The organism is Rhodococcus sp. BP-241 (assembly GCF_019836145.1).
GTDB lineage: Bacteria > Actinomycetota > Actinomycetes > Mycobacteriales > Mycobacteriaceae > Rhodococcoides.
This window is the reverse complement of record NZ_JABUEI010000008.1, coordinates 1-227,253: the sequence shown is the minus strand read 5'-3', so window position 1 is coordinate 227,253 and position 227,253 is coordinate 1. Positions and strand designations below refer to the sequence as shown.

General features: G+C 68.3%; 211 protein-coding genes, 6 tRNA genes and 3 pseudogenes. 93 read left to right on the top strand and 127 right to left on the bottom strand.

The features are described 5' to 3' along the window. Positions 1-143 precede the first annotated feature (143 nt). Both HQ308_RS17100 and HQ308_RS17095 read left to right on the top strand, forming a co-directional pair. Positions 144-671, top strand: a complete 528-nt coding sequence (locus HQ308_RS17100; RefSeq protein WP_222638389.1) for a DUF1697 domain-containing protein — start codon at positions 144-146, stop codon at positions 669-671. After that, positions 671-1,936, top strand: coding sequence for an SLC13 family permease (locus HQ308_RS17095; RefSeq protein ID WP_373425278.1), 1,266 nt, complete (start codon positions 671-673; stop codon positions 1,934-1,936). The genes HQ308_RS17100 and HQ308_RS17095 overlap by 1 nt, the downstream gene beginning before the upstream one ends. Before the next feature lie 37 nt (positions 1,937-1,973). Here HQ308_RS17095 and HQ308_RS17090 read toward each other — a convergent pair whose 3' ends face one another. Genes HQ308_RS17090 through cobC form a run of 4 tightly spaced genes read right to left on the bottom strand, consistent with a single transcriptional unit; the run spans position 1,974 to position 6,055 of the window. After that, positions 1,974-3,086 (bottom strand): bifunctional RNase H/acid phosphatase, encoded by a 1,113-nt coding sequence (locus tag HQ308_RS17090; RefSeq protein WP_056445698.1) that lies wholly within the window; start codon positions 3,084-3,086, stop codon positions 1,974-1,976. Next, the gene (locus HQ308_RS17085; protein ID WP_027505779.1) at positions 3,083-3,820 is read right to left on the bottom strand and encodes a zinc ribbon domain-containing protein; all 738 of its coding nucleotides are present in this window, start codon (positions 3,818-3,820) and stop codon (positions 3,083-3,085) included. Before HQ308_RS17085 ends, HQ308_RS17090 begins: the two co-directional genes overlap by 4 nt. A gap of 13 nt (positions 3,821-3,833) precedes the next feature. After that, positions 3,834-4,994, bottom strand: a complete 1,161-nt coding sequence (locus tag HQ308_RS17080; RefSeq protein WP_222647305.1) for a Nif3-like dinuclear metal center hexameric protein — start codon at positions 4,992-4,994, stop codon at positions 3,834-3,836. Then, positions 4,994-6,055 (bottom strand): Rv2231c family pyridoxal phosphate-dependent protein CobC, encoded by a 1,062-nt coding sequence (gene cobC / locus HQ308_RS17075; protein ID WP_222647304.1) that lies wholly within the window; start codon positions 6,053-6,055, stop codon positions 4,994-4,996. The genes HQ308_RS17080 and cobC overlap by 1 nt, the downstream gene beginning before the upstream one ends. 35 nt (positions 6,056-6,090) lie before the next feature. On the opposite strand from cobC, the gene HQ308_RS17070 reads away from it, so the two are divergent. The 3 genes from HQ308_RS17070 to HQ308_RS17060 are packed head-to-tail and all read left to right on the top strand — an operon-like array spanning position 6,091 to position 8,187. Next, entirely contained in the window at positions 6,091-6,780 is a 690-nt protein-coding gene (locus tag HQ308_RS17070; RefSeq protein ID WP_222647303.1) for an HAD hydrolase-like protein, read from the top strand. Then, on the top strand, positions 6,777-7,235 hold the full coding sequence (locus HQ308_RS17065; protein ID WP_027505775.1) for a low molecular weight protein-tyrosine-phosphatase: 459 nt from the start codon (positions 6,777-6,779) through the stop codon (positions 7,233-7,235). Before HQ308_RS17070 ends, HQ308_RS17065 begins: the two co-directional genes overlap by 4 nt. 37 nt (positions 7,236-7,272) lie before the next feature. Then, complete coding sequence (locus HQ308_RS17060; RefSeq protein WP_027505774.1) at positions 7,273-8,187, top strand: SURF1 family protein; 915 nt, start codon at positions 7,273-7,275, stop codon at positions 8,185-8,187. Here the strand turns inward: HQ308_RS17060 and HQ308_RS17055 are convergent. Beyond that, a complete protein-coding gene (locus HQ308_RS17055) occupies positions 8,116-9,090 on the bottom strand; it encodes a cobalamin biosynthesis protein (protein WP_222647302.1) in 975 nt (324 codons plus the stop codon). The genes HQ308_RS17060 and HQ308_RS17055 overlap by 72 nt on opposite strands. A gap of 70 nt (positions 9,091-9,160) precedes the next feature. On the opposite strand from HQ308_RS17055, the gene HQ308_RS17050 reads away from it, so the two are divergent. After that, positions 9,161-9,856, top strand: a complete 696-nt coding sequence (locus HQ308_RS17050) for an acetoacetate decarboxylase family protein (RefSeq protein WP_222647301.1) — start codon at positions 9,161-9,163, stop codon at positions 9,854-9,856. Between the two features lie 43 nt (positions 9,857-9,899). After that, entirely contained in the window at positions 9,900-10,307 is a 408-nt protein-coding gene (locus HQ308_RS17045; protein WP_056445720.1) for a PaaI family thioesterase, read from the top strand. A gap of 183 nt (positions 10,308-10,490) precedes the next feature. Here the strand turns inward: HQ308_RS17045 and HQ308_RS17040 are convergent, their stop codons facing one another. Beyond that, positions 10,491-11,870 (bottom strand): amidase, encoded by a 1,380-nt coding sequence (locus HQ308_RS17040; protein WP_222647300.1) that lies wholly within the window; start codon positions 11,868-11,870, stop codon positions 10,491-10,493. Positions 11,871-12,059: 189 nt separating this feature from the next. On the opposite strand from HQ308_RS17040, the gene HQ308_RS17035 reads away from it, so the two are divergent. Beyond that, entirely contained in the window at positions 12,060-13,529 is a 1,470-nt protein-coding gene (locus HQ308_RS17035; RefSeq protein WP_308115800.1) for an MFS transporter, read from the top strand. On the opposite strand, the gene HQ308_RS17030 is transcribed toward HQ308_RS17035, so the two are convergent. After that, on the bottom strand, positions 13,523-14,428 hold the full coding sequence (locus tag HQ308_RS17030; RefSeq protein ID WP_222630477.1) for a LysR family transcriptional regulator: 906 nt from the start codon (positions 14,426-14,428) through the stop codon (positions 13,523-13,525). The two genes, HQ308_RS17035 and HQ308_RS17030, sit on opposite strands and share 7 nt — an antisense overlap. 120 nt (positions 14,429-14,548) lie before the next feature. Between HQ308_RS17030 and HQ308_RS17025 the strand changes: the two genes are divergently transcribed. Beyond that, a complete protein-coding gene (locus HQ308_RS17025) occupies positions 14,549-16,039 on the top strand; it encodes a CoA-acylating methylmalonate-semialdehyde dehydrogenase (RefSeq protein WP_042575241.1) in 1,491 nt (496 codons plus the stop codon). A 105-nt stretch (positions 16,040-16,144) separates the two neighbouring features. Then, on the top strand, positions 16,145-17,302 hold the full coding sequence (locus HQ308_RS17020) for an iron-containing alcohol dehydrogenase (protein ID WP_222647298.1): 1,158 nt from the start codon (positions 16,145-16,147) through the stop codon (positions 17,300-17,302). A 117-nt stretch (positions 17,303-17,419) separates the two neighbouring features. On the opposite strand, the gene HQ308_RS17015 is transcribed toward HQ308_RS17020, so the two are convergent. From HQ308_RS17015 to HQ308_RS17000, 4 genes are all read right to left on the bottom strand, one after another. Next, the gene (locus HQ308_RS17015; protein ID WP_261776246.1) at positions 17,420-17,716 is read right to left on the bottom strand and encodes a DUF1272 domain-containing protein; all 297 of its coding nucleotides are present in this window, start codon (positions 17,714-17,716) and stop codon (positions 17,420-17,422) included. A 10-nt stretch (positions 17,717-17,726) separates the two neighbouring features. Then, positions 17,727-17,798: transfer RNA gene (locus HQ308_RS17010), tRNA-Val, on the bottom strand. A gap of 31 nt (positions 17,799-17,829) precedes the next feature. After that, positions 17,830-18,294, bottom strand: coding sequence for a peroxiredoxin (locus tag HQ308_RS17005; protein ID WP_204868236.1), 465 nt, complete (start codon positions 18,292-18,294; stop codon positions 17,830-17,832). Continuing rightward, the gene (locus HQ308_RS17000) at positions 18,294-18,716 is read right to left on the bottom strand and encodes a DUF3052 domain-containing protein (RefSeq protein ID WP_027505760.1); all 423 of its coding nucleotides are present in this window, start codon (positions 18,714-18,716) and stop codon (positions 18,294-18,296) included. Before HQ308_RS17000 ends, HQ308_RS17005 begins: the two co-directional genes overlap by 1 nt. Before the next feature lie 370 nt (positions 18,717-19,086). On the opposite strand from HQ308_RS17000, the gene aceE reads away from it, so the two are divergent. The 6 genes from aceE (at position 19,087) to HQ308_RS16970 (ending at position 27,645) form a co-directional block, all read left to right on the top strand. Further along, positions 19,087-21,873 carry a pyruvate dehydrogenase (acetyl-transferring), homodimeric type gene (gene aceE / locus HQ308_RS16995; RefSeq protein WP_239533026.1) on the top strand — a complete coding sequence of 929 codons (2,787 nt, stop codon included), beginning with the start codon at positions 19,087-19,089 and terminating at the stop codon, positions 21,871-21,873. Between the two features lie 35 nt (positions 21,874-21,908). Further along, positions 21,909-23,273 (top strand): CdaR family transcriptional regulator, encoded by a 1,365-nt coding sequence (locus HQ308_RS16990; RefSeq protein ID WP_081821256.1) that lies wholly within the window; start codon positions 21,909-21,911, stop codon positions 23,271-23,273. Positions 23,274-23,401: 128 nt separating this feature from the next. Next, positions 23,402-24,319, top strand: a complete 918-nt coding sequence (locus HQ308_RS16985) for an ACP S-malonyltransferase (protein ID WP_222647294.1) — start codon at positions 23,402-23,404, stop codon at positions 24,317-24,319. Positions 24,320-24,510: 191 nt separating this feature from the next. Next, positions 24,511-24,822, top strand: a complete 312-nt coding sequence (gene acpM / locus HQ308_RS16980; RefSeq protein ID WP_027505756.1) for a meromycolate extension acyl carrier protein AcpM — start codon at positions 24,511-24,513, stop codon at positions 24,820-24,822. An 8-nt stretch (positions 24,823-24,830) separates the two neighbouring features. After that, positions 24,831-26,081, top strand: coding sequence for a KasA/KasB family beta-ketoacyl-ACP synthase (locus tag HQ308_RS16975; protein ID WP_027505755.1), 1,251 nt, complete (start codon positions 24,831-24,833; stop codon positions 26,079-26,081). 130 nt (positions 26,082-26,211) lie between these two features. Next, positions 26,212-27,645 (top strand): acyl-CoA carboxylase subunit beta, encoded by a 1,434-nt coding sequence (locus HQ308_RS16970; protein WP_222630462.1) that lies wholly within the window; start codon positions 26,212-26,214, stop codon positions 27,643-27,645. Between the two features lie 69 nt (positions 27,646-27,714). On the opposite strand, the gene HQ308_RS16965 is transcribed toward HQ308_RS16970, so the two are convergent. Both HQ308_RS16965 and HQ308_RS16960 read right to left on the bottom strand, forming a co-directional pair. Continuing rightward, on the bottom strand, positions 27,715-28,218 hold the full coding sequence (locus tag HQ308_RS16965) for a DUF3145 domain-containing protein (RefSeq protein ID WP_027505753.1): 504 nt from the start codon (positions 28,216-28,218) through the stop codon (positions 27,715-27,717). Between the two features lie 147 nt (positions 28,219-28,365). Next, the gene (locus HQ308_RS16960; protein WP_231476315.1) at positions 28,366-29,193 is read right to left on the bottom strand and encodes a serine hydrolase; all 828 of its coding nucleotides are present in this window, start codon (positions 29,191-29,193) and stop codon (positions 28,366-28,368) included. A 71-nt stretch (positions 29,194-29,264) separates the two neighbouring features. Between HQ308_RS16960 and HQ308_RS16955 the strand changes: the two genes are divergently transcribed. Both HQ308_RS16955 and HQ308_RS22715 read left to right on the top strand, forming a co-directional pair. Beyond that, entirely contained in the window at positions 29,265-31,079 is a 1,815-nt protein-coding gene (locus HQ308_RS16955) for a molybdopterin-dependent oxidoreductase (RefSeq protein WP_261776213.1), read from the top strand. Positions 31,080-31,094: 15 nt separating this feature from the next. Next, a pseudogene (locus tag HQ308_RS22715) lies at positions 31,095-31,505 on the top strand (molybdopterin dinucleotide binding domain-containing protein); the annotation flags it as partial. Here HQ308_RS22715 and HQ308_RS16950 read toward each other — a convergent pair. Beyond that, positions 31,424-33,268, bottom strand: coding sequence for a bifunctional diguanylate cyclase/phosphodiesterase (locus HQ308_RS16950; protein ID WP_222647292.1), 1,845 nt, complete (start codon positions 33,266-33,268; stop codon positions 31,424-31,426). The pseudogene HQ308_RS22715 and the gene HQ308_RS16950 overlap by 82 nt on opposite strands. Positions 33,269-33,509: 241 nt before the next feature. Between HQ308_RS16950 and HQ308_RS16945 the strand changes: the two genes are divergently transcribed. From HQ308_RS16945 to HQ308_RS16930, 4 genes are all read left to right on the top strand, one after another. Further along, entirely contained in the window at positions 33,510-33,917 is a 408-nt protein-coding gene (locus HQ308_RS16945) for a PAS domain-containing protein (protein ID WP_222630450.1), read from the top strand. A 69-nt stretch (positions 33,918-33,986) separates the two neighbouring features. Next, the gene (locus tag HQ308_RS16940) at positions 33,987-34,709 is read left to right on the top strand and encodes a hypothetical protein (protein WP_051613357.1); all 723 of its coding nucleotides are present in this window, start codon (positions 33,987-33,989) and stop codon (positions 34,707-34,709) included. 22 nt (positions 34,710-34,731) lie between these two features. Beyond that, the gene (locus tag HQ308_RS16935; protein ID WP_222647290.1) at positions 34,732-36,837 is read left to right on the top strand and encodes an Rv1355c family protein; all 2,106 of its coding nucleotides are present in this window, start codon (positions 34,732-34,734) and stop codon (positions 36,835-36,837) included. 73 nt (positions 36,838-36,910) lie between these two features. Beyond that, complete coding sequence (locus HQ308_RS16930; RefSeq protein ID WP_261776212.1) at positions 36,911-38,740, top strand: bifunctional diguanylate cyclase/phosphodiesterase; 1,830 nt, start codon at positions 36,911-36,913, stop codon at positions 38,738-38,740. 3 nt (positions 38,741-38,743) lie between these two features. Here the strand turns inward: HQ308_RS16930 and HQ308_RS16925 are convergent, their stop codons facing one another. Further along, positions 38,744-38,890, bottom strand: a complete 147-nt coding sequence (locus tag HQ308_RS16925) for a hypothetical protein (RefSeq protein ID WP_197027787.1) — start codon at positions 38,888-38,890, stop codon at positions 38,744-38,746. 67 nt (positions 38,891-38,957) lie between these two features. Here HQ308_RS16925 and HQ308_RS16920 point away from each other — a divergent pair. Beyond that, a tRNA-Ile gene (locus tag HQ308_RS16920) sits at positions 38,958-39,031 on the top strand. A 34-nt stretch (positions 39,032-39,065) separates the two neighbouring features. Here HQ308_RS16920 and HQ308_RS16915 read toward each other — a convergent pair. Further along, positions 39,066-39,962: a site-specific integrase gene (locus HQ308_RS16915; RefSeq protein ID WP_261776211.1), complete on the bottom strand. Its 897-nt coding sequence runs from the start codon at positions 39,960-39,962 to the stop codon at positions 39,066-39,068. Between the two features lie 268 nt (positions 39,963-40,230). After that, positions 40,231-40,983, bottom strand: coding sequence for a helix-turn-helix domain-containing protein (locus HQ308_RS16910; RefSeq protein ID WP_222647280.1), 753 nt, complete (start codon positions 40,981-40,983; stop codon positions 40,231-40,233). A 117-nt stretch (positions 40,984-41,100) separates the two neighbouring features. Here HQ308_RS16910 and HQ308_RS16905 point away from each other — a divergent pair, with 117 nt between their 5' ends. The 15 genes from HQ308_RS16905 (at position 41,101) to HQ308_RS16835 (ending at position 53,663) form a co-directional block, all read left to right on the top strand. Continuing rightward, on the top strand, positions 41,101-41,301 hold the full coding sequence (locus tag HQ308_RS16905) for an AlpA family transcriptional regulator (protein WP_261776210.1): 201 nt from the start codon (positions 41,101-41,103) through the stop codon (positions 41,299-41,301). Between the two features lie 91 nt (positions 41,302-41,392). After that, positions 41,393-41,956 (top strand): hypothetical protein, encoded by a 564-nt coding sequence (locus tag HQ308_RS16900; RefSeq protein ID WP_222647276.1) that lies wholly within the window; start codon positions 41,393-41,395, stop codon positions 41,954-41,956. Between the two features lie 11 nt (positions 41,957-41,967). Further along, entirely contained in the window at positions 41,968-42,219 is a 252-nt protein-coding gene (locus tag HQ308_RS16895; protein ID WP_222647274.1) for a hypothetical protein, read from the top strand. Then, positions 42,216-42,548: a hypothetical protein gene (locus HQ308_RS16890; RefSeq protein ID WP_222647272.1), complete on the top strand. Its 333-nt coding sequence runs from the start codon at positions 42,216-42,218 to the stop codon at positions 42,546-42,548. The genes HQ308_RS16895 and HQ308_RS16890 overlap by 4 nt, the downstream gene beginning before the upstream one ends. A gap of 161 nt (positions 42,549-42,709) precedes the next feature. Continuing rightward, positions 42,710-42,916 carry a DUF6011 domain-containing protein gene (locus HQ308_RS23090; protein WP_222647271.1) on the top strand — a complete coding sequence of 69 codons (207 nt, stop codon included), beginning with the start codon at positions 42,710-42,712 and terminating at the stop codon, positions 42,914-42,916. A gap of 11 nt (positions 42,917-42,927) precedes the next feature. Then, positions 42,928-43,629 carry a bifunctional DNA primase/polymerase gene (locus HQ308_RS16880; RefSeq protein WP_222647270.1) on the top strand — a complete coding sequence of 234 codons (702 nt, stop codon included), beginning with the start codon at positions 42,928-42,930 and terminating at the stop codon, positions 43,627-43,629. 245 nt (positions 43,630-43,874) lie between these two features. After that, positions 43,875-44,837 (top strand): AAA family ATPase, encoded by a 963-nt coding sequence (locus HQ308_RS16875; RefSeq protein WP_222647269.1) that lies wholly within the window; start codon positions 43,875-43,877, stop codon positions 44,835-44,837. After that, positions 44,834-45,133 carry a hypothetical protein gene (locus HQ308_RS16870; protein ID WP_222647268.1) on the top strand — a complete coding sequence of 100 codons (300 nt, stop codon included), beginning with the start codon at positions 44,834-44,836 and terminating at the stop codon, positions 45,131-45,133. Before HQ308_RS16875 ends, HQ308_RS16870 begins: the two co-directional genes overlap by 4 nt. Further along, complete coding sequence (locus HQ308_RS16865) at positions 45,130-45,390, top strand: hypothetical protein (protein ID WP_222647267.1); 261 nt, start codon at positions 45,130-45,132, stop codon at positions 45,388-45,390. Before HQ308_RS16870 ends, HQ308_RS16865 begins: the two co-directional genes overlap by 4 nt. A 418-nt stretch (positions 45,391-45,808) precedes the next feature. After that, positions 45,809-50,152, top strand: coding sequence for a transglycosylase SLT domain-containing protein (locus tag HQ308_RS23000; protein ID WP_308115799.1), 4,344 nt, complete (start codon positions 45,809-45,811; stop codon positions 50,150-50,152). A gap of 23 nt (positions 50,153-50,175) precedes the next feature. Further along, entirely contained in the window at positions 50,176-50,328 is a 153-nt protein-coding gene (locus HQ308_RS16855) for a hypothetical protein (RefSeq protein WP_222647265.1), read from the top strand. Between the two features lie 12 nt (positions 50,329-50,340). Then, on the top strand, positions 50,341-50,961 hold the full coding sequence (locus HQ308_RS16850) for a hypothetical protein (protein ID WP_222647263.1): 621 nt from the start codon (positions 50,341-50,343) through the stop codon (positions 50,959-50,961). A gap of 259 nt (positions 50,962-51,220) precedes the next feature. Continuing rightward, a complete protein-coding gene (locus tag HQ308_RS16845; protein WP_222647261.1) occupies positions 51,221-51,583 on the top strand; it encodes a hypothetical protein in 363 nt (120 codons plus the stop codon). Positions 51,584-51,621: 38 nt separating this feature from the next. Beyond that, positions 51,622-53,499, top strand: coding sequence for a hypothetical protein (locus tag HQ308_RS16840; protein WP_222647259.1), 1,878 nt, complete (start codon positions 51,622-51,624; stop codon positions 53,497-53,499). Further along, positions 53,496-53,663 carry a hypothetical protein gene (locus tag HQ308_RS16835; RefSeq protein WP_222647257.1) on the top strand — a complete coding sequence of 56 codons (168 nt, stop codon included), beginning with the start codon at positions 53,496-53,498 and terminating at the stop codon, positions 53,661-53,663. Before HQ308_RS16840 ends, HQ308_RS16835 begins: the two co-directional genes overlap by 4 nt. 35 nt (positions 53,664-53,698) lie before the next feature. Here HQ308_RS16835 and HQ308_RS16830 read toward each other — a convergent pair whose 3' ends face one another. After that, positions 53,699-53,950 carry a hypothetical protein gene (locus tag HQ308_RS16830; protein WP_222647255.1) on the bottom strand — a complete coding sequence of 84 codons (252 nt, stop codon included), beginning with the start codon at positions 53,948-53,950 and terminating at the stop codon, positions 53,699-53,701. Between the two features lie 259 nt (positions 53,951-54,209). Then, positions 54,210-54,413: an excisionase family DNA-binding protein gene (locus HQ308_RS16825; protein WP_261776240.1), complete on the bottom strand. Its 204-nt coding sequence runs from the start codon at positions 54,411-54,413 to the stop codon at positions 54,210-54,212. Positions 54,414-55,214: 801 nt separating this feature from the next. Between HQ308_RS16825 and HQ308_RS16820 the strand changes: the two genes are divergently transcribed. After that, the gene (locus HQ308_RS16820) at positions 55,215-57,533 is read left to right on the top strand and encodes an EAL domain-containing protein (RefSeq protein ID WP_222647253.1); all 2,319 of its coding nucleotides are present in this window, start codon (positions 55,215-55,217) and stop codon (positions 57,531-57,533) included. A 3-nt stretch (positions 57,534-57,536) separates the two neighbouring features. Here the strand turns inward: HQ308_RS16820 and HQ308_RS16815 are convergent, their stop codons facing one another. After that, entirely contained in the window at positions 57,537-58,277 is a 741-nt protein-coding gene (locus HQ308_RS16815; RefSeq protein ID WP_056445747.1) for a GAF and ANTAR domain-containing protein, read from the bottom strand. A 197-nt stretch (positions 58,278-58,474) separates the two neighbouring features. Between HQ308_RS16815 and treS the strand changes: the two genes are divergently transcribed. The 8 genes from treS (at position 58,475) to HQ308_RS16775 (ending at position 67,872) form a co-directional block, all read left to right on the top strand. Further along, positions 58,475-60,658 carry a maltose alpha-D-glucosyltransferase gene (treS, locus tag HQ308_RS16810; protein ID WP_027505747.1) on the top strand — a complete coding sequence of 728 codons (2,184 nt, stop codon included), beginning with the start codon at positions 58,475-58,477 and terminating at the stop codon, positions 60,656-60,658. Between the two features lie 37 nt (positions 60,659-60,695). Next, entirely contained in the window at positions 60,696-61,643 is a 948-nt protein-coding gene (locus HQ308_RS16805; protein WP_056445750.1) for a methionyl-tRNA formyltransferase, read from the top strand. A gap of 103 nt (positions 61,644-61,746) precedes the next feature. Then, complete coding sequence (locus tag HQ308_RS16800; RefSeq protein ID WP_222647251.1) at positions 61,747-62,847, top strand: diguanylate cyclase; 1,101 nt, start codon at positions 61,747-61,749, stop codon at positions 62,845-62,847. 60 nt (positions 62,848-62,907) lie between these two features. Next, positions 62,908-63,942: an NAD-dependent epimerase/dehydratase family protein gene (locus HQ308_RS16795; RefSeq protein ID WP_222647249.1), complete on the top strand. Its 1,035-nt coding sequence runs from the start codon at positions 62,908-62,910 to the stop codon at positions 63,940-63,942. A gap of 45 nt (positions 63,943-63,987) precedes the next feature. Beyond that, entirely contained in the window at positions 63,988-65,052 is a 1,065-nt protein-coding gene (locus tag HQ308_RS16790; RefSeq protein ID WP_056445758.1) for a YihY/virulence factor BrkB family protein, read from the top strand. Positions 65,053-65,103: 51 nt separating this feature from the next. Next, positions 65,104-66,210 carry a diguanylate cyclase gene (locus tag HQ308_RS22995; protein ID WP_056445761.1) on the top strand — a complete coding sequence of 369 codons (1,107 nt, stop codon included), beginning with the start codon at positions 65,104-65,106 and terminating at the stop codon, positions 66,208-66,210. 170 nt (positions 66,211-66,380) lie between these two features. Beyond that, positions 66,381-67,313: an SDR family oxidoreductase gene (locus HQ308_RS16780; protein WP_222647247.1), complete on the top strand. Its 933-nt coding sequence runs from the start codon at positions 66,381-66,383 to the stop codon at positions 67,311-67,313. Between the two features lie 4 nt (positions 67,314-67,317). Further along, positions 67,318-67,872, top strand: a complete 555-nt coding sequence (locus HQ308_RS16775) for a hypothetical protein (protein WP_222647245.1) — start codon at positions 67,318-67,320, stop codon at positions 67,870-67,872. On the opposite strand, the gene HQ308_RS16770 is transcribed toward HQ308_RS16775, so the two are convergent. Beyond that, positions 67,839-68,732 carry a siderophore-interacting protein gene (locus HQ308_RS16770; protein WP_222647243.1) on the bottom strand — a complete coding sequence of 298 codons (894 nt, stop codon included), beginning with the start codon at positions 68,730-68,732 and terminating at the stop codon, positions 67,839-67,841. The two genes, HQ308_RS16775 and HQ308_RS16770, sit on opposite strands and share 34 nt — an antisense overlap. Before the next feature lie 167 nt (positions 68,733-68,899). Here HQ308_RS16770 and HQ308_RS16765 point away from each other — a divergent pair. Both HQ308_RS16765 and HQ308_RS16760 read left to right on the top strand, forming a co-directional pair. Next, positions 68,900-68,972, top strand: a tRNA-Asn gene (locus HQ308_RS16765). Positions 68,973-69,101: 129 nt separating this feature from the next. Continuing rightward, on the top strand, positions 69,102-69,338 hold the full coding sequence (locus HQ308_RS16760; RefSeq protein WP_027505741.1) for a hypothetical protein: 237 nt from the start codon (positions 69,102-69,104) through the stop codon (positions 69,336-69,338). Here the strand turns inward: HQ308_RS16760 and dnaG are convergent. From dnaG to HQ308_RS16725, 7 genes are read right to left on the bottom strand one after another with little or no spacing between them, the layout of a single operon-like run. Continuing rightward, positions 69,335-71,260: a DNA primase gene (gene dnaG, locus HQ308_RS16755; RefSeq protein WP_056445766.1), complete on the bottom strand. Its 1,926-nt coding sequence runs from the start codon at positions 71,258-71,260 to the stop codon at positions 69,335-69,337. The two genes, HQ308_RS16760 and dnaG, sit on opposite strands and share 4 nt — an antisense overlap. A gap of 57 nt (positions 71,261-71,317) precedes the next feature. Next, positions 71,318-72,589: a deoxyguanosinetriphosphate triphosphohydrolase gene (locus tag HQ308_RS16750; RefSeq protein WP_027505739.1), complete on the bottom strand. Its 1,272-nt coding sequence runs from the start codon at positions 72,587-72,589 to the stop codon at positions 71,318-71,320. Then, the gene (locus HQ308_RS16745) at positions 72,586-73,275 is read right to left on the bottom strand and encodes a YdcF family protein (protein WP_222647241.1); all 690 of its coding nucleotides are present in this window, start codon (positions 73,273-73,275) and stop codon (positions 72,586-72,588) included. The genes HQ308_RS16750 and HQ308_RS16745 overlap by 4 nt, the downstream gene beginning before the upstream one ends. A 46-nt stretch (positions 73,276-73,321) precedes the next feature. After that, on the bottom strand, positions 73,322-73,930 hold the full coding sequence (locus HQ308_RS16740; protein WP_027505737.1) for a response regulator transcription factor: 609 nt from the start codon (positions 73,928-73,930) through the stop codon (positions 73,322-73,324). Further along, on the bottom strand, positions 73,927-75,126 hold the full coding sequence (locus tag HQ308_RS22990) for a histidine kinase (RefSeq protein WP_222647239.1): 1,200 nt from the start codon (positions 75,124-75,126) through the stop codon (positions 73,927-73,929). The genes HQ308_RS16740 and HQ308_RS22990 overlap by 4 nt, the downstream gene beginning before the upstream one ends. A gap of 35 nt (positions 75,127-75,161) precedes the next feature. Beyond that, positions 75,162-75,953, bottom strand: coding sequence for an ABC transporter permease (locus HQ308_RS16730; RefSeq protein WP_222647238.1), 792 nt, complete (start codon positions 75,951-75,953; stop codon positions 75,162-75,164). Further along, positions 75,950-76,864: an ABC transporter ATP-binding protein gene (locus HQ308_RS16725; RefSeq protein WP_222647236.1), complete on the bottom strand. Its 915-nt coding sequence runs from the start codon at positions 76,862-76,864 to the stop codon at positions 75,950-75,952. The genes HQ308_RS16730 and HQ308_RS16725 overlap by 4 nt, the downstream gene beginning before the upstream one ends. A 127-nt stretch (positions 76,865-76,991) precedes the next feature. Here HQ308_RS16725 and HQ308_RS16720 point away from each other — a divergent pair, with 127 nt between their 5' ends. The 3 genes from HQ308_RS16720 to HQ308_RS16710 all read left to right on the top strand — a co-directional run bounded on the left by HQ308_RS16720 (position 76,992) and on the right by HQ308_RS16710 (position 80,325). Next, a complete protein-coding gene (locus tag HQ308_RS16720; RefSeq protein WP_222630414.1) occupies positions 76,992-79,013 on the top strand; it encodes a TPM domain-containing protein in 2,022 nt (673 codons plus the stop codon). Between the two features lie 88 nt (positions 79,014-79,101). Then, positions 79,102-79,824 (top strand): hypothetical protein, encoded by a 723-nt coding sequence (locus tag HQ308_RS16715; protein ID WP_222638414.1) that lies wholly within the window; start codon positions 79,102-79,104, stop codon positions 79,822-79,824. A gap of 69 nt (positions 79,825-79,893) precedes the next feature. After that, the gene (locus HQ308_RS16710; protein ID WP_222647234.1) at positions 79,894-80,325 is read left to right on the top strand and encodes an SRPBCC family protein; all 432 of its coding nucleotides are present in this window, start codon (positions 79,894-79,896) and stop codon (positions 80,323-80,325) included. A 3-nt stretch (positions 80,326-80,328) separates the two neighbouring features. Here the strand turns inward: HQ308_RS16710 and HQ308_RS16705 are convergent, their stop codons facing one another. Beyond that, complete coding sequence (locus HQ308_RS16705) at positions 80,329-81,714, bottom strand: glycine--tRNA ligase (RefSeq protein WP_027505730.1); 1,386 nt, start codon at positions 81,712-81,714, stop codon at positions 80,329-80,331. A 202-nt stretch (positions 81,715-81,916) separates the two neighbouring features. Here HQ308_RS16705 and HQ308_RS16700 point away from each other — a divergent pair, with 202 nt between their 5' ends. After that, positions 81,917-82,264 (top strand): metalloregulator ArsR/SmtB family transcription factor, encoded by a 348-nt coding sequence (locus HQ308_RS16700; RefSeq protein ID WP_027505729.1) that lies wholly within the window; start codon positions 81,917-81,919, stop codon positions 82,262-82,264. Then, positions 82,261-82,665, top strand: coding sequence for a Fur family transcriptional regulator (locus HQ308_RS16695; RefSeq protein ID WP_027505728.1), 405 nt, complete (start codon positions 82,261-82,263; stop codon positions 82,663-82,665). The genes HQ308_RS16700 and HQ308_RS16695 overlap by 4 nt, the downstream gene beginning before the upstream one ends. Position 82,666: 1 nt before the next feature. Here the strand turns inward: HQ308_RS16695 and HQ308_RS16690 are convergent, their stop codons facing one another. Genes HQ308_RS16690 through HQ308_RS16675 form a run of 4 tightly spaced genes read right to left on the bottom strand, consistent with a single transcriptional unit; the run spans position 82,667 to position 85,217 of the window. After that, complete coding sequence (locus HQ308_RS16690) at positions 82,667-83,071, bottom strand: hypothetical protein (protein WP_027505727.1); 405 nt, start codon at positions 83,069-83,071, stop codon at positions 82,667-82,669. Beyond that, positions 83,068-83,874: an isoprenyl transferase gene (locus HQ308_RS16685; protein WP_027505726.1), complete on the bottom strand. Its 807-nt coding sequence runs from the start codon at positions 83,872-83,874 to the stop codon at positions 83,068-83,070. Before HQ308_RS16685 ends, HQ308_RS16690 begins: the two co-directional genes overlap by 4 nt. Continuing rightward, positions 83,825-84,658, bottom strand: a complete 834-nt coding sequence (gene recO, locus HQ308_RS16680; protein WP_027505725.1) for a DNA repair protein RecO — start codon at positions 84,656-84,658, stop codon at positions 83,825-83,827. The genes HQ308_RS16685 and recO overlap by 50 nt, the downstream gene beginning before the upstream one ends. Before the next feature lie 58 nt (positions 84,659-84,716). Beyond that, on the bottom strand, positions 84,717-85,217 hold the full coding sequence (locus tag HQ308_RS16675) for an SRPBCC family protein (protein ID WP_222630408.1): 501 nt from the start codon (positions 85,215-85,217) through the stop codon (positions 84,717-84,719). 139 nt (positions 85,218-85,356) lie between these two features. On the opposite strand from HQ308_RS16675, the gene HQ308_RS16670 reads away from it, so the two are divergent. Then, a complete protein-coding gene (locus HQ308_RS16670) occupies positions 85,357-87,726 on the top strand; it encodes an FdhF/YdeP family oxidoreductase (protein ID WP_222647232.1) in 2,370 nt (789 codons plus the stop codon). Between the two features lie 54 nt (positions 87,727-87,780). Here the strand turns inward: HQ308_RS16670 and era are convergent, their stop codons facing one another. The 7 genes from era to hrcA all read right to left on the bottom strand — a co-directional run bounded on the left by era (position 87,781) and on the right by hrcA (position 95,034). Next, positions 87,781-88,689: a GTPase Era gene (gene era / locus HQ308_RS16665; protein WP_027505722.1), complete on the bottom strand. Its 909-nt coding sequence runs from the start codon at positions 88,687-88,689 to the stop codon at positions 87,781-87,783. After that, on the bottom strand, positions 88,676-90,013 hold the full coding sequence (locus HQ308_RS16660) for a hemolysin family protein (RefSeq protein WP_222638418.1): 1,338 nt from the start codon (positions 90,011-90,013) through the stop codon (positions 88,676-88,678). The genes era and HQ308_RS16660 overlap by 14 nt, the downstream gene beginning before the upstream one ends. Beyond that, positions 90,010-90,573: an rRNA maturation RNase YbeY gene (gene ybeY, locus HQ308_RS16655; protein ID WP_027505720.1), complete on the bottom strand. Its 564-nt coding sequence runs from the start codon at positions 90,571-90,573 to the stop codon at positions 90,010-90,012. The genes HQ308_RS16660 and ybeY overlap by 4 nt, the downstream gene beginning before the upstream one ends. A gap of 52 nt (positions 90,574-90,625) precedes the next feature. Further along, positions 90,626-91,645 (bottom strand): PhoH family protein, encoded by a 1,020-nt coding sequence (locus HQ308_RS16650; RefSeq protein WP_056446329.1) that lies wholly within the window; start codon positions 91,643-91,645, stop codon positions 90,626-90,628. Positions 91,646-91,985: 340 nt separating this feature from the next. Further along, the gene (locus tag HQ308_RS16645; protein WP_027505718.1) at positions 91,986-92,747 is read right to left on the bottom strand and encodes a 16S rRNA (uracil(1498)-N(3))-methyltransferase; all 762 of its coding nucleotides are present in this window, start codon (positions 92,745-92,747) and stop codon (positions 91,986-91,988) included. An 18-nt stretch (positions 92,748-92,765) separates the two neighbouring features. Next, positions 92,766-93,917 carry a molecular chaperone DnaJ gene (gene dnaJ / locus HQ308_RS16640; RefSeq protein WP_222647230.1) on the bottom strand — a complete coding sequence of 384 codons (1,152 nt, stop codon included), beginning with the start codon at positions 93,915-93,917 and terminating at the stop codon, positions 92,766-92,768. Between the two features lie 73 nt (positions 93,918-93,990). Beyond that, the gene (gene hrcA, locus HQ308_RS16635) at positions 93,991-95,034 is read right to left on the bottom strand and encodes a heat-inducible transcriptional repressor HrcA (protein ID WP_027505716.1); all 1,044 of its coding nucleotides are present in this window, start codon (positions 95,032-95,034) and stop codon (positions 93,991-93,993) included. A 107-nt stretch (positions 95,035-95,141) separates the two neighbouring features. Here hrcA and HQ308_RS16630 point away from each other — a divergent pair, with 107 nt between their 5' ends. Then, the gene (locus HQ308_RS16630) at positions 95,142-95,447 is read left to right on the top strand and encodes a type II toxin-antitoxin system VapB family antitoxin (protein ID WP_027505715.1); all 306 of its coding nucleotides are present in this window, start codon (positions 95,142-95,144) and stop codon (positions 95,445-95,447) included. A 7-nt stretch (positions 95,448-95,454) separates the two neighbouring features. On the opposite strand, the gene hemW is transcribed toward HQ308_RS16630, so the two are convergent. Beyond that, the gene (gene hemW / locus HQ308_RS16625) at positions 95,455-96,726 is read right to left on the bottom strand and encodes a radical SAM family heme chaperone HemW (RefSeq protein ID WP_222647228.1); all 1,272 of its coding nucleotides are present in this window, start codon (positions 96,724-96,726) and stop codon (positions 95,455-95,457) included. A gap of 202 nt (positions 96,727-96,928) precedes the next feature. On the opposite strand from hemW, the gene HQ308_RS16620 reads away from it, so the two are divergent. From HQ308_RS16620 to HQ308_RS16600, 5 genes are all read left to right on the top strand, one after another. Continuing rightward, positions 96,929-98,629 (top strand): nitrite/sulfite reductase, encoded by a 1,701-nt coding sequence (locus HQ308_RS16620; RefSeq protein ID WP_056445789.1) that lies wholly within the window; start codon positions 96,929-96,931, stop codon positions 98,627-98,629. A gap of 70 nt (positions 98,630-98,699) precedes the next feature. Next, positions 98,700-99,431 carry a phosphoadenylyl-sulfate reductase gene (locus HQ308_RS16615; RefSeq protein ID WP_027505713.1) on the top strand — a complete coding sequence of 244 codons (732 nt, stop codon included), beginning with the start codon at positions 98,700-98,702 and terminating at the stop codon, positions 99,429-99,431. Beyond that, positions 99,428-100,354, top strand: a complete 927-nt coding sequence (gene cysD, locus HQ308_RS16610) for a sulfate adenylyltransferase subunit CysD (RefSeq protein ID WP_222647227.1) — start codon at positions 99,428-99,430, stop codon at positions 100,352-100,354. The genes HQ308_RS16615 and cysD overlap by 4 nt, the downstream gene beginning before the upstream one ends. Beyond that, on the top strand, positions 100,354-102,111 hold the full coding sequence (locus tag HQ308_RS16605) for a GTP-binding protein (protein ID WP_222647225.1): 1,758 nt from the start codon (positions 100,354-100,356) through the stop codon (positions 102,109-102,111). The genes cysD and HQ308_RS16605 overlap by 1 nt, the downstream gene beginning before the upstream one ends. 73 nt (positions 102,112-102,184) lie before the next feature. Continuing rightward, entirely contained in the window at positions 102,185-102,667 is a 483-nt protein-coding gene (locus HQ308_RS16600; protein WP_222647223.1) for a hypothetical protein, read from the top strand. 1 nt (position 102,668) lies between these two features. Here the strand turns inward: HQ308_RS16600 and HQ308_RS16595 are convergent, their stop codons facing one another. The 6 genes from HQ308_RS16595 to HQ308_RS16575 form a co-directional block, all read right to left on the bottom strand. After that, on the bottom strand, positions 102,669-103,715 hold the full coding sequence (locus tag HQ308_RS16595) for a sulfate/molybdate ABC transporter ATP-binding protein (RefSeq protein WP_051613350.1): 1,047 nt from the start codon (positions 103,713-103,715) through the stop codon (positions 102,669-102,671). Beyond that, positions 103,712-104,515 carry a sulfate ABC transporter permease subunit CysW gene (cysW, locus tag HQ308_RS16590; RefSeq protein WP_027505710.1) on the bottom strand — a complete coding sequence of 268 codons (804 nt, stop codon included), beginning with the start codon at positions 104,513-104,515 and terminating at the stop codon, positions 103,712-103,714. The genes HQ308_RS16595 and cysW overlap by 4 nt, the downstream gene beginning before the upstream one ends. Beyond that, positions 104,512-105,384, bottom strand: coding sequence for a sulfate ABC transporter permease subunit CysT (cysT, locus tag HQ308_RS16585; protein WP_222647221.1), 873 nt, complete (start codon positions 105,382-105,384; stop codon positions 104,512-104,514). The genes cysW and cysT overlap by 4 nt, the downstream gene beginning before the upstream one ends. Positions 105,385-105,386: 2 nt before the next feature. After that, positions 105,387-106,406: a sulfate ABC transporter substrate-binding protein gene (locus tag HQ308_RS16580; protein WP_222647219.1), complete on the bottom strand. Its 1,020-nt coding sequence runs from the start codon at positions 106,404-106,406 to the stop codon at positions 105,387-105,389. 120 nt (positions 106,407-106,526) lie between these two features. Continuing rightward, positions 106,527-106,616, bottom strand: a complete 90-nt coding sequence (locus HQ308_RS23085; RefSeq protein WP_321163718.1) for an Ms4533A family Cys-rich leader peptide — start codon at positions 106,614-106,616, stop codon at positions 106,527-106,529. A 117-nt stretch (positions 106,617-106,733) separates the two neighbouring features. After that, entirely contained in the window at positions 106,734-106,973 is a 240-nt protein-coding gene (locus HQ308_RS16575) for a hypothetical protein (RefSeq protein ID WP_037185709.1), read from the bottom strand. Between the two features lie 67 nt (positions 106,974-107,040). Between HQ308_RS16575 and HQ308_RS16570 the strand changes: the two genes are divergently transcribed. Next, a complete protein-coding gene (locus tag HQ308_RS16570) occupies positions 107,041-109,089 on the top strand; it encodes a glycoside hydrolase family 15 protein (RefSeq protein ID WP_222630386.1) in 2,049 nt (682 codons plus the stop codon). Positions 109,090-109,092: 3 nt separating this feature from the next. Here HQ308_RS16570 and HQ308_RS16565 read toward each other — a convergent pair whose 3' ends face one another. The 3 genes from HQ308_RS16565 to HQ308_RS16555 all read right to left on the bottom strand — a co-directional run bounded on the left by HQ308_RS16565 (position 109,093) and on the right by HQ308_RS16555 (position 112,807). Beyond that, on the bottom strand, positions 109,093-109,785 hold the full coding sequence (locus HQ308_RS16565) for a TetR/AcrR family transcriptional regulator (RefSeq protein ID WP_051613349.1): 693 nt from the start codon (positions 109,783-109,785) through the stop codon (positions 109,093-109,095). A gap of 28 nt (positions 109,786-109,813) precedes the next feature. Beyond that, positions 109,814-111,700, bottom strand: coding sequence for a translation elongation factor 4 (lepA, locus tag HQ308_RS16560; protein ID WP_308115798.1), 1,887 nt, complete (start codon positions 111,698-111,700; stop codon positions 109,814-109,816). A 102-nt stretch (positions 111,701-111,802) separates the two neighbouring features. Beyond that, entirely contained in the window at positions 111,803-112,807 is a 1,005-nt protein-coding gene (locus tag HQ308_RS16555) for an iron-siderophore ABC transporter substrate-binding protein (RefSeq protein WP_051613348.1), read from the bottom strand. Positions 112,808-112,936: 129 nt separating this feature from the next. Between HQ308_RS16555 and HQ308_RS16550 the strand changes: the two genes are divergently transcribed. Continuing rightward, entirely contained in the window at positions 112,937-113,518 is a 582-nt protein-coding gene (locus HQ308_RS16550) for a type II toxin-antitoxin system PemK/MazF family toxin (protein ID WP_222647217.1), read from the top strand. Between the two features lie 7 nt (positions 113,519-113,525). Here the strand turns inward: HQ308_RS16550 and HQ308_RS22985 are convergent, their stop codons facing one another. Next, positions 113,526-113,945, bottom strand: a complete 420-nt coding sequence (locus tag HQ308_RS22985) for a hypothetical protein (protein WP_222647215.1) — start codon at positions 113,943-113,945, stop codon at positions 113,526-113,528. 191 nt (positions 113,946-114,136) lie between these two features. On the opposite strand from HQ308_RS22985, the gene HQ308_RS22980 reads away from it, so the two are divergent. Continuing rightward, positions 114,137-115,570 carry an ATP-binding protein gene (locus HQ308_RS22980; RefSeq protein WP_222647214.1) on the top strand — a complete coding sequence of 478 codons (1,434 nt, stop codon included), beginning with the start codon at positions 114,137-114,139 and terminating at the stop codon, positions 115,568-115,570. Here the strand turns inward: HQ308_RS22980 and HQ308_RS16535 are convergent. From HQ308_RS16535 to HQ308_RS16525, 3 genes are read right to left on the bottom strand one after another with little or no spacing between them, the layout of a single operon-like run. Next, positions 115,554-116,384, bottom strand: a complete 831-nt coding sequence (locus HQ308_RS16535) for a transglutaminase family protein (RefSeq protein ID WP_081821251.1) — start codon at positions 116,382-116,384, stop codon at positions 115,554-115,556. The two genes, HQ308_RS22980 and HQ308_RS16535, sit on opposite strands and share 17 nt — an antisense overlap. Before the next feature lie 8 nt (positions 116,385-116,392). Beyond that, positions 116,393-117,364: an alpha-E domain-containing protein gene (locus HQ308_RS16530; RefSeq protein ID WP_027505702.1), complete on the bottom strand. Its 972-nt coding sequence runs from the start codon at positions 117,362-117,364 to the stop codon at positions 116,393-116,395. Continuing rightward, on the bottom strand, positions 117,364-119,028 hold the full coding sequence (locus tag HQ308_RS16525; RefSeq protein WP_197027785.1) for a circularly permuted type 2 ATP-grasp protein: 1,665 nt from the start codon (positions 119,026-119,028) through the stop codon (positions 117,364-117,366). Before HQ308_RS16525 ends, HQ308_RS16530 begins: the two co-directional genes overlap by 1 nt. 266 nt (positions 119,029-119,294) lie before the next feature. Between HQ308_RS16525 and rpsT the strand changes: the two genes are divergently transcribed. Beyond that, positions 119,295-119,555 (top strand): 30S ribosomal protein S20, encoded by a 261-nt coding sequence (rpsT, locus tag HQ308_RS16520; protein ID WP_027505700.1) that lies wholly within the window; start codon positions 119,295-119,297, stop codon positions 119,553-119,555. A 137-nt stretch (positions 119,556-119,692) separates the two neighbouring features. Here rpsT and holA read toward each other — a convergent pair whose 3' ends face one another. The 10 genes from holA to HQ308_RS16470 form a co-directional block, all read right to left on the bottom strand. Further along, positions 119,693-120,682, bottom strand: coding sequence for a DNA polymerase III subunit delta (gene holA / locus HQ308_RS16515; RefSeq protein ID WP_308115797.1), 990 nt, complete (start codon positions 120,680-120,682; stop codon positions 119,693-119,695). Continuing rightward, positions 120,679-122,205, bottom strand: a complete 1,527-nt coding sequence (locus tag HQ308_RS22975) for a ComEC/Rec2 family competence protein (protein ID WP_222647210.1) — start codon at positions 122,203-122,205, stop codon at positions 120,679-120,681. Before HQ308_RS22975 ends, holA begins: the two co-directional genes overlap by 4 nt. Continuing rightward, on the bottom strand, positions 122,202-122,921 hold the full coding sequence (locus tag HQ308_RS16505) for a ComEA family DNA-binding protein (protein ID WP_222647208.1): 720 nt from the start codon (positions 122,919-122,921) through the stop codon (positions 122,202-122,204). Before HQ308_RS16505 ends, HQ308_RS22975 begins: the two co-directional genes overlap by 4 nt. Positions 122,922-122,998: 77 nt before the next feature. Further along, entirely contained in the window at positions 122,999-123,721 is a 723-nt protein-coding gene (gene octT / locus HQ308_RS16500; protein ID WP_222630366.1) for a diglucosylglycerate octanoyltransferase, read from the bottom strand. After that, complete coding sequence (locus tag HQ308_RS16495) at positions 123,721-124,362, bottom strand: histidine phosphatase family protein (protein WP_222630364.1); 642 nt, start codon at positions 124,360-124,362, stop codon at positions 123,721-123,723. Before HQ308_RS16495 ends, octT begins: the two co-directional genes overlap by 1 nt. Continuing rightward, a complete protein-coding gene (gene rsfS / locus HQ308_RS16490; protein ID WP_051613344.1) occupies positions 124,359-124,814 on the bottom strand; it encodes a ribosome silencing factor in 456 nt (151 codons plus the stop codon). Before rsfS ends, HQ308_RS16495 begins: the two co-directional genes overlap by 4 nt. Continuing rightward, a complete protein-coding gene (nadD, locus tag HQ308_RS16485; RefSeq protein ID WP_268788579.1) occupies positions 124,811-125,557 on the bottom strand; it encodes a nicotinate-nucleotide adenylyltransferase in 747 nt (248 codons plus the stop codon). The genes rsfS and nadD overlap by 4 nt, the downstream gene beginning before the upstream one ends. 58 nt (positions 125,558-125,615) lie before the next feature. After that, positions 125,616-127,058: a VWA domain-containing protein gene (locus HQ308_RS16480; protein ID WP_222647206.1), complete on the bottom strand. Its 1,443-nt coding sequence runs from the start codon at positions 127,056-127,058 to the stop codon at positions 125,616-125,618. Positions 127,059-127,061: 3 nt separating this feature from the next. Continuing rightward, complete coding sequence (locus tag HQ308_RS16475; protein WP_222638596.1) at positions 127,062-127,979, bottom strand: MoxR family ATPase; 918 nt, start codon at positions 127,977-127,979, stop codon at positions 127,062-127,064. Positions 127,980-127,998: 19 nt separating this feature from the next. Next, positions 127,999-129,276: a glutamate-5-semialdehyde dehydrogenase gene (locus HQ308_RS16470; protein WP_222638430.1), complete on the bottom strand. Its 1,278-nt coding sequence runs from the start codon at positions 129,274-129,276 to the stop codon at positions 127,999-128,001. A gap of 156 nt (positions 129,277-129,432) precedes the next feature. Between HQ308_RS16470 and HQ308_RS16465 the strand changes: the two genes are divergently transcribed. Then, complete coding sequence (locus tag HQ308_RS16465) at positions 129,433-130,536, top strand: NADH:flavin oxidoreductase/NADH oxidase (RefSeq protein ID WP_222647308.1); 1,104 nt, start codon at positions 129,433-129,435, stop codon at positions 130,534-130,536. A gap of 34 nt (positions 130,537-130,570) precedes the next feature. Here the strand turns inward: HQ308_RS16465 and HQ308_RS16460 are convergent, their stop codons facing one another. After that, complete coding sequence (locus HQ308_RS16460; protein ID WP_222647204.1) at positions 130,571-131,221, bottom strand: TetR/AcrR family transcriptional regulator; 651 nt, start codon at positions 131,219-131,221, stop codon at positions 130,571-130,573. A gap of 71 nt (positions 131,222-131,292) precedes the next feature. Here HQ308_RS16460 and HQ308_RS16455 point away from each other — a divergent pair, with 71 nt between their 5' ends. Further along, positions 131,293-132,639, top strand: coding sequence for a DUF3533 domain-containing protein (locus HQ308_RS16455; RefSeq protein ID WP_222647202.1), 1,347 nt, complete (start codon positions 131,293-131,295; stop codon positions 132,637-132,639). Here HQ308_RS16455 and HQ308_RS16450 read toward each other — a convergent pair. The 10 genes from HQ308_RS16450 to HQ308_RS16405 form a co-directional block, all read right to left on the bottom strand. Continuing rightward, a complete protein-coding gene (locus HQ308_RS16450) occupies positions 132,574-133,560 on the bottom strand; it encodes a D-2-hydroxyacid dehydrogenase (RefSeq protein WP_222647200.1) in 987 nt (328 codons plus the stop codon). The two genes, HQ308_RS16455 and HQ308_RS16450, sit on opposite strands and share 66 nt — an antisense overlap. Continuing rightward, positions 133,557-134,759, bottom strand: coding sequence for a M20 family metallopeptidase (locus HQ308_RS16445; protein ID WP_222647199.1), 1,203 nt, complete (start codon positions 134,757-134,759; stop codon positions 133,557-133,559). The genes HQ308_RS16450 and HQ308_RS16445 overlap by 4 nt, the downstream gene beginning before the upstream one ends. Further along, positions 134,756-135,982 (bottom strand): PLP-dependent aminotransferase family protein, encoded by a 1,227-nt coding sequence (locus HQ308_RS16440; RefSeq protein ID WP_261776225.1) that lies wholly within the window; start codon positions 135,980-135,982, stop codon positions 134,756-134,758. Before HQ308_RS16440 ends, HQ308_RS16445 begins: the two co-directional genes overlap by 4 nt. Positions 135,983-135,987: 5 nt before the next feature. Continuing rightward, positions 135,988-137,172, bottom strand: coding sequence for a Xaa-Pro peptidase family protein (locus HQ308_RS16435; RefSeq protein ID WP_222647195.1), 1,185 nt, complete (start codon positions 137,170-137,172; stop codon positions 135,988-135,990). Between the two features lie 82 nt (positions 137,173-137,254). Continuing rightward, complete coding sequence (locus HQ308_RS16430) at positions 137,255-137,941, bottom strand: GntR family transcriptional regulator (protein WP_308115796.1); 687 nt, start codon at positions 137,939-137,941, stop codon at positions 137,255-137,257. After that, positions 137,938-139,416 carry an NAD-dependent succinate-semialdehyde dehydrogenase gene (locus tag HQ308_RS16425; protein ID WP_222647193.1) on the bottom strand — a complete coding sequence of 493 codons (1,479 nt, stop codon included), beginning with the start codon at positions 139,414-139,416 and terminating at the stop codon, positions 137,938-137,940. The genes HQ308_RS16430 and HQ308_RS16425 overlap by 4 nt, the downstream gene beginning before the upstream one ends. Next, a complete protein-coding gene (locus HQ308_RS16420; protein WP_222647191.1) occupies positions 139,413-140,729 on the bottom strand; it encodes an aspartate aminotransferase family protein in 1,317 nt (438 codons plus the stop codon). The genes HQ308_RS16425 and HQ308_RS16420 overlap by 4 nt, the downstream gene beginning before the upstream one ends. A gap of 45 nt (positions 140,730-140,774) precedes the next feature. Continuing rightward, entirely contained in the window at positions 140,775-142,124 is a 1,350-nt protein-coding gene (allB, locus tag HQ308_RS16415) for an allantoinase AllB (protein ID WP_222647190.1), read from the bottom strand. Further along, positions 142,121-143,182: an allantoicase gene (alc, locus tag HQ308_RS16410; protein WP_222647189.1), complete on the bottom strand. Its 1,062-nt coding sequence runs from the start codon at positions 143,180-143,182 to the stop codon at positions 142,121-142,123. Before alc ends, allB begins: the two co-directional genes overlap by 4 nt. Before the next feature lie 3 nt (positions 143,183-143,185). After that, entirely contained in the window at positions 143,186-143,599 is a 414-nt protein-coding gene (locus HQ308_RS16405; protein ID WP_222647188.1) for a gamma-glutamylcyclotransferase, read from the bottom strand. A 139-nt stretch (positions 143,600-143,738) separates the two neighbouring features. Here HQ308_RS16405 and HQ308_RS16400 point away from each other — a divergent pair, with 139 nt between their 5' ends. From HQ308_RS16400 to HQ308_RS16385, 4 genes are all read left to right on the top strand, one after another. Further along, complete coding sequence (locus HQ308_RS16400; protein WP_222647187.1) at positions 143,739-144,491, top strand: aspartate/glutamate racemase family protein; 753 nt, start codon at positions 143,739-143,741, stop codon at positions 144,489-144,491. 11 nt (positions 144,492-144,502) lie between these two features. Then, complete coding sequence (locus tag HQ308_RS16395) at positions 144,503-145,396, top strand: PfkB family carbohydrate kinase (RefSeq protein ID WP_222647186.1); 894 nt, start codon at positions 144,503-144,505, stop codon at positions 145,394-145,396. Then, positions 145,393-147,480, top strand: coding sequence for a RecQ family ATP-dependent DNA helicase (locus HQ308_RS16390; protein WP_056445861.1), 2,088 nt, complete (start codon positions 145,393-145,395; stop codon positions 147,478-147,480). Before HQ308_RS16395 ends, HQ308_RS16390 begins: the two co-directional genes overlap by 4 nt. A 71-nt stretch (positions 147,481-147,551) precedes the next feature. Next, complete coding sequence (locus HQ308_RS16385) at positions 147,552-149,300, top strand: ABC transporter ATP-binding protein (protein ID WP_222647185.1); 1,749 nt, start codon at positions 147,552-147,554, stop codon at positions 149,298-149,300. On the opposite strand, the gene HQ308_RS16380 is transcribed toward HQ308_RS16385, so the two are convergent. Then, the gene (locus HQ308_RS16380) at positions 149,283-149,927 is read right to left on the bottom strand and encodes an SDR family oxidoreductase (protein ID WP_222647184.1); all 645 of its coding nucleotides are present in this window, start codon (positions 149,925-149,927) and stop codon (positions 149,283-149,285) included. The genes HQ308_RS16385 and HQ308_RS16380 overlap by 18 nt on opposite strands. Positions 149,928-149,993: 66 nt before the next feature. After that, positions 149,994-151,535 carry a hypothetical protein gene (locus HQ308_RS16375; protein WP_222647183.1) on the bottom strand — a complete coding sequence of 514 codons (1,542 nt, stop codon included), beginning with the start codon at positions 151,533-151,535 and terminating at the stop codon, positions 149,994-149,996. A gap of 319 nt (positions 151,536-151,854) precedes the next feature. Here HQ308_RS16375 and ectA point away from each other — a divergent pair. The 5 genes and pseudogenes from ectA to HQ308_RS16355 all read left to right on the top strand — a co-directional run. Continuing rightward, positions 151,855-152,358 (top strand): annotated as a pseudogene (gene ectA, locus HQ308_RS22685) (diaminobutyrate acetyltransferase); the annotation flags it as partial. 60 nt (positions 152,359-152,418) lie between these two features. Beyond that, the gene (ectB, locus tag HQ308_RS16370) at positions 152,419-153,696 is read left to right on the top strand and encodes a diaminobutyrate--2-oxoglutarate transaminase (RefSeq protein WP_027505675.1); all 1,278 of its coding nucleotides are present in this window, start codon (positions 152,419-152,421) and stop codon (positions 153,694-153,696) included. A gap of 43 nt (positions 153,697-153,739) precedes the next feature. Then, positions 153,740-154,138: an ectoine synthase gene (locus HQ308_RS16365; RefSeq protein ID WP_027505674.1), complete on the top strand. Its 399-nt coding sequence runs from the start codon at positions 153,740-153,742 to the stop codon at positions 154,136-154,138. A gap of 136 nt (positions 154,139-154,274) precedes the next feature. Beyond that, complete coding sequence (locus HQ308_RS16360) at positions 154,275-155,054, top strand: Sir2 family NAD-dependent protein deacetylase (protein WP_027505673.1); 780 nt, start codon at positions 154,275-154,277, stop codon at positions 155,052-155,054. Continuing rightward, positions 155,051-156,229 carry an MFS transporter gene (locus HQ308_RS16355; RefSeq protein ID WP_222647179.1) on the top strand — a complete coding sequence of 393 codons (1,179 nt, stop codon included), beginning with the start codon at positions 155,051-155,053 and terminating at the stop codon, positions 156,227-156,229. The genes HQ308_RS16360 and HQ308_RS16355 overlap by 4 nt, the downstream gene beginning before the upstream one ends. Before the next feature lie 8 nt (positions 156,230-156,237). Here HQ308_RS16355 and proB read toward each other — a convergent pair whose 3' ends face one another. From proB to HQ308_RS16285, 14 genes are all read right to left on the bottom strand, one after another. Next, complete coding sequence (proB, locus tag HQ308_RS16350; protein ID WP_222647177.1) at positions 156,238-157,359, bottom strand: glutamate 5-kinase; 1,122 nt, start codon at positions 157,357-157,359, stop codon at positions 156,238-156,240. Beyond that, the gene (obgE, locus tag HQ308_RS16345) at positions 157,356-158,807 is read right to left on the bottom strand and encodes a GTPase ObgE (protein ID WP_027505671.1); all 1,452 of its coding nucleotides are present in this window, start codon (positions 158,805-158,807) and stop codon (positions 157,356-157,358) included. Before obgE ends, proB begins: the two co-directional genes overlap by 4 nt. Before the next feature lie 188 nt (positions 158,808-158,995). Next, positions 158,996-159,259 (bottom strand): 50S ribosomal protein L27, encoded by a 264-nt coding sequence (rpmA, locus tag HQ308_RS16340; RefSeq protein ID WP_027505670.1) that lies wholly within the window; start codon positions 159,257-159,259, stop codon positions 158,996-158,998. A 104-nt stretch (positions 159,260-159,363) separates the two neighbouring features. Beyond that, a complete protein-coding gene (rplU, locus tag HQ308_RS16335) occupies positions 159,364-159,675 on the bottom strand; it encodes a 50S ribosomal protein L21 (RefSeq protein ID WP_027505669.1) in 312 nt (103 codons plus the stop codon). A gap of 247 nt (positions 159,676-159,922) precedes the next feature. Further along, positions 159,923-163,324, bottom strand: a complete 3,402-nt coding sequence (locus HQ308_RS16330) for a translation initiation factor IF-2 N-terminal domain-containing protein (RefSeq protein WP_222647175.1) — start codon at positions 163,322-163,324, stop codon at positions 159,923-159,925. 433 nt (positions 163,325-163,757) lie between these two features. Further along, a complete protein-coding gene (gene ndk / locus HQ308_RS16325) occupies positions 163,758-164,171 on the bottom strand; it encodes a nucleoside-diphosphate kinase (RefSeq protein WP_056445877.1) in 414 nt (137 codons plus the stop codon). Positions 164,172-164,217: 46 nt separating this feature from the next. Beyond that, complete coding sequence (locus HQ308_RS16320) at positions 164,218-164,616, bottom strand: DUF4233 domain-containing protein (protein ID WP_027505665.1); 399 nt, start codon at positions 164,614-164,616, stop codon at positions 164,218-164,220. Next, positions 164,613-166,016: a folylpolyglutamate synthase/dihydrofolate synthase family protein gene (locus tag HQ308_RS16315; RefSeq protein ID WP_374198539.1), complete on the bottom strand. Its 1,404-nt coding sequence runs from the start codon at positions 166,014-166,016 to the stop codon at positions 164,613-164,615. Before HQ308_RS16315 ends, HQ308_RS16320 begins: the two co-directional genes overlap by 4 nt. Positions 166,017-166,045: 29 nt before the next feature. Further along, positions 166,046-168,697, bottom strand: coding sequence for a valine--tRNA ligase (locus HQ308_RS16310; RefSeq protein WP_222647171.1), 2,652 nt, complete (start codon positions 168,695-168,697; stop codon positions 166,046-166,048). Positions 168,698-168,706: 9 nt separating this feature from the next. Then, entirely contained in the window at positions 168,707-170,761 is a 2,055-nt protein-coding gene (locus HQ308_RS16305) for an alpha/beta fold hydrolase (protein ID WP_222647169.1), read from the bottom strand. Positions 170,762-170,779: 18 nt separating this feature from the next. Next, positions 170,780-171,751, bottom strand: coding sequence for a DUF3445 domain-containing protein (locus HQ308_RS16300; protein ID WP_222647167.1), 972 nt, complete (start codon positions 171,749-171,751; stop codon positions 170,780-170,782). Then, positions 171,748-172,668, bottom strand: coding sequence for a PDR/VanB family oxidoreductase (locus tag HQ308_RS16295; protein ID WP_222647165.1), 921 nt, complete (start codon positions 172,666-172,668; stop codon positions 171,748-171,750). The genes HQ308_RS16300 and HQ308_RS16295 overlap by 4 nt, the downstream gene beginning before the upstream one ends. Beyond that, on the bottom strand, positions 172,665-173,045 hold the full coding sequence (locus tag HQ308_RS16290) for a hypothetical protein (RefSeq protein WP_222647164.1): 381 nt from the start codon (positions 173,043-173,045) through the stop codon (positions 172,665-172,667). The genes HQ308_RS16295 and HQ308_RS16290 overlap by 4 nt, the downstream gene beginning before the upstream one ends. 40 nt (positions 173,046-173,085) lie before the next feature. Continuing rightward, positions 173,086-174,075: an iron-siderophore ABC transporter substrate-binding protein gene (locus HQ308_RS16285; RefSeq protein WP_222631375.1), complete on the bottom strand. Its 990-nt coding sequence runs from the start codon at positions 174,073-174,075 to the stop codon at positions 173,086-173,088. Positions 174,076-174,239: 164 nt separating this feature from the next. On the opposite strand from HQ308_RS16285, the gene fdhD reads away from it, so the two are divergent. Continuing rightward, entirely contained in the window at positions 174,240-175,088 is an 849-nt protein-coding gene (fdhD, locus tag HQ308_RS16280) for a formate dehydrogenase accessory sulfurtransferase FdhD (protein WP_222630308.1), read from the top strand. On the opposite strand, the gene HQ308_RS16275 is transcribed toward fdhD, so the two are convergent. Genes HQ308_RS16275 through HQ308_RS16265 form a run of 3 tightly spaced genes read right to left on the bottom strand, consistent with a single transcriptional unit; the run spans position 175,057 to position 177,851 of the window. After that, entirely contained in the window at positions 175,057-176,445 is a 1,389-nt protein-coding gene (locus HQ308_RS16275; protein WP_222647163.1) for an amino acid permease, read from the bottom strand. The two genes, fdhD and HQ308_RS16275, sit on opposite strands and share 32 nt — an antisense overlap. Before the next feature lie 18 nt (positions 176,446-176,463). Further along, positions 176,464-177,108, bottom strand: coding sequence for a CoA transferase subunit B (locus tag HQ308_RS16270; RefSeq protein WP_056445900.1), 645 nt, complete (start codon positions 177,106-177,108; stop codon positions 176,464-176,466). Further along, positions 177,105-177,851: a CoA transferase subunit A gene (locus tag HQ308_RS16265; protein WP_037185784.1), complete on the bottom strand. Its 747-nt coding sequence runs from the start codon at positions 177,849-177,851 to the stop codon at positions 177,105-177,107. The genes HQ308_RS16270 and HQ308_RS16265 overlap by 4 nt, the downstream gene beginning before the upstream one ends. Positions 177,852-177,958: 107 nt before the next feature. On the opposite strand from HQ308_RS16265, the gene HQ308_RS16260 reads away from it, so the two are divergent. Together HQ308_RS16260 and HQ308_RS16255 are read left to right on the top strand one after the other, a co-directional pair. Continuing rightward, positions 177,959-178,780, top strand: coding sequence for an IclR family transcriptional regulator C-terminal domain-containing protein (locus HQ308_RS16260; RefSeq protein ID WP_222638453.1), 822 nt, complete (start codon positions 177,959-177,961; stop codon positions 178,778-178,780). Positions 178,781-178,825: 45 nt separating this feature from the next. Continuing rightward, positions 178,826-180,034: an acetyl-CoA C-acetyltransferase gene (locus HQ308_RS16255; protein WP_056445905.1), complete on the top strand. Its 1,209-nt coding sequence runs from the start codon at positions 178,826-178,828 to the stop codon at positions 180,032-180,034. Here the strand turns inward: HQ308_RS16255 and HQ308_RS16250 are convergent. The 6 genes from HQ308_RS16250 to HQ308_RS16225 form a co-directional block, all read right to left on the bottom strand. Beyond that, entirely contained in the window at positions 180,031-180,300 is a 270-nt protein-coding gene (locus HQ308_RS16250) for a SelT/SelW/SelH family protein (RefSeq protein ID WP_027505655.1), read from the bottom strand. The two genes, HQ308_RS16255 and HQ308_RS16250, sit on opposite strands and share 4 nt — an antisense overlap. A gap of 92 nt (positions 180,301-180,392) precedes the next feature. Beyond that, the gene (gene clpX / locus HQ308_RS16245) at positions 180,393-181,673 is read right to left on the bottom strand and encodes an ATP-dependent Clp protease ATP-binding subunit ClpX (RefSeq protein WP_027505654.1); all 1,281 of its coding nucleotides are present in this window, start codon (positions 181,671-181,673) and stop codon (positions 180,393-180,395) included. Positions 181,674-181,898: 225 nt separating this feature from the next. Then, complete coding sequence (locus HQ308_RS16240; protein WP_027505653.1) at positions 181,899-182,564, bottom strand: ATP-dependent Clp protease proteolytic subunit; 666 nt, start codon at positions 182,562-182,564, stop codon at positions 181,899-181,901. Between the two features lie 79 nt (positions 182,565-182,643). Continuing rightward, entirely contained in the window at positions 182,644-183,240 is a 597-nt protein-coding gene (locus HQ308_RS16235) for an ATP-dependent Clp protease proteolytic subunit (protein WP_051613384.1), read from the bottom strand. Positions 183,241-183,481: 241 nt separating this feature from the next. After that, the gene (gene tig / locus HQ308_RS16230; RefSeq protein WP_056445908.1) at positions 183,482-184,900 is read right to left on the bottom strand and encodes a trigger factor; all 1,419 of its coding nucleotides are present in this window, start codon (positions 184,898-184,900) and stop codon (positions 183,482-183,484) included. Between the two features lie 115 nt (positions 184,901-185,015). Then, positions 185,016-185,089, bottom strand: a tRNA-Pro gene (locus HQ308_RS16225). 192 nt (positions 185,090-185,281) lie between these two features. On the opposite strand from HQ308_RS16225, the gene HQ308_RS16220 reads away from it, so the two are divergent. After that, positions 185,282-185,352 (top strand) — tRNA-Gly (locus tag HQ308_RS16220). A gap of 60 nt (positions 185,353-185,412) precedes the next feature. Here HQ308_RS16220 and HQ308_RS16215 read toward each other — a convergent pair. Further along, complete coding sequence (locus tag HQ308_RS16215; RefSeq protein ID WP_222647162.1) at positions 185,413-185,829, bottom strand: STAS domain-containing protein; 417 nt, start codon at positions 185,827-185,829, stop codon at positions 185,413-185,415. 229 nt (positions 185,830-186,058) lie between these two features. Here HQ308_RS16215 and HQ308_RS16210 point away from each other — a divergent pair, with 229 nt between their 5' ends. From HQ308_RS16210 to HQ308_RS16195, 4 genes are all read left to right on the top strand, one after another. Next, on the top strand, positions 186,059-186,892 hold the full coding sequence (locus HQ308_RS16210) for a universal stress protein (RefSeq protein WP_222647161.1): 834 nt from the start codon (positions 186,059-186,061) through the stop codon (positions 186,890-186,892). 88 nt (positions 186,893-186,980) lie between these two features. Beyond that, positions 186,981-188,315: an EAL domain-containing protein gene (locus HQ308_RS16205; protein ID WP_222647159.1), complete on the top strand. Its 1,335-nt coding sequence runs from the start codon at positions 186,981-186,983 to the stop codon at positions 188,313-188,315. A gap of 18 nt (positions 188,316-188,333) precedes the next feature. Next, complete coding sequence (locus HQ308_RS16200) at positions 188,334-189,350, top strand: iron-containing redox enzyme family protein (protein WP_222647157.1); 1,017 nt, start codon at positions 188,334-188,336, stop codon at positions 189,348-189,350. Between the two features lie 37 nt (positions 189,351-189,387). Next, positions 189,388-190,188, top strand: a complete 801-nt coding sequence (locus HQ308_RS16195) for a DUF1542 domain-containing protein (RefSeq protein WP_222647155.1) — start codon at positions 189,388-189,390, stop codon at positions 190,186-190,188. Between the two features lie 112 nt (positions 190,189-190,300). Here HQ308_RS16195 and HQ308_RS16190 read toward each other — a convergent pair whose 3' ends face one another. Both HQ308_RS16190 and HQ308_RS16185 read right to left on the bottom strand, forming a co-directional pair. After that, positions 190,301-191,098 (bottom strand): Fpg/Nei family DNA glycosylase, encoded by a 798-nt coding sequence (locus HQ308_RS16190; protein WP_027505647.1) that lies wholly within the window; start codon positions 191,096-191,098, stop codon positions 190,301-190,303. Between the two features lie 39 nt (positions 191,099-191,137). Beyond that, on the bottom strand, positions 191,138-191,635 hold the full coding sequence (locus HQ308_RS16185) for a ribose-5-phosphate isomerase (RefSeq protein WP_027505646.1): 498 nt from the start codon (positions 191,633-191,635) through the stop codon (positions 191,138-191,140). 16 nt (positions 191,636-191,651) lie between these two features. On the opposite strand from HQ308_RS16185, the gene HQ308_RS16180 reads away from it, so the two are divergent. After that, on the top strand, positions 191,652-192,362 hold the full coding sequence (locus HQ308_RS16180) for a DUF429 domain-containing protein (protein WP_231476312.1): 711 nt from the start codon (positions 191,652-191,654) through the stop codon (positions 192,360-192,362). Positions 192,363-192,401: 39 nt separating this feature from the next. Here the strand turns inward: HQ308_RS16180 and HQ308_RS16175 are convergent, their stop codons facing one another. Next, entirely contained in the window at positions 192,402-193,013 is a 612-nt protein-coding gene (locus HQ308_RS16175) for a DsbA family protein (protein WP_222638458.1), read from the bottom strand. A 188-nt stretch (positions 193,014-193,201) separates the two neighbouring features. Here HQ308_RS16175 and pepN point away from each other — a divergent pair, with 188 nt between their 5' ends. After that, positions 193,202-195,784, top strand: a complete 2,583-nt coding sequence (gene pepN, locus HQ308_RS16170; RefSeq protein ID WP_222647153.1) for an aminopeptidase N — start codon at positions 193,202-193,204, stop codon at positions 195,782-195,784. An 82-nt stretch (positions 195,785-195,866) separates the two neighbouring features. Here pepN and HQ308_RS16165 read toward each other — a convergent pair whose 3' ends face one another. Genes HQ308_RS16165 through HQ308_RS16155 form a run of 3 tightly spaced genes read right to left on the bottom strand, consistent with a single transcriptional unit; the run spans position 195,867 to position 197,352 of the window. Continuing rightward, a complete protein-coding gene (locus HQ308_RS16165; RefSeq protein ID WP_222630258.1) occupies positions 195,867-196,349 on the bottom strand; it encodes a DUF5130 family protein in 483 nt (160 codons plus the stop codon). Then, entirely contained in the window at positions 196,336-196,611 is a 276-nt protein-coding gene (locus HQ308_RS16160) for a hypothetical protein (protein ID WP_261769336.1), read from the bottom strand. The genes HQ308_RS16165 and HQ308_RS16160 overlap by 14 nt, the downstream gene beginning before the upstream one ends. An 18-nt stretch (positions 196,612-196,629) precedes the next feature. Beyond that, positions 196,630-197,352 carry an HNH endonuclease gene (locus HQ308_RS16155; RefSeq protein WP_231476311.1) on the bottom strand — a complete coding sequence of 241 codons (723 nt, stop codon included), beginning with the start codon at positions 197,350-197,352 and terminating at the stop codon, positions 196,630-196,632. 236 nt (positions 197,353-197,588) lie between these two features. Between HQ308_RS16155 and HQ308_RS16150 the strand changes: the two genes are divergently transcribed. Beyond that, entirely contained in the window at positions 197,589-198,542 is a 954-nt protein-coding gene (locus HQ308_RS16150) for a mechanosensitive ion channel family protein (RefSeq protein WP_222630254.1), read from the top strand. A 20-nt stretch (positions 198,543-198,562) separates the two neighbouring features. After that, entirely contained in the window at positions 198,563-198,958 is a 396-nt protein-coding gene (locus HQ308_RS16145) for a globin (RefSeq protein ID WP_222630239.1), read from the top strand. A gap of 10 nt (positions 198,959-198,968) precedes the next feature. On the opposite strand, the gene HQ308_RS16140 is transcribed toward HQ308_RS16145, so the two are convergent. Continuing rightward, positions 198,969-199,400, bottom strand: coding sequence for a cupin domain-containing protein (locus HQ308_RS16140; RefSeq protein ID WP_222630235.1), 432 nt, complete (start codon positions 199,398-199,400; stop codon positions 198,969-198,971). 247 nt (positions 199,401-199,647) lie between these two features. On the opposite strand from HQ308_RS16140, the gene HQ308_RS16135 reads away from it, so the two are divergent. Further along, the gene (locus HQ308_RS16135) at positions 199,648-201,261 is read left to right on the top strand and encodes a glycoside hydrolase family 13 protein (protein WP_374198538.1); all 1,614 of its coding nucleotides are present in this window, start codon (positions 199,648-199,650) and stop codon (positions 201,259-201,261) included. Positions 201,262-201,282: 21 nt separating this feature from the next. Here the strand turns inward: HQ308_RS16135 and HQ308_RS16130 are convergent, their stop codons facing one another. From HQ308_RS16130 to HQ308_RS16105, 6 genes are all read right to left on the bottom strand, one after another. Further along, positions 201,283-201,954, bottom strand: coding sequence for a hypothetical protein (locus HQ308_RS16130; protein WP_374198289.1), 672 nt, complete (start codon positions 201,952-201,954; stop codon positions 201,283-201,285). Next, positions 201,951-202,382, bottom strand: a complete 432-nt coding sequence (locus HQ308_RS16125) for a thioesterase family protein (protein WP_027505634.1) — start codon at positions 202,380-202,382, stop codon at positions 201,951-201,953. Before HQ308_RS16125 ends, HQ308_RS16130 begins: the two co-directional genes overlap by 4 nt. 62 nt (positions 202,383-202,444) lie before the next feature. Further along, the gene (locus HQ308_RS16120) at positions 202,445-207,310 is read right to left on the bottom strand and encodes an NAD-glutamate dehydrogenase (RefSeq protein ID WP_222647151.1); all 4,866 of its coding nucleotides are present in this window, start codon (positions 207,308-207,310) and stop codon (positions 202,445-202,447) included. A gap of 154 nt (positions 207,311-207,464) precedes the next feature. Further along, positions 207,465-209,144, bottom strand: a complete 1,680-nt coding sequence (ettA, locus tag HQ308_RS16115; RefSeq protein ID WP_027505632.1) for an energy-dependent translational throttle protein EttA — start codon at positions 209,142-209,144, stop codon at positions 207,465-207,467. Between the two features lie 142 nt (positions 209,145-209,286). Continuing rightward, positions 209,287-209,733: a single-stranded DNA-binding protein gene (ssb, locus tag HQ308_RS16110; protein ID WP_051613327.1), complete on the bottom strand. Its 447-nt coding sequence runs from the start codon at positions 209,731-209,733 to the stop codon at positions 209,287-209,289. Positions 209,734-209,871: 138 nt separating this feature from the next. Continuing rightward, positions 209,872-211,686, bottom strand: a complete 1,815-nt coding sequence (locus HQ308_RS16105; RefSeq protein ID WP_222631472.1) for an ABC transporter ATP-binding protein — start codon at positions 211,684-211,686, stop codon at positions 209,872-209,874. A 73-nt stretch (positions 211,687-211,759) separates the two neighbouring features. On the opposite strand from HQ308_RS16105, the gene HQ308_RS16100 reads away from it, so the two are divergent. Further along, positions 211,760-212,200 (top strand): MarR family winged helix-turn-helix transcriptional regulator, encoded by a 441-nt coding sequence (locus tag HQ308_RS16100; RefSeq protein WP_027505630.1) that lies wholly within the window; start codon positions 211,760-211,762, stop codon positions 212,198-212,200. 36 nt (positions 212,201-212,236) lie between these two features. Here the strand turns inward: HQ308_RS16100 and HQ308_RS16095 are convergent, their stop codons facing one another. Continuing rightward, positions 212,237-213,775 (bottom strand): MFS transporter, encoded by a 1,539-nt coding sequence (locus tag HQ308_RS16095; RefSeq protein ID WP_222647150.1) that lies wholly within the window; start codon positions 213,773-213,775, stop codon positions 212,237-212,239. Between the two features lie 125 nt (positions 213,776-213,900). On the opposite strand from HQ308_RS16095, the gene HQ308_RS16090 reads away from it, so the two are divergent. Both HQ308_RS16090 and HQ308_RS16085 read left to right on the top strand, forming a co-directional pair. Then, positions 213,901-214,563: a TetR/AcrR family transcriptional regulator gene (locus HQ308_RS16090; RefSeq protein ID WP_222630196.1), complete on the top strand. Its 663-nt coding sequence runs from the start codon at positions 213,901-213,903 to the stop codon at positions 214,561-214,563. A 47-nt stretch (positions 214,564-214,610) separates the two neighbouring features. Then, complete coding sequence (locus HQ308_RS16085) at positions 214,611-215,012, top strand: GtrA family protein (RefSeq protein ID WP_222647306.1); 402 nt, start codon at positions 214,611-214,613, stop codon at positions 215,010-215,012. On the opposite strand, the gene HQ308_RS16080 is transcribed toward HQ308_RS16085, so the two are convergent. After that, positions 215,009-217,045 (bottom strand): cytochrome c oxidase assembly protein, encoded by a 2,037-nt coding sequence (locus tag HQ308_RS16080; RefSeq protein ID WP_056445944.1) that lies wholly within the window; start codon positions 217,043-217,045, stop codon positions 215,009-215,011. The two genes, HQ308_RS16085 and HQ308_RS16080, sit on opposite strands and share 4 nt — an antisense overlap. 147 nt (positions 217,046-217,192) lie before the next feature. Continuing rightward, positions 217,193-218,284: an XdhC/CoxI family protein gene (locus HQ308_RS16075; RefSeq protein ID WP_261776215.1), complete on the bottom strand. Its 1,092-nt coding sequence runs from the start codon at positions 218,282-218,284 to the stop codon at positions 217,193-217,195. Positions 218,285-218,398: 114 nt separating this feature from the next. On the opposite strand from HQ308_RS16075, the gene HQ308_RS16070 reads away from it, so the two are divergent. Next, positions 218,399-218,474: transfer RNA gene (locus HQ308_RS16070), tRNA-Arg, on the top strand. 613 nt (positions 218,475-219,087) lie between these two features. On the opposite strand, the pseudogene HQ308_RS23080 reads toward HQ308_RS16070, so the two are convergent. The 10 genes and pseudogenes from HQ308_RS23080 to HQ308_RS16015 all read right to left on the bottom strand — a co-directional run. After that, a pseudogene (locus tag HQ308_RS23080) lies at positions 219,088-220,173 on the bottom strand (recombinase family protein); the annotation flags it as partial. Continuing rightward, positions 220,170-220,823 carry an ImmA/IrrE family metallo-endopeptidase gene (locus HQ308_RS16055; protein ID WP_222647148.1) on the bottom strand — a complete coding sequence of 218 codons (654 nt, stop codon included), beginning with the start codon at positions 220,821-220,823 and terminating at the stop codon, positions 220,170-220,172. The gene HQ308_RS16055 and the pseudogene HQ308_RS23080, both read right to left, overlap by 4 nt. Before the next feature lie 43 nt (positions 220,824-220,866). Continuing rightward, positions 220,867-221,253 (bottom strand): helix-turn-helix domain-containing protein, encoded by a 387-nt coding sequence (locus tag HQ308_RS16050; protein ID WP_222647146.1) that lies wholly within the window; start codon positions 221,251-221,253, stop codon positions 220,867-220,869. Positions 221,254-221,500: 247 nt separating this feature from the next. Continuing rightward, positions 221,501-221,833 (bottom strand): hypothetical protein, encoded by a 333-nt coding sequence (locus HQ308_RS16045; protein ID WP_222647144.1) that lies wholly within the window; start codon positions 221,831-221,833, stop codon positions 221,501-221,503. Between the two features lie 84 nt (positions 221,834-221,917). After that, positions 221,918-222,523 (bottom strand): MT-A70 family methyltransferase, encoded by a 606-nt coding sequence (locus tag HQ308_RS16040; protein ID WP_222647142.1) that lies wholly within the window; start codon positions 222,521-222,523, stop codon positions 221,918-221,920. Further along, positions 222,520-223,557 (bottom strand): replication-relaxation family protein, encoded by a 1,038-nt coding sequence (locus tag HQ308_RS16035; protein WP_222647140.1) that lies wholly within the window; start codon positions 223,555-223,557, stop codon positions 222,520-222,522. The genes HQ308_RS16040 and HQ308_RS16035 overlap by 4 nt, the downstream gene beginning before the upstream one ends. Further along, positions 223,554-224,276 carry a hypothetical protein gene (locus HQ308_RS16030; protein WP_374197813.1) on the bottom strand — a complete coding sequence of 241 codons (723 nt, stop codon included), beginning with the start codon at positions 224,274-224,276 and terminating at the stop codon, positions 223,554-223,556. Before HQ308_RS16030 ends, HQ308_RS16035 begins: the two co-directional genes overlap by 4 nt. Positions 224,277-224,659: 383 nt before the next feature. Next, positions 224,660-225,067 carry a DUF5956 family protein gene (locus tag HQ308_RS16025; protein ID WP_308115801.1) on the bottom strand — a complete coding sequence of 136 codons (408 nt, stop codon included), beginning with the start codon at positions 225,065-225,067 and terminating at the stop codon, positions 224,660-224,662. A 141-nt stretch (positions 225,068-225,208) separates the two neighbouring features. Beyond that, positions 225,209-225,898 (bottom strand): hypothetical protein, encoded by a 690-nt coding sequence (locus tag HQ308_RS16020; RefSeq protein WP_222647137.1) that lies wholly within the window; start codon positions 225,896-225,898, stop codon positions 225,209-225,211. A gap of 74 nt (positions 225,899-225,972) precedes the next feature. Next, on the bottom strand, positions 225,973-226,680 hold the full coding sequence (locus HQ308_RS16015) for a hypothetical protein (protein WP_222647135.1): 708 nt from the start codon (positions 226,678-226,680) through the stop codon (positions 225,973-225,975). Positions 226,681-227,253 lie beyond the last annotated feature (573 nt).

Sequence of the window (227,253 nt, the reverse complement as noted above, 5' to 3'; positions counted from 1 at the left end):
CCCGTCCCACCCCCGCTCCGACCCCCGCGAGTACGTCCGAACCGTCGCTGGGCGAGCCCCGATCACGACAGTTCGGACGTACTCGCGGGGGGTGGGTGTGCCGAGCGGACGGATGGTCGGACCGGGGATCTAGAGTCACGCGCATGACCTTCGTCGTCCTCCTGCGCGGCATCAACGTCGGCGGCATCCGCATCTCCATGGCGGCCCTGCGGTCGTCGCTGGAGGACGCCGGATACACCGCGGTGCGCACCGTTCTCGCGTCGGGCAACGTGGTGCTCACCGCGACGACGCAGGACCCGGCCGTGGTGCGCTCCGACGTGGAGGGCGTCCTGCGGCAGGCCTTCGGCTACGAGGCGTGGGTGGTGGTCGTGACCGTGGAGCAGCTCGCCGAGATCGTCGCCGCCTTCCCGTGGGAGACCGACGAGGCGGTACGCCACCCGTACGTGATCTTCTCGACGGACGGTGTGTCCACCACCGATCTCGCGGCGATCGGCGAGACGGCCGACCCCGTCGTCGAGAGGTCGACACTCGGGCCGCATCACGTCCTGTTCTGGGAGGTCGTGCGCGGTGACACCCTGTCCAGTGTCGTCGGCAAGGCCAGTGCGCGCGCGTCCTACAAGTCGACGACGACCACGCGAAACCTCCGCACGCTGCGCAAGATCCTCGCGTGATCACCGATTCCACCGCGCGGACCGTCGTGGCCGCGCTGCTGGTGGCTGCCGTCCTGGTCTTCGCCATCGCTCGCCCTCGCGGACTCCCCGAGGCCACCATCGCCGTTCCGGCCGCGGCACTGGCGATCCTGCTCGGAGTCGTGTCGACGAGCGACGCACTCGAGGAGACGGCGGAGCTCGCCCCCACGGTGGCGTTCCTCGCGGCGATCCTGGCTCTCGCTCACCTCGCCGACGCGCACGGTGTGTTCACGTGGATCGCGTCCGTCCTGCACGCCCGGTCGCGATCCTCCCCCACGCGGCTCCTGATGCTCGTGTTCGTCACCGCGTCCCTCACCACGGCAGTGCTCAGTCTCGACGCGACGGTCGTCCTGCTCACCCCGGTCGTCATCGCCGCCGCCCGCCGCGCCGGGATGTCGCCACGGCCGGCGTCGTATGCGGTGGCACACCTGTCGAACTCGGCCTCCACGCTGCTGCCGGTCTCGAATCTGACCAACCTGCTGGTGTTCTCGGCCACCGGTCTGTCGTTCCTGCACTTCACCGCGCTGATGGCAGCGCCGTGGGTCGTCGCGATCGCGCTCGAGTACGCGGCGTTCCGTTGGTTGTTCCGCGGCGACCTGCGCGAGGTGGAGAACCCGCCGGACGACGACGGTCCGTCCGTGGCGGCGCCGACGCTCGCCCTCGTCGTGATCGGCTGCGCTCTGGTGGGTTTCGCGATCAGTGGGTCGCTCGGCCTCGAACCGGTGTGGGTGGCCGCGGCGGCCGCGATCGTGCTCGCCGTTCCTGCGCTGCGCCGGTCCGAGACGACTCCCGTCGCGATCGTGCGTGCACTCGATCTGTGGTTCTGCGTGTTCGTCTTCGCGCTCGGAGTGGTGGTCGCGGGGCTCGCCGGGGGTCCGGTGGGCGAGGCCGTCACCGAGATCCTGCCGACGTCGTCCACGCTGCTCGCGCTCCTGACCGTCGCCGCCGTGGCCGCGGTCGCCTCCAACGTGCTCAACAACCTGCCCGCGACGCTGCTGCTGCTCGCCGCGCTGACATCGACGACAGGCGCTGCACCGGTGGGCGCGCTGCTCGCCATGCTGATCGGCGTCAACCTCGGACCCAACCTCACCTACGTCGGGTCGCTCGCGATCATGTTGTGGCGCCGTGTGGCTCGCGCGGAGGGCGAGCCGCCGAGCCTGCGGACGTTCACCGTGGTGGGTCTGGTGACCACACCGATCACCGTGGTCGCGGCGACCGTCGCCCTGTGGCTCGCCCTGCAGGTGTAGTGGTCAGGTCCAGAGGAATGACGTGTCGGTTCCTCCATCAGGCCCAGAGGAACGACGTGTCGTTCACCAGGCGTACGGAGGCCGCGTCGTCGTCGAACCAGTCGACGATGCTGATGGACGCCAGGTCGAGGTGCATCCGGTAGAGGATCGACGGGCCGACGTCCAGGCCGAGCTGCAGGAGCGTCTTGATGGGCGTCACGTGCGAGACCACGACGACGGTCTTCCCCGCGTACTCGGTCGCGATGTGCTCGCGGACCCGGCGCACCCGTTCGAGAACGGCGTCGAAGCTCTCGCCGCCGGGCGGCGCGACGGACGTGTCGCCCATCCACCGCCGATGCAGCTCGGGATCGCGCTCGGTGGCCTCGAGGAAGGTGAGGCCCTCCCACTCGCCGAAGTCCGTCTCCGTCAGATCCTCGACGACGGTGACGGGGACGTCGATCGCGCGGGAGACGGCCGACGCGGTGTCGAACGCCCGGCCCAGCGGTGAGCTCAGGACGACGTCGACGCCGCCCAGCAGTGCGACACGCTGCGCCGCGGCCGCCGCCTGCGCTCGCCCGAGCTCGGTGAGCTCCGGGTTGCCTCGGCCGGAGTACCGACGATCCACCGACAGGGCGGTCTGGCCGTGCCGCAGCAGGATCGTGCGGGTCGCGGCACCCGAGACGGACTGCCAGGCAGGCCGTTCCGACACCGGCGTCGGCGCGCTCGCGACCTCGGCCGCACCGGTGAGCAGCGCGTCCTCACCGTCCATCGCCTGGTTGGCCAGCCGGTCGGCATGCGAGTTCTCGGCACGCGGAATCCACGCGTACTGCACGTCGTCGAACGTGTCCGCGACAGCGGCTGCTCGCGCGCGCAGCGGAATCATGTCCGGGTGCTTGACCTTCCAGCGGCCGGACATCTGCTCGACCACCAGCTTGGAGTCCATCCGCACCGAGACGCGCGAGGCCCCGAGTTCGCGGGCCGCCTCGAGACCGGCGATCAGTCCGCGGTACTCGGCGACGTTGTTCGTCACCACTCCCAGGTGTTCGCGGCGCTCGGCCAACACCGTGGCTCGCGCCGCGTCCCACACGACGGCGCCGTATCCGGCGGGTCCGGGGTTGCCTCGCGATCCCCCGTCGGCCTCCACCAGGACGGAGTCGGGATGGGGACTCACAGACCGGACTCGTTGGTGCGCACCAGGATCGCGTTGCACTCCGAGCACCGCACGACCACGTCGGGCGCGGTGCCGGCGATGCGCGCGATCTCGCCGCGATCCAGCTCGATCCGGCACGCACCGCAGCGCCGACCACGCAGCAGGGCGGCACCGATGCCCGACCTCTCACGCTGCTTCTCGTACATCGCGGACACCTCGGCGGGCAGCTGCGCGGCGAGCTCCTCGCGCTGCGCCGACCGAGTGCGCTCGGCGTTCTCGACGTCGGCGAGCGCGTCGTCGCGTCGACGGGTGGCGTCGACGATCGTGTCCTCGACCTGTGTCAGATTGGCACCGGCGTGCTCGTAGTCGCTCTGCGACGCCTCGCGCTGCTCCATGACCTCGAGCAACTCGTCCTCGAGGATGCCGCGGCGGCGCTCGAGGCTGCCCAGCTCGTGCTGGAGTTCGCTGAGCTGCTTCGCGGGAGCCGCGCCGGAGGCCAGCGCAGCGCGGTCCTTCTCCTCGCGGCGGCGCACGGCGTCGACCTCGCCCTCGAGCTTGCGAATGTCCCGGTCCAGATCGTCGAGCGAGATCTGCACGCCCACGGCTGCGTCCTTGCGGTCGATCCGCTCGCGTTCGAGTGCATCGAGCTCGACCTGCTCGGGAAGAGTGCGTCGACGGTGTGCGAGCTGGGCCAGTTCGGTGTCCATGGCGGCCAGGTCGAGGAGGGAGAGCTGGATCTTCGGGTCGACGTTCACGCGTGTCACGGTACTAGTCCTGCGGGGGACGGACGCCGATGCTCCACGGATCCGTTCTGATCGTCAGTGTCCGGGTGGTCCAGCCGTCGCGATCACCGAACGCGCTGTCCAGCAGGTCGCGCGCCTGGGCGCACCACGGGAACTCCCCCGCCCAGTGCGCGACGTCGATCAGCGCGGGTCCGCCGGCCCGCAGGTGTTCGTCCGCCACGTGGTGTCGCAGGTCGGAGGTCACGTAGGCGTCGACACCCGCTGCGGTGACGGCGCCGAGCATCGAGTCCCCGGATCCACCGCACACAGCCACCCGCCGGATCGTCGCGTCCGGATCGCCGGCGGCGCGCACTCCCCAGGCAGTGGACGGGAGCCGGCTGCCGACGCGGTCGGCGAAGGCGCGCAACGACATCGGCTCGGCCAGCGTCCCGATCCGGCCCAGCCCGCAGTCGGTCGGCAACCCGGCCGTCTCGACGACGTCGAACGCCACTTCCTCGTAGGGGTGCGCCGAGCGCAGCGCGGTGAGAACGGCCGGGCGTGCAGAGCGCGGAGCGACCATCTCGACACGCCGTTCCTCGACCGACTCGACGGTGCCGACGGTGCCGATCGCCGGCCGCGCGTCGTCGACGGGACGGAACTGGCCGTCGCCCACGACGCTCCAGCTGCACTCGCGGTAGTCGCCGATCGACCCGCCGCCCGCGTCGAACATGGCCTGCCGCACAGCGGGGGCGTCGGCCACCGGGACGTACACACCCCACTTGTCGAGGCCCCCGTCCGACTTCTCGTCGAGGGGGCGCAGATCGGTGAGGCCCAGCAGTGTCGCCAGCGCGTCTGACACCCCGGGCTGCGCCGAGTCCGCGTTGGTGTGGGCGGTGAACAGAGCGCACCCCGCCGTGATCAGGCGATGGACCAACGCGCCCTTGGGCGTGTGGGCACCGACCGTGTCCACACCGCGCAGCAGCAGTGGGTGGTGCACCACGAGCAGATCGGCACCGGCGGTGATCGCCTCGTCCACGACGGCGGCCGTGGCGTCGACGGCGAACATCACGGTGGTCACGGAGTTCGCGGGATCGCCGCACACCAGACCGACCGAGTCCCAGCTCTCGGCGAGCCGGGGCGGGTACGCCGCGTCGAGCACGTCGATGATCTCGGCCAGGGTGGGCGCTGCGGTTCCCGTCGATGCCATCACTCGACCCTAGGTGTGCCCATCTCGCGCACCACGTCACCCCACGCGTCGGCGAGTCGGTCGACGGAGTCCGCGCCCCGCACCGCGATCCGCAGGTGATCCGGGCCGAGGCCGGGAAAGGTGTCGCCTCGGCGGACCGCGACGCCGCGGTCCCGCAACGCGGCCCGGATCGCTGCGCCGTTCTCCGCGCGGACGAGCACGAACGACGCCGTCGCCGGTGCCGTCACCTCCACCCCGAGTACGCGGAGCCGTTCGACGAGGTACTGCCGCTCGCGGGCGAGCACGAGCGCGTCGGCGTCCACGGACGCGACGGCGTCGGGTTCGCAGCACGCCTCGATCGCGGCCAGCTGCAGGGTGCCCAGCGGCCAGTGGGGTCGGCCCCGGTTCAGTGTGGCGAGGACGTCCGGCGCTCCGAGCGCGTACCCGCACCGCAGCCCCGCGAGGGCGAACGACTTGGTGAGGCTGCGCAGCACCACCACGTCGGGACGAGACTGCGACGCCAGGGACTCGGGCTCGCCGGGCACGGTGTCGGCGAATGCCTCGTCCACGACGAGCACGCGTCCCTCCGCCCGGAGTGCGAGCACGTCCGCGCGGGGATGGCCGATGGACGTCGGGTTGGTGGGATTGCCCAGCACCACCATGTCGGCGTCGTGCGGAACGGCGGCGTCGACGAGCCGGTACGGCGCGGGCAGGACGACCCGATGCACCGGGACGTCGGCACTGCGCAGGGCGAACTCCGGCTCGGTGAAGGACGGGTGGACGACCGCGGCGAGGCGCGGGCGCAGCCGGGGCAGCATCGCGAATCCTTCGGCCGCTCCGGCGAGCAACAGCACCTCGTCCGGAGATCGACCGTGGCGCAACGCCACTCGGTCGCGAACCCGCCGGTCCTCGGCCTCGGACGGATACGCCGCGAGTCGGTCGACGGCCTCGATCAGTTTGCGCCGCAACCACTCGGGGGGCCGGGACCCACGAACGTTCACCGCGAAGTCGAGCATGCCCGCCTCGACCTCCACGTCGCCGTGGTGGCGAAGCAGCGGATCGATACGGGCGTCGCCTGTCACTCGGGTGACTGTAGGCGCTCCATATACTGACCCCCATGTCCACCACAGCCGTCGACCTCGTCCTCTTCGACCTCGACGGCACCCTCACCGATTCCGCACCCGGCATCCTCGCCGGTTTCGATCACGCGCTCGCGACGGTGGGGAGCCCGCCGCCCGGCGACGACGTCCGGGCGCACGTCATCGGTCCGCCGATGATCGACACGTTCCGGTCCCTCGGTCTCGACGAGGACAGGGTCGAGCGCGCCCGCACCGCCTACACGGAGTACTACGACAGCCGCGGCTGGTCCGAGAACCGCGTGTACGAGGGCATCGTCGACGTGCTGGACGCGCTCGTGGCCGCCGGTGTCCCGATGGCGGTCGCGACGTCGAAGAACGAACGATTCGCACGGCGCATTCTCGAACACTTCGGCCTGGCCGACTACTTCCTCTTCATCGCGGGCGCCAGCGACGACGGCAGCCGCCGGTCCAAGGCGGACGTCGTCGCGCGCGCACTCGAGCAGGTGGGGCGCCCGGCTCGGTCCACGGCCGAGGGCGGTACCGCGTCGGTGGTGATGGTCGGCGACCGCGACCACGACGTGTTCGGCGCCGGGCACTGGGGCATCCCCGTCGTCCTGGTCCGGTGGGGATACGGATTCGAGTCCGAGCACGACGCGGCCTCGTGGTCCGTCGGATCGGCGGCGGAACTCACCACGTTGCTCTCCTCGCTCACGACGGACGCGGCATGACGGTGCACGTGACCTTCGTCTGCACGGGCAACATCTGTCGGTCGCCGATGGCCGAGAAGATCGTGACGCAGGCCCTCGCGGATGCCGGGATGGACGACCGGGTGCGCGTCACCAGCGCCGGCACGGGCGACTGGCACGTCGGCGACGCCGCAGACCCGCGCGCCGCTGCCGAGCTGGAGTCGCACGGCTACCCGTCGGCCCATCGCGCCCGCACCGTCGATGCCGAGATCCTGGGTGCGGACCTCGTCGTCGCGCTGGATCGAACTCACGAGCGCGACCTCCGTCGCCTCGGCGTCCCCGCGGACCGGCTGGCACTGCTGCGCTCGTTCGACCCGGACGCCGATTCCGACTCGGTGGCCGATCCGTACTATGGCGACGACGGCGACTTCCGGACGGTGCGCGAGCAGATCGAGGCGGCCGTCCCCGGTCTACTCGAGGCCCTCACGCAGCACTGACACCCCCGTCCCGACGCGACGACTACGCTGTGTAGTCGTGCGCCGACTGTCGTTCCTTCTCCGTCCCGGGTGGTTGGCACTCGCGGCTGTCGTCATCCTCTTCGCGTACCTCTGCTTCTCCGTTCTCGCGCCCTGGCAACTGGGCAAGAACACCACCACGTCGGCGCGGAACGAGCAGATCAGCCGCTCCTTCGACGCGGAACCGGTCGATGCTGCCGACCTGTTGACCGAGCAGGTCGTCGCCCCCGAGGACGACTGGCGACGGGTCGTGGTCACCGGGACGTACGACGCCGACAGCGATGTGGTGGTCCGCCTGCGCAGCGTCGACGACACCCCGGCCTTCGAGGTCCTCACCCCGTTCGTCACCGACGCCGGGCCCACGATCCTGGTGAACCGCGGCTACGTGCTGCCCACCACGGGTATCGACGTCCCGACCTTCGATCCCCCGCCGGCCGGCACCGTCACGCTGGAGGGCCGCCTGCGCGTCTCGGAACCGTCGGTTCCGGACAAGCCCGCCGTCGCCGGTCCCGGGGTCCCGCAGGTCTACACGATCACGCCCGCCCAGGTCGGTGAGTTGACCGGCACCGATCCGGTCGACGGGTACGTGCAGCTCGCCGACGCGCAGCCCGGCGGTCTCGGTGTTCTCGCGCTGCCGCAGCTCGACGCCGGGCCTTACCTGTCCTACGGGTTGCAGTGGCTGGCGTTCGGCATCATGGCTCCGCTGGGTCTGGCGTACTTCGTGCGCGCCGAGATCAAGGAACGGCGGCGTGGCAACGCCGAGTCGAGTGACGATCTCGAACCGAGCGACGATCTCGAGCCCACCGCCGCTCCCGACGAGTACGACGACGGACTGGACGCGCTGCTGAAGCCGCGGCGAGGCCTACGAAGGAAGTCGGCGCCCGCGGCCGAGTCGACGACGCTGCTGACCGATCGCTACGGCAAGAAGCGCTGACACCGCCGCGGCGCTCGCCTGCACCGCGGCCGACAGGCGCACCGCACGCCGCAGATCGTTCGTCGTGGGGACGCTTCCCCGGCCCAGGACGGGCCGCTGTTCGACACCGTGCGCGTAGGCCGTCTCGCCGCCGAGCCGTACTCCGAGGGCGCCCGCGGCGGTCGACTCGGTCACTCCGGCATTCGGGCTCGGATGGTCGGACGCGCTCGCGCGCCACGCGGCCAGGGCGTCCCGCGGCGTCCCACCCACCGTCGGCGCCGATGCTGCCGTGAGGAGTCCGGTGAGTCGGGCGGGGATCAGGTTGACCACGTCGTCGAGCCGGGCGGCACACCATCCGAACCGTTCGTAGCGCGGCGAGTGGTAGCCGATCATCGCGTCGAGGGTGTTGACGGCGCGGTAGCCGACGGCGCCGGGAGCCCCTGCCACCGCGGCCCAGAAGAGCACGCCCGTCGTCGCGTCCGACGTGTTCTCGGCCACCGATTCGAGCGCCGCCCGCGCCGCGCCCGCGTCGTCCAGCAGAGCGGGATCACGCCCGCAGAGCGACGGCAGAATCGCCCGCGCGGCCGGAAGATCGTTGGCGTCCAGGGCGTCGGCCAGCGCGAGACCCGTGCGGGCCAGCGTCGTTCCGCCGAGACACGCCCAGACCGCGGCGGCCGTCAGCGCTGCACGCGGAACCGGGTGATCGCGCACGAGTCGATCCGCCGCGGCCGTCGCGCCGATGGCTCCACCGACGAGCAGTGCGGTGTGGACGGTTCCGGCGAGTCGGTCGTCCCGGTACGTCCGCGTCTCGAGGGCGGCGGCGAGAGATCCGAAGGCGGCCACGGGATGACGGCGTCGTGGATCCCCCAGCATCAGGTCGGCGAGGTATCCGGACACGATTCCGACGGCGGGTGCGGTGATCATCGTCTGCGATCCTATCCGCCGCGTCACGGTCAGATAGTCGGACGTCCACGTATTCGGCTACCCTGTGCGCATGACGGAGTCGACGAGGACGCAGGACTGGCACACCGGCGCGGACGGCGAGCTGTATCCGCCGGAGCCCTGGTACCTCGGCGGCACCCTGCTGGTGTCGGTCTACCGCGTTCCCGTCCACGAGCTCCCGAAGGACGTGGTGTCCGCCGTGTCCGACGCCGATGCCCGGCTGGTGACGGTCGGCGGGCACGCTGTCGTCTCCGCGGCCTTCGTGCGCTATACCTCGGGCGGCGTCCTGTCCTACGACGAGTTGATCGGCTCGGTACTCGTCCGGCGCGGCCTCACCGTCATGGCCACCATCCCGCACATCTGGGTCGACAGTCCGCAGTCCCGCACCGGTGGGCGCGAACTGTGGTCCATACCGAAGCATCTGGGCGAATTCCGCCGCGAGACGAGCGGGCCGCGTGTCACCGCGTCGATGACGTTCGACGGTGCCCCCGTCGCGGCGCTCGACGCGCGGGTCGGGCGCCGACTCACACCGGGCACGCCGCGCATTCCGCTCACCACCGCACAGCACCTCGGCGGTCGCACCGTCGTGTCCCGCAACACGATCTACGCGACCACCCGCGCGCTGTCGACGACGTGGACGTTCGCATCGGACGGTCCGTTGGGTCACCTGCACGGACGCACGCCGACCGTGAGCGTGGCACTCGCCGACGCCTCCATCGTGTTCGGTGGACACGTCGACCGACGCTGAGCTCGTTGGGGTTGACTGTGGGTCCGCCTACACAGGAGACCCCATGACCGACCTGCAGAACTTCGCCGACACCGTCTTCACCGCCGCAGCCGGGCTGCAGGTCACCACGGCCACCGGCACCGAGGTACGCGGACACATCGATCTGACGAGCGATCATCACACCCCGTGGGGCGTCGTGCACGGCGGCGTCTACGCCTCGGCCGTCGAATCGGCCGCGAGTATCGGTGCGAGCGTGGCGGTCTCGGACCGCGGACAGTTCGCCGTCGGCGTCCACAACGGAACGGACTTCCTCCGGTCGATGACCGAGGGGCGGGTCGACGTGGTCGCCACCCCGCTGCAACAGGGTCGGGTACAGCAGCTCTGGCAGGTGATCATCACCAGCGCCGACTCAGGTAAGGAGATCGCCCGCGGTCAGGTGCGACTGCAGAACGTGGCGAACCCGAACGCCTGACTAGAAGCTCCAGCCGCGGAACAGGTAGCTGATGCGGATCAGGATGTCGACGAGCCCTGCGGACATGTGTTCCTCCGACGTTCGTGCCTGTCAGCGGGCTCGGGTCGCCCCCCTGTCCCAGAACACTAGGCACCCGCCGGCCCGTCGGGGGTCGCAACACGGAGAACGGGCGACGTTCTCGTGTCAGTCGGCGAGGGAACGCCACGGTGCCGCGCCCTCGATCTCGAAGGCCACCTCGAGCAGCGTTCGCTCGTCGCCCTGCACACCGGAGAACATGACCCCCACCGGCAGTCCGGCGCTCGAGCGCCCCAGCGGCAGCGACATCGCCGGCGCTCCCGCCACGTTGTGCAGCGGAGTGAACGCGGCGTAGGACGTGAGCCTCTCGAGGTACTCGTCGAACGGCACGTGCGGCGACAGATGCCCCAGCCGCGGCGTGGTGTGCCCGAGCACCGGGGACAGCACCAGGTCGACGCTCGCGAACATCGAGGCGTAGTCGGCACCGGCCCTGCGCAGTCGACGCACCACCGACGGCAATCGGTACCGCGTACGACGGAAGCGGTCCGCGAGTCCCACGGTGAGCGTGTCGAAGTCGCGTTCCGTGCGGCCCTCGAGACGCGGCGTCGTCTTCTGCAGAACGTAGGCGAGGAACGACCAGTACTCGACGAAGTCCTCGGGAAAGCGTGGGTCGATCGGCACGGTGGTCATCTCGTCCACCGTGTGACCGAGGCGCTCGAGGAGCGCGGCGGCGTCGTCCAGCGCGGCGAGCGTCTCGACGTCGGTGGGGCCGCCCGCGGGCGACTGCCGGATCACACCGACCCGCAGTCGCCGCGCCGACGGGCCCGTCACGGTGCCGATCGGTCGCAGGCGTCGTGCACTCGCGTGATCGGCCGCTGCCCAGAACGCGGCGGTGTCACGGACACTGCGCGTCAGCACGCCCTCGGAGACGATCGCGACGGGCAGCAGCTTCTCCAGCGCCGGCAGCACGAACCTGCCGCGCGACGGCTTGAGGCCCACGAGCCCCGTGCAGGCCGCTGGGATCCGGATCGAGCCGCCGCCGTCGTTGCCGTGTGCGAGGGGAACCGCCCCCGCCGCCACCAGCGCCGCGGATCCGCCCGAGGACGCGCCCGTCGAGTACTCGGTGTTCCAGGGGTTCCGGGTGGGCGGCCGGGTCGGGAACTCGGTCGACGCGCTGAGTCCGAACTCCGGCAGCGTCGTCTTGGCCATGACACCGAACCCCAGCGAGAGCATCTCGCGGGCCACGGGACCGTGCCGGTCCGCGGGACGAGCACGGATGATCTCGGAGCCCTGGCCCGTCGGCAGCCCTCGGACGTCGCTGTTGTCCTTGATCAGCGTCGGCACACCCGCGAACGGCCCCGCCTGGTCGCCGACGACGGGAGTCGTCAGTGGTGGCCCCACCAGCGCGTCCAACTCGGCCATCTTCTCGATGCGCGACAGTGCCGCCGACGCCAGTTCCGCGGCGGAGACCTCGCGCCTGCGCACTCGCAGCGCGAGCCCCACCGCGTCGTCGCGCCCCAACGCATCGTCCGTGAACGCATGTGTCATCGAAGATCCCCCTCGCTTCCGTCACCGGCGAAGCGGTGATTGCGTGCGCGTCCCGCGGGGAACGCTGCACCCCGTGCGCCGCGCTCCGTGGTGCACGCAACTCTAGAGAATGCGGCCACGACCGGTCCGAGACTCACGTCTTCACCGAATACGGTCGTCAGTTCCTGTCCTGTGCGAAAGGTTTCTCGGGTGTCCACCACTTCCACCTCGGCCGACAACGCGGCCCCCGCGGTCTCCCGACGCGCCTGGCAGTCGTTGATCGTCCTGCTCACGGGCATGTTCATCGCCCTGCTCGACACGACCATCGTCAACGTCGCGCTCCCCACCATCCGCACCAGCCTCGATGCGTCCGAGGCCACCCTGTCCTGGATCATCTCCGGATACGCGCTCGCGTTCGGCCTGGCACTGATCCCGGCGGGTCGGGTGGGCGACCGCATCGGCCACAAGTGGGTGTTCTTCACCGGACTCGCCCTCTTCACGGTGGCCAGCCTCGCGTGTGGACTCGCGCAGAACGATTTGCAGCTCGTCGCGGCGCGCATCGTGCAGGGACTCGCGGGCGGCATCTTCGTCCCCGCCGTCACCGCCTACATCCAGTTGCTGTTCCCGCCGCAGATGCGGGGCAAGGCCTTCGCCATCATGGGCGCCGTCATCGGCGTCTCGTCCGCACTGGGCCCCATCATCGGCGGTCTGATCATCGAGGCCGCCGGCAGCGAGAGCGGATGGCGGTTGGTCTTCTGGGTCAACCTGCCGTTCGGACTCATCGGCTTGATCCTGGCCGCGACGATCTTGCCGACCCGCTCCGAGATCGACTCCCCCGACGCCCCCGCGCGCGGTATCGACTGGGTGGGTCTCGCACTCGTCACGGCAGGTCTCGTCGCCATCCTGGTCCCCCTCATCGAGGGCCAGGACACCGGATGGCCGACATGGACGTACGTGACACTCGGCGCCGGCATCGTGCTCATCGGGCTGTTCGGCGCGTGGGAGGTGCGCTACTCGCGTGCCGGCCGCACCCCCCTGGTCCCGCCGCGACTGTTCACCCGGCCCGCGTTCACCGGCGGGGTCATTCTCGCCCTCGTCTACTTCGCTGCCTTCACGTCGATCTTCTTCACCATCTCGATCCTGTGGCAGACCGGTCTCGGCAACTCGGCCCTCGCCTCGGGCGTGGTGTCGATCCCGTTCGCGATCGGCAGCATCATCTCGTCGTCGCAGTCCAACAGGCTGGCCGAACGTCTCGGCCGCAATGTCCTGGTGCTCGGCACGGCCCTCGTCACCCTGGGACTCGTGTGGGCCTGGTTGGTCCTGCTGTTCACCGATGCGTCGGCCCTGACCAACTGGAAGCTGCTGCTGCCCCTGTTCATCGCAGGCCTGGGCAACGGCGCCTTCATCGCTCCCAATGCGCAGTTCATCGTCGCGACGGTCGATCGGCCCGACGCGGGCGCCGCCAGCGGTGTCATCTCGACGATGCAGCGGGTCGGCAGCGCGATCGGCATCGCCATCATCGGCAGCGTCCTCTTCGGCTCGCTGAACGTCATGGGCCCCGGTGAGGACGCCGTCGCGACGGCGTTCACCGACAGCGCGGCGCACGCCATGGGAGTCAGCGCCGGGTTCGCCGTGCTCGCGTTCGTCCTGGTCTTCGCACTACCGCGACGGGCTCACTGATCGTCCGCATCCGGTGCCAGCAGGTGCACGTCGTCGGCGACGATCGATCGCAGTAGTTCGTCGACGGCCTTCACCCGCGCCAGTCGCGTGAGGTCGCGAGGCATCGCGGTCCAGTAGTCGCGGCGCACGGCGAACTCGTCGGGCAACACACAGACCAGCTGGTCGTCCGGTTCGCCGATGTAGTTGGGCAACGGTGCGATCCCGAGCCCGTGGCGGGCCGCGAGCCAGTGCCCGGTGATGTTGTTGGTCTGGAACTGCGGTCGACCGTCGAGGTGCATGGCGTCGAGGATGCGCAGCGGCACCACGTCCAACAGCGCGTCGACGTACCAGATCAGGACGTGCCGACGCAGGTCGTCGAGGCTCTCCAGTGCGGGCGCGGCGCGGAGGTAGGACGGCGACGCGTACAGCCTGAGCTCGTACGACGCCAGCTTCCGCGATGACATGAATCGCGGCGACGGCCGCTCCAGGCTCACGGCGACGTCGAAGCCGCGGGTGCTCAGCGCGTCGTGCTCCGTGGCGGTGACCAGCTCGACGTCGAGTCGGGGGTGGTCCCGGCGCAGCCGCGTCAGCTGCGGCGTGAGCACGAAGGCACCGAAACCGTCCGGGGCGGCGATCCGCACGGAGCCGGTCAGCGATCCCACGGACGTCGTCTGGTCCTCGAACGCCGCGATCAGCGTCGACTCCACCGTCTCCGCGTAGCCCACGAGGCGTCGCCCCGCCTCCGTCAGCCGCCAGCCCGACGGCGTGCGATCGAAGAGTCGATGGCCCGCCGCCTTCTCCAGACTGGTGATGCGGCGGCCCACCGTCGTGTGGTCGACACCCAGCACTCGCGAGGCGTCGTTGAGGCGCCCGTGGCGCGAGACCTCCAGGAAAAAGCGGAGGTGATCGGCGGAGAACATGCCGCGAGCGTACCCACCACGTGCAGATCTGCACGCGCGAGTGCGCCTTTGGCCTTTGACAGACGCAATTCTGCTAGGGAGACTCAGATCACAGGCCAGCACTCGACCGAAGGAATATCCGTGAACACGATCACGCACTGGGTGGACGGCAAGCCGTTCGCCGGCACCTCCGACAAGACCTCCCCCGTCACCAACCCGGCCACCGGTCAGGTCACCGGCGAGCTCGCTCTCGCCACCGTCGAGGATGCCCGCGTCGTCATCGACTCGGCCACCGCCGCCTTCCCCGCCTGGCGCGACACCTCGCTGTCCAAGCGCACCGCGATCCTCTTCAACTTCCGCGAGCTGCTCAACGCGAAGAAGGGCGAACTCGCCGAGATCATCACCGCCGAGCACGGCAAGGTCCTCTCCGACGCGCTCGGCGAGATCAGCCGCGGCCAGGAAGTCGTCGAATTCGCCTGCGGTATCCCGCATCTGCTCAAGGGCGGCTTCACCGAGAACGCCTCCACCGGAGTCGACGTCTTCTCCCTGCGCCAGCCGCTCGGACCCGTCGGCATCATCAGCCCGTTCAACTTCCCGGCCATGGTGCCGATGTGGTTCTTCCCCATCGCCATCGCCGCCGGCAACACCGTCGTGCTCAAGCCGTCCGAGAAAGACCCGACGGCGAGCATCTGGATCGCCGAGCTGTGGAAGGAAGCGGGCCTGCCCGACGGCGTGTTCAACGTTCTCCAGGGTGACAAGACGGCCGTCGACGAGCTGCTCGAGAACCGCAACATCAAGTCCATCAGCTTCGTCGGCTCCACCCCCATCGCGCAGTACGTCTACGCCACGGGCACCTCGCACGGCAAGCGCGTCCAGGCCCTCGGCGGCGCCAAGAACCACGCCATCGTGCTCCCCGATGCCGACCTCGACCTCGCCGCCGACGCCATGGTCAACGCCGGCTTCGGCTCCGCCGGTGAGCGCTGCATGGCCATCTCCGCCCTCGTCGCGGTCGGCGACATCGCAGACGAGCTGGTCGCCAAGATCGCCGAGCGCACCACCCCGCTCAAGACCGGCGACGGCACCCGCGGCGCAGACATGGGCCCGCTGGTGACCAAGGCGCACCGCGACAAGGTCGCCTCCTACGTCGACGCGGGCGAGGAGTCCGGCGCCACCATCGTCGTCGACGGCCGCACCGTGAAGGCCGACGGCGGAGACGAGGGCTTCTGGCTCGGACCCACCCTCATCGACCACGTCACCCCCGAGATGAGCATCTACACCGACGAGATCTTCGGACCCGTCCTCTCCGTGGTCCGCGTCGACACGTACGACGAGGCACTGCAGCTCATCAACGACAACCCCTACGGCAACGGCACCGCCATCTTCACCAACGACGGTGGCGCCGCTCGACGCTTCCAGAACGAGGTCGAGGTCGGCATGATCGGCATCAACGTGCCGATCCCGGTTCCCATGGCCTACTACAGCTTCGGTGGCTGGAAGAACAGCCTCTTCGGCGACACCCACGCCCACGGCACCGAGGGCGTGCACTTCTTCACCCGCGCCAAGGCCGTCACCTCCCGCTGGCTCGACCCGAGCCACGGCGGCATCAACCTCGGATTCCCCGAGAACGACTAGTCAGGTCCACGCCGCGCCGCATCGTCTCTCCGCAGTTCGGGAGGCGGTGCGGCATCGGCATTTCCGCTTCACGCACGCCCGACCACGAGAAGGAGCACGACGACGATGTCGACATCCATTTCCTTTCCCCGCTTCCTGCGTATGGGACCCGGCGCCGTCGAGGACCTCGGCCAGGTACTCGACGACCTCGGAGTCGAGCGCCCCCTCCTCGTGACCGACAAGTTCATGGTCAGCACGGGTGCAGCGGACCGCGTCATGGGCATCATCGCGGCCGCCGGCAAGACCGGCGCGCTGTTCGCCGAGACGGTTCCCGACCCCACCACCGACTCCCTCACCGCCGGGGTCGCCGCCGTCGCAGCGCACGACGCGGACGCCGTCATCGGCTTCGGCGGCGGGAGCCCCATGGACACCGCGAAGGCACTGTCGGTGCTGAGCAAGGGCGGCGGCGTCATGCGCGACTACAAGGCACCCGGCCCGTACACCGGACCGGCGCTGCCCATCATCGCCATCCCGACCACGGCCGGAAGCGGTTCGGAAGCAACGCAGTTCACCGTCATCACCGACAGCGAGTCGGACGAGAAGATGCTGTGCCCCGGCCTGTCCTTCCTCCCCATCGCCTCCGTCGTCGACCCCGAACTCACGATGTCCATGCCGCCACGCCTCACCGCGGACACCGGTGTCGACGCGTTGACCCACGCCATCGAGGCGTACGTCAGCAAGAAGGCGAACCCGATCTCCGATGCGTTGGCCCTCAACGCCATGCGCACCATCGGACGGTTCCTCGTACGCGCGTACACCGACGGGGACGATGCCGAAGCGCGCGCCGCGATGATGGCCGCGTCCACCCAGGCCGGGATGGCGTTCTCCAACGCCAGCGTGTGTCTGGTGCACGGCATGAGCCGACCCATCGGTGGCCACTTTCATGTCGCACACGGCTTGTCGAACGCGATGCTGCTGCCCGCCGTCACCGCGTTCTCCATCCCCGGCGCCCTGGAGCGGTATGCGGAGTGCGCGCGGCAACTCGGCGCCGCACATGAGGGTGACAGCGACGACGTGGCCTCGGCTGCACTGGTCACCTACATCGAGAACCTCTGCGCAACAGTCGAAGTGCCATCCCCGAGCGCGCACGGTCTCGATGCGGACAAGTGGGAGAAGCTCGTCCCGTTGATGGCGGAGCAGGCACTTGCCTCGGGCTCGCCGAACAACAACCCGGTGGTCCCCACCGCCCAGCAGATCGAGGAGCTGTACCGACAGGTGTTCTGACCGGTCGGCGCCGCCCCGTCGCGCTCCCCCGCGCGCACCGCCCGGTGGTGAGCGCACTCTGCAACCTGCGCAGACCGCCGCGCGCAGCGCCCGGCGCGACCGCGGCGCCGGCCCCGCTCAACGCTCAGCCGGCGGCACGTCCTTCACTCGCGACACGAACTCGTCCAACTCAGCCTCGCTGTACGGGGTGTGCACTCGCACCGTGGAACCGGGACGCAGGGCGACCGACAGGCCGGGCCGCCATTCGCGGGCCGGGCGTACGGGGCGAGGGGTGAAGCCGCCACCGCAGTTGGGGCACACGTTCGACAGTCGATCGACGCAGGCGGTACAGAAGGTGCAGTCGTACGTGCAGATCCACGCGTCGACGGACGACGGGGGCAGATCCACGTCGCACCGTTCGCAGTTGGGCCGCATGTCCATGATGTGGGCGCAGAGGGGTTCGAACCCCCGACCGCTGGTGTGTAAAACCAGAGCTCTACCGCTGAGCTATACGCCCCGTCGTTCCCCGACCGAGCCGGGGAACGCGCTCAAGAATCTAGCGTGGCGAGGGCCTTCTCCCAAGCCCCCTGGTCACGGGCCTCGCCCGGACCCATCATCTCGGCGAACCGCACCACTCCGGACGTGTCGATGAGGAAGGTTCCGCGGTTGGCGAACCCGAGGTCCTCGTTGAACACGCCGTACTGCTGCGCCACGGCGCCGTGCGGCCAGAAGTCCGACAGGAGCGGGAACGTGTATCCCTGCTCGGCGGACCAGATCTTGTGCGTGGGAGGCGGACCGACCGAGACGGCGAGCACCGCGGTGTCGTCGTTCTCGAACTTCGGCAGCTCGTCGCGCACCCGGCAGAGTTCACCCTGGCACGTGCCGGTGAACGCGAGCGGGAAGAAGATCAGCAGCACGTTCTTGGTGCCGCGATAGTCCGACAGCGTGACGGGCTGGTTGTTCTGGTCCTTCAACGTGAAGTCGGGAGCCTCGACTCCCACCTCGAGCGTCATCAGCGCTTCGTGGGCTGAGCCTTGGGCTGCACCAGCCGACTGCCTATCCACGCACCGAGGTTCGTGGTGGAGGTCTGGGTGAGGCCCGCGGTGGGTGCGGACTCGGCGATCTCGCTGGGCTCGACATGGCCGGACTGGCCTGTCTTGGGAGTGAGGACCCACACGAAACCGTCGTCGGAGAGGGGGGTGATGGCGTCCATGAGGGCGTCGACCAGGTCTCCGTCCCCGTCGCGCCACCACAGCAGCACGACGTCGACCACCTCGTCGGAATCCTCGTCGACGGTCTCGCCGCCGATCATCTCCTCGACGTCGGCCCGCAAGTCGTCGTCGGTGTCCTCGTCCCAACCCAACTCTTGCACGACCATGTCGCGGGTGACTCCGAGCTTCTGGGCATAGTTCTGGGCGTCCGCCGCGGCGACCACGGTCGTGTCCTCCTTCGAGTCGTGAACCCGATCGAGACCGACCGGGCGATACAGCAAAGTGTGCAGTAGTCAAAGCGAACAGGGTCGGGCGCCCCGGCGCAAGCCGACGCGGCGATCTGCGCGTTTTTCCGTTGCATTGATTTCACGCTTACCCAATCGGGAACCACCTGCACCAAGCGGGGTCCGATGGGGCAGGATTGACCTCGATCACCCGAGATTGACCCAGATCACCGTGAAGCTGCACAGCGGGCCGGCGTCACAGGACCGGCTCGCACTGGACCGGGAGCACACCATGCTCCCGCCACATCGAGGAGAACACACGTTGTCGGAATCGACGAAGGAAGAGCGCACCGACGCGGCAGACGCCGCGATGGGCGCTGTCGCCAGGAAGGCGAGCACGGACGGCCGTGTTCGCGTCATCCGAGAGGGGGTGGCGTCGTACCTTCCGGACATCGACAGTGACGAGACCGACGAGTGGATGGAATCCTTCGACCAGCTCCTCGAGCGCTCCGGGCCGCAGCGCGCCCGCTACCTGATGCTGCGCATGCTCGAGCGTGCCGGTGAGAAGCGTGTGTCCATTCCCGCGCTGACGTCGACCGACTACGTCAACACCATCCCTACCGAGAACGAGCCGTGGTTCCCCGGCGACGAGTCCATGGAACGCCGCTACCGCGCCTGGATCCGCTGGAACGCCGCCATCATGGTGCACCGCGCGCAGCGCCCCGGCGTCGGCGTCGGTGGCCACATCTCCACGTACGCCTCGTCCGCTGCTCTGTACGAGGTCGGCTTCAACCACTTCTTCCGCGGCAAGGACCACCCGGGCGGCGGTGACCACATCTTCATCCAGGGCCACGCCTCCCCCGGCATCTACGCCCGCGCGTTCCTCGAGGGTCGCATTCCGGCCGAACGCATGGACGGCTTCCGCCAGGAGTACAGCCACGCGGATCAGGGTGGCGGCCTGCCGTCGTACCCGCACCCGCGTCTGATGCAGGACTTCTGGGAGTTCCCGACGGTGTCGATGGGCCTCGGCCCGATGAACGCCATCTACCAGGCGCGCTTCAACCACTACCTCGCCGACCGCGGCATCAAGGACACCACCGATCAGCACGTGTGGGCGTTCCTCGGCGACGGCGAGATGGACGAGCCGGAGTCGCGAGGCCTCGCTCACGTGGCGGCCACCGAGGGTCTGGACAACCTGACCTTCGTCGTCAACTGCAACCTGCAGCGCCTCGACGGCCCGGTGCGCGGCAACGGCAAGATCATCCAGGAACTGGAGTCGTTCTTCCGCGGCGCCGGCTGGAACGTCATCAAGGTCGTGTGGGGCCGCGAGTGGGACACGCTCCTGCACAAGGACCGCGACGGCGCGCTGGTGAACCTGATGAACACCACTCCCGACGGTGACTTCCAGACGTACAAGGCCAACGACGGCAGTTACGTCCGCGACAACTTCTTCGGGCGCGATCCGCGGACCAAGGAACTGGTCAAGGATCTGAGCGACGCCGAGATCTGGAACCTCAAGCGCGGTGGCCACGACTACCGCAAGGTCCACGCCGCGTACGCCGCCGCGATGGAGCACAAGGGCCAGCCGACGGTGATCCTGGCGCACACCATCAAGGGCTACACGCTGGGCAAGCACTTCGAGGGCCGCAACGCGACCCACCAGATGAAGAAACTGACGCTGGACGACCTGAAGGCGTTCCGCGACATCCAGCACATCCCGATCTCCGACGAGGAGCTCGAGAAGGATCCGTACCTGCCCCCGTACTACCACCCGGGCGAGGACTCCCCCGAGATCCAGTACATGCTCGATCGCCGCAAGGCCCTGGGCGGATACGTCCCGGAGCGTCGCACGTCGGCGAAGCCGCTGCCCATGCCGCCCGACTCGACCTACAAGTCGATCATGAAGGGTTCCGGCAAGCAGGAGGTCGCGACGACCATGGCGCTCGTCCGCGTCATGAAGGAACTTCTTCGCGACAAGGAGATCGGCCATCGCGTCGTGCCGATCATCCCCGACGAGGCCCGCACCTTCGGTATGGACTCGTGGTTCCCGTCGCTCAAGATCTACAACCGCAACGGCCAGCTCTACACCTCGGTCGACTCGGAACTGATGCTCGCCTACAAGGAGAACGTCACCGGCCAGATCCTGCACGAGGGCATCAACGAGGCCGGCTCGACGTCGTCCTTCACGGCCGTCGGCACGTCGTACGCCACTCACGGCGAACCGATGATCCCGCTGTACATCTTCTACTCGATGTTCGGTTTCCAGCGGACCGGCGACGGCCTCTGGGCCGCTGCCGACCAGATGGCCCGCGGCTTCGTGCTCGGCGCCACCGCCGGCCGCACCACCCTCACCGGTGAGGGCCTGCAGCACGCCGACGGACACTCGCTGTTGCTCGCGGCGACCAACCCGGCGGCCGTCGCGTACGACCCGGCGTTCTCGTTCGAGATCGCGCACATCATCAAGGACGGTCTGCGCCGGATGTACGGCGGCACCGAGGGTGTGGAGGGATTCGGTGGAGAGAACATCTTCTACTACATCACTCTGTACAACGAGCCGTACCGCCAGCCGGCGGAGCCCGAGAACCTCGACGTCGAGGGTCTGCTGAAGGGCATCTATCTGTTCCAGAAGGGCAAGGCCGACGGCCCGAAGGCACAGATCCTGGTCTCCGGTGTGGGCATGCCGTCCGGGCTGCGTGCGCAGGAACTCCTCGCCGAGGACTACGGCGTGTCCGCGGACGTCTGGTCGGTGACCAGCTGGGGCGAACTCCGCCGCGACGGTGTCGACGCCGAGACCGAGGCCCTGCGCAACCCCGGCGACGAGCCGCGCGTCCCGTACGTCACCAGCAAGCTGCAGGAGGCGGAGGGACCCTTCGTCGCCGCGTCGGACTGGATGCGTGCTGTCCCGGATCAGATCCGTCAGTGGGTTCCCGGCCATTACACGACGCTGGGCACCGACGGGTTCGGCTTCTCCGACACCCGCACCGCGGCACGGCGGCACTTCAACGTCGACGCGGAGTCGATCGTCGTCGCCGTGCTGTCCGCGCTCGCCCGCTCGGGTGAGGTGGACAAGGACAAGGCCGTCGAGGCAGCCGAGCGCTACCAGATCGACGACGTCCTGGCCGCTCCGATCTCCACGGCCGATCCGGGCGTCGCCTGACAGTTGCACCAGGCACGCCGCGTAAGTTCGTGGCCATGGCCGACATCGCTCCCGATTCCCCCGACGGTTCGCCGGAGGGGGAATCGGAGCGTGTCCGGGAACGCCGCGAGCTCCGCCGCGCCGCCGCGGAGGCCCACCGACCCGGTGGCGCGATCCGCGCGAGACAACAACGAGTCCCGCTTCCCGATGCACTGCTGCGACGGGTGAAGCAGTTCTCCAGCAGGCTCTCCACCGAGGCGCTGACCCAGATGCAGGATCAGCTGCCGTTCGTGAGCGACCTCGATGCGTCGCAGCGCGCGAGTGTGCAGATGCTCGTGCAGACGGCCGTCGTCAACTTCCTCGAGTGGTTGCAGAACCCCGACAGCGACATTCGCTTCAGTCTCGACGCGTTCCAGGTCATCCCGCAGGATCTGGCGCGGCGCCTGACTCTGCGGCAGACCGTCGACATGGTCCGGGTCGCCATGGAGTTCTTCGAGCAGTGGCTCCCGGCCCTGGCGCGCAACGATCAGCAACTCGTCGCGCTCACGGAAGCAGTGCTGCGCTACGGGCGCGAGCTGGGATTCGCCGCCGCGTCGGTGTACGCGAGCGCGGCCGAGTCGCGTGGCGCGTGGGACACCCGGCTCGAGGCCCTCGTGGTGGACGCCGTCGTCCGCGGCGACACGGGCTCGGACATGCTCTCGCGCGCCGCGACCCTCAACTGGGACGCGACCGCGCCGGCCACCGTGCTCGTCGGATCGCCTCCACCGGATCAGGGCGTCTCCGTCGTCGGGACCGTGCACACGGTGGCGCAGCGCCACCATCGCGCCGCGCTCGCCGTGGTGCAGGGCACGCGTCTGGTCATGGTGGTCTCCGGTCATCTCTCCGGCGACCCGACCAGTGCCGCCTTCCTCGACGACCTCATGCGCAACTTCTCCGACACCCCGGTGGTCATCGGCCCGACGACCCGCACCCTCGGCGCCGCGCACTCGAGTGCCGTGGAGGCGTTCGCGGGGATGCAGGCGGTGGTCGGATGGCGGGGAGCACCGCGGCCGGTGCACGCGGGTGAACTACTGCCGGAACGAGCGTTGCTGGGCGATCAGGCGGCGGTCACGTCGCTCAACGAGCTCATCGTCCAGCCGCTCCAGGCTGCCGGATCGGCACTCTCGGACACGCTCGATGCGTATCTCGATTGCGGCGGAGCGGTCGAGACGTGTGCCAGGTCACTGTTTGTTCATCCAAATACTGTGCGATATCGGCTCAAGCGAATCGCGGAGGTGACTGGTCGGGATCCGACCAATGCCCGTGATGCGTACGTCCTGAGAATCGCGGCAACAGTGGGTCGCCTGTCGCAATCCCATAACGAAAGCCCATCACCGATAACAACAGTCACAGCCGGAACATTTGGGAATCTCATACAGTAACGGATCTTGCGCCAGGAACGATGCGACCCATCCTGCAGGGCGTTTGTAGGGTTCTGACAAATACGACCGACAAGGTTCATCGCGTAGAACATCTCCTGAAACGGCCTTCACAGTGTTTTCTTAGTTCCGTGATTGCAGTGCTTTCGCCCGGACAGGGCTCTCAGACACCCGGCATGCTCGTGCCGTGGCTCGGACTCCCCGGGGCCGCGGATCGTCTCGCCCTCTGGTCGCAGGCGTCGGGCCTCGACCTGACGCGGCTCGGAACCACCGCCACGGCGGAGGAGATCACCGACACCGCCGTGACCCAGCCGCTCGTCGTGGCCGCTGCGCTCCTCGCTTTCGAGGAGATCGAGCGGACGCACGGACTGCCGGAGAACATGGTCGTCGCCGGCCACTCCGTCGGTGAACTCGCCGCAGCCGCCGTCGCGGGCGTCATCTCCGCCGACGACGCCGTCGCTCTCGCCGCGATCCGCGGCGCCGAGATGGCCAAGGCCTGCGCACTGGCTCCGACCGGCATGTCCGCCGTACTCGGTGGCGACGAGGACGCGGTCCTCGAGCGTCTGACCGAGCTCGGCCTCGAGGCCGCCAACCGGAACGCCGCCGGCCAGATCGTGGCCGCCGGTCTCCTCACCGACCTCGCCGAGCTCGCCGCGAACCCGCCCGAGAAGGCACGCATTCGCCCGCTGCCCGTCGCCGGCGCGTTCCACACGCGCTTCATGGCACCCGCGCAGGACGCCGTGGTCGCCGCAGCTGCCTCCATCACGCCGTCCGATCCGACGCGTCGCCTGCTCTCCAACCTCGACGGCCGCGAGATCACCTCCGGCGCGGACGCACTGGCCAAGCTCGCCGGCCAGGTCACCCGGCCCGTCCGGTGGGATCTGTGCACAGCGACGCTGCGCGCGGCCGAGGTCGCCTCGATCGTCGAGCTCCCGCCGGCCGGCACCCTCGTCGGGATCGCCAAGCGCGAGATGCGCGGCACCCCGACGGTCGCCCTCAAGACTCCGGAGGACGTCTCCGGCCTCACCGCCCCGGTATCGGTCGGTTAGGTTACTGCGCGCAACCCCGCCGGTCCGTCACGGACCGGGCCGGGGATGCGCATCGCTCACCGCACGTCGTGAGGTGAGCGGGGCCGGTACGTAGCCGGCCCGACTCGAGAACGAGCGTTCGTCGAGACAGCATCCGCACCGGCGCACAGTCGCGCCGTGTGCACAGTTCCTTACACGAAGGGAGCCACTCCGTGGCCACGCAGGAAGAACTCATCGCCGGACTCGCCGAGATCATCGAAGAGGTCACCGGCATCGAGCCGTCCGAGGTGACCGTCGAGAAGTCGTTCGTCGACGACCTGGACATCGACTCCCTCTCCATGGTCGAGATCGCAGTGCAGACCGAGGACAAGTACGGCGTCAAGATCCCCGACGAGGATCTTGCCAGCCTCCGCACCGTCGGCGACGCCGTGAACTACATCCAGAAGCTCGAAGCCGAGAACCCCGAGGCCGCCGAGGCCATCAAGGCGAAGCTCGACAACCAGAGCGACTCCGCAGGCGAGTGAGCACGACCGTGACCACGCCCAGCACAGCCAACGGGGGCTTCCGCAACGTCGTCGTGACCAGCCTGGCGGTGACCACCTCCATCGCCGGTGACGTCGACGCGACGTGGAAGGGACTGCTGAACGGGGAGAGCGGCATCGACGTGCTCGAGGACGATTTCGTCACCGAGTTCGACCTTCCGGTTCGCATCGGCGGCCATCTGGCCGTCAATCCATCGACTCTTCTCTCTCGCGTCGAGCAACGACGCATGAGCTACGTCGAGCAGATGGCATACGTCCTGGGCAAGGAGGTGTGGAAGAACGCCGGCAGCCCCGAGGTCGACTCGGAGCGGTTCGGCGTCTCTATCGGCACCGGCCTGGGCGGCGGAGACGCACTGCTCGACGCCGACAAGAAGATGCGCGAGGGCGGGTACCGCAAGGTGTCCCCGCTCGCCGTGCAGATGATCATGCCGAACGGACCGTCGGCTGTCGTGGGGCTCGACCTGGGTGCACGCGCCGGTGTCATCACACCGGTGTCGGCATGCTCGTCGGGATCGGAAGCGATCGCTCACGCATGGCGGATGATCGTCATGGGCGACGCGGACATCATGGTCACGGGTGGGGTCGAGGGACACATCGACGCGGTACCGATCGCGGCCTTCTCGATGATGCGTGCCATGAGCACACGTAACGACGATCCGCAGGCGGCCTCGCGGCCGTTCGACAAGGATCGTGACGGCTTCGTCTTCGGCGAGTCCGGTGCGCTCATGGTGATCGAGAGCGAGGAGCACGCCAAGGCTCGCGGCGCGACGATCCATGCTCGCCTTCTCGGCGCCGGCATCACCTCGGACGGGTACCACCTGGTGGCTCCCGATCCGGCCGGAACCGGTGCGGCGCGTGCGATGCGCCGGGCCATCGAGACGGCGGGACTGACGGCGCAGGACATCTCGCACGTCAACGCCCACGCCACGGCCACTCCCATCGGGGACACGGCCGAGGCCACCGCGATCAACGCTGCGGTGGGCAACCACGCATCGGTGTACGCACCGAAGTCGGCCCTCGGGCACTCCATCGGCGCTGTCGGCGCCCTGGAGTCGATCCTGACAGTGCTCAGCATCCGGGACGGGATCGTTCCGCCCACGCTGAACCTGGACAACCAGGATCCGGAGATCGACCTCGACGTCGTGTCGGGCGAGGCCCGTCGCGGCGAGATCGAATACGCACTGAACAACTCGTTCGGATTCGGTGGGCACAATGTTGCGCTCGCCTTCGGACGCCACTGACGGCTCCGCAGCCGTCACGGCGTGACAGTCGTACGCGCACGAGGGCGGAGGTCCGGCGACCGCGGTCGCCGGATCTTCGCCCGCACCACCACTCCCCTGCCGGGAGCGGCAGTATGAAGGGGAGAACACGATGACCGTCCTCGCTCCGCACACCCGCCACTCCTCGTCGCGTGACCCGCGCGACCCCCTCGCTCGTCTCGAGAAGCTCTTCGACTCCGGTACGACCACCCCGCTGCACGACCGTGACAAGTCCGGTGTGCTGGCCGCCTCGGGTGAGATCGACGGAGTCCGCACCATCGCCTACTGCTCCGACGCCACCGTCATGGGCGGCGCCATGGGAGTCGACGGCTGCAAGCACATCGTCTCCGCCATCGACGAGGCCCTGGACTCCGGAGCGCCCATCGTCGGCATCTGGCACTCCGGTGGGGCCCGTCTCGCCGAGGGCGTCGAGGCTCTGCACGCCGTCGGGCTGGTCTTCGAGGCCATGGTGCGTGCGTCGGGCACCGTTCCGCAGATCTCGGTCGTGCTCGGATTCGCCGCCGGCGGCGCCGCGTACGGCCCCGCGCTCACCGACGTCGTGATCATGGCCCCCGAGGGCCGGGTCTTCGTGACCGGTCCCGACGTGGTGCGCAGCGTCACCGGCGAGCAGGTCGACATGGCCTCGCTCGGTGGGCCCGACACCCACTTCCGCAAGTCCGGCGTCTGCCACATCGTCGCCGACGACGAACTCGACGCCCTCGCACGGGGACGTCGGCTCGTGTCGATGTTCAGTGAGCAGGGCGAGTTCGACCTGGCCGCCGCCCAGCACGGCGACACCGATCTCAAGGCACTCCTGCCCGCGTCGAACCGCCGCGCGTACGACGTGCACCCGGTCGTCCACGAGCTGCTCGACAACGTCGAGGGCGAGTCGTCCTTCGAGGAGTTCCAGGGTGGTTGGGCGCGCAGCATCGTCACCGGGCTCGGCCGCCTCGGCGGTCGCTCGGTCGGTGTCATCGCCAACAACCCGATCCGCCTCGGTGGGTGCCTCAACTCCGAGTCCGCCGAGAAGGCCGCCCGCTTCGTCCGCCTGTGCGATGCCTTCGGCATCCCGCTCGTCGTCGTCGTGGACGTCCCCGGATACCTCCCGGGCGTCAGTATGGAGTGGGAGGGCGTGGTCCGCCGCGGCGCCAAACTGCTGCACGCGTTCGCCGAGGCCACCGTGCCCCGCGTGACACTGGTGACCCGCAAGATCTACGGCGGCGCGTACATCGCGATGAACTCACGGGCTCTCGGAGCAACGGCCGTCTACGCCTGGCCGGAGTCCGAGGTCGCGGTCATGGGCGCCAAGGCGGCCGTGGGCATCCTGCACAAGAAGGCACTGGCAGCGGCGCCCGATCACGAGCGCGAGGCGCTGCACGACCGTCTGACGGCCGAGCACGAGGCCATCGCCGGTGGTGTCGAGCGGGCCGTGGGCATCGGCGTCGTGGACGCGATCATCGATCCGGCCGCCACCCGCAGCACTCTCACCCGCGCACTGGCGGACGCCCCGGCGCGCCGTGGTCGCCACAAGAACATCCCGCTCTGAGGGGCGTCGCCCCGTGAGCCTTTTGCGCATCCCTGGATGCGCAAAAGGCTCACGGGGGCCGGAGGCCCACTAACTCGCGAGCCAGGTGACCTCTCCACCGACTCCACCGAGACGGAACTGCTCGAGCTCCGCGTCCCAGGCGGTACCGAGAACGTGATCCAGCTGCGCGTACACGTCGCCGCGTCCCTGTTCGAGGATCGACCGCAGCCGCTGCTCGCCCACCATGACGTCGCCGTTGGCACTGGTGGCGCCGTGCCACAGGCCGAGGCCGGGCACGTGCGCGAAGCGTTCACCGTCGACACCCTCACTGGGGTCCTCGGTGACCTCGAAACGCAGCATCTGCCATGAGCGCAGCACGCTGGCCAACCGGGCGCCGGTGCCCACGGGGCCGGTCCAGTTGGTGGTGGCCCGCAGTTGACCGTCGAATGCGGGCTGCGCGGTCCACTTGAGATTCGCTCGGCAGTCGAGCGCATCGGACAGCGCCCATTCGACATGCGGGCACAGCGCGGCCGGCGACGAGTGAATGTAGACGACACCCGTGGTCGAGTCCGCGAATTGGTTCAGTGCGTTCACCGTTGCCTCCAGCTTCGACGAGGGACGTCTTCCCCAACGGCCTGACGCGTCTGCTGATGTACGGCTTCTACCAGTGTGCCTCGAGTTACCCCTGTTACACCAGTCGTTCGGTGTGTCGGGTGGGTTCCGGCGGCGTGTCGCGGCGGGTCACACGCCCGCGAGCACCGTGTCACCCAACGCGGTCCACAACGGCTTGGCCCAGTCCCCGAAGGCGCGGTCGGCGAGCACGACGCACGAGACGCGGGCTTCGGGGTCCACCCAGAGGAACGTTCCCGACTGCCCGAAGTGCCCGAACGTGCGCGCCGAGTTCGTCTCCCCCGTCCAGTGCGGCGACTTGTGGTCACGGAGCTCGAAGCCCAGACCCCAGTCGTTGGGTCGCTGCGACCCGTACCCGGGGAGGATGCCTCCGAGTCCCTCGAACTGCACGCTCGTCGCCTCGTCGACGGTCTGGCCGGAGACGAGCGTCGGTGCGAGCAGTTCCGCCGCGAACGCCTCCATGTCGCGAAGATTGGACCGGGCTCCGTGGCCGGCCGACCCGTGCAGCTCGGTCGAGGTCATACCCAACGGTTCGAGCACGGCGGCGGACAGGTACTCCCCGAACTCGATGCCGGAACGCTCGGTCACGTGCTCCGCCAGGATCTCGAAGCCGGCGCTCGAGTAGATGCGTTTCGTCCCCGGCGCCGTGGTGGGCCGTCGGTCGTCGAACGCGACTCCCGAGGTGTGGGCGAGAAGGTGTCGGACGGTGGATCCTTCGGGTCCCGCCGCCTCGTCGAGCTCGACGGCTCCCTCCTCCACCGCGACGAGCGCCGCGTAGGCGACGAGGAGCTTGGTGACCGAGGCCAGTTCCTGCACGCGGTCCCGATCACCGTGCCGCGCGGCCACGTCGGGACCGTCGGTGATCACCGCGGCCGACACCGCCGGGACCGGCCAGTCGGTGAGTGAGGACAGAATCTCGGATGCGTTGCCGGTGACCACGAGCCCGACTGTAGTTCACACTCGTCACAGAATCTCGATGCGTCCGGGTACACGCGACTAGCGTGCGTGGAATGACCTCGGCTGGAACCACCCGCACCGCCCACGGCACCTGCACCCTCTGCGAGGCCATGTGCGGACTCGAGTACACGGTGACCGACGAGGGTGTGCAGTCCGTCCGCGGGGACAAGAAGGATCCGTTGTCCCGCGGACACATCTGCCCCAAGGCGACCGCGCTCGTCGACATCCTGAACGACCCCGACCGTGTCCGCCGACCGCTGCAGCGCACCGAGTCGGGGTGGCGCGAGATCGGGTGGGACGAAGCGGTGGACCTCGTGGCACGACGCCTGTCCGCCATCCGTGACGAGCACGGCGCCGACGCCGTGGGTGTCTACGCGGGCAACCCCAACGTGCACAGTCTCGGCGCCATGACCCACGGCATCCCGTTCCTGTCGATGCTGCGCACCCGCAACCGGTACTCCGCCACGTCGCTGGACCAGTTGCCGCACCAGCTGACCAACATGTTGTTCTACGGGCATCAGCTCCGTCAGCCGATCGCCGACATCGACAACACCGACTTCTTCCTCGTCCTGGGCGCCAACCCGATGGCGTCGAACGGATCCATGATGACGGTGCCCGATTTCGGGAAGCGGGTGAAGGAACTGCGCGCACGGGGCGGGCGCATGGTGGTGATCGACCCGAGGCGCACCGAGACGGCGGACGTCGCCGACACCCACCACTTCATCCGTCCCGGCACGGATGCTCATCTGCTGCTGGCGCTCGTTCACGTCGTCCTGGCCGACGGCGCCGCTACCCCCGCCCCGTACGTCGACGGCGTCGAGGGTGTGACCGAGGCGGTGGCGGCGTTCACGCCCGAGGCCGTGGCACCTCTCACCGGTATCGACGCCGACGTGATCCGCGCGCTGGCACGCGATCTCGCGAGTGCCGGATCGGCCGCGGTCTACGGCCGGATGGGTGTCTCCACCCAGGAATTCGGCACCGTGTGCCAGTGGGCGGTGCACGTCCTGAACATCCTGACCGGCAATCTCGACCGGGTCGGCGGCGTGCTGTTCACCGATCCGGCCGTCGACCTGATCGCGAACAAGATCACCGGCCGCGGTCATTTCGACAAGTGGCGCAGCCGGGTACGGGATCTGCCCGAGTTCAGTGGCGAGCTCCCGGCGTCGACCCTCGTGGACGAGATGACCACCGACGGGCCCGGGCGCGTCCGCGCCATGGTCGTGGCGTCGGGCAACCCGGTGCTGTCGATGCCGGGCGGCCCCCGACTCGACGACGCGTTCGCCGGGCTCGACTTCATGGTGTCCTTCGACATCTACGTCAACGAGACCTCACGCCACGCCGACATCATCCTGCCGTCCACGGTGGCCCTCGAGCGGGACCACTACGACCTGATCTTCTCGACGTTCGCGGTGCGGAACACCGCCAAGTTCAATCCGGCCGTCCTGCCGAAAGAGGCCGACGCGCGCCACGACTGGGAGATCTTCCGCGATCTGAGTCTGCGCTACGCCGCCGTCCGCCGCCGCGGAACGCGTGCGCGGACCCTGGGTCGGGTGAACGCCGCGGCCGTGGTCCGTGAGGTGCGCACTCGGCTGTCCCCCGCCCGAACGGTCGAACTCCTGCTGCTGCGCGCTCGCGGGGTCACTCTGCGGACACTTCGTAAGAACCCGCACGGCACCGACCTCGGTCCGCTGCGTCCCGGTCTACCGGGCAAGCTGCTCACCCGCGATCGGCGTATCGGTCTGATGCACGACGTGATCACCCCGGACATCGACAGACTGCGGAGCGCTCTACTCGCCGCGACGCCGTCCGCGGACGGCGAACTGCTCCTGATCGGGCGCCGCCACGTTCGCAGCAACAACTCGTGGTAGCACAACGCGCCGCGTCTCGTGAAGGGCAAGCCGCGCCACGGTCTGCTGGCACATCCCGCCGATCTCGACCGTCTCGGCATCGCCGACGGGGACACCGTCGAGGTCGTGTCCGCCGCCGGCTCCGTGCGCATCGAGGTGACGGCGAGCGACTCGGTGATGCCCGGCGTCGTGAGCATCCCGCACGGTTTCGGGCATGACCGCGACGGTGTGCGACTGACGGTGGCCCGCGACGTCCGCGGACCGAGCGTCAACGACCTCACCGATCCGGACCGCGTCGAGGGCGTCGCGGGAAATGCCGTCCTCAACGGTGTCCCGGTGACGCTCCGGCTCGTCGGGACCGACGATCAGGACACGTCGAGCAGCCGGGTCCCGTCGACGAGCAGCGAGCGGAGGGTGGGTTCGTCGACGGGCGGACAGATGGCGTGACCCTGCGCGCGGTGGCAGCCCAGCTCGACCAGAGTGCGCGCCGCCGTGGACGTCTCGACTCCGTTGGCGACGACGTCGAGCCGGAGTGACCGAGCAAGTCCGATCATGACCGAGACGAGCGCACGATCGTCGCCGTCCACGCCGAGCCCGTCGGTGAAGTGCCTGTCGATCTTGAGCACGTCGAGCGGCAACCTCTTGAGATGCAGCAGTGACGAGTAGCCGACACCGAAGTGGTCGATGGCCGTCCTGATTCCCTTGTCGCGCAGGGAGGTGAGGGCTGCGCCCGATCGCGCCACCGAATCCACCACCGCGACCTCGGACAGCTCCAGGCAGAAGCAGGCCGGGTCGATCCCGTGGGTCCGCAGGACGTCCGCCACCTCCTGCGCGAAGTCGCGCACGGCGAGGTGGACCGGTGAGATGTTCACGCGCAGAACCAGGTCGGTGCGACCCGTGGCGTCCCGCCAGCTCACATACGCCCGGCACGCCGCATCGATGACCCAGCGCCCGAGTTCCGGGGCGAGGTTCGCCGCGTCGGCGATGGGCACGAAGACGTCGGGCCCGAGCATGCCGCGGGTCGGATGCGGCCAGCGGACGAGAGCTTCCACTGCGGTGATCTCACCGGAACGCAGGTCCACCTCGGGTTGGAAGTGCAGCACCAACCGGTCGTGAGAGATGGCATGGCCCAGCGTCAGCTCGACGTCGGTCCGCAGGTCGTTGGTCGCCGCGATCTCGTCCGAGTAGAGGACGACGCCGTTGCCACCCGACGACTTCACGTGCAGCGCCGCCTGATCCGCCCGGCGCAGCATCTCCGACGGATCCGCGGTTCCCACGGCCACGCCGATACTCGCGGTGCGGGTCACCCTGTCGTCCCCCACCACCATCGGCTCGGCGACCACCGACCGGACCATCTCCGCACGCTCCGCACCGTCCTCGGCCGTGGGCGCACCACCGAGGACGACGACGAACTCGTCCCCGCCGAGCCTCGCCACCACGTCCCCGTCCGGCAGTCGGCGGCGGATGCGGTCCGCGACGGTGCGCAGGAACTCGTCACCCATGCGATGGCCGAGGAAGTCGTTGAGAGCGGCCAGCCGGTCGATGTCCACGAACAGCACGCCCACCGCGGTGCCGTCGGCGGCGCGCCCGTCGAGCAGCTCGGTCAGCCCGTGACGGTTCATCAGCCCGGTCAGTTCGTCGATCATCGCGGTATGACGCAGTTCGTTCTCCGCGGCCACGCGCCTCTGCACCTGGGCGAGCATCGCTCCGACCGCAGTGACGGCCTCGAGCTCCTCCGCGGTCCACTCGCGGTCGGCGAATCGAACGAAACCCAGGACGCCCAGGGTGCGGCCGTCGCCGACCAGGGGTACCGCGACCATCGTGGTCGCCGGAACCCCTGATGCGTCCTTCACCCGGTCGCGGTAGTTCTCGGGCTGATCGCTCGGCCTGTAGATCTCGACCTCGGTCTGGCTGCGCGACCGGGCGAACACGGGATCCGCTCTGTCGAAGTACACGACGCCCAACGGATCCGGGTCGGGAACGACGGGCCGCGGGGGCCACTCCGCGACGAGAATCGACGCGTCGATGCGCTCGTCGTTGTGCCGGAGAAAGCACGTGTCCATCCCGAAATCGGTGGACAGGTCTCGGAGCAGCGCCCGGTACGCCTCGACGACGTTCGCGGAGTCGGCACCGAGCAACCGCGTCGCCAACTCGGACACGAGCGTGTTGAGGGGCCGCCGGACACTCGTCCGACCTTCCATCCGATCCATGACTTCTCCTGAAATCCCCTGATCGGCCCGATGCCCCCGCACGGCCGTCACCACCCCACCCGGTCGATGCAGCGTGTCGTACTCGCAGCTCGAGGCATCTTCCGCGCATTCTGATCAACATCTGATCCGAAAATGCAGTGACCTGCAACTCATGACATCACACATAAAAACCGACTCTTTACCGGTTTTGCCTCAGTTGCACCGTGGCAGAACCGTAAGTCACTGTGCCACTATCGGTCCCATGTCGGACCTGGTATCGATGAATACGTCAGCGAGCCCGGTCACGGCTGCCCCTGACCTCTCGTCCCTGTACTACCGAGTCGTGCGGTCCGACCGGGCGACGACGCTGCACGACGGCTCCGGCGCTCTCGCGTTCTACAACTCCGCGTGCAGCAACCTGCTCGGCTACGACTCGGGCGAGCTCGCGCTGCTCGGATCGTCCGCAGTGCTCCATCCTGCCGACACCGAGGCCCTCGCCGATGCGACCGCGCGGGCGTATGCCGCCCTCGACGGCTCGGCCGACGCTCGGCTCCGGCTGGTCCACAAGGACGGTGGGGCCGTCGAGGTGGATCTCGAACTCTCCCGGGTACAGGTCGGGGACCGTCGATACCTGCTCGTCGAGTCGACACCGGTCGCCCCCGCGGCCTGACTCGTCGAGCCGGAGGCACGACCGCTGAACCCCGGTGGACGACCATCCCGAGTACAGGAGCGCCAGACCATGACGGCCCCGCCACTCTCGACCACGCACACACGCCCCACACACGCCTTCGGGTACTACGACGATCCGGTGTTCGAGTGCACCGTGGTCGCCACCTCCCCCACCTCCCGCCCGGATCTGTGGCGTCGCTACCTCGAAGGTGCACGCATCAGTTACGAGCGGCACGACGTGTCCGTCGCCCTCGAGTACGACACCATCCGCGACGGGCGGAACACGACCATCTTTCTGTGCGCCCTGGATGCGTCCGGGCGCATGCTCGCCGGCATCCGCGTCCAGGGTCCGTACGAGCACGCCCGTCAGACGCACGCCGACCTGGAGTGGCAACGGAACCCGTTGGCGCGGAACGTCTTGCGAGACGCTGTCAACGACCGTCTCCGCGAGGGAGTCATCGAGCTCAAATCGGGCTGGGTGGATCGTGCAGCGCCACGCGACAAACGTCTCGTCGACATGATCGCGCACGCAGGACCGCTGGCGTGCTCGTTGCTCGGGGTGCGTTTCGCACTCTCCACCGCTGCGGACCATGCCGTGTCCATGTGGCAGAAGTCGGGGGCCGTGGTGGCCGATACGATCGACCCCACGCCGTATCCGGACGACCGCTACAGCACGAGGGCCCTCTGGTGGGATCTGAACACGTTCCGAGAGACCGCTCACGCGCATCACGCTCGACGGATCGACGACGCGGCAGCGCAACTGGTCCACACCTGGTCCACGGGAACGACATAGGCCCGACACGAAGGAGCGACTCGTGACCGATGCGCTGACAGGCTCTGCTGCACTCGTTCTCGATCCACACTCGGAGAACGATCGAGCGGTCGTCGAGTCTCTGCTCGGCGACGGTGTGACCGTCGTTCTCGACACACTCGACGCCCAGGCACGGGGACTGTCCGCGCTGGTCCCCCGGCCCGATGACGACGTTCTGGACGAATCCCCTCGCTGGGTGCACTATCCGTGGCGCCGCACGCTCGTCCGCGTTCTCGGGCCTCGCGGGTTCCGGCGGCTCCGGCTCGACCGCAACCGCAACAAGATCACTGCCGAGGAGCAGGACCGGTTCGGCGCGGCGAAGATCGGCGTCGTGGGTCTCAGCGTGGGGCACGCGGTCGCGCACACCCTGGCCCTCGAGGGACTGTGCGGGGAATTGCGGGTCGCCGACTTCGACGAGTTGGAGCTCTCCAACCTCAACCGGATCCCGTCGACCGTTCTCGACCTGGGCGAGAGCAAGACCGACATCGTCTCCCGGCGCATCGCCGAGCTGGACCCTTACCTGTCCGTGCGCGTCGAAGCACGCGGCATCACCGCCGACACGGTCGACGACTTCCTGGACGGCCTCGACATCGTCGTCGAGGAATGCGATTCCCTCGACGTGAAGGTCCTGCTGCGTGAAGCCGCCAAGCGGCATCGCATCCCGGTGATCATGGAGACCAGCGACCGCGGACTTCTCGACGTGGAACGGTTCGATCTCGAGCCCGATCGTCCGATCTTCCACGGCGCCGTCGGCACTCTCTCGTCGGGCGCCCTCAGCGGTCTCAGCACGCGCGACAAGGCACCCCACGTCATGTCGATCCTCGGTGCATCCGACGTGTCCGCGCGGTTCGCCGCGTCCATGGTCGAAGTCGACCGCACGATCTCGACGTGGCCGCAGCTAGGGAGCGACGTCGCTCTGGGAGGGGCGACGGTCGCAGCGGTGGTGCGGCGCATCGTGTTGGGCCTTTCCATACCGTCCGGTCGCACCCGTGTCGACGTCGACGGCGCTCTCGACACCCTCGGAACGACCGAGAGCGCCCGGGACCCCATCGACGAGCCGGCACCGACGACGGCGCCCACGACACCGACCTCGGTCGTGGACTCGATGGTGGAGGCCGCTCGGCGCGCACCGTCCGGCGGCAACGTTCAGCCGTGGATCGTGACCACGTCCGACGACGTCGTCACGATCACGCTCGATCCTCTGCGCACCACCGGTCTCGATGTCGCGCACCGCGGGAGCCGAATCGCCCTGGGCGCCGCGGTGTTCAACACTCGGGTCGCCGCGGCCCGAGCCGGACTCACGGCGGTGCCGACCGTCGTCGACGAGGGGGACGGTCGCGTACGCGTCGACCTGACACTGGCGCGAAGGCCGGACACTGCCCTCGCTCCCCTCCACGAGGCCATGATGCGGCGTTCGACGAACCGTCATCCGGGCACACCGACCGCACTGGCCGACGAGGTCGTGCGCGACCTGCGCGCGGCGGCTGCAGCGGAGGACGGCTCAGCGATCGTGATCACGGATCGGGCGGCGCTGTCCGAGATCGGCGAGATCCTGGCGGAATCGGACCGACTCCGCTACCTCACCACCACGCTGCACGCCGAGATGATGTCCGAACTGCGGTGGCCCGGAGACGACGACCCGGACACCGGTATCGATGTCGCCACTCTGGCCCTCGACGCCACCGACCTGGTCAAGCTCGACGTCGCCCGACGACCCGACGTGATGCGTCTTCTCGCGGACTGGGACACCGGCACGGCGTTGGGCGACGACACGCGCGATCGGATGGCGACCACGTCCGCGGTACTCGTCGTGTTCGCGCCGGGAACCACCGGCCGCGATCACGTCGTCGCCGGCGGTGCAGTGGAGCGTGCGTGGATCACGGCCGAGTTGCACGGTCTGGCAGTACATCCCGTGTCTCCCGTGTTCCTCTACGCCTCGGAGGAGCACGAATTCGACGCTCTGTCCCCGCGTTACGCCGAGCGACTACGCGCACTGCGTCACCGCTTCCTCGATACCGCTGGTCAGCCGCCAGACAAACCGGTCGGCCTCGTATTGCGACTGTCTCACTGCGCAATTCCCGCCGTTCGGAGTCGGCGTCGACCTCGCTGACGGCGCCCTTCGCGGTACAGTCGGCTGAACGAGTGCAGTCCAGCGCTCCGCAGCCACGCGAGGAGACCCGACGTTGGAGCGCCGTCCGAGCTTCGACGTGCTGGTGACCCGTGTGGCGACCCATCTGATCGGCGTCAACGCCGCCACGGTCGGTGCGGGCTACGAGAAGGTCCTCTCGAATCTCGTCGACTACTTCGACGTGGACGCCGCCTATCTCCGGCATCACGACGCGCAACGCCGTGCCACCGTGATGGTGGCGGAGTGGCCCGCTCGTACCGACGTCCCTGATCCCGACCCACTGGGGACCGTCACCTTTCGTGACGCCGACCCCGTGTTCGCCGCGACGGAGCACCTCAAGGAGCCGCTGCTCTTCCGCCCCGATCCCGCCATGGAGGACTACCGCCGACGCGTCGAGAGCGCCTCGGGTTACCAGAGCATCTCGATGGCATCGGTCCCGCTCGTCACCCGCGACACGACGACCGGAACCCTGGGGTTGGTCGCGTCGGGCGACCGCGAGTGGTCCGACGAGGAGGTCGAGGCGCTGAAAGCGATCGCCACCCTCTTCTCCCAACTGCAGGCTCGGATCGACGCCGAGGAGCACCTGCGGTGGGCCGCCACGCACGACGCGTTGACGGGGTTGCTCAACCGGCGGGGTGTCTCGGAGCTGCTGTCCGGTCGACTCGCCGGGGGCGGTGACGCATTCGCGGTGCTCTACTTCGACCTCGATCGCCTCAAGGCCCTGAACGATTTCCTGGGGCACTCGGCCGGTGACACGTTCCTCCGCACGGTCGGTGCACGGCTGCAGCGGCATTCGGACGCGGACACTCTTCTCGCACGGTGGGGCGGCGATGAGTTCGTGGTCGTTCTTCCCGGTCCGATGACCGAGGACGACGCGTACGCCGAGGCCTGCCGCATTCTCACCGTGGTGACCGCACGGGTCGACATGGCGGGCGAGTACGTCTCACGGACCGCCAGTATCGGTGTCGCACTGGGCATCCCCGGCAGCGGTACGGTCGATTCGGTGATCGCGGACGCCGACCAGGCTGCGCTGGCCGCCAAGACGGCCGGGGGCAATCAGGTCTCGCTGTTCAGCTCCGAGATCCGCGAACGCAACGAGTTGCAGAACGACATCGAGCTGCATCTGCGCGCAGCGATCGAGGGCGAGTCGTTGCTCCTGCACTTCCAACCCGAGATCGACCTCACGACAGACCGCATCACCGCGGTCGAGGCCCTGGTGCGGTGGCAGCATCCCACGCGGGGCATGCTGCCGCCCGTCGAGTTCATCGCCATCGCCGAGGCCGTCAACCTGGCCACCGACCTCGGACGGTGGGTTCTCCACACCGCGTGCAGAACGTACGCGTCGTGGCGCTCGACGTTGGGAACACTGGACATCGCACTGCGGGTCAATGTGTCACCCGCACAGTTGGTCTCGCTCGACTTCGTGCACACCGTACGAGAGGCGTTGTCCCGGTACTCCCTCGAGCCGCAGTACCTGTGCATCGAGATCACCGAGGTGGCGGTGGTCCACGACATCGTCCTGGCCGCACGGGCTCTGCGCGACATCCGTGCACTCGGGGTACGCGTGGCCATCGACGACTTCGGCACCGGGTACAGCTCGCTCTCGCATCTCAAGACGTTGCCGGTCGACGCGGTGAAGATCGATCGCGAGTTCGTCACCCACCTCGCGACCAGTAGGGACGACCGCGCGATCGTCGAGGCCGTCACCGCCCTCGCTCGGGCCTACGACCTCGACCTCATCGCGGAGGGGCTAGAGGACGTCGACGCCCGTGCCGTGTTGCTGGAACTGGGGTGCACGCGAGCGCAGGGGTACCTCTACGCCCGCCCCCAGCCCGCCGACGTCGTCCTCGAGATGCTGCGAGTCGGAACGCTCACACCGAGCTGAACGTCAGCCCTCCGCCTGATCGGGCTGCGTTCCGGCCGCGTCGTCCAGTTCCGACGGGTCCGCGTCGGGGTCGCGCGAGGAGTCGTAGGGCCTCTCCGAGGAGGTCGAGGGTTCGTCGGACACGGGCGAGTCGCCGTTCGGTTCGGTCATGCGGCACGCGTACCCGCGGCCGCCGTCGCTGATCCCGCCCAGGTATCGTGAGCGCGCGTCAGCGCCGGGGGCGGTAGCTCAGTCGGTTAGAGCCGTGGACTCATAATCCATTGGTCGCGGGTTCGAGCCCCGCCCGCCCCACGTCAGGCCCGGTTTCTCGAAACCGGGCCATCGTTTATTCATCGCTTATTGCGGTCGCCCTGTCGAGCATGTCGGCCACCTCGACGTGCTGCCGGCCGCGGGTCCAGTACTTGTCCTGCGTCATGCTCACCTGCCGATGTCCCAACTGGTCGGCTCCGACACGAGCGGACAAACCCTCGGCATCGATCAATGTGGCGAGCGTCTTCCGGAACGAGTGTGTCGTGATTTCCGACAGGCCGAGCTCGTCACGTACCGCCCGCCACTGCTTCCCCATGTTGTTGGGATCCCGCAGAGTCCCGACCGTCGACGGGAAGACCACGCCGAGGTTGCCGATGCTGGGCTCCTTGGCACGCGCCTTCAGCATGTCAAGCGCGAACTGAGGCAGGACGAGGGTTCGCAGTCCGGAGGCAGACTTTGTGGTGCTCAGACGGGCGAGCCCCTCCCCCTTCACGCGGACGACCTTGCCGGTGATCGACACGGTGCGGGCCACGTCGTCGACGTCCTCCCAGCGAATCGCGAGAAGTTCGGAACGCCGGACGCCCGTACCCAGCAACAGGGTGAACGGGTCGACGAGGTCGTGCTGCACGCAGAAGTCCGAGTTACGGAGGGCGTGTAACAGGCTCGGCAGCGACACTGTCGGGATACTGGGTGCACCCTTCGCCGGCTGGCTCGATTCGATGCGACCCACTTCGTTGACGGGATTCGCGTCGAGAACATCGGCCAAGACAGCAAGGCCGAGCGCACCTCGGAGAACCGTCTTTGCCTGGCGTGACATCGTGGCGCCGTGAGCGGCACTCATCAACTGCAGAGCTCCGTCGATCTTCCCCGCGCGCGCCTCAACCACGCGCACACCCGCGAGGAACTTCTCGAGCTTGTCCACGGCAGTGGTGTAGGTGGTGATGGTCGCGGGCGATCGGTTCTTCTCCGCCAACCGGTCGACGTAGACCCGACACAACGCTATGACATGGGTTCGCCCCGTGACGTCGTTACCCGTCGATGGCCGACGACGTTCGTCGAGGGCGTCTAGAAGCGCCTCCTCGGCTACGCGGCCGCGCTGATCTCTCACCCCCGGCGGAGTCCTCCGCTCGACTAGGCGGACGACACCGTCGTCATCGCGGAAGCGGCACCGAGCGAGCCAGATTCCCCCGCCCAGGTCGCGACGACTGACGCGGCCGCGCTGTCCGATGCGGAGTGGTGGCCTACCTGCCATCGAGTTCCTCAAAGGTTATGCCGTCGATAACTACATGCGCTGCATTATTGTGGTAAGAGAAACGCACATTTGGGTATTTCTCTGCGAACTGGCCCAACAACGAGACCTCCTCGAATTCAGACGCTTGGGCATGATATTCGTCCATCAATGCTGAGTCGGGATCTTCAGGGGGACCGTCGTGCGTTTGGTACCACTCAACGTCCGGATCAACGATCCCCAGCAAGCCATACGCTTTGTCGCGGTCCTCGCCGGCTGAATTGAGCGGCCCGAACTCGTCGAACGGGTTCTCACGCAGAGCACTTCCCAAACGCTCGACGAAAACAACAGGGCTGGCGTGAACAACAAACGAGGCTGCAGCATCCGCCTTGAGGGCCATTGTCGCAATTAGAACAGACAATAAGCTATTGGCCGCAGCTATTGCGCTTTCGGCGTTCTTTTTCGCAGCCAGGGATTCGTTTCTTTTGATTCTGAGCTGATGGGATTTTCTTTCCAGCTCGGACAGTGCGTTTTGCTCAGTTGACAATTCCTTGGGGTCCACTCCCAATGCCGACGCCACCGAGATCCCCTCAGTCCAGCGCAAGGGGCGTAGCCCCGACTCGACCCTCGACAGGACTGAGCGCGTCCATGTGAGTCCAGCTTCCTTCAGCATCAGCAAGAACTCGTCCTGCCTCAGGGCACGTTGCTGACGGAGGTCGGCAATCCGTTGTCCCACCACCTGGTCCGCGGTCATCTTCTCGGTCACCCACGGAGCGTACGACACCTATCCGACACGTTCCGCACATGACTGCTTGCGGTATCGGAGAATCCGTGGTGTTCTGTAATGGCACACGGCGATGTGCGGAAACGGATGGAGGTTGAGATGGAAATCAGCAGCGACTACTGGCTGACACGGCCGGAGGTAGCGGAGCGTCTGCGGATCGCAAACAAGACGATCGCGATGTGGGCGTGCCAAGGCACGGGGCCGAAGTTCGCCAAGTTCAACGGACGTGCGCGCTACCGCATGTCGGACGTCATCGCGTGGGAGAACGCCCAGTTCGGAGACCAGCCGGGGGCAGCGTGACGACGCCGGTGCATCTCAGAAAGAACGCCCCCGAGCCGGCGGCAACCGGCATCGAGGGCTTGAACCAGAACATCCCTACCAAGGAGATCCGATGAGAGACACAATAGCTGAGACCACCGACAGTATGGAACCGGTCGATCTCGACGCCGGCCTCACCGAGTTCGAGCGCGACTGGCTCGACGATCACCCGAAGGTGTCCCCCAAGAGCCCCTACGGGCGCATCTCGGAGCGGCAGTACTCGGAGCGCACATTCTTCGAGAACGACGAGGTCCTCAGCACCCTCTACCCCGACGTCGAAGTCCCGGTATGGCATACCCCGGACGCTGACTACACATGGAAGTTCCCGGCGCACTGGGCGTTCGTCAGCGAGGAGTACAGCGTCAATCTCCGCCGCGAACCGGGGACTCTGCGTCACGGCGGATTGGCAGCGGCCCAGTACATCGTGCGGCTCGCGCAGCAGGTGAAGGACCGAGATCCGATGATCGAGTGCTGGCTGAAGGCTGACGGACCATCCGAGGAGGACGGTGAGACAGTCAGGGGCCGCGTCAGTCACTCCCTGGTACGCCTCGACCTCAAGGAGGCCGTGGAGGTGGCCAACCTCCTCCTGCTGCTCGTCGACGTCGCACGTGATCCCGCCGGCCAGGGTGGCGAGTGATGTTCAGCGTGATGGACGACATGAACACTGACCCCGTGCAGGTCACGACCAACCGGACGAGTACCGAAGTCAGGATTCGTTGGGGTGCAACAACGGTGAGGCTGAGCGTTGAAGAGGCCGTCGACCTCGTCGACGCTGTCGCGTCTGTTCTGGCGACTCAGCCCAGGTTGTTGGCGCCGACAACCTCCCCGACATGCACAAAGGCCATCGGTCGCGACGAGGCCGCTGTTCGCGCCGCCGCTGAGATCCGGGAGGCGCTGTGAGCGACGATGCGGACTACATGCTGGTGGGCGAGAACGGCGTCCCGACGGGGTTCGTCGACCTCGATCAGATCACCATCGATGCCACCGTATTGATGTACCAGCAGGCCGCGGTTGCCGGGGACGATGACGCAGTAGATGGCGTGGTGCATGAGTTCATGGCCGGAAGGTCCGCGGACGAGATCGGCTACATCACCGCTGCCGCCCTGTCGCTGATGACGAGGCACATCGTTGCGCCACTGCTCGACGTGGCCGATCAGGCGGCCCCGCAGTTCAACTTCCGGGCCAAGTTGGTCGAAGCATGGGACAACGCGATCGAGGCCCTGAAATGACCACAACAGAGTTCGCACTCTCCGTCGTCGTCCTGACCGAGAACTTCGTCCTGATGCTCGCCGGGTTCGGCTGGTACCGCGAAAAGCACTGAGGCACAGCACAACGGCGGGGCTCCGCCATCCCGGAGCCCCGCCGCACGACCTCGAAAGGAACCAATTACATGATACCTCCGATCGACCCCGACGAGCAGTTCGAAAAGGTCGTCGACCCTGCTGACAGGCTCTTGAACGCTGCGCTCCGCAGCGGAACTTTCCGGCTCGCGTCGCAATGCACTGCGTGCGGTGCGTGGCTCGTAAACCCCGTGTCCATTCGCAGGCACCTCGGACCCCGATGCGCCAAGCGTGCGCAGGACGGGAGTGCGGCGTGATCCCCTGCGGCATGCTTGATCGTGGCTTCGCGATCGGCCCCCTGAACGGCAAGCGAGCGTTTCTGCCAGGTGGGTTTCACTCGTTCTCTGCCGACCGTGACGTCATCGCAGCGCAGGCGCGGCGGTATCCGCACGCGAACTGGGGAGGAATCCGGGCCGGCGTCGTCGTGCTCGACGAGGACCCCCGCAATGGGGGCGATCTTGACGCTCTGAACCTGTCTGTACGGACCCTGTTGGTGCGCACTGGTTCGGGTGGGCGACATGCTTATTTCGAGCACTGGGGACCACTCAGGGGGAAGGTTGCCCATCACAACGGCATCGACATCAAAACGTGGCAAACCGGATACACGGTAATGCCCGGGGGGGTACATCCCGAGACCGGTGAGTTGTACCGAGTAGAGGTCGACGCCGACATCGCGCCGCTTCCACAAGAGCTGCTCCCGCTTGTCGAAGCATCCACCTACGTACCGCAACCCACAGTTGTCAGCCCACAGCGCCGCTCGAACGGACTCGTGGACAAGGTCGCCTCCGCGCACGGGGGTGGACGCAACGCACTCACCTTCTGGGCCTTCTGCCGCGCCTACGAACGTGGAGGGGAGCAGTCCCTCGTCGACGGGATTCGAGATGCCGCGCTCGGTACTGGCCTGCCCGAGCACGAGGTCGACACGTGCATGCGGTCGGCTCGACGAACCGTGGTGCGGGTGAGCGCCTGATGGACGCCAAGCCGTACCCGACACCCGCCGATGTCTCACACATGTCCGGACCTCGGCGCGAACGCCGCCGAACACGGGCTGGCCGGCCCACTGACGGGACCACGGTTCCCGGTTCCCGCATAGGGGGTCGGGAACCGGGAACCGCCGTCGATACCTCGGGAACCGCATCTAGTTCCGCAGTTCCCGGAACCGACCCGGAACCGAGCGACCAGGGGCTTTCGTTAGTTCCCGGTTCCGCACCCTATGTGCGGGAACCGGGAACCAGCCCCTACGTCGACATCGCAGCCCTGCTCGACGGGGAACTACCGGAACCGCCTCGTCCGACGGTTCTCCGTAGGACCGATGGCAACGCCATCACCTACGAGGGTCAGGTCAATCTCATCTTCGGCGACCCCGAGTCGGGCAAGACTTTCGTCTGCCTTGCCGCGGCCGTCGAATCGCTGATCGACAGCGGTCGGTGCATCGTCATCGACCTCGACCACAACGGGGCGCCCGCCACTGTCAGGAGATTGCTCAGCCTCGGAGCACCACTCGCGGCGCTGAGGGACCCCAGCCGGTTCCGGTACACCGAACCAGAAGACCGACTCGAGCTCATTCAGGTCGTCGAGGACATGAAGAAGTTCAAGCCGACTGTCGCCGTCATCGACTCCATCGGAGAACTGCTCCCTCTCTTCGGGTCGAACAGCAACTCCGCCGATGAGTTCACCGCTGTACACACCAAGGTCCTCAAGCCGCTCGCTCGCACCGGCGCCGCCGTCTTGGCAATCGACCACCTCGCCAAGGGATCCGACTCGCGCTCCCAGGGACCCGGCGGTACCGCAGCCAAGCGTCGAGCGATCGGTGGGGTCTCGCTGCGAGTGAAGGTCAAGGTCCCGTTCACTCCCGGCAAGGGCGGGTCCGCGGTTCTGACGATCAACAAGGACCGACACGGTGGTGTCCGACAGTTCAGCCCGGTCGGCGACCACGAGCCGGTGGCCGGCACTTTCACGCTGACCGCCCTCGACGACGACCAGCTTGTGTACCGGGTCATCGCACCGAACGCTGATGAACGCAACGAGGACGAGAACGCCCCCGCCGCAGACGTCAAAGAGATCGAAGCGCTCGACCCGCCGCCCAGGACCGTCGACGAAGCACGAGAACGGTTGCAGTGGCGGAAGGACCGAGCCGCCCGAGCGATGCGCACGTGGCGCGAACGAGAAGCCTCGTGAGTGCCACATGGGCGGACTTCGCCGCCGCTCTCGCCGAGGCCCCGTCACTACCGGGAGCACTGTGCCGCGGACAGCACCACCTGTTCGACGGGTGTGACTTCGAGGCCGGGGAGACCCGGACGGAGGCCGCTGAGCGCCATGCTGTTGCCGCTCGCATCTGCAGTGTCTGCCCGGAGCTGGCCCCCTGCCGAGCGTGGTCGGGTCAGTTCTCCTATCCGCTCGCTCACGTCATCGGCGGACGAGTTCCCGCCGCCCGCCGCCGCACAACCGACACACCAACCCTGGAGGAATCATGAACAGCAGAGCATTCGACGTCATCTCGGACGACGACACCCGCCGCGCCGCGGCGATCCTGCAGCACGCTGGCCGACGGGACGCCACCGGCATCGACGCGGTGGTGGAGGAAGCCGTCGAACGGGGACGGCTGGTGCACCTCGTGTTCGCACAAGCTGTGCTGTCGCAGACGTTGTTCCCTACCCTTGCGTCTGAGTACGGCATGGGGTGCATCAACTCCTACATCGGACGCGTTGCGGCGCGGGGTACCGATGACTAACCCGCCGTTGCAGCGCTTCGGGTCGGCAGTCCTGCTCCAGGGGGACGCGCTTCGAGCCGCCTTCATCCTCGCCGCGATCGGTCTCACCAAGCTGGAGCGCGACGGCCGACGGCCTTCACCCGGTGAGCGCGAATTGATCTCGGTCATGGAAGCGGCGAACGCCCAGGGCCAGCACGAACGAAGCCGCGACGTCGTCGTGACCTCTGTTCCGGCAACGTATCTCATTGACACAGCGGAGGCATCCGAGATCCTCGGATGCACCCGCAGAAACGTCCAAAGGATCGCACGATCCCTGGACGGTCAGCGTTCACGGCCTGGGAACACGTGGACGTTCGATCGGAGAATTGTTGTCGCGTACCGGGATTCGGAGGCGGCAGCTTAGACCTACCCGGAGGTCCCATTGGCCGTCAGTTACACGGTGAGCAGCGCGAAGCTCCCCATCGTCCCCGATCTGACGGGGTTCCACCGCAAGGTCAAGACCCTCATCCGGGCCGAGCGTGTCGACGCACCGGTGATGATCACCCCGGACTTCGAGAAGTTCCGACCCAAGCTCGAACAAGGCCTCGGCCGCTACCGGGCGTCCATCGGAGTCCAGGTCAAGCCGGACTTCTCGGGCTTCAACAGCGAGCTCCGATCATTCACCGGCGCGCACAGTGGACACGCCGTCACGGTGCCGGTGGATCTCGATCTCACTCGAGCCCGAGCGCAGATGGGCGCGTTTCGGGCCGAGATGGGTCGAGGCCTCACCGCCTCACTCGACCTCGACATCACCGCAGCATTGGCCCGCATTGCCGCTCTGCGCGCCGCGGCCGACGGTATCGGCGGCTCGGCCGGCGCAGGAGGTGCGGGATCGGGACTGCGGTCCGTTGCCGGAGGAGCGAAGTCCATCGTTCCCGCAGCCGGACTCGCCAAAGCCGCGCTCCTGGGACTCGCTTCGGTCAACCTGATCCCGCTCGTCGGTCAGCTGGCCAAGGCTGCCGGGGTCATTGCGCTTCTCCCGGCAGCGGGCGCGGCGGCCGCATCCAGCCTCGCTACCGTCGTCATCGGTTCCACCGGTGTGTTCGACGCATTCTCGGCAGGGTCGAAGGCTGCCGAGGCAGCCTCGACGGATGCCGCGGCGGCATCGAAAGTGCAAGCCTCCGCAGCCAAGCAGGTCGAGTCCGCAGCCCGCGGTGTCACCGACGCCCAGGCAGGTGTCACCCGCGCTGAGCGTGGTGTGGCGGACGCCCAGAAGCAGTCTCAGCGTGCGCAGGAAGACCTCACGCAGGCCCGCAAGGACGCCCAGGAGCAGATCGAGGACCTGAACCTCGCGCTGAAGGGGTCCAGCCTCGACGAGCGCGACGCGGAGCTCTCCCTTCGTCGTGCGCAGCAGCGGTTGGCTGAGTTGGGCAAGGACGGTCAGCCCGTCACGATGCTCGACTTCGACGAGGCCGTTCTCGGGGTCGATCAGGCGAAGCAGCGCATCGAGGAGGTGCGTGAGCGCAACGCCGACTTGAAAGCGGAGACGGACGCGGCGAACAAGGCCGGCGTCGACGGTTCGCAGCAGGTGGTGCAGGCGCAGGAAGCTGTGGCGGACGCTGATCTGCGGGTCGTCGACGCCCGCCAGTCCGTCGTCGACGCTCAAACAGCAGTGCTCGACGCGCAGACGGCACTCACCGACGCACAGAACGCGGCAGCATCTGCTACCACCGGGGCAGCCACCGCAGCCGACAAGTACTCCGAGGCTCTCGCGAACCTCGCCCCCAACGCCAGAGACTTCGTCGAGCAGACCCGCAACCTGGGCGGCGCCTGGAAGGACCTACGCCTCGAGATCCAGGACAACCTCTTCGACGGACTGGGCACCTCGATCACCGAGCTCGCCGATCGGTATTTCCCCACCCTCCGAACCGGACTGGGCGGCATCGCCACCGAGATCAACGGTGGCCTGCGTCGTTCCCTGGCGGATCTCAGTTCCGAGTCCTCCGCCCTCGACTGGACGAAGATCTTCGAGAACACCCGGCAGGCCATTGGCCCTCTCCTTGATGGGTTGAACGACCTGTGGGGTTCGCTGACGAACATCGCCGCGATCGGGTCGGAGTTCCTGCCTGGTTTCGGTGATTCGTTCTCGAACGTGATGCAGGAGTTTCGTGAGTTCACCGAATCGGAGTCCGGGCAGAACAAGATCCGCGACTTCATCCGCGAGTCGATCGACGCACTGAAGGACTTCATCCACATCGGCGGCCAGGTGATTGAACTGGTACGCAACATCTTCCGCGGCTCTGACGAGACCGGCAAGGGAATGCTCGACGGCATCTCCGCCACCCTCGACCGATGGAACGAATTCCTCGGATCCGAAGAGGGACAGCAGAAGATGCGCACGTTCTTCGAGGACGTTCGCAACACGACGAACCAGATCCTCGACCTCATCCGACAGGCCAGCGCGCTCGCCGGGCAGCTCGCCCCGCTGATTCCCGTCGTCTCCACCGGCATCCCCAAGGTCGACGTCACACAGCCCTACGCCGGCAACGCTGGAGGACCCAACGCCATCGGCGGCGCCATCGCCCGGCAGATAATCCCGCAGTCCTGGACTGACGAGATCACCGCGTTCGGGGAGCAGATGCGCTCTCAGATGGGCGCCCTCGCCGTCGAGGGTGCCGGCTTGGCCCTCTCGTTCGTCGGTGACCTCACGGTGAAGGCGTCCGGTGCGTGGCAGTCGCTGCAGGACAAAGTGTCAGCAGTCACGACCGGAGTCGGCGGACTGATCGACGTGGGCAAAGCCAAGGTCGGTGAACTCCGCGACGATGCGGCACAGAAGCTCAGCGACATGGGCCTGTCCTGGGACAGTCTCGGATCCGGCATCGGGTCGGTCATCTCCACGATGGTCGACACCGCATTCCCCGGTCTCACCACCGCTTTGTCGGGTGTGCAGACGTTCTTCGGGAACATCGTTGACGGCATCGGCCGGAAGTGGTCGGAGCTCAAGGACCTCGCTGCGACACCTATCAACTGGATCATCGACAACGTCATCAACGGCACCCTCAAGAACGCCTGGAACGCAGTCGCCGCGGTCATCCCCGGACTGTCCCCCTGGGACGGTGTGGCCCGCATCGAGACACCGGAGGCAGGCAAGGGCGCCGGCGTCACCCCCAAGTTCGCCACCGGTGGCATCATCCCCGGTTACACGCCGGGCCGTGACCCGTACACCATCGGTGTGTCCGGCGGTGAGGCTGTCATGCGCCCGGAGTGGCAGCGGGCGATGGGGCCGAACTACATCAACACCGCCAACAAGGTCGCCCGTACTCAGGGCGTCGCCGGGGTGCGGAAGATGCAGCGGGACGCGAACTTCGCGTTCGGTGGTGTCGTCGACGAGTCGCTGTGGAACGCGGTGTCGGGTGCATTCCCCAACGCCACCCTCAACTCCGCGCTGCGCCCCGGTCACTCCGGATACCACGGCAAGGGCCAGGCCATCGACGTCGGCGGCCCGATGCAGCAGGTCGCGGACTGGGCTGTCGGAACCCTCGGTAACAAACTCGCACAGGTCATCTGGGGACCGGGACCGCTGCTGTACAACGTGGGTGGCAACTCGATCACCGACCAGGACCAGCTCCGCAACCAGGTGTACGCGGACGACCTTCCCGGTCACTACGACCACGTCCACATCGCCGCTGATCGCTCCCTCGAAGGAGTCGAAGGTGGTGTCGTCTCCGACGCCGGCGGTTCTGTCGGTGGTGGTGGGATCCTCGGCGCGGTCCGTAACCGTGTCGCCGACCAGGTGGCGGGACTGTTCGAGAAGCCCCTCAACGCGTTGGGTTCGCAGATCCCGGACTTCGGGCCATCGAAGTTCGGGCAGTTGCCGCGTGCGGCGTACGACGAGCTGAAGAACAAAGCTGTGGAGTACGTGCGGTCGAAGGTCGCCGGCACCACCGACGGATCCGGCACTGCTCCCGGTGGTCCTCTCATCGGCACGGCAGATCAGTACCGACCCCTCGTCGAGCGGCTCTTCGACGAGAAGGGCATCGACCGGAAGTACGTCGACAAGTACCTGTACCAGTTGCAGCGCGAGTCGACGTTCAACCCGAACGCCATCAACCTCACCGACTCCAACGCTGTGGCCGGCACCCCATCCAAGGGCATCGCGCAGGTCATCGACCCCACGTTCCAGTCGTACAAGGACCCCGGTCACGAGGACATCTGGAACGCGGAGGACAACATCCGGGCGTCGCTGAACTACCTGCTCCGTGACCCGAAGTTCGGTGGTCGCGGTGTCGCAGCGTTGACTGGCGCCGGCTACGACAACGGCGGCATCTTCAAGGACAACACCATCGGGTGGAACACCTCAGGCAAACCCGAGGCCGTTCTCACCAACACCCAGTGGCAGTTGTTCGACGGGTTCAACAAGAACCTGGGGAAGTTCGCCAACGGGGGTGTCGTCGACCCAAACGAGTACGCACGACAGCGGTTCATGAAGTACGGGGAGCAGGTCGGCGGCATCGTCAAGTCGGCCATCCCGGAGATCCTCGGCATCTCGGGAACCCCGTTGGATCTGACGAACAACCGGTACCTGCAGGCGGCGATGGACACCCAGGCTGCGTTCGCGGCGGCTGCACCCAGTGCATCGGCCAACTACGGATCTGCGTCGCCACCGGCATCGAGCACCGTCGTCGATCAGGCGCGGGGGGTTGTGGAACAGCACACCCACTTCCACGTCTCGAGCATCGATGAGGCATTCCGCAAGCACCAGCTCGAACAGCAGAAGGCCGCTATGGCGTTCGGTGGCCGATGACCACCCGCAGGAAGGACACAGCGATGACCGCAGCAGAACTGCTCCCACCCATGACCCGAACAGCAGTCGAGGACTACCTCGCACACCTCGACGACGACGACTTCTACGCCGTCATCGCCGACGCACGAAGCCGAGCACCACACCCCCGGCCGGACACCCGTCCCGCCGAACACTGAAAGAGGTCCGCCATGGCCACCAGCAACAACGCCAGCTCCACCCTCGCCGCCGCGATCGACGCCGGCCGCGAACTCGCCGAGCGACGGGACACCCCCGACCGCGACCGCGTCCCCACCATCAACGTCAACGGACGCAGCATCGCCGTCGACACCAAGTTCCAACCGCTCCACGACCGCGACCGTGCCTGGCTCGAAGCCCTCGCCTCATCCACCGCTCAGCGGGAGCTCGACACCACCATCCGCGTGGCGAACCGCGACCGCGACTTCGGAGACAAGCTCGAGCACCGCACCATCACCGACAAGGAAGCCGAGCGGGCCTACCGCCAGATCGTGAAGGACGGGGCTCACCGGGCAGAGACAGGGCAGTCCGCAACCTCAGTGCTCGACGACGCCATCAACGGGGTCCTCGGCAGCGACGACGACGCCACACCCGAACGCAAAGCCCTCGACGAGCAGCGGGCAACCCGCGAGCAGTACGCGACCATCGCCGCACAGGCAGCCGCAGCAGCCAAGCCCTGGAACCACGGACGCCCCGACGCCGACACCGCGCTCGTGTACGACCCCCGAGCGCGAGCCTTCCGCCGACCCGAACACGTCACCGCAGCCCGAGGCGCAGACCGCGGACTGCACTGACCCCACACTTCCCGGCAGGGACACCGCTCACCCACTCATGGCGTGTGGCAGAGCGGTACAGAGGCCGCCTCTCCTCCACGTCCCTGCCGGGAACACCTCGGTCCGCCGGCGCCACCTCGGGCACACGCCGGCGGGCTGGGACAGAGGCACCCCCCTGGCCACCCCCTCTCGACCAACACCAGGGGGAAGGCGGGACGCATAGCACCTCCGATCCTGCATGCACGATCCCTCGTTTTTCAGCCCCCTGGAAGGCCACGACATGACCTCGAAGCCCACGACGATCGTGACTCCCGCCGACCTGGAAGCTTCTGGTGCGCGGATGTGGGAGGAGATCGCCGGCACGTACATGCTGCGTCCGGACGAGCTGCGGGTCTTGGAGGACTCGTGCCGTGAGGCGGATCTGATCGAGGATCTGCGCTCTGAGAGCCGGGGCGCTCAGATGGTCGTGAAGGGCTCGATGGGCCAACCGGTCATCAACCCCCTGATCTCGGAGTTGCGGCAGCACAGAGCGTGTCTGGCGGGCCTTCTGCGGCAGTTGAAGCTCCCGGACGAGGACGCGCCGGCGTCGACCAACCCGGCTCGCAAGGCAGCGCACGCCCGGTGGAAGAACCGCTCGTCTTAGCGCACCCAACCTTTAGTCCATCCTGAAAGGAACCAACAATGGCATTACCCTCCGAAATACTGACGGGGACAATAACCTTCGGCCAGGCTGTGTCATTGATCGGTGGCCGCCCGACATCGCTGACGTTCACCATCAAACCCACCCACGACCTCGTCCACGCCGCCACCGGCATCCAGATCCTGGACTTCACGGAGACGATCACCGTGGAGGAGGGTGCTCCCGGTTCGATCACGTTGCCGTACACGGACCAGCCGGGTTTCCGCAACGCCGCCGGGGATTCGTTCACGGGGTGGGCATACATAGCGTCAGGCCGCTTCCGCGGCGCTAACGGCGAGACCAAGGAGTTCAAGAAGAACTTTCAGCTCCCGATGGGGCAGGAGGTGGTGGACTTCGACCTCATCCCTGGCGGGTCCATCTCTCTGCCTGTGACGGCACCTGTTGCTCGGGTGACGTCGGTGGCCGGCAAGACCGGCGAGATCAGTGTCGAAGACCTTGTCGATGCTGGACTCGGAGGCGGCGGTGCATCCACCGTCGAGGATCTGACGGACGCCACCGACGTCGGCAAGCTGATTGTGAAGGCCCAGAACGCTACTGCCGCCCGTGAGGCGATCGGTGCCGTGTCGGTAGAAGCTGCGGCCGGGCTGTCGGAGGTCGTCGACACGAAGCTGTCCATAGCGGACGCAGAAAATAACTATGCCCCGATCGACGGGACCGTGCCGTCCGATGGCGACTCGACGGTGCGGGGGATCAAGACCTTCCGATCAGGCATCCTAATTTCGGCTGATACGCCTACCGAGCAGCAGGGGTTCGTCGTGTCGAACCGCCCCGGTACCAATCTCGATTCGGATCGGCGGTTGGGCTACGTATTCAGCCGCCGTGAACAGCCGACAGCAGGGTCGACTTTCCTCGTGCAATCCAAGAAGGACGGCACAAACGCCACCCACCTGATAGCCATCGAAGGCGAGGTAGGGACAAGCACCGGACTCGAATCCGGCGCGGTGGATGGATCTACGGCCCATCGACTGATGGGCGTTCAAGGGTTGATCCGCCACAGGTCCAGCGCGCAACTTCCATGGGGTGCTGCGGTCGCAGCATCAGTTCAGGTCGACGGAGGTACCAGTGGCGTTCTACAGTCTGGCATCGGAGTCGCCGTGGTTCCTCCCGAACTCTGCGCAGGCTCGAATGCAAAACTCGACACTTACTTCGGGGTCAACGTCTACGGGGCTACTGAGGAATTGGGGGACCAGTCTTCGACCCACGCAACACCCCGTCGGTGGGCGGGGATCAGGGTCGGCCGAGGCGAACACGACGGCACCACTGGGTCTTACTCGCGCGCCATAATTGCAGACGACAGGGTCGACATCCGGCGAGCCGCGACCACTGACATTGCGCTCGGAATTCAAGTCGACGCGGACACACAGCCTCGCAGCGCCTTCACTAGCAGCGGGCAGATTCAATGGGGGTCCGGTAGCGCTTCACCTGACGTGTTTCTGGGGCGCCGCGCTCCCAAGGTGTTGGAGGCGCCAGGGTCCGCGGTGCGCGTCGGAGTGTTCTTGGACGGGCCGTCCATGCCGGACCCAGTGTCCGCTGGCCGAGGAGCGATAGCTGTACAAAGCGACGCCGCGACAGGTCGAAGCTTCTATGTCAGCGACGGTGTGAATTGGCAAGCTATCAGTCACGGATTGCGTCGTGGGTCCAACGCATTCTCAGGAAACGGAGCGATGACTGCCTTTTCATTCCCACACAATATGTCTATCGCAACGCCCACCACCGTGATCTTGACTCCCCGATCCGCCGCGGCCGCCGCCCCACACTGGGTATCTCAGATCACATCAACCCAGGTGACGGTCACCTTTGCCACGGCCCCTGCCGCAGGCTCGAACAACGTTGACTTCTATTGGGAGGCAATTCCATGAACGCGGACGGTTTGGTGTATCTGCTGAACGAAGCAGGGTTGGCGTTGGCATCAGCGAACACGGACATCGCGGCCCTGGTGGCGCGAAATCAAGAATTGGAAAATGAACTGAGCGTGCGGCCACCTCGTTCCGAGCACGAACAGACGTTAACCGCCGAGGTCTGACGGGAGCGGTCACCGCGACCCGCTCATAGCGCCGCTTAGGACGGCTCTGGTGCACCCTCGCCGGCATCAGGGCCATCCAGGACGAGGTACCAGTCCAGCGCCCACGGATGCACAGTCAGCCAGACGTTGCCCAAGGGGTCTTCCTTGTCCACACCTGCAATCTGCACGGGGTAGTGGTTGTCAACGTCAGGGGTGTCCGAGTTGTCTAGGTCTCGCCGCAGTTTGTCGACATCGGCATCAGGCTGGAGTCGGACGGTCCCGCCAACCCACTGGAAGTATTTGGCCATGCCGGTGAGTCTGCTTTATCCGTCCGACTGGTGGCAGCGTTTAGGAGAATGACGCGGGCCGAGTGCTTCCCGAGACCGAAGCCTCCACCCGGCCCGCCAGAAGACGGTAGCAATCTTCGAACGCGTGTGCGAACGCCCAGGTCAACCAGCTTGTCGGCGCCAACAAGTCATACGACATGCCATCCGAAGCAACCAAGGTCGTCATGACCGTGGTTGGCGACCATATGGTTGGCGTCGACAACATGGCCGTTCAGGGAGTTCACTTTCGCCCGTGCGGCCGGATCGACGAGACCGGTGCGCCGGCGATCTCGCCACGCAGCCACAGGTCCACGTCGTCGCGATGGACACGCCACGTACCGCGAGGGGCTACATGCTGATGGCCGCGCAACTCACCCACCTGTAGGGCGCGGTAGACAGCAGACCGGTTTGTGCGCCCGTACTCACAAACCTCAGGAACTGTCATCCAGGGTGATGCACGATCGACCCCGGTCATCTTCGTGGACTCCGTCATCACGACAACCTACGAGGCGTAGCGTCCTAGCCGCATGGACAACCTCATTAATATCGAAGCTGTAGCCGTCCGCACTGGCCTGAGCGTCGGCCGAATTCGGAACCTCCGCACCAACGCCGCGATAGCAAAGTACGGCCACCACCCGTTGTTCTCTCTTGGCTTCAAGACTGGCACCGGTGTCAACTCGCGCCTGCTCTGGCGGGAGTCGGATGTCGAAGCGTTCGTTGCAACTCGGGCCGCGCAGGCGGCCGGCGTCAGTCCGACCTTGGTACATGTCCGACGGGGGCGGGGCTGACGCGTACCCGGTTACTATCTCGCACACGCGCGCGCGAAGCCCACTCTGAACCCGCGGACAGGTCACCGTTTTCTCATCGTTTATGACCGAGATGCATCGAGACGAAGCTAGACACACCCAGTGTCTAACCATGGTCATACGTGCTGACCACAACGCAGAACCGGAACTAGAGAGACTGAGCGAGACGCCTGGACCGAAAGTCCATTGGTCGCGGGTTCGAGCCCCGCCCGCCCCACTCGGACCCTTCGCCTTCCCGCACCTCGGTCGTCAGGCCAGGACGTCCCCCTCGCCGGGACACCGTTGTCCCGACACGCACACACCGTCGTTTCGGCTGTTCGTCTGCTATATTTTGAACTCTAGGTTTGTTTCGAAGCGATCGACCCGGCTACCCGTCTGTTCGTCGACTCCGAACGGTGACGAGAGAGGCAGGACCGACGGCAGAGCCGTGAGGAACGACGATGATGCCCGACGAGGATGGATCAGACCCGCGCCCGACGCTGTCGGAGGCCTTCATGTCCTCGCGACTCGGTCTCGCGACGGTGTTCGACCATTCCCCCGACGTGGTGCTCGTGTCCACGTCCGACGGCCGGATCGTCCACGCGAATCCCGAGGCGTCGAGGACTCTCGGACTCGACGGCGGTGAGCACGGGCCGCCGGACGAACCGACCGTGGACGCCGTCGTCGTCCCCACCCCCCCCACGACGCTCACGGACATCCTCTCGGCTGTCCAGCTCCACGGAACTTGGCTCGGCCGAACAGAACTGGTGCATCACCTCACAGGAGAAAGGCTCGCGGTGTCCACCTCAGCATTCGCCGTACGCGGCCACGACGACGACTCGTCCCTGGTCGTCTCGATCCATCGCGACGCCTCTGCACAGAATGCCGACGACCATCTCCTGCAGAAGGCTCTGGACGCGTCCACCTTCCGGGCGTCCGAGCAGCGGGTCGTCGCCGAGCTGAGCAGGCTCGCTCTGCGCGGCCGGCTCGACGACCTTCTGTCGGCGGCCACCGACGCCGTCGTGACGCTGTACGGGGCGCGGTGCGCCGTCATCACCCGCGCGCACGACCTGCCTGCCACTCTCGAGATCGTCGCCGCCACGGGGGACGACGCACCGCACGATCTGTGCGCCACCGGGCCCTCCTCGATCACCGCGTTCGCCAGCCGATCGGCCACCCGGATCGTGTGGTCCGGGGACGCGCACGAGTCCAGGTTCGACGTCGCCGCCCTCGTCGCGGGTGGTGTCGACAACGCGGTCGCCGTGCCGATCGACGGCACCGGCCAGCCGTGGGGAGTGTTGACCGTCCTCGGGGTCGACTCGCGCTATCTCTCGTCCGCCACCGGGTCGTCCGTGCCGATCATCGACATCACGACGGCGGGGCCGCCGATTCTGGTCCCGGACAATCCGATGCTCGACACCGGCGCCCTCGACACGGTGTCCGACGTCGTGTCCGCAGCCGTGCATCGTGTCGGTGTCGAGAGCGAACTGCGCTACCGCAGCCTCCGGGACCCGCTGACGGGGCTCCCCAATCGCGCACTGGCGTACGACCGCATCGAGTCCGCCGTCGAGCGGGGCGTCGCGAAGGCCACCACGACGGCCGTCATGCTCATCGACCTCGACGACTTCAAGTCCATCAACGACGGGCTGGGGCACGAGGCGGGCGACTCGGCTCTGGTGTCCATCGGCAACCGCCTCACCCGGGCATCGCGCCCCGGCGACACCGTGGCTCGCCTGGGCGGCGACGAGTTCGTGGCGGTCTGCGAGAACCTCTCCGGTCCGGAGGAGTCGATCGCCGTGGCGCAGGCCTACGCGGACGCCGTGCGGGCGGCCATCGTCGTCGACGGCAACGAACTGCGCATCACCGCGAGCATCGGCGTCGCGTTGGCGGACGACACCGTGCCCGGCAACGAGCTCATCCGCCGCGCCGACGTGGCGATGTATCGCGCGAAGGACACCGGTCGCGGGAACGTCGCGGTGTTCGACACCGACGATCGAGAGCACCGCCGCAACCAGTTGGCTCTGTCGGCCGATCTCCGGTCGGCTCTCGACAGCCAGATCCTGACGCTCGCGTACCAGCCCATCTTCGACATCGCGACCGGCCGCATCACCGCCGTGGAGGCACTCGCGCGGTGGCAGCACCCCACCCTCGGCTCGGTGAGCCCGGAGACCTTCGTCCGGATCGCCGAGCGCACGGGCCAGATCAACACCCTCGGCCTGTGGGCTCTGCACACCGCGTGCGTGCAGGCGACGGAGTGGCAGGCCATCTCGGACGTCGGCGTGCGAGTCAACGTCAGTGCCCTGCAGCTTCGCCAGCCCGAGTTCGTGGCCAGCGTCGCCCGCATCCTCGCCAGTTCCGGTCTGCCGGTGGGCCGACTCGGCCTGGAGATCACCGAGACGGTGTGGCTCGCGGACACGGCGCAGGTGCGGGACGCCCTCACCGAACTGCACGAGATGGGCGTGTCCATCCTCCTGGACGATCTGGGCAGCGGCCACAGCTCCGTCACCTACCTCAGCCGGTATCCCGTCATCGAGGCGTTCAAGATCGATCAGACGTACATCCAGGCCATGCCGGGCAAGCAGCCCGAGGCCATCGTGTCCGCCATCGTGTCCCTGGCACACGCGTTCGACGTCGCCGTCGTCGGCGAGGGTGTCGAGTCACAGGCCCAGTTCGACCGTCTGCGGGACAGTGGTTGCGATCTGGCCCAGGGCTTCTGGCTCGCCCACCCGGCCAGCGCGAACGAGGTCACCTCGATGCTGCTGGAGCGACGCGCCGGCTGACCGTCAGCCGGCCGGATCGGTCCTGGTGGCATCGCGCACGAAGTCGGCGGCCACCTCGCGAACTCGCACGTTCCGGCGCTGCGCCTCACGCGAGAGCACGTCGAACGCCGCGTCCGCGTCGAGACCGCGCATCGCCATCAGAATGCCCTTGGCCTGCTCGATGGGGGCGCGTCGCGCCATGGCGTCGCGCAGTCCGCTCACCGTGGTGGTGGCGTCGGTGTAGCGAGCATGCTCGCCGATGGCCCGTCCCACCGTGGTGGTGAGGCTGTCCAGGATGTCGGCGTCCATGTCGTCGAAGGCGTCGGCGGACGAGCCGTACAGGTTGAACGAGCCGATCACGCCGTCGAGAGTCCTGATGGGCGAGGCGAGGAACGAGTGCACACCCTCGGTGCGCGCCGCGGCCGCGAACTCCGGCCACCGCTGCTCGGTGCTGTCGCAGTCGACGACGATCGTGGTGTCGGTACGGGACGCCTCGAGGCACGGACCCTCGCCGGTCTCGTACTGCATCTCGTCCACTGCGAGGGTGGTGCTGTCGGTGTAGACCGCCGTGTACGTGGTGCCGTCGTAATCGATTGTCACGCCGCAACTGTCGGCGCCCCTGATGACGTCGTGCGCGAGATCCACCGACCGCTGCAGCAACTCGCCGAGCTCGTCCGTGTCCTCGATGCGTCGACCCAGCGAGCCGACGATCTCACCGAGTCGTTCGGGTGTCAGGCCACCTTCGGCCCGCCCTTCCGTGTCCATTGCACCATTCGATCACACGCCCGCCGATCCACCGAGGCGTGTTCGGCACACTCCGTCGGTCCGTGCGTAGTCTGAGGTGCGGTCGGCGTTTCGGTTCGTCGACCCTCGGGTAGTTCCCCGGACGGCATGCAGACCAGGCACGCCTGTGGGAGCTTCCCATCGAAGATGTCCGCGCGTCCCGTCACATCGGAGGAACAGTGGATCCGGAAGTTCAGCACGAACCCAGCGAGATCACGTACGACGAGAGTTTCTACCCGGCCAGGCCTCGCCCACTGAAGCCGTCGGTGCGTCGTGCGTACCGCACCGCGGGCGCGCTGCCCCAGGGTGACGCCGACGCCTCCAATCCCGAGTACGTGTCGTGGCTCGTCGACCGGTCGATGCTGCACGATGCCAAGCTGATCGCGGAACAGTTGTCCGGCAAGGGCAGCATGTGGCAGAACCCCTACGCGTCGCCGGATCCGCGCGGAGCCGTCGAGCGCGCACCCGTGTGGTTCACCGCGTATCCCATCTCGCTCATCGCGGCTCCAGGACAGAGCTTTCTCGGCACGCTCGGCGACGAGGCTCTGTGGCAGGTGTTCTCGGACATCGGCATCACGGCCGTGCACACCGGCCCCGTCAAGGAGGCCGGCGGACTGCACGGGTGGCATGCCACACCGTCGGTCGACGGCCACTTCGACCGCGTCAGCATGCAGATCGACCCGGCGTTCGGCTCCGAGGAGGAGTTCCGGCGGCTGTGCGTCGTCGCGTCCGCCTACGAGGGCATCGTCATCGACGACATCGTCCCCGGACACACCGGCAAGGGCGCCGATTTCCGATTGGCGGAGATGAACGTCTCCGACTACCCCGGCATCTACCACATGGTGGAGATCGAACCGCAGGACTGGCACCTGCTCCCCCGCGTGAAGGCGGGCCAGGACTCGGTGAACATCGATGCCGAGTCCGAGGCCAATCTCGCTCGTGCCGGGTACATCGTCGGCCAGCTCCAGCGCGTCATCTTCTACGAGATGGGCGTCAAGGAGACCAACTGGAGTGCCACGCCGGTCATCCGCGGAGTCGACGGGGTCGAGCGCCGCTGGGTGTACCTGCACTACTTCAAGGCGGGTCAGCCCTCCATCAACTGGCTCGATCCCTCGTTCGCCGGTATGCGCCTCGTCATCGGCGACGCCTGCCACTCCATCGCGGACCTCGGCGCCGGCGCACTGCGTCTCGACGCCAACGGGTTCCTCGGAGTCGAGCGCCGGACCGAGGGTCCGGGATGGTCCGAGGGCCACCCGCTCTCGGAGGCCGCCAATCACCTCATCTCCAGTGTGGTGCGCAAGATGGGTGGCTTCACCTTCCAGGAGCTGAACCTCACCATCGACGACATCAAGGCGATGGGAAGCAGCGGCGCCGATCTGTCCTACGACTTCATCAACCGCCCCGCCTATCACCACGCGCTCGTCATGGGGAACACCGAGTTCCTCAGGCTCACCATGAATCTGGCGCGGGACCACGGTGTGGACACCGCCTCGCTGGTGCACGCGCTGCAGAATCACGACGAGATGACCTTCGAGCTGGTGCACTTCGCGACCCTGCACCGTGAGGACGAGTTCTCGTACGGCGGCGACGTGATCAAGGGCGGCGATCTGGGTGACCAGATCCGCGCCGAACTGTGCGAACGACTCACCGGCCGGTGGGCGCCGTACAACCGCACGTTCACCAACAACGGGATCGCCTGCACCACCGCGTCGGTCATCACGGCGTCGTTGGGCATCCGCGACCTCGACCGGATGGACGACACCGACATCGAGACGGTCAAGCGCGCCCATCTCATGCTGGCCATGTACAACGCGCTGCAACCGGGCGTGTTCGCGCTGTCCGGCTGGGACCTCACCGGCATCCTCCCGGTGCCGGCGGAGGAGGTCGCCGATCTCATCCGCGAGGGCGACACCCGCTGGATCAACCGTGGGGCGCACGACCTCATGAACACCTCGCCCGACGCCACCCGGTCGGAGTCCGGGATCCCCCGCGGCCGCAGTCTCTACGGCTCGTTGCCGGAGCAGATGAAGGACTCGACGTCGTTCGCGCGTCAGCTGTCCCGCATCCTCGATGTGCGGACGAGGTACGGCATCGCGACGGCCACCCAGCTCGACGTCCCGTCCGTGTCGCACAAGGGACTGCTCGTCCTGGTGCACCAGCTGGGCAACGGATCCATCTCGGCGACGGTGCTGAACTTCACGGGCGACGAGATCCACGCGACGGTGCAGTCGAAGCACCTCACCGGCGGGGCCACGGTGGTGGACCTGTTCACCGACCAGGACATCGCCGTCGTCGACGAGCTGGGCAGTTTCCCGATGACCCTGCAGCCCTACCAGGGCGTCCCGGTGATGCTCAGGGGCTGATGCCGAGAGGTAACCGGGGAAGGTTAGGCTAACCAGCATGCGAGTGGCGATGTTCGGCTATCAGACCTGGGGACACACGACGCTTCGGACGGTCATCGAGTCCGATCACGAGGTGGTCCTGGCCGTCACCCATCCTCCCAGCGAGCACTCGTACGAGTCGATCTGGTCGGATTCCGTGGAAGATCTGGCACGCGCCCACGACGTGCCGGTCCACCTCGCCCTCACTCCGGACGATGCGCTGCGCGTCGCACTGGAGGAGGCGAAGCCGGACATCATCGTCGCGAACAACTGGCGCACCAAGCTGCCCCGGTCCATCTACGACATGCCGCCGCACGGCACCCTCAACCTGCACGACTCACTGCTGCCCCGGTTCACGGGTTTCTCCCCCGTGATCTGGTCGCTGATCAGCGGCGCGGCCGAGACCGGCCTGACCGCGCACCGTATGGACGACGAACTCGACACCGGCGACGTCGTCATCCAGCGGTCCGTCCCGATCGGCCCGCGCGACACCGCGACCCAGTTGGTGCAGGCGACCATCGACCTCATTCCCGAGGTACTGCTCGAGGCGCTCGGCGCGATCGAGAGCGGTACCGCGGTGTGGACCCCGCAGGACCTCTCGCAGCGGACGTTCTTCCACAAGCGTGCGGACATCGACAGCCGTATCGACTGGACGTGGCCGGCCGAGGACATCGACCGTCTGGTCCGCGCTCAGTCCGACCCCTACCCCAACGCGTGGACCCATCACCGTGGCCGTCGGCTCCGCATCGTCGAAGCGCATGTGTCGCAGGGCATCTACGGCGGTACACCCGGTCGCGTCTTCATCCACGAGGGTGACGGCATGGCGATCGTCTCCGGCCCGAACGCCCACCTCGGCCGAAACCGAGCGCTCGTGATCGACGCGGTGCGCACGGAGGACGACGACCGCACGATCCCCGCGGCGGAGTACTTCCCCCGCGGCGGCGGGTACCTCACCGACGCTCCCTGACGTCCGGTTCCGGCTGGTCGCGCGAACGGGATCACGAACGGGTCGGGTCGAGTACATTTCACCTGGAAGCGGGTGACGGGGGCTGGTCACGAGGACGGTCTACATGGCGAGAATCACCGGTGCCGGTTCGTGGACGGACCGTGCGCAGCACTCACGGACGGTGTGGCGATCCACGGCGCGCGCGGGTGATCCGGTGCGCTCCGACCTTGTCATCGTCGAAGGACTCGCCACCATCACGGCACTCTGCACGCTCCTGTTCGGCGCTGTCCTGGTCTGGATGACGACGGCCGACGACTACGCGTTCTCCTGGTGGTCGAAGACCTACACCTTCGGGGTCACGGTGACCGCCGCAGTCACCTGGTGTACGTTGCACACCCCGCGTGCCGGCATCTTCTACCGGCACACGGACGCGGTAACCCTGGTGGCCGCGATTCTCGTCGTCGGCAGTCCGGTCCTCGCCTATGCCAGCGCGGGGTCTGCGTACCCGGCCTTCGGACTCGTTCTGGCCATCGTGGCCTTCGCCGGAATACTCCAACGTCGCGCCCACATCGTCACGTTCACCACGCTGGCGGTGTGCGCGTGGACGGCGTTGGCGGTGGCTCACGGCACCGACGTGAGCGTGCAGACCTTCGCGGTGTCGGTGCTGCGAACCGTTCTCGTCGTCGCGGTCATCCACTACTTTCGCATGAAGACCATCGACCTGCTGTGGGAGAAGTATCGGATGGTCGACGAGCAACGTGCCGCGGCCGACTCCCTGTCGCACGTCGACGATCTCACCGGCCTGGCGAACCGTCGCGGCCTCCAGCGACGTGCGGCGACCGAACTCGATCGGTGTCGACGAGAGTCTCGGCCTGTGAGCGTTCTCTACCTCGACGTGGACGGTCTCAAGGATGTCAACGACACCCTCGGGCACGATGCCGGAGATGCCGTACTGGTACGACTCGCCGAGATGCTGGGGACCGCGTTCCGCGGCAGTGACATCGTCGCCCGCGTCGGCGGTGACGAATTCGTCGTGGTTCTCCCCGACACGGACCGGACCGTGGCGCTGGATCTGGGCGCGTCCATCCGCGATCTCTCGATGACCACCGAGGTGTCCGTCAGTGTCGGACTGGCAGTGTGGAGTCCGGGACCACACGCGCCGGATCTCGACGACCTGACGAGGCGCGCCGACAACGCGATGTATCGGGTCAAGTCACGGCGCTGAACGGCGACGCGGGAGCCGGGGTACCCGTTTGGCTCCCCGACGCACGGGTATCGCCACGACATGCCGGAACAACGCAGTGGGCTCGTCGTGGCCGTGACCGGAGCGACGGGAAACCTCGGGACCTCGGTCGTCGACGCGCTGGTCGTCGACCCGGCGGTCTCCGCAGTCCGTGCGATCGCGCGGCGCTCGCCCGTGCCGACGAACGGTCGTCCGGCGTGGGCTCCCGCACGGACGACGTTCGTCGAGGCGGACATCGCACGGGACGACCTGGTTCCGCTGTTCGACGGAGTCGACGTCGTCGTACACCTGGCGTGGCAGTTCCAGCCGTCGCGCGATCCGGTGCAGACCTGGGACGTCAACGTCGTCGGCGCGATGCGGGTCTTCGACGCCGCGGCGGCGGCCGGAGTGAGCGCGTTGGTGCACGCGTCGTCGGTCGGTGCCTACTCCCCGGGATCGAAAGACGTTCGGGTTTCCGAGGACTGGCCGACGCACGGCTGGCAGGGCGCGGCCTACACGCGCGAGAAGTCGTATCTCGAGCGTGTGCTCGACCGGGTGGAGACGCGGAATCCCGACCTCCGGGTCGTCCGGATGCGCCCGGCCTTCGTCTTCGAGGCGTCGGCGTCCACGGAACAGCGTCGACTGTTCGGCGGACCCTTCATCCCGGCCCGGCTGGTGCGACCCGCGTTCGTCCCGGTCTTCCCTGACATCGCGGATCTGGTGTTCCAGGGAGTGCACTCCCGCGATGTCGGACGAGCATTCGCCGCGGCGGCGGTGCGCGAGGTGTCGGGCGCGTTCAACCTCGCGGCGGACCCCGTCATCACCCCGGCCACCTTCGCGGAAATTCTCCGCGCGCGGTTGATCCCTCTGCCCGCGTCCGCGGTGCGACTCGCCCTCGATGCTCTGTTCACCGCACGCCTCGTTCCCACCGACCCCGGCCTGTTCGACGCGGTGCTGCGGCTTCCCATCATGGACTCCGGTCGCGCCCGCGACCTGCTGGAGTGGGCGCCTCGACACACTGCGCAGGACGCTCTCGCCGAGTTCGTCCGCGGCGTGCACGAGGTGGAGGACGCCCCGACCCCGCCGCTGTCCGCGTGACCCGGCGGCGGTTTGCGTCGGGTGAGTGCGGGTAGTCCGCAGTCCATGACCCGAGAGCAGACGACGGGTGACGACCCGGCCCACGCGGACCCGGACGATCCTCGGAAGCCCGATTCACCCACCGATCTCACCAAGCCGTCGTTCTTCTACGTCCTGCGCAAGACCGCGCGCGAGTTCTCCAAGGACCAGTGCACCGATCTGGCCGCTGCTCTCACGTATTACGCGGTGCTGTCGCTGTTCCCGGCTCTTCTCGCCGTCGTGTCCCTTCTCGGCGTGTTCGGGCAGGGCGAGCGCACCGTCACCGCGGTGCTCGACATCGTGTCCGACCTGGGGCCGTCGTCCGCCGTCGACACACTGCGCGGACCGGTCGAGCAGCTCGTCCAGGCGCCCACCGCCGGACTCGCCCTGATCATCGGTCTGGCCGGCGCCCTCTGGTCGGCGTCCGGCTACGTGGGCGCGTTCGGCCGCGCCATGAATCGGATGTACGAGGTGGACGAGGGCCGACCGATCTGGAAGCTCCGCCCGGTCATGCTGGTCGTCACTCTGGTCGGCCTGATCTGCATCGCCGCGGCGGGACTCATGCTGGCCGTCAGCGGTCCCGTCGCCACGGCCGTGGGTGACGCGATCGGTGCCGGCGACACCGCACTGACGGTGTGGAACATCGCGCGGTGGCCCGTCGTCCTCGCGCTGATCGTCCTGGCCGTCGCGATCCTCTACTACGCCACACCCAACGTGCAGCAGCCGAAGTTCCGATGGATCAGCACAGGGGCCGGCATGGCCATCGTCGTGTGGATCCTCGCGTCCGTGCTCTTCGGTTTCTACGTCGCGAACTTCAGCAGCTACAACAAGACCTACGGCTCGTTGGCCGGCGTGATCATCTTCCTGCTGTGGCTCTGGATCACGAACCTCGCTCTGCTGTTCGGGGCGGAACTCGATTCCGAGCTGGAACGCGGCCGCCAACTCCAGGCCGGCATCGAGGCCGAGGACCATCTGCAGCTTCCACCGCGCGACACGCGCGTCTCGGAGAAGAACGAGGAGACCGATCGCGAACACGTCGAACGTGGTCGCGCCCTGCGCCTCTCCCACGGCGAGGACTCGTCCGCCCGGTAGCGTGGTGGTGACACGGGCCATGGGAGCCCGGAGCGAGGGCGGTCTGCGCGAGTGAGTGACACGGGGGCGGGCGCGCTGGTGGCGTCCGCACGCCGAGCGCGTCGGCAGTGGCGCGACAGCGCCCACGACGGCGATCCGGTGCGATCGGACGTGGTGGTCGTCCAGGGCCTCGCCGCGATCTGCGTGCTGAGCACCGTTCTGTACGGAGCGGTGTTCCTGTGGGTGGTGACGGACCCCGACTACGCGGTCCACTGGTGGGTTCAGTCCTACAACCTGCTGGTCGCCGCGCTCGCGGCCACGACGTTCTGGGCACTGCACACGCCGCGGGCCGTGTGGTTCTACCGTCACACGGACGTCGTGACGTTCGTCGCCGCAGCCCTGATCATCGCCAGTCCCGTTCTGGGCAACGCCGATGCGGACTCCGGTTTCCCCGCCTTCGGACTCGCGCTCTCCATCGTCGCCGCCGCCGCGCTGCTGCAACGACGATGGCACGTTGTCGTCGTCGTCACCGGGGGCGTACTGGCCTGGATCGCCCTTGCCTCGGTCAACGGGATCGGAGACGTCGGGGTGCGCACCTTCGCGGCCGCGATCGTGCGCACCGTTCTGGTGGCGGGGTTGATCCACTACGTGCGGATCCGCACCATCGGTCTGCTGTGGGAGCGCTACAGGTCGGTGGATCGAGCACGCGCTCGAGCCGATTCGTTGTCTCACCGAGACGACCTGACGGGGCTGCTGAACCGGCGCGGTCTCGCGCGGGGCGCCTCGCCCGCGCTCGCCGACTGCGAACGTGATGCCGTGCCCGTCGGTGTCCTCTATCTCGATCTCGACGGTCTCAAGGAGATCAACGACCGAGCCGGCCACGACGCGGGCGACACGGCGCTGGTACGACTGTCCGGCATTCTCCACAGAAGTTTTCGCTCCGACGATCTGATCGCCCGCGTCGGCGGCGACGAGTTCGTGGTCGTCCTCCCAGGGGTCGGCGAACAGGAGGTCCTCGACCTCGGGGCGACCGCCCTCGACGGGCTCGGCGCCGCGCAGCTCTCCGTCAGTGCGGGGGTCGCGGTGTGGAACCCCGCCCCCGGCGGCGTCGGCCCGGACCTCGACGAACTGATGAGGCGGGCGGACAACGCGATGTATCGCGAGAAATATCGGCGTTGATCGGTCTCGTCCTGCTCGTGACTCCGAATTCGGGGTACTGCTCTGGGACGCCGCCGGTCACATCCGCGGCGTCGACGGCGTCGAGAACTGGCGTCACCATCGACGGTCTCGGCCGTCGACTCTCCGGACGCGCGCCGACGTCGGCAGCGCGTCGATACTCGAGGTGATCCATGACCCAGTCCATCTCTCCCACCGATCGTCGATCCGCCGGGACGATCCTGATCACCGGCGCGTCCAGCGGTATCGGTCGCGCCACCGCCCACCTCTACGCCGAGCGCGGCTGGTCCGTCGTCGTGTGTGCCCGTGGCCGTGACGGTCTGGCCGCCGTGGCCGACGAATGCCTGCAACGCGGCGCCGCCGCGGTGGCCGTCAAGCCGGTCGACGTGGTGCGCGGCGACGACGTGACCAAGGTCGTCACCGAGGTCGTCGAGCAGTTCGGCCGCCTCGACGTCTGCGTGCACTCCGCCGCGGTGATGTCCTACGGGACGTTCCTCGACACCCCGGCAGAGGTGTTCGATCACGCCGTGTCGGTCGACCTGCTCGGGTCCGCGAACGTCGCACGGTCGACGCTCACGGTGTTCCGCGACCAGGAGCACGGCCACCTCGTGGTCATCGGCTCGTTGCTGGGCCGTATCGCGGTGCCGTGGATGGGCACCTACGTCACGTCCAAATGGGGGCTGCGCGGCCTCACCCGTGTTCTCCAGCAGGAGGTTCGGCAGTATCCCGGCGTCCACGTCAGCGCCGTCGCACCCGGTGCCGTGAACACGCCGATCTACGAGCAGGCCGCCACCGTCGTCGGCAGAGCGGGGTCGCCGCCTCCCCCCGTCGCGGAGCCCGAGGTCATCGCCCGTGCCGTCGCGGCGGTCGTCCGGCGCCCACAGCGTGAGCGGGACGCCGATGCGGTGTTCGGCCTCGTCAACAAGTTCGCGTCGGCGGGCTACTCGCTGGTCCCGGCGGTCTTCGATCGACTCGTCGGGCCGTTGATGTGGCGTTTCGGCATCGCACGCGAGCCCAAAGACGATTCGGAGGGCAATGTATTCCACTCCAGTACCGCACCTCCCCCGCGGAAAGTGACCGCGCGGACCGGAGACCGTCCACACTGAGTCCATGACCACCCGACGCCGGTTGCCCCCACAGAAGCTCGGATCCCTCATCGGCGCCGTGTTCGGACTCGTGTTCGTGGTGGTCAACTCGGCGTCGTCGCCGACACTCCTGCGTCTTGTGTTCTGTGTGGCCGCTGCGGCGGCCGCGATCACCGTTCTCGTGGGGATCGCGCGCAATCCCGTGGTCACGGTGCCCGCGGGTGTCACACCGTTCGGACGCGGTTACGCCATGATCGTGCTCGCCGAGGTGGTGCTGCTCTTCGCCGGCATCCGCGTCGTGGCGGGGCCTCTCGGACTGCCCGAGGCCGGGGTCGCCTGGGTGGCCGTCGTGGTCGGCGTGCACTTCGTCGTCCTGGCGCGCCTGTGGCACCTGCGACTGTTCGACGTCCTGGGCGCGGTGCTGACGGTTCTCGGGGTGCTCGGCTTCGTCCTGGCCGTCGCCGGGTCGGACCGGATGTGGATCGACATCGTGGCGGGGGTCGCTTCGGGTGCGGTGCTCCTGGAGTTCGCGCGCCGAGGAGTGCGTCAGAGACCCACCTTCTCCAGCGCTTCGTCGTAGATCAGAGCCGCCTCGGACTCCGAACGGCCCTCCTGAAGCGCGCCCACGTAGACGGCGGACACCTCCTTCTCCACCGCCGTGTACTTCGCGAGCCACTGCTCGGCTCGCACGCGCCAGTAGCCGATGATGTCGAAACGGTCGACGCCCATACCCTGCTCGCGGCGCACGTACTTGCGGACGGCACGCGAGTCCGCGGCCTCCCCCGCGAAGAAAACGTAACCCTCGCCCGGCGGGAACTCCCACGCCTGCACCGCGTCCGGCAGCACTCCGGGACCGTGCCCGTTACCGGACCCGATGCACCACTGCACTGTCACCTCGGCCGCCGACTCGAACGTCTGCACGTCGGCCTCGTCGAGAACCTCGACGATCGCATGGGCCCGAGTGTTCGCGGGCAACTCCTCGAGCACTCGGCCCAGCGCCGGAAGCCCGGCGAGATCCGCCGCGAGGAGGAACCACGCGGTGTCCGCCGGCGGCGCGAACCAGTGCCGCGGCGGAGTGACGACCACGACGTCGCCCGGTCGCGCCGACAGCGCCCAGGACGCGGCCACCCCGCCGTCGTGGGCGACGAAGTCGATCACCAGCTCACCGGCGCCCGTCACCCGTCGCACCGTGTAGTTGCGTCCCTCGGGACGGGTGGCGTCGTCGTGGTACCACCAGACCCCGTCGACACACTGCATGGCCGGCGGCCGAGCGTCGCCGGGAGCCGGGAAGTAGAGCGCGACGCACTCGTCGGCCACACCGGCCGGGCGGTACCGGCGCAGGTCCTCTCCGCCGAAGGTGAGGCGAACGAGGTTGGGGCTCAGTGTCGTCCGGTCCACCACCTCGGCCCAGTAGAAGGTCGGCTCGGTGTCGTCGGTCATCGTCGGTGCTCCCGCAGTCGAGGTCGTCGTTCCGAGTTAGGTTACCCTGACCAGGCCGGGTGTGGTGGTGCCAGGACGAGGCGATTTGGTGGTCGACGGGTGCCATGGGTTAGAGTCTCTTCTCGGCGAGGATGCATCCGAGAGGGTGCTGTCGGAGCCACGAACATTCCCCCATAGCTCAATTGGCAGAGCATTCGACTGTTAATCGAAGGGTTTCTGGTTCAAGTCCAGATGGGGGAGCACGCAGAGCCCGTGACCGTCGTCGGTCACGGGCTCTTCTCGTTTCGCCGCACCCGCCCCGGGGAGTTCGCCGTGCCCGGTCACGTCGGGCAGGATGGAATCAGACGTCTCGAAAGGACTCACGCTCACATGATGGGAATGTTGGCCGGCATCGCTGCCGGATACGTGCTCGGCACCAAGGCGGGGCGTGCGCGCTACGAACAGATCAGCCGCGCGACGAAGGCGGTGGCGTCGAGCCCCGCGACGAAGAAGGTCGTGTCGGCCGGACGCCAGAAGTTGGCCGACACCCTCAGCACGCAGCCGAAGCTCGAGCCGATGAAGCAGGTCGACGACACTCAGCTCTACATCCCGCACGACAAGCTCTAGACGGCGGGGAACTCCGCGTCCGTGGTGCTGCCGACGGCCTGCTCCAACAGGCTGCGGCGGTACTGCTCGAGCGCGATGAGGTCGCCGAACAGCGCGTTGTAGTCGTCCGGCTTCTCGATGGGTGACATGCGCTGCAGCTTCGACTTCAGTTCCGCGACCTGCCGGCCGACCCACACCTCCTGCAGACGCGCGAGCACCCCCGAGATGTAGCGCGGGGTCGCCTCGTCGGAGATGGGCATGGCCTCGACGGCCAGTTCCGTGACCAGGGAGCGCAATCCCTTCGGCTCCGCCTTCTTGCCGACGGCGTCGAGCCACTCCCCGCCCCCGAGCCCCGCGGCCGTTCCACCGGCCTCGCGGACCGCCTCGGACACCGCGGCGTACGCCGGGTGCCCGAACGTCTCGGGGGGCAGCGAATCGAACACGGACCCGGCGATACCGGGGTGCTGCATGACGGCCTTGAGGGCTTCGCGCTGCGGCCACAGCGTGGGGTCGTTGCGCGCCGGATGGGCCGGTCCGACCGGCGCAGCCTTCTCGGTCTCGGTACTGCGCACCGGCCGCCGGAGCGGCGCCGGAGCGCCACCCTTCGCGATCTTGGCCGCTTCCTCGCGCACCCGGTTGACCACCATGCGCTCGTCTATCCAGCCCACCCAGCCGCTGAGCCGAGCCGCGTAGTTGTCGCGGAGCGCACGGTCCTTCATCTGGGCGACCATCGGCACGGTGCGGCGCAGGGCTTCGACCTGCCCCTCGGCGGTGTCGAGATCGCACTCGGACAGAGCGCCGCGAATGGCGAACTCGAAGAGCGGGGTACGACGCGCGACGAGATCACGTACTGCCGCGTCCCCCTTCTCGAGGCGCAGGTCGCACGGATCCATCCCGTCCGGAGCCACCGCGATGAACGTCTGGCCGGCGAGCTTCTGGTCTCCCGAGAAGGCCTTCATCGCGGCGGCCTGACCGGCGGAGTCCCCGTCGAAGGTGTAGATGATCTCGCCGCGCCAGAACTTGTCGTCCATCAGCAGCCGACGCAGGAGCGCGAGGTGCTCGTCACCGAAAGCGGTACCGCACGAGGCGACCGCCGTCTTGACTCCCGCCAGGTGCATGGCCATGACGTCGGTGTAGCCCTCGACGACGACGGCCTGATGCCCCTTGGCGATGTCCTTCTTCGCCAGGTCGAGGCCGAACAGCACCTGAGACTTCTTGTACAGCAACGTCTCCGGAGTGTTGACATACTTTCCCGGCATCGTGTCGTCGTCGAAGATCTTGCGTGCGCCGAAGCCGATGACGTCACCGGACAGGTTGCGGATGGGCCACAGCAATCGACGGTGGAACCGGTCCATCGGACCCCGCTTGCCCTCGCGGGACAGCCCGGCCGCCTCGAGTTCCTTGAACTCGAAGCCCTTGTTCAGCAGATGCTTGGTGAGCGTGTCCCACCCACTCGGGGCGAACCCGCACCCGAACTCCTGTGCAGCGGCGGCATCGAAGTTGCGCTGCGTCAGGTAGTCCCGGGCCGCCTGCGCCTCGGGTGATCCGAGTTGCTCGGCGTAGAACTGCTGCGCTGCCGCATTGGCCGCGACGAGGCGGGACCGGGTCCCACGATCACGCTGGACCGAAGTGCCGCCACCCTCGTACGAGATGGAGTAGCTCAGCCGATCCGCGAGTTGCTCGACGCTCTCGACGAACGTGATGTGCTCGATCTTCTGCAGGAACGTGTACACGTCGCCGCCCTCACCACAGCCGAAGCAGTGGAAGGTGCCGTGATTCGGCCGGACGTGGAAAGACGGGTTCTTCTCGTCGTGGAACGGGCAGAGCCCGCTCATGGAGTCGCCTCGCGGAGCCTTCAGTGCGACGTACTCGCCGACGATGTCCTCGATGCGAGTGCGTTCGCGAATGGCGGCTACATCGCGTTCAGGTATCCGGCCGGCCACGAGCCCAGTCTAGTGCCGGGTCCGACACGGCTCCCCCGCCGTACCGACCCGGACCCGCTAACCCCAGGACGCCTGCGCTCCGAGGCTGCTCTTGTCCACCCGTTCGAGCCGCGACTCCGTGTAGGACGCGATCTGATCCACCACGACGCGGATGCGCTGGGAGTCGTCCGCGGCGGCGTTCCACACGGGAACGAACATCGGATCGAGCGAGGTCGGTGCCGAGTACAGCAGCCAGGCCGCGACGCGGTGGATGCGATCGCGCTGACGGTCCTGCCGGAGCCGGTGCCCGGCGTCGGACATCACGTAACGCAGCGCCATCGTCTTGAGCAACGCCACCTCCGCTCGGACCAGCGACGGGACGGAGAGATCCGCCTCGTAGCGCCGCACGGGCCTGCCGTCGGCCGCCTCCCGGGTGCTGGAGATGGCGGCGGTGGTGAATCGGCCCACCAGTTCGCTCGTCATCCGCTTGAGCGCCACCGAGCGGACGAGAGTGCCGTCGTAGCCTGACGCATCGGTGACCACCGGCATCTCCGACAACCGCTGAGCGGCCTCGCGCATGTGGTCACGGTCGAAGCCGCGGAACTCGCTCACCGACATCTCGGCGAGGGCCGACTGCTCGCTGGGGTCCGCCAGCGACCGGAGGTCGATGCGCCCGGCGATGATGCCGTCCTCCACGTCGTGCACCGAATACGCGACGTCGTCGGCCCAGTCCATCGCCTGCGCCTCCAGGCTCTGACGACCCTCGGGTGCGCCCTCGCGGATCCAGGTGAGGGTGTCGGCGTCATCGTCGTAGGCGCCGAACTTCGCGCCCGGCCGCGGCCGCAGCCACGGGTACTTGATCGCGGCATCGAGCGAGGCACGAGTGAGGTTCAGCCCGGCGCTGGCGCCGTCCTCGGTGAGGACCTTCGGTTCCAGCACCGTGAGGATCCGAAGGTTCTGAGCGTTGCCCTCGAACCCGCCGCAGGACTCGGCCACCTCGTCGAGGGCCCGCTCGCCGTTGTGTCCGTAGGGCGGGTGGCCGATGTCGTGAGCCAGCCCGGCCAGTTCCACCAGATCGGGGTCGCACCCGATGCCGTCGGCGATGCTGCGCCCGATCTGGGCGACCTCCAGAGAGTGCGTCAATCGGGTGCGGGGCGTGTCGCCCTCACGGGGACCGGTGACCTGAGTCTTGTCGGCGAGGCGTCGCAACGCGGCCGAGTGCAGCACCCGGGCGCGATCACGGGCGAAGTGTCCTCGCGAATCGCCGGGTGTCTCGGTGAGCACCAGCGCGGCCGTCTTCGGCCCCTCCGCCACCAGTCGTTCGAGGTCCGCCGCGTCGTACTGCGTCACTGGCTGGCCGTGTACTGGAAGTCCGCGGAGTAGTGCGTCAGCTGGTACCACAGCAGAGCCGCTGTCTCCCTGGCGATCCCGTGGATCTGCGACTCGCGGGTGAACACGGCGGGGCCCTGGCGGGTGGGCGACGTCCACGCGTCCAGACCGGCGTCGCGCGCCATGGTGCGGGTGCGCAGCGAGTGCCACGGATCGCTCACCAGGGTGATCTCGGTCAGTCCTCGCGACTGCAACTCCGCCGCGACGGCCTCGATGCTGAGCAGGGTGTCCGACCCCTCCTCGACGGCGACGATGTCCTCGCCCGGAACACCCTGATCCATCAGGTAGTTCCGACCCGACGCCGCCTCGGTGTAGTTGTCGCCCACCTGCTTGCCACCGACCGTCACGATCAGCGGAGCGACCCCGCTGGAGAACAGCGCCGACGCCTGTTCGAGTCGCGCCTCGAAGACCGACGAGGGGACGCCGTCGTACTGGGCCGCGCCGAGCACGACGATGGCGTCCGACGGCGTGTGATCGTCGATCCGAGCCACCTGCCACACCCGCACGGCGGTCCCACCGACGAGGAGCACTCCCACGAGGACCACGCCCGCCACGAGCCGACGGAGCCAGCGCGCGACGGTGCCGCCGAAGCCGAGACGATCGGGCTGCGGCACGTACGGGTCGTCGTAACGGTAGTCGGTACTCACACGTCGATTCTGCCAGCCGCACCCGCGGAGATCGGTCCGGCGCGCCTCACAACCACCCGTTGTCCTCCGCGATGCGCACGGCCTCGGCGCGCGTGGTGGCACCGGTCTTCCCGATGGCGGCGGAGAGATGGTTCCGCACCGTGCCCTCGGAGAGGTGCAGTGCGGCGGCGATGGACCCGGCGGTGGTCCCGGAGCGAGCCGCGGACAGGACGTCCCGCTCCCGCGGTGTCAGGGGCGAGTTCCCGGCCGTCAGCGTCTCCGTCGCCAGTGCCGGGTCGATGACGCGCATCCCGGCGTGGACCCGCCGGACCGCCTCGGCGAGCTGGCGAGCGGGCGTGTCCTTGACCACGAATCCGCCGGCACCGGCGTCGATGGCCCGCCGCACGTACCCGGGCCGTCCGAAGGTGGTGACCACGAGCACGCGACACGTGGGGACTGCCGCCCGCAGCAGGGCGGTGGTCGCGATGCCGTCTCCCCCGGGCATCTCGACGTCGAGAAGCGCCACGTCGGGACGGTGCTCGAGCGCTGCGGGCACCACCTCGTCGCCGCGCCCCACCTCCGCGACGACGTCGAGATCGTGCTCGAGTCCCAACAGGGCGGCCAGAGCGCCGCGGACCAGGGCCTGGTCGTCGGCCAGCAGGAGTCGGATCGTCACGGCGCCGTCACCGTGAGAGTGAACCCGCCGTCACTTCCCCGTGCGACCCGGACGGCGGCGCCGAGGGCGTCCGCGCGGTCGGTGAGTCCCCGCAGGCCGGTGCCCGTGGACTCGCCCTGCGGCCCGATGCCGTTGTCCGCGACGGTGGTCCGGCGGGCATCGAGTCGCACCCGGCATTCGGTTCCGCCGCTGTGACGCACCACGTTCGTCACCGCTTCCCGGAGCGCCCAGGCGAACAGCTCACGGAACTCCTCCGCCACGTCACGCACCGACCCCTCGATGTGCAGTGTCATCCCTGCCGCTTCGACGGCGCTGCGCACTCCCCGTATCTCGGTGTCGAGTCGCAGGTGACGCAGCCCGCCCACCGTCGATCGCACGTCGGCGAGCGCTGCGCGCGAGAGGCTCTCGACGTCGGCGATCTCGACGGCGGCACGCGCCGGATCCACCTCGACGAGTCGCCCGGCCAGCTCGGCCTTCATGGTGATGACGGTCAGCGAGTGGCCGAGGATGTCGTGGACGTCGCGAGCGACTCTCTCGCGCTCCTCGACCACGGCAAGGTCGGACAGGCGGCGGCGCGCCTCGGTCAGCTGGATGTTGCGAGCGACGAGTTGGCTGATTCCCCAGGCGGCGAACGCGGCCACCGCCACGGTGAACCCGGCGGAATCGTCCGGGGTCCAACTCGGGACGACACGGGGAAGCACCTCGACCGCGGCGACGTTCGCAGCGAGCACGAGGAGACCCGACCGGCGAGGAAGGGTCATGACGGCGAGAACCGCCACGAACACGCATCCCGTCAACACGGAGTCACCGGCTGCGGGAGCGACCGGAACCAGCAGCAGCATCAGCGCCACCACCACAGCCCACTGTCGGGGCACCCGCACCTGCGCCTCGGCATGCAGCCGTCCCCGGAAGTCGCGGAAACCACCCAGGAACACCGCGGCGAAGGCGAGCAGACACAGCGCTGCGGCCACCTGCCAGTGGACGGGCCCGTCGTAACTCCACACCGCCCGTACCGGATAGATCAGGTAGGCCAGCCACACCGCACTGAAGACCCAGCCTCGGCGCACGGCGGCGCGCAGTCGCGTCCCCTCGCTGTCGTCGACGTTCACCTCGCGCGGCTCGATGACGAAATGCGACCGAAGTGACTGCACGAGGCCCTGACGACGGCCGAGCGCGGCGGCGGTGGTCCTGCTCACCGCCGCCACGCTAGACCCCCTGGTGTCCGGACGTGTCATACGCGGGCGGTGTCCTTGCGGAACATCGTCATCGCGCCGATCACGAAGATCGTCGTCCACACCGCGACGTTGACGAGCGCCTCCACCAGCGACGTCCACGAGGTGTCCCCGAGCGGCGACCGCGCCAACGTGGCCACCCCGTAGGTGGGGACGAACTTCGCCACGGTCGCGAACCATCCACTCGCCGGGACGAAGAGACCACCGGCGAACGCGAGCACAGCGAGACCGGGTCCGAGAATCTGCATCACGTTCTCCGACGGCAGCAGGTACCCCATGAAGAGGCCGAACGCCGCGAACACGATCGAGGTGATCCAGGCGAGCACGAAGCACTCCACCCATGCCGCGGCGGGAAGAGTCGCGCCTGTCGCCGCACCGACGGCGAAGACGACGGCCACGGACACGAGCCCGAGCGCCATGGCGACGACGACCTTCACCGCGATGTACGCGGTGGGGGTCAGCGGGGTGAGCCGCAGCTGACGGCTCCATCCGAGTCCGCGTTCGATCGAGACCATGGCGCCGCCACTCGTGGTGGCCAGCATCGCGCCGTAGAGGGCCATGCTCACCATGACGTAGCCGGTGACGTTCGCCGATCCTGCCGACTCGGTCTTCAGATCACCCTGCAGCCCGAAGATGAGGAAGAAGATCGGCGGCACGACGAGTGCGAAGACGACGGTGCGGCGGTTCCGCAACATCCGGAGCATCTCGAGTGCGAGGAAGCCGGCGTTGAATCCGCCCCGAGCCGGCAGCGTCCGGACAGTGGTGGTGGTGGTCGAATCGGTGGCGGTCATGCGAGGCTCCCGGTGGTGTCGGTGGTGAGGGTCAGGAACGCGTCCTCGAGAGTGTGGGGAACGATCTCCACCTCGCGAGCTGCGGTGTGTGCGAACAGGTATCGAGCGACTGCATCCGAGTCCGTCGCGTGGACGGTGAGCCGGTCACCGTGGATCTCGACGTCGTCGACGCCGGGAACGGCCAGCAGATCGGCTGCCCGCGCGCCCGGCAGGATCGCCGAGACCCGCCGGCCGGACGCCACGTTCTTGATCTCGGCCGCGGTGCCGTCCGCCAAGATGCGCCCGTCGCGCAGCAGCACGATGCGGTCGGCGTAGGCGTCCGCCTCGTCGAGGTAGTGCGTGGCGAACAGGACCGTGCGTCCGTGCGAGGTGTCCTCGCGCATGGCGGCCCAGAACTCACGTCGGCCCTCCACGTCCATGCCCGTGGTCGGCTCGTCGAGCACGATGAGATCGGGATCCGGGAGCAGGGCGAGCGCGAACCGCAACCCCTGCTGCTGACCGCCGGAGCACTTCCCCACCATCCGGCCCCCGATGTCCGCGATGCCTGCGCGTGCCAGGACTTCCGAGACGGGCCGGGTGGACGAGTACAGGGTGCCGATGAGGCGAACGGTCTCCTCGACGGTGATGTCCTCGAGCAGTCCCCCGCTCTGCATCACCGCCGACACGCGGCCCGTCGCGACGGCGTCCTCGGGCGATCCGCCGAAGAGGGCGACGGAGCCCTCGTCGGGTCGACCGAGGCCCAGCATCATGTCGATCGTGGTGGTCTTGCCGGCGCCGTTGGGCCCGAGGAACGCGACGATCTCGCCCGGGTGGACGACGAGTGACAGGTCGTCGACGGCCTGGACACGGGTGTGGCCCGGCCCGGCGAACGACTTCCGCAGATGGTCGAGGTGAATCGCTGGTGTGGTCATGAGAAGAACACTGCTCCGATGCGAGGGACGAACCCTCGTTCGTGCGTCACGACCGCGGCATGACAGTTGTCACGGGTCTCTCGTCCTCGTTCGCACCGTTCGGCCACGCTCCCGGTAGGTTCCCACCATGACCCGGGTCCGAGTGCTCCTGCGTGCCGCCACCACCGCGATCCTGTTCGTCCTCGCCGTGGTCGGTGTGGGCGTGCCCGCCTCCGCCGAGGAACCGTTCCGAGTGCCCGAGCAGGTCACCGATCAGGCCGGCGCACTCGATGCCGGTGAGGTGTCCGAGGTGCAGTCCGCCGTCGACACCCTCTACGACGAGCAGGGCTTCCGGCTCTGGGTGGTCTTCGTCGACGACTTCTCGGGCCAGGCTGCCACCTCGTGGGGTGAGCGCACGGCGTCCACCAGCGACTTCGGGGACCGTGATGTGCTCATGGCGGTCGCGACGCAGGCCCGCTCGTACGTCCTGAACGTTCCCCAGGCGCTGTCGAGCATCTCGGACTCGGAGATCTCCGAACTCGAGCAGGCCTCGATCGAACCGGCGCTGCGCGAGGAGAACTGGGCGGGCGCGGCGACGGCGGCAGCCACCGGCCTGGGCAAGGCGGCGTCGACCACCGGCTCGGGATCGGCAGGTCTCTGGGTCGCCGTCGGCGTGATCCTCGTCCTCGTACTGGGCGCCTTCGCCTTCACTCGGCTGCGCGCACGGCGGCGGCGAGCCGATGCACTGGAGGCCGCCGAGCAGTTGGACGGCAGTGACCCCGCGGCCTTCGCCGCTCTCCCGCTCGACGTCCTGGACGAGCGTTCCCGCGCTCTGCTGGTGGAGACCGACGAGGCGATCCGGGCCAGTGCCGACGAGTTGTCCACTGCCGTCGGCGAACTGGGACAGGCCGCGGCTCGCCCGTTCGTCGAGGCTCTCGACGGCGCCCGCCGCGCGCTCGCGGCCGCGTTCGAGACGAGGCAGCGTCTGGACGACGCGATCCCCGAGTCGCCCGACGAGCGGCGCCAGATGCTCCTGTCGATCATCACCTCGTGCAGTGACGCGGACCGGCACCTCGACGAGAAGGTCGCCGAGTTCGACGAGATCCGGAACCTGTTGATCGACGCGGACTCCCGTCTCGACGCGCTCACGCGCGGGCAGGTGGAGCAGACGGCGCGGCTGGACGCGGCGGCGGCGACCCTGACGAGCCTCGCGGGGCGGTACGACAGCTCCGTCCTCGCGCCGGTGGCGAACAACGTCGACCTGGCGAAGGAACAGCTCGAGCTCGCCGACGCGAGCATCGACGAGGGGCGTGATGCCGCCGCGCAACCGGTGGGTCACCAGGGACCGGTGGTGGCCGCGGTGCGCACCGCGGAGAGTGCGCTGTCGCGCGCCCGATCGCTGCTCGACGCCGTCGAGCACGCCGACGCCGACATCGAGGCCGCGCGCTCCGGGCTCGACGCGGCGATGGCCGACGCGGAAGCCGACATCGCATCGGCGGACCGCCTCGCCTCGCACGGCGGAGACCGACTCGCCGCGGCACGGGCCGCCGTCGCCGAGGCGTTGGGTCGGGCACGGACCCGCGGCACGCAGGATCCGCTGGGCAGTATGAACGCCCTCGTCGCAGCCGACGCGCAACTCGACTCCGCACTCGCCGTCGCCACACAGAGCAAGGAACAGGACGACCATGCCCGCGCTCGACTGGACCGGGACCTCGCGTCGGCGCAGGCACAGGTGCGGGCCGCGAGCGAGTACATCGGCGCCCGCAGCGGCGCGGTGAAGGTCCAGGCGCGTACGCGGCTCGCCGAGGCCGAACGGCACGTCCAAGCCGCCCAGCAGCTGGGTGCCACGGACGCGCCACGCGCTCTGCAGCACGCCGCGGCCGCCCTGTCCCTCGCTGCGCAGGCGTCGCACCTCGCTCAGGCGGACGTCGCCGACTGGGAGGCGACACAGCGCCCTCGGCACAGCGGTGGGTACGGCGGCTCGTCCTCGGCGGGCGGCATCCTCACCGGCGTGCTCATCGACAGCGTGCTGCGGGGCGGCTTCTCCGGGGGCCGCTCGTACGGGAACCGTCGTGGCGGTGGCTACGGCGGATTCGGCGGCGGTCCGCGCTCGTTCGGCGGCTCCGGCAGCTCGGGACGCATCGGACGCTCGTCCGGCGGACGTTTCTGAGCCGGTGACCGCTCGGGTCGCGGCAAGCGCCCTCGCCCTGACTCTCCTCGTCGGCTGCGCACCGTCGCCGCCGGAGGTCCGCGCCCCCGTGAGCGCATCCACCTACCGGAGCCGCGACGACGACGCGGTGGGCGGACAGCTTCAGGTGACGCTCACCGGCGCGTCGGAGCAGCCGGTCACCGTCCGGTCGGTCGCACTGCGTTCTCCCGGCTTCGAGACGGTCGACGCGACACCTCGCGAGATCACGCTCGACCGCGGCTCCCGCATCGACGTCACCGTGCCGTACGGAACAGCGCTGTGCGATGTCGGAGCGGAACCGGCGACAGCGGTCGTCGAGACGAGTGACGACATCGCGGTCGAGGTGCCGCTCGCGTCGCAGAACGACACCCTGAACCGAATCCACGCCGAAGAATGTGCCGCCGCCGAACTCGCCGACATCGTCGCGGTCACCCTGGTTCCCGGCCCTCCACCGGCGGACCCCGCGGCGCCTCTGTCGGCGGTGCTCACCCTGGATCGCCGAGGCGGTGACGACCCATTGCGCCTCGACGAGATTCGCGGCAGCCTCCTCTACGCGCTGAGCAGCGAGGAGGTGCCGGTCACGCTGGCGTCGGGAACAGCGAGCATCGACGTCCCGGTCACGCTGTCGACGGCGTCCTGCGAACCGCATGTCATCGCGGACGCCAGGAAGCCCTTCGTGTTCCCCGCGTGGATCGCAGTGGGTGACGGTGTGCCGGTCTACACCCGCATCCCGGTACCCGTGTCGGTGCAGCGCCAGTTGGTGGAGTACCAGCAGCACTCCTGTGTCCGCTGACGTGGTGTTTCAGTACTGCGCGCGAACGGGCACTCTGGAGTCACCCACCTAGCATCAGGAGCCCCACCCATGGTCGATGTCACCCGCACGTTCACCGTTTCCCGCGCCCGAGCGGACGTCGCCGCGTACCTCCGCGACTTCGCGAACGCCACCGAATGGGATCCGGGCACCGTGGAGTGCACGCAGTCCACGCCCGGACCGGTCGCCGTCGGCACGGAATGGAACAACACGTCGAAGCTGTACGGCATCTCGACCGAGCTGACCTACCGTCTCGAGGTCGACGAGCCCGGCCACATCGTCCTGAAGGGCACGAACAAGACGGCTACGAGCACCGACGACATCACGCTGAACGAGGCCGGCCCGACCTCCACCGAGATCACCTATCACGCGAACATCGAGTTCAACGGCCTTGCGAAACTGGCCGACCCGCTCGCCGGCATCGCCTTCGAGCGGGTCGGGAAAGAGACCGAGGAGCAGATGACCGCTGCTCTGCAGAAGTAGCGGTCAGCAGCCCAGCAGGCGGGTGGCGAGGTAGCCCTCGACCTGATCGAGGGCGATCCGTTCCTGTGCCATGCTGTCGCGCTCGCGGATGGTGACCGCATGGTCGTCCAGCGTGTCGAAGTCGACCGTGATGCAGAACGGGGTGCCGATCTCGTCCTGGCGACGGTAGCGGCGACCGATGGCGCCGGCGTCGTCGAACTCGACGTTCCAGTTCTGTCGCAGAGTCGCCGCGAGGTCCTTGGCCTTGGGCGTCAGGTCGGCGTTGCGGCTCAGCGGGAGCACGGCGGCCTTGACCGGCGCCAGACGACGATCGAGTCGCAGCACCGTCCGCTTGTCCACGCCGCCCTTCGCATTGGGCGCCTCGTCCTCGTGGTACGCGTCGACGAGGAACGCCATGAGCGAACGCGTCAGTCCCGCAGCAGGTTCGATGACGTACGGGGTGTAGCGCTCGTCGTTGGCCTGGTCGTAGAAGCTCAGGTCGGTGCCGGAGTGCTTCGAGTGCGTCGACAGATCGAAGTCGGTGCGGTTGGCGACGCCCTCGAGCTCGCCCCACGCGCTGCCCTGGAACTCGAAGCGGTACTCGATGTCCACGGTGCGCTTGGAGTAGTGCGACAGCTTCTCCTGCGCGTGCTCGTACAGGCGCAGGTTCTCCGGGTCGATGCCCAGATCGGTGTACCACTTCATGCGGTAGTCGATCCAGTACTGGTGCCACTGCTCGTCCTCGCCGGGCTTGACGAAGAACTCCATCTCCATCTGCTCGAACTCGCGGGTGCGGAAGATGAAGTTGCCGGGCGTGATCTCGTTGCGGAAGCTCTTGCCGATCTGGCCGATGCCGAACGGCGGCTTCTTGCGCGACGTGGTGAGCACGTTGGCGAAGTTGACGAAGATGCCCTGCGCCGTCTCGGGGCGGAGGTAGTGCAGGCCTGCCTCGTCGTCGACAGGTCCGAGGAACGTCTTGAGCAGTCCGGAGAACGCGCGCGGCTCCGTCCAGGAACCGGGCTCGCCGGTCTCGGGATCGCGGATGTCGGCGAGTCCGTTCTCCGGCGGGTGGCCGTGCTTCTCCTCGTACGCTTCGAGAAGGTGATCGGCGCGGTAGCGCTTGTGGGTGTGGAGCGACTCGACCAGCGGATCGGAGAACGTCTCGACGTGGCCGGACGCTTCCCACACCTCGCGCGGCAGGATCACGGACGAGTCGAGACCCACCGTGTCCTCGCGGCTGGTGATCATGTTGCGCCACCACTGCTTCTTGATGTTGTCCTTCAGCTCCACGCCGAGGGGGCCGTAATCCCAGGCCGACTTGGTTCCGCCGTAGATCTCGCCACACTGATAGACGAGTCCCCGGCGTTTGGCCAGGTTGGCGACGGTATCGATCTTGGACTTCGGTGCCACGGGGCCAGCTCTCCATCTCGGGTGGTCGGTAGTACTGCCGAGCGAGGGGGTGTCCCTCTGCTCGCGACACATCAGACTATCCGGCGACGTCCCGGTCTTCGAGCACCGGTGAGTTGACATGCACGTCCGCGCATATCAGAGTAGGTGTCGAAAGTGGTTACTGTTTCCATTAAGCACCATCCGACAGTGCAGGAGGACCTTCATGAGCATCGACGACACGGTGGTCCCTCCCGCGGCTCCGAGCCCCGTTCCGCTGCCGTCCAAGGACGTGCTGGGCGGAGCGGGCGACCTGCTGCGTGCACTCGCTGCTCCCGTGCGCATCGCGATCGTGCTGCAACTGCGCGAGTCGGAGCGGTGCGTGCACGAGCTGGTCGGTGCGCTGGGCGTGACGCAGCCCCTCATCAGCCAGCACCTGCGTGTTCTCAAGGCCGCGGGCGTCGTCCGCGGTGAGCGTGCCGGACGCGAGGTCCTGTACCGCCTGGTGGACGACCACCTCGCCCACATCGTCGTCGACGCCGTCGCCCACGCTCAGGAGGAGAACCACTCGTGACCGCTCCCCGCACCATCGGTGTGCGCTCGACCAAGCAGCGCAGCGCCATCTCCGAACTGCTGGAGACCGTCGACGAGTTCCGGTCGGCGCAGGAGCTGCACGACGAACTGCGCAAGCGTGGCGACGGTATCGGCCTCACCACCGTCTACCGCACCCTGCAGGCCCTCGCGGACGCCGGCACCATCGACGTCCTGCGGACCGATTCCGGTGAGTCCGTCTACCGCCGGTGCTCCGACGGTCACCACCACCATCTGGTGTGCCGCGACTGCGGCTTCACCGTCGAGGTGGAAGGTGCCGCCGTGGAGCGCTGGACCAAGTCGGTGGCGTCGAAGCACGGTTTCAGCGACGTCAGCCACACCGCCGAGATCTTCGGCACCTGCAGCGAGTGCGCCGCGCGATGAGTCACGGCACCAGGCCGACGCGCGCCTTCTCCACACCCGAGAGCACCAGGACGAGCATCGTCATGAGTGGTTCGTCGTCGAGACCCGACGCCGGGAACGTGTAGCGCATCACGACGTCGGCCTGCGACCCGTGCGTCGTGAGCGAGATCGAGCCGAACTGGGACTCGCTGTTGCGCACCGCCACTCGCGCCCGCAGCGTTCCCGACGACGGACGGTCCCAGGCCAGCACGGCCGTCAGAGCGAGCACCTCGAGTCCCGGACTCAGAGCGACCGCACGCAGCGAGCAGAGTGCGCCCGCGTAGCTGAACCCGAGCGATCCGTCGTCGCCCACGGACACGTCCGCGAACTGTCCGAGTGCCAGCCGGGCACGGTCCTGCAGGGCCGCCACGATGTCCTGCTCCGTCATTTCACACCACCGAATCTGCGGTCACGCGAGGCGTACTCGACGCACGCAGCCCACAGGTCGCGGCGATCGAAATCGGGAAAGAGCTTCTCCTGGAACACCATCTCCGCGTAGGCGGACTGCCAGATCAGGAAATTGGACGTGCGCTGCTCGCCGGACGGCCGCAGGAAGAGATCGACGTCGGGCATGTCCGGTTCGTCGAGGTACTTCGCGAAGGACGCCTCGGAGATCTTGTCGGGATCGAGCTGTCCGGCTGCTGCGCGACGGGCGATCTCGCGGGCTGCGTCCACGATCTCGGCGCGGCCGCCATAGTTGACGCACATCGTCAGCGTCATGACGGTGTTGTCCTTCGTGAGCTCTTCGGCCGTCTCGAGTTCGTTGATGACGCTGCGCCACAGACGAGGTCGGCGCCCCGCCCAGCGGACGCGCACCCCCATCTCGTGCATCTCGTCGCGGCGGCGGCGGATGACGTCGCGGTTGAAGCCCATGAGGAACTTCACCTCGTCCGGGCTGCGGCGCCAGTTCTCCGTCGAGAACGCGTAGGCGGACAGCCACCGCACGCCGATGTCGATGCATCCGCAGACCGTGTCCATGAGGACGGCCTCGCCGCGCTCGTGACCGGCGGTGCGGGGCAGTCCGCGATCCTGCGCCCAGCGTCCGTTGCCGTCCATGACGAGCGCCACGTGGCGGGGAATCAGCTCCGGCTGCAGGATCGGCGCGCGGGCACCGGACGGGTGCGGATCGGGCGCGCGGACCTCACGCCGGGTGGGCTGCTCGCGTGGACTTCGACGGATCACGGGTCTCATCCTGCCCGACCGGAGTTTCTCCGGCGGGTGCGGACCCGGCGGTCCCGGACCCGCCGCTGCGTTCGACGAACGGGAGGGTGCGGAGTTGCCGTTCGAGATGCCACTGCAGGTGCGCGGCCACCAGACCGCTCGCCTGCACGCGCATCGAGTCGGTCGACGCCTCGGTACCCGCCCAGTCGCCGCTCTGCAGGGCCGACATCAGGTCGAGCACACCCACCGAGGGTGTGCTGGACCCGGCGGGGCGACAGTGGGTGCACACCGCTCCCCCGGCGGAGACGTGGAACGCGCGATGCGGACCGGGCGCAGCGCACGTCGCGCACTCGTCCAGCGACGGAGCCCACCCGGCGAAGTTCATCGCCCGCAGCAGGAACGCGTCCAGCACCAGTTCCGAGTCGCGAGCCCCGGAGGCCAGGGTGCGCAGCGCGCCGACGGTCAGGTGATGCAGACGAGGCGCCGGAGCATGCTCCTCACCCGCCAGTCGCTCGGAGGTCTCGAGGACGGCGCACCCGGTGGTGTAGCGGCCGTAGTCGGCGACGATGTCGGACGCGAACGACTCGACGGTCTGTACCTGGGTCACGATGTCGAGGTTGCGACCGGGATACAGCTGCACGTCGATGTAGGCGAACGGCTCGAGCCGGGCGCCGAACTTCGACGTCGTGCGGCGCACGCCCTTCGCTACTGCGCGCACCAGTCCGTGGCGGCGGGTGAGGAGCGTGACGATGCGGTCGGCCTCACCGAGCTTGTGCTGGCGCAGGACGACGGCATGATCGCGATACGACCTCACACTCCACCTCTGCTCGCCGGCACCGTGTCATTGTCCCACGCAGGACGACCGGGCGAGGTCAGGGAGCGCCGAGCTCGGCCTGCAGATTCGCCAGCGTCCGCGCGATGTTGCGGCGCTGGAAGGACGCGAAGGAACTGCCCCCGGTGGCCACCTTGTCGAACAGCGCGGCAACCGCGTCGGGCCACGGCCGATCGTCCGTCCACGTCTCGGTGACGCGGGTGCCGCCGTCCACTGGCGCGAAGGTGTACTCCCAGCTCGCGTTCCGTGCGCGGACGATCGGCTTGCCGGGTCCGATGACCTCCACCCGGAACGCGAATCGCCGTGCGGGCTCGGCGGCCGTCACCACGCACCGCGTGCTCCACGTCGCCCGGCCGCGCTTGTTGCGGCCGACGAACGTCATGCCCTCGTAGGTACCTCCACGGCGCGGCTCGTCCACCACCGCTCCCGTGTTCTCGGGGCTCCACCGATGCGTCTGCGTCGGATCGCTGACCAGTGCGTAGACCTCGTCGGGCGATGCCGCGACGTCGACGTGATCGGACACGGTGCGAGTTCTCGTCATGGCCTCACGCTAGGCGACGGGTACGGAATCGTCGGCGCGGGTAGACAGGAGTGGAAGCGCGTCGTCCGACCGGTCGTGTCGGCGCCGCGCACTACCCTCGACCAGAGGGGCACGCGCGACATGAAGGAGTGACGGATCGATGACACGCACACACGACTCTCGGGACTACGACGAGGCCGACCTGTCGATCGAGAAGCCGAAGACGCATGCCGCCGGTCCGACCGCCGTCGCCGTCTCGATGAAGCGCTCGCTCGAGCGCATGGGCCCGGTGCGGACTGCACGGACCCTGCTCGACCTGAACCAGGCCGAGGGCTTCGACTGCATGAGCTGCGCGTGGCCCGATCCGGATCCGGGTCACCGTCACGCCGCGGAGTTCTGCGAGAACGGCGCGAAGGCCGTCGCCGAGGAAGCCGACAAGCGCCGCGCCACCCCGGAGTTCTTCGCGCGCCACAGCATCGCCGACCTCGACTCGCACAGTGAGCACTGGCTCGGTCAGCAGGGACGCATCACGCACCCGATGGTCAAGCGGTCGGGCGGCACCCACTACGAGGCGATCGGGTGGGACGAGGCTTTCGACCTCATCGGCGAGGAGCTGCGCTCGCTGCACCCGGACGAGGCCACGTTCTACACATCGGGCCGCGCGTCGAACGAGTCCGCGTTCGTGTACCAGCTCTTCGTTCGCGCGTACGGCACCAACAACCTGCCGGACTGTTCCAACATGTGTCACGAGTCCACGTCGTTCGCCCTGCAGGAGTCGATGGGCATCGGCAAGGCCAGCGTCGTGCTCGACGACGTGTACGGCGCGGACCTCATCATCCTGGCCGGACAGAACCCGGGCACCAACCACCCGCGCATGCTGTCCGCGCTGGAGAAGGCCAAGCAGAACGGCGCCAAGATCCTGGCGATCAACCCGTTGCGCGAGGCCGGCCTCATCAACTTCAAGAATCCGCAGACCCCGCGCGGCATGGTGGGACCCGGCACCGATCTCGAGGACATGCACCTGCCGATCCGCATCAACGGCGACCTGGCGCTCTTCCAGGCCATCGGCAAGCTGCTGGTCGAGTGGGACGCCCTCGATCACGAGTTCATCGAGAAGTACACCAACAACTTCGATCTGTGGAAGCAGCACGTCTCGGCGGTCGACTGGGACGAGGTGGAGACGGTCACCGGTCTCTCCCGAGCCCAGATCACCGACGCAGCGAAGCTCCTGCGCGACTCGAAGGCCACCGTCTTCTGCTGGGCCATGGGCATCACGCAGCACCGCAACGCCGTGAACACCGTCAAGGAGATCACCAACCTCGCGTTCGCTCAGGGCAACATCGGCAAGCCGAACGCGGGTGTGCTGCCCGTGCGCGGTCACTCGAACGTGCAGGGCGACCGCACGATGGGCATCTGGGAGCGGGTACCGAAGCACTTCCTCGACGCACTCGAGAGCGAGTTCGGCTTCGATCCGCCCCGCGAGAACGGTCTCGACACGATCGACTCGATCCGCGGGATGCGCGACGGCAAGGTGAAGTTCTTCCTCGGTCTCGGCGGCAACTTCGCCCAGGCCACGCCGGACAGCACCGTCACCTTCGATGCCATGCGCAAGACGAACATGACGGTGCACATCTCGACGAAGATCAACCGCTCGCACCTCGTCACCGGGGACGTGGCGCTGATCCTGCCGACCAAGGGCCGCACCGAGAAGGACATCCAGGCCAGCGGGCCGCAGTGGATCAGCGTCGAGGACTCGACGTGCTCGGTGCACTCCTCCCGCGGTCCGCTCGATCCGCCGAGCCCGCACGTCAAGTCCGAGGTCGAGATCATCACGCAGATCGCGGAGGCCACGATCGGCGACCGCTACGGTCTCGACTGGAAGGGCATGCGCGACGACTACCGCACCATCCGTCAGCACATCTCGCGGGTGGTTCCGGGATGCGAGGGCTACGAGGTCAACGCTCGGCGCCCCGGAGGCTTCGTCCTCCCCCACCCGCCGCGGGACTCGCGGACCTTCCAGACGGAGTCCGGCCTCGCCGAGTTCTTCGTCTCGCCCATCGAGGCTCTGCAGGTGCCGCCGAAACATCTTCTGCTGCAGACGTTCCGGAGCCATGATCAGTTCAACACCACGATCTACGGACTCAGCGACCGGTACCGGGGAATCGAGGGCGGCCGCCGCGTCGTGTTCGTCAACCGCGGCGACATCGCGGAACTCGGCATGAAGGACGGCGACTTCGTCGACATCACCACCAAGTGGGACGACGACGACGTGGTGCGCGTCGCCGAGAACTTCCGGATCGTCGAGTACCAGACGCCCAAGGGGTCCGCAGCCGCCTACTACCCGGAGACCAACCCGCTGGTTCCGCTGGACTCGTCGGCGACCGACAGCAACTGCCCCACGTCGAAGTCGATCGTCGTCTCGTTGAGTCCGGCCAGGGCCGGCAGCCCGGGAGTGGGGCACGGCGGCCAGGACGCCATGCGCTCCGACGAGCACCACAAGACCCAGACGGAGCCTGAGCACCTGTCCTGAACCTGCACCCGGCTACCGTGTCGCGACGATCGATCGCGGCACGGTAGCGCGGGGTCAGAAGCCCAGCTTGCCCATCTGCTTGGGATCGCGCTGCCAGTCCTTGGCCACCTTGACGCGGAGGTCGAGGTAGATGCGGGTGCCGAGCAGCTTCTCGATCTGACCGCGAGCCGCGGTGCCCACGTCGCGCAGTCGGGCCCCACCCTTGCCGATGACGATCGCCTTCTGCGACTGACGTTCGACGTAGAGAATGGCGTGCACGTCCAGCATCGTGTCCGACCCCTCGCGGGGCCCGACCTCCTCGATGACCACGGCGAGGGAGTGCGGGAGCTCGTCGTGCACTCCCTCGAGCGCTGCCTCCCGGATCAACTCGGCCATGAGGGTCTCCTCCGGCTCGTCCGTCAGCTCACCGTCGGGGTAGAACGCAGGCCCGGGCGGCAGCACCTTCGCGAAGACGTCGACGACGACCTCCACCTGCTCGCCGGACGCGGCGGACACGGGGACCACCTCGCAGTCGGGACCGAGCAGGTTGGAGACGGCGATCAGCTGCTCCATGACGCGCTGCTTGGAGACCTTGTCGATCTTGGTCACCAGACCGACCAGCGCTGTCCTGCCCGCGTTGTGGCGGACCTGCTCCAGGATCCAGCGATCGCCGGGGCCGATCTTCTCGTCCGCCGGGATGCAGAGACCGATGGCGTCGACCTCCGAGTAGGTGTCTCGCACAAGGTCGTTCAGACGCTGCCCGAGCAAGGTCCTCGGCCGGTGCAGGCCCGGGGTGTCCACGAGGATCAGCTGCGCGTGGTCCCGGTGCACGATGCCCCGAATGGTGTGGCGTGTGGTCTGGGGCCGAGAGGACGTGATGGCGATCTTGGCCCCCACCAGGGCATTCGTCAGAGTGGACTTGCCGGTGTTGGGCCGTCCGACGAAGCACACGAACCCGGAGTGGAAATCGTCAGTCTCGGTCATGGTCGATCTCGTCTCTCTCGTCCGGCGACTCGGAGTCCTCGTCGTCGGAGTCCGGTTCGGGAAGCTTCTCGGCGGTCACGGTGCTCACGCGCACTCGTCCGCGCGCATCGGAGCCGCCCTCGGCCACCAGGATCAACCCGTGTGCCTCGACACGGGCACCCGGCAGCGGGACGCGCCCGATCTCGTAGGACAGCAGGCCGCCGACGGTGTCCACCTCGTCGTTGTCGATCTCGATGTCGAACAGTTCGCCGAGATCCTCGAGAGGAAGCCGGGACGACACCCGGAAGCGGCCGTCCTCGAGTTCCTCGATCGGGGCCACCTCGTCGGTGTCGTACTCGTCCGCGATCTCGCCGACGATCTCCTCGAGCACGTCCTCGATGGTGACGAGGCCGGCGACACCGCCGTACTCGTCCACCAGGACGGCCATGTGCTTGCGGTCCCTCTGCATCTCGGCCAGCAGGCTGTCCAGCGGCTTGGAGTCCGGGACGAACACCGCGGGACGCATGACCTCGTCGACACGCACGCTGCGACCACCGTCGGACGACGTGTACGTCTGTTGCACGAGGTCTTTGAGGTAGACGACGCCGAGGATGTCGTCGACGTTCTCGCCGATCACCGGGATCCGCGAATGCCCGCTCCGCACGGCGAGGGTGGTCGCCTGTCCGGCAGACTTGTCACGCTCGATCCACACCATCTCGGTGCGCGGCACCATCACCTCGCGTGCGGAGGTGTCGCCGAGCTCGAACACGGACTGGATCATGCGGCGCTCGTCGTCGGCGACCACGCCGCGCTCCTGCGCCATGTCGACCAGTTCCCGCAGTTCGATCTCGGAGGCGAAGGGACCGTTGCGGAAGCCGCGGCCGGGCGTGATCGCATTGCCGACGAGAATGAGCAACCGGCTCACCGGGCCCAGCAGGATGCCGATGGCGCGCAGCGGGTAGGACGACCCCAGCGAGATGGAGTACGCGTGCTGGCGGCCGAGTGTGCGGGGCCCCACGCCGATGACGACGTAGTCGACCACCACCATGACGCCGGCGGCGATGGCCAGCGCCTGCGCCGGCGCGAGCAGGTCCAGCAACGCTCCGGCGAGCAGAACCGTGGACCCGATCTCGCACAGGATGCGCAGCAGCACCATCAGATTGACGTACCGCGGACGGTCCTCGAGGATGCGGAGCAGTTCGCTCGCCCCGCCCCGAGATTCCTTCACCATCTCCTCGACGCGTGCTGAGGAGACGGTGTTGACGGCGGAGTCGATGGCAGCGAAGAGGCCACCGAGAGGGACGAGGACAACCGCGAGCACGATCAGTGCCGGAGCGCTGGTCACCGGGTCGACTCACCACCGGCATCGGTCCGGGGATTCGCGAAGCCGGTGCTGCCCAACAGTTTCGCGTCCCGCGCAGCCGACAGAGCGTCGCGCTCGGCCTGGCGCAGACTCTCGTACCAGTCCTCGAGGATGCTGTTCTGCAGGCCGAACATCTCCTTCTCCTCGTCCGGCTCCGCGTGGTCGTAGCCGAGGAGGTGCAGCACACCGTGCACGGTGAGGAGTGCGAGTTCGTGCTCGAGCGGGTGCCCGGCCTTCTCGGCCTGGTCCGCCGCGAACGACGGGCACAGCACGATGTCTCCGAGCATCGACGGACCCGGGTCCGGTGAGTCCGGGCGACCGCCCGGCTCGAGCTCGTCCATCGGGAACGACATCACGTCGGTGGGACCCGGCAGGTCCATCCAGCGCATGTGGAGATCGGCCATGGTGGCGGAGTCGACGAGGACCATGGACAGCTCGGCTGCCGGGTGCACGTCCATCTGCGCGATGGCGTAGCGCGCGACCGCGATCAGATCCTCTTCTCCGACGTCCATCCCGGATTCGTTGGAGACCTCGATGCTCATGCGAACACCGTACTAGTGCGCGGCGACGCCCCCGTGCCCGTGCACGCCCACATCAGTGGTGCGCGGCGCGGGGACCGCCACTGCGACGCGCAGCGCGGTTGGCGGACTTGGCGTCCGCGGCGTCGAAACGGTCGTAGGCGTCGACGATGTCGGAGACCAGTCGGTGCCGAACCACGTCGCTGCTGTCGAGCTTGGCGAAGTGGATGTCGTCGATGTCCACCAGGATCTCGGTGGCGGCACGCAGTCCCGAACGCGATCCCCCGGGGAGATCCACCTGGGTGATGTCACCGGTGACGACGATCTTCGAGTTGAAGCCGAGGCGGGTCAGGAACATCTTCATCTGCTCGGCCGTGGTGTTCTGCGCCTCGTCGAGGATGATGAACGCGTCGTTCAGGGTGCGGCCACGCATGTAGGCCAGCGGTGCGACCTCGATGATGCCCGCCTGCATGAGCTTCGGGATGGCTTCGACGTCCATCATGTCGTGCAGCGCGTCGTGGAGCGGACGCAGGTACGGATCGATCTTGTCGTGCAGTGTGCCGGGGAGGAACCCGAGTCGCTCCCCCGCCTCGACGGCCGGGCGCGTGAGGATGATGCGGCTGACCTGCTTCGCCTGCAGAGCCTGCACCGCCTTGGCCATGGCCAGGTAGGTCTTGCCCGTTCCGGCGGGACCCACGCCGAACACGATGGTGTTGGCGTCGATCGCGTCGACGTAGCGCTTCTGGTTCAGCGTCTTGGGCCGGATGGTCTTGCCACGTCGGGACAGGATGTCCAGGCTCAGGACCTCGGCGGGAGACTCGCTCACGCCGCGGCTGAGCATCGCGACGGTGCGCCGCACCGCGTCCGGAGTGACCGGTCCGCCGGCGACCACGACGGCGGCGAGCTCGGTGAGCACCCGCTTGCCGACGGCGATGTCGGACGGTGCCCCCTCGAACGTGACGACGTTGCCGCGTACGTGGATCTCGGCGGAGAGCACCTGCTCGAGCGCCCGGAGGTTACCGTCGGCGGACCCGAGCAGAGGGAACATCACGGCGGGGTCGAGTTCGATGGACTCGGTCACACGCGCCTCGGTCAGAACCGGGCGTGAGGACTGCCGCTTCTGTCCGCGGGACGCACGAGTGGTGTCCTGCGCATCGTCACCTCTGGTGCCGACGAAAGGGATGTTGTCACTCACGTGGTGGCTATGGCCTTCTCTCGGGTTTCGATACTCGGTTCGCCGCGACGGGAACCTCTCACCACTTTAACGTCTCCCCCGAGAAGCGCATTCCAGTATGTCGCGCGCAACCCTCGTAGCTGCCCCTTCCCGCACACGGGCCGGGCGGCGCCAGGTGCTCCGGTTGCAACAACCTGCTCCGGTCACAACAGGAGCGGGTTGCGGAAACCGGAGCACGTGCACCAGCGGCCCGCGCCGCAGATCAAGCAGGGGGCGCGCCGTCCCAGCGATCGGTCAGGACGCCGAGCGCGCCCAACGCCACGGCCGCCGCGGTCGATGTCCGCAGGACGGTCGGCCCCAGGAGCGCGGGCGTCGCGCCGGCACCGACGAGCATGTCGATCTCCGTGTCGTCGAGCCCGCCCTCGGGTCCGACGACGAGCACCACCTCGGGTGCGCCGCGGAACGGGAGGTCCGCGAAGGCCCCGGGCGCAGCCTCGTGCAGCGCGACCACGATGCCCCCACGTGCGACGACGCCCTCGACCAGGCTGCGCACCATCCGAGTGTCGTGCAGGTCGGCGACGTCGGGAACGAAGGCACGCCGCGCCTGCTTGGCGGCCGCGGAGGCAGCGTTCCGCCACTTCGCGACACCTTTGACGGCCTTCGGGCCGTCCCATCGCGACACGCAGCGCAGCGACTGCCACGGCACGATCGCGTCCGCACCCGCCTCGGTCGCCGTCTCGACGGCCAGTTCCGAGCGCTCCGACTTCGGGAGCGCCTGGATCACGGTCACCGTGGGCCGGGGCGGCTCCGCGGTGGTGACGGAGAGCACCGTGAACGAGAGCCGGGCCTTCTCGACGCCGGTGACCTCGACGGCCGCGAGCGAGCCGCGGCCGTCCGACAGCACCAGCCGCTCACCGACGGTCGTCCGGCGCACCGTGGCCGCGTGCCGACCTTCGGCCCCGTCCAACGCGCCCGACTCCCCCGGAGACGGCAGCGGATCGAGGAAGTAGACGGTCGCCGCCACCAGTGGTCCCCCGCCCGATCAGCGACTGAAGGCGTCGCGCAGACGGGAGAACAGTCCCCCGGTGTGCTGCGATGCGGTGGTGACCACCTCGGCGTTGTCGCGTTCGCGGTGAGTGCGCAGTTGCTGCAGCAACTTGGTCTCCGTGGAGTCCAGGCGGGCCGGGACGACCACCTCGAGGTGCGCGTGCAGATCGCCGCGGACACCGCTGCGCAGCTTGGGCATGCCGTGACCGCGCAGGACCTGCACCGAGCCGGGCTGCGTGCCGGGGTCGACGGTGATCGTCGTGGGACCGTCGAGAATCGCGTCGATGCTGACGGACGTGCCCAGGGCGGCGTCCGCCATCGGCACGCGGATGGTGCAGTGCAGATCGTCGCCGTCGCGGACGAACACGTCGTGCGACTTCTCGACCACCTCGGCGTACACGTCACCGGCGGGACCGCCGCCGGGGCCGACCTCGCCCTGCGCCGCGAGGCGGATGCGCATCCCGCTGCCGACACCGGCCGGCACCTTCACGGCCAGCTCGCGGCGGGCACGCACGCGCCCGTCGCCGCCACACTTGCGGCAGGGATCGGGGATCGTCTCGCCCGCGCCGCGGCAGGTGGGGCACGGACGCGCCGTCATGACCTGTCCGAGGAACGACCGCTGGACCGACTGGACCTCGCCGGCACCGTTGCACGTCTCACAGCGGACCGGCGTCGAGTCGCCGTTGGTCCCGGAACCGGTGCACACGTCGCACAGCACGGCCGTCTCGACGGCGATGTGCTTGGTGACGCCGGTGGCGCACTCCTCCAGCGTCAGCGTGGTGCGCAGCAGCGAGTCCGAGCCGGGCTGGACGCGACCGCGGGGTCCGCGGGTGCCGCCGCCGTTGCCGCCGAAGAACGCCTCGAACACGTCGCCCAGTCCGCCGCCGAAGCCGGCACCGCCGAAGCCGCCTGCTCCGCCTCCGCCGCCACTCTCGAGCGGATCGCCACCGAGATCGACGATGCGTCGCTTCTCGGGATCGGACAGCACCTCGTACGCGGAGCTGATGTCCTTGAAGCGGGCCTGGGCCGACTCGTCGGGGTTGACGTCGGGGTGGAACTCACGCGCGAGTTTGCGATACGCGCGCTTGATCTCCTGGTCCGACGCCTTGTTGTCGACGCCCAGAGTTCCGTAATAGTCGCGTGCCACGTGTGTACTCATATCCTCTTGGTGGAAGGTGGGTCGGGAAAAGTTCGGGTGGGGCAGGTGAGTGCACCGGCCGTCATCGTTCGGCCAGCACCTCTCCGATGTATCGAGCAACAGCCGCGACCGACGCGATCGTTCCCGGGTAATCCATGCGAGTGGGGCCGAGCACACCCATACCGCCCAGCACGTTGCCCGCCGAGCCGTAGCCGGTGGAGACCACCGAGGTGCCCCGCATTTCCGGGGCCATGGTCTCCTCGCCGATCCGGACGGTCACTCGGCCGGTGTCCTGGGTCGCCGCGATGAGCTTGAGCACCACGACCTGTTCCTCCAGCGCCTCGAGCACGGAGCGCAGCGACCCCGGGAACCCACTGAGCGCGGCGAAGTCGGCGGCGTTGCGCGTCAGGTTGGCGGTCCCCCCGAGCACGAGCCGCTCCTCCGGGTGTTCGACGAGCGTCTCGACCAGCACGGTCGACGAGCGCACCACGGCGTCGCGCAGATCCTCGGGCGCCGTCTCGGCGAGTTCGGCCACCGCGGCCGACGCCAGGGCGAGACGCTTGCCCTCCAGCGCGCCGCCGAGCAGCGACCGCAGACGCGAGAGGTCCTCGTCGTCGATGACGTCGCCGAGTTCGACGATGCGCTGATCGACGCGGCCGGAGTCGGTGATGAGCACCAGCAACAGTCGCGCCGGCGTCAGGGCCACCACCTCGAGATGGCGGACCGACGACGCGGACAGGGTCGGGTACTGCACGACGGCGACCTGACGGGTCAGCTGGGCGAGCAGGCGAACACCGCGCCGCAGCACGTCGTCCAGGTCGACGCCGGTGTCGAGGAACTGCAGGATCGCCCGTCGCTCCGCCGCGGAGAGCGGCTTGACGTCGGCGATGCGGTCGACGAACTGCCGGTAGCCCTTGTCTGTGGGGATACGACCCGAGCTGGTGTGCGGCTGCGTGATGTAGCCCTCGGCCTCCAGCACGGCCATGTCGTTGCGCACGGTAGCGCTGGACACTCCCAGATTGTGTCGATCGACCAGTGCTTTCGATCCGATGGGCTCCTGCGTCGCGACATAGTCGGCGACCAGGGCACGCAGGACCTCGAAACGTCGATCCTCCGTACTCGACATCGCAACCCTCCTACGCTCGGGACCGGTGGCTGTGCGGGACCAGCCGATTCTAGTCGGCGACGCGCGGGTGCCCCATTCCGCTCGCCCGAGTCACTACTGTGACCGGTGTGATCTTCAAGGGAGTGCGCGACGGCAAGCCGTATCCGGAGCACGGTCTGTCGCTCCGCGACTGGTCCAAGATTCCGCCACGTCAGTTGCGCCTCGACGAGATCGTGACCACCACGAAGGTGCTCGAACTCGACCGTCTGCTGTCCGAGGACAGCACGTTCTACGGGGACCTGTTTCCCCATGCCGTGCATTACCACGGCGTCGTGTACCTCGAGGACGGCCTGCACCGGGCGGTGCGGGCTGCGCTGCGAAACCGTGTCGTCCTGCACGCGCGGGTGTTCGATTACGACGCGATCGGGGCCTGAGCGGCACTCACTCGAGAATGTCGCGCACGACCCCGTCGGCGAGCAACCGCCCACGGTCGGTGAGGACGTACCGATCGCCCAGACGGACGAGCAGTCCGTCGGACGCGATCGAGTCCGCACGGGCCACCTCGTCCGTCGACAGATCACCAGCGGCCATTCCCGCCCGCAGCCGCGCGGTCAACATGACACGTTCCATGTGTTGCTCGTCGCTCGTGAGAGATTCGCTGTCCGCGATCGGCAGCGCCCCGTTCGCCAGCGTCTCCGCGTATCGCGCCGGATGCTTGACGTTCCAGAACCGCGTCCCGTTCACATGGCTGTGTGCGCCGGGACCGATGCCCCACCAGTCACCGCCGTCCCAGTACCCCAGGTTGTGCCGGCACTCCGCACCGTCGCCCCGCGCCCAGTTGGACACCTCGTACCACCCGAAGCCGGCCGCGCCGAGACGCGCGTCGATCCGCTCGTAGCGCGACGCCAGCACGTCGTCGTCCGGAGCCGGGAGCTCGCCCCGGCGCACCCGTCTCGCCAGGGCCGTCCCGTCCTCGACGATGAGCGCGTACGCGGACACGTGGTCGACACCGGCGTCGAGCACCGCCGTCAACGACGCGTCGAGGTCGTCGTCACTCTCTCCCGGCGTTCCGTAGATGAGGTCGAGGTTCACGTGGTCGAACCCGGCCGCCGCCGCTTCCCGTGCCGCGTCCCCGGCGCGTCCCGGGGTGTGGGTGCGGTCGAGGATCGCGAGCACGTGCGGTGCCGCCGACTGCATGCCCAACGACACACGTGTGTAGCCGGCCGCGCGGATTCCGTCGAAGAAGGCCGGCGACGTCGACTCGGGATTCGACTCCGTCGTCACCTCGGCATCGGCCGAGAACGTGAAGGACGAGCGCGCGGCACCGAGGAGATCGGCGAGGCCGTCGGCACCGAGCAGCGACGGCGTTCCGCCGCCCACGAACACGGTGTCGACGCTGGGCACGCTGCCCGACTCCCGCGCGAACGTCGCCGCGGCGAGGTCGAGCTCACGGCGCACCCCGTCGAGCCAGGACTGCGGTGACGCCGACGTTCCGAGCTCCCCGGCGGTGTAGGTGTTGAAGTCGCAGTAACCGCAGCGCGTCGCGCAGAACGGCACATGGAGGTAGAGGCCGAACGGCGCGGCCGGACGATCGACGAACGACTCGGGTGCGAGCACACCGACAGCGGGAGGAGCGAGTGGAACGGGGATCACCGGACCAGTGTCCTCCTCCCTCCTCGTCGACGCCCTGGTCGGGGGAGGCACCCGCGTCATGGCAGAATGGGGCTCATGACAGTCGTGGAGATCATGCTCGTGGCTCGGCGCCACGTCGATCTCGCACGCGTCTGCAGCTGTCTGAGGCCGCTCGTCTGACCCTCCCGCCAGCCCGCACACCCCCCGGCCGGTCAGGGACGAGGTGTGCGGACCAGCCCTCCGAGACACCCCTTCCTGTTCGGCGCCCGACCTTGGAGCGCCCATGACGAACACCCCCGACACCGCTGCGCCGCGCGCACGGTCGACCCGTCCCGCCAAGCGGAGGTCCGAGGGCCAGTGGGCACTCGGCTACCGGGAACCGCTCAACGCGAACGAACAGAGCAAGAAGGACGACAACCCACTCAACGTCCGCGCGCGGATCGAGAACATCTACTCCAAGCAGGGTTTCGACAGCATCGACAAGGCCGATCTGCGCGGACGCTTCCGCTGGTGGGGGCTCTACACCCAGCGCGAGCAGGGCTACGACGGCACCTTCACGGGCGACGAGAACATCGACCTGCTCGAAGCGAAGTACTTCATGATGCGCATCCGCTGCGATGCCGGTGCACTCAGCGCGTTGCAGTTGCGCACTCTGGGTGAGATCTCGCAGGAGTTCGGCCGCGACACCGCCGATCTGTCCGACCGGGAGAACGTGCAGTACCACTGGATCGAGGTGGAGAACGTCCCCGAGATCTGGCGCCGCATCGAGTCGGTCGGTCTGAAGACCACCGAGGCGTGCGGCGACTGCCCGCGCGTCGTGCTGGGCTCCCCGCTCGCCGGCGAGTCGCTCGACGAGGTCCTCGATCCCACGCCCGCCATCGACGAGATCGTCGAGCGCTACATCGGCCGGCCGGAGTACTCGAACCTCCCCCGCAAGTTCAAGACCGCGATCTCCGGCCAGCAGGACGTGGTCCACGAGGTCAACGACATCGCCTTCATCGGGGTGAACCATCCCGAGCACGGTCCCGGCCTCGACGTCTGGGTCGGCGGCGGTCTGTCCACCAATCCCATGCTCGCGCAGCGGCTCGGGGTCTGGGTGCCGCTGCACGAGGTCGCCGACGTGTGGGAAGGCGTCGTCTCGATCTTCCGTGACTACGGGTACCGGCGTCTACGCAACAAGGCGCGGCTGAAGTTCCTGGTCAAGGACTGGGGCGTGGAGAAGTTCCGGGAAGTGCTCGAGACCGAGTACCTGAAGCGGCCGCTTCTCGACGGCCCCGCCCCCGAGAAGCCGACCCGGCCCGTCGACCACGTCGGGGTCCAGAAGCTGAAGAACGGCCTCAACGCCGTCGGACTCGCCCCCATCGCGGGCCGCGTGTCCGGCACGATCCTGACGAAGGTCGCCGACGCGGCCGCGCGGGCAGGGTCGGATCGCATCCGGTTCACCCCGTACCAGAAGCTCATCGTCCTGGACATCTCCGACGAGAAGCTCGAGGACTTCATCGCCGAGATGGACGCGCTGGGTCTGCCGGCGCGGCCGTCCATCTGGCGCAAGAACCTGATGGCGTGCAGCGGCATCGAGTTCTGCAAGCTGTCCTTCGCCGAGACCCGCAAGCGTTCGCAGGTGCTCGTCCCCGAACTCGAGCAGCGGCTGGCCGACGTCAACGCGCAGCTCGACGTCCCCATCACCGTGAACATCAACGGCTGCCCCAACTCGTGCGCTCGTTCGCAGGTCGCCGACATCGGGTTCAAGGGTCAACTGGTGGACGACGGTGACGGCGGACAGGTGGAGGGCTTCCAGGTCCATCTCGGTGGAAGCCTCGGCTTCGACAGTGCCTTCGGCCGGAAGTTGCGCCAGCACAAGGTCACCAGCGCCGAGCTGGGCGACTACATCGACCGGGTCGTCCGCAACTTCGTCAAGCAGCGCGACGAGGGCGAGCGGTTCGCGCAGTGGGCCGTACGCGCCGACGACGCGGATCTGCAGTGAGCGAGCACGGGAATCGCGTGTCCCGCCCTCGCGTTGTCTCCTGGACCGTCCGCCCGCGAAAGGTTGTCTCATGAGCGTCGCCACCCATCGCCACCTGACCGAGTCCGAGCTCCGCGCCATCGCCGAGCGGGGTGCGCGGGAGATGGACGGCGCCTCGGCGGACGAGCTCATGCGCTGGACCGAGGACACCTTCGGCGACGACTACATCGTCGCGTCGAACATGCAGGACGGCGCGCTGGTCCATCTGGCCGCGCAGGTGCATCCGGGTGTCGACGTGCTCTTCCTGGAGACCGGCTACCACTTCGCCGAGACCATCGGTACTCGTGACGCCGTCGAGTCGGTCTACGGGGTCAACGTCATCGACGCGAAGACGACCGTGTCGGTGGCCGAGCAGGACAGGCTCGAGGGCAAGGATCTCTTCGCCCGCGATCCCGCACGCTGCTGCGCACTGCGCAAGGTCGTGCCGCTGAAGCGTGAACTGGCGAACTACAGCGCCTGGGTCACCGGCATCCGCCGCGTCGAGGCACCCACGCGCGCCAACTCGCCGCTGATCTCCTTCGACGAGGCGTTCGGCCTGGTGAAGATCAACCCGATCGCGGCGTGGTCCGACGACGAGATGCAGTCCTACATCGACGAGCACGGCATCCTCGTGAACCCGCTCGTCGACGAGGGCTACCCGTCGATCGGGTGCGCACCGTGCACGGCCAAGCCCGCTCCCGGAGCGGACCCGCGCAGCGGTCGCTGGGCCGGCAGCACCAAGACCGAGTGCGGACTGCACTCGACCGAGGAAGGAACCCGATGACAGCCGCCACGAGCGTGGACGTCACCCACGTCGACGAGCTCCGGGCACTCGAGGCCGAGTCCGTGCACATCATCCGCGAGGTGGTGGCCGAGCTCGAACGACCCGTACTGCTGTTCTCGGCGGGCAAGGACTCCATCGTCCTGCTCCGCCTGGCGGAGAAGGCGTTCCGCCCCTCCCCCGTTCCCTTCCCGGTGATGCACGTCGACACCGGACACAACTTCCCCGAGGTCATCGAGTTCCGCGACCGACGACTCGAGGAGGGCGGCCATCGCCTCGTCGTCGCGTCCGTCCAGGAGTCGATCGACTCCGGTCGCGTCCGCGAGGTCGGCGGGTCCTCCGGCTCACGCAACCGTCTCCAGACCCGGACGTTGCTGGACGCGTTGGAGGAGAACAAGTTCGACGCCGCCTTCGGTGGTGCGCGGCGCGACGAGGAGCGTGCGCGCGCCAAGGAGCGTGTGCTGAGCTTCCGCGACGAGTTCGGCCAGTGGGATCCGCGGGCCCAACGCCCCGAGCCGTGGTCGCTGTACAACGGCCGCATCAAGCGCGGTGAGCAGGTCCGCGTGTTCCCGCTGAGCAACTGGACCGAGCTGGACATCTGGCGGTACATCGAGCTCGAGCAGCTCGAACTGCCGTCCATCTACTTCGCCCACGAGCGCGAGGTGTTCGAGCGCGACGGCATCCTGCTCGCCACCTCGGAGTTCACCTCCCCGACCGAGCACGAGACCGCTGCCGTCGAGATGGTGCGCTACCGCACGGTGGGCGACCTCACCATCACCGGCGCCGTGCGCTCGCACGCCACCGACATCACCGGGGTGATCACGGAGATCTCCGCGGCCACCGTGTCCGAGCGCGGCGAGACCCGCGCCGACGACCGCACGTCCACAGCCGCGATGGAAGATCGCAAGCGCGAGGGGTACTTCTGATGACCATCACCAATCCGCTTCCGGTGTCGGACGTTCCGGTGTCCCCGGCCCCCACCGCCCCGCGTCAGCTGCTGCGCATCGCCACAGCCGGCTCCGTCGACGACGGCAAGTCCACCCTCATCGGGCGGCTGCTGCACGACACGGACAGTCTTCCGCTCGATCACCTCGACGCCGTGACCGACGAGGAGGGCGTGGCCGACCTCGCCGCCCTGTCGGACGGTCTGCGTGCCGAGCGCGAGCAGGGCATCACCATCGATGTCGCCTACCGCTTCTTCTCCACGCCGAGTCGCAGCTACGTCCTCGCAGACACCCCGGGACACGAGCGCTACACGCGCAACATGTTCACGGGAGCCTCCAACGCGAACGTCGCCATCCTGCTCGTGGACGCCCGCGCCGGCGTGTTGCGGCAGACGCGTCGTCACGCCCGGATCGCGACGCTCGTGGGTGTCGACCGCCTGGTGGCGACCGTCAACAAGATGGATCTCATCGACTTCGACGAGTCCCGCTTCCGTGGCGTCGAGCGCGAGCTCGCCGACCTCGGTGCCCGCCTCGGCACGGAGATTCTGGTCATCCCGATCGCGGCGAAGCTGGGCGACAACGTCGTTCGGCCGTCCTCGACCATGCCCTGGTACACGGGCCCCACTCTGCTCGATCACCTCGAGAGCATCGACCTGGTCGCTCCCGCACCGGTCGCCACGGAGCTGCGGTTGCCCGTGCAGTGGGTCTCTCGCCCCACCGACGGCGAACGCCGTCGGTACACCGGCCGGCTGTCCGCCGGCACCGTGCAGATCGGCGACTCGATCGTCGCGCTGCCGTCCGGATCGCGCAGTGTGGTCACGGCGCTCGACACGCTGGACGACGCCCGCGACGTCGCCGTGGCTCCGCTCAGCGTCTCCGTCGAACTGGCCGACGACATCGACGTGGCCCGCGGCGACGTCCTGGTCAGTGGCGAGCCCGACGCCCACCTGCCCACGCTCGCACGGGAATTCGATGCCACCGTGTGCTGGCTGGCGGAGGCACCTCTCGGTGTCGGCGACCGACTGGCGATCAAGCACACCACCACCACGGTGCGCGCGACGGTGCAGCGCATCCACTCGCGACTCGATCCGGAGACGCTCGACGAGCATCCCGGCTCGGAGAACCTGTCGCTCAACGACATCGCACGGGTGACGCTGCGGACCAGTGCGGTGATCGTGACCGACGACTACGCGGACAACCGCGACTCCGGTGCGTTCATCCTGCTGGACGAGCACACGAACGACACCGTGGCCGCGGGCATCATCGAGGGGTCCCGCGCGGTGCTCGACCGCTCGGACACCCCGTCCTGGGTTCCGTCGTCGATCACCCGCGACGAGCGTGTCCGCCGTACCGGTCAGCACGGTGCGACGATCTGGCTCACCGGCCACCCGTCCTCGCACAAGGCCGCCGTCGCCGTCGCGCTCGAGGACGCACTGACCGCCTCCGGTCGCACCGCCTACATCGTCGGCGGTGACAACGTCCGCGGAGTCCTCGACATCGACGCCGCAGCCGGAACCCGCGCCGCGACGGTGCAACTCGCCCGGTTGGCCCGGTTGTTCGCGGATGCCGGAGTGGTCGCGATCGTGCCCATCTCGTCGGCGGACGGCGAGGATCTCGCTGCCGCGCGAGTCGAGATCGCTGCGGCCGGGATCCCGGTCACCGATCACCACGTCGATGCCGACGACACCGCGACGCCGGCCGAGGTCGCGGCAGCCGTGCTGCGCGCATCGAACGCGTAAGGAAGAGACGCCCCCGCGTCGAGACGACGTCAGGAACCGCCGACGACGGCAGTGGAGCATCCAGGGTCGAGTCATGACCTTGCGTGAACTACTGCCGTCGCTGTCGTCTCCGGACGATGCTCGTGCGCTGTGGCCCGGGGAGATTCACACCCACGGGGGCAGGCTGTGTGTCCGAAGCGACGGGCGCGCCGAGACGTTCCTCGACGATCTGTGCGACGAGTACGGCGACGCCGTGGCCGTCCGAGCGGACACCGCGGTGGTGACGGTGACCCGGGTCCGGTCGGTGGACGTGTACCGAGGGCTCCTCCGCGTCGTCACGACCGGTGCCGACTCGGGTGTCGCCCCGGTGTCCGTCCGCGTCGCCTCGCGCCATCCGGTGTGCCGACCGGTTCCGTGTTGCCTCTGCACCCGGTCGGGGCGCTGCGTGTGCCCCGCGCTCGACCTGCCGTCGGACATCCACGCCGGCGACGTGCTGGCGATGGTCACGCGATGCGGTGATCCGGCGTTCCGTGGCCCGACCGTGTGTGTCCGGTCGGGGTGCGTCGACCGCGCGTGAGTCAGCCGGGGATCACCGGCACGCGCGTGGCACGCACGTACACGGTCTCCCCGCTCTGCAGCCCCAGCGCCTCGTTGTCGCCGCGGGTGATCTGCGCGAAGAACAGCTCGTTGGTGGCGCCGTTGCGCAGCTCCACCCGCACCTCGAAGCCCAGGTGCACGACACGCTCGACGGTCGCCCGCAACACCCCCGCGTTCTCGGCCGTGCCGGTCTGCTGCGCGTTCGCGAGATCCGGTGTGCGGCCGACCCGGATGTCGTGCGGACGGACCAGCTGGCCGTTGAGCCGCGACACCTCGCCGAGGAAGGACATGACGAAATCGTTCGCCGGGGTGTCGTAGAGATCGCGAGGAGCGCCCACCTGCTCGATCCGGCCCTTGTTCATGACCGCGATCCGGTCGGCGACGTCCAGCGCCTCCTGCTGATCGTGCGTGACGAGCACCGTGGTGACGTGCACCTCGTCGTGCAGTCGACGGAGCCACGTGCGGAGATCGGCCCGCACCTTGGCGTCCAGGGCACCGAACGGCTCGTCGAGCAGCAGCACCCGCGGGTCCACGGCGAGCGCGCGGGCCAGGGCCATGCGCTGACGCTGGCCACCGGACAGTTGCGCCGGGAAGCGCGTCTGGAAACCCGAGAGGCCGACGATGTCGAGCAGCTGATCGACGCGCTCGTCGATCTCGGCCTTGGGCCGCTTGCGGATCTCGAGCCCGAAGGCGACGTTCTTGCGCACGGTGAGGTGCTTGAACGCGGCGTAGTGCTGGAAGACGAATCCGATGTCGCGCTTCTGCGGACTGACGGTCGTGACGTCGTCGCCGGCGATGACCACCACGCCGGAGTCCAGCTCCTCGAGTCCGGCGATCGACCGCAACAGTGTCGACTTTCCCGACCCGCTGGGCCCCAGCAGCGCCGTCAACGATCCGGACGGGATGTCGAGGGACACGTCGTCGAGAGCCGCGAAGTCGCCGTAGTTCTTCCGCGCTCCCCGGACGGAGATCTCGATGCCGCCCGTGCGCTTCTCTGTCGTCGTGGTCGTCGTCGTCACGGTGCTCATTCCTTGGTTCGCTTGCGGTCCAGAACCGTCATCAGCAACAACACGATGACGGCGACGACCATGAGAAGGGTCGACGCGGCGTACGCGCCCGGTTGGTTGAAGTCCTCGTACCTGGCGTTCACCAGCAGCGTCAGCGTCTGCGAGATGCCCGGCAGGTTGGTGGAGACGATGATGACGGCACCGAACTCGCCGAGCGCGCGGGCGACCGTCAGGACGACGCCGTACGTCAGCCCCCAGCGGATGGCGGGAAGTGTGATGCGCCAGAAGGTCTGCCACGACGTCGCGCCCAGCGTGGCCGCGGCCTCCTCCTGTTCCTGTCCGATCTCGTGCAGCACCGGTTCCACCTCGCGCACCACGAACGGCAGCGTGACGAAGATGGTGGCGAGTACCATGCCGGGCAGCGCGAAGATGATCGTGATGCCCCACTCGGCGAGGAAGCCGAACCAGCCGCCGGCACCCCACAGCAGGATGAGCGCGACACCCACGATGACCGGGGACACCGCGAACGGGAGATCGACGACCGCCTGCACGAGACCCTTGCCACGGAAGTTGCCGCGCGCGAGAGCCAGGGCCGTGACGACGCCGAACACCACGTTCAGCGGCACGACGATCGCGACGATGATCAGCGACAACTGCAACGCCGACTGTGCGGCCGGTGTGGTGATGAGCTGGAAGAACGAGACGATGCCGTTCTCGAACGTGCGGTACAGGATCGCGCCCAGCGGGAACACCACCAGCACGGCCAGATAGAGCAGCGCGACCGTACGGAGGCTCAGTCGAGTTCCGGTGGACAGCTTCACTTCTGCTCCTCCCGCCGGGCGAGGCGGCTACCGGAGATGCGCAGCACGAACAGCACCACGAAGGCGATGAGCAACAGCACCACCGAGATTGCGGCCGCGTCGACGGGCTGATCGGTCTCGATCTGCTCGCGGATGAGCTGCGACGCGATCTGCGTCTCGCCGGGAATGTTGCCACCGATGAGGACGACGGATCCGAACTCGCCGAGTGCCCGCGAGAAGGCCAGTCCGGCACCCGAGAGGATCGACGGCAGCAGCACCGGCAGCACGACCCGCCGGAAGATCACCAGATTGCTCGCACCGAGAGAGGCGGCCGCTTCCTCCACTTCCTGGTCGAGCTCGATGAGGACCGGCTGCACCGCGCGGACGACGAACGGCAGCGTGACGAAGGCGAGGGCGAGCACGACACCGGCCTTGGTGGCGTTCAACGTGATGCCCACCGGACTCATCGGCCCGTACAGCGACAGGAGCACCAGGCTCGCGACGATGGTGGGCAGGGCGAACGGCAGGTCGATCAGCGCGTTGACGACGGACTTGCCCGGGAAGTCGTCGCGCACCAACACCCAGGCGATGACAGTGCCCATCACCACGTTGATCAGCGCCGCCACCACCGAGACCTGCACCGTCACGCGCAGGGTGGCCAGCGCCCGCGGATCGGTGACCGCGTCCCAGAACTCGGCGGGTCCGTCGGACAGGGAGCGACTCAGCACGGCTGCCAGGGGCAGCAGGACGATGATCGAGAGCCACAGGACGACGGTGCCGAGCGTGAGCGATCCCCCGGGAAGATGGGAGGCCGGCCGGCGAGAGGCGGGAAGGCCGGAGGTCGGCCGGCGAGAGAGGAACTTTCGCCGACCGGCGACCTCTGTCGTCATGGTCAGCTCGATGCCTTGTAGATCGCGTTGATGGCACCGTTCTCGCCGAACAGGTCACTGTCCACCGCAGCCCAGCCACCGAGATCGTCGATGGTGTACAGCTTCTGCGGCGTCGGGAACTTATCGGTGTAGTCGGCGGCGACTGCGGGGTCGACGGGACGGAAACCGCTGTCGGCCCAAATCTTCTGGCCGTCCGCGGTGTAGAGGTAGTCGTTCAACGCGTTGGCCTGCTCGAGATTCGCGCTGGAGTTGACGACCGCGACGGGGTTGTCGATGCGGAAGGTCTGGTCCGGAACGATGTGCTCCACCGGCTGACCCTGCCCCTCGAGCAACAGCGCCTCGTTCTCGTAGCTGAGCAGGACGTCGCCCTGGCCCTGGAGGAACGCCTCGGACGCGGAGCGGCCGGAGTCGGGCTGCACCGGGAAGTGCTTCACCAGTTCGGTGACGTAGTCCAGGCCGGCCTGGCGATCCTGGCCGCCGTTGCTCACGGAGGCGTAGGGCGCCAACAAGTTCCACTTCGCCGAGCCGGAGCTGAGCGGGCTGGGGCTGATGACCTGCACGTCGGGGCGGATCAGGTCCTCCCACGTGCGAATGTTCTTCGGGTTGCCCGGTCGCGTCACGATGGACACCACGGAGCCGAACGGCACGCCACCGTAGGCGTTCTGGTTCCAGGCCTCGTCGACCTTGCCGGCCTTCACCAGTCGGGTGACGTCGGGCTCGACCGAGAAGTTGACGATGTCGGCAGGTGCGCCGTCGGCGACCTTGCGCGACTGGTTGCCCGAGGCGCCGTAGTCGGCGTTGATGGTGACGTTGTCACCGTTCTCGGTGGAGGTGAACGCGGCGCCGATGGCATCCCACCCGTTCTTGGGCACGGCGTACCCGACGAGGGTGAGCGACGGACCGGACGTGGACGCGGCGGACTCACCGACGGTGTCGGAGGACCCGGTGGAGCACGCGGTCAGGGTGAGGGCGGCCGCGACGGCGGCGGCGGACAGCAGGCGGACACGACGTGATGGGAACACGGTGGACCTCTCGAGGAGTGCGGCACACGCAAGGGCGCGGCGGCACGGACATGAACAGCGGTGATGGACGGAACTGACGAGCGGAACGCGCCGGAATCGGTGAGGGCGCGCCGTGTGGGGTCAGCGACAGTCGACGTCAGCGACCGCGAGCATGCCGACAGCGATCAGCGCCAGTTCATGGCGGATCGGGTGCGGGGCTGCGTCGGACACAGCCGAGAATTTAGCAGAAAGTCGGAGAGAGCCTGCTACCGAGTCAACAGCCACGCGACGATCACCAGCACGATCAGCGCGATGAGGGCCAGGGTCACACGGGAGCGGGGCACGGTGTCACTTCTCTCGGGGGTCGGAGTTGCCGGTGGTCACGGCTGCGGGATCCCGGTCGGCGGGCGTCCGGCGGAAGTAGCGCCGCCTGGCATCGAAGAGCGCAGACAACACGATGTCGACGACGTACGCGGTGAGTGCCGCTGCCGGCACGACCACCAGCAGGACGACGGCGACCTGGGGCACGAACGGCAACCCGGCGATCCAGAGTTCGACTCCGTCCCACCACGTGGCCACTGCGTTCACACCTCACGACAGTAGTCCCTCGCTCTCCGCGGTGGACTGGGGCGCCGGACGGCTTCATGATGGGCGGATGAGCCCGTTCGACGAACAGTCCGTGGTCCCCCGCGTCGCCAGCGCGGGGGAAGCCGTCTTCGGCCCCGGCGCGGCCGAGCCGGCCGAGGAGGGCGGCGCGCTCGACACCGTTCCCGGCACGGCCCAGACCTGGCTGCCGCATCGCACGACGTTTCCGCCGATCGACGACTACGCCTTCCTGTCGGACTGCGAGACCACGTGTCTGATCGCTCGCAACGGTGCGGTGGAGTGGATGTGCATTCCGCGACCGGACTCCCCCAGCATCTTCGGAGCGGTGCTCGATCGCGGTGCCGGGCAGTTCCGCATCGGCCCCTACGGTCAGAACGTGCCCGCGGCGCGGCGCTATCTCCCGGGCGGTCTGATCGTCGAGACCACGTGGCAGACCGAGACCGGATGGTTGGTGGTCCGCGACGCTCTGGTGATGGGCAAGTGGCACAACACGGACGAGCGCTCCCGCACGCACCGCCGGGCCCCGTCCGACTGGGACGCCGAGCACTGCCTCATCCGCAGCGTGAAGTGCGTCAGTGGAACGGTCGAGCTCGAGATGAGTTGTGAGCCCGCGTTCGACTACCACCGCAAGCCTGCCGTGTGGGAGTACACCGGCAACGTCTACGAGGAGGCGACGGCCACCGCCACGGCGGGCGACGGCACCGAACCCACCCTCAAGTTGACCACCAATCTGCGCATCGGCCTCGAGGGGCGAGAGGCCCGCGCCCGGACTCGGATGACGGAGGGCGACAACGTCTTCGTCGCGCTGTCGTGGTCGACGCTCGATCCTCCCCGCACCTTCGAGGAGTCAGCCGAGAAGATGTGGCAGACGGCGGAGTGCTGGCGCCAGTGGATCACCATCGGCCGCTTTCCCGACCATCCGTGGCGCGGGTTCCTGCAGCGCAGCGCGCTCACCCTCAAGGGTCTCACGTACGCACCGACCGGCGCGCTGCTCGCCGCGAGCACCACGTCGTTGCCGGAGACGCCGGGCGGAGAGCGGAACTGGGACTACCGGTACGCCTGGGTACGCGACTCCACCTTCGCCCTGTGGGGTCTGTACACGCTCGGCCTCGATCGCGAGGCCAACGACTTCTTCGCCTTCATCTCCGACGTGACGTCGGGCCCGGACGGCGAACCCGTTCCGCTGCAGGTGATGTACGGCATCGGCGGCGAACGCACGCTCGAGGAGGAGGAGCTCGGACACCTGTCCGGGTACGACGGAGCCGTCCCTGTGCGCATCGGTAACGGTGCCTACAACCAGGTGCAGCACGACATCTGGGGCACGATGCTCGATTCCGTCTACCTGCACGTGCGCTCGCGGGAGAATGTTCCGGAGTCGCTGTGGCCCTTGCTGAAGCGTCAGGTGGAGGAAGCGATCGAGCACTGGCGCGAGCCCGACCGGGGCATCTGGGAGGTACGTGGGGAACCGCAGCACTTCACGTCGTCCAAGGTGATGTGCTGGGTGGCGCTCGACCGCGGAGCGAAACTTGCTGTGCTGCACGGCGAGAAGGCGTACGCCGAGGAATGGTCGAGCATCGCCGACGAGATCAAGGCCGACGTTCTCGAGCACGGCGTCGACTCGCGCGGAGTCTTCACCCAGCGATACGGCGACGACTCACTCGACGCCTCGTTGCTGCTGGTGCCGCTCCTGCGGTTCCTGCCGTCGGACGACGAGCGCGTCCGGGCGACGGTGCTCGCCATCGCCGACGAGCTCACCGAGGACGGCCTGGTACTGCGCTACCGCGTCGACACCACGGACGACGGGCTCTCCGGCGAGGAGGGCACCTTCACCATCTGCTCGTTCTGGTTGGTGTCCGCACTGGTCGAGATCGGCGAACTTCACCGCGCGAAGCGACTGTGCGAACGGCTGCTCGGGTTCGCGAGCCCGCTGAAGCTCTACGCGGAGGAGATCGACGCGAAGACGGGCCGGCACCTGGGCAACTTCCCGCAGGCGTTCACCCACCTCGCGCTGATCAATGCCGTGGTGCACGTCATCCGGGCGGAGGAGGCAGCGCAGGCCGGGCAGTTCCAGCCCGCCCACGGCCATGCGCACTCGTGACGGTCAGTCGAGTCGGAGGGCGTTGACCCACAGGCGTGTCGCCGCGTGCACCAGCTGATCCGACGACCACGTCGGCGGCTCGCCGAGGGACGGCTCCACCACGAAATGGGTGAACGCCAGCCGGGAGATCATGCCCGACAACGCGAGTGATGCGACGACGGGATCCACGCCGCTGTCGGCCAGGCCTCGTCGCTGGAGACCGGCGATGCTGCGCGCGTTGCGACGGACGAACGCGTCGGCACGGTTGCGTCGGAGCCGCCGGAACCGGATGTCGATGGCCGCCACCTGTTCGAGCAGTTCCATCAGCTTCGCGTTGCGTTCGTACGCCTCGAAGTACGCGCGCGTGCTCGCCTCGATGACGGCGACCGGATCACCGTCGTCCGGCACGTGTTCGGTACCGGGGTGCATCATGTCGTCCTGCGACACCTCGAGCACCGCCGCGAAGATCTCTTCCTTGCTCGCGAAGTAGGTGTAGAACGTGCCGGACGAGCAGCGAGCCTCGGCGGTGATGTCCACCAGACGGGCGTCGAGGTACCCGGCACGCTCGAACACCACCCGCGCCGCCGCGACGAGCGCAGCGCGCGTGCGCACTCCGCGCGGCGTCGCCGGCGGAGTACGGAGCAGGTCCGCGTCGGCCAGCGACGGCGGATCGTCGTCGGCGGCGGACCCGGTGCCGGCCGGCGGGGTCCTGGTCATGGGTGTCCCCGCGGGAGCGACCGCGGACCTACTTCTTCTTGTCCGCGGACGCGTCGGTGGACAGGGCGGCGACGAACGCCTCCTGTGGCACGTCGACACGACCGATGGTCTTCATCCGCTTCTTGCCGGCCTTCTGCTTCTCGAGCAGTTTGCGCTTACGGCTGATGTCACCGCCGTAGCACTTCGCCAGGACATCCTTGCGGATCGCACGGATGTTCTCGCGCGCGATGATCTTCGACCCGATCGCCGCCTGGATCGGGATCTCGTACTGCTGGCGCGGGATCAGGTTTTTGAGTCGGGTGGTCATCTTGTTGCCGTAGGCACCGGCCGCGTCGGCGTGCACGATGGCCGAGAACGCGTCGACGGCCTCTCCCTGCAGCAGGATGTCCACCTTCACCAGGTTGGCCGACTCCTCGCCGATCTCCTCGTAGTCGAGGCTCGCGTAGCCGCGGGTGCGTGACTTGAGGATGTCGAAGAAGTCGAAGATGATCTCGGCCATCGGGATGGTGTAGCGCAGCTCGACGCGGGTCTCCGACAGGTAGTCCATGCCGCCGAGCTCACCGCGGCGGCTCTGGCACAGCTCCATGATGGACCCGATGAACTCGCTCGGCGAGATGATGGTGCACTTGACCATCGGCTCGAACACCGCGCGCGCCTTGCCTTCCGGCCAGTACGACGGGTTGGTGACGATGTGCTCGGCGCCGTCGTTCATCTCCACCCGGTACACGACGTTGGGCGAGGTCGAGATCAGGTCGAGCCCGAACTCGCGCTCGAGGCGCTCGCGGGTGATCTCCATGTGCAGCAGACCGAGGAATCCGCAGCGGAACCCGAACCCGAGAGCGACGGACGTCTCCGGTTCGTAGGTGAGGGCGGCGTCGTTGAGCTGCAACTTCTCGAGGGCGTCGCGCAGATCGGGGTAATCGGACCCGTCCACCGGGTAGAGACCCGAGTAGACCATCGGCCGTGGCTCGCGGTATCCGGTGAGCGCTTCGGTCGCGCCGTTGCGGGCGCTGGTGACGGTGTCTCCCACCTTCGACTGACGCACGTCCTTGACGCCGGTGATGAGATAGCCCACCTCACCGACGCCGAGGCCCTTCGTCGCCTTGGGGTCCGGCGAGACGATGCCCACCTCGACGAGCTCGTGCGTCGAACCGGTCGACATCATGGTGACCTTCTCGCGCGGCAGGATCTTGCCGTCCACCACACGCACGTACGTCACCACGCCGCGGTACGCGTCGTAGACGGAGTCGAAGATCATGGCGCGTGCGGGGCCGTCGGCGTCGCCGACGGGCGCCGGCACCAGACGGACCACCTCGTCGAGCAATGCCTCGACGCCCATGCCGGTCTTGCCCGAGACGCGCAGCACGTCGTCCGCCTCGCAGCCGACGATGTGGGCGATCTCCGCGGCGTAGCGGTCGGGGTCGGCCGCAGGCAGGTCGATCTTGTTCAGCACCGGAATGATCGTCAGATCCTTCTCGAGTGCCAGGTAGAGGTTGGCGAGCGTCTGCGCCTCGATGCCCTGTGCAGCGTCGACGAGGAGCACGGCACCCTCGCACGCCTCGAGTGCACGCGACACCTCGTAGGTGAAGTCGACGTGCCCGGGGGTGTCGATCAGGTGCAGGACGTGCTCGGTGTCCCCCACCTTCCACGGCAGGCGGACGTTCTGCGCCTTGATGGTGATGCCTCGCTCACGCTCGATGTCCATGCGATCGAGGTACTGCGCGCGCATCGACCGGTCGTCGATGACACCGGTGAGCTGCAGCATGCGGTCGGCCAGCGTCGACTTGCCATGGTCGATGTGGGCGATGATGCAGAAGTTACGGATCCTGGTGGGATCCGTGAACGTCGTGTCCGCAAAATTGGTGATGGGGTACTCCTGACGAGACGGCCGTGGTGACGTAGAGAATATCTGCACGTCACCACGGCCGGGGTCCCGGGCAGGCCGGAGGCCGGTCGTGCAGGTGGGGCGGGCAGGCCGGAGGCCGGTCGTGCAGGTGGGGCGGGCAGGCCGGAGGGGTCAGGCGGGGGCCGTGGTGGTGGCCGCTCCGGCACCCGCGAGGGTGCTCTCGAATGCCGGTACGAGCGAGTCGAGCAGGTACGGCAGGCTCAGCGGCGAGGTGAAGTAGATGGCGCCGGCCGTGATCGCGTCGGTGAAGACGAGCCTGTTCTCCCGCACCTCCTGCAACGACGAGTAGACCGGGTCGGCCTCGAGGGTCGCGCGGTCCTCCGGGGACTCGGTGGCCCAGAGCAGCACGTCGGCGGTGTCGAGCACGGAGAGGTTCTCCAACGGGATGTACGCCTGGGCGTCCTCCTCCTGGACGAAGGCATCGAGCTCGGACGGGATCTCGAACCCGAGCGAGGTGAGGAAGTCGGTGCTCAGACCGTCCTGATAGGCGATGGCGTTGCCGTCGTAGATCGCGTTCTGCAGGAGGACGGCCTTCTTCCCCGCGAACTCGGGGTGGGCCTCGGCGGCCTCTCGGTACCGGGTGCGGACGTTCTCGACGAGCGCCTCCGCCTCGTCGGGCTTGCCGAGCGCGGCTCCGATGGTGCGGGTCTGCTGATCCCACGGCTCGAAGTAGGGGGAATCGACGTCGCTGTGGGCGATGGTCGGGGCGATGGCGCTCAACCGGGTGTAGTCGTCCTGCGTCATGCCGGCGTTGGTGCCGATGATGAGGTCGGGTTCGAGGGCGGTGACCTTCTCGAACTGGATGCCGTCGTCCTGGGTGAGCACCTCGGGCCGGGCGTCACCCAGCAGATCGTGAGCCCAGGGCCACGTCGCGTCCGGCTGCTCTCCGTACCACTCCGTGACACCGACGGGAACGACGCCGAGAGCCAGCAGGGTGTCCTGCTCGGTCAGTCCGACCGAGACCACACGCTGCGGATCGGCCGGCACGACGGTCTCGCCGTAGGCGTGAGTCACGGTCACCGACCCCTCGGTCGATCCGCTCTCGGTGTCGGACGAGCACGCCGACACCAGCGCCAGGACACTCAGTCCGACGGCCACCACCGTGCGGTAACCCACACGTCCGACACTTCCACGCCTCACGACAACCCTCTTTCACATCGGGAATCTCCCGAAATCGGACTTAGGGTAGCCGAACCTCACTCACGGTGGTGAGCTACGTCCTCGGGTCTCGGTAGCCTGGTCGGCATGGCAACTCTGGCGTCGATCGGCAAGAAACTGGGACGACTCGCAGTGGCGGAAGGCCCGCGCCTGTTCCGGCAGCTGCAGCGGTCCGGCGCCCTCGACAAGGTGGCGCAGTCGTTGGGTTCACGCATCGGCGCGTCCGGTGCCGGTGACACGTCACCCACCGGAGCACCGTCGGGACGGCCCGTGACGTCGACCTCGGTTCCCACCGCCATGCGCGCACGGCGCATCGAGTACTCCCCCGCGCTGGACGGCGCCGCGGACCCGGGCGAGGTCGTGTGGACGTGGGTGGCCTACGAGGAGGATCCGTCGCAGGGCAAGGATCGACCGGTGCTCGTGGTCGGCCGCGACGGTTCCACTCTGCTCGGCCTCATGCTCTCGAGTCAGAGCAAGCACGACGGCGACCGTGACTGGCTCGGCCTCGGCGGCGGGCCGTGGGACGCGCAAGGACGCCCGAGTTGGGTCCGTCTCGATCGCGTGCTCGACGTTCCCGAGGGCGGGATCCGACGAGAGGGAGCCGTCCTCCCCCGTGATCGTTTCGACCTGGTGGCACAGCGCCTGCGCTCCGACTTCTCCTGGCACTGAACTCGGATCACAGTCGATCGACGGCGTTCTTGGCCTCGAGCAGCGACAACCCGGTCCGCTCGCGGAGCAACTTGATCGCGGCGATCGCCTGTCCCTCGTTCTTCAGTGCCGTGAGGCGTGGAACGAGGTCGTCCCACTGCACCGGGCCCGGCGTGAGGGACTCACCGCGTTCGAGGGACTCGACCGCCACCTTCGCGTCGCGCAGTCCGGCGCCAGTTCGTTCCCGATAGACCTTGATCGCCTGAATCTTCTTGTCGGCGGCCAGCAGTCGATGAATCTCGGCGCGAGCACCGTCGTCCAACCCGACCGTTCCGACCTCGCCGGAGGTCGTGGGCCTGCCGGATGCGGCGCGTCCGAGAAGTCGGAACGCGAGAACGGCGGCGACGAGAACGATCAGGGCGACGAGGAACCATCCGGTGGCCGACATGGTCTCCAGTGAATCACCAACGCCCGGACGCCGCGAGGGCCGGAACCGCGGCCGGCTCTGGCGCACATCCATGCCGCGGTGCTACCGTGACCGTGCGGATGTGATTCTCCGCCCCCCTCTTCCCCTTTCTCACGGGCGCCACATCCTGCGTCACATTCCTTCGAACCATCCGCACTGGTAGTGCGTTCACTGTGACCCTCACGCATTTCCCGGACTCCCTCGACATCGTCAGCGGAGCCCTGTCCCATCTCTCCCATCGCGCCCGGGCACTCGACACCGGTCCGCTCGACGAGCCTGCGCTGCACATCTTCTCGCACCTGGCGGCGCCTCCGGATGCGGTGATCTCGCATCGCCGCTCACTCCCCGCCTATCAGGCCGCGACCCTCGTCCTCGCCGTCGAGGCCTATGCCGATGACCGCCCGGAGGAGTCGACATCATGTGCGGCACAACGGTGGTCGTCGGTTCGTGGCCACGAGCGGTACCGCGACGATCTCGTCGCCATGCTGAGTTCCTGCCGTCGCGGTGGCAGTTGTCGCGGCGCACCGGTCGAGTACCGGTCGGTGGACGTCGGTCCCGCGTCTACGATGTCCGTCCCGGTGTTCGGGCTGCTCGACACCCACTCCCCCGGCGGGATCGCCGTGGCGGTCGCGCTCCATATCCCCGACCCGGCCCACCAGGCTCCACTCCAGATCGAGGTGCTGTCCGGCGATCGAGACGCCGGTGCGAGCACGCTGGACGCCCTCCTCTCGCTCATGACCGACCACGACGTCATGCGCGGGCAGGTCCTGGCCCTGGGAGGGGGCGGTGGACGGGGCAACGGCCTCGTCGGCTTCCTCCCCAGACCGGCCATCGCGGCGGAGGATCTGATCCTTCCCGACGGCACCCTCGAGGCGATGACTCGCCATCTCGTCACCGTCGGGTCCTCGGCAGCACGACTACGTGAAGCGGGCCAACACGTGGGTCGCGGCATACTCCTGTACGGCCCACCCGGAACCGGCAAGACCCACACGGTCCGCCACCTGCTCGGACTCGTGCCGGACAGCACGGTCATCGTGCTCACCGGGTCCGCGATGCGCCACATCGCCGAGGCCACCACCCTTGCACGCCGCCTGAGCCCGTCGGTCGTGGTGGTCGAGGACGTCGATCTCATCGCCCGGGAGCGCGAGGAAACAGGTGTGAACTCGCTCCTGTTCGCCTTGCTCGATGCGATGGACGGCATGGACGGCGACGCGGACGTCACGTTCGTCTTGACCACCAACAGACCGGACTCCATCGAAAGAGCGGTCCGGGACCGGCCCGGCCGTATCGACCTCGCGGTCGAGATCCCGTTGCCCGACACCCGCGGTCGCGAACGGTTGGCACGGCTCTACCTGTCGGCCGTGGACGTGGCAGCCGATCTCACACCGCTGGTGGAGGCGACCGAGGGTGGAACGGCCTCGTACGTCCGAGAACTCGTGCGCCGCACCGTGGTGGCCGCGATCGAACGCGACGACCATGGCGCCGACGGGCACACGACGGTGATCACCGACGACGACGTCGCCGCGGTGCTCACCGCCTGCGTGGACGAGCGTCAGAGACTGACGCGCTCGCTGTTGGGCGGATCGGGCGTCAGGCCAGCCGGGTGATCTCCACGACGACGTCGAGTTCCGTGGACCCGCCACCGGAGAAGATTCCCTTGAGGGGTGGCACGTCGGCGTAGTCGCGTCCGATTCCCACCGAGACGTGCTGTTCGTTCACCGGCACACCGTTGGTCGGGTCGTAGCCCCACCACGATCCGGTCCACGCCTCGATCCACGCGTGTGACTGACCCTCGACCGAATCACCGACCACCGCTTCGGCATTCGGGTGCAGGTAGCCCGAGACGTAACGGGCAGGAATGCCGATACTGCGGAGCAACACCAGCGTGAGGTGTGCGTAGTCCTGGCAGACGCCCTTCTTCTCGGCCCACGCCTCCACCGCGGACGTGTGCACCCCGGTGGTGCCGGGAACGTACGACATCTCCTGGTTCACCCAGTCGCAGACGGCCACCACGGCGTCGTAGGGCCCCAGATCCTTCGCCAACTTCTTCGCGACGGACGTCAGCTGACGGTTCCGAGGGACGTAGGTGCTGTGGCCGAGCAGTTCGTTGAACCTGTCCACCACGGGGTCTGCGGCCAGGTCCTCCCAGTCGAGGGTCTCCTCCGGCGGGACGAACGCGTCCGTCTCGACGACGGAGGACCCGGCCACCTCGAGGGACGTGTGCGGAGCGTGCAGATCGAACGCCGTGACCGCGGTGCCCCAGTAGTCGGTGTACCGGTACGACCTCGTCGCCGGATCGGTCTCGACACGGTTCAGAATGACGTTCTGCCGGTTGTCGCTCCGCGGCGTCAGTCGCGCCTCGTTGTACGAGGACGTGACCGGTGCGTCGTAGTTGTACCCCGTGGTGTGCACGACGCGCATCCGCCAGCTCACAGTTCACCCTCCAATTGTGCTTCGTCCGTTCGGCTTCCGGCGTCCGTCCAGGCGACCCAGGGCGCTGCGTGGAAGTACTGCTTGGAGATCGCCTCACCCACCTCGCGGCAGGTCTCCTGCAACGACATCAGACGGTCCTGCAGGTCCTCCAGCAGAACACCCGGCTGCAGGAACTCGAGTTCACTGCGAGCGCGGCCGAGAAGTCGCTGCGCCTCGGCACGGGATCCGACGCGCATGTCGGGGTGATGGTCGAGGCTGTCGAGCGAGTGTTCGGCCTCGCTCAGTGCGTAGAACACCGAGCGCGGGAACAGCCGGTCGAGGAGCATGAACTCCAGGACGCGTTGAGCGTCGAGAGCGCCACGGTAGGTACGCAGATACGTGTCGTGTGCACCGGCCGACCGCAGCACCGTGACCCACGCCGGCGACGACGGTCGGTCGCCGGCACGGGCGAGCAGCAGGCGGACGGTCATGTCGATGCGTTCCACGGAGCGACCGAGCAGCAGGAACCGGTAGCCGTCGTCGCGGCTGAGCGTCGAGTCGGCGAGCCCGGCGAACATCGCGGCGCGCTCCTCGATGAACCCCAGGAACTCGTGGGGGCCCAGACGCTTCGACGCTCGAATGCGTTCACCCAGTGCGTTGTACGTCGTGTTGAGACATTCCCACATCTCGCTCGAGGTGACCTCGCGTGCGCCGCGAGCGTTCTCGCGGGCGCTCGACAACGAGTCGACGATGGAGCCGTTGCCCTCGCGGGAAAACGCGACGAGTTCCGTCAACGACCACACGTCCAGGCGCTCGTCGGGGAGCTCGAACCCCAACACCCGCAGCAACACTCGGGAGGTGTGGTCGGGATCGACGGTCGCGTCCTCGAGCAGCTGGTGCACCGTGACGTCGAGGATGCGCGCGGTGTCGTCGGCGCGTTCGACGTAGCGGCCGATCCAGTACAGCGATTCGGCGTTACGAGCCAACATCAGCGGGCACCGTCCTTCGGGGAGTGGGTCAGCTGTTGCTGCTGCTGTTGAATCTGCTGGCTGTTGAGCTCGGGGCCCTGCTCCGCGGTGGGTGACGACGGGGGTTCGGACACGATCTCCGCCCCGCCGAGCTCACGCTCGTCCTCCTTGGTGGCGCGGCCGGCCAGCACCCACGTGTCCTTGCTGCCGCCGCCCTGGCTCGAGTTGACCACCAGGGAGCCTTCGGGCAACGCCACGCGGGTCAGACCGCCGGGCAGCACCCACACGTCGTCGCCGTCGTTCACGGCGAAGGGCCGCAGGTCGACGTGCCGCGGTGCGAGCTGGTCACCGATCTTGGTGGGCACCGTCGACAGTTGCACCACCGGCTGCGCGATCCATCCGCGCGGATCGGCCCGGATCTTCTTGCTGATCGTGGCCAGTTCCTTGGGCGACGCGTCCGGACCGAACACGATGCCGTATCCGCCGGAGCCCTCGACGGGCTTGATCACCAATTCGTCGACACGGTCGAGCACCTCCTCGCACTCGTCCGGCAGCCAGCACCGGTACGTGTCGACATTGGCCAGGAGCGGCTTCTCGCCGAGGTAGTACTCGATGATGGTCGGCACGTACGTGTAGGTGAGCTTGTCGTCGCCGACACCGTTGCCGATGGCGCTGGAGATGACGACGTTGCCGGCACGTGCAGCGTTGACCAGCCCGGCCACACCGAGAACGGAGTCGGGTCGGAACTGCATGGGGTCGAGGTAATCGTCGTCGATGCGGCGGTAGATCACGTCGACCTGGCGCTCGCCCTCGGTGGTGCGCATGTAGACGACGTTGTCGCGGCAGAAGAGGTCGCGGCCCTCGACCAGCTCGACGCCCATCAGCCGGGCGAGGAGGGAGTGCTCGAAGTACGCAGAGTTCGCGACGCCGGGTGTGAGGACGACGACGGTGGGGTCCGCCTCGTTGATCGCGGCAGCGGCACGCAGGGCGCGCAGCAGGTGCGTGGCGTAGTCACCGACCGCACGCACCCGGTGGCTGGCGAACAGGTCGGGGAACACGCGCGCCATGGTGCGGCGGTTCTCCATCACGTACGAGACCCCCGACGGCGAGCGCAGGTTGTCCTCGAGGACACGGAACGTGCCCTCGGCGTCACGGATCAGGTCGATACCGGCGACGTGGATGCGCACACCATTGGGCGGCACGATGCCGAACGCCTCGCGGTGGAAGTGTTCGCACGACGTCACCAGAGACTTCGGGACCACGCCGTCGCGCAGGATCTCCTGCTCCCCGTAGATGTCCGCCAGGAAGAACTCGAGTGCCTTGACCCGCTGCTTGATCCCGCGCTCGAGCTTGTTCCACTCGGACGCCGCGATGACCCGGGGCACCTGGTCGAGAGGGAACGGACGCTCCTGACCCTCGAGTGCGAACGTGATGCCCTGATCGACGAAGGCGCGGCCGAGGGCGTCCGAGCGGGCGTCCAGTTCCGCGGCGTCCGACGGCGCGAGCGCCTTGTGGATTCCCTTGTACGGTCCACGCAGCCCGCCGTCGCCGTCGAACATCTCGTCGAACGCCAGTCCGTACTTCCCGATGTCCCGGTAACCGTCGAAGACGCTCGGCCCGGACGAGGACTGCGACTGCGAACGGCTCTTCTTCGCCTGTGGTGCAGCGCTTGATCGGGGACTCATGGTCGCCATGCTGCCTCACAGGTACCCCTGGAGCACGGTGGACACGTTAATTCCATGCAACCTCACGAGTCACGTGCACACCGACTCCCTGCAGCGAGATCACCGAATTGGGTTACCGGACCGACGCTGGTAGTCTCGTACGTCGGACGTGGGCACGCTCGTGCGCACCCACCGTCACCAGCTTTCACAAGCACTGCACGTACGGCTCGAGAGTGTTCCCCGGAGTCAGCCGTCCCGGACCGAGAAGAGACGAAGGATAATTACGCGTGGCCAACATCAAGTCCCAGGTGAAGCGAATCGCTACAAACGAGCGTCAGCGCCTGCGCAACCAGTCGGTGAAGTCGTCGCTCCGCACCGTGATTCGCTCCTTCCGTGAGGCGACCGAAGCCGGCGACAAGGCCAAGGCCGAGGAGATCCTGCTGACTGCGAGCCGCAAGCTCGACAAGGCAGCCAGCAAGGGCGTCATCCACAAGAACCAGGCTGCCAACAAGAAGTCGGCACTGTCGCTGGCCTTCAACAAGCTCTGATCTCTCCCGAGCCCTCGCGGCTCCTCTCGAGAGTCCCTGTGCAGTTCTTCTCGAGAGTTCCTGTGCAGTAGCTTGTCAGCACTACGCCCCGGGCGAGCACGATGCCCGGGGCGTAGTCGTGTGCCCGGGCGGCGCTGTCAGCGCGAACTCAGCCCCGCCACCACGTTCACGGCGCGTTCCACCGCGTAGTCCGCATCGGCGGCCTGGCCCTTGACGTCCGCGTTGAGCGCGGCCACCACCTGCAGTGCCTCGGCGATGCGCTGCGGATTCCACATGCGGGCCTGCGCCTGCGCCTTCTTGATCTTCCACGGCGGCATCCCCAGTTCGGACGCCATCCGGAACGGATCGCCGCGGCCCGCCGAACCGACCCGCGCCACCGTGTGAACGGCCTCGGCCAGTGCGTCCGCGAGCAGCACGTGCGGTGTGCCGCCCAACATCGCCCACCGCAGTGCCTCGAGGGCGCCGGCGCGGTCACCCGACACGGCCTTGTCGGCGATGTCGAAGCCCGTGACCTCCGCACGGCCCGAGTAGTAGCGGCGGACGGCCGCGACATCGACCTTCCCCGCCGTGTCCGACACCAGTTGCGAGCACGCGGCGGCCAGTTCGCGGAGATCCGACCCCACCGCGTCGACGAGTGCGGCGATGGCGTCGGGAGCGACGCGTGTCTCCGAATGGGAGCGGAACTCGGCCCGCACGAAGTCGACGCGCTCCGCCGCCTTGGACAGCCTCGCGCACTCGTGGACCACGGCACCGGACTTCTGCAGCGCCCCCACCATGGCCTTGGCCCGGCCTCCACCCGAGTGCAGAACGATCAGGACCACACCGTCCACCGGCGTCGCCGCGGCGTCGAGAACCAGCGTCATGGCGTCCTTACCGGCCTCCGCGGCCGCCTCGAAGACGACCACGCGATCCTCGGCGAAGAGGGAGGGGCTGAGCAGTTCCGCGAGCTCGGCGACCGTCGTGTCCCCCGCCCGCAGACGGTCGACCGGCACCTCGGCCCCGGCCCCCACCGTTGCCGCGCGCATCGCGGCCACGATGGACGACACCGCACGCTCGACGAGGAGCTCCTCGTCGCCCAGGACGAGGTGCAGGGGCTCGGGACGGGTGCTGCTCGCTGTCGAACTCACCGGTCGATGGTGCCACGGTGGGCCGACAGCCACCGACGCCGGACCAGCACCGCCGCGCCCGCCGCGACGAGGACACATCCCCCGACGACGGCGGCGCCCCGAGGCCCGGTCGGAGTGAGCACCGTCGCACCGGGAGCGTCCGCCGTGTACGCGGCCACGGCCAGCAACCACCGCAGCGGCACCCACGCCACCCCGGCGACGACAGCCCCGGCCTCCACGCTCACGACGGCCACCACGGCCGCCAGCGCGCCGATCACGGTGACCGGCCCGACGACGGGTGCGGCGAGCACGTTCGCCGCCACCGAGTAGACGGAGAACGTTCCAGCCATGGCGGCGACCAGCGGTGCGGTCACCAGGTGCGCCGCCAGCGCCACGGCCACGGCGTCGAGCACCGGACGTCGGCGACCGGGCGGTGCGTCGGCGCGGCTCACCATCGCCGTCAGCACCGGGGCGAGCAGCACGAGAGCGACCGTCGCGGTCACCGACAGCGCGAACCCCCACGACACCGCCAGTCCCGGATCGACGGCCAGCAGCACCAGCACCGCGGTGCACAGGGCCGGCATCACATGGCGACGGCGGCCGGTCATCACCGCCAGCAGACCCAGCACACCCATGACCGCCGCACGCAGGACGCTGGGTGACGGTCTCGCCACCACGACGAACGCGACGAGGACGATTCCCGCGAGCGCCGCGGTGGTTCGAGGCCCGGCCGAGAGCAGCCGAGAGCCGAGGACGACACACCCGACGACGAAGGTGAAGTTCGCACCCGACACAGCGGTCAGGTGGGACATACCGGCCGCCGTGAACGAGTCCTGGACGGAGACGTCGAGTCCCGACCTGTCCCCCACCACCATCCCGGGGAGCAGCCCCGCCTCCTCACGTGGCAGAGCGATGGCAGCGGCCTCCGCGAGAGCACGTCGCACCACGCCCGACCACCGGAGCAGGGCCGGCGCGCTCCCCACCTCGGGTGGCCCGGTGGCACGTGCGACGGCATCCACCGCGCCCACACGATCGGGAGCCGCGAGCCGCGCCCGAAACGTCACCGACACACCCGGTTCCAGTGCCCGCCACGGATCCGGGGGCGCGAACACGGTGATCCGGGCCGACCCAGCGACGACGGTGCCGCGCAGCGTCACTCGGCTCGCTCGTATCGGCACGAGCACCTGATCCGCGAACGAGCCCGTGATCGGACGTGGATCGTCCGTGACGACGCCCTCGACCGTCGCGTACGCACCGCGCAGCGCGCCCTCGCGGACCGGGCCCGTCGTCACCTCGTGCATCCGCAGGGACGACATCGCCGCGAACGCCGCGGTGACGCAGCAGGCCGCCACGACGACGAGCATCACCACCGATCCCCAGCCGTGCCGACGCCGGCACCACCAGCCGACGACCGCCACGAGAACGCACACCGCGGCCAGCACTGCCGCGGGCCGCCACCCCGCGCCGACGGCCACCACGGTCGCAGCCCAGGCCCCCACCGCACTCGGGACGAGCCGCAGATCCACGGCCGGTACGTCGGTCACACCGTGACCAGGGGCGTCAGCTTCTCGAGCCGAGCGGGGCCGACGCCGCTCACCTCGGACAGCTGATCGACGGACGTGAAGCCGCCGTTCTCGGTGCGCCACTGCACGATCGCGCCCGCGGTCACCGGACCGACACCGGGCAGGGCATCGAGCTCCGCCTCCGTCGCCTCGTTCAGCGACACCAGACCCGGGGCCTTCCCGCCTGCATCGGACGACCCCTCACCGGCCACGGACACGGGCGCCGGAGCGAGCGGTACCGACCCCGTCGTCGACCCCACCACCACCTGGTCACCGTCCGACACCTTCGCCGCCCAGTTGAGCCCGAAGAGGTCCGCGTCGTCCCGGCGCCCACCCGCGGCCGCGACGACATCGGCGATGCGGGACTCGGCGGGAACGGTGACGAGTCCCGGGCGCATCACAGCGCCGAGCACGCTGACCACGACTCCCGCGGATTCCGGTGCCGACGTCGTCGGCGTCTCGGACTCGGTGATCAGAGGGGGAAGCGGCGGCACCGCGGTGACCTGCGGAGAACCTCGCATCACCACTGCCCCCACGGCGCCCACGAGAAGGACGGCGGCCACGGCAAGGGCACGGACACCGCGGGACCCCGGATCGATCCGGAAGCGCGAGCCGACGAGACCCGCGCGGCGATGCAGGGCGTCGGACCGGCCGCCGTCGGGGTCGGCCGGCTCGGGAGCAGCGATCTCGGGTGCCATGCCCGCGACGGTAGGCCCGGGCCAGGACGAGACGAGCCGCCGCCGGGCTCATCTGTGGACGGCCACGACCCTGTGGATCAGATGCGGGCGGAGGCGCGCACGGCAGCGACGACGGACTCGGCCACGCGCACGTGTGCGTCCCAACCCCAGTGAATACCATCGGGATTCGCGTTCCCGGACACGATGTTCTCCTCGACGGCCGCCTTGAGGTCGACGAGCGGGAGATCGTGTCCCACCGCCCACGCCGTAGTCGCGCGCACCGCTGGTTCGCGGCCGGTGTGCACTCGTCCGTAGGCGTCGCATCGATGCACCGACGGGAGCGTCGCGATGACGGGTATCTCCGGACGCACTGCCGCGAGGGCGGCGCGGATCTGCTCGAGGTAGTCGACACTCAGATGCGGCGGCAGGGCCACCGGACGGCCCAGGTGTGAGAGCCGCGGCTGCAGCCACCCGTAGGCGGCGCGCACACCGCGCCGCAGGATGGGCGGTCGGACGTAGCGGATCTGCTCCCGCAGGGCCGTCGGCAGAGGTGACGGCAACGAGTCCATCCCGCCGGTCGCGAGGACCACCGCCCCGGCACGCGGTATCGACGCCCACACACGGGGATCCTGGGTGAGTGCCCACCAGGCGTCGCGGCAGGTCCAGCCGATGCGGCCGACGAGCTCGACGTCCCAGCCCAGTTCGCGCGCGACGAGGGTGGGCCAGATGCGGGGATGGTCGGCCGGCAGTCCGCCCTCGGGACCGTAGTACGCGAGCGAGTCCGCGAGGACGAGCAGGACCGGGCGATCCGCCTCGGACATCAGAGAACGTCACCCGCCACGGCGGCCGTCGCGTTCCACACGTCCAGGCGCCAGGAGACGTCGTCCGTTCCGTGTCCGGCGACCTGCACCCAGCTGGCGTTGCCCAGTCCCCCGAGCACCGGCCACCGGTCGACCGGCAGATCGAGCAGTGCGGCCGTGAGCGCGGCGATGGTTCCACCGTGGGCGACCACGACGACGGGCGCCGTGGTCCACTCCGGGTCCTTCAGCAGCTCCTGGATCAGCGGCATCGAGCGCTCGGCGACGTCCACGCGCGACTCGCCGCCCGGCGGACGGAACGCGGCGTCGGCGCGCCATGATTCGCGGACGCCGGGTGAGACGTCGTCGACGTCGAGGTGCGTCAGCCCCTGCCAGTCACCGAGGTGCGTCTCGCGGAGCCGCTCGTCGAGCTCGACGGGAACACCCGTGGCCGTCGACAGCGCGGTCGCCGTGTCGTGTGCCCGTCGCAGATCGGACGAGACGATGCGGTGTGGCTGCAGCAATGCCAACGCTCGAGCGGCGACCTCGGCCTGTGTGCGACCCAGCTCGGTCAGGTCGGTGTCGAGATGACCCTGCATGCGCGAGGCCGCGTTGTACTCGGTCTGACCGTGCCGGAGCAGCACCAACCGACGAACGGACGTCACTCGTCCGGTTCGGTGACGCGATCGACACCGTGGTCCAGGGCGTCGTCGACACCGTGATCGTCGGTGCCGTACTGCGTCGAGGTGTCCGTGGCTCCGAGACCCTCGATCTCGAGGACCGGGCAGTCCTTCCACAGACGCTCGAGGGCGTAGAAGTGACGCTCGTCGTTGTGGAGCACGTGGACGACCACGTCGACGTAGTCGAGCAGTGCCCATCGGCCCTCGCGGGTGCCCTCACGACGAACGGGCTGGCTGCCCGCCTCGCGGAGCTTCTCCTCGATGTTCTCGACGATGGCGTTGACCTGGCGCTCGTTGGGTGCCGACGCGATGACGAAGCAGTCGGTGATGACCAGCTGGTCGGAGACGTCGAGGGCCATGACGTCGGCGGCGAGCTTCTCGTCCGCCGCGAGTGCGGCGATGCTGGCGACCCTGATGGCCTCGGGTGTAGCGCTCACGTGGTGTTCTCTCCTGGTAGGGCTGATGCGGTGGTGGCGGAAGTGCCGGTGTGCTGGGGTGCGGGCTCGGAGACGGTCGCGATGCCGTCGTGACGCTCCTCCCCGGCGGGTCGGTACAGGTCCCGCTTCGAGATGTACTGGACGACGCCGTCCGGCACGAGGTACCAGACGGGACGGTTCTCGGCGGCACGCCGTCGACATTCCGTGGACGAGATGGCCAGAGCCGGGATCTCCACGAGGGTCAGGACGTCCTTCGGCAACCGATCGAGGTACTCGGCCAGATGGTCGGCACCCAGTTCGTACCCGGGGCGGGACACGCCGACGAAGCGGGCCAGCTCGAACAGTTCCTGCCAGTTCTGCCACCCGATGATGCTGCTGAGAGCATCGGCCCCGGTGATGAAGAACAACTGGTCACCGGGATGCTGGTCGGCGAGATCGCGAAGCGTGTCGACGGTGTACGTCGGCTTGGCACGGTCGAGGTCGACGCGGCTGACCGAGAAGCGAGGGTTCGACGCGGTGGCGACGACCGTCATGAGGTAGCGGTCCTCCGCCGGGCTCACCGTCCGGTCCTGCTTCTGCCAGGGCTGGCCGGTGGGAACGAAGACGACCTCGTCGAGCTGGAACCGGTCGGCGACCTCACTGGCGGCCACGAGGTGCCCATGGTGAATGGGGTCGAACGTGCCACCCATGACGCCGAGACGTCGCGGGCGTCGGCCCTCGGGCGGCGTCGTCGGTTCCTGCACGAGTGACGACTCTACGTGGACCTGCCCCGAACAGAGGATTCGGCCGAACCGAGAGACGTCAGGATCCCGTGGGCAGGAGCCGCGACACGACCTCGGCCAGTTGCGCCGCCGACCGGCACTCGTGCATCGAGATCACCCGCCGATAGACGTCGGCGGCCGAGTCGCCGGTCCCCCACTGCGCCTTCGGCTCGGGGTTGAGCCAGTGCGCGTGCCGGGCGATGGTGACCATGCGGGCGAGGGACTCGGTGCGCGGATCGCGGTAGTTGGTGCGGGCATCGCCCAGGATCAACAACGACGCCCGAGGACCGATGGCATCGAGGTGATGCGCGGTGAAGGTCTCGAAGGAGTGGCCGTAGTCGGAATGGCCGTCGTAGGTGATCAGCTCCGACTCCGCGATCATGCGCGACATCGACTCGGCGAGCGACGCGCGTCCGGCCGAGGCGTCGAAGAACCGGGTCACCTCGTCGGCGGTGTCGATGAACGCGAAGACACGCACTCGGGAGAACTGTTCGCGCAACGTGTGCACGAGCAGCAGGGTGAACTGGCTGAAGCCGGCGACCGATCCCGAGACGTCGCAGAAGATCACCAGTTCGGGCCGCGCGGTACGGGGCTTGCGGTTGACCAGGTCGATGGGGACGCCGCCCGTCGACAAGGACTTGCGCAGGGTGCGCCGCAGGTCGATCGACCCCGCTCGCGACCGCCGTCGACGGGCCGCCAGTCGGCTCGCCAGGAGCCGCGCCAACGGAGCGACGTTCTTGCGGAGGGCCGCCAGTTCCGACTCGGACGCGCGGAGAAAGTCGACGTCCTCGGCCAGGCGCGGGACGCCGTAGGACGCCACCCGTTCCTTGCCCAGCACCTCGGCGGTGCGGCGACGGGTCTCCTTCTCGATCATCGACCGGAACTCCGCGATGCGGACCGCGGCCGTCCGACGGGCCAGTTCGGACTCGAACTCGCCGGTCGTGGGTGCACCGGGACCGCTGGAGCGGCCGATCAGTCCGTCGAGAATCTTCGCCAGCAGCGTCGACGGCTCCACCGTGCGCAGCGTCTGGTACTCCGAGAACGACTCGCCGCGGCTGGAGCTGTACTTGCCGTAGGTCTCGACGATGTCGCCCACCAGGCGCTCGACCTGCGCCATGGCCTCCGCGGAACCGTCCGCGAGCAGCTCCGCCAGCACGTGTTTCAGAGCGTCGAGATCGACGGTGCCGTCCTCGGCGAGAGGCGGGCCGACCGTGTTCTCCTCGTCGGCGGTCCGCGCACCGATCGCGGCCGGGAACCACAGATCGAAGAGCGCGTCGAACGCGGGGCGATGGCCGGGTCTGCGCACCAGCGCGCACGCGAGACCCTCCCGCACCACCTCCCGATCGAGGATGTCGAGAACGGCCAGCACCGCGCCCGCGTCGACCGTCTCCGACGGGCCGACGTCGATACCGCGGCGACGCAGCGCCTCCACGAACCCCACCAGGTGTGCGGGGATGCCGGAGATGTCCACCGTCCCGGTCACGGGTCAGCCGAGTCGGAGTTCGGCGACGGCGCGGTCCTGATCGGAGCGGTGCTTGAGAATGACGCCGAGCGTCGACCGCACGGCCGCGTCGCTCACCTCGTCCATGCCCAGAGCCAGCAGGGTGCGGCCCCAGTCGATGGTCTCGGCGACCGACGGCAGCTTCTGCAACTGCATGTCCCGCAACACCTGCACGATGCGCACCATCTGCTCGGCCATCGCCTCCGGCAGCTCCGGGACCCGGCTGGCCAGGATGCGCCGCTCCAGGTCGGCGTCCGGGAAGTCGAGATGCAGGAACAGGCAGCGACGCTTCAGCGCCTCCGACAACTCGCGTGTCGCGTTGGAGGTCAGCACCGTGAACGGCCGCCTGGTCGCCGAGATGGTGCCGAGCTCCGGCACGGTGATCGCGAAGTCGCTGAGCACCTCGAGGAGCAGGCCCTCGATCTCGATGTCCGCCTTGTCGGTCTCGTCGATCAGCAGCACGGTGGGATCCGATCGACGGATCGCCGTGAGCAGGGGCCGCGACAGCAGGAACTCCTCGGAGAACACGTCGTGGCGTGTCTCGTCCCACCCCGCGCCGGAACTCGACTGGATGCGCAGGATCTGCTTCGCGTGGTTCCACTCGTACAGCGCCCGCGCCTCGTCGACGCCCTCATAGCACTGCAGGCGGACCAGTTCGGCTCCCGCGGCCTGCGAGACGGCGCGAGCCAACTCCGTCTTGCCGACGCCTGCCGGGCCCTCGATGAGCAGCGGCTTGCCCAGACGATCGGCGAGGAACACCGCCGTGGCGGTCGCCTTGTCGGCGAGGTACCCCGTGGCGGCGAGGCGGGTCGCCACGTCGTCGACGTCGGAGAAGAACGGAACGATGTCGGAGTACGTCTGCGTCACGCCGGGCCCTTCGGATGGTTCGAGACAGTCGGTGATTCGAGTGTGGTGGAGCGGGTCAGGCCGGCCGAATGTGCCCGTCGCCCTGCACGATCCACTTGGTCGAGGTGAGTTCCCGCAGCCCCATGGGGCCGCGGGCGTGGAGCTTCTGGGTGGAGATGCCGATCTCGGCTCCGAAGCCGAACTGCTCACCGTCGGTGAACGCGGTGGAGGCGTTGACCATGACGGCCGCTGCGTCCACCCGAGCCGAGAACGCCCGGGTGGCAGCGAGATCCGATGCCACGATCGCCTCGGTGTGTCCCGTGCCGTACCTGTCGATGTGCGCGACGGCGGCATCCAGGTCGTCGACGACGGCGAGGGCGATGTCGTCGGACAGGTACTCGTCGGCCCAGTCGTTCTCGGTGGCCGGAACGAGACCGGGCAGATCGCCGTGGACACGTACGCCGTTGTCCGACAACGCCTGCACCAGACGCGGCACCGCCACGTCGGCCACGGCGGCGTCGATCAGCACCGTCTCCGCGGCGTTGCACACGCTCACTCGACGTGTCTTCGCGTTGAGCAGGATGCGCTCGGCCATGTCGAGGTCCGCGGACGCGTGCACGTAGACGTGGCAGTTGCCGACACCGGTCTCGATGGTGGGCACCGTCGCGTCGCGCACCACCGCCGAGATGAGGCCGGCCCCACCGCGCGGGATGACGACGTCGACGAGTCCGCGAGCCCGGATGAGGTGCGTGACCGTCGCGCGATCCTCGCTGGACAGGAGTTGGACAGCGTCGGCGGGAAGGTCCAGCGCCGACAGGGCCGCCCGCAGAACGCCCACCAGCGCGGCGTTCGATCGCGCGGCAGAGGACGACCCCCGCAGGAGGACGGCGTTGCCCGACTTCAGAGTGAGCCCGAACGCGTCGACCGTGACGTTGGGCCGGGCTTCGTAGATCATGCCGACGACGCCGAGCGGCACCGCGAGCTGCCGGATCTCGAGTCCGTTGGGCAGGGTCCGACCCTCGAGGAGCTCCCCGACGGGATCCGGCAGAGACGCCACCTGGCGCAGTCCGGCGGCGATGCCGTCGATGCGGTCGGGGGTCAGCCGCAGTCGGTCGAGCTGCGAGGGCGGGGTGCCGGACGCCTCGGCGAGTGCGAGGTCCTCGCTGTTGGCGGCGAGGATCGCGTCGGCGGAGGCCAGGACGGCGTCCGCCGCGGCGTGCAGCGCGTCGTCCTTGCGCGCGGTCGTCAGCAGAGCGAGTGCGCGCGCGGCGACCCGGGCGCGGGCAGCAGCGGCGTGCACGTCCGCTTCGAGAGCATCGGGGGTGGACACCTCGGCGCTGGTGGTGGCAGTCACGCCGTCCAGGGTAGGTCACGCTCCCACCAGCCCGTACGCCCGAGCGCACCCGGGACGATCCGGACGACGGGAATGATCGCCCGGCCGAATTGTTCGTTCATCCTGAGCGCTGTCGTCGTGGACGGCGCGCGTGTCGGACGAGACGAGGAGATGACTGTGAGCCTGCTGTTCGAGCCCTTGACCCTGCGTGAGGTCACCTTCCCCAACCGGGTGTGGATGTCGCCGATGTGCCAGTACTCGGCGGACGCGGAGGGACCCTCGACGGGCGCGGTCACACCGTGGCACCGGACTCACCTCGTCTCGCGTGCCGTCGGCGGCGTCGGCCTGGTGATGACCGAGGCGGCGTCGGTGAGCCCGGAAGGCCGCATCACGCCGTGGGACCTCGGCATCTGGAACGACCAGCAGGCGAACGCGTTGGCCGAGGTGGTCACCGAGATCCGGCAGCACGGCAGTGTGCCCGCGATCCAGTTGGCCCACGCAGGTCGCAAGGCATCCACCGACGCACCGTGGCGTGGCGGAAAGCCGCTGGCGGCGGACGACTCCCTCGCGTGGGAGACGGTCGGACCCAGCGCTGTCGGGTTCGGCCACTACCCGGCTCCGCGCGAGATGACGACCGCGGACATCGACAAGGTCGTCGACGACTTCCGCTCCGCCGCGGTACGCGCGCTGGCCGCCGGTTTCGACGTGGCCGAGGTGCACGCGGCGCACGGTTACCTGCTGCACCAGTTCCTGTCCCCGGCCAGCAACCACCGGACCGACGAGTACGGCGGCAGCTTCGAGGGTCGTATCCGCCTGACCCTGCGCGTGGTCGACGCGATCCGCGAGGTGTGGCCGGCCGACAAGCCCGTCTTCGTGCGCGTGTCCGCGACCGACTGGACCGGCGAGGAGCGCGGCGTCGACTCCGAGGCCTGGACGCCCGACCAGACCGTTCTGCTCACCCAGCAGCTCGAGGATCACGGTGTCGACCTCGTCGACGTCTCCACGGGTGGCAACGTCGCGAAGGCGTCCATCCCCGTCGAACCCGGCTACCAGGTGCCGTTCGCCCGGCGCATCCAGAGCGAGACGCGCATCCCCGCGGCCGCTGTCGGACTGATCACCGAGCCCAAGCAGGCCGAGGACATCATCGGGTCCGGCGAGGCCGTAGCCGTGTTCCTGGCGCGCGAACTGCTGCGCGACCCCTACTGGGCCCGTCGTGCGGCACGCGAGCTCGGCGCGGACATCACCCCGGCCACACCTCCGCAGTACGAGCGGGCGTTCTGAGTCAGCGCTCGCGCGAGAACGACCATGTGCGGAGTCAGCGCTCGCGCGAGAACGACCATATGACCGCGGCCACGAGCTCGAGGGCGAGTCGCGCGGGTACCGGGTTGGCCGGCTCGATCATCGCCTGGGCCATCGCTCCTTCGTAGGCGGCGACGACACCCCGACCGAGGGTGTCGTCGTCCACCGCCACCTCACGCCCGTGGATCGCGAGACCGTGAACGATCATGGGACGCAGGGCGTCACGGAGCGCGGCCCGGTGCCCGGTCACCACGGCCGCCAGCCCCGGGTTCCGCGCCGCGTGAGCGCCGAACTCCGCCATGAGTACGTGCCACGACACGTCGCCGACCAGTCCGCTCAGCGCTGCCACGACGATCTGCTCGAAGGACCGCCCGTCGGACGCGTCGTACTCCAGGGCGTCGACCACTCCGCGTACCCGCGTGATCAGTCCCGACGCCTGTCGCGTCCACAGTTCGAGGAAGACCTCGTCCATCGACGAGAAGTTCGAGTAGAACGCTCCGCGAGTGAATCCCGCTCGCTCGCAGATCTGTTCCGGGGTCGATCGCCCGAAACCCCGTTCGACGAACACCTCGAGGGCGCCGTCCAGCACTCGCTCCCGAGTCTGCGCTCTGCTGCGAGTGGCGGTCCTGCCTGTTCTCGCGGTCACGTTGCCTGAAGTCGCCGCCATGATGCACTATCGTATCGAACGAGACGATACAGATGTGTATCGGCCACGAACTTGCCGACGGAAGGCCCGCCATGTCCCCCGAAGCCGCTGCGCCCGCATTCCGGCGCCCCACCACCTGGGTGCTGCCGGTCGTCGCGGTCTCCGTCGTCATGTCGCTGCTCGCGGCGCTGTACCTCGGCGGCATCCTCGACCCCAAGGAGAACCTCCGCCACTTCCCGGTGGCACTGGTGGTCAGCGACGAGGGCGACGTGCTGCCGAACGGTGAGCAGGCGAACCTGGGGCAGCAGATCGGCCAGGGCATCGCGGACGGCATCGACGCGGAGAAGATCGATCTGAAGCAGGTCGGTATCGCGGAGGCGCAGAACCTCCTCGCGAACGGCGACGTCTACGGCGCGATCGTCGTGCCGAGCGACTTCACCAAACGAGTGTCGATCCTGACGCAGGCCTCCGTCGTGGCGGGCGACATCGAGCGACCCATCGTGACGATCATGACCAATCCGCGTGCCGGCACACTCGGTTCCTCCCTCATGACCACCATCGGCGACACGGCGCTCGACTCCGCGAACGGCACTCTGGGAGAACGACTCACGACGCAAGTGACCGAGGCACTGCCCGCGGGCGCCACCCTCTCCGGGGCCGCGGCCCTCACACTGGGTGCGCCGGTCGACATCGTCGTCACTCCCTACGACCCACTTCCGGACGGCACGGGGCTCGGGCTGTCCGCCTTCTACTACGCCCTGCTGCTCGTGCTCGCCGGCTTCACCGGCGCGATGATCGCCAGCGCTCTCGTCGACGGCGCACTCGGCTTCGTGCCGCTCGAGTTCGGCCCCACCTTCCTGCAGCGTCGCCGATCCACCGACAGTCGCCTGCGCGTGCTCGCCGCGAAATGGCTCACGATGGTGGTGATCGGGTTCGTGGTGTCCGGTCTCTACGTCGCGATCGCCACCGCACTGGGCATGCCGATCCCGAATGCGCTGGGTCTGTGGCTCTTCGGAGTGCTGGCGATCTCGGCCGTCGGGATCACCGCGGTGTCGGTGCTGTCGATCTTCGGCACTCCGGGGCTGATCCTCAACCTCGTCGTCTTCGTGATCCTGGGCCTGCCGTCCGCCGGCGCCACCATCCCGATCCAGGCGTCACCTGCGCTCTTCGGGTGGCTCGCCCAATTCGAACCGATGCATCAGGTGTATCTCGCCGTGCGCTCGATCCTCTACTTCGACTCACGCTGGAACTCGGGTCTCGCCCACGGACTCGGCATGACGCTGCTCGGGCTCGTCATCGGCCTGGTCCTCGGCGCTCTGGTGATCGCGATCTACGACCGCAAGGGATACGACCGGACGCCCGCGGTCACCGGGTCACCCGGCGACGAACCCGAGGGACTTGTCGACGACGTTGCGCAGCGGTCGGCCGGCCGCGAATAGTTCGGCATTCTCGGCGAAACCGGAGTAGAGCCGGTCGCGCCACCCCACGGTGTCACCGCTCATGTGTGCGGTCAGCAGCACGTGGTCGAGGGTCCACAGCACGTGCTCGGGTGGCAGCGGCTCGGTGTCGAACACGTCGAGGGCAGCTCCCCCGACGTGGCCGCTGCGCAGAGCGTCGACCAGCGCGTCGGTGTCGAGCAGTTCGCCACGACCCACGTTGATCACGCGCACCCCGGGATCGGCCGCCGCGAGCACGTCGCGGCCGACCATGCCCCGTGTCGACGGTGTCAGCGGTGCGATGAGAACGAGGTAGTCGGCGCCGGGTACCACCGACGCGAGATCCGCACTGGCGTGGACGGTTCCGAAATCCGCATCACCCGTGCGAGCCGTCCGACCGACCCCGGCGACGTCCATACCGACGGCACGCAACATACGCGCCGTGGCCCGGCCGATACTGCCCGTGCCGATCACCAGAGCTCGACGCCCCGCGATGTTCTCGGTCTCCCGGCGCAACCATCGCGCCTGCCGGCCGAGTTCGACGGTGCCGCGCACGTCCTTCGCCAGAGCGAGCACGGACGCGAGCACGAACTCGGCGATCGGCACGTCGAACACCCCGCGCGCGTTGGTCACGACGACGTCGGACGCCGCGAGGTCGTCGAACAACAGCTTGTCCACCCCTGCTGCGGCGACGTGCACCCATTCGAGTGCGGAGCAGCGCGACCACTGGTCCCGGAGCGCCGACGAGAAGAAGTCCCACAGCAGGACCGCCCGCGCGCCGTCGACCGCATCGCCGAACGTGTCGGCGGTGGCATGCCGCACCTCGTACGAGGTGTCGAGTTCCTGCACCCGGTCGGGAAGGAGTCCGTCGTGCAGGACGGTGATGATCGGCCTCGCTCCGCCGTTCGTGCGGGAGGGGCTCACGGTCGCTGCTCCGTCATCAGTCGAGCGTAGGCCCGGGAGAGGCGAGCGACCTCGAGCAGGTCCACGGACTCGTCGGGCTGATGGGCCTGCGCCTCGAGATCACCGGGACCCAGCACGATGGTGGGCACTCCGAGGTCACGGGCGACGAACCCCCCGTCGCAGGACGCCGTCCACACCGCGGTCGACGGGTCCGGCGCACCCGTGGATCGCAGCGCCGCCAGCGCCGACTCGACGAGCGGGCTCGACTCGTCGGTGAGGAATCCCGGCATCTCCATCTCGACGTACGCGTCGACGTCCAGATCCGTGACGAGGCCGGCCCGGCGGAGCAGGTCCGCGACGACGGCGTCCACGTCGTCGTCCGGCAGCAGGCGGCGATCGATCTCCAGCCGGCAGCGGCCCGCGACGATCGACGGTCCGGTCCCACCGTCGATCCGGCCGACGTTCCACGACGCGGCGCCGAGCACCGGGTGCGGCACGGTGGCCAGTTCCGCGTGCAGCCCGTCGATCTCGCCCACGAGGCGGGCCGCCGCGACCACGGCACTGCGACCGTTCTCGGGCCGGCCGGCATGCGCGCTCCGACCGGTGACGGTGAGCACGATGTTCGCCGCTCCGCGGCACCCGACGATCACGGTGCCGGCCGTGGGTTCCGCCACGACGCATCCCGTGAAGGCCGGAGGCCGGCCGTCATCGACCCTGAAGGCCGGAGGCCGGCCGGTCTGGTCGGTACGGTCGGACACCCATGCCCGGATACCCAGGCCCGTGTCCTCCTCGTCCACCACGCAGGCGAGTGTCACGGTGCGCGCCGGGACCACACCGCGCCGGGCCAGTGACCCCATCGCGGCGAGTACCGCGGCGAGACCACCTTTCATGTCGCAGGCGCCGCGTCCCACGATCCGACCGTCGTGCACCCGCGAGCGGAACGGGTCCCCGGTCCAGCCCTCCCCGGCGGGCACCACGTCCGAGTGCCCGAGGAACAGCAGGCCCGGGCCGGGCTCGCCGGGAAGGACCACCTCGACGTTCGGCCGCCCCGGCGACGCGTCGGTGACGACGGTCTGCAGACCGAGACTCTCTGCGATGCGGCAGATCTCGGCCACCACGGCGGACTCGTCGGGACCGGCGTCGATCAGCGCTCTCGTGATCCGCTCGACCGTCGCGACGTCGGTCGACGCGCGATCCTGCTGGAGATCGGCCGCCGTCACAGTTCGGCTCGGGCCGCGTCCAGCGCACCCGCCAACCGCTGCACCCCGACGTTGATGCGCTCGGGCGTCGAGGACGCGAAGCACAGTCGCATCGCATCGCCGAAGAGGCCGTTCGCGGACAGCGCCGGACCCGGGATGAAGGCGACACCGTGCGCGAGTGCGATCTCGAACAGCCGCCGCGTGTCCACTGCGGCATCGTCACCCACCAGCGTGACCCACAGGAAGAAGCCGCCCTCGGGATCGGTGGTGCGCACCCTCCCACCGAGGTGCCGCTCCAGGCTCGTCTGCATCGCGATCTTGCGGGGCAGGTAGATGTCCGCGAGGGACGCCAGGTGCTCGGTGAGCAGTCCCTGTCGCAGGAACTCGGCCACGATCCGCTGGTTCGGCACGTTGGTGCACGTGTCCATCGCCTGCTTCGCGTTGATGATCAACCGGCGAGCGGCGGGGTCCGCGTCCACCCACCCGACGCGCAGACCGGGGGCGATGAGCTTCGAGAACGTGCGCACGGAGAATACGAGCGGGTCGTCGGGAGCGAGCGCTCGCAGGCTCGGAACCGGATATCCCTGGAAGCGGAGGTGGCCGTAGGGGTCGTCGTCGAGCACCACGGCGCCCCACTCGCGGGCGAGTTCCAGGAGCGCCAGTCGGCGCGGCAGCGACATGGTCGTCCCGGACGGATTCTGGAACGTCGGGATGGTGTAGATCATCGTGGGCAGTCGGCCCGCGCGGGCGACCAACTCGGGAAGCGCCTCGACGATCAGCCCGTCGGAATCCATCGGCGCCTCGAGGATGTCGCCACCGTAGCTGAGCACGGTCGCGGTGCCGTTCGTGTACGTCGGACTCTCGACGATCACCAGATCGCCGGGGTCGACGAACAGCGTGCACGCGAGATCGAGCCCCTGCATGCCACCCGACGTGATGACCAACCGATCGGGAGACGTCGGTTCACCGAAGGCGTCGCAGAAGGCCACCAGCTGCTCGATCAGAGCCGGATCACCCTCCGTCGCACCATAGTCGAAGGCATCTGCGGTCAGGACTCGGCCCGCGATCTCCGCCATCGCCGCGTGCGGAACCGCCTCGGCGGCGGGCGATCCCATGGCGAAGCGCACGATGTCGTGTTTCTGCGCGGCGAGCAGCGAGGTCGACGAGTCGATCATCGACCCGACGAGGTGATCGGTGCGCATCGCCCACGGAAGCGTGGTCGTCTCGTACGTCTGTGCGTGCATGTCCGTCACTCCTTGACTGTCAGGCATCGCGGGTAGGCGGTGAAGGTGTCGATACCGGTGTCGGTGACCACCACGGACTCGGACACCTCGTATCCGTAACCGTCGAGCCACATACCGCCGATGACATGGAACGTCATGTTGCGCTGCAGGATCGTGGCGTCGTCGCTGCGCAGGCTGATGGTGCGCTCGCCCCAGTCCGGCGCGTACGCGATGCCGATCGAGTACCCGATGCGGGAAGGCTTGTGAAATCCCGCCCGGCCCAGTTCACGGTTCCACGTCGCCGCGAGGTCACTGGTCTGCACTCCGGGCCTCATCTCCGCGAGCACGGCTCCGAGTGCGTCGTCGGTGGCGGCGGCGAGACCGGCCATGCGCGGGTCCGGTCGCCCGAGCGAGACCGTCCGCGCCATCGGGACGTGGTAGCGGCGGAACACCCCGGTCAGTTCCACCACGGTCGACTCCCCGTCCCGGAACGGCCGGTCGGTCCAGGTGAGATGCGGGGTGTCCGCACCCTCACCGGTGGGCAGCATCGGAACGATGGCCGGGTGGTCGCCGCCGAAGTCGTCCGTGCCGCGTACCTGCGCCGCGGAGATCGCCGCGGCGGCGTCACACTGGCGCACACCGACGGCGATCGCGTCCATCGCGGTCGCCATGGCGCTCTCGCAGATCGCCGCCGCCCCGCGCATCAGCTCGATCTCGGTGTCCGACTTCACCGACCGCACCCAGTTCACCAGTTCCCGCGAATCGACGAACCGGTACTCCGGCAGGCACTTCACGAGCGCTTCGAACGCCTTGGGGCTGAAGTAGTAGGAGTCCATCTCGAGCCCCACCTGGCCGTGCTCGAAGTTCGAGACCAGGCTCAGTCCGCGCAGCGTGTCGGCCACCCAGACGAAGGGATGGGTGTCCGGCCGTTGCACCAGGGTCTCCGGATAGCCGAACACCTGGTCGTCGGGAAGCCACGACGTGCGTGAGGCGCCGTGCGCGTCCATGGCGCGGGCGAAGAACAGCATGTCGCCCTCGGCCGGCACGAAGAGCACCTGCGGGGTGTAGAACGACAGGGCGTTGTAGGCCGTCAGATAGTAGATGTTCGACGGATCGGTGATCATGAGCGCCGCGAGACCCCGCTCGGCCATGACGGCACGCACGGCAGCGAGGCGGGAGCTGTGCTCGGCCGTACCGATCGTGTCGATCATGCTGTACCCCTGACATTTTCGAGGCTATCCGGGTTCCTGGAGCGAGCGTAGGTGCTCGCACCCATTGGCGCAGCGCGAGTGACTACGCGGTCTCCGCCGACTCACGTAGCGACGCCGTCAGATCGTGGACGGCGGTGTCCATGTGTTCGCGCAGAGCAGGTTCGAGCCGGGCCCAGTCCTGCGCTCGCAGCAGATCGACGAGCAGCGTGTGCTCCTCGATCAACGCGTCGGGCCGGTGGTACGCGGTCTCGAGGTTGGCCATGCAGATGCGGGCCTCGGCGGCGAGCGTCGCGTACATCCGGCCCATCCGGCTGTTGCCCGTCGCCGCGACCAGTGCGGTGTGGAACGCGAGATCCCGCTCCGCCACCGACCGCCAGTCGCCCCGGCCGATGGCCGGCTGCATCTCGACCACGATGCGCGACAACGCGTCCGCGACACGTCCGGAGTCACCACGCTGCAGAACGGTGAACGCGGCACCGATCTCGATGGCCGCGCGCGCCTGGTAGATCTCGGCGACGTCGGACTCACCCAGCTCGACGACGAAGACGCCGCGATTGCGGAAGGAGACGAGCAGCCCCTCCTGACTCAGCCGTTGCAGCGCCTCGCGAACGGGTCCGCGGGAGACGGCGAGTTCGGTCGCGACCGTCGCCTCGTGGACCTGCTCCCCCGGTGCGAACGATCCGTCGATGATGCGCTCGCGCAACTGGTCCGCGATGACGATCGACGTGGTGCGGGCGTCGAGGGGTGTCAGCCGTCGAGTGGCCGTCACAGCGTCCGCCCCGGCCGACGCGGCACGGCGAAGTACTTCACCTCGAGGAACTCGTCGATGCCGAGACGCCCGCCCTCACGCCCCAGTCCGGACTGCTTGACCCCGCCGAAGGGTGCCGCGGGGTTGGACACCAGCCCGGTGTTGAGACCGACCATGCCCACTTCGAGACGCTCGCCCAGATCGAAGGCCCGGTCGACGTCGCGAGTGAACACGTAGCCCACGAGACCCCACTCGGTGTCGTTGGCGATGCGCACCACCTCGTCCTCGTCGTCGAAGGTGATGATCGCGGCGACCGGCCCGAAGATCTCGGTGTGCACGATCTCGGCGTCGGGTGGGACGTCCACCAGCACCGTCGGAGGGTAGAAGTATCCCGGCCCCTCCGGCGTGGCACCGCCGGTCAGGATCCGCGCGCCGAGTCTCACCGCGTCGTCGACGAGGCGCTGCACCTTCGCGCGGCCCTGCGCATCGATCAGCGGGCCGACCCGGACACCCTCGTGCGCACCGTCTCCCACGGTCAGCTCGGCCATCCGCGCGGTCAGCTGCTCCGCGAAGGTGTCGACGACGGACCGATGGACGAACAACCGGTTGGCGGCGGTGCAGGCCTCCCCCATGTTGCGCATCTTGGCGATCATGGCTCCGTCGAGCGCCGTCCCCAGATCGGCGTCCGCACAGACGACGAGGGGCGCGTTCCCGCCCAGTTCCATCGACGTCCGCATGACGGTGGACGCCGCCTGGCCGAGCAACAGCCTGCCGACGGCGGTGGAGCCCGTGAAACTCAGCTTTCGAGCAACACCGCTGCGCAACCACGGTTCGACGACGCCACCCGCGTCCGAGGTCGTGACGATGTTGAGGACGCCGTCCGGCAGTCCGGCCTCCTGGAAGATGCGGGCCAGAGCGAGCGAGGTGAGCGGTGTCTGTTCGGCCGGCTTGAACACCATGGTGCATCCGGCTGCCACAGCGGGCCCGATCTTGCGGGCACCCATGGCCAGCGGAAAGTTCCAGGGCGTCACCAGCACACACGGTCCCACCGGTACTCGTGTGACCACCATGCGCGTCGACCCGTCGCCGGTCAGGGTGTGATCGCCGGCGATGCGGACGGCCTCCTCGGAGAACCAGCGAAGGAACTCGGCTGCGTAGGCGACCTCGCCGCGCGCCTCGGCGAGCGGCTTGCCCATCTCGGCGGTCATCACGGCGGCGAGGTCCTCCGTCCGCTCGATCACGAGGTCGAACGCACGGCGCAGCACGACGCTCCGCTCCCGCGGCGACGTCGCCGCCCACGCGGACTGGGCGGCGCTCGCGGCATCGAGCGCCAGAGCGGCGTCGGCGGGCCCCCCGTCGGCGACGCGCGCGATGATCTCACCGGTGGCAGGGTTCTCGACGTCGAACGTGCGCCCGTCCACCGCGTCCCGCCATCGACCACCGATCAGAATGCTGCGATCGGCCACCGGCACGGGTCGGTCGACCGTCGTCGTCACGACCGAACTCCCAGCGCCGCGTCGCACGCCTCCGCGATGCGCTCGAGTCCCAGCTCGACCTCGTCCCGCGTCACCACGAGGGGCGGGATGATGCGCACCACGTTGCCCAGCGCACCGCACGTCAACAACAGGAGATCGCGGTCCAGCGCTGCCTTCTGCAGAGCGAGCGCGGCGCCCGGATCGGCGTCCCCGGCGTCGTCGACGAACTCGAAGGCCGCCATCAGACCGAGCCCGCGGGCATCTCCGATCTCGTCGTGCCGAGCCGCGATCTCACGCAGTCCACCGAGAAGCTGCTCCCCGCGCAGACGGGCGTTCTCCACCAGGCCCTCGTCCTCGACCACGTCGAGCGTGGCGACGGCGGCCGCCGCGGCCACCGCGTTCCCGCCGTAGGTACCGCCCTGCGATCCCGGCAGGGCGGTACTCATGAGGGCGGTCGAGGCGGCGATCGCGGAGATCGGGAAGCCGCTGGCAAGACCCTTGGCCGTGATGAGGACGTCCGGGGCGGAATCGGAGAACTGGTGACCCCAGAACTTCCCCGTGCGGCCCACTCCCGCCTGGACCTCGTCCACGATGAGCACGATGCCGTGCCGATCGGCTCGCTCTCGGAGTCCGTCCAGGAACGCCGGCGGGGTGGGAAGGTAACCACCGTCGCCCAGGACCGGTTCGATGATGAACGCCGCGGTGTCGGCGACGGCGGACACGGTCTGCAGCAGGTAGTCGAGCTCGCGCAAGGCGAAGGTCACCGCGGTGTCGAGGTCCCAGCCGTACCGGAACGCGTACGGGAACGGCGCGATGTGGACGCCGCCCATCATCGGAGCGAAGCCTGACCGGAACTTGGTCCCGGCTGTGGTGAGTGTCGCCGCGGCGACGGTGCGACCGTGGAAGCCGCCGTGGAACGCGATGATGTTCGGGCGGCCGGTGGCCATGCGCGCCAGACGAATCGACGCCTCGACGGCCTCGGACCCCGAGTTGGCGTAGAACACGCTGTCCAGGCCGACCGGCAGGACGGTGCCGAGCTTCTCGGTCAACTCGAGCAGAGGTGTGTGCATGACGGTCGTGTACTGCGCGTGGATGATCTTGCCGACCTGGTCGCGCGCCGCCGCGACCACGCGCGGATGGCAGTGTCCGGTGCTGGTCACGCCGATACCCGTGGTGAAGTCGAGGTAGCGGCGCCCGTCGGTCCCGGTGATCCAGCTTCCCGACGCGTGATCCACGACGATGGGTGTGGCCTGCTTCAGGGCGGGCGACAGCCGAGCGGTGTGACCACCGGTGGAGGCGTCGGCTGTTCGAGGCACGAATGCTGCTGCAGTCATGCCCTCACTGTCGAGGACGATCGTCCGATTGTCAACAATCTGCAATCAGCCGCGCGTCAGCAGCCTTCCCTGCGGTGGACCGTCGAGATCGATGCGTCGTCCGGCGAGCCAGGTCGAGCGCACACAGCCCGTCACCGTGCGGTCGTCGTACGCACTCACCGGATTCCTGTGCCTCAGTTCCTCCGCGTGCACCACGAACTCCTGGTCCGGTGCGAACACCGCCAGGTCGGCGTCCTTGCCCACCGCGATCGCGCCCTTGCTCTCCAGTCCGACCTGAGCCGCCGTCGCCGCGGACATCCACCCGACGACGTCGGCGAGAGAGTGCCCACGCCGACGCGCCTCGGACCACACGGCGGCCAACGACACCTGCAGCGAGGCGATGCCGCCCCACGCGACACCGAAGTCGCCGACGTCGAACCGCTTGAGCTCCGTGGTGCACGGCGAGTGATCGGTGACCACCGTGTCGATCATGCCGTCGGACAACGCCTGCCACAACGCGTCCCGGTTGTCGGCCTCCCTGATGGGCGGGCAGCACTTGAACTGGGTCGCCCCGTCCGCGATCTCCTCCGCCGCGAACGACAGGTAGTGCGGGCAGGTCTCGGCAGTGATCCGCACACCGTCCTTCTTCGCCGCCGCCACGAGCGGCACGGCGTCGGCACTCGACAGGTGCAGGATGTGGACGCGGCATCCCGTCCGCCGCGACGCCGCGATCACGTCGGCGATGGCCGTGTTCTCCGCGGCGCGCGGTCGCGACGCCAGGAAACCTGCGTAGTCCCGGCCGCCGGCGTTCTCGGAGTCGGCGATGATCTGCGCGTCCTCGGCGTGCACGATCAGCAGTCCGTCGAACGAGGCGATCTCCCGCATCGCCTCCTCGAGCTCGTCGGGCGAGAGAGGCGGGAACTCGTCGACACCCGAGTGCAGCAGGAAGCACTTGAAGCCGAAGACACCGGCCTCGTGCATCGCGCGCAGGTCCGGGACGTTGCCGGGTACGGCGCCACCCCAGAAGCCGACGTCGATGCGAGCCTCGGGCTCGGCCACCGCTCGTTTGACGTCGAGTGCGTCGGTGGAGACCGTCGACGGAATACTGTTGAGTGGCATGTCGATCAGGGTCGTGATGCCCCCCGCGGCCGCGGCGGCCGTCGCACTCGCGAAACCCTCCCACTCGGTGCGACCGGGCTCGTTCACGTGCACGTGGGTGTCCACCAGGCCCGGGAGCAGTACCTCGTCGTCGGCCAGGTCCACGACGACGTCCGCATCGACGGGATCGTCGTGACCCACGACGGCGACGATGCGGCCGTCCCGCACCCCCACCGTGCACGCCGTCTCGGTACGGGAACCGTCGGCCGCGGTCACGACCGCACGGCGCGCGCGGAACGCGAGATCCCACGCGCTCATGCCGGAGCCTGCTCGGCGAGGAGTGCGCGGTGTTCGGCGGGAAGCCCGTCCCACCAGGCGGCGCGCGCGTCGACGCGGCCACGCTCGTCCGGATCGCCGAACAACCGCAGCCGGGACAGACCCCCGTCCGGGTAGACGTCGAGGCGCAGATGTGTTGCGGCAGGGGCGCCGTCGAGAAGGAACAGGTGCCGCGTGTCGGGCTGGACCGCCGTGCGCGGCAGGACCTCGGCCCACGCGGACGGATCCGCGACGTCGGCGACCCGATCGTCGACGGTGCTCAGTCGCACCCAGCCCGGGGCGTTGCCGACGTAGTACGACGTGTCCACCTCCACGTGCCGCGGCACCCCGGCGACAGCGAGAGCGAACGTCGCGTGGTCGTTTCCGCCGCCTCGCCGACGCGAGTTCTCCCACCCCTCACCCATGTTCCGGGCACGGCCGGGCAGGATGATGTTGGCCGGAGACGCGTAGAACGCGTCCGAGCACTCCACGAGCCGCCCACCGTGTTCCGCCGCCAGCAGATCGACCGTTCCGGTCAGGAACCGCGGGTCGGGCACCACCTCGCCGTGCACCCGCAACCGCGCCACTCCCCCGTCCGGATAGATCGACAACCGGACGTGGGTCCAGCGACGGGTGTCGGTCACGGGATACAGATTCGCCGTGTCGCCGTCGGCCGGCGACTTCTCGACGATGGTGTGCCACTGCACCGTCGACAGTTCCTCGGCCGAGGGGTAGCCCTCGACGGACGCGGCCTCGACCGACACGAACGGCGGATAGTTGCCGCGGAAGAACGCGGTGTCCACGACGACGCCGTGCACGATGCCCGCCGCACCCAGCCGCACGAGAGCCCAGTCGTGCCCGTCGTCGCGTCGGCGGCGGGTCTCCCAGCCGTCGTACACCTTGCCCTTGTGGCCGAACTCCGACGGATCGAAGAACGGCGCCGTCGGCTTGATCAGGTTCTCGCGCTGGGCGAACAACTCGTCGTTGGCGGCGCTCACCGACCCGCCCAGAGCGCGCGAGGCGAGATCGGGAAAGAGGAGGAAGTCAGCAGCGGCGGACACGACTCATGCTCCCGCAGAGACGGTCTCGTCCGGATCGGGAAGCCCGCGATAGGCACGCCACCCACCGAGATCCGTGATCTCGGTGAGCTCGGCGGACAGCGAGTCGACCAGGCCCGGTCGCAGCACCACGGCCATCACCGACCGTCCGTCGGCGAGCTCGATGACCGAGAGTTCGAGTTCGACGGGCTCCTCCGGCAGGAAGTCGGTGCGGATGTTCTCCATCGGGACGTCGTACAGCTCACCGGCGATGGAGGCGCCACAGGTCTCGGTCAGCAGCAGGCCGGGGAACTCGTCGCGCACCGCGAAGAACCGGTAGTTCGGCGCCGTCCGCACCGAGCCGAGGAAGGTGTGACTGGAGACGTTGTGGTGCAGGTTGCCGCCACGCATGGCGCCTCCGTTGCAGAACAGTTCGGCCATGGTGTGGGTCCGGTCCTCTCGTTCGGTTCACGCTCGTGCGCTGCCAACGTAACCGAGTTCGCGATATATCTTCCGGCCTGCGGAGCGGGTCTACTCTGAGCGACGCCGAACCCCGTTCCCGTCGAACTCCGGAGCTGCCGTGCGCGTCCTCGTCGTCAACGTCAACACGACGCGATCCATGACCGAGGCCATCGGTGCGCGCGCCCGCGAGATCGCGTCGCCGGGCACCACCGTGGTCGCGCTGACGCCGGCGTTCGGGGCCGAGTCGGTTGAGGGCAACTACGAGTCGTACCTCGCCGCCGTCGCGGTCATGGAGACCGTCCGCGCGTACGCGGAGCCGTTCGACGCCGTCGTACAGGCCGGCTACGGCGAGCACGGCCGCGAGGGCCTGCAGGAGCTGCTCGACGTTCCCGTCGTCGACATCACCGAGGCCGCGGCGAGCACCGCGATGTTCCTAGGGCGTTCGTACTCGGTGGTGACCACCCTCGATCGCACGGTCCCGCTGATCGAGGACCGACTCCTCGTCGCGGGCCTGCACACCCGCTGCGCGTCGGTCCGCGCCAGCGGCCTCGGGGTGCTCGACCTCGACCGTGATCCCGACGCGGCGGTGCGCGCCGTGGTCGACGAGGCGGAGCGCGCGGTGCGCGACGACCGAGCCGAGGTGATCGTCCTGGGGTGCGGCGGAATGTCCGGTCTCGACGCCGCCGTGCGGGCCAGGGTCGACGTTCCCGTCGTCGACGGGGTGACCGCGGCGATCACCGTCGCCGAGGGGCTGGTCCGGCAGGGTCTCCGCACGTCCAAGGTGCGCACGTTCGCGCCGCCGCGGAGCAAGTCGTTCGTGGACTGGCCGCCCGCTCGTCGAGACGGCTCGGGTGTCCGAACCACCCGTTAGTGTCGTGCACCATGGCCGATCCTGACACCGCACGTCCCCGCATCACCATCGTCGGCAGCATCAACATGGACCTCGTCGGCCGCACCCCCACGCTGCCCGCGCCGGGTGAGACGGTCCTCGGCAGCGCGTTCCGCACCTCCCCCGGCGGCAAGGGCGCCAATCAGGCGGTCGCCGCCGCTCGGGCCGGCGCCGAGGTCGTCTTCGTCGGAGCAGTCGGCTCCGACACCTTCGCGCTCGAACTGCGCGAGACCCTCGTCGGGGCCGAGGTCGACGCGTCGCTGCTGCGCGAGGTCGAGGGCGCGAGTGGCGTCGCTGTCATCACGGTCGACGACGCCGCGGAGAACTCCATCGTCGTCGTGGGCGGTGCCAACGAGACCCTGACCGAGCTCACGGCGGAGGAACTGGCTGCCGTCGCCGAAGCCGACGTCCTGCTGTGCCAACTCGAGACGCCCGTCGCGACGGTCGTCGCGGCGGCGCGACACGCGCGGGCCAACGGCACGCTCGTGTTCCTCAATCCGTCACCGGTGCAACCGCTCTCCGACGATCTGCTGGGTCTCGTCGACGTCGCGATCGTCAACCGCGACGAGGAGAACGCCCTGGGGGTCGACGCACTCGCCCGCATTCCGCACGTGGTCACCACGCTGGGGGCCGACGGTGCCCGCCATCGCGGCGCCGACGGCGTCGTCACCGCCCATCCCTCGCCCGCCGTCGAGGCCGTCGACACCACGGGCGCCGGCGACGTCTTCGCCGGCACGCTCGCCGCCGCGTGGCGCGACGGCCCCGCCGCCGCGGTTCGGCGCGCGTGTGCGGCAGGGGCCGTGGCCACCACGCGCGACGGCGCGGGGTCCTCGGCTCCCACCGTCACCGAGGTCGACCGGGCTCTCGCCGGGACGCGTGACGCATGAGTACCCGTGAGCGCGCACAGGAGCTGCTGACCGACCTCGCCGGCCCCGATGCCGTTCTCCGTGAGGACCAGTGGACGGCGATCGAGGCGCTCGTCGTCCATCATCGACGCGCACTCGTCGTGCAGCGCACCGGATGGGGAAAGTCGGCCGTGTACTTCATCGCCGCACGCCTGCTGCGCGAGCAGGGGCTCGGACCGACCGTCATCGTGTCGCCTCTGCTCGCGCTCATGCGCAACCAGGTCGCGGCGGCCGAGCGCGCCGGGGTCACCGCCGCCACCATCAACTCGGGCAACGTCACCGAGTGGGACGACGTCCACGCACGCGTCGCGGCCGGTGAACTGGACGTGCTGCTGGTGAGCCCGGAGCGGCTGAACAATCCGGACTTCCGCGATCAGGTGCTGCCCTCGCTCTCCGCGGACGCGGGGCTCGTCGTGGTGGACGAGGCGCACTGCGTCTCCGACTGGGGTCACGACTTCCGGCCGGACTATCGCCGCATCAGGTCGCTCATCGCCGAGTTGCGCGAGGGGGTCCCCGTTCTCGCCACCACGGCCACCGCGAACGATCGGGTGGTCGAGGACGTCGCGGCACAGCTCGGTGTCGGCGGGGCCGACACCACCGTCCTGCGTGGCGGTCTCCAGCGCGAGTCGCTGCACCTGTCCGTGGTCACCATCCCCGATCCGACAGCGCGCATCGCCTGGCTCGCCGACCATCTCGAGACCCTGCCCGGCTCGGGCATCGTCTACTCGCTGACGGTCGCGGGAGCCAACGACCTCGCGGCGCTGCTGCGCGATCGAGGAATGGAGGTGGCCGCCTACACCGGCCAGACCGATCCGACGGAACGCGAAGCGGCGGAACAGGATCTGCTGCAGAACCGTGTGAAGGCGCTCGTCGCGACCTCGGCGTTGGGCATGGGTTTCGACAAACCCGATCTGGGGTTCGTCGTGCACGTGGGTGCACCGTCGTCGCCCATCTCCTACTACCAGCAGGTGGGCCGCGCGGGACGCGCCACCGAGCGCGCCGACGTCGTCCTCCTGCCCGGTCCGGAGGACCGGGAGATCTGGAGCTACTTCGCGTCCGTCGCCTTCCCTCGCGAACACGTCGTACGTCGGGTGCTCGAGGTGCTGGACACCGAGCGCGCCCAGTCCACCCAGGCTCTCGAACCGCTCGTCGAGCTCGGACGCACTCGGCTCGAGATGGTGCTCAAGGTCCTCGACGTCGACGGCGCCGTCCGGCGGGTCAAGGGCGGTTGGCTCGGTACCGGGGAACACTGGCACTACGACCGGGAGCGCTACGAACGACTCGACGAGGCACGGCTGTCCGAGCAGCGCGCGATGATCGAGTACCAGAGCACCGACGAGTGCCGGATGGCGTTCCTGCGCCGGCAACTCGACGATCCGTCCCTCACCGGGGATGCGGAGGCGGACCGGTGCGGGCGCTGCGACAACTGCACCGGGCAGCACCTCTCCGCGGACGTGTCGGCCGATCACGTGGAGTCGACCCGTCGCCGTCTCGATCGACCCGGGCTGGACCTCGCCATCCGTAAGCAGTGGCCGACGGGACTGAAGAAGGTCGGCGTCGAGCTGTCGGGGAAGATCACCGACGGCCCGGAGACCGGCCGCATCCTCGGCCGTCTCACCGACCCGGTGTGGGGACCACGCCTGCGCGCGCTGACGGACGGCGAGGACGGTCCGGCACCCGACGGGCTGGAGGCCGCGTGCATCAAGGTCCTCGCGGAGTGGACGTGGGACGAGCGGCCCACCGGGCTGATGGTCATGGAGAGCGACTCCCGACCGGCGCTGTTGAACGACCTCGGGGAGCGTCTGGCGAGGGTCGGCAGGCTGGAGCCACTGGGCGTTCTGCACCGTCGGCCCGATGCCCGGCCCGTCTCGGGCGCGAACTCGGCGTTCCGCGTCGCCTCGTTGGTGGACGCCTTCGAGGCACCCGATCTGACGGCGCATCGCGGACCCGTCCTGCTGCTCGATCTCTCCACCGACACCGGGTGGACGCTCACCGTGGCGGCGCGGGCGCTCCGGCAGGCGGGGGCCGATGCGGTGCTTCCGTTCGCGTTGATCGGTCGCGGGTAGGCCGGGGACGGCCGGGTACGCCGGAGGATGGACAGAAGGGGTGTCTGTCGGCGCGCGACTAGTGTGACGAGGTGACGACAGCTACTCCCGATGCACCAGGTCGGCTCCCCAATCTCCGCCTCCTCTGGACCTTCATCCGCCCGCATCGCCGGTTGTTCCGGTTCGGCCTGCTCCTCGGTCTGCTGGTCACCGCGTCGTCCCTGGCCACTCCGCTGGTCACCAAGCGACTGCTGGACTCCTTCGACGTCCCGGGCGCCACGCGGTCGGCCATCGTCCTGTTGGTCGGGCTCCTCGTCGTGGGGATCATCGTGGGTCTGGCTCAACGCCTGCTCCTGGGAACCATGGCCGAACGCGTCGTGCTCGAGGCGCGATCATCGATGGTGCGGCGGTTCTTCGGCGCCACCATCCCGGCGGTCACCGCTCGTCCCGCGGGCGAGATGCTCACGCGGGTCACGTCCGACACGATGCTGCTCCGCGAGGCGTCGTCCTGGGCGCTGGTCGAGATCGTCAACGGCAGCATCGCGATCGTGGGTGTCATCGTGCTCATGGCGACCCTCGACCTCCCCCTCCTCGGGACGGCTCTGCTCGGCATCGGTCTCATCGGTGTCGCCGCCGGGTTCCTCATGCCGAAGGTGGCTCGCGCTCAACGCAATGCACAGGAGGCGATGGGTCGGCTCGGCGGCATCCTGGAGGGCGCGTTGCGCGCCGTTCGCACGGTCAAGGCCAGTCGGGCGGAGAGTCGTTCGAGCGAGCTGGTCATCGAGGAGGCCCGCGTCTCGGCGTCCTACGGTATCCGAGCAGTGCGTCTCGAGGCCTGGGCGTGGACCATCACCGGTTCCGGGATCCAGCTCACCATCATCGCAGTGCTCGGCGTGGGCGCGTATCGGGTGAGCTCGGGAGCGCTGGCCGTCTCCAGCCTGGTCGCGTTCCTGCTCTACGCGTTCCAGTTGGTGGGCCCGGTCGCCCAGCTCACGCTCTACGTCTCGCAGCTGCAGCGCGGCATCGCCGCCGCGGCCCGCATTCGTGAGGTGCAGGTGATGGACCTCGAGAAGGAGGCGCCCACCGCGGTCGCGGACCTGCCGGCGAGCGCGGAGGTCTCGGCGCTCACCCTCACTCGGGTCACGGCCGGGTACGGCGACGAGGGCGCCGCGGTGAACGCGATCGACATGAGCATTCCGTCGCGCGGCCACACCGCCGTCGTCGGGCCGTCGGGCGCCGGCAAGACGACGCTGTTCTCGTTGATCCTGCGCTTCCTCGAACCGCGGACCGGCGAACTCGCCCTGAACGGTGTCCCGTACTCGGCCTTGTCCCACAGTCAGATCCGCGCGCGCATCGGTTACGTCGAGCAGGCCACACCCACACTGCCGGGCACGATCGCCGACAATCTCCGGCTCACCCACCCGGACGCGACCGACGCCGAGCTGTGGGCGGCACTCGAACGCGTGCGGCTGGCCGAGAAGATCGAGCTGCTGCCGGCCGGTCTCGCCACCGAGTTGCGCGACTCGGCGGTCTCGGGCGGCGAGCGTCAGCGCATCGCGTTGGCCCGTGCCATCGTCCGCCCACCGGACATCCTGCTGTTGGACGAGGCCACCGCGCAGGTGGACGGAATCACCGAGGCCGCCATCCACGACGCCATCCGCGACCTGTCGGTGCACGGTGCCGTGGTGACCATCGCGCACCGCCTGTCGACGGTCATCGACGCGGACACCATCTTCGTGCTCGAGCGCGGACGTGTCCGGTCGAAGGGAACGCACCGCGAGCTGCTCGACACCGACACCCTGTACCGGGATCTCGTCGAGGCGCTACGTATCGCCGTCTGACGCCGCGGCCACCAGCCGTCGGGCCGTCTCGTCGGCCGACGTCGGATCGGTGTCGACGGCGGTGACGCGCACCCCGGTGCCGACCAGGTCGCCGGCAAGTTGCGCGGCGAGCCGATCGATGACGACGGAGGCCAGCGACGACGCGTCCAGCCCCGCGTCGCCTGCGGTCGGCAGGCAGCGCGGAACGAGGATGAGACCGGAGTGCTGGCACACCATGTGCCGTGCGGCCGCCCGCGCGGTGATGAAGTGGGCACGCAGCGCGTCCAGGACCGGACGTTCGAGATCCGCGACCTCGGTGCGATCGAGCCGACGCGCCGACGCTTCGGAGTGCGTCGAACGCGACGCCCGGCCCGGGATGATGGCGTCGATCGACACGTCGATACTCCCGGAACAGGCGGCGACGACGTCCACGTACTCGTCGACGTCGACCTCGTCCAGCACGTCGATGACGGCCGCCTCGGCGTGGCCACCGTCCGCGCGGATGATGTCGACGACGTGCTGCATCTTCGTCCGGGAGCGGCCGGCGAGGTGCACGCGCGCTCCGTCGCGGGCCAGGGCGACGGCCAGCCGGCTCCCGACGACACCGCCGCCCCCGTAGATCAGTGCGTTGGCTCCGTCGAGCAGCACGTCACGCTCCTCCGCCCACCCGGCGCCGACAGGTATTCCTGCCGCGGGATCGTCCGGCCGGTGGTCCTAGCGTACGGAGGACGAGACGCTGTCGTCCTCGGTTCGGTCGGCCTCGTCGGCGTCGTTCTCGACAGCCGCATCGGCGCCGTGGTCGACCGGTTCCGCGTCGTCGATCGTGCGATGCGCGGCCAGGACGGCCACCGATACAGCCACCGTGACCAGTGCGGCGATCACCGACACGAGCGAGGTGACGATGCTTCCGCCCGCGGCGGCGTTCTCCAACGACCGGACCAGTTGGCCGAGGGGGGTGAAGAGTCCGACCGTGTCGGGCAGACCACCGACCCCGCGCAGGACCAACCCGCCGAGCACCACCTGGACGAGCCCGAGGACCCCGAGCACCACTCCGGCACGGACGGCTCCGAGTGCGGTGCGCAGTGCACGCGCCGCAGTGGCCACCGCGGCGACCCAGACTCCGATCAGGACGGTCGAGACCATCGAGCCCGAGAGACTCGCGCCGGTGTCGGCGAACGTCAGGGCCAGCACCATCGTCGACGCGGTGGCCACCGCCCCCAGGACCGCGGCGCGGGCGCGCGGGACGAAGAATCCGACGAGCGCTGCTGCGACGAGCGCGAACGCCGCCGCGAGGTACGGCCACGCGTCCGAGGCGGACCGCACCACGTACGAGGTACTGCCGCCGGCCGGGTCGGGTTCGATCCGCTCTGCTGCCGGCAGCGAGGTGGACGCTTTCTCCACGTTGGTGCGCAGGGTGGAGAACATGGTCTCCATCGGGCCGACTCCCCCGACCAGGCGCGTGGTGCCGTCGACGAGGCGTACCCCGCCGTCGTCGAGCAGGACGAGGCCGTCGCGCAGCTGCGCGGATCCGTCGGTGGCACGCACCATGCCGTCGACGAACTCCGAGGACGGGTCGTCGAGTTGGTACGCCACGGTGCGCGCACCATCGCGCAGCGTCTGCAGGTCGGTCATCACCCCGGCGTTCAGTCCCTGGGTGCGCAGCAGGTCGAGGACCGGCCGCAGCTGATCCGCGGACGCGGCGGCGCCCGGATCGGTGGACGCGGCGAGCGAGTCGAGAGTCTGCTGCACGATCAGTTCGATCTGGCCCTGCGCGGCTCCGACGCCGGTGAGCGCACCCACCACGCGATCGACTCCTCCACTCACCTGCGACGAGCCGTCACCGAGCTGCCAGAGGCCGGCTCGGAGCTGGGTCATGCCGTCGGCGAGTTCGGCCGAGCCGTCGCGGGCCTGGTGCAGGCCGTCGGACATCTGGTGAGCGCCGTCGTCCAGCTCCACGCTGCCGTCGGACAGCTCGGCCATACCGCCACTCAGGATCTGCAGCGGCAGGACCGTGTTGGTCAGGGCCGCCCGACTCGACCCGAGCGGGTCCGTCGTCGACCCGCCCGCAGTGGCGGCGACGGAAACGGTGCCGGTGGTGGCGGGGCGATCGGTCTGCGAGACCCAGAACACTCCGGCCGCCACGGTGGGGAGCAGAACGGCGAGCACCATCGCGACGGGGGTCGAGCTGGCTGCACCGACACGTGCAGCGGCGCCTCGCAGTCGGGCGGGCCGGGGAAGTCTGACCGTGGGAGTCATAGTGTGCCGGACATTAGCCATCACCGAACGGGAACGGTGGGTGCCTCGCCGGGCTCTGACCATTTATTTCACCGTCGTCGAGACCATTCAGTCTTGATCACCCTGTTCACACTGGTCACAGCAGCCCCACGCCGCGGTGCCGCTGCGAGGGTTCCCGCGCCTCCCGCGGACCACGGCAGGCCCCGAGTCGCCGACGAACGCATCGTCGTGTGACCACACTCACAAGGGGCGAACGTACTGGCGATAGGCGTGCCATTCTCGTGCCTGACGACGAGGGCGCCTGACATGTCCGGTCAGCCTTGTTACGTTCGTCTGCAATATGACGCCAGTGTTACAGAGAGCCGCCCCGACCGACGACATCGATTTCTCGTTCCGCCCACCACGCGTGGCCGACGGGACGCGATTGTGGGAGATCGCGAGGGACTCCCGAGTACTGGACGTCAATTCCAGTTACTCGTACGTGCTGTGGTGCCGCGATTTCTCCGACACCTCGATCGTGGCAGTGGACGCCGACGACCGTCCGGTCGGCTTCGTCACCGGATACATCCGTCCCGACGCCGACGACACCCTGTTCGTCTGGCAGGTGGCGGTCGACTCCGACCAGCGCGGGCACGGCCTGGCCGTGCGCATGCTGCAGGGCCTCGTCGACCGCACCACCCCACGCGGAGCACGCCTCCTCGAGACCACCATCAGCCCCGACAACGACGCGTCGATCGCCCTCTTCACATCTCTGGCGCGACGACGCGACACCACCATCACCCGACGAGATCTGTTCGCAGCGAAGGACTTTCCCGACAGCCACGAGCCGGAGGACCTCTACACGGTCGGCCCGTTCGACGGCACGCTCGCCGACACTTCCGACGACCACACCCGAAGGACCTCGATGACCACCAGCATCACCCCGACCGACACCACCACCGACATCTTCGAGGCCCGCGAGTCGCAGGTCCGCAGCTACAGCCGACAGTGGCCCGCAGTGTTCGACACCGCGCAGGGTTCGTGGATCACCGACGAGAACGGCCGTCGCTACCTCGACTTCTTCGCCGGAGCCGGTGCGCTCAATTACGGCCACAACAATCCCGTGCTCAAGCAGGCACTGGTCGACTACATCATGCGGGACGGCATCACGCACGGTCTCGACATGTCCACCGTCGCGAAACGCGAATTCCTCGAGTCGTTCACCACGCGCATTCTCGAGCCCCGCGGGTTGGATTACAAGGTGCAATTCCCCGGACCCACCGGAACGAACACCGTGGAAGCCGCGCTCAAATTGGCGCGAAAGGTCACCGGCCGTTCCTCGGTCATCAACTTCACGAACGCGTTCCACGGCATGACGCTCGGCGCTCTGTCCGTCACCGGCAACTCCATGAAGCGCGCCGGCGCCGGCATCCCGCTGGTCCACGCGACCCCGATGCCGTTCGACAACTACTTCGGCGGTGCCACGGACGACTTCCAGTGGATGGAACGAGTGCTGGACGACTCGGGAAGCGGCATCAACCGCCCCGCGGCCGTCATCGTCGAGACGGTCCAGGGTGAGGGCGGCGTCAACGTCGCCCGTGCCGAGTGGCTGCGCGGGCTCGCAGATCTGCTGAAGCGCCGCGACATCCTGCTCATCGTGGACGACGTGCAGATGGGCGTCGGCCGCACCGGGCCGTTCTTCTCCTTCGAGGACGCCGGCATCGTGCCGGACATCGTCACGCTGTCGAAGTCGATCGGCGGCTACGGCATGCCGATGGCACTGACGCTCATGCGCCCGGAACTCGACGTCTGGGGTCCCGGCGAGCACAACGGCACGTTCCGCGGCAACAGCCCGGCCTTCGTCACCAGCAAGGCCGCGCTCGACCACTACTGGGCCGACGGCGCGTTCGAGGCGTCGATCCTGGCCAAGGGCGAGCGGATCCAGGACGCGTTCATCGATCTCTCGGCCCGCTTCGAGGGTCTGAGCACCCGCGGTCGCGGCATGGTCCAGGGTCTCGTGTTCGACGACGCGGAGAAGGCGTCGAAGGTCACCGCGCTCGCCTACGACAAGGGCCTGCTCGCCGAGACGTCCGGACCCTCCGACGAGGTGGTGAAGCTGCTTCCGCCGCTCACCATCACCGAGGAGGATCTCGATCACGGCCTCGGCATCCTGGCCGACGCCACCGCGACCGTCTGCTCCTGACCGAATCGCGTTCCGCACGTCTGCACAGCACGAGGAGGACCACATGATCGTTCGCACCACCGAGGCCATCACCGGAACCGAGCGCGACATCGCGAGCGAGGACGGCCAGTGGCGGTCCAAGCGGATCGTCCTGGGCGGTGACAAGGTCGGGTTCTCGTTCCACGAGACCACCATCGAGCCGAACACCGTCAACAACTTCCATTACGCCAACCACGTCGAGGCCGTCTGGCTCATCGAGGGCGAGGGCACGCTCACCGACCGCGAGACCGGTGAGACGTACGACCTGGGTCCGGGATCGATGTACCTGCTGAACGGGCACGAGCGTCACACGGTGGAGACGCGGACCCGCATGCGGATGCTGTGCGTGTTCAACCCGCCCGTCGTCGGCAACGAGCGTCACGACGAGAACGGCGTCTACCCGTTGATCGAGGTTCCTGCCTGACGCCACGGGCCGACCGGGCATCCCACCCCGCCGCCCCACCCCAGCCGACGCGGCGACCTACTCTGGAGACGTGACCTCGGTTTCCCCACGCTCTCTCGATCGGTCGCCGCGCAGCGCCCTCTCTCTGCAGGACGCGATGGCCGACGGCCGCGTCGTCGCGCTGACCGGTGCCGGGATGTCCACGGACTCGGGAATTCCCGACTACCGGGGCCCGGACTCTCCGCCGCGCAACCCGATGACGTTCCAGCAGTTCATCGGCGACGACGATTTCCGACGTCACTACTGGGCTCGCAACCACGTCGGCTGGCGCCACATGGACGCCACCCGCCCCAACGCCGGGCACCGCGCCCTCGCCGAGCTCGAGCGCGTGGGTACCGTCTCCGGCGTCATCACGCAGAACGTCGACATGCTGCACACCAAGGCCGGCTCCCGCTCGGTGATCGACCTGCACGGTGTGTACGGCCGGGTCCGTTGCCTCGACTGTGATCGCCTCGTCTCCCGCGTGGCTCTCGACGAACGTCTGACCGCTGCCAATCCCGGCTTCATCGAGTCCGTCGTCGGTGCCGACGGCGTCGAGATCGCCCCGGACGCCGACGCGATCATCGAGAGCACCGCCCACTTCCGCATGGTCGGCTGCGAGGTGTGCGGCGGCATCCTCAAACCCGACATCGTCTACTTCGGTGAGAGCGTGCCCAAGCCGCGCGTCCGGAGCGCCTACGACATGGTCGACGCCGCGCGCTCGCTCGTGGTGCTGGGGTCCTCGCTCACCGTCATGTCCGGACTGCGCTTCGTCCGGCACGCGTGGAAGAACGACATCCCGGTGTTCATCGTCAACCGAGGACGCACCCGCGGGGACGAGTTCGCCGCCCAGAAGATCGAGGCCGGCTGCTCCGAGGTCCTGGCGTCCTTTCTGTGACGGACGGCAGGACCGTCGGCGGTGCCCCGTGGGCCGTCGCGGCGATCTTCTTCGTCAACGGTGCGGTGCTCGGTAACTGGGCGCCGCGCCTGCCTGCGATCCGCGATGCTCTCGAACTCGACGCGTCGGTGCTCGGTCTGGCGCTCGCGGGAGTCGGCACCGGCGGCCTTCTCGCCACTCCCCTGGCCGCCGTCGGTATCCGGCGGCTCGGCAGTCGCCGAGTCGTCCTGCTCTCCGCGACGGTGCTGTGCCTGGCGTTCGTACTCCCGGCACTCGCCGGGACGTGGTGGGCACTGGCACTCGCTCTCGCCGTCCTGGGCGGGGCTGACGCCGTCATGGACGTGTCGATGAACGCGCAGGGGGTGATCGTCGAGAAGAACCGGCGGCGTTCGCTTCTCAACCGATTCCACGCGGCGTGGAGCGCAGGGGCCGTCACCGGCGGCCTCACGGGCGCCGCCGCGGCCGGGATCGGACTCGCCGTGCTCGTCCACTTCGCTCTCGTCGGTGGGGTCCTGCTGGCGCTCGCGCTGGTGGCTCACCGCTCGCTGGTTCCCGACGGACGCGCCGTGCCCGACACCGTCCCTCGACCGTCCGGCCGAGGGCCACGGCGCGTGTTCTCCGGCGCCCTGGCGTTGCTCGGAGGGCTCGTGTTGGTGTGCGCCCTGGTCGAGGACGTGCCGCAGTCCTGGGGTGCGATCTACTCCACCGATCTCGGGGCCGGGCCGGGACTGGCGGGTCTCACCGTCGTGGCCTTCTCGTCCGCGATGTTCGTCGGACGCCTCGTCGGTGACGCCGTGGTGGACCGCGTCGGACGCCACGCCGTGCTGATGGGCGGCGCACTGCTCATCGCGGCCGCGTTCCTGGCGGCACCCGTGGTGAGTTCGCCTGTGATCGCCCCGGTGATGTTCGCCGTCGCGGGATTCGGTGCGGCACCGATCTTTCCGGCTGCGTTCGGGTTGGCCGGACGACTCCCCGGCATCACCGCGGGCACGGCCCTCACAGTGGTGTCGCTGATCGCCCGGATCGGGGTGCTGCTGGCACCCGTCGCGTTCGGCTCTCTCGCGGAGCTGACCGGCTTCGGCTGGGCGCTGTGGTCGATGGTTGCGGCCGGTGTCGCGGTGGCGCTGCTGGCCCTCGCACTCCGGCGCGTGCTCGCCGCCTCGGCTCCGGCCTGACCGGTCGCTCAGCCCGAGACGAGGTCGTCCGCGTGCACCACGGGGCGTCGGGCCTCGGGGGCGAGATCGCCCGTCGAGCGACCGATCATGCCGGCGAGCTCCGCCGCGTCGTACGCGACGACTCCGCGCGCGACCACGGTGCCGTCCACGCCGTGCAGGGTCACCACGTCGCCGGCGTCGAACGAGCCACTGACCGAGACGATTCCTGCCGACAGCAACGAGCGTCGCCGGCCGATCACCGCGGTGACGGCGCCGTCGTCGAGCGTGAGGGCGCCGGCGGTGTCCGCGGCATGACGAACCCAGAATCGGCGGGCCGACAACCTGTTCGGGCGCGCGGTGAACGTGGTCCCCACCGGTCCACCACTGAGGGCGGAGGCCGCCTCGGACGCCGCCGCCAGCAGGACGGGAACACCCGCGTCCGCTGCCAGGCGGGCCGCGGACAACTTGGACGCCATGCCGCCGGTGCCGAGGGAGCCGCCCGATCCGGCGACGACGCCGTCGAGATCCTCGGGACTCGCGACCTCGCGGACGAAGGTCGCGTCGGGGTCCTTGCGGGGGTCGCCGTCGTAGAGGCCGTCGACGTCGGACAGCAGCAGCAACGCGTCCGCGCCGACGAGGTGCGCGACCAGGGCTGCGAGACGGTCGTTGTCGCCGAAGCGGATCTCGGCCGTCGCGACGGTGTCGTTCTCGTTGACGACGGCCACGGCGCCGAGTGAGCGCAGTCGGTCGAAGGTGCGCTGAGCGTTGCGGTGATTCGACCGACGGGCGATGTCGTCCGCCGTCAACAGCACCTGACCGACGGTCCGACCGTAGCGGCCGAAGGAGGTGCCCCACGCGTGCGCCAGCGCCAACTGGCCGACACTGGCCGCGGCCTGCTTCGTCGCCAGGTCACGAGGCCGCTGCTTGAGACCCAACGGCGCCATACCGGCACCGATCGCTCCGGACGACACGACGACGACGTCGGACCCGGCACGCATCCGCGCCTCGATCGCATCCGCCAACGCGTCCAGCCGGGCGAGGTCGAGTCCGGCCTCCATGCTGGTGAGAGCCGACGACCCGATCTTCACGACGATGCTGCGCGCCGACGCGATGATCTCCCGCGTACTCCCGTGCGGCTGCGTCGCGGTCACTGCTCGTCGCTCTCCAGCCCTCGACGGACACGGCGGGCGTGCTTGCGCTCGGGCGCGCCGATGCGCTCGACCTGGTCGATGCGCGAGTCGGTACCGCGGCCGGTCATGGTGACGTCGACACCGGCGGGGGTCTGCGGCTCCCACTCGAAGCTGACGTCGCCGATGGTCACGGACGCCCCGGGCTGCGCGCCCTGCTTGACCAGTTCCGCCTCGACACCGAGACGAGCGAGTCGGTCGGCGAGGTAACCGACGGCCTCGTCGTTGTCGAAGGCCGTCTGCATGACCCACCGCTCCGGGCGCTCGCCGCGCACGATGAAGCCGCCCGGCTCGTCAGGATCGGAGATGACGCTGAAGCCCGCCTTGTCGGTGGCGACGGGCCGGATGACCTGCCGACGCGCGACGGCCTTGGGATGATCGATGCGGTACTGCGCGACCAGCTCCGCGAGGGCGAAGGTCAAGGGACGCAGACCTTCCCGGCTCACCGCGGAGATGGCGAAGACGGGCCAGCCGCGGGCCTCGAAGTCCTCGCGCACCATGTCGGCCAGTTCCTGCGCCTCGGGAACGTCCACCTTGTTGAGCACGACGATGCGCGGGCGATCTGCCAACTCGCCCAGGCCGGCGTCGCTCGACAGGGCGGGCGTGTACGCGGCCAGTTCGGCCTCGAGAGCGTCGACGTCGGACACGGGATCACGACCCGGATCGAGGGTCGCGCAGTCGACGACGTGGGCGAGCACAGCACAGCGCTCGAGGTGACGCAGGAAGTCCAGGCCCAGCCCCTTGCCCTGGCTGGCGCCAGGGATGAGGCCGGGGACGTCGGCGACGGTGAACGTGGTGTCGCCGCTCGAGACGACGCCGAGGTTCGGGACCAGTGTCGTGAACGGGTAGTCGGCGATCTTCGGCTTGGCGGCCGAGAGCACGGAGACGAGAGACGACTTTCCGGCGCTCGGGAAGCCCACCAGACCGACGTCGGCCACGGACTTGAGCTCCAGGACCAGGTCGCGCTCGACCCCGTCCTCGCCGAGGAGCGCGAAGCCGGGCGCCTTGCGTGCTCGCGATGCGAGGGCGGCGTTGCCCAGGCCGCCGCGACCGCCGGCCGCCGCGTCGAAACGCGTGCCCTCGCCCACCAGGTCGGCAAGGATCCGGCCGTCGCTGTCGAGAACCATGGTGCCGTCCGGGACACCCAGGATCAGGTCCTCGCCGACGGCGCCGTCGCGATTGCTGCCGGCCCCCTGCGTGCCGTTTCCTGCCTTCGCATGGGAGTGGAAGTGGAAGTCGAGAAGGGTGTGCACGCTCGGATCCACCACGAGGACCACGTCGCCGCCGCGGCCGCCGTTGCCGCCGTCCGGACCACCGAGGGGCTTGAACTTCTCCCGGTGGACGGAGGAGCACCCGTTACCGCCCTTTCCCGCACTGACGTGCAGGGTGACACGGTCGACGAAACGCGACATGGGTGGAGGGTCCTTCCGAAAGGCAGATGATGCTGAACTGCTGAGAGATCGGCGGCCGACAGGGCGCCGAGGGGTGAAACGCCGTCAGGGGCGGACGGAGGACGAGCCCTCCGAACCGCCCCTGACGGGAACGTGCACTGACGTCGCGCGAACGGCCGAAGCCGGGCCTCGCGGGCGCCGCAGGAGAATCAGGCCTCCGCGGCGGCCGGGACGATGTTGACGGTCTTGCGGCCACGCTTGGTGCCGAAGAGAACTGCACCCGCCGAGAGGGCGAAGAGCGTGTCGTCGCCGCCACGGCCGACGTTCACACCCGGGTGGAAGTGGGTGCCGCGCTGACGGACGAGGATCTCGCCCGCGCTGACCGACTGTCCGCCGAAGCGCTTGACGCCGAGACGCTGAGCATTGGAATCGCGACCGTTGCGTGAGCTGGACGCGCCCTTCTTGTGTGCCATGAGAAACCCTCCCGGGGTTGGTGGAGCCGGTGCCGTGATGGACGAGCCCTGGTGGAACGAGCCGTGGTGACGCAGAGACGCCGGATGGAGACCGGTATCAGGACTTACTTGATGCCGGTGACCTTCAGGACGGTCAGCTTCTGCCGGTGTCCCTGACGCTTGTGGTACCCGGTCTTGTTCTTGAACTTGTGGATGCGGATCTTCGGGCCCTTGGTGTGCTCGACGACCTCACCGGTGACGGTGATGCCGGCCAGCTTGTCGGCCCCGGTGGTCAGCTCGGACCCGTCGACGACGAGAACGGGAGCAAGCGAGACAGCCGTTCCGGGCGCTCCCTCGATCTTCTCGACCTTGACGAGGTCACCTACAGCGACCTTGTACTGCTTTCCGCCGGTCTTGACGATCGCGTACGTTGCCATCGGAGGGCTACCCCTTGCTTCTTTGATGCGTTCTCACGTCCCTGGTCGGGGACGTGACTGGTCTCGTGGCTGCGGTTCCGCAGCCCCTGCTGGTCACACTCTTGCGCCGGCGAACCGAAGTTCGGGTGGCTGCGCCCGCTCACCTCGCGGAGGACAGGACGGAGCCACGTCGCCGGCAGCGACTGTCCAAGATTACGGTAGAGCCCGTGGCCCGGTCAAACCGCCGGGCCCGGTGCTCGGCCGCAGCTCAGGCCTCGTCGTCCACCGGCGGTCCGGCCGGCCGACCCGCTGCCCGACGGCGCGGACGCCGGACCGGTGCGACGGGCTCCACGGAGGCGCCGCCCCCGACGGTCACCGCAACGGGTTCGGCAGCGCCGCCCTCGTCGCCGCTGTCGGAAGTCGGTGCTGCCGTGGACGTCTCGGACGCCGAGGGCACCACGATGACCGTGCCGGCGGAGTCCCCGGCCGGCGCGGACGCCGCTCGGGACACCCGACGACTGCGGCGCGGACGCGTCGCGGCGGTGGGTTCGGGAGCGACAGGCTCCGGCGCCGCGGGTTCGGGTGTGGCGGAATCGGGTGTCGACGGCGTGTCCGACGTCTCGGTCACCACGGCGGCCGAGTCCGATCGGCCGTTGCGGCCGGCGGCGTCGCGCACCGCTGCCACGGCGGCCGTCGCGTCCTCGATCGGATCCGACACGGTGTCCGCCACCTCGGCGACATCGTCCGGATGCAGGTGCGCCGCCATGGCCAGAGCGACGGGATGAGCACGACGCGCAGCCGTGTCGCTTCCCGACTCGGACTCGGTGGTCTCGGCCGTCGTCGTCTCGTCGACTCGATTCTCCGACCGGTCCCGGCCGCCGCGCTTGCGACGCGAGCCGCCCTCGGAGGCCTGGCTGTCGGAGCGGGAATTGTCGGAGCGGGAGGTGGTGTCCGAACGGGAGTTGTCGGACCGCGACCGATCGGAGCGGGAATGGGAGCGCCCACCCTCGTCCTTGGCCGGCTCGACGGGGAACTGATGCATGATCAGCCCACGCCCGTGGCAGTGCTCGCACGTCGTGGAGAACGCCTCGATGAGACCGGTACCCATGCGCTTGCGCGTCATCTGGACCAGTCCGAGCGACGTCACCTCGGACACCTGGTGCCGTGTGCGATCGCGGCCCAGGGCCTCGGTCAGGCGACGGAGCACCAGGTCGCGGTTGGACTCGAGCACCATGTCGATGAAGTCGACGACGATCATGCCGCCGATGTCGCGCAGGCGCATCTGCCGCACGACCTCCTCGGCCGCCTCGAGGTTGTTCCGGGTGACGGTCTCCTCGAGGTTGCCGCCCTCACCGGTGAACTTGCCGGTGTTGACGTCGACCACGGTCATGGCCTCGGTGCGGTCGATCACCAGCGTGCCGCCGGACGGCAACCACACCTTGCGGTCGAGCGCCTTGGCCAGCTGCTCGTCGATGCGGAAGGCACCGAAGACATCGACGTCCTTGGACGCCGAGGTGTACCGCTCGACGCGGGGCAGCATGTCGGGGGCGACGGTCTCGATGTAGTTCTGCACCGTCGACCAGGCACGGTCGCCCTCGATGACCAGCTTGGAGAAGTCCTCGTTGAAGAGATCGCGGACCACCTTGACCAGGAGGTCGGGCTCCTCGTACAGCGTGACCGGAGCCGACGACTTGGACGCCTCGGCACCCGTCGAACGCTCCGAGACGGTGGCCCACTGCGCCTGCAGACGGGTGACGTCGCGCTCGAGCTCCTCGGCGCTGACGCCCTCCGACGCGGTCCGGATGATGACCCCGGCCTCGGACGGGACGATGTCGCGCAGGATGTCCTTGAGACGCTTGCGCTCGTTGTCGGGCAGCTTGCGGCTGATGCCGGTGGACGAGCCACCGGGCACGTAGACCAGGAAGCGGCCGGCGAGCGAGATCTGCGTGGTCAACCGGGCGCCCTTGTGCCCGACGGGATCCTTGCTGACCTGCACGAGCACCTGGTCACCGGGCTTGAGGGCCTGCTCGATCTTGCGGCTGTTGCCGCCCAGCCCGGCGGCGTCCCAGTCGACCTCGCCGGCGTACAGCACACCGTTGCGACCCTTGCCGATGTCGATGAACGCGGCTTCCATGCTGGGTAGCACGTTCTGCACGCGGCCGAGGTACACGTTGCCCACGATGGAGCCCGAGGCCGTGCTGGTGACGAAGTGTTCGACGAGAACGCCGTCCTCGAGCACCGCGACCTGGGTCAGGTCCGGGTGCCCGGCCAGCGACTTCTCGCGCACGACCATCGTCCGGTCCACCGACTCGCGGCGCGCGAGGAACTCGGACTCGGTCAGGATCGGCGGACGGCGACGGCCGGCGTCACGACCGTCGCGGCGACGCTGACGCTTCGCCTCGAGCCGGGTCGACCCGGTGATGCCCTGGACCTCGTCCTTGGACTTGGCCGCGCGCTGACGCGGCTCGCGTTCGTGCACCACCGTGTTGGGCGGATCGTCGTCGGTCGTGGTCTCGGAGTCCGCGCTCTCGCCACCGCTCTTGCGGCGACGACGGCGGCGCCGACGACGGCTCGCGCTGTCCCCGGTCGAGTCGTCGTCGTTGTCCCCGGAGGCACCGTCGTTCTCCCCGGAGGCACCGTCGGTGTCCTCCGCGGACGGTTCCGTCTCGCCGGCAGTGGTGTCGCTCGTGCTCGACGCGTCGGTCGAATCGGTGGTCTCGGGCGCGTCCGAGTCGGCGGACGTGTCCGCCCGCGACCCACGACGGCTGCGCGAGCGGCGGCTCGAGGAGCGCTTCGGCGCGTCGTCGCCCTCCGCGGCGTCGTCCGTGTCCGTGGTCTCCGGTTCCGCCGTCGCGTCCTCGGCGGCAGGCGCATCGGAGCGATCCGCGGCGGACTCGTCCGACTCGTCGTCGTCGCTCTGATCGTCGTTCTGGTTGTCGCCGCGTCCACGACCACGGCCACGACGGCCACGGCGGCGGCGGCGAGGACCGGACGATCCGTCCTGCTCGTTCGCGTCGTCGTCGGTGCCCTCGTCGGACGCGGAGGCATCGGACGAGGAGGTGTCGGACTCGGTCGCCGTCTCGACGGCGGGGGTGCTCTCGGCGGGGGCGGACACCTCGACAGGGGTGGACACGTCGGCAGTGCCCTCGGCCTCGGGTGCGTCCGCTGTCGTGGTCTCGTCGACCTCCGCCTTCTTCGGCGCGGATCGAGCGCGACGTGCCCGCGTCCGGGGAGCCTTCGGCGCCTCGGTGACCTCGGGCTGCAGGAACAGCGGCGCGGTGGCGGGGTCGGCGGACGACGGGGCCGTCGCCTCGGCCGTCTCGATGTTCGTGAAGAGGTCCGGCTCGGTGGGAGACGCCGGACTCTCGTCGGCCGTGGACGCCGAGCTGGTCTCCTCGGCAGCGGGAGGTGTGCTCTCGGCAGCGGGCAGATCTGCCACGTCGGCGGCGTCGAGAGCCGGAGCACCCAGTGCGGAGGCGACGGTCTGCGCGTCGTCACGAACGACGCTGGACTGGACGCTGCGGACGTCCACGCCCATCTCGGCCAGCTGGGCGACGACCTGCTTGCTGGTCACTCCCAGCAGCTTGGCGAGCGCGTGAACGCGGATGCGCTCGGGGAAGGTGGGGGCGCCCTGATCGAGCGGCTCCTGGGGCGGCACGGTGTCGGCCACGTGTTCTCCTCGGGCTCCCGGGCGCGAACATCCACGGTCGAGGTGCCCGATCGGGCGTCGTCCGTCGAATGGCACGCGGCCACGCGGGAGTCATGGTTCGTTCGCGGGATCGGACGATCCGACGAAAAAGCGGGTTCGCACTGCGTCAGGTCGTCGACCGGAACGGTCGGCGACTGTCACCGCACTGCCTGGGCGGATGGCCGATCCGAGCACCTGATCTTCAGCGGGACGCGTCGGCGGTGCGAGAAGGAGACTCGCATCGATGCCTGCGCGTGTTCGCGATGACGGGCTTCGGTCCGTGATTGTCATCCGGTCACGTTCGCGTGGTGCGCGTCGCGACCTAGGCCAGTATCCCACACTCCCCGACCGCCGCGTGCCACTGCGGGGTTCGCGGTGCGGCCCGGCGGTCGGGGGTGGGACTCGAGGTGGAGCGTCAGCCGAGCTCGGGGAACCAGAGCGCGATCTCACGAGCAGCGGACTCGGGCGAGTCGGAGCCGTGGACCAGGTTCTTCTGTCCGTCCAGCGCGAGGTCGGCGCGGATGGTGCCGGGCGTCGCCTTGGCCACGGGGTCGGTGCCACCGGCGATCTGACGGAAGGCCTCGATGGAACGAGGACCCTCGAGCACCGCCGCGACGAGCGGTCCCGAGGTGATGAACTCGATGAGGTCGGGGAAGAACGGCCGCTCGGCGTGCTCGGCGTAGTGCTTCTCCGCCACCTCGCGGTCCACCGTCAGGAGCTTCAGGGCGACGAGGTCGAGCCCCTTGCGCTCGATACGGCCGAGGATGTCGCCGACGTAGCGACGTTCGACGCCGTCCGGCTTGATCAGTACGAGAGTGCGTTCGGTCACGAGCGCTGAGCCTAGAGGACCCTCGATCGGCCCCGGAGCACCGGCGTCATTCTCGCTGGCTCGGCAACCGGCCCTCGGCGATGCGCTTGCGGAGATCGCGGCGCAGATACAGCAGGTACACCCACACGGCGAGGAACAGCACGCCCACGACGGCGATCGACGGGTGCGCGAAGAAGCCGAGGATCACCAGGACCTGCAGCGCGAGATCGAAGGACAGAGCCCACGACCGACCCTGCAGTCCTGCACCGAGCAGCATGACCACGCCCAGCGCGATGATGTACGTCCCACTGATCCACGTGAGTCCGCCGCCGACGGTCGCGACGACCGGGAGGGACAGGAAGACGACGATCGCCTCGAGGACGAGGGTGCCGGCGCAGACGCCGCGGAACCCCTTCCACGGATCGCGTGCGGGCGGCGGGACCTGGCCCGCCTCGGGGACTGTCATACCGGGTCCTTCCCGAAGAGAGTGCGTGCCGCACCGGCGGTCACCACGGATCCCGTGACGACGACGCCGGCACCGGAGACGGCCTCACCCTCGTCCGCGACGTCCTCCGCGATGCCGATCGCGATCTCGAGTGCGTCCGGGAGCGTCTCCGCGACGACGACACGCTCGTCGCCGAACTTGGCCACGGCGGCGTCGGCGAGTGCCTCGACGTCGAGCCCGCGCGGGGAGCCGTTGTGGGTCACGACGATCTCGTCGAGTACGGGTTCGAGTGCCTGCAGAATGCCGTCGACGTCCTTGTCCTTCATCACGGACACGACGCCGACGAGCTTGCGGAAGTCGAACTCGGCCGTCAGCGTCGCGGCGAGTGCGGCGGCGCCGTGCGGGTTGTGCGCGGCGTCGACGAAGACCGTCGGTGCGTTGCGCACCCGCTCGAGTCGGCCCGGGTTCACCACCGAGGCGAAACCCTCGCGCACCGTCTCGACGTCGAGTCCGTGGTCGGCACCCGCGCCGAAGAACGCCTCGACCGCCGCGAGGGCCAGCGAGGCGTTGCGCGCCTGGTGTTCACCGTGGAGCGGAAGGAAGATGTCGTCGTACACGCCGCCGAGGCCGCGGAGCTCGAGCTGCTGACCGCCGACCGCGACGCGACGGGCCAGGACCACGAACTCGGACCCGGCGCGGGCCACCGCCGCGTCCATCTCCACGGCACGCCGCAACAGCACGTCGGTGACCTCGGGTTGCTGCTCGTCGAGAACCGCCACCGTGTCGACTGGATCGAGCCGTTCGGGGGCCTTCTTGATGATGCCGGCCTTCTCCGCGGCGATACCGGCCAGATCGGTACCGAGGTACTCGATGTGGTCGATACCGATCGGGGTGATGACGGAGACCTGCGCGTCCACCACGTTGGTGGCGTCCCACCGCCCGCCGAGACCCACCTCGACGACGGCGACGTCGACCGGGGCCTCCGCGAACGCCGCGAACGCCATCGCGGTCACCACCTCGAACTTGCTCATTCTGGGCCCGCCCGCGGCCTCCGACTGCGCGTCGATCATCTCGACGTACGGCAGGATGTCGCGGTACGTGTCGACGTACTGGCGAGGGGTCAGCGGCACCCCGTCGACGGCGATCCGCTCGGTGGCCAACTGCAGGTGGGGGCTGGTGGTGCGACCGGTGCGCCGGTGGAACGCCCGCAGCAGCGACTCGATCATCCGGGTGACCGACGTCTTGCCGTTGGTGCCCGCGACGTGGATGGACGGGTAGCTCGCCTGCGGGGACCCGAGCAGGTCCATCAGCGCACTGATGCGCGTGAGCGACGGCTCGATGGTCGTCTCGCCCCAGCGCTGGTCCAGTTCGGACTCCACCAGCGTGAACTCGGCGAGATCGACCGGCGAGGGTCCCGTCACCCCCTCCGGCCCGGAGTTTCCCGGATAGCTCACGCCGGCCCCATCTCACGCAGACGTGCGGTGATGCGCTCGACGTCCTCGCGGGCGATCTGCTGCCGTGCGCGGATCTTGTTCACGACCGCCTCGGGGGCCTTGCCGATGAAGGCCTCGTTGCCCAGCTTGGCCGTGGTCGCGGCGAGTTCCTTCTCCGCGGCCGCGAGATCCTTCTCGGCGCGCTTGCGCTCGGCCGCCACGTCGACGGTGCCGGACGTGTCGACGGAGACGACGACGGTACCGAGCGAGAATCGGACCTCGATGGACGCCGTCTCGGCGAAGTCCTCCTCCGGCTCCGTCAGGAAGGCGAGCGCACGGGTCGCGGGGATCTGTGCCGTGAGGTCCGCCTCCTCGACCCCGAGCAGCCGCGCCGGGACCTTCTGCTTCGGCTTCACGCCCTGGTCGCTGCGGAAGCGGCGCACCTCGGTGATGAGCTTCTGCATGTCGGACACGCGTTGCAACGCGACGGGATCGGCTCCGACCCCGGTCTCCTTCGGCCACGGTGCGACCACGATGCTCTCGCCGCCCGTGAGCGCCTTCCACAGCGTCTCGGTGACGAACGGGACGACCGGATGCAGCAGGCGGAGAATGGAGTCGAGCACGACACCGAGGACGATACGAGTGGGTTCCGCCGCGCTCTCCGACGAGAACTGCACCTTGGCCAGTTCGAGGTACCAGTCGCAGACCTCGTCCCAGGCGAAGTGGTACAGCGCCTCGCACGCCTTGCCGAACTCGTAGCGGTCCAGCGCGTCGTCCACCTCGGCGCGCACCGTCGCCAGCCGGTCGAGGATCCAGCGGTCGGCGTCCGTGAGCGTCTCGCGGGCCGGGAGATCCTGCACCACAGCGCCGTTCATCAACGCGAACTTGGTGGCGTTGAACAGCTTGGTGGCGAAGTTGCGCGAACTTTGCGCGTTGTCCTCGCCGACCGAGAGGTCACCGCCGGGATGGGCGCCGCGCGCCAGCGTGAAACGCAGTGCATCCGCACCGAATCGGTCGACCCAGTCGAGAGGGTCGATGCCGTTGCCCTTCGACTTCGACATCTTGCGGCCGAACTCGTCGCGCACCAGCCCGTGCAGGAACACGTCGCGGAACGGCACCGGACCGGGCAGCTCGTCGCCGACGGTGGTGCCGAACATCATCATGCGGGCGACCCAGAAGAACAGGATGTCGTAACCCGTGACGAGAACGCTGGTGGGATAGAACTTCTCGAGGTCGGGAGTGCGGTCGGGCCAGCCCATCGTCGAGAAGGGCCACAGGCCGGACGAGAACCACGTGTCCAACACGTCCGGGTCCTGCACCCAGCCCTCGGGCGGCGTCTCGTCGGGGCCCAGGCAGACCGTCTCACCGTCGGGTCCGTACCAGATGGGGATGCGGTGCCCCCACCACAGCTGGCGCGAGATGCACCAGTCGTGCATGTCGTCGACCCACGCGAACCACCGCGGTTCCTGACTCTTCGGGTGCACCACGGTGCGCCCGTCGCGCACGGCGTCGCCGGCGGAGGCCGCCAACGTGGAGACGTTCACCCACCACTGGAGGGAGAGTCGCGGCTCGATGGGCTCGCCGCTGCGCTCGGAGTGGCCGACACTGTGGACGTACGGACGCTTCTCGGCGACGACGCGGCCCTGCTCCGCGAGTGCCTCGCGCACGGCGACACGAGCCTCGAAGCGGTCCATACCGTCGAACTGCGTTCCGGTGTCGGCGATCCGGCCCGACGTGTCCATGATCGACGGCATCGGCAAGCTGTGCCGGAGACCCATCTCGAAGTCGTTGGGGTCGTGTGCCGGCGTGATCTTCACGGCGCCGGTGCCGAACTCGGGGTCGACGTAGTCGTCGGCGACGACCGGGATCTCGCGGTCGAGGAACGGGTGCGGAAGCGTCGTTCCCACCAGGTCCCGGTAGCGCTCGTCGTCGGGGTGAACGGCGACGGCGGTGTCGCCGAGCATCGTCTCGACACGAGTGGTGGCGACCACCACGTGCGGTTCGTCGTCGTTCAACGATCCGTAGCGCAGCGAGACCAGTTCGCCCTCGACGTCCTCGTACTTGACCTCGATGTCGGAGATCGCCGTCTTCAGCACCGGCGACCAGTTGACGAGGCGCTCGGCGCGGTAGATCAGGCCACGATCGTGGAGCAGCTTGAACATGGTCTGGACAGCACGCGAGAGGCCCTCGTCCATCGTGAACCGCTCGCGGCTCCAGTCGACGCCGTCACCGATCCGGCGCATCTGCTCGCCGATGGTGCCGCCGGACTCACGCTTCCACTCCCACACCTTCTCGATGAAGGCGTCCCGACCCAGTTCGTCCTTGGACGTTCCCTCGGCGACGAGTTGCTTCTCCACGAGCGACTGCGTGGCGATGCCCGCGTGGTCCATGCCGGGAAGCCACAGCACCTCGTAGCCCTGCATCCGCTTGCGACGGGACAGGACGTCCATCAATGTGTGATCGAGGGCGTGGCCCATGTGCAGGCTGCCGGTGACGTTGGGCGGCGGGAGCACGATCGAGTACCCCGGCTTCGCGCTGTCCGGATCGGCGACGAAGTACCCGGAGTCGACCCATCCCTGGTAGAGGCCTGCTTCCACGTCACCGGGATTCCAGGCCTTGGGCAGGCGGTCGGCAGGGTTCTCGTCGGGCGCTGTCGTCGATCTGGTCACCGGGTGATTCTAGTGCGCGTCGGGATCGACGGTCCGGCCCGGTCGCGCCGCGAGGATCTCGGGCATCGGAGTGGATTGTCCGAGTACGTGCTCGGCCAGGAAGGCGTGCACGGCGCCATACCAGACGGCGGTGTGCTGCGGCGAGAGGATCCAGTGGTTCTCGTCGGGGAAGTACAGGAACCGGTGCACGGTCTCCCCGTTCTCGTCGGCGGGAGAACCGGACTCGGACAACAGCTCCCACCACAACCGCAGCGCTTCGCCCACGGGCACGCGATAGTCCTTGTCGCCGTGGATCACCAGCATCGGGGTGACGATGTCCGCGACGGCCAGGTGCGGTGAGTTCTCGAACGCCATCTCCGGCGTCATCTCGTGCGCCCAGTACGACGCCTCGTCGGTGGTGGGACCGAACTGGTCCAGCGCCCACAGACCGGCGTGCGAGACGATCGCCCGGAAGCGGTCGGTGTGACCTGCGACCCAGTTGGCCATGTAGCCGCCGAACGAGCCGCCCATCATCGCCGTGCGCGTGGAGTCGATGTCCTCGCGTTGCTCGACGGCGTCGGTGACGGCCATCAGGTCCGTGTAGGGCTCCGTCCCCCATCGGCCCCAGCCGCGCTGCACGAACGCCTGCCCGTACCCGGTGGACAGTGCCGGATCGGGGAGCAGGACGGCGAATCCCTGGGCCACCAGCATCCACGGATTCCAGCGCCACGACCAGGCGTTCCACGATCCGAGCGGTCCGCCGTGCGCCCACAGCACCAGCGGCGCGGGCCAGTCGGCGGACGTGCCCGTTGGGAGAGCCAACCAGGCGCGCACCCGCACACCGTCCTCGGCGGTGGTCTCGATGTCCTCGAGGGTGCCCGGCAGTGCCGGCGTGGCGGCCGGTGATCGCAGCTCGGTCACCGCACCGTCGACGAGCGTGATCCGGACCGGATGCGGCGGAACGAGATACGACGAGCGCAGCGCGTGGACGACATCACCGTCCGGAGCCGGGCGCAGGTCGGTGTAGGCGTGGTCGTCCTGCGTCAGGCGGCGGGCCGCGTCGCGCGTCACGACGAAGATCGGTGCCCGGCCGTCGTCGTCCGCCGTCACCAGGATGCTGCGCCCGTCGGCGGACCACACCGGCGACGACGGCCACCGGTCCCACCCGGCCGCCCACTGCTCCGGCAGCCCGGTCGTCAGGTCGAGGACGTGCAGCGTGGTCCGCGGCGCCGCATCCGGTTCCGGATGCGTCTCGCGCACAAAGGCGACGCGCGTTCCGTCCGGCGAGACGGCAGGGGCTCCGACGTCGGCCACCGGGTCGTCGACCAGCACGGCGTCGGCACCGTCCGAGGTGTCGATCCGGACGAGCACGTGCCGTGTGGTGGCATCGGCTCCCGCGACCCTGCGTGTGGCCACCAGCCACGAGCCGTCGGGAGCCACCGCGACGGAGGTGTCGCGGTACGCGCCGCCGCCCGCCGAACCGCCGGGTCGCGGCGTCACCGTCCGCAGTGCGACGTCGGTGTCCTCGGTGTCGCCGAGGTTCCCCACGAAGACGTGCGTGGACGCCGGACCGAGGTCGCTGTCCCAGTGCCGCATCGGATATCCGCTGTGCAGGATCGCGGAGACGGCCTTGTCCTTCCGCAGCGCGCGCAGCGTCTCGTCACGGTCGACGTCGCCCAGAACCTCACCGGAGACAGCGAACACCGGCGCGTCGGACGCGGCCACGACTCCCCCGACCCCTCCGCCGCGGTGCGCGACTCTGCGGGCCTCTCCGCCCCGCGCGGACAGCGCCCACACCGCGGACGGTGCGTCGTCGTCACCGGACTCCGCTCGCACGAAGAGCAGGTCGCCGTTCGCGGCGAAGGTCGGTGCGGAGTCACCGGTGGCGGACCGGGTGAGCCGGCGCGGCGCCGACGTGCCGTCCGTCGCGATGGACCACAGACTCGAGACGTACTTCGTCCGTGCGGCATTCAGCTCGGACATCGTGGTGACGAGCGACGCTCCGTCGACGGACAGTGCGAGGCCCGCGATGCGGGGAAGGTCGAGGTAGGCGTCGGGAGTCCGGAAAGCGCTCGCGTCGGTCATGCCCCCGAACCTAGGCGATCACCCGAGCACCGCGCGACGTCTGCTCCGCCACCAGCGGTCGATCGCCGGTCGCAGCGCGGTCAGCCCCTTGTAGTCGGCCATGTCACGCGGCAGCTCCGCGGTGACCGCGACGACGCGCTCCGCCCAGCCGGGCACCGCGGCGAGTTCGTCGAGCGAGGCCTGATGGGTGCGGATGAGGAAGAGGATCGCACCGGACGGAGCGAGGCGCGTCAGGTGCTGCACCTCGACCCGCAGGCAGAGGCGCCGGCCGACCTCGTCGACGGACGCGGTCTCGAGGTGCCGTCGCGCGCGTGCCCACTCCCCGCGCGTCTCCAGAGAGGCGTCGAGCCGATGATCGACCCCGAGCGACCAGTTGGTGCGCCGCACGGTCAATCCCGCACCCAGCCCGAGGAGGAACGCGCGCACCCGCGCCACGACCCCTTCCTCCCGGACACGCGGGACGGGACCGTGGATGTCCTCGAAGCTCGCACCCAGAGCGAAGTTCACGGACCACCCCGACGCGAACGTCACCACGCCCGCGTCGGCGAACAGCTCGCCGCCGCGGGTGTCCAGCAGGACCAGATCGTCCGGGGTCTCCCCCGCCGCCAGCAGCAGTGGGTCGACGCTCGGGTCACCTCTGGCGACGTCGATGCTGGTGCCGGACAATCTGTTCGAGAAACGGACACGCCCGTCGTCGAGATCGAGCGTCGTCTCGTCGGGCATGCTGCGGTGCAGTTCGGTCAGCACCGTCTCGAGCGCGTCCCACCCGGCCGGCGCCATGTGCGGCAACGACACCGCTCGCCGGGGGTCCCGTGCGAGGATGCGGGCGCGTTCGGCCAGCGCGTCCCGATAGTCGGTGCCCGGTTCGACGACGTGCTCACCCCAGCCGCCCGCGGCGGTCCGATGAGCCGTGCGCGCCGGTTCGAGATTCGTGCTGTACCGGTACGTGTCACCGTCGAAGGGGAACGGGAAGGCCCGTAGGTCGGTCACAGGTCCACCACCAGACGGTCCCCCGCGGCGCGGGACACGCAGACCATCATCGAATCCGACCGTGTGCGTTCGTCGTCGGACAGGAACAGGTCGCGATGATCGACGGCGCCCGCGAGCACGGGCGTCCGACACCGACCGCAGACACCGTGACGACACTGCCGGTCGACGGACACGGCGGCAGTGTCGAGGACGTCCAGCACCGACTCGTCGGCCGACACCGGCAGGGTGCGACCGCTGCGCGCGAGTTCGAGCACGAACGACCGGCGAGGAGTATCGGGGCGGATGAACGCCTCGGTGTGCAGACGGCTCTCCGGCCAGCCCACCGCACGCGCGGCAGTCAGCGTCGCTTCGACGAGAGAGGGTGGCCCGCAGACGAACAGGTGAGTTCCCAGTGGCTGCCGGGTGAGCGCGTCCGCCAGTCCGCTCGTGAAGTCCTCGCGGGTGGTGCTGATCCGCGCATCGCACGACGTGGCCACGTCCTCGGCGAACGCGCCGCGTTCCGGCCGGTGGACGTAGTGCACCTCGGCGGTCGACCCGAGCCACCGCGCCAGGGACAGGATCGGCGTGATGCCGATCCCGCCGGCCACCAGCAGGTGCCTCCGCGCACGGAGAACCGGAGCGAAGGTGCTGCGCGGAGTGTCGACCTCGACGAGGTCACCCGGGCGCCGGCTCTGCAGCCATCGCGACCCGGCGCAGACGGCGAGTACCGCGCACGAGTAGAGGGACGGGGCGTGCGGCGGCCCGATCAGGGAATAGGCGTTGTACGGGGCGGACGCGTCGTCGCCGCAGCGCACCACCACGTGGCTTCCGGGCACGAACGACGGCAGCGCGTCCCCCGAGCGCAGCGGCGCGAGGTCGATGCGCCGCACCGCACCGTCCGGAGTGACCGCGGTCGAGTGGACCACCCGCAGTGTCACGACGCGGCGTCCGGAACGCCGAGGCGAGCAGCGAGACGGCTCGAGACATAGTCGGTCACCACGAGATTCGCACCGCAGGACCCACAGGGCGGTGCCGGTCCGACCGTTCCGCACACCGGGCAGTAGACGTCGACACTGCCGTCCTGCGTGACGACGACGGAGATCTCGTCGGGTTCTGCGCCCGCCCGCAGCGCCAGCTCACGGTAGACCGCGACATCGGCTGCGGAACCGATCAGCACACAGCGCCAGCCGACCACCGCACGGTCCGTCTCGGCGTCGAACCACGCGTCCGACTCCGGACCTCGCACCGCGAATCGGCCCGGGCTCTCACCGGCCGAGTCCGGACGGTCGGCGTCGCCGATGATCAGCACGGTCACGCCGCCGACAGTACCGCCGGCCGATCCGCGACCGGGCGTGTCAGCGCACGAGGGGTGCCAGCCGACCGGGGATCTCCTGCAACGCGAACGGCAGGCTGAGCACGGTGCTCCACGCCATGGCCTCGGCCGCCTCGTCCTCGAGAATGATCACGCGATTCTCCTGGACGGCGGACAGCTGCTGGTAGACGGGAGTGGCCGCCAGCTCGGCACGAAGCTTGTCACCGAAGCCGCCACCGGCGTACCAGACGAGCACGTCGACGTCGGCGAGAGACAACTGCTCGGTGCTCACGGTGGCGAAGTTGCGCTCGCCCACCTGGTCGACGACCGGCGGATTCACGAAGCCCAGTTCGTTGAGGAAGCGCACCTTCGGGTCCTGCGCGCCGTAGACACCGAACTGTCCGGGCCCCTGCAGCGCTCCGAGCAGCACCGTCTTGCCGGCGAACGACGGGTTGGCGGCAGCCGTGTCGGCGAACTCGCGCTCGAGATCGGTGATCAGCGTGCTCGCCTGATCAGCCCGACCGAGCGCCTGGCCGAGCAGTGCGGTCTGGTCGCGCCACGGAATGCCGTAGTCGACGAAACCGGTCGGCTGGGTGACGGTCGGGGCGAGCTGGGACAGCGAGTCGAACTCCGACTGCGTGATACCGGCATAGGTACCGACGATGAGATCGGGGCCTGCCGACGCCACCTTCTCCACGTCGATGCCCTCGGACGCGGTCCCGACGATCGCCGGTGCGGCGCCCCCCAGCGCAGACTGCGCCCAGGGCCAGGTCGCGGACGGGTAGTCGCCGTACCAGTCGAACACTCCGACCGGAACGACACCCAGCGCGAGCAGGGTGTCCTGGTCGTTGTACCCGACGCTGACGACGCGCTGCGGATCCGACGGCACGCTGACCTCGCCGTACTTCGTGGACACGGTCGCGCCGGAGTCCTGCGATCCGCCGGAGTCGGAACTGCTGCACGCAGCGGCCACCGCGACGATCGCGCCGGTGGCACCGAGGAGGAAAGAACGACGTGAGACGCCGGCCGACATGGCCATGGTGAGGTGGTCCCTTCGATGGACGGCGGGGACCCAGCCCCCCTGGTGTAGGCAAGGCTAACTTATGCACCGCCGCCTCGGACACGGGTCCGTCCGCGCGCCGAGCCGACGCGGGTCCACTATGGAGTGATGAGCACGTCGCACGAGAGCCACCACTGATGGGCCGCGCCACCGTCCGCCGACCGGTCGTCCGCATCCGCGGACCGCACCGCTCGTCACGGCCCGACACCGTGGTCGCCGAGGAACCGTTGGAGTTACGCGTCGGCGGCAAGGCGTTGGCCGTCACCATGCGTACGCCCGGACACGACGTCGAACTCGCGCACGGGTTCCTCGCCACCGAGGGCGTCATCGGCGGCCGCGACGACATTCTGGCCGCACGGTACTGCGACGGTGTCGACGACGAGGGGCTCAACACCTACAACGTGCTCGATCTCGCTCTGGCACCGCACGTCCCACCACCCGACCCCGGGGTCGAACGGAACTTCTACACGACGTCGTCCTGCGGCGTCTGCGGCAAGGCGTCACTCGATGCGGTGCGGCTCAAGACCCGCCACTCCCCCGGAGCCGACGGCGCGACAGTCACGACGACCGTCCTGACCACGCTCCCGGACACCCTCCGCGAGCACCAGCGCATCTTCGCGTCCACGGGCGGGCTGCACGCGGCCGCGCTCTTCGACACGGATGGCACGCTTCTCGCGGTGCGGGAGGACGTAGGCCGACACAACGCCGTGGACAAGGTGATCGGGTGGGCGGTGCTCGAAGGACGGGTTCCCCTCACGGGAACGGTGCTCATGGTCAGCGGACGCGCATCCTTCGAGCTCGCGCAGAAGGCCGTCATGGCCGGGATCCCGATCCTCGCCGCGGTGTCCGCGCCGTCGTCGCTCGCCGTCGACCTCGCCGACGAGTCCGGCCTGACTGTCGTCGGCTTCCTCCGCGGAGACGGTATGAACGTCTACACCCACGCCCACCGTGTGATCAGCGAGCCGCCGCCCGACGACGCCCGGTGATCAGACCGACGACGGTCAACAGCACGAGCACCGCGAGGGTGGCGAGTACCTGACGACGGGACGACGCGTCCGTCAGCATGAGCACGGTCAGGCCCACGAGGAGCGCGAGCGCCACCCAGCTGAGGTACGGGAACGCCCACATGCGAACGGGCAGTGGACCTGCCGCCTCCAGACGGCTTCGTAGTCGTAGCTGCGACGCCACCGTCACCGCCCAGATCGCCAACAGGGACGCGCCCACGGCGTTGAGCAGGAACGTCAGCAGACCGTCGAGGTCGAGATAGTTCAGCAGCACGGCCACGAAGCCGAAGAACACCGAGACGAGCAGCGCGGCACGCGGGACCCCCGACGCATCCACCCGCGCCAACGGCCCCCTCCGGCCTTCCCGCCCACCACCGGCCGGCCTCCGGCCTTCCCGCAGCGCCAGCGAGTACATCATCCGGCTGGTCGCGTAGATCTGCGCGTTGAAGGCACTGAGCAGTGACAGCACGATGACGGCCTCCATGAAGCCGACCACCCCGGAGAGGTTCGCCTGCTGCAGCACCAGCGTGAACGGGCTCTCCGCGGCCGACTGCGCCTCGTCGAGACGGTTCCACGGCAGCAGCAACGTGATCACCAGGATCGACCCGAGGTAGAAGACGCTGATGCGCCACACGACGCTGCGCACCGCGCGCCCCACCGACAGGGCCGGGTCCTTCGACTCGGCCGCCGCGATGGTCACGATCTCGATGCCGCCGAAGGCGAACGCCACGACCAGCAGCCCCGCGGCGATGCCCGAGACGCCATTGGGCGCGAACCCACCGAGACCGGTGAAGTTGGCGGCGCCGACAGGGGCCGAACCGGGGAGCAGGCCGAACACCAGCAACGTCCCGACGACGAGGAACCCGATGATGACGGTGACCTTGATGGCGGCGAACCAGAACTCGAACTCGCCGAAGTTCGACACCTTCGCGAGGTTGATCGCGGCGAAGACGACCATGGCCACGAGGGCGGGGATCCACGGATCCACGTCGAACCATGCACCCATGAAGGCTGCGGCGCCGGTCATCTCGGCGCCCATGACCATCACGAGGGTGAACCAGTACAGCCAGCCGGTGACGAAGCCGGCGGTGCGGCCGAACGCCATCTCGGCGTAGGTCGAGAACGATCCCGACGACGGCGAGGCGGCGGCCATCTCGCCGAGCATGCGCATGACGAGGATCACGAGGAAGCCGGCGAGGGCGTAGGACAGGAGGACGGCGGGTCCCGCGGCGGCGATGCCGGCGCCGGTGCCCAGGAACAGCCCGGCGCCGATCGCGGAGCCGAGGCCCATCATCGTCAGGTGGCGGACCTTCAGTCCGTCGGTGAGTGAGTCGACCATGAGAAGGAAACGGTAACGCTACGTCCGGACGCGGACCTCGGCGCCCGTCGCCGCGAGGACGTCGTCGACCCCCACACCGGGTGCGGTCTCGATCAGTTCGAGCCCGTCCGCCGTGACGTCGAGGACCGCCAGATCGGTGATGATGCGGTGCACGCAGCCGCGACCGGTGAGCGGGAGCGTGCACCTCTCGACGATCTTGGGCTCCCCGCTGCGGGAGACGTGTTCCATCATCACGATGACGCGTCGCGCTCCGTGGACCAGGTCCATCGCGCCGCCCATCCCCTTGACCATGTGGCCGGGGATCATCCAGTTGGCGAGATCACCGCGGCTGTCCACCTGCATCGCGCCGAGGACGGCGACGTCCACGGCGCCGCCGCGGATCATGCCGAAGGACTGTGCCGAGTCGAAGAACGAGGCCCCCGGGAGCACGGTGACGGTCTCCTTGCCGGCATTGATCAGCTCGGGATCGAGTTCGTCCTCGGTGGGGTACGGGCCCACGCCCAGAACTCCGTTCTCCGAGTGCAGGATCACGGTCCTGTCGGGGGGAATGTGGGCCGGGATCAACGTGGGCATACCGATGCCCAGGTTCACGTACTGCCCGTCCTCGAGTTCGGCGGCCACCCGTGCCGCCATCTCGTCCCGTGTGCGCGGAGTCGGGGTCATGACCGCACCGTCCTGCGCTCGATCCCGACCGTCACGGGCCCGACGACGACGACGCGCTGAACGTGGATTCCGGGCGTGTGCACGTCCTCGGGCGTCAGCTCCCCCGGCTCGACCAGATGCTCCACCTGGGCGATGGTGATGCGCCCCGACTCCGCTGCCGGTGGATTGAAGTTGCGGGCGCTGGCCCGGTAGACGAGATTGCCGTACCGATCACCCTTCCAGGCGTGCACCAGTGCGAAGTCGGCGGCGATCCCGCGCTCGAGGACATGGGTGACACCGTCGAACTCGCGCGTCTCCTTCGGGGCCGAGGCGAGAGCGACCCCGCCGGCGCCGTCGTACCGCTGTGGCAGCCCGCCCTCGGCGACCTGGGTCCCCACCCCCGCGGGGGTGAAGAAGGCCGGGACTCCGGCGCCGCCCGCTCGCAGCCGCTCGGCGAGCGTGCCCTGCGGTGTCAGCTCCACTTCGAGTTCACCGCCGAGGTACTGGCGGGCGAACTCCTTGTTCGACCCGACGTACGAGCTGACGGTCCTGCGGATCCGGCCCTGCTCCAACAGGATTCCCAACCCGAAGCCGTCGGTCCCGCAGTTGTTGCTGATGGTCTCGAGATCGGTCGCACCCTGATCGAGCAGTGCAGCGATCAACAGCTCCGGCACACCGACCAGACCGAATCCGCCCACCGCGATCGACGATCCGCTCGGGATGTCGGCCACCGCCTCGGCGGCCGAGGCCACCACCTTGTTCATCATGACCGTGACCCTAACGCACTGTTCGACAAGTGAACAGAAGTCCGCCATGCGAACACTGTGCTTCAATGAGACACGCGCATCCGAGCCGACGAGGAGAGGACCCCATGACCGAGCCCGCACCGCCGCAGACCCGCGCTGCCGCCGCGGATCACGTGCAGTCCCTCGCCCGCGGACTCGCGGTGATCCGGGCCTTCGACGCGGACCATCCCCGTCGCACGCTGTCCGAGGTCGCCCGAGCCACCGATCTCACCCGCGCCACGGCCCGTCGCTTCCTGCTCACCCTGGTCGAACTCGGGTACGTCCGCACCGACGGCACCACCTTCGCGCCGACTCCGAGGGTCCTCGATCTCGGCTACTCGTACCTCTCGTCGCTCTCGCTCCCCGAGATCGCCGGACCGCATCTCGAGGCCTTGACCGCGCGCGTGCACGAGTCCTCGTCGGTGTCCGTCCTGGACGACCTCGACGTCGTCTACGTCGCCCGGGTCCCGGTGAGTCGCATCATGACCGTGTCCATCACCATCGGCACCCGTTTCCCCGCCTACGCCACCTCGATGGGCAGAGTCCTGTGGGCCGGTGTCGACGAGAACGCTCTCGCGAACCTTCTCGCGCGCACCGACCTCCGCGACCTCACGGGACGGACGGTGACGACGGAGTCGAGCCTGCGCGCCGAACTCGATCTCGTTCGGACACAGGGCTTCTGCATCGTCGACCAGGAACTCGAGATCGGACTCCGCTCGATCGCCGCGCCGCTGCACGGGCACGGCGGCGCCGTCACCGCCGCGGTCAACATCAGCACTCCCGCGGCGCGCTACTCGCTCGACGAGTTGAGAACCACCGTCGTGCCGGCGCTGCTGAGCACCGCGGCCGCCATCGACGCCGATCTCGCCCGCGTCGCGTCGCGGTCGGACGCAGCCCGCACCTCCTGACCTCTCCCCCCACCCGACCACCGACACACGAGACGAGACCACGCCATGCTCGACGCCGTCATCTGCGCTCCGCTGCGCACCCCCGTGGGCCGCTTCGGCGGGGCCCTGAAGACCGTTCCCGCAGCGGACCTCGCGTCTGCCGTGATCATCGAGATCCTCTCGCGCACCGGGCTGTCCGGCGCCGACATCGACGACGTGATCCTCGGGCAGGGCGCACCGAACGGCGAGGCACCGGCGATCGGACGCGTCGCCGCACTCGATGCGGGGCTCGGCATCGGCGTCCCCGGCCGCCAGGTCGACCGCCGCTGCGGGTCCGGGCTGCAGGCCGTTCTCGACGCCTGCATGCAGGTCTCCACGGGCGTGAGCGACGTCGTGCTCGCGGGCGGCGTGGAGTCGATGAGCTCCACCGAGTTCTACACCGACGGTGTGCGGTGGGGCGTCGGCGCCGACTCCGTGCCCCTCCAGGACAGGCTCGCACGGGCCCGGATCACGGCCGGCGGCACACACTTTCCCGTGCCCGGTGGGATGATCGAGACGGCCGAGAACCTCCGCGAGCAGTACGGTGTGCCACGCGCCGACCAGGACGCCTTCGCGGTGCAGTCCCACCAGCGCGCCGTCGCGGCGCAACGGAGCGGCGTCTTCGCCGAGGAGATCGTGCCCGTCACGGTGCCTCGGCGCAGGGGCGATCCCGTCGTCGTCACCGACGACGAGCATCCCCGAGCCGACACCACCCTCGAGTCGCTGTCCCGGCTCCGCCCGATCCGCGGAACGATCGATCCGGAATCGACGGTCACCGCCGGCAACGCCAGCGGCCAGAACGACGGCGCCGCGCTCTGCCTCGTCACCACGGCGGACAGGGCCGCAGCGCTGGGGCTGACACCCCTGGTCCGACTCGCCGGATGGGCGGTGGCCGGTGTCGCGCCGGCGACGATGGGCATCGGCCCGGTCCCGGCGACGGCCGCCGTTCTCGGCCGGCTCGGCCTCACCCTCGACGACATGGACGTCGTCGAACTGAACGAGGCGTTCGCCGCCCAGGTGTTGTCGGTGCTGACCGAATGGTCGATGGACCCCGCCGACCCTCGGCTCAACCCGCACGGCTCGGGCATCTCCCTCGGCCACCCGGTCGGCGCGACCGGCGCACGCATCCTGACCACCCTCGCTCACGAGATGGTGCGACGAGACGTGCGGTACGGCCTCGAGACGATGTGCATCGGCGGCGGCCAGGGACTCGCGGCGGTGTTCGAGCGCGTCTAGGGACGGTCCGCGTGCCCGAGGTCGCGCTCCGGGTCGACCTCGTCTCGAACGAGTTGCTTCAGGACGGTGATCTCGGGAAAACCGCCGCGCTCCTTGCGATCCCACACCACGGACTCCCCCACCACGACGCGGAAGACTCCGCCGGTGCCGGGAATCAGCGCCACCTCGGTGAGGTCGGATCCGAAAGTCTGCAGCAGTTCCTGCGCCATCCATCCGGCTCGCAGGAGCCACTGACACTGGGTGCAGTACGTGATCGCGACGCGCATGGCGGCGACCCTACCCCCGACGTTCCAGAGCCCCGACGCACGAGAGCCCCGGCGACCATCGGTCGTCGGGGCTCTCGATCGAGCTGAGGGGGTCAGGCGCTCTTCTCGCGCCGTTCCGGCCGGTCCGGCTTGCGCGGCACGATGGTGGGGAGCACGTTGTCGTTCACGGTCTCCGCCGTCACGACCACCTTCGCCACGTCGTCACGACTGGGGATGTCGAACATGACCGGGTTGAGCACTTCCTCCATGATCGCGCGCAGTCCACGAGCACCCGTGCCGCGATGGATGGCCTGCTCGGCCATCGCGTCCAGCGCGTCCGGGGTGAACTCCAATTCGACACCGTCCATGTCGAACAGGCGCGTGTACTGCTTCACCAGAGCGTTCTTCGGCTCCGACAGGATGGTCACGAGGGACTCCTTGTCGAGATGCGTGACCGACGCGACGACCGGCAGACGACCGATGAACTCGGGAATCAGACCGAACTTGATCAGATCCTCGGGCATGACCTCGGCGAAGTGGTCCTGCGTGTCGATCTCGGCCTTGGAGTGGACCTCGGCGCCGAAGCCGAGGCCGCGCTTGCCGATGCGGTCCGACACGATCTTCTCGAGCCCGGCGAAGGCACCGGCGACGATGAAGAGGACGTTGGTCGTGTCGATCTGGATGAACTCCTGGTGCGGGTGCTTGCGTCCACCCTGCGGCGGGACACTGGCCTGCGTGCCCTCGAGGATCTTGAGCAGGGCCTGCTGCACACCCTCGCCGGAGACGTCGCGCGTGATCGACGGGTTCTCGCTCTTGCGAGCGATCTTGTCGACCTCGTCGATGTAGATGATGCCGGTCTCGGCGCGCTTGACGTCGTAGTCCGCGGCTTGGATCAGCTTGAGGAGGATGTTCTCGACATCCTCACCGACGTACCCCGCCTCGGTCAACGCGGTGGCGTCGGCGATGGCGAACGGGACGTTCAGCATCTTCGCCAGCGTCTGCGCGAGGTAGGTCTTGCCGCAACCGGTGGGGCCGAGCATCAGGATGTTGGACTTGGCCAGTTCCACGGTCTCACCACGGGCGTCACGGGCCTTGTCGCCGGCCTGGATGCGCTTGTAGTGGTTGTAGACCGCAACGGCGAGACGACGCTTCGCCGTGTCCTGACCGATGACGTAGTTCTCCAGGAAGTCGCGGATCTCCGCGGGCTTGGGCAACTCGTCGAGCTTGACCTCGCTCGACTCGGCCAGTTCTTCCTCGATGATCTCGTTGCACAGATCGATGCACTCGTCACAGATGTAGACACCTGGTCCGGCAATGAGCTTCTTGACCTGCTTCTGGCTCTTTCCGCAGAAAGAGCACTTGAGCAGATCACCACCGTCACCGATGCGTGCCATGAGCGTTAGTCCTCACTAGTGAAAGAGAATCTCTGCGTGCGACCGTACCCGCCTTCGCGGTCGGAGGTCGACTTCTGACGCAACCCGAGCAGGCATGTCGGAGCGGCGTCGCACCCCCTCGGACGTGGGTGAATCGATGCAGTCCGGGGGCTCGGAACCGGCCGGAGCCACCCGTCCACGACCCGTCGTCCGGGCGTGTCGGGAGCGGCCTCCGGCCGGCCGGCGTCACTTGCGTGCGGAGAGCTTGCGGTATTCGAAGACGGTGTCGATGATCCCGTAGTCCTTGGCCTCCTCGGCCGTGAGGATCTTGTCGCGATCGGTGTCCTTGCGGATGACGTCGGCGTCCTTGCCGGTGTGGCGACCGAGGGTGGTCTCCATCAGACGACGCATGCGCTCGATCTCCCGAGCCTGGATCTCGAGGTCCGACACCTGGCCCTGCACACCGCCGGTGGACGGCTGGTGGATGAGGACGCGAGCGTTCGGCAGTGCCGCACGCTTGCCGGGGGCACCCGCTGCGAGCAGCACGGCGGCGGCCGACGCGGCCTGACCGAGGCAGACGGTCGCGACATCGGCGCGCACGTACTGCATCGTGTCGTAGATCGCCATCAGCGACGTGAACGAGCCACCGGGCGAGTTGATGTACATCGTGATGTCGCGGTCGGGATCGAGACCCTCGAGCACGAGCAGCTGCGCCATGATGTCGTTCGCCGAGGCGTCGTCGACCTGCACGCCGAGGAAGATGATGCGCTCCTCGAAGAGCTTGTTGTACGGGTTCGACTCCTTGACGCCGTAGCTGGAGTGCTCGACGAAGGACGGGAGGATGTAGCGGGAATCGGGCCCGGCGGGCGAGCTGGAGCCGGGGAGAGAACGGGGATCGAAGAGCTGGGACATCAGTACTCCAAGGGTGTGGGTGAAGAGATCGGACGACCGACAGGAGCGAGCGCGTCGCGCGCTGCGCTGTCCGGTCCGATCAGTTGTCGGCTCCGCTGGTGCCGCCGGCCTGCTCGGCGCGTGTGATGACGTGATCGACCATGCCGTACTCCAGGGCCTGCTGCGCCGTGAACCACCGGTCGCGGTCGGAGTCCTCGGTGACCTGCTCGAACGACTGGCCGGTGTGCTGTGCGATCAGTTCAGCCATCTCGCGCTTGGTGAGGGCGAACTGCTCGGCCATGATGGCGATGTCCGCCGCGCTGCCACCGATTCCGGCGGACGGCTGGTGCATCATGATGCGGGCGTGCGGCAGGGCGTAGCGCTTGCCCTTGGTCCCGGCGGTGAGCAGGAACTGGCCCATCGACGCCGCCAGGCCCATCGCGTAGGTCGCGACGTCGCACTCGGCGAAGTTCATCGTGTCGTAGATCGCCATGCCGGCCGAGACGGAACCGCCGGGCGAGTTGATGTAGAGCGCGATGTCGCGAGTGGGGTCCTCTGCCGAGAGCAGGAGGATCTGGGCGCACAGCTTGTTCGCGATGTCGTCGTCGACCTGCGTGCCGAGGAAGATGATGCGCTCACGGAGCAGACGCTCGTAGACGGAGTCGCTGAGGTTGAGTCCGGCGGTCGCGGACGTCATGGCCGGAGCGGTCACGATCGACCCTGCCTGACGGGACGGCCCTGCCTGGTCGGTGTTGGTCGCCGGGTTCGTGGTGGTCACGGTACCTGCCTTCTCGTGCTCGATGTGGTCTCGCCTGAACGAGTTTCTCGCCGTGAGCGCGAACGTTCCCTGTGGACGGAACGCTCACGTTCTCTGTCACCGACACTAACGAAGGACGGCGGCCCCGGAGTCCCGGAACCGCCGTCGTTCGCTGTGAGCGTTACTTCTGCTGTTCGCCCGCAGACGAATCGTCCGCAGCCGACTCGTCCGTGGACGACTCGATCTCCGCCGACTCGGTCTCGTCGGTGGCCTCGTCCTCGGGATCTCCGAAGAGCTCCTTGGTGTCGACGCTCGCACCGGCGGTGTCGGTCACGGAGACGCGATCGACGATCGCGGCGAGCGCCTTGCTGCGACGGATGTCGGCGAACAGTGCGGGCAGCTGGTTGGCCTGCTGGACCTGCTGGATGAACTCCTCCGGCGCGATGCCGTACCGCTGCGCCTGGAAGACGATGTTCTGGGTCAGCTCTTCCTGTCCGACCTGGACCGACTCGGCGTCGGCGATGGTGTCGAGCAACAGCTGGGTGCGCACGGACTTCTCGGCACTCTCACGCGCGTTCGTGTCGAACTCCTCGCGCGAGGAGCCTGCGGCCTCGAGCTGCTGCGCAAGCTTGTCCTCGTCGTGGTCGAGAGGATGGATCGCGTCGTGCAGCGCGGAATCGACCTCGGCCTTGACGAAGGCCTCGGGAACCGGGACCTCGACGGACTCGAGCAGAGCCTCGAGCACCTTGTCGCGGATCTGTCCGGCCTGCTCGACCTTCTTGACGCGGGCCACGCGCTCGCGCAGATCGGCCATCAGCTCGTCGAACGTGTCGAACTGGCTCGCCAGCTGGGCGAACTCGTCGTCGGGCTCGGGCAGCTCGCGCTCCTTCACCGACTTCACCGTGACGGTGACCTGCGCTTCCCGGCCGGCGTGCTCACCGGCGAGCAGCGTCGTCGGGAACTCCTTGGAGTCACCCACGGACAAGCCGACGATCGCGTCGTCGAGACCCTCGATCAGCTGGCCGGAGCCGACCTCGTGGGACAGGCCCTCGGTCGAGGCCTCCGCGACGTCCTCCCCGTCGACCGTGGCCGACAGGTCGATGGAGACGAAGTCGCCGGTCTGCGCAGCGCGCTCGACACCGGTGAGGGTGCCGAAACGCTGACGCAGCGAGAGCAGCTGCTCGTCGACGGCCTCGTCGGTGATCTCGACCGGGTCGACGGTGACGGTGACGCTCGAGAAGTCGGGCAGCGTGATCTCGGGACGCACGTCGACCTCGGCGGTGAAGACGATCTCCTCGCCGTCCTCGAGCTTGGTGATCTCGATGTCCGGCTGGCCGAGGGGCTTCAGCTCGGTCGAGCTGAGCGCGTCGTTGTACTTGGCGGGCAACGCGTCGTTGACCACCTGGTTCAGGACGTTCGCGCGGCCGACGCGTGCCTCGAGAAGCTTCGCGGGCGCCTTGCCGGGCCGGAACCCGGGCAGGCGGATCTGCTGCGCGAGCGTCTTGTAGGCGCGGTCGAAATCAGGCTTCAGCTCCTCGAAGGGCACCTCGACGTTGATACGGACTCGCGTCGGGCTCAGCTGCTCGACAGTGCTCTTCACGAACGTGCTCCTTCATCTGCTCGACTGCAGTGACTCGGTGTCGGACTGTGGTGGTGCGGGGTGGTTCCGGTGGGAAGGTGGATCTGGACCATTCGATCGCGGCGACCGACGTCTGTCGGGATGACAGGATTCGAACCTGCGACCCTCCGCTCCCAAAGCGGATGCGCTACCAAGCTGCGCCACATCCCGTTCCTCGTGCACGCCGTCACCCTCGATCGTGGCGATTCGCACCGGCAAGGCCACAGCGACGTGCGCCGACGATCCTACGGCGGTACCGCGGAGGCGCCGACGGCGGGCCGATTTCTCGATCGCGCGCGACGTTCGGTACAGTTCCTCAACGCAGGCGGCAGGAGCTGGCGATCCCAGCACCGCCGCAGGCATGCGGGCGTAGCTCAATGGTAGAGCCTCAGTCTTCCAAACTGATTACGCGGGTTCGATTCCCGTCGCCCGCTCCGCTAACGCGAGAGCCCCCCGATTCACCGAATCGGGGGGCTCTCCTGCGTTCGAGGGGGTCAGCCGGCGTCGGACAGGACTCCGGCGCCGTCGCGCGCCGAGCTGACCAGCGACACGGCCTCGAAGATGCTTCCGCACACGGTGATCGGCGAGCAGACACCGAGGAGCTCGAGCGGGCGCCGCACTGCGGGGTCGGTGGCCACCAGCACCATCGGACGGACCGACAGCGAGGATGCCGCGCCGAGGAGAAGGACGGCGCCGGCGCTGCCCAGGAAGGTGACGTCCGACAGGTCGAGAACCACGTCCTCGTGGCCACGAGCAGCCACGCGTGCCAGGACCTCGCGGAGTTCGGGCGTGGTGCTCATGTCGATCTCGCCGCCGACCGACACCACGGCGACGTCGCCGCGTTCGTATTCGAGGACGGTGAGATCGGCAGCGTCGAAAGAGAAGTGGGTGTCGAGTCCGTGTGCGGTCATTGCTGTGTCTCCCGGTTCGTGTGCGTCGATCTCGTTCCTCGGCGTCTGCCTAAGATTCGCCCGCCAGAGTGACGAGGCTGCGTGCAGAGCATCACGATCCGATAACGTTCACAGCACGTCGAGGTAACGCCGTTGCAGACTCAACTGCTTGTTCCGGACATGACATCGCCTCGCGTCGGGAACACTGTGGTCATCTCGGCACCGTCCGTTCGAACCGCTGGAGGCCTGCATGCCCGTGTCCCACCCCGTCGTCGTCGGAGTCGACGGATCGTCCGCAGCGCTCGCCGCCGTGCGATGGGCCACGCGGCTCTGCACCGCTCGCGGCCTGCCCCTCGTGCTGGTCACGGCGGTGTCCGCGCCGGCCTTCGCGGACGTCGACGACACTGCAGCGAGTGCGCTCGACCGCATTCTCGCCGACGGAGTGGACGCGGCGCGGGCCGTGGCGGCCGACGTGTCGGTCTCCACCGAGACCCACTACGGCACCCCCGCCGGAGTACTGGTCGAACGATCGACGGACGCCGCGATGATTGTCGTGGGGACGCGGGGGCTCGGCGAGTTCACCGGAGGACTCTCCGCGTCGGTGAGCACGGCGGTGGCGACACACGCCTCGTGCGCCGTCACCGTGGTGCCTCTGGACACGCCGCCGAACGAGGGCACGGGACACGCCGTCGTCGTCGGCGTCGACGGCACGGACAACAGCGTGCCCGCCGTCCGCTGGGCGTTCGAGATCGCCTCGTCACGCGGGGCATCGCTGATCGCCGTGCACGCGTGGAGCGACATCGACGTTCCCGGCGGCCGCGGTCGGTCTGCCGAGGACGAGGAGGCCGTCCTCGCGGAGACGATGGCCGGGTGGTCGCAGGACTACCCCGGCGTCGAGGTGGAGCGCGTGGTGGTCCAGGACCGGCCGGTGCGGGAACTCGTGGCCAGATCGGCCGAGGCGGACCTCGTCGTCGTGGGTCGCCGCGGGCGGGGTGGATTCACCTCGCTTCTGCTGGGATCGACCAGCCGAGCCGTGATGCACTCGGTGGACGTCCCTGTCACCGTCGTGCCGTCGCCCGTCTGATCCGTCCTCGCCCTCGCGAGGGGTGATCGGCCTACTGTTTCAGATGCTGCAGGCACGCGGACTCGGTCCGCCGACGAGAGGACCGGGCGTGGAAGAGATCCCCGCAGGCCTGACGGTCCACTCCCTCTACCAACCCGTCGTCGACCTCTCGACGCGTGCGCTGGTCGGCTACGAGGCCCTCGCCCGCGGCCCCGTCGGCACACCCTGGGAGTCACCCGCCGCACTGTTCGAGTCGGCGCGTGCGCACGGGACCGTCGGTCAGCTGGACTGGATGTGCCGAGTCAGTGCGCTTCGAGGGGCGCTGGAGGCCAATCTGCCGACCGGGTTGCAGTTGTTCGTCAACATGGAACCCAGCGCGATGAACCTCGCGCCTCCCGCGGGGGTGGCCGCTCTGCTCGCCGAGGCGTCGCGACTGTCGGTGGTCGTGGAGATCACCGAACGTGACCTGCTCGCCGACCCCGCATCGCTGCTCGAGGCAGTGGAACGAGTGCGCGACCGACGGTGGCTCGTGGCGGTGGACGACGTGGGAGCCGAGACGGCGAGCCTGGCCCTGCTGCCGTTCCTGCGGCCCGACATCATCAAGCTGGACATGACGTTCACCCAGCAGCGGGCGACGGCGGACACCGCGCGGGTGCTCGCGGCGGTCTCGGCGGAGTCCGACCGCACGGGCGCGGTGGTCCTCGCCGAGGGCATCGAGACCGAGGAACACCTGCATCTCGCGCGTGAGATGGGCGCTGCTCTCGGCCAGGGCTGGCTCTTCGGCACGCCCGCTCCGTTGCCGCGCCGTGAGCCACACGCCGGCCCGACCGCCGCCGACCTGCCGTCGGACTCCCCCTTCGCCGTCGGGCTCACCCACCGCATGCCGTCCGCGCCGACGCCCTTCGCACTCGCCGCGGCCACCGGTGGCATCCGCCGCGGGCGTCTGTCCCTGCTCTCCACGATCATCGACCAGTTCGCGCTCCACGCGGCGGCCACCGGACCGTCGACCATCGTGCTGGCCACGGTTCCGCACTCGTTCGAGGTGTCCGCCGAGCAGATGCATCAGGCCGCGCACCTCGCCGCGTCCGGGACGCTCGTCGCCCTGTTCGGACGAGGCGGCGCCGCGACCACACCGCCGGTGCCCGGCCTGCACACCATGAGACTGCCCGCCGCGGACCCGCTGTTGCGGGAACTGTCGGTGATCGTCGTGAGCCCGCACTTCACCGCTGCCGTCATCGGAGCCGAAGCGGACGGCGGCGGATCGACCGACTCGGACCCGGTCTTGGACTACCGCCTGACGTACGACCGCGAACTGGTGCTCGACGCGGCCACCCTGTTGCTCCGCCGCACCACGCCCGTACCGACCGAACCCGGATCGGGTCCGCTGCCCGTCTTCGGACCCCAGCAACCGCCACGCATGTTCGGACACGGTCGAAACGGGTAGTCGGACGAGGTGACCGCGATGCTGAACGACACCCCGACCACCTCGACCCCGCCGACCGCAGCCGCGCTGCCGACGGCGCGTGGGCCGCTGTCCTCCGCCGTCCTGTCCGCACTCGTGCAGTCCCCGTCGGACGCGGGCAGCGTCGTCGCCCCCGTCACGGACGCCGATCCCTACGGCGACGACCTTCATCTCGCGTTGTACCTCTGCTACGAACTGCACTACCGCGGGCTCCCCGGTGTGGACGACGCCTGGGAGTGGAATCCCGACCTCCTGCGTCTGCGTGCCGAGATGGAGAGCGCCTTCCTCGCCGACGTCCGTGCGCACGTGACGGTGGGCGGCTCGGCGGCCGACGAGATGGACCTGTTGTCGACGGAGCACGTCGACGGGTCCGGCCCGTCCTTCCACCTCCGCGACACCGGCACCGCCGAGCAGATGCGGGAGTACCTCGCGCACCGGTCGCTGTACCACCTCAAGGAGGCCGACCCCCACGCGTGGACGATCCCGCGGCTGCAGGGTCAGGCCAAGGCCTCCTACGTCGCCGTCGAGTTCGACGAGTTCGGCGGCGGGCGCGGAAGCCGGATGCACCAGAACCTCTTTCGCGACCTCCTGGCAGCGGCGGGACTCGACGCGAACTACCTCGGTTACCTCGACCGGGTGGGTGCACCGACCCTCGCACCGGTCAACCTGATGTCGATGTTCGGTCTGCACCGATCGCTGCGGGGTGCCGCCGTCGGACACCTCGCCGCGACCGAGATCACCTCCTCACCCGGATCGCAGCGGCTGGTGAAAGCGTTGCAGCGGTTGGAGTTCCCGGCCGAGTGCGTCGCGTTCTACGCCGAGCACGTCGAGGCGGACGCGGTGCACGAGCAGGTCATGCGACACGACGTGGTGGGCGACCTCATCGCGCGCGAACCGGAACTCGAGGCGGACGTCGTCTTCGGGATGCGCGCCATCGACCACGTCGAGAACGTCCTGGCGGACCATCTCATGGACGCGTGGAGCAACGGTCGAGAGTCGCTGCGCCCCGCGTCGTGATCCGCGACCGGAACCGGACCCTCCGTACACTGGGACCATGGAACCTCTGCTCCTGATCATCGTCGTCGTGGCTCTGGTCGTCGGCGTCGTCGTCGCGTCCCAGCGCAGGTCCGGCCGACGGAGTCTCGAGTCGCTCGACGACGCCAAGGCCGACGCGCGTCAGGCCATCGAGCGCCTCGGCGGCCAGGTGTACAACCTGGTGGGCTCGGACACTGCCTCCAAGCAGGCTCTGGCCGACGCGTCCGAGCGCTACACGGCCGCGGGCTCACAGATCGATCAGGCGCAGTCCCCCACCCAGGCGCGTCTGGCGAAACAGACTGCGCTGGAAGGGCTCTACTACATCCGCGCTGCCCGGCTGGCGATGGGCATGGACCCCGGACCCGAGGTCCCCACCATCGACGGACAGAAGTCCGCGGGCGAGGTCACCGAGGAACGCACCGTCGACTACGAGGGTCGGGCCGTGACCGCGAGCCCCGGACCGTCCGAGAAGACGCCGAACTACTACCCCGGCGGACGCGTGGCGGGTCGCCCCGTCCCTGCGGGCTGGTACTCCGAGCCGTGGTGGAAGCCCGCCCTCGTGGCCGGCGCGTGGGGCATGGGATCCATGTTCCTGTTCTCCGCGATGTTCTCCGGGATGGCCGGCGTGGGCTACGGGGCGGACAACTTCGCCAGCGGTGAGGGCGACGGGACCGACATGAGCGACGGCGGCGACATGGGCGGCGACACGGGTGACGGTGGCGGCGACATGGGCGGCGATGCCGGGGGCGACTTCGGCGGTGGTGGCGACTTCGGCGGCGGTGGCGACTTCGGGGGCGGCGGCGACTTCGGAGGTTTCTGACCTCCACGGGCGCCGGTCCGCACACCCCCCGGTGCCGTGCACCCCGTCCAGTCAGCGGAACCGGGTGCGCGCCCCCCGGAACTCGTGCGGACGGATCAGTGCTCGACCGACCTCACGTCGCCTGACACGTCGGGCACCAGAAGAGGTTGCGGCCCTTCATGTCCGCGGTGAGAATCGTCGTGCCGCAGATCAGGCACGGCTGGCCGTTCCGCTTGTAGACGTAGGAACGCGGGCGTCCCGGTCCTCGCGACCCGGTGCCCGAGTCGTGTTCCTTGTCCAGCGTGATGATGCGCCCGCGTCGCACGCCCACCTTCATCAACTCGACGAGATCCGTCCACATCTCGTCCCACTCCTCGTGGTCGAGGTGCTTGCCGGTGCGGAACGGGCTCACGCGGTGCCGGAACAGCAGCTCGGCCCGGTAGACGTTGCCGATGCCGGCGATGACGTCCTGCTCCATCAGCAACGCGCCGACCGCCATGGCCGACTTGTGGATCCGGTGGAACGCCTTCTCCGGGTCGGACTCCTTGCGCAGCGGATCGGGACCCAGGCGCGCCACCAGCGCGTCGACCTGAGTGTCGTCGAAGATCTCGCAGCGGGTGGGGCCGCGCAGATCGGTGCCGTACTCCTCCCCCACCATGCGCATCCGCACCTGGCCGACGGGCTCCTTCATGGGAACGGACTGCTCGCCGAACTTTCCGTACAGCCCGAGGTGGACGTGGACGATCGCCCCGTTGTCGTACCGGTGGAGCAGATGCTTGCCCCAGGCGTCGGCGCGCTTCAGGACATGCCCGGAGACCCACTCGGCACCGTCGACGAAACGTCCCTGCGGACTGGACACCTCGATGACCTGGCCGCCGAAACGCTTCTGGTGCAGTCGCGCCAGACGATGGAGAGTGTGCCCCTCGGGCATGGGTGGTACCTGACTACTCGGGCTGTGGTGCGGACCCTCTTATTCGGAGCCGCCGTCGGCCGAGGGTGCACCGGGAACGGCCGGCGCGTCGCCGGTGCGCTCGTACTCGGACAGGATGTCGATGCGGCGCTGGTGGCGCTCCTCGCCCGACCACGGGGTCTCGAGGAACGCGTCCACGATCGCGAGCGCCTCGGGCAGCGTGTGCATGCGGCCGCCGATGCCGATCAGCTGCGCCTTGTTGTGCTGGCGCGCGAGCTGAGCCGTCTCGACGCTCCAGGCGAGAGCGCACCGCGCGCCGGGGACCTTGTTGGCCGCGATCTGCTCACCGTTGCCGGAGCCACCGAGCACCAGTCCGAGGCTCTCCGGGTCGGCAACCGTGCGGCGAGCCGCCTCGATGCAGAACGCCGGGTAGTCGTCCACCGCGTCGTACGTGAACGCACCGCAGTCGATCGGCTCGTGTCCCGATTCCCGCAGGTGGTCGATGATCTGATTCTTGAACTCGAAGCCGGCGTGATCGGCACCCAGGTATACGCGCATGGCTAGAGTTTGACAGGTGCCCCCCTCCGCCCCGACGCCACCGTGCGGGTGGGGCCCCGTCGCCGGGGTGGACGGCGCCGCGGGCCGGTGGGTGGTGGCTCGCCTCCACGAGGGACGAGTGTCGTTGACCCTGGTCGATACCGTCGCGGCCGTCCTGGACACCACCCGGGACTGCGCGGCCGTCGGGGTCGACATGCCGCTGACCGTTCCCGACGCCGGAGTGCGAGCGAGCGAACTCCAGGTTCGGACGTTCCTGGGCCCGGCGCGATCGTCGCTCTTCCCCACGCCGGTACGCGACGCGGTGTGGGCGGCCTCCTGGGAGGACGCCTGCGTGATCGCCCGCGCCCGCACGGGCAAGGCCATCAGCAAGCAGTCCTGGTACCTCACCGACCACATCCGGGCCTGGGACGCGGCCGACCCCGACATCGCGCGGGTGATCGAGGTGCACCCGGAATCGTCGTTCCGGGCACTCGCCCCCGCCACCCGCTTCACGTCGAAGAAACGAGCCCGCGGCATCGCGCAACGGCTGCAAGCACTCTCGGTGGTGGTGGACGTGCCGGCGCTGCTGGAGGCCACGAGTGCGATCGAGGACGGGCCCGCGATGGACGACGTGCTCGACGCGGTGGCGGCCGCCTGGTCCGCGCGTCGCTGGCTCGGCGGCGAGGCACTGGAGTTCGGAGACGGCACTCGCGATCGCCGGGGCCGTCCCGACCTCATCGTGGTCTGACGCACCCCGCCGGCATCACCGACGGGGTGCGCGGTCGACTCAGTCGAACTGCGGGTCCTCGTTGCGAGAACGCTTGAGCTCGAAGAAGTGCGGGTACGACGCGAAGATCACCGACGCGTCCCACAGCTTGCCGGCCTCCTCGCCGCGCGGGATCCTCGACAGCACGGGACCGAAGAAGGCGACACCGTTGACGTGGATGGTCGGCGTGCCGACGTCCTTGCCCACCTTGTCCATTCCCGCGTGGTGGCTCTTGCGCAGCGCGTCGTCGAACTCACTGCTCGCGGCCGCCTCGGCCAACGAGGCCGGGAGGTCCAGTGCAGCGAGCGACTTCTGGATCACGTCCGGGAAGTCCTTGTTGCCCTCGTTGTGGATTCGCGTCCCCATCTCGGTGTAGAGCGGCTCGAGGATCTCGTCGCCCTTCTCCTGCGCGGCCGCGATCGCGACGCGGACGGGACCCCACGCCTTCTTCATCATGTCCTGGTACTCGTCGGGAAGATCGCGTCCTTCGTTGAGGACCGCCAGGCTCATGACGTGGAAGTTCGTCTCGATGTCGCGAACCTTCGCCACCTCGAGAATCCAGCGCGAGGTGATCCAGCACCACGGGCAGAGCGGGTCGAACCAGAAATCTGCCACGTCCTTGCTATCGCTCACGTCGGTCCTTTCGTCGTCGGGTAGTGCTCGGTGTTCGGCTGGTCTGCGGAGCGTCCCGCACAGTGGGCCGGTGACACGAACTCTGCACACCTGTTCTACCCGCCCGCGGCGACCGGCGTCATGATGGGATGGACACAGCCGCGACCGCAGTTCGGCGGTGGCAGAAGAAATCGACAGAAAGGGTGCACGTGGTTGCCCCCAATTTGACCAGGGACCAGGCAGAGGAACGGTCCTCGCTGCTCACGGTCACGCACTACTCCATCACTCTCGACCTGACGGACGGAGCCGGTGGCCCGGGCGAGAAGACCTTCTCCTCGACCACCACCGTCACCTTCGACGCGACTGCCGGAGCCTCCAGTGTCGTCGACATCGTCGCCGCCTCGGTGAGCTCCGCGACGCTCAACGGAACCGACGTCGACGTCTCCTCCTACGACGAGTCGACGGGCATCGCGCTCACCGACCTCGCGGAGCACAACGAGCTCACCGTGGTCGCGGAGTGCGTCTACTCCCATACCGGTGAGGGCCTGCACCGCTTCGTCGATCCGTCGGACGGCTCCGTCTACCTGTACAGCCAGTTCGAGACCGCGGACGCCAAGCGCATGTTCGCGTGTTTCGATCAGCCGGATCTCAAAGCGACCTTCGACGTGACGGTGACGGCACCGAGGGACTGGGCCGTCATCTCCAACGCGGCTGCCGCGGAGACCTCCGAGGCGTCCGGTGCCACGACGCACGTGTTCGAGACGACTCCCGTGATGAGCACCTACCTCGTCGCGCTCATCGCCGGCCCGTACGCGCAGTGGACCGATTCCTACTCGGACGACCACGGCACCATTCCGCTCGGAATCTACTGCCGCGCATCGCTGTCGGAGTACATGGACGCCGATCGCCTCTTCACCGAGACCAAGCAGGGCTTCGAGTTCTACCACCGTAACTTCGGTGTCCCGTACGCCTTCGGCAAGTACGACCAGCTGTTCGTACCCGAGTTCAACGCGGGCGCGATGGAGAACGCCGGCGCGGTGACCTTCCTGGAGGACTACGTCTTCCGGTCCAAGGTGACGCGCTACTCCTACGAGCGCCGCGCCGAGACCGTGCTGCACGAGATGGCCCACATGTGGTTCGGCGATCTCGTGACCATGCGGTGGTGGGACGACCTGTGGCTCAACGAGTCCTTCGCCACGTTCGCGTCGGTGCTCTGCCAGTCGGAGGCCACGGAGTACACAAGCGCGTGGACCACGTTCGCGAACGTCGAGAAGAGCTGGGCCTACCGCCAGGACCAGTTACCGTCGACGCACCCCATCGCCGCGGACATTCCTGATCTCGCCGCAGTCGAGGTCAACTTCGACGGCATCACCTATGCCAAGGGCGCCAGCGTCCTCAAGCAGCTCGTCGCCTACGTCGGGCTCGAGGACTTCCTCGCGGGTCTGCGCAGCTACTTCCGCGACCACGCCTTCGGCAACGCGACCTTCTCGGATCTGCTGTCGGCTCTCGAGGCCTCGTCCGGTCGCGACCTGTCGGACTGGGGTGATCAGTGGCTGCGCACCACCGGCCTGAACACCCTGACACCGGAATTCGAGATCGACGACGACGGCAACTACTCGTCCTTCTCCGTCGTGCAGGGGGCCGCGGCACCCGGCAAGGGTGAGCGCCGCGTGCACCGCATCGCCGTCGGCATCTACGACGGTGACGACTCCGGCGCGCTCACTCGCACCCAGCGGGTCGAGCTCGACGTCGAGCCGCAGGAGCGCACCGAGGTTCCCGCGCTGGTGGGCACGCCCGCCGGTCGGTTGGTGCTCGTCAACGACGACGACCTGACGTACTGCTCGCTGCAGCTGGATCCGACCTCGCTCGAGACGCTCATCGCGCGCATCGGCGACATCACCGAGTCGCTCCCCCGCACCCTGGCGTGGTCGGCGGCGTGGGAGATGACCCGGCAGGCCGATCTGAAGGCACGCGACTTCGTCGCACTGGTGCAGCGCGGCATCACCTCCGAGACCGAGGTCGGAGTCGTGCAGCGGCTCCTGCTGCAGGCGCAGACCGCGCTCGGCAGCTATGCCGAGCCGGGGTGGGCGCAGTCCACGGGATGGCCCGAGTTCGCCGACCGTCTCCTCGAGCTGGCGCGCGCGGCCGACGGTGGGTCGGATCATCAGCTGGCCTACGTCAACGCGCTGGCCTCGTCCGTGCTGGCCGAGCGCCACACGACAGTGATGCAGGCGCTGCTCGACGGAGACGTGGACGGCCAGGATCTGGGCGGCCTCACCGTCGACACCGATCTGCGCTGGCGGTTCGTCACCGCTCTGGCTCGCAGCGGCGCGATCGACACGGGGTCCGACACACCCGTGATCGACGCCGAGGCAGAGAAGGACAACACCGCGGCCGGTGCCCGCAACGCGGCGGCGGCGCGAGCTGCCCGCCCGCAGGCCTCGGTCAAGGAGGAGGCGTGGACCACGGTCATCGACAACGACTCCCTACCCAACATCACCGCACGTGCCATCATCGGCGCGTTTCCCGGTGCGGGCCAGGGAGAGTTGTTGGAGCCGTTCGTCTCCCGCTACTTCGACGCCATCTCCGATGTCTGGGCACGTCGTTCCAGCGAGGTCGCGCAGACCGTCGTCGTCGGTCTGTACCCGACCTGGTCCATCACTGAGCAGTCGGTGGCGGCGGCGGACGAGTTCCTCGCGGGCGACCACCCGCCGGCCCTCGCGCGCCTCGTCGTCGAGGGTCGCGCGTCTGTGGTGCGGTCGCTCGCCGCCCGAGCGGCGGACGGTGCCTGACCGCACCTGACTCGCGCACGGACAAGGGCCCATCATCCTCGCGGATGATGGGCCTTTGTCTCTGTGCCGGGGTGGCGCCGTGTCAGGCGGACGGGCCGGTGATCGCCGCGCTCATGACGCGCACGGCGGCGACGAGGCCGTCGATCAGGTCGCCGTCACGGAAGGATCCCGTGGCCGCGGTGATACCGAGCTGCGCGATGCGGTCGTCGACGAGATGGGCGACGCCTCGACCGGAACGAACCTCGATGGCGCGCTGGTTCGGTGAGACGGCGATGAGCACCGAGTACTCGGCCTCGGGCGTTCCCGCGAGAGCGGCGTCCGCACCCGCGGCGGTGTCGGGGCCGAGGTCACCGACCAGCACGTTGAAGCGGATGCCCGTACGGCGGGTGGCCTCGATGAGCGACTCGTCGAGCTGGATCAGCTCGTCGGTCGCGAACGGGGACAGGTCGGGGTTGACGGTGCCCACCTGGTGCACACCGGAGACTCGACCGCTCGCGGTCACCACATGGCCGACGGGAAGGTTCTCCTCGTCGATCCGACGGGTCGAGAGTTCACCACTTGCCACTTGCCCGGCCTCCTACCAGCGAAGCCGAACCCGCGGTGAGTTCGGCGTGTGTCGAATGCGCAGCGTGCTGCGAGTACGGCGTCACCTCGTCCGTGGCCGACCACAGCACCGGGGCGTGGTCCCACTGCTGCCCGAGTCGGTAGGGGGCGGGACGCGGCGCGGGATCGGTCGACGTGATCTTCGCGAACACGAAGAGCGCGAGGAACAGTGCCAACGGAATCAGTCCGAAGATCAGCGCGGTTTCGAGGATGCTCACGCCCATCACCTTAGTGGACGGGTGTCAGGCCGCGCCCTCACCCAGGTACGGCAGCCAGGTGGGATCGAGTTCCTTGATGCTCGCGAGCAGTCGCCAGTGCGGACCCTTCGGCGGGACCAGCGCGGCGCGCAGGGTCCACCCCAGCTCGCTGAGCATCTTGTCCGCCTTGCGGTGATTGCAGGAAGCGCAGCACGCGACGCAATTCTCCCAGGAGTGACCGCCGCCGCGACTGCGCGGCACCACGTGGTCGATGGTCTCGGCCTTGGAACCGCAGTACGCGCACCGGAAACGGTCCCGATGCATCAGAGCCGCCCGCGTCATCGGGATGCGCGCCCGGTAGGGCACCCGCACGTACGAGCGGAGGCGGATGACCGACGGCACCTGCAGAGCGATGTCCGCCGAGTGGACGACGGGACCGTCGTCGTCGTCGTGCACCACGACGGCCTTCTCGCAGACCAGCAGGACGACGGCACGCCGCATGGGCAGCGCGGTGAGTGGTTCGAACGTGGCGTTCAGGAGGAGTACGCGCCGCTTCACCCAGGCGGGGACGGCGTCCTCGTGATCGAGGTGCCCGTCGACGTCGGCCGGATCGGAGTGATCGGTGACGGCGTGCAACGACGCGCCGCCGAAGACGACAGGGTGTTCGGACTGGGGTCGCGCCCCCGACGCGCCGCCCTGCACGGCGTCGGTGGGCGACAGTTGTCGATGCCCGGCCCGAACCTTCGCGACAGTCCCGCTCTTCTTCATGCCACCTCCAGTGACCACTGCGCGCGGCGCGACTACCACTGGTTTGCGACAGCCACCGCCCGCACGTGAAGACCAACCACAGTGCATCACGAATCGGTGCCGTTCGCACGCTCATTCGAGGTCCGGCCGACGGCCACGCGGTGAACTCCGGGTGTCCCCCCGCACGGGTGGCGGGGTGGGTGCCGAGACGGGTGGTGACAGGTGGCGTGCGCCGAGGAGATCCGTAGACTTTTCGGGTGTATTCCTTCGACCCGAACGACGTCCTCGCCCTCTCGCTCTCCGACACCGGTCGCGACTGGCTGATCCAACGCCCGCTCCAGGTTCTGGGGTACGCCCTGCTCGCCGTGGTTCTGCGTTACGTCCTGCACCGCATGATCGACCGGTTCACCAGCCGCTCACCCGGCGCGGGTCGCAGCGCTGCGGGTAAACCGCCCCTGCTGAGGCCGCTGCGCGAACGTGCCCCCGCCGGCGTCACCACCACCATCCTGAACGAGCGCCGCAACCAGCGCGCCCGCACCATCGGTTCGGTGCTCAAGTCGGCGGTCTCCGTCGGCATCCTGGTCTGGTTCGTGCTCTCCGCGCTCTCCATCGTCGGTGTGAACGTCGCCCCCTTCATCGCGTCCGCAGGCATCGTGGGTGTCGCGCTCGGTTTCGGCGCGCAGAACCTCGTCCGCGACTTCCTCTCCGGCATCTTCATGCTGCTCGAGGACCAGTACGGAGTCGGCGACATCGTCGATCTCGGCGAGGCATCGGGCACGGTCGAGACCGTGGGCCTGCGGGTCACCACGGTCCGCGACATCTCCGGGACGCTCTGGTACGTCCGCAACGGCGAGGTGCTGCGTGTCGGCAACATGAGCCAGGGTCACGCCGTCGCGGTGTTGGACCTCCCCGTCAGTCATTCCGCCGACATCGACGTCGCGTGCGAGGTGGCCGAGCGCACGGCGCGCGAGTCCATCGAGCGTGGCGAGTTCCAGGAGGACATTCTCGAGGCCCCGCAGATGCTCGGCGTCGACGCCGTCACGTCGGACACGGTGACGCTGCGCCTGACCATCAAGGTTCGACCCGGCCGACAGTGGGCCGTGCAGCGCCAGTTGCATCGTCAGATCCTCGACGCCTTCGACGAGTCCGGCATCGCGGCGCCCTACCCCAACGGGCGGCCCTTCGGACCCGCCCCGAGCATGAGCACGTGATCGTGGAGAACAATGGAGCCATGACCGAGCCGGCACAGACCTTCTACGACGCGGTCGGCGGTGCGGAGACGTTTCGCACCCTGACCGCGCGCTTCTACGCCGAGGTCGAGCGGGACGAGATTCTGCGGCGGCTGTACCCGGAGGAGGACCTGGGCCCGGCGGAGCGCCGGATGCGCATGTTCCTCGAGCAGTACTGGGGTGGTCCGCGTACCTACTCGGACGAGCGCGGCCACCCGCGTCTGCGGATGCGGCACTCGCCGTTCGTCATCGGGCCGTTCGAACGCGACGCCTGGCTGCGCGCGATGCACACGGCCCTGGCGTCGATCGACTCTGACACGATGGACGATGTGCATCGACAGCAGTTCGTCGACTACATCGAGATGGCGGCGAACTCGATGGTGAACTCGCCGCTGTAGTGCTGCGCGCTCAGCCGAGGGCGCCGGAGCGGCCCTTGCCCCGCAGCTTGCGGGCGACACGCATCGCGAACCACAGGGGACGCGGGATGTGGGGGCGCAGGATGGCGTGCTTGCGCACGTAGTGCGGCACGTGCCACTCGGCCCAAGTGCCGGCGTAGAACAGAGCGGCATCCCCGGCGCGGAGCACGCGGGGCTCGTTGCCCGCGGACTGGACGACGACCTCGCCCTCGATGACGTGGATGGTCTCGTCCTGCTCGAAGTACCAGTTGAAGGTGCCGGCGGTGCAGTCCCAGACCCACGACGACGTGGTGGTGTCCGGGCTGCAGGACCACTGACCGCTGCGCGCGACGGGAGCACCCTCGAGGATCCACGAAGGATCGATCGGAGCCGGCAGGAGCTCGACGGAGTCGAGACTCACGGCTTCGAAAACAGGAGTCGTCATGGAGGTTCCTTTACCGTCGCTTGAAGTTCCGCCTGAAAATACCCCACCAAACAAACTTTGGGTAGTTTTCACGCCGATCGTTCCGATTTTCTTGACCTCCCCATGGCATGAACGGCGGACGCGTGGTGATTCTCGTGGGAGCCGGGCAGGCCGGAGGCCGGTCGTCACGAGAGGCCGGGCAGGCCGGAGGGGTCGTGGTGACGGGCGCACCGCCCCTCGCGGCTCGGCCTTTGGCACTATTGCGCCTGTGAGCACTCCGATCGACGCGTCCGCCGGCCCGTCCCCCGCCGACGGCCCGTCCGCCCCGGCCCCCTGGTGGTCCGACGCCGTCTTCTACCAGATCTACCCCCGCTCGTTCGCGGACTCCGACGGCGACGGGATCGGTGATCTGGGTGGCATCCGGGACAAGCTCGGATACCTGGAACTGCTCGGCGTCGATGCACTCTGGCTCAGCCCGGTGATGCGGTCACCGATGGTCGACCACGGATACGACGTGTCCGATCCACGCGACATCGATCCGCTGTTCGGATCTCTCGAGACGATGGACGCCGTGGTGACGGAGGCGCACGCGCGGGGCATGAAGGTCACGATGGACCTGGTCCCGAACCACACCAGCGATCAGCACGAATGGTTCCAGGCCGCTCTGGCCGCGGCGCCCGGGAGCCCGGAGCGGGCCCGCTACGTGTTCCGGGACGGCAAGGGCGACGGCTCCGAGCCGCCGAACAATTGGCCCAGCATCTTCGGCGGTCCCGCGTGGCACCGCGTCACCGAGTCGGACGGCACACCCGGTCAGTGGTACCTCCACATCTTCGCGCCCGAGCAGCCGGATCTGAACTGGACCGAACCCGAGGTGCTCGCCGATCTGGAGGCGACGATCCGGTTCTGGCTCGACCGCGGTGTCGACGGGTTCCGCATCGACGTGGCCCACGGCATGGCCAAGCCGCCGGATCTCCCGGACATGGATCTGTCCGTGAACGAGCTGATGCGCAACGAGGACGGGGACCCCCGTTTCGACGACGACGGGGTGCACGAGATCCACCGCGCCATCCGCCGGGTCGTGGACGAGTACGACGGCGCGATGACGGTCGGCGAGGTGTGGGTCCAGGACAACGAACGCTTCAGTCGCTACATCCGTCCCGACGAGCTCACCCTGGGCTTCAACTTCCGGCTGGCCGAGTCCGCGTTCGACGCCTCGGCCATCAGGGACGCCGTCGACAACTCGCTCGACGCGGTCGACCGTGTCGGCGGCACGCCGACGTGGACCCTGTCCAACCACGACGTCGACCGCGAGGTCACCCGGTACGGCGGAGGTGAGCAGGGTCTGCAGCGCGCACGCGCGATGGCCCTGGTCCTGCTGGCGCTCCCCGGTGTCGTGTTCGTCTACAACGGCTCCGAGCTCGGGCTGCCCAACGCGGACCTCCCCGACTCCGCTCTGCAGGATCCCGCCTGGTTCCGATCCGGCGGCCAGGAACGCGGACGAGACGCGTGCCGCGTCCCGCTGCCGTGGGAGGGCACCGAGCCGCCGTTCGGATTCTCGACGGCGCGGGAGACCTGGTTGCCGATTCCCGCCGAGTGGGCCCCGCTGACCGTGGAGAGCCAACTCGAGGACGTGGACTCCATGCTGAGCCTCTATCGGACGGCGTTGAGCCTGCGGGCCGCGCGGCCGGAGTTCAGCGAGCCCGGAGTCGAGTGGTACGGGAGCCCTCCCGGGTGTCTGGCGTTCCGGCGCCGCGGCGGCGTCATCTGCGCTCTGAACACCACGTCCGAGCCCATCACCCTGCCGCCGGGAGCGCTGCTGCTCGCCAGCGCACCGCTGCAGGACGGGCTGCTTCCGGCCGACGCGGCGGCCTGGCTCGTCTGAACGAGTCGCGGTGCGGGTCGATCAGGACACCATGAGCGGGATCGTGGCGCCCCGGCTGCGGAACACCGATCCGTAGCGGGCGTCGAGCCGGATCCACGACCGAGCGATTCGCACCCGGACGCGCGCGTCGTCCGCACTCCGCGACGAGTCGGACACCGTGGGCACGAACTTCATGGCGTTGAGCGCGAAGATCATGCGCATCGACACGGGCACCGCCTCGCCGTCGGCCTCGACGGTCACCACGTCCTGATCGAGCAGCGACACGGGCGGGCCGTGATCGGTTCCGTGTTCGCGGGCCAGGGCGACACCACGCTCGGCCAGCTCCACGAACACCGGACCGGGGACGTCGTCCACATGGGTCCACCCGGCGTCCGGCGGCACCGGACCGCGCCAGGCGGAGTCCATGCCGAAGCCGGGATCGAACGGTGCAGGTCCGGCGGATCGCATCGCCGAGAGGAGCCCGTCCGCGGCCACGGTGACGTCCGACGGCAGCACCCGGGCGCGGATCACGCGGGCGGCGAGGACGTCGAATCCGGTCTCGATCCACGCGACCACGTGACTGTCACCGCGGCGCCGGAGGCGCACCACCGCGCCCGGGTCGAGCCGCGCGGCGTGGGTCAGGAAGGTCGACAGATCGTCCCGGTCCCGCGCGTCCGGGACGGTCACCGACCGCTCGGCCAGCGCACCCGTCACGGCCGCTGCCAGCGCTGCAGGTACTCACGCTCGTCGCCGGACAGCCGGCGCAGGCGCTGGGTGTCGATGTCGAAGGCTGCGATCTGCGTGGACGCCACGATGGCCGGCGGAGTACTCATCGGTGCGCCGTGCGGGCGCACCTCGTATCCCGCCGTGAAGTCGACGGCCCGCAACTGCTCCACCCACATGAACACGTCGAGAGGCGTGTCCTCGTGGCGCAACTGGCCGCGGTAGCGCACGTGCAGGTCGGCGATCACCGCACTGTTCCGCAGGGTCGCGGTGGGGACACCGTCGGCCATGAGCCACGGGATGCGGGCCTCCTCCAGCAGCGTCACCATGCGTGCGTGGTTGATGTGCTGGTACACGTCCATGTCCGACCAGCGCACCTCGACGGGGCAGTGGAAGCCGATGAGCTCGTCGTCTGTCACTCCCCCAACCTATCCGGCCCGGCGCGGCGCCGGGCCGGGCACGCCCGTCCCCCCGGGCGTGGTCAACGCGAGACGTCGGTCCGCGCACCCGCCCCTCGCACCATGCTGCGGATCTGCCGCGCCGCCACCGAGAGCGTCGCCAGATCCAGCGTTCCGGACTCGCCGATCTCCGTGAGGGCCGCTCGGGCACGAGCGAGCCGGGAGGCATTGGTGGACTCCCAGTCGGCGATCATCTCGTCCGCCGTCTCCCCCGGTTCGCCGCCGCCCGTCACGTCGAGCGTGAGGGCACGCAGCGACGAGTACAGGTCGTCCCGCAACGCCAACCGCGCCAGGGAGTGCCAGCGGTCGCCGCGTTCGAGCGTGGACACCGCAGACAGCAGCCAGTCGATACCGAGGTGCTCGCTGAGGGCGTAGTAGAGGCTCGCCATCACCTCGTCGTCCTCGTTCGCGATGTCCGCCGTCTCGATGACGTCGAGCAGGCAGAACACGTCGAGGAGCCGGAACACTCTGTGCGCGAGCTCTTCCGGCGCGCCCTTCTCGATGGCGGACGTGGCACGGTCGAGTCCGCTGCGTGCCTGCCGACCCTTCAGCCAGGTCGGGAGCTGCGATTCCAGGATCCGCACCTTGCGCGCGAACCTCGTGATCTCGGCACCGACAGCGATGGGCTGCGGCCGGTTCGACAACAGCCAGCGGGATCCTCGGTCGAGGAGGCGACGAGACTCGAGCACCAGTTCGTCGGACGCGTCCGTGGGCATGTCGGCCGCGGCGATCGCGGCCCAGATGTCGTGCAGACCGAAGATCTCGCTCGTCGCCGCGAACGCTCGCGCCGCGTCCGTGCTCCCGACTCCCGAGTCCTCCGCGAGGCGGAAGGCGTAGGTGATGCCGCCGTGGTCGACCGTCTCGTTCGCCACCCGCGTGGCCACGATCTCCCGGCGCAGCGGATGCGCCTTGATGGCACCGGCGAAACGTTCGCGCAACGGCGTCGGGAAGTAGTCCGTCATGAGCGGGGCGAACACGTCGTTGTCCGGCAGATCCGATGCCAGCAGGTCTTCCTGCAGCGCCAACTTCACGTGAGCCATGAGAGTCGACAGCTCGGGCGAGGTGAGACCCAGGCCGTTCTGCAGGCGCCGCGAGATCTCCGACTTCGTCGGCAGCGCGTCGAGCGACCTGTCCACCCGGCCCGACGCCACCAGGTCGGCGATCAGTCGAGCGTGGACGCCCAGCAGTTCGGGGGCGTGTGCCCGTGAGACACCCAGCAGCTCGTTCTGCGCGACGTTGTCTTCGAGAACGAGGGCGCCCACCTCGTCCGTCATGGAGGCCAGCAGGGACTCCCGGTCCTCCGCGGCCAGGTCACCCGACGTCACGGTGGAATCGAGCAGGATCTTGATGTTGACCTCGTGATCGGAGCAGTCGACGCCGGCGGAGTTGTCCACGGCGTCGGTGTTGATCTTGCCGCCCGCGGCGCTGTACTCGATGCGGCCGAGCGCGGTCACCCCGAGGTTGCCGCCCTCTCCGACCACGCGCGCCCGCAGGTCCGCGCCGTTCACGCGCACCGGGTCGTTGGCCTTGTCGCCCACGTCGGCATCGCTCTCGGTGCGCGACTTCACGTAGGTGCCGATGCCGCCGTTCCACAGCAGGTCCACCGGCGCCGTGAGGATGGCGCGCATCAGTTCGGGCGGTGACAGGGCGGTGACGTCGTCCGCCAGTCCGAGAGCCGCGCGCACCTCGGCGCTGACCGGTACCGACTTCACGGTGCGTTCGTGTACTCCGCCACCCCTGCTGATCAGGGAGGTGTCGTAATCCGCCCACGACGAGCGCGGCAGTTCGAACAGTCGCCGTCGCTCCGCGAAGGAGGCGGCCGCGTCGGGTGCGGGATCCAGGAAGATGTGCCGGTGGTCGAACGCGGCGACGATGCGGAGATGTTCACTGAGCAGCATCCCGTTGCCGAACACGTCGCCACTCATGTCACCGATACCGACCACGGTGATCTCGTCGGACTGCGTGTCGATGCCGTACTCGCGGAAGTGACGCTTCACGCTCTCCCAGGCACCCTTGGCGGTGATGCCCATCGCCTTGTGGTCGTACCCCACCGACCCGCCCGAGGCGAAGGCGTCACCGAGCCAGAAGCCGTACTCGGCGGACACCTCGTTCGCGAGATCGGAGAACGTGGCAGTGCCCTTGTCCGCCGCCACCACGAGGTACGAGTCGTCGTCGTCACGTCGCACCACGCGCTGCGGTGGGATCGCGGCGCGGGTGGCGCGGTCGAGGTTGTCGGTGACGTCCAGCAGCCCCGCGATGAACATGCGGTAGCAGGCTCTCCCCTCGGCGGTGGTCGCGGAGCGGTCGGTCGCAGCATCGCCGGTCGGAGACGGCGGCTGCTTGACGACGAAGCCGCCCTTCGCCCCCACCGGCACGATGACCGCGTTCTTGACGGCCTGCGCCTTGGCCAGTCCGAGCACCTCGGTGCGGAAGTCCTCGCGCCGGTCGGACCAGCGGAGACCACCGCGCGCGACCGTGCCGAAGCGCAGGTGCACGCCCTCGACGCGCGGCGAGTACACGAAGATCTCGAAACGCGGGCGCGGCTTGGGCAGCACGTCGATGCCGCGAGGGTCGAACTTCAGGGACAGGAAATCGCGCTCGCGACCCTGCTCGTCGACGACGAAGTGGTTGGTGCGCAGCGTCGCTCGCACGAGGGTGAACAGGGCACGCAGCACCCTGTCGGCGTCGAGGCTGACCACCTGATCGATCAGTTCGGCGAGCTCCGACGCGATCTCGTCGGCACGCTCCTCGGACGCCGAGGCGGGATCGAACTGCGCGTCGAACAGGTCGACGATCAGTCGAGCCGTCACCGGGTTGGCGAGGAGAACACCCTCGATGCCGGTCTGGCTGAAAGGGAATGCGGCCTGGCGCAGGTACTTCGCGTACGCCCGCAGCACCACCGCGCGGCGCCACTCGAGACCGGCCCGCAGAACCAGTTCGTTGAAGCGGTCGGCCTCCGCGTGGCCGTTCCACACGGCAGCGAACGCGTCGGTGAATCGTCGGCTGACCACACTCGTCTGGTTCTCGGCGCCCTCGATGACCTCGGGCTCCGCGGACAGGCCGAAATCGTAGATCCAGCAGCGCGTTCCGTCCTTGCGCACCACGGCGTACGGCCGCTCGTCGACCACCTCCACACCGAGGCTCTGCAGGACGGGCAGCACCTGGCTCAGCGAGACCTCGCTGCCGGTCACGTAGAGGGAGAAACGCCAGTGACCCGCCTCGGCGTCGCGCGGGCGGTACAGGCACATGTCGATGTCGTCGCCGACGAGCGCGTCGAGTCGAGCGATGTCGACGAGCGCCCGGTCCGCGTCGAAATCCTGCTTGTAGGCCTCGGGGAAGGCGACGGCATAGCGCGCCGCGTTGTCGGGCGACACCGACGGGTCGGCCGCGGCCGCCTCACGCAGAGCGTCGTCCCACGTGCGGGTGGCGTCGGCGATCAGGGCCCTGATGCGGTCGCGGTTGGCGTCCGAGACGTCGACGGCGTCCGCGCTCTGTCCGTCGAAGCGAACAGTGAAGTGCACCAACGCGAGTGGGCTGTCCGAGACGCGTGCCTCGTACTCGACGTCGGTACCGCCGAGCTCGTGCAGCAGGATCCTGCGGGTCTCGAGACGCAGGCGGGTGGTGTAGGAGTCGCGCGGAAGGTAGACAAGCGCCGACACGAACCGGCCGTACCCGTCGCGGCGCAGGAAGAGCAGCACCTCGCGGCGCAGGGCACTGCGCTCCACGGCCGAGATGGTGTCGAAGAGCGACCTGCTGTCCGCCGAGAAGAGTTCGGTGCGCGGGAAGGACTGGATCGACTCGAGCATGGCCTGGCCGGAGTACGACGACAGGGTGTGCCCGGCGCGCTCGATGACGGTGCGCACGCGATCACCCACGACCGGGATGTCGAGGACGTTGCCGTGCAGTGCGGAGATGGTGAACAGCCCCGTGAACCGGTGCTCTCCCACCGTGTTTCCCTCGTCGTCCAGGTCGTGGACACCGACGAAGTAGGGGTGCACGGCGCGGTGCACCGACGTGGAGCTCGATGCGCGGGTGAGCACGAGAAGGTCCTCGCGAGCGACCACTCGGTCGATCGGCAGGTCGAAGCCCGCGACGGCGCCCGGATCGTCGGATCGCAGGATGCCCAGCGCGGACTCGGCGACGGGTTCGAGACCCGCCTCCGTCGCGGTGTACCGGCGGCTGCCGAGCACGCGGAAGTTGCCCTCGGACAACCACCGCAGCAGGCGGGCGGCGTCGTGCCGCGCTTCGGGGGTGACGGACTCGGTTCCGTCCGCGTCTCCGCGGCGTGGTCGTTCCAGACGATCGGCCAGTTCCAGCTGGCGACGCTGCATGGCCTCGGTGTCGTCGACGACGCGACGGACGTCGGCGAGCACGTCGGCCAGCGAGCTCTCGAGCGAGGCGAAGGCCTCCTCGCTCGCCGCGGGGTGCAGAGCCACGTGGATCCACGATTCGAGGATGCTGCCGTCCGCGAGATCGCCGGTCTCGACGTCGGACGGGGTGGCTCCGCCTCGGATGGAGAGGAGCGTGCCGGACTCGTCGCGCACGACGCGCAGGATCGGGTGCACCACCTCGACGACCGCGATGCCGGCTCCGGTGAGCCAGGCGGTGACCGACTCGACCAGCATCGGCATGTCGTCGGTGACGATCTGCAGGGCCACGCCGACGGTGCTGTCGGGTCCGCGGTGCAGGGCGAGAGAGGCGACGCCGGGATCACGACGCTCGGCGAGCTCCAGATGTCGGTGCACCACCGCGGTCGGGTCGGCTCCCGTGGTGGTCCGCAACACGTCCAGATCGACGTGCCCGAAGTACACCGCGCGGAGGTCGTCCGCCCGATCGAGCACCGAGTTCGGCGCCGTTGCCGCCTCGGAGTGCTCTCCCGCTGAAGTCATCGCTGTCGCCTTTCGATCACCACGAGCGGCGGATCCACCGGTCGGGGCGACGTTGTCCGTGGGGTTCGGCTCCCGACCCTAGCCTCGCGAGGCCGGGAGCCGAACACCGCGGTGACGTGGCGTGCGATGAAAATAGGTTACTTACCAGTACATTTCAGTCGCGCGTGAGCTTCCGGTGCGTCACGCGGTGCGGGCGAGCGGCGTCGGGACCGAGGCGCTCGACCTTGTTGGCCTCGTAGCCCTCGAAGTTGCCCTCGTACCAGTACCAAGCGGCCTCGTTGTCGCCGAATCCGCCTTCCCACGCCAGGATGTGCGTGCACGTCCGGTCGAGGAACCACCGGTCGTGCGAGATCACGACGGCGCAGCCGGGGAACTCCTCGAGGGCGTTCTCCAGCGAACCGAGCGTCTCGACGTCCAGGTCGTTGGTGGGCTCGTCGAGCAGGATCAGGTTGCCGCCCTGCTTGAGCGTCATCGCCAGATTGAGGCGGTTGCGCTCGCCACCGGACAGGACTCCGGCCGCCTTCTGCTGGTCGTGACCCTTGAACCCGAAGGAGCTGATGTACGCCCGCGACGGGAACTCCTGCGTACCGATGGTGATGAAGTCCAGGCCGTCGGACACGGTCTCCCAGACCGTCTTCGCCGGGTCGATGCCGGATCGGTTCTGGTCGACGTAGCTCAGCTTGACCGTCTGACCGATCTTGACCTCGCCGCCGTCCGGCTCCTCGAGACCGACGATGGTCTTGAAGAGCGTGGTCTTTCCGACGCCGTTGGGGCCGATGACACCGACGATGCCGTTTCGCGGAAGCGTGAACGACAGGTCCTTGATCAGCACGCGGCCGTCGAAGCCCTTGTCGAGGCTCTTGACCTCGACCACGACGTCGCCGAGGCGCGGCGGGTTGGGGATCTGGATCTCGTCGAAGTCGAGCTTGCGCATCTTGTCGGCCTCGGCCGCCATCTCGTCGTAGCGATCGAGACGTGCCTTGTTCTTGGCCTGGCGAGCCTTGGCGCCGGAGCGGACCCAGGCGAGTTCGTCCTTGAGGCGCTTCTGCAGCTTCTGGTCCTTCTTGCCCTGGACCTCGAGACGCTCGGCCTTCTTCTCCAGGTAGGTGGAGTAGTTGCCCTCGTAGGGGTAGAGGCGACCACGGTCGACCTCGCAGATCCACTGCGCGACGTGATCGAGGAAGTACCGGTCGTGGGTCACGGCCAGGATGGCACCCTGGTACGCGGCCAGATGCTGCTCGAGCCAGAGAACCGACTCGGCGTCGAGGTGGTTGGTGGGCTCGTCGAGCAGCAGCAGGTCCGGCTTGCTCAGCAGCAGCTTGCACAACGCCACACGACGCTTCTCACCACCGGACAGGTGGGTCACACCCTCGTCCGGCGGCGGGCAGCGCAGTGCGTCCATGGCCTGCTCGAGCTGCGAGTCGATCTCCCACGCGTCGGCGTGGTCGAGCTTCTCCTGCAGCTCGCCCATCTCCTCCATCAGCTCGTCGGAGTAGTCGGTGGCCATCAGCTCGGCGATCTCGTTGTACCGCTTGAGTTGGACCATCGTCTCGCCGAGACCGTCCTCGACGTTCTCGCGAACCGTCTTGTTCTCGTCGAGCTCGGGCTCCTGCATGAGGATGCCGACGGTGGCGCCCTGCGCGAGGAACGCCTCACCGTTTCCGGGCTGGTCGATCCCGGCCATGATCTTGAGGATCGAAGACTTGCCGGCGCCGTTGGGGCCGACGACGCCGATCTTCGCTCCCGGCAGGAAGCTCATCGTCACGTCGTCCAGAATGACCTTGTCGCCGTGCGCCTTGCGCACCTTCTTCATGGTGTAGATGAATTCCGCCACGAGTTCCTCTCGATGTGCTCACCAGCGTGTGTGCCGGGCGGATCGCGCCGGCTGAGATGCCGACGACGGGGCCGACAACTGGGAGATGTGCTCGACGCGGAAGTCTACCGGGACCGACCGGTGCCCGTGAAACCGTTCGCGGTCAGCCCACCGGCACCGGCTCGGGCTCGGCCGTGTCCACCGCGGCCTCGGCGACGGTCTCGCCGGACTCCTGCCGCTCGGCCGCCTGACGCGGCCGGTCCACTTTGACGTGGCACCGAGCGAGATCGGGTCCCACCGCGGTGGCTCGGATCTCGAGATCGGCTCGGCCCACGCCCTCCTTGGTCGTGTACTCGTTGGTGTGCGCCTGCCCGAAGACGATGACCGAATCGCCCTTCATCAGCGACGCTCCGACCCCCGACACCAGACGTCGCCAGCAGCTGACCGAGGCGTAGAGCGTGTCCCCGTCCTGCCACTCCCCACTCTCGCGGTCCATGCGGCGCGAATTGCTGGCCACGCGGAAGCTGAGCACCTCGTCGCCGGACGGCGTGGTGCGCTTGATCGGATCGGTGATGACGGTGCCCACCACGGTCAGATACGACTCGTACATCGTTCCCCCCCTCTCGCGGTCGATCCGGTACCGACCGCGCCCCCGACTCTGCGCCGCTCGCACCGCGGACAGAAGGGCCCGCGAGCACCTGTGGACGGCCGTCCACAGGAGCGCCGCGGGGGTTGACAGGAGGAACGGTCAGGCAGTGACCAGCGAGTCGCCGGACGCCGCCAGCAGTGCGGCGTAGGCACCGCCGCGGGCGACGAGTTCGTCGTGGGATCCCGATTCGACGACGTGCCCGTGATCGAGCACCACGATGCGATCGGCCGACCGCACGGTGGAGAGTCGGTGGGCCACCACGATGGTGGTGCGGTCCTGCTCGAGCTGGTCGATCGCGTCGGCCAGAGCACGTTCGGTGGTGGTGTCCAGAGCGCTGGTGGCCTCGTCCAGAACGAGGACGGGCGGGTTGCGCAGAACGGTGCGCGCGATGGCGAGGCGCTGCTTCTCGCCGCCGGAGAACCGGTAGCCACGCTCCCCCACCATCGTGTCGTAGCCGTCGTCGAGCGAGGCGATGAAATCGTGGATCTGCGCTGTGCGAGCGGCATTCTCGATGTCCGCGTCGGTGGCGTCGGGCCGCGCGAAGCGGAGGTTCTCGCGGATCGTGTCGTGGAAGAGATAGGTCTCCTGCGACACCACCCCGACCGTCGCGGACACGTCGGCGAGCGAGAGATCGCGGAGATCGACACCGTCGACCTCGACCGACCCGGACGTCGGATCGTAGAGCCGCGCCGTCAGATACCCGAGTGTCGTCTTGCCGGCGCCGGTCGCTCCCACGATCGCCAGGGTGCTCCCGGCGGGGACCGTGAGGTCGATGTCCGTGAGCGTCGGATGTGCCGCACCCGGATAGTCGAAGCCCACGTGGCGGAAGCGCACCTCACCGCGTCGGGCCGTCGGATCGATCGGCGTCGGTACGGCGGGTTCGTCGATGTCCACCGGGAGATCGAGGTACTCGAAGACTCGGCCGAACAGAGCCAGGGAGCTCTGCACCTCGACGCCGGTGTTGAGCAGCATCATCGTGGGGCGGAACAGCTGAGTCTGGAGGGTGGTGAACGCGACCAGCGTTCCCACCGTCAACGCGCTGCCGTTGCCGATGGTGATGCCGGCGAACCAGTAGACCAGGGCCGGCATCGCGGCAAAGCTGATCGACATGGTCGCCATGCGCCACTTGCCCGCCATCATCGAGCGGAGTTCGACGTCGGCGACCTCGGACGAGCGTTCGGTGAACCGATTCGTGAGGACCGACGACGCGCCGGTCGTCTTGCCCAACAGGATGCCGCTCACCGAGAGCGACTCCTCCACCTGGACGGACAGATCGCTGAGCAGGCGTTGCCGCACGGTGGAGATACGGCGACGCTCGTCGCCGACCCGCCGAGCGATGCGGACGAACACCGGCAGGATGGCGAGCGAGAAAAGGGCCAGTTTCCAGTCGAGCAGAAAGAGCGCGACGACGGTGGCCATGACGGTGGTCGCGTTCTGAGCGATCGACGTGGCCGTGTTGGTGACGACGGACTGCATGCCGCCGATGTCGTTGGCGATGCGCGACTGCACCTCGCCGGTGCGGGTGCGCGCGAAGAAGCCGAGCGACTGACGCTGGAGGTGCGAGTAGACCTGCACGCGGAGCTGATGCATCAGGGCCTGCCCGATGCTGTTGGACATCCAGGTCTGGGCGACGCCGAGACAGCTGGTGACGACGGCGATCGCGATCATGCCGGCCGCGAGGATCGTCACCAGCGTGACGTCGGCGTTCGGGATGGCGTGATCGAGCATGTCGCGCAGGAGCAGCGGCGATCCCAGTGCCACGACGGCGCTGAGGGTGATGACCGCGCTCACCGCGGCGACCCGGCCGCGATAGGGCCGGAAGAGGGCGACGACGCGCCCGAGCGGTGCGGGCTGGTGGTCCGCAGATGTCACGGGGGACTGCACCGGCCTTGCCGGTGTGGTGGAGGAACGCATATGACCTCCCTGATCGGGTAGAGCTGAGGTTACCTCATTATGAGGTCGACCGCTGCAACGCTAGTATCGTCCCGTGCATTCCCACGAGAAGGATCCGGCCGATCTGGTCATGATGGTGGCCAGGTCGATGCGGCGCCGCCACATGGCCGCACTCGAACCTTTCGGACTCTCGCCCTCACACGGACGGGCACTGCGCGTGCTGTCCGGCGCGGCGGGACCACTTCGGCCCGGAGATCTGGCGGAACGGTTGCGCATCGCACCCCGATCGGCAACCGATGTCGTCGACGCGCTGGAGTCGGCCGGCTACGTCGCACGGCACGCCGATGCCACCGATCGTCGCGCGGTTCTGCTCGACCTCACCGACGAGGGGCGGGCACTCGCGGACACCATCGCGCAGGCGCAGCGCAGCGCGTCCGAGGCGATGTTCGCCGGCCTGAGCGCGGACGACCGAGCGACCCTCACCGACCTGCTCACCCGCATTCACGACGAATCCGGTGCAGAGAACCGCGTCTGACACGGTTCTCTGCACCGGATCCGGTGACTGTGTACGTCAGTGAGCGACGACGGTGGCACCCTCGGGTCCGTCGGGCAGCTTGCCCGAGCGGACGAGCAGCGCTGCCATCACCGAGCCGGCGAGGAAGATGCCCGACGCCCACCAGAACGTCGTGGTGTAGCTGGCGATCTCCGCGTTCATCCGGAGCAGCGTCGCGGCGGCCTGCGGATCCGCGGCCTGAGCCACGGCCGCCTGGTTGTCGGTCGCGTAGTTCGTCGCTGCCGTCGCCGCGATGGTGCTGAGCAGCGCAGTACCGATGGATCCGCCGATCTGCTGCATCGTGTTGACGGTCGCGGAGGCGACGCCGGCGTCGTCCGGCGAGACTCCGGACACGGCGCCCTGCATGGCCGGGGCCATCGTGGCGCCCATGCCCACGCCCATGACGAGCAGGCTCGGCAGGATGTGCGCGGCGTAGGAACTGTCGATCGAGATCTGGGTCAGCAGGGCCATGCCGGCCGACGCGATCAGCATGCCGGCGGACATGAGAACGCGAGGCCCGAAGCGCGGCAGGATGACCGACGTCGCGACGGTGGCCGTGACCACGAGGGTCGCGATCATCGGCAGGAACGCGAACCCGGTGGTGATGGGCGTGTAGCCGAGCGTGCTCTGCAGGTAGTACGTGAGGAACAGGAACACCGCGAACATGCCGGCACCGATGACGAACACCGCGAGGTACGCGCCGCCGCGGGTGCGGTCGAGCACGATGCGCAGCGGGAGAAGCGGATGCGTCGCCCGCGTCTGCAGGTAGACGAAGACACCGAGCAGGACCACACCGACCGCGAGGAAACCGATGGTCACCGCGTTGCTCCATCCGTCGGACTCGGCGTGCGCGAATCCGTAGACGATGGAGAACAGCGCCGCGGACACGGTGAGGGTGCCGGGGATGTCGAGTACCGGACGCTCGGTGGCGCGGTGCTTGGCCAGCAGGAGGAAGCCGCCGACGAACGCGATTCCCGCGAAGATCAAGTTGACGTACAGGCTCCAGCGCCAGTTCGCCCACTCCGTGAGCACACCGCCGAGAAGCAGGCCGATGGCGCCGCCGGCACCGGCGACCGCGCCGAAGATGCCGAACGCCTTCGCACGTTCCTTCGGATCCGTGAACGTCGTGGTCAGCAGGGACAGCGCTGCGGGAGCGAGCAGGGCGCCGAAGACACCCTGTCCCGCACGGGCCGCGACCAGCATGCCGAAGTTGACGGCTGCGCCGCCGACGGCGGACATCACCGCGAAGCCGACGAGTCCCACGAGGAACGTGGTGCGGCGACCGAAGAGGTCACTGAGTCGACCACCGAGCAGCAGGAGGCTGCCGAATGCCAGAGCGTAGGAGGTGACCACCCACGATCGGTCCGCGTTGTCGAAGCCGAGATCGAGCTGTGCGGCGGGAAGCGCGATGTTCACGACGGTCGCGTCGAGCACGACCATCAGCTGGGCCAGGCCGAGTACGCCCAGGATGAGCCAGCGAGTGCGGTCGAGCGCGTCGTGCACGCTCGACCGAATCGTCGGTTGGACGTTTCCGACGTCGGATGTGGTGGAAGACATTGATCCTCGCTTCGGTACGGCGTGAAATGGAGCTATACGGAGGCGTACGCTCCGGATAGCAAGACGATAGCAGCGATGCGGAGGTACGCCCTCCGGTTAACCGACGAACCAGGACGAAACGGACTGTGAAACCCACCACAGCGGCGAAGCCGCTTCGAGCGGACGCCGAGCGGAACAAGCTCAAGATCATCGACTGTGCGCGAGAGTTGTTGGCACGCAAGGGTCTCGAGATCACGCTCGACGATGTCGCTGCGCGCGCCGGGGTGGGTGTGGGCACCGTGTACCGGCGGTTCGCCAACAAGCAGGAACTCATCGACGGCATCCTCGAGCAGCGTCTGGTCGACGTGCTCAGCCGCGCAGAGGTGGCCGCGGAGGCCGACGATCCCTGGGCTGCGATGGTCGATTTCTTCGAATTCATGTGTCGACACATGGCCGCGGACCGTGGTCTCGGTCACGTCGTCCTCGGGTGCGACGACGGCCTCGACCGCATCGCGGCAGTCCGGTCCAAGCTCGAACCGACCATCAACACTCTCATCCAGCGCGCCCAGAAGGCCGGGAAGCTCCGCCCGGACGTGCAGCCCGGCGACCTCTTCACCCTGGTGCGGATGATCGTGGCCGGCGCCGAGGTTGCAGACGAGGTGGACGAGGACAACTGGCGACGCTATTTCGCCCTGGTGATCGATTCCCTCGCGGCGGTGCCGGACCGGTCGGTGCCCCTGCCGGGTCGAGCGCTGACACCGGACGAGATCGTCAGCGTCAAGAGCAGATTGCACGGGAGGGCGTCGTGATCGACAACGTGGTCTCCCCCGTGCTTCCCTCGCACCGCGGGCATCCGATGCTGGTGGCGCTGCGCAGTGACGGAGCGTTCCCCCAGTTGGTCCGCTTCGCACTGGTCGGCGGGCTCAGCAACGTCCTCTACGTCGCCGTGTTCGTCGCGATGCACAGCGAGGGTTCCATCGTGGCCAATGCCGTCGGAGCAGTGGCGTCGACCGTTCTCGCCAACGAACTGCACCGCCGTCTCACGTTCCACGCCGCCGATCGGGTGGGCTGGTTCACCGCGCAGTGGGAGGGCGGCGGACTGGCACTCATCGGTCTGGGCGCCAGCACCGCAGCGCTGACCGCGCTCGACGTCGCACTGCCGACCGCCGGCGCCGCGTTGTCGGCCCTGATCCTGGTCGGAGTCACCGCCATCGTCGGCGGGCTCCGCTTCCTCGCCCTGCGCGGTCTGGTCTTCTAACTGCGCTCACGCTCGCGGCGCGCCAGCTCCGCGAACATCGCGTTGTGCGCCGCGAGGTCCGCACCGTCGTCGCGATCGGCCGCCCGGTCCGTGCGGACTGCTTCCTTCCGGTCCGTGTTGGACCACTGCACCAGCAACGCCAGCATGACGAGGATCAGCGGGATCTCGCCCGTCGCCCACGCGATGCCGCCGCCGAGTCGCTGATCGGCCAGGAGGTCGGAGTTCCACGGCAGCGACAGGCCGCGGAAGAAGGTCTGGCCCATCACCGTCTCGGTGCTCATCAGCGCGATACCGAAGAAGGCATGGAACGGCAGCGATCCGAACACCATCGCCAGCTTGGTCACGGGCGACAGTCGACGCGGTGCCGGGTCGACCCCGATGACGACCCAGTAGAACAGGTAGCCGCTCAGCAGGAAGTGAGCGTTCATCAGCAGGTGGGCGCCGTGCGAGTCGACGGTCGCGCCGTAGATGCCGCCGAGGTAGAGCGCGTAGAAGCCACCCACGAAGATGACGGCCGCGACCAGTGGCTGGGTGAGGAACCGGGACACCGGGCTGTGCAGGGCCTCGAGGATCCACTCGCGCGGTCCCGGCACACCGTCCCGGCCGGCCGCCGGCAGCACCCGTAGGGCCAGGGTCACGCCGCCGCCGAGCGCGAGCAGCACCGGGGTGAGCATCGACAGCACCATGTGCGAGCCCATGTGCACGCTGAACATCGCCATCGAGTAGCGGTAGACACCCGACGACGTCGCGAACAGCAGCGTCGCGCAGCCCAGGACCCAGGCGATCGTGCGACCCACCGGCCATGCGTCGCCACGGGCCCGCAGTCGACGAACGCCGAGGAGGTAGACGACGGCCATGACGACGGCGGCGGTGCCGAAGATCAGGTCGAACCGCCAGTCGAAGAGGAAACGCCCGAGGCTCGGGGGCGCGGTGAGGTCGTACCCCAACTCCGCCTCGGTGAGCGTCAGCTCCCGAGCGCTCCCCAGCGGGGGCGGTGTGCGGGAGAGTCCGACCGCGAGCCCGATCGTGGCCGCGAAGACCAGTACCTCGGCACCGGCGAAACGCACGAGATTCGCGCGCGACGTCGGGTCCGCGGCGAGCGCGGGCAGGGCGCGTCGACGCTGGGTGTAGCCGAACACGCCGAGGACGACCAGGGCGACGACCTTGGCGAGTACGAGTCGGCCGTAGGTGGTGTCGAACAGATCTGCGGGCTCGACGCGGACGAAGGCGTTGACCACTCCACTGACACCCATGACCACGAACGCCACCGTGGCGACCGCGGAGAAGCGCCGTGCCGCGACATCGGTGTGCGCGCCGGCGCGACGGGCGTGCGCCAGGACGGCGAACAGTCCGCCCGCCCAGAGCGACGCGGCGAGAAGATGCAGGATGAGGCTGTTGGTGGCGACGTCGTGCGATCCACCGGACGACGAGTGCCCCGACAGTGCGAGAGGCATGAGCGAGCCGAGCGCGACCACCAGCAGGATCGGCGTCCACGACCACCGCAGCACGGCACGTGTCCCGAGTGCGAGCACGATCGCGATGATCGCGGTCCACTGCCACGCGCGGGCCAACTCGATCTGCGACAGGCCCGACCACAGGTTCTCGGGACGCAGCGCCTCGGACACCGGCTGACCGGACGTGTCCGAGAGGGTCAGCGGCACCAGCACGATCGCGCAGGCCGCCCACACGATTGCCGCCGACGACGCGGTGCGCAGCGCGCGATAGCCGTCGATGTCGAGGACGCCCGATCTCTGCGGCGGCACGAGGAAGGCTGCGAGCAGCAGAGAGCCCACGGCGATGACGGCGGCGACCTCCCCGAGCGCGCGCACAGCGGGCAGACCGTACGTCGTCACCGGACCCGGATCCGGGATGCCGAGCAGGACCAACGCCTGCGACGCGGACAGTGCGACGATCAGGCCGGCCACCACCGCGGCGATCAGTCCGGCACTCGCGAACACGCCTGCCGATCCGGCTCGTCGCGCCCCACCGTCCGGTTCCGCGGTCGCGGAACGCGGTGCCTCAGTCGTTGCCATACCTCCAGGGTAGGAGGTGACCGGCATCGCAGCACCTACGGGACGTAGTAGACGCGCAACTCACACGTCACCCCCTCCGGCGAGTACGCCGGAAACGTCGTGATCCTCCGCGCTGCAGCAGCTGTTCGGACGTACTCGCGAGGGGCGTCAATGGTGAATGCGTCCCTCGCGCTCCCCCAGCGGCCGTCCGTTCCCGCCCCACCGCCTCGCGACGATCTCCGCCGCGATCGACACCGCCGTCTCCTCCGGTGTCCGGGCGCCGAGGTCGAGCCCGATCGGGGACGACAGTCGCGCGAGCTCGTCGTCGCCGATTCCCACCTCGCGCAGTCTCGCGACCCGATCGTCGTGGGTTCGCCGCGACCCCATCGCACCCACGTAGCCGACGCGGGGCAGCCGCAACGCCACCTCGAGCAGCGGCACGTCGAACTTGGGGTCGTGGGTCAGTACGCAGATCACGGTGCGCTCGTCGATCTCACCCTCGGCCTGCAGTCGCTCGAGGTAGCGGTGCGGCCACTCGACGACCACCTCGTCGGCCGTCGGGAATCGCTCGGTTGTCGTGAACACCGGCCGCGCATCGCAGACGGTCACGCGATAGCCGAGCAGCGCACCCTGACGCGCCACCGCCGACGCGAAGTCGATCGCACCGAACACGATCATGCGAGCACGGGGCGCGAAGGAGTTCACGAACACCGTCATTCCCTCGCCGCGCCGCTGACCGTCGGGGCCGTAGTGCAGGACGTCGGTGCGGCCCGCTTCGAGAAGACCACGGGCGTCGTCGATCACCGCGGCATTCACGCGGGGCGACCCGAGCGTGCCGGACGCCGCCACCGGGTCGACGACCAGGCGAGAGCCGACCCGCGCAGCATCGGGGTGCTCGAGGACAGTGGCCACCGCGACCGGCCGGTGCTCCGCGATCGCCGACGCCACCGCGCCGAACTCCGGAAAGGTCGTTCGGGACACGGTCTCGACGAAGACGTCGAGGATGCCCCCGCAGGTCAGACCCACCGCGAACGCATCGTCGTCGCTGACTCCGTAGCGATGCAGACCCGCCTCACCGTTCTGCGCGGCCTCGTACACCGCGCCCTCGACGCAGCCACCGGACACCGACCCGACGACTCTGCCGTCCGCGAGCACAGCCATCGACGCACCCGGCGGACGCGGTGCCGATCGGAACGTGCGCACCACGGTGCCCACGCCCACGGACTCCCCCGCGCGCCACGCTGCGAGCACCTGGTCCATCACGTCCTGCACGCCTGCTGCCTTCCCTCGGAGCGAGAAGTCTAAGCCGCACCTCCGGCCCGGGCAGGGCGCAGCGTCTCGCTACACTCGACGGCGCATCGGACACCGATGCGCGCCTCCGTAGCTCAGGGGATAGAGCAAGGGCCTTCTAATCCCTTGGTCGCAGGTTCGAATCCTGCCGGGGGCACCAAAGTAGTCACTTTCAAACCTGCGCCGCGAAGCGCAGGTTTTTTGTTTGCACGACCGACCGACGCATAGTTCAACTGCGGCCCTGCGTCGAACTTGTGAGTGGCTGGTCGAACGTGTGCCCGTGCGGCGTTGACGACTTCGTGGCCGAGCACTGTGTCAAACGGCTCCGCCAGCTCGACTTCCACGATCGTCTCGTGCACTAAAATTTTCGTGAAGAGGGCCTGATTGAGTAATCGCCGTAGGTGGCGACCAGCAGACGTCCTGCCCGCGCGCTCATACGCCTCGGCGCAATTCTCGGCCAGATGTAACGCTTGCCGGAGCGCCTTGTCGAACTCCTCCACCTGCGTTGAGGCCGCTTCGAGGCGCGCGCCGATCCTTGCCAGGTTGTTAGCGATACGGTCTTGCTCCGTCTTGAGCAACTCAAGAGGGATGGCCCCAGCGTAGTGAGCCTGCAGTAGACGCAAGCGCTCTGATTCTAGCCGTTGCTTCTGCGTACCGAGGGTCTTCAATTCCCGATCAGCAGCAGCTCGGCTCGACATCAGCTCATCGCGCACCATTGCTTCGATTTGCCCGCTCAACTCCGGTTCCAACTGGACAGTCTCGTAGTGCTCAGCGACGAGATCCTCCACCCGAGAAATCAGCACTGCCTTCATGGTGCATGGGGTCGTCTTCTGATGTCGCCCGAGGCAGATGAAGTACGGGTAGACCCTGCCAGACCGGTTCTTGGAGTTCGTGATAATTAGTCGACTACCGCAATTCCCGCAAAACACCGATGACTTCAAATAATGGGGATGCTCGCGCTGCTTTTCTCCCGTGGCGTGCGAAGCCAGCACCTCCTGCACCTTCGTCCAAGTCAGCTCGTCGATGAGTGGCGCATGTCGCCCTGGGTACCTGACGCCGCGATATGTCACCTCGCCCTTGTAATACGGCGTAGTGAGAATCCTGTAGAGACTGTTGTACTTGATTGGACGTGCTGGCGATTTGGGAGTTGACCGCGTCGTCAGACCACGATGTTCGAGTTCCTTCGCCATCGCCTTCAGCGTCCAATCCCCCATCGCGAAAACCTCGAAAGCCCACGTTATGTGCGGGGCTCGTTCAGGGTCCACGACGACCGTTCGTACCTGAGCGCCGTCAGCATTGATCTGCTGGACATTCAAGTATCCAAGCGGAGCCCTGCCTGGCGTCCCACCGGTCTTGGCCTTCTGCTCCATCCCTTTGTTGACTTCGAACGCAAGGTTTTGGCTGTAGAATTCCGCGATCGAGCTCATGATGCCGTGAAGGAGCATTCCCGAGGGCGTCTCGTCGATATTCTGGGTGGCGGACACCAACTCCGCCCCTGCTTGCTTGATTGCCCAGTGAATCTGCGCATCGTCGAGTCGGTTCCGAGCCAGTCGGTCGACTTTATGCACAATGACGTAGTCGACTGAGTTCTCTTTCAGGTACGTAAGTAGCCTCTGTAGCTCAGGGCGCGACTCCGCATACTTGGCAGATTCACCTCGCTCGACGAACTCCTCGACAATGACCGCCTCTTTCGTTGCGGCTCTGCGGCGGTTCGCTTCGCGCTGCGCGGGGAGCGAGTAGCCCTCGGGGTCGCCGTCGCGTTCCGCCTGTTCCTTGGTGGAGACTCGCAGGTAGGAGACGGCGCGCTTCGCGGCAGCATTCGATACTTGGCCTGCTGCGATGCCCTGTTCAGATGTCACGCGATCAACTCCCCCATTCGTGGCGACGAGACCTTCTCAAGACGCCTGCTGTACCCACCTGGCTCATCAGCACGTGTGCAGCGTGTCCAGTCGTCGACCAGACCCGTCTGCCGGAGCCGAACTCCGATTGCGCGCTCGCTTACCTGGAAGTACGCCGCAAGTGCATCTGTGCGCTGCATACCGTTGCCCCAAACCCGCTTCAGAGCGCGGCGCGGCATGAGCACGCAGGCAGCGAAGTAGTCAGCGACGCGTTCCGCCTGGGTCGCGGCGGATGCTCTGCGATCCCCGCGGTACAAGTCCCCGCTTCGTCCGTGGTCGATGATGTGCTTGTACTCGTGCGCGAGAGTGAAACGCTGCCGCTGCCACGAGTCCGCGCGGCTCAGGAGGATCACCCAGGTTCGACGGGTCGTGTCCCAGTAGCTGGCTCCCGCGACCAGCGCACCGGTGTAGGCGATGGTGATCTTAGGAAGTTCGCTAATCAACTCGGTTGGCGTGCTGCCCTCTGAAATAGCGTGAGCCGCCAGCAGCTTGTTCGCCTGCAACTCGGCGATGCGAAGCGCCTCGTCGTAGGTGACGTCACTACGGCGCGGAATGACGGACCGCAGGGTCGCAAGAACGCTGAGCGTGTGTTGCTGATACTTGTCTGTCATGGTAATCCTCCTTTCCCACTAATGGGTTGTGTAATCTTGTGGTTTATTCATCTTCTCCGCCGACCGGGCCGGTTGCAGCATCGAAACTGATTCCATGCTTTCTCGCAATCTCATCGAATTGCGCCTCGATCTCCCCCATCGCTTCAGGCGGCAAGTCATACTTGGTGCGTAGGTACGGCCGGAGCGTGGGCAGCTCTTTGTTGGAAATCCATCCCGCGCTGGCGAAGAGATCGCCGGCCGAGATGCCAAGGACTTCGCCGATGGCTTGCAGCGTTTCGGCTTTCGGGCTGGCAATTTGACCGTCCTCGATCCGCCAATAAGTAGTGGCGCTCATGCCGACTCTGCGACCGACTTCGTTGGCAGACAAGCCGAGCGATTCCCGTCGCTCACGGAGGACCTTTGTGAGGTCGTTAACTTGCTCTGGTGTCATTGCGCAATTCCTCCATTCGCAATATATAATAACTGCACGCATTGCACCAAAGCAATAGTTTGGGCATTTTCTACAACGCACCGGCATTTCTCGCAACCATTCCTGCCCGTCCAGGTGGCGCATAGGAGGCCACATTTCAGCGGCAGCAGGTCTGGGTGGGGATTGCCGGGTCGGGCGGCAGAAAAGGGCAGTAAAGCCTCTTCTCCGCCGACCCGCCCGGTGTTGTCCAGCCCCTGGCTGACGGTCGTCAGCTGGGCGTCGTGTCGTCTCCCTTCTGCGGTCGGCGCGACCGTGCTGGGCGCGCGGTGTCGCCAGATTCGGCGGTCGAACCCGTATCGAACATGCTGGCGATCGCGTCCCGCCTGACGGCCGCATCCCGCTCGATCTCCTGACGGGCCTGATCGGCTTTCGCCAACAAGACCGGATCCGTTTTCGCTTGCGCGATGTGACCGGTCACGGCGAGCAGACCCTCGTCGTTGATGGTCTTCCCCCGCAGCTGCGCGATGAAGCTCAGCTGCGCGTGCACTTCCGGCTTGAGCCGGATGGCAAGCGTCTTGAGACTGCTCTCGGGTGTGGACATTGCGCCTCCTCGGTGCTGTGCGGCCGGTCATCGCTGATGCGATGACATGGACGGCCGCATGACACCGACGAGGCGTCCTCGGCGTCACCGCGTCTCCTGGGTCGTGTCGACTGATCGATCTGATGGCACGGGGTAGCCGGGGATCGCGACAGAGGAATCGATTTGGTTGCCCCAGGCGTCCCAGCCGGGCTGGTGTCGTCGGGCAAACAATTCAAGGAAGGGTCCGCGACTGATCCGCTCGATGACGGCGTACTGTTCCTCCGGCTTGTGGGAGTGGTCCTGGACTGGTGCGAACATCCACGTTGGCTGCGATCGGTATCGAACGGGTGCGACGCCGCGGGTACCGAAGAGCAGGTGCTCGGTGGCGTTGCGCAGGTAGTGACCTAATTGGATTCGTGGTTTGACCCATGTCAGCGGTGAGCGCGGTGTGAACCCCCAGGCCTCCATGACGTCGTACCCATCGCGGAGCGTCGCGTTGGTCACCCATAACCACAGGTGCGCGTTGTCCTCCGCGAGGCCGGCCACAGGCAGCGCCTTGATCTGATCGAGCGTCATGAGGTCGTAGTGCCTGGACGCCCCTTTCCCACCCTTCTGGAGGACGTCCCAGGGTGGGTCGGCCAGAACCGTTTTATACCGAGGGGATGCGCTCACGTCGACGGGTCGCTTCGGGCTGTCAGATGGACCGGTCATTGCTCACCCCCGTTTTGGACGAGGGCCAATACTTCGTCTGGCGCAACGACACGGAACAGACTCGCGTCCAGGCGGCCACCGGCCTCGATTGCCTCACGGAGCCTGTGACGGCGGCGCGCGGCAACTGCCGGATCCCTGGCGCTCATGATCCACACCACCAATGGGAACGTGCCGGCCTCGGTCTGCTCGGTGCCCGATCGGTAGTACGCGTCGTAGTCGTGACACTTCCGCATCAGTGTCGGCAAGTGCTCGGTCCCGAGATCGACTTCCAAGAACCAGCTATTGACGAACGGACTGTCGGCGTTAACTGCGGTCTCGACGTACAGGTCGGGTTTCAGAACGAGCTGCGCGCCGCCGACGCCGACGTGCGTACGCCACGAGGCCGGTTCGATATCGCAGCGCACTAGTTGACACTTGGCGGCGCGGTCTGCCTCGACGAGGGAAACGTGGGTCTCGGCGACCGTCAGTGTGTGCCGCAAGAACGAGGTGCTCGGTTCCGAGAAGCGACGCCGGGAAGGGCGGTTCGTGTCCCGGCGTAGGAGCCGGTCGCCGACAACGTCGACGCAGAAGACCAGTCCGCTGCTTCCGGCCCGAACCCCGCCGATACGACGCTCCAACGTGGTCAGCAGGCGACGGCCACGGAGCCGTCCCAGCACCCGGCGAGTGAGGGCCGGACCTGATGCCTCAGCGTGGTCGGCGAAGTGCAGTCGGGTGATCTGCGCGGTGGTTAGGAACCGATGAGCTTCCACCGACCGCAGAATTGCCCAGTCTCGGTCAGACAGCGCATCGGCGATTCCTGCAAGGTTCTGCCGCCGCGTATGGCCGCGCTGCGTCGGGCCACCTGCGGGCTGTATGCTGCCAGGAGTGGCAGCATCAGTCCGCTCCCGCGGAGCGTTGGATTGTGGCCTGACCGGCGATGATGGAGCTGGCTGCGTCGACGCGGTCGCTACACCGACCGCGCCACCTTCCTGCACTGTTATCGACGCCGGTTCGCCCACCGAATCGGCGCGGTGGGGGTATTCGGACTGATTCATGAGCGCCTCGCTTTCCGCCCGTGCTGGCCGACGTCAGACCCCGCGGGTTGAGTGATCGGGGGGTTTAGCAGTTCGGCGAAGCCTGCCTCGATTGCATCGAGGGGCTGACCGAATTGCTCACGGCTGATGCGCCGGATCTCAGCCGGATCACTTGTGATCGGCGGCGGTGGCATGGTGATTCCGGAGACCCACGGTTGTACGGAGTTGTCGCGGATGAGGCTGGCGTACACATGGTGGGCTGGCAATGCGGTGAAGTCCTCAGAAGCGAGCACAGATTGACCGGAGGCCATGTCGCGGGCATCGCTAGCCTGGAGCTGAAAGGCGACGCGGGAGCGTGCGTTGTTTCGCACGGCGTCGATCATCTGTTTCGGCAGCTGCGCCTCAAACTGGTGTGCCAGATGCAAGCCGGCACCCAGGCTTCTCGCCGTTGCGAGCACGTCGCCGAGGTCAGTTGGGAGCTTGAGATAGTCCTGAATCTCGTCGATGTACACCATGACGGGATCGCGCTTGTTCTCCGGAAGCGAGGCACGTTCTCGGATTGCTTGCCAGAGCTCAGCGACCACCACCGCACCGAGAAGTTCTGCAACCTCTGGGCCGACAACACCTTTCTGTAGCGGAACGAGCAGCACCTTGCGCTCCCGAAGAACCTGCCGCAGCGTGAATCGAGGGTGACGCTGCGCAAGGACACCTCGCATCTGCTTGGTCAGCGGGCGTTTCACTTGTGCCGGAGCAGTTTGCGTCCACGAACGAACTGTTGCGCCAGCGGTGCGGCCATTGGGACGTGGCCTTCATTGAACGACTCGGAGCTGCGGAAGCTAAGACTCATCGACTGAATATGCTGCTCGAAGCCACTATCGACGCGCATCTTGAGGGCTGATCGTCCCATGTCGGCGGGCCTGTTTGTGTCTCAACACAAGAGCAGACGCATCGTGCCGGGACGCGTGCAACCCATAGTTCACCGGCCCCTTGGCACCGTAGAAGATTCCAGTGCGAGACATGCTCAGACGATGAAAAAGATGGTGGTGAGCTACCGAAGTGACAATTCGTAATCAACGCCGAGAGAACTCGCGATCAATCCGCAGACAACCATTTACTTAACCCGCTAGTCGGGTGCGTCGAACAAATCCCCATAGATTTTTCTCACCGCTCGAAGAACGCCAGAGTCGGAATCTTCACGATTTTTAGACACGAAGGCGTCCTTGAGTTGCTTTGAATCAGCAATCGATAGCGGGACTCGCACGTACCAGTCGAACGGTGAGGGTATTGGTGGGATTCCGACGAGGCCGAGCCCGTGATTGATGCCGTCGTCGATGTCGCGCTGATCGTCTTCCTCGAAGGGGATGTGTTCCACGACAGGCGACGCCTGTGGGCCTGACCCGGGCCTCGTCACTCTCACGACCCTATTCTCAAACGAACTTGGCACTCGGAAGACCCTGCCGGGCCCAGCTACCCACGCGATCATCAAGTAGTGGGCCGAGTATGGCAATGCGACGTAGTGACCTTGTTCCACCTGGGGCGGCACTTCATCAGGGGAGGCGGAAGTCTCAAAATTGTTCCAACGTTGGTCCACGCCGCAACTCCTCTTGGTGGTCTCGACTGAGACGGTGCTGTGGCGGCGCGCCCAGTCGAGGGGCGCGCCGCCACAACGGTGTCAGCTACTGATCTCGAAGGTACCGATCGCTTCACCATCGCGCGTGAGCAGCGGCACGGTTCGCACCGCGGGCTCGGCTGCAGGGTCGGCAGCACCCGCAGTGAGATCGCTTGATCGGATGTACCCGGCTTGCCCATCGGTTCCGATCGCGCTGATCAACTCCGGGAGGTCGGCATCGTCCTGAACCCCTAGGGCTTCCCCGTACGACACGCCATCGCCGTTCACCCCGGACTCCCCCTCGGGCGCACTGTTCTGCTGACGCGCCGATGCTGCCGGCGGATACTGTAGCGGGTCGGTGGGGAAAGTGACGGTCTCGCTGAGGGCTCCGTTCGTCGGATTCAGAACCGCGACGAAACCATGGCTGTTGTAAAAACCCGCACCGCAATCGCGCGTGGTTGCCGCGTTCTGAGCGTTTGTGATGAACGCATTGAAGCGGTAATCGGTAGCGCTGCAGAGTGCACCCTCACGAAACAACCGCGCTTTGGCTCCCATCGTGCCGGGGGCCACCGACGAGCCAAAGGAAGTATAGATTCGAGTGCTTGCGGTGGGAATGCCACCGTTGTCGATCGTCGACGTATGCAAGTAAACAGTGCCGTTGACGGGCGGCGTGGGACCGATCCAGCCGGTCCGCGTCTCGGCTTGTGCGACGCCACTACCGAGTAGCGCTACAGCTGCAACTGCGCAGGTCACTGGAGCAATTCTACTGATAAGTTTCATGGTGTCCTCCTAGTTTTTGGATGGTCGTACGGTGTGTAAGTGACCGCTCACGGGTAGTTGAAGTAGCAGTCACCGTCGAATCGAGGGCATATGTATCGTTCACTCTGCGGACCCGGGCCGAATATTCCGGCGACCTCCGGGACGAGGTACACGTAGTCGTAGCCTTCTGGCTGAAACTGCACCACGCCCTCGGCGAAATAGGTACCAGCGTCCTCCAGCCGGGGGCCCTGCACTTCGGTGGCGGTATAGGAGTAGTTGCCAGGCACGTCTGAGACGCTGAACCCGGAACCCATGGGCGTATAACCACAGTTCACATCAGGTGTACCTCCGCCGATGTTCTCTCGGCATTTAATGTCGTGCCGTAAGAACGTGAGCCGAGGGCCCTCATCATGAGTGATTGTGGTGGTGTACCGAGCCGACCGCCCGTTCAAGTTCAACCTCATGTAGTAGTCGAATGTGCCCAGCACCCCATCCTCGTTCCCATAGATGAGATTGCTCTTGCTGATCGCAACGTTCTCGCTTCGAGTGAACTTGCACGGTGAGGACGAATCTGGCTCGCACCAGAGGTCCGGGTCGTCCGGCGGTTCATCAGCTCTCCGTTGTGCGCCGGGATCCACCAGGTTGGGCCTTGGAACGACTGGTAGAACCTCAGTACCAACCGACGTCGTGAGAACAGCACCATTGCATACCCAGTTGCCAACACCTCTGTCCAGAGCAGTATCAACACACTGTTGGCTCGCTCCAGGCACATCCACGAAGGGAGTGTCTGCCAAAGACGGGTCCGAGGGCACACTGGCAGTAGGCGGGCTTGGATCTGAAGTAGGTTGCGCAAGAGCAGCACTCGGGGCGAGCACACAGGAGATGGCGACAGACACACCCAGTAACAGGCCGCGGGGAAATATGTGGCCGCGTGCTTGATGCAAAGGAACCTCCAGGCGATAACGGGCGGGAAGCCGACTGTGACAGTCGAATCGAGGGGGACAATTCGACCTCAAGCGACCCAGTGGTATTTAGGTAGCCGAAGTCATGAGAAATACCGAACGCCGGGTCTCGCCCGCGCACGTGGACGATCTCCCGATCCAGAACAGAAGCCCGTGGGTAGTCACCCAAAGTGCGGTATAACGCACTACTTCACGCCTGTTCCAACCTCTAGAATCGCTGACTCAAGCCACAACTGTCACAAAGCGTGCTTAACGCAGGCTGGAGCTTGACCCGGTTTCCCGGACAGTTCGGGTTGGGTGTTCAGGCCACGTCTGAGGTGACCCGTCGATGGTAGGCGTGTTCGTAATCCACTGGCGAGGAGTAGCCGATCCCGGAGTGCCGGCGGT

Coding starts and splice junctions, on each gene's coding strand:
- HQ308_RS16780 (WP_222647247.1), top strand. CDS start 66,381: ATGACCCAGTCCATCTCTCCCACCGATCGTCGATCCGCCGGGACGATC.
- HQ308_RS16265 (WP_037185784.1), bottom strand. CDS start 177,851: ATGAACAAGGTGGTGGCCTCGGCCGCCGAGGCGGTGGCCGACATCCCG.
- HQ308_RS16440 (WP_261776225.1), bottom strand. CDS start 135,982: ATGCACGCACAGACGTACGAGACGACCACGCTTCCGTGGGCGATGCGC.
- HQ308_RS17100 (WP_222638389.1), top strand. CDS start 144: ATGACCTTCGTCGTCCTCCTGCGCGGCATCAACGTCGGCGGCATCCGC.
- HQ308_RS16085 (WP_222647306.1), top strand. CDS start 214,611: ATGCTGGTGGCGCTGCGCAGTGACGGAGCGTTCCCCCAGTTGGTCCGC.
- HQ308_RS16250 (WP_027505655.1), bottom strand. CDS start 180,300: ATGCGCGTCGCGATCACGTACTGCACCCAGTGTCAGTGGCTCCTGCGA.
- HQ308_RS16395 (WP_222647186.1), top strand. CDS start 144,503: ATGGCCGATCCTGACACCGCACGTCCCCGCATCACCATCGTCGGCAGC.
- HQ308_RS16925 (WP_197027787.1), bottom strand. CDS start 38,890: ATGACCGAACCGAACGGCGACTCGCCCGTGTCCGACGAACCCTCGACC.
- HQ308_RS17015 (WP_261776246.1), bottom strand. CDS start 17,716: ATGCGGCCCAACTGCGAACGGTGCGACGTGGATCTGCCCCCGTCGTCC.
- cysT (WP_222647221.1), bottom strand. CDS start 105,384: ATGACGACAGAGGTCGCCGGTCGGCGAAAGTTCCTCTCTCGCCGGCCG.
- HQ308_RS16055 (WP_222647148.1), bottom strand. CDS start 220,823: ATGACAGACAAGTATCAGCAACACACGCTCAGCGTTCTTGCGACCCTG.
- HQ308_RS16570 (WP_222630386.1), top strand. CDS start 107,041: ATGAGCCCGTTCGACGAACAGTCCGTGGTCCCCCGCGTCGCCAGCGCG.
- HQ308_RS17080 (WP_222647305.1), bottom strand. CDS start 4,994: ATGGCATCGACGGGAACCGCAGCGCCCACCCTGGCCGAGATCATCGAC.
- HQ308_RS16900 (WP_222647276.1), top strand. CDS start 41,393: ATGAGAGACACAATAGCTGAGACCACCGACAGTATGGAACCGGTCGAT.
- HQ308_RS16720 (WP_222630414.1), top strand. CDS start 76,992: ATGACCCGGGTCCGAGTGCTCCTGCGTGCCGCCACCACCGCGATCCTG.
- HQ308_RS16505 (WP_222647208.1), bottom strand. CDS start 122,921: ATGGCACCCGAGATCGCTGCTCCCGAGCCGGCCGACCCCGACGGCGGC.
- HQ308_RS17020 (WP_222647298.1), top strand. CDS start 16,145: ATGTCGACATCCATTTCCTTTCCCCGCTTCCTGCGTATGGGACCCGGC.
- HQ308_RS16120 (WP_222647151.1), bottom strand. CDS start 207,310: ATGACTTCAGCGGGAGAGCACTCCGAGGCGGCAACGGCGCCGAACTCG.
- HQ308_RS16675 (WP_222630408.1), bottom strand. CDS start 85,217: ATGACGAGAACTCGCACCGTGTCCGATCACGTCGACGTCGCGGCATCG.
- HQ308_RS16620 (WP_056445789.1), top strand. CDS start 96,929: ATGACGAACACCCCCGACACCGCTGCGCCGCGCGCACGGTCGACCCGT.
- HQ308_RS16455 (WP_222647202.1), top strand. CDS start 131,293: ATGTCCCCCGAAGCCGCTGCGCCCGCATTCCGGCGCCCCACCACCTGG.
- rplU (WP_027505669.1), bottom strand. CDS start 159,675: ATGGCAACGTACGCGATCGTCAAGACCGGCGGAAAGCAGTACAAGGTC.
- HQ308_RS16700 (WP_027505729.1), top strand. CDS start 81,917: ATGAGCATCGACGACACGGTGGTCCCTCCCGCGGCTCCGAGCCCCGTT.
- HQ308_RS16865 (WP_222647267.1), top strand. CDS start 45,130: ATGAACAGCAGAGCATTCGACGTCATCTCGGACGACGACACCCGCCGC.
- ectB (WP_027505675.1), top strand. CDS start 152,419: ATGACCACCAGCATCACCCCGACCGACACCACCACCGACATCTTCGAG.
- era (WP_027505722.1), bottom strand. CDS start 88,689: ATGACCGAGACTGACGATTTCCACTCCGGGTTCGTGTGCTTCGTCGGA.
- allB (WP_222647190.1), bottom strand. CDS start 142,124: ATGAGCGCGTGGGATCTCGCGTTCCGCGCGCGCCGTGCGGTCGTGACC.
- HQ308_RS16770 (WP_222647243.1), bottom strand. CDS start 68,732: ATGACCGACGACACCGAGCCGACCTTCTACTGGGCCGAGGTGGTGGAC.
- HQ308_RS16840 (WP_222647259.1), top strand. CDS start 51,622: ATGGCATTACCCTCCGAAATACTGACGGGGACAATAACCTTCGGCCAG.
- HQ308_RS16600 (WP_222647223.1), top strand. CDS start 102,185: ATGACCTTGCGTGAACTACTGCCGTCGCTGTCGTCTCCGGACGATGCT.
- HQ308_RS16155 (WP_231476311.1), bottom strand. CDS start 197,352: ATGAAGAAGAGCGGGACTGTCGCGAAGGTTCGGGCCGGGCATCGACAA.
- HQ308_RS16795 (WP_222647249.1), top strand. CDS start 62,908: ATGCCGGAACAACGCAGTGGGCTCGTCGTGGCCGTGACCGGAGCGACG.
- HQ308_RS17005 (WP_204868236.1), bottom strand. CDS start 18,294: ATGACGCTCGAGGTGGGAGTCGAGGCTCCCGACTTCACGTTGAAGGAC.
- HQ308_RS16955 (WP_261776213.1), top strand. CDS start 29,265: ATGACCTCGGCTGGAACCACCCGCACCGCCCACGGCACCTGCACCCTC.
- HQ308_RS16260 (WP_222638453.1), top strand. CDS start 177,959: ATGACCGAGCCCGCACCGCCGCAGACCCGCGCTGCCGCCGCGGATCAC.
- HQ308_RS16375 (WP_222647183.1), bottom strand. CDS start 151,535: ATGACTCCCACGGTCAGACTTCCCCGGCCCGCCCGACTGCGAGGCGCC.
- HQ308_RS16360 (WP_027505673.1), top strand. CDS start 154,275: ATGGCCGACGGCCGCGTCGTCGCGCTGACCGGTGCCGGGATGTCCACG.
- fdhD (WP_222630308.1), top strand. CDS start 174,240: ATGGGCCGCGCCACCGTCCGCCGACCGGTCGTCCGCATCCGCGGACCG.
- aceE (WP_239533026.1), top strand. CDS start 19,087: ATGGGCGCTGTCGCCAGGAAGGCGAGCACGGACGGCCGTGTTCGCGTC.
- HQ308_RS16565 (WP_051613349.1), bottom strand. CDS start 109,785: ATGACCAGGACCCCGCCGGCCGGCACCGGGTCCGCCGCCGACGACGAT.
- HQ308_RS16405 (WP_222647188.1), bottom strand. CDS start 143,599: ATGGCCGAACTGTTCTGCAACGGAGGCGCCATGCGTGGCGGCAACCTG.
- HQ308_RS16605 (WP_222647225.1), top strand. CDS start 100,354: ATGACCATCACCAATCCGCTTCCGGTGTCGGACGTTCCGGTGTCCCCG.
- HQ308_RS16255 (WP_056445905.1), top strand. CDS start 178,826: ATGCTCGACGCCGTCATCTGCGCTCCGCTGCGCACCCCCGTGGGCCGC.
- HQ308_RS17040 (WP_222647300.1), bottom strand. CDS start 11,870: ATGACACATGCGTTCACGGACGATGCGTTGGGGCGCGACGACGCGGTG.
- HQ308_RS22985 (WP_222647215.1), bottom strand. CDS start 113,945: ATGTCGGCCACCGGATGGTTCCTCGTCGCCCTGATCGTTCTCGTCGCC.
- HQ308_RS16075 (WP_261776215.1), bottom strand. CDS start 218,284: ATGGACCAGGTGCTCGCAGCGTGGCGCGCGGGGGAGTCCGTGGGCGTG.
- HQ308_RS16140 (WP_222630235.1), bottom strand. CDS start 199,400: ATGACGACTCCTGTTTTCGAAGCCGTGAGTCTCGACTCCGTCGAGCTC.
- HQ308_RS16145 (WP_222630239.1), top strand. CDS start 198,563: ATGACCGAGCCGGCACAGACCTTCTACGACGCGGTCGGCGGTGCGGAG.
- HQ308_RS16365 (WP_027505674.1), top strand. CDS start 153,740: ATGATCGTTCGCACCACCGAGGCCATCACCGGAACCGAGCGCGACATC.
- rpmA (WP_027505670.1), bottom strand. CDS start 159,259: ATGGCACACAAGAAGGGCGCGTCCAGCTCACGCAACGGTCGCGATTCC.
- HQ308_RS16420 (WP_222647191.1), bottom strand. CDS start 140,729: ATGACTGCAGCAGCATTCGTGCCTCGAACAGCCGACGCCTCCACCGGT.
- HQ308_RS16970 (WP_222630462.1), top strand. CDS start 26,212: ATGACCGTCCTCGCTCCGCACACCCGCCACTCCTCGTCGCGTGACCCG.
- HQ308_RS16710 (WP_222647234.1), top strand. CDS start 79,894: ATGGTCGATGTCACCCGCACGTTCACCGTTTCCCGCGCCCGAGCGGAC.
- HQ308_RS16830 (WP_222647255.1), bottom strand. CDS start 53,950: ATGGCCAAATACTTCCAGTGGGTTGGCGGGACCGTCCGACTCCAGCCT.
- hrcA (WP_027505716.1), bottom strand. CDS start 95,034: ATGTCGAGTACGGAGGATCGACGTTTCGAGGTCCTGCGTGCCCTGGTC.
- HQ308_RS16805 (WP_056445750.1), top strand. CDS start 60,696: ATGCGAGTGGCGATGTTCGGCTATCAGACCTGGGGACACACGACGCTT.
- HQ308_RS16185 (WP_027505646.1), bottom strand. CDS start 191,635: ATGCGCGTATACCTGGGTGCCGATCACGCCGGCTTCGAGTTCAAGAAT.
- HQ308_RS16160 (WP_261769336.1), bottom strand. CDS start 196,611: ATGGGCGTGAGCATCCTCGAAACCGCGCTGATCTTCGGACTGATTCCG.
- HQ308_RS16270 (WP_056445900.1), bottom strand. CDS start 177,108: ATGACCCCGACTCCGCGCACACGGGACGAGATGGCGGCACGGGTGGCC.
- ssb (WP_051613327.1), bottom strand. CDS start 209,733: ATGTACGAGTCGTATCTGACCGTGGTGGGCACCGTCATCACCGATCCG.
- HQ308_RS16990 (WP_081821256.1), top strand. CDS start 21,909: ATGGCCGACATCGCTCCCGATTCCCCCGACGGTTCGCCGGAGGGGGAA.
- HQ308_RS16045 (WP_222647144.1), bottom strand. CDS start 221,833: ATGTCCACACCCGAGAGCAGTCTCAAGACGCTTGCCATCCGGCTCAAG.
- HQ308_RS16845 (WP_222647261.1), top strand. CDS start 51,221: ATGACCTCGAAGCCCACGACGATCGTGACTCCCGCCGACCTGGAAGCT.
- HQ308_RS16525 (WP_197027785.1), bottom strand. CDS start 119,028: ATGAGTCCCCGATCAAGCGCTGCACCACAGGCGAAGAAGAGCCGTTCG.
- HQ308_RS16240 (WP_027505653.1), bottom strand. CDS start 182,564: ATGTCCCAGCTCTTCGATCCCCGTTCTCTCCCCGGCTCCAGCTCGCCC.
- HQ308_RS16850 (WP_222647263.1), top strand. CDS start 50,341: ATGGCCACCAGCAACAACGCCAGCTCCACCCTCGCCGCCGCGATCGAC.
- HQ308_RS17070 (WP_222647303.1), top strand. CDS start 6,091: ATGTCCACCACAGCCGTCGACCTCGTCCTCTTCGACCTCGACGGCACC.
- HQ308_RS16050 (WP_222647146.1), bottom strand. CDS start 221,253: ATGACACCAGAGCAAGTTAACGACCTCACAAAGGTCCTCCGTGAGCGA.
- HQ308_RS16760 (WP_027505741.1), top strand. CDS start 69,102: ATGATGGGAATGTTGGCCGGCATCGCTGCCGGATACGTGCTCGGCACC.
- HQ308_RS16320 (WP_027505665.1), bottom strand. CDS start 164,616: ATGACAGTCCCCGAGGCGGGCCAGGTCCCGCCGCCCGCACGCGATCCG.
- HQ308_RS16215 (WP_222647162.1), bottom strand. CDS start 185,829: ATGACCGCACACGGACTCGACACCCACTTCTCTTTCGACGCTGCCGAT.
- HQ308_RS16285 (WP_222631375.1), bottom strand. CDS start 174,075: ATGTCGGCCGGCGTCTCACGTCGTTCTTTCCTCCTCGGTGCCACCGGC.
- HQ308_RS16880 (WP_222647270.1), top strand. CDS start 42,928: ATGCTTGATCGTGGCTTCGCGATCGGCCCCCTGAACGGCAAGCGAGCG.
- HQ308_RS16550 (WP_222647217.1), top strand. CDS start 112,937: ATGGCAACTCTGGCGTCGATCGGCAAGAAACTGGGACGACTCGCAGTG.
- HQ308_RS16460 (WP_222647204.1), bottom strand. CDS start 131,221: ATGGCGGCGACTTCAGGCAACGTGACCGCGAGAACAGGCAGGACCGCC.
- HQ308_RS16195 (WP_222647155.1), top strand. CDS start 189,388: ATGGAACCTCTGCTCCTGATCATCGTCGTCGTGGCTCTGGTCGTCGGC.
- octT (WP_222630366.1), bottom strand. CDS start 123,721: ATGTCCGAGGCGGATCGCCCGGTCCTGCTCGTCCTCGCGGACTCGCTC.
- HQ308_RS16670 (WP_222647232.1), top strand. CDS start 85,357: ATGACACGCACACACGACTCTCGGGACTACGACGAGGCCGACCTGTCG.
- HQ308_RS16535 (WP_081821251.1), bottom strand. CDS start 116,384: ATGCGCGTCGTGCACACCACGGGGTACAACTACGACGCACCGGTCACG.
- HQ308_RS16105 (WP_222631472.1), bottom strand. CDS start 211,686: ATGCGTTCCTCCACCACACCGGCAAGGCCGGTGCAGTCCCCCGTGACA.
- HQ308_RS17045 (WP_056445720.1), top strand. CDS start 9,900: ATGACCGACCTGCAGAACTTCGCCGACACCGTCTTCACCGCCGCAGCC.
- HQ308_RS16835 (WP_222647257.1), top strand. CDS start 53,496: ATGAACGCGGACGGTTTGGTGTATCTGCTGAACGAAGCAGGGTTGGCG.
- HQ308_RS17055 (WP_222647302.1), bottom strand. CDS start 9,090: ATGATCACCGCACCCGCCGTCGGAATCGTGTCCGGATACCTCGCCGAC.
- HQ308_RS16820 (WP_222647253.1), top strand. CDS start 55,215: ATGATGCCCGACGAGGATGGATCAGACCCGCGCCCGACGCTGTCGGAG.
- HQ308_RS16595 (WP_051613350.1), bottom strand. CDS start 103,715: ATGAGCACCGTGACGACGACGACCACGACGACAGAGAAGCGCACGGGC.
- HQ308_RS16730 (WP_222647238.1), bottom strand. CDS start 75,953: ATGACCGCCACCGATTCGACCACCACCACCACTGTCCGGACGCTGCCG.
- HQ308_RS16390 (WP_056445861.1), top strand. CDS start 145,393: ATGAGTACCCGTGAGCGCGCACAGGAGCTGCTGACCGACCTCGCCGGC.
- HQ308_RS16725 (WP_222647236.1), bottom strand. CDS start 76,864: ATGACCACACCAGCGATTCACCTCGACCATCTGCGGAAGTCGTTCGCC.
- HQ308_RS16235 (WP_051613384.1), bottom strand. CDS start 183,240: ATGACGTCCGCGACCGCCGGACTCAACCTCAGCGACTCCGTCTACGAG.
- HQ308_RS17065 (WP_027505775.1), top strand. CDS start 6,777: ATGACGGTGCACGTGACCTTCGTCTGCACGGGCAACATCTGTCGGTCG.
- hemW (WP_222647228.1), bottom strand. CDS start 96,726: ATGACGCGGGTGCCTCCCCCGACCAGGGCGTCGACGAGGAGGGAGGAG.
- HQ308_RS16950 (WP_222647292.1), bottom strand. CDS start 33,268: ATGGATCGGATGGAAGGTCGGACGAGTGTCCGGCGGCCCCTCAACACG.
- HQ308_RS17050 (WP_222647301.1), top strand. CDS start 9,161: ATGACGGAGTCGACGAGGACGCAGGACTGGCACACCGGCGCGGACGGC.
- HQ308_RS16905 (WP_261776210.1), top strand. CDS start 41,101: ATGGAAATCAGCAGCGACTACTGGCTGACACGGCCGGAGGTAGCGGAG.
- ybeY (WP_027505720.1), bottom strand. CDS start 90,573: ATGAGCATCGAGGTCTCCAACGAATCCGGGATGGACGTCGGAGAAGAG.
- HQ308_RS16685 (WP_027505726.1), bottom strand. CDS start 83,874: ATGAGACCCGTGATCCGTCGAAGTCCACGCGAGCAGCCCACCCGGCGT.
- cysD (WP_222647227.1), top strand. CDS start 99,428: ATGACAGCCGCCACGAGCGTGGACGTCACCCACGTCGACGAGCTCCGG.
- HQ308_RS16895 (WP_222647274.1), top strand. CDS start 41,968: ATGGACGACATGAACACTGACCCCGTGCAGGTCACGACCAACCGGACG.
- clpX (WP_027505654.1), bottom strand. CDS start 181,673: ATGGCACGCATCGGTGACGGTGGTGATCTGCTCAAGTGCTCTTTCTGC.
- HQ308_RS16690 (WP_027505727.1), bottom strand. CDS start 83,071: ATGACGGAGCAGGACATCGTGGCGGCCCTGCAGGACCGTGCCCGGCTG.
- HQ308_RS16200 (WP_222647157.1), top strand. CDS start 188,334: ATGCTGAACGACACCCCGACCACCTCGACCCCGCCGACCGCAGCCGCG.
- HQ308_RS16435 (WP_222647195.1), bottom strand. CDS start 137,172: ATGATCGACACGATCGGTACGGCCGAGCACAGCTCCCGCCTCGCTGCC.
- HQ308_RS16815 (WP_056445747.1), bottom strand. CDS start 58,277: ATGGACACGGAAGGGCGGGCCGAAGGTGGCCTGACACCCGAACGACTC.
- HQ308_RS16825 (WP_261776240.1), bottom strand. CDS start 54,413: ATGACAGTTCCTGAGGTTTGTGAGTACGGGCGCACAAACCGGTCTGCT.
- HQ308_RS16940 (WP_051613357.1), top strand. CDS start 33,987: ATGACGGCCCCGCCACTCTCGACCACGCACACACGCCCCACACACGCC.
- obgE (WP_027505671.1), bottom strand. CDS start 158,807: ATGTCGCGTTTCGTCGACCGTGTCACCCTGCACGTCAGTGCGGGAAAG.
- HQ308_RS17030 (WP_222630477.1), bottom strand. CDS start 14,428: ATGTTCTCCGCCGATCACCTCCGCTTTTTCCTGGAGGTCTCGCGCCAC.
- HQ308_RS16210 (WP_222647161.1), top strand. CDS start 186,059: ATGCCCGTGTCCCACCCCGTCGTCGTCGGAGTCGACGGATCGTCCGCA.
- HQ308_RS16035 (WP_222647140.1), bottom strand. CDS start 223,557: ATGAATCAGTCCGAATACCCCCACCGCGCCGATTCGGTGGGCGAACCG.
- HQ308_RS16275 (WP_222647163.1), bottom strand. CDS start 176,445: ATGGTCGACTCACTCACCGACGGACTGAAGGTCCGCCACCTGACGATG.
- HQ308_RS16855 (WP_222647265.1), top strand. CDS start 50,176: ATGACCGCAGCAGAACTGCTCCCACCCATGACCCGAACAGCAGTCGAG.
- HQ308_RS16080 (WP_056445944.1), bottom strand. CDS start 217,045: ATGGCAACGACTGAGGCACCGCGTTCCGCGACCGCGGAACCGGACGGT.
- HQ308_RS16945 (WP_222630450.1), top strand. CDS start 33,510: ATGTCGGACCTGGTATCGATGAATACGTCAGCGAGCCCGGTCACGGCT.
- HQ308_RS16530 (WP_027505702.1), bottom strand. CDS start 117,364: ATGTTGGCTCGTAACGCCGAATCGCTGTACTGGATCGGCCGCTACGTC.
- HQ308_RS16615 (WP_027505713.1), top strand. CDS start 98,700: ATGAGCGTCGCCACCCATCGCCACCTGACCGAGTCCGAGCTCCGCGCC.
- HQ308_RS16800 (WP_222647251.1), top strand. CDS start 61,747: ATGGCGAGAATCACCGGTGCCGGTTCGTGGACGGACCGTGCGCAGCAC.
- HQ308_RS23090 (WP_222647271.1), top strand. CDS start 42,710: ATGATACCTCCGATCGACCCCGACGAGCAGTTCGAAAAGGTCGTCGAC.
- HQ308_RS16095 (WP_222647150.1), bottom strand. CDS start 213,775: ATGTCTTCCACCACATCCGACGTCGGAAACGTCCAACCGACGATTCGG.
- HQ308_RS16775 (WP_222647245.1), top strand. CDS start 67,318: ATGACCACCCGACGCCGGTTGCCCCCACAGAAGCTCGGATCCCTCATC.
- HQ308_RS16040 (WP_222647142.1), bottom strand. CDS start 222,523: ATGACCGGTCCATCTGACAGCCCGAAGCGACCCGTCGACGTGAGCGCA.
- HQ308_RS16190 (WP_027505647.1), bottom strand. CDS start 191,098: ATGCCCGAGGGGCACACTCTCCATCGTCTGGCGCGACTGCACCAGAAG.
- HQ308_RS16305 (WP_222647169.1), bottom strand. CDS start 170,761: ATGACCGACGCGAGCGCTTTCCGGACTCCCGACGCCTACCTCGACCTT.
- HQ308_RS16790 (WP_056445758.1), top strand. CDS start 63,988: ATGACCCGAGAGCAGACGACGGGTGACGACCCGGCCCACGCGGACCCG.